Source organism: Paenibacillus sp. Marseille-P2973 (genome assembly GCF_018101095.1).
GTDB lineage: Bacteria > Bacillota > Bacilli > Paenibacillales > Paenibacillaceae > Fontibacillus > Fontibacillus vini.
The window spans coordinates 92548-310390 of the sequence record NZ_JAGQEH010000003.1; the positions used below are offsets into that span (position 1 = coordinate 92548).

Genomic DNA, 217843 nt, shown 5'->3' on the forward strand with positions numbered 1-217843 from the left:
CGGGGAAAGTTTGGGGAAAATGACACGTTGCATTGTCATGGGTCATAGAGTATAATATGGGTATTCGTCAATGATGACGATTATTTTTAGGAGGTTGTTCATTTGAAAGGTACAGTTAAATGGTTTAACGCAGAAAAAGGCTATGGCTTCATCCAAGTTGAAGGCGGCGAAGACGTATTCGTTCATTTCTCCGCGATTCAAGGCGACGGTTTCAAAACTCTAGAAGAAGGCCAAGCTGTTGAGTTCGAAATCACTGACGGCAACCGTGGTCCTCAAGCTGCTAACGTAATCAAATTATAAGACCTCTTCCGGGTTACCGGATCACTTATAAAGTTTGGTTCCAAGCACGATAATGAAGAACACAGCTCTTTTGGGCTGTGTTTTTTTTGCATCTACCGGAAGCGTTGGAATGGCGGGTGAAAAGGTGTTTGAGATGGGTGCAGATTGTTGTGGATGATTGGAAATGGCGCGGTGCCGGGGAACAATTGGAGTGATTTGGGTGATATGAGTGATTTGTGTGATGTGATTGATTAGGGTGATTGGAGAATTTCCAATGAGAATGCTCTTAAGTCAGGTCTCTGTTGGGATCATTGGATAAATTCCAATGAAAAGGCGTTATTTTCGGCAGAGAAAGGCATTTGCGGGATTTTTATTGGAAATTATCCAACCAGAGCGCGGAGTTCGGCTAAATTAAACTTTTTTATTGGAAAAAATCCAAACCGTACATAAAAATTGACTCCGAGCTGCTGCCCGGCGCGCTGGCGGACAAGCTGGAGGTATCCAAACGGACGGTGTTGCGCGATATGCAGGCCCTATCTGAAATGGGGGTACCGCTGTATGCCGTATCCGGACCGGGAGGGGGCTATCGCCTTATGGACGGCTACCGGCTTGCGCCCCTACAGCTTACCGCCGACGAGGCGCTGACCCTGCTGCTTGCCTTGGACGGGATGACCAAATACAGCGACGGGCCGTTTCAGCAGGCAAGATGGACGGTGACGGACAAAATCCGGTCCGCTCTGCCGGAGCAAACTTTAGGTGAAATCGCGCCTTGGCTTGCGCATATCGGTCTGGAAGTGCCGAATCGCCCCACAAGGACTCCGCATTTAAATGCGCTGATGAAATATGCGGCAGAAGGTGCCTGGTTGCATGTGCTGTACCGTTCGCAAAACTACCGGCGCTATCTTGATTTACGTCCCGCCCGGATCTATGCGGCGCACGGCTTTTGGTATTGCGAGGCTTATTCTCACCAGCACGAAGAAACGCGGACCTTCCGGGTAGACCGGATCGAGGAGTTGGCTGCGTTGACCCCTGAGGAAGCCGCGGGTTTGGAAGGTACGGCGGCACGGCAGGAATCCGTTGGCAACGGTAACGCATCCTCTGGACAGGCGGTTCGAATACTCGCCAAGCTTACTTATCGGGGAGCGCTTCAGGCGGAGCAGGATCACGACATCGGGCATTTTGTCAGACAGACGAGTGACGAAGAATGGGAGGTTGGCTTTGATTGCCCGCCTTCGGAATGGAATTGGGCGATTTCTTTTTTCTTTCGTCTCGGTTTGGATGCGGAGGTGCTTGAACCTCGCTTGCTGCGGGACCTATTAAGGCAACAGGCAACGGACCTGATGGAAAGATACGAAGCTTAAGGAGGAAGCAGGTTGGAGAATTGGAAGCAAGGCATTATTTTGGCTGAACGGCTAAAAAGACAGGGGCTTGCGCACCCGCTCGTCAGTCCGGGGGATGAGGATGCCTACAAGACATTGTTCCGTAGGCTGCAGCCGGTCGCTCCGGTTCATTTTACCCGTCCGGGAGACCCTCCTCGGCTCGTTCATCGTACGGTCTATCCTGATTTTGGGGTATCGTCGGCCATCCGGGAACGGGGGGAACTGGTAAAGGCACGTTTTCAGGGCGGACGTATCGCTTACGTGTTGGAGGAGGATTTGAAGCTGTATGCGACGGCGTTCAAGAAAGAAATGACCCGGTCGGGGAATATCCACCAAGAGATTTTGGCGCTGATTCAAGAATCGGGAGGATTGTCCAAAGACCAGTTAAAAGAGGAGCTTCCTTACCGGGCGGGAGATATCGGCAAAGCGCTGGAGGAACTCCAAAAGGCGTTTATCCTTTACGAACAGCAAACCGATACTGATTGGGATACGGGTTGGCTGGATTTTGCCGGGGAATGGTTTGAAATTCCGGGAGATCCGGAGAGCCGCCTTCAAGCGATGGAAGAAGTCGTGCTGCGTTTTACGGAAGCTATGGTGTTTGCAACGGAAGCCCAGATGAAAAGCTGGAGCGGCTGGACGGGGAAGCAGATCCGTGCTCTTGTTGAAGGACTTGTGGAGCAGGGACGATTGATTAGAACCGAAGTGGAAGGCTGGGGCACAGGCGTGATCTGTGAGGGAGATCCTATTTTGACTGACCGGCTTGCCGCAGGTAGTGATCCTTCGTCTGTTCCGAAAAGAATATGGATGCTGGACAAGTCGGATTTTCTCGTTCGTACCGAATTAGATGAGCTTAAGAAGCGATACGAGGGCCGCGAAGTACTGCAGTACTTGTTGGTTGACGGAGTGTTTCAGGGTGCGGTAACCGGTCATTGGGGATTCAAAGACTACGATATCGAAGACATCATTCTGGATTTGCCGGAAGAAGAGGTCGCGGCGCGTCGTGATGAAGCCATTTCGGCAGTAAGGGAAGTTTATGATTCGAAGCATCATGCGATACTGAGATACAATGGGATACCACTTTAATAGTGAAAGAGGGGTTGAAATGGCGGATCACAAACCAACGGAAGTACTTGAACAAGCCCGCAAATTTATATATAGCAGTGCTAGGCTGCTGGATCGGATGCGCTTTGCCTATCATTTCGGGAATGGAAGCAAAGAACAGGTGTTGAATGCGCTGCGTCCTTATCAGAATGCGGATGGCGGCTTCGGGAATGCGCTTGAGCCGGATATGCGCTGTCCCCAAAGCCAACCGGTCACGACAGAGATGGCTTTAATGGTCATCAAGGAAGTCGAAGGCTGGGAAAGTGACATCATGGATGGAGTGCTTTCCTATCTGAAAGGAATTACGCTGGACAATGGAGGATTTCCCAGAGCCACGACAAAGGTCAACGATTATCCCCATGCCCCGTGGTGGACTACGGAGCAAGATGGAATTCCTTCGCTCAACCCTACGGGCAGCATCATCGGAATGCTATTGGGACAGCGAGTACGGACCGATTTTTTGAACGAAGACTGGTTCGCAAAAAACATCTCCTTCCTGTGGAATTGTCTCGAGGATTCTGTCCCCGGCGATTTTCATGATGCGGCTCAGTGGATGTCCTTCTTGGGGAATGTGGAGGGGCTAGAAGCAGATGATCGGGGTTGGAAGAATCGGAGGGTGCTTGATGAATGGCTGGCCGGTCCGAACGGGATTGAGAAGAACCCCCACGCCGAAGGCTATGTGCACAAGGTGCTGGATTATGCACCGTCTCCCGACTCCTATGCTTCCAAGTTGATTCAGTCAGAGGAACTTAACCTGCATCTCGACTGGATGATCGGCAATCAGCTGGAGGACGGCGGATGGGACATCTCGTTTCCGGCCGTCAGTACCGCCGGGCACCAGGAATGGCGGGGCTGGCTGACTGTGGAAAATTTGAAGACGCTGAAGGCATATGGGAGAATTTAAAAATTATAAGAAGAATCTCTTAAGGCTGTGGCTCAAGGGGTTCTTCTTTTGAACAGAGAATGCGGTTAAGGCTGTTGTTCAAATAGGCATTGGAAGTCATGAATCTAATGGCGAAGGAACGTATTATGCGGACGATTTATTTTTTGGTGTATGACTAGGGCTAGCTTTATACTCTAGAAGTTTATAAGAGTCGAATACTGGAGTATATGGGCATGGAGCTAGCCTTCACGCTCTAAATTGTTTTAATAAACAGGAGTGGGGAAATGTATTATTTAAAAAGATTTCTTGCTTTTCAAATTGATGTTATTTTATCGGGATTTCTTTTTGCTCCCTTATTAGTATTACTTACGTTTACAAATCCTGAGTTTTTCTTTATTATGAAAAGTCAAATCTTTATTACCCTTACATATGCAATTATTATTATTTCATATTTTATTATTATGGATCTGATCGCCGGTAGATCGATCGGTAAAATTCTGTTTAAGTTAAAAATAGTTAGTATAAATAAAGAAAAATTACCTAAATATCGAATTCTCTTAAGGGATCTCACTCGTATAGTCGATTTGTTATTTCTTGTACCTAAGTTTTTAATGCTTTTTAATAAAAATAAACAAAGCCTACCGGATAAGATAATGAAGACAATGGTGATAGGTGATTTGGAAGTGAGTAGTAGTAAGTAATGGAAGGGACGTATGAGGACAAAGCGCTTAATAAAGATGAATTTCATCTCTAATAGATAAAATTGAGAAACCTTGATTTGCCTAGTGCAATTCAAGGTTTTTTCTTGGTAATAGTGTATTTTAATTGCCTTTCGCGGTACTTCAGGCTATACATCCCATCTAACGGACATAGGAGCCGTTACTGCCTGCTTTTTTGAGTATTTTGAAATCTAACGGACACCAGAGACCTTAAATGGTGGATATGAGCTAACTTCACCTACAATTCAGATGGTTAGAGGCCGCTATGTCCGTTAAAATCGAAAAACTGCAAAATACGGGGGATTAAGGGCCGTGGTGTCCGTTAGAGACAGGCGAACTAGCGAACAGCGAATTAGCGAACTTGCGGAACTAACTCAATCAGCAGCAACTTACTTCCCCACACTCTCTTCCTCAGCCGAAGCGGCGGTAGCCGCTTGTGCCGCAGATAGCTGGGCCCCTGCCCCAGCAACTGTCTTCACCCGCGGGCCCCGATAGAAATACCGGCTCGCAAAACCGAGGGAGGCAAACAGCGCGAAGGACATGGCGACGATGTAGAAGTTGTGACGTCCGAACTCTTCGAAGATGACGCCGCCGAAGGTGCCGCTCAGCAGGCCGGAGGCGCTCGACCAGACGATGGTGTAAAGGGCCATCCCCGTTGCCCGGTAATGGTCCGGAATCAACCGGGTCAACATCCGGATGGATGTGACATAGAATACGCCGAACGACACGCTGTGCAGCAGCTGAATCGCAACGATCATGCCTGCCGAATCCGCAATGCCGACCAGCAGGAACCGTGTAGCGAACATCAGACTGGCAAAGACGAGCAGCGGAAGCTCCTTGATTTTTTCCCCATAAAGGCTCAATAACAGGAAGATCGGAATTTCCGACATCGAGGAGGCGAGCTGTGACCAGCCGATGATGTTCTCGCTGGCTCCCAGATTATTTAACGTGACCGTCAGAAAAGCATCGTTCATCCGCACGGCGATGGCCAGGGAGAAGACGCACCCGAAAAACCAGAGCAGCTCTTTTTGCTTCAGGATGCCCCAGATCCCCGACATGTCCATTTTGGCGACCGGGCTGTCCTGGTCTTTGATGAATAAGGTGATCGCCAGCGCGATGGCCGCGATCCCGATCGCTACCCACATCGTTTGAGAGGAGCCGATCACGGAGAGGACATAGCCGATGAACAGGGCGAAAAACGCGTAGCCGATAGACCCGAAAATCCGAACGGTAATAAAGTTCTTGTTATGCCGTTTGGCGGCGTTGATGGCGATGGTGTCGGACAACGGAAATACCGGGTAAAAGAAGAAATAAAATATCGTAATGACGAGCACGATGACGGAAAACTTGGTGGATACCGATAACACGGCGCTCATGATGATTTGTCCGATCAGCAAAATGAGCATGATTTTTTTAATCGTCCTGTATTTGTCGCTTGCGACGCTCCACAGCAAGTTCGCCACAAGGGATATCATGGGACCAAGTGCGTACAAAAGCCCGATTTGGCTGCTGGAGAAGCCCAGCTGGGAATAAAAAAGCGGGAAGTACGATGAAACAAGGACACTCGTACCGAATATGGTAAAAGTAAAGGCCCGCAGCCATGGAAGCTCAGGCCGGGCCGATGTAGAAGATCTCATAAATTTCGCAGACTCCGTTCCGATAATTTTGCAATAATCTCTGACATATGCAAAAGATAGTGATAAGTATAGCATAGTCTATTGAAAAAGGGTTTAGATTCTGCGCCGCTTCTGTGTATAATGTGAGGCATAGGCAGTTTAATCGTATTCTAATAAGTTGGAGGCATTGTTCATGAGTCATTCCTGCTTTGTATATGATGAAAGGCTGGATATTCACGTCCCCTCGCTGGATCGTCCTTTTGAAGACTATCAGCTTAGCGAGCGTCTGGCGATGATAGAAAAATGGGAGGATACCCGCGGCCGGATTCCCACTAAAGTGAAAAAGCTGGAACGTGAAATTGAAGGCAAGCTGGCGAATTTGAACGAAGAAGAAGATTTTGACCTGAGCTGCGAACTGAACGGAGAAATCGCGGAACTTGCCAGCCGGATTAATGATTTGCATATTTGGTACCGTACGAGCCAAGACGAACATTCGATTTCCGTCAAACGGCACTTGTGATTTTGTTTATTTGTACAAAAAGTTGGATCATATTATAATATAGAATGATTTTTTAATAATGCGATTTTTAACAACGTAGCGGAGGCAGGCCATTGATTGAACTAGAGCAAAGCCGAAACCAGTTTCCGAAAGAGCCGATCCGGTTGATGAGCCGCGTCTATAAGTTCATTTTGCCGGATGTCCGGAGGGAACTGGACGGTTGGAGACAGGAAGCGGCTTCGATTCCCGATCCCGAGCTTAGAAAACAGGCGCTTGCCAGCATAAAGGCAAAAGAGTTTCATTGCCAGGGCGGTTCGGTATACGCCGCTGCTAATTTGGCCAAGCGTGAGATATTGATCCCTCTTATCGTAGCTTTTCAAACGATCAGCGACTATTTAGACAATTTGTGTGACCGAAGTACTTCCATGGATGCGGATGATTTTCGCCTTCTGCATCAGAGTATGCTGGACGCGGTTAATCCCAGCAGCGAGTTGCAGGATTATTATGCGCTTCGTGAAGAAAGTGATGATGGCGGGTATCTCCATCACCTGGTGCAGACTTGCCGCGATAACATTGAGCAGCTTCCCGGTTACCGCGCGGCCAAGCCGCATATTCTGGATTTGGTCGGGCTGTATACCGACTTGCAGGTGTACAAGCATATAGACCCGAGCCTGCGTGAAGCGGCGCTGCTTCGCTGGTGGGAACAGCATAGTAATCGTACCCCTCAGTTGCGGTGGAATGAATTTGCCGCGGCTACCGGCTCTACGCTGGGTGTGTTCATGTTGTTTCTGGCGGCCAGCAATCCCGAATTGGACGACAGCAGCGCTGAAATTATTCATGACGCCTATTTCCCCCATGTTTGCGGACTACATATCATGCTCGATTATTTAATCGATCAGGAGGAAGATGAAGTAGGCGGAGATTTGAATTTTTGCAGTTACTATGAGAATAAGGAAACGATGCTTAACCGGATTGCCTTCATCGTGGAAGGAGCGCGCCGGGATATCAAGCGGCTTCCCGCTTCATCGTTCCATCGTATGATCATCGAAGGGTTACTGGCGCTGTACTTATCCGATCCAAAGGTAAGCGAGCAGCAGGAGATTCGTGAAGTATCGAGGCGTCTAATGAAAAGAAGCCCGCTCATGAGGTTGTTCTTCTTCGTGAATAGCCGTTGGATCCGCAAACATCTTTAATAACATTTAGGAGGAATCATCATGTCAGCAGTTAAAAAAATCGCAGTTCTTACCAGTGGGGGAGATTCTCAAGGCATGAACGCGGCGGTACGTGCCGTCGTGCGCAGCGGATTGTACTACGGACTGGAAGTATTCGGGATTCAGCGCGGATATCAAGGATTGCTTAATAACGATATTTTCTCTATGGATATTCGAAGCGTAGGCGATATTATCCAACGCGGAGGCACGATCCTTCAATCGGCTCGCTGCCTGGAATTCAAAACGCCGGAAGGCCAGCAAAAAGGCGCGCAAATTTTGCGTGACCGCGGTATCGACGGATTGGTAGTTATGGGCGGCGACGGTTCTTACCAGGGCGCAGAGAAGCTGAGCAAACTCGGAATCAAAACGATGGGACTGCCGGGTACGATCGATAATGATATTTCGTTCACGGACTATACTATTGGATTCGATACGGCTGTAGGCATCGTAGTGGATGCAGTCAATAAATTGCGCGATACGATGTCATCCCATGAACGCGCGTCCGTTGTTGAAGTTATGGGTCGTCATTCGGGGGATATCGCTCTCCATGCGGGCCTTGCTGCCGGAGCGGAAACGATTCTGGTACCGGAAGTGCCGTTCGATTTGAACGAGGTAGCGGATCGGATGAGACAAAACTTCGATAACGGCAAAAGACACAGTATCGTTATCGTAGCCGAAGGTGTAGGCAAGGGCGAAGAAGTCGTACAAGCCATCAAGGAGCGCCAACCTTCCCTGGAGCCGCGCGCAACCGTGCTTGGACATATTCAACGCGGAGGATCGCCGACGCCGTTTGACCGTAACTTGGCGAGCCGCTTGGGAGACTTTGCCGTACGGAGTCTGATCGCGGGCGAATCGAACAAAGCCTGCGGCATGATCGGCGGAGAAATGATTCTGACCGATATCGAGAAGGTCGTAGCCACCAAGAAAGAGTTCGATATGGACTTGTATGAGCTGGCATCGCGTTTGTCCCAATAAGAAAGTACGCGAAGAACTTGAATTAATTTAACTGGATTTACTACAGTTAAATTACTCATGTTTCGAAATCTTGGACCAATTAGATGTAAATACTACAGTTATTTCAACTGAATTGGTCCCTTTAGCCGTAAAAACGTGGAAATAGCTGTAGGTTATACAGTTAATTGCACGCCAAGGCTCACAAACGCTGAATTACATGTAGGTTTTACAGCTTATTCTTTAGATGTACAAGTAAAAGGGCTGTTCCCGTCGTCATAATTAAGATGACGCGGGAACAGCCCTTTTTTATGATGGTTCATGAGATCGGGAGAACTTCTTCTGTATCACGAACAACCGCCGCAGAAGCAGGATAGCGGCCACGCCAAGTCCGGTAATTAGTCCTATCCAGTATCCGTACGGTCCCTGGTTCGTGAAATTCGCAAGGACGTAACCGAGAGGCAGCCCGATGATCCAATAAGCCAGCAACGAGATCCAGAAGCCGGGATTGACGTCTTTGTAACCCCGGAGCACGCCCTGGATCGGGGTGGCGATCGCATCGGAAATTTGAAAAAAGATGGCATAGACAAGGAAATGCGTAATCAGCACAATGACCTCTTCTTCGTTGGAATACAGGCCGGCCACCCCTCTGCGGAACAGCATGAGTATAACGGCGGTAAACAAGGAGAGGGCCACGGCGGTGCTGATGCCCAGAATACCGTACTGTCTGGCATCCTTTTGTCGTCCCGCGCCGACTTCATACCCGACGAGAATCGTTAGAGCCAGGCAGATACTTAACGGAATCATGTACAGTGTGGAAGCAAAATTGTTTGCGGCCTGATGCGCAGCGATTGTCAGTGTGTCGAACCGGCTCATCAGCAAAGTTACGGCAGCGAACACCGCGGTCTCAAAAAAGATGGCGAACCCGATCGGAACGCCGATCTTCATCAATTCCTTCCACTTCGCAAACGAAACCCGGTGGAATTTACGGAAAATGCCGTAGCCGGCAAACGGTTCCGATTTATGTGCGATCCATAACGCTATCAGGAAGATACACCAATAGGTGAAAGCTGTAGCGATGCCCGATCCGATACCACCCAGCCGGGGAAATCCGAGCCGTCCAAAGATCAGGATATACCCGGCGCCTACGTTCAGTGGAAGGGAGGCGAGCGTAATGAGCATGGAAACTCGGGTCTGGCCGAGCGAATCGATAAAGGAGCGGATTACGATATACCCGAATAGAGGGAGGACGCCCGTAGATATCGATACGAGAAAATAAAAAGCGATATGATGGACTTTCGGTTCTAGCTGCATACTTCCCAGCAGCGGAGAGATGGCAAGTCCGCCGATGAGAAGGACTGCGGCACTGACGGCGATTGCCAGCCAAAGCGCTTGCATCACATGATATCCGACTTTGTTCTGTTGTCCGCCGCCGACAAGCTGGGAGACAATGGGCGTAATCCCCATTAAAATTCCGCTAAGCCCGGTTTGCACCGGAATCCAGATGCTGGACCCGATCGCAGCCCCGGCAAGATCGGCGGGACTGGCATGGCCGGACATCATCGTATCAAAAAAGGTCATCAATGACATAGTAACTTGTGTAACCAGGATAGGAATCAGGATTTTGAGAAATTGAATGTACTTTTGCTTCAAATTGTGTGTTTCTTTCATGTCGAGAACTCCATTTCATCGTCTAAGACCCGGGCGGATTGCCCGGGTCTTCTAGAACATTCATCAATTATAGGGTTGAGGAATAATGCCGGATATGTCTTAGATAATCGTTTATGATAGCTTAATAATCTACGCCTTCCGTATAGCGGTTGGACGCATTCCACAGCAGATATTCATCGATCTTCATTTCGCTAAGGGCCCGAATTTGTTCTTCGACCTCATGCTTGCCATATTTCGTATAATGGCCTTTTCCGAGCCAGCTCGCCGTAAAATCCTGAATCCAAGGCCGGATAATGGGCTTCTCTTCTCCCAGCGGGTCGAGTTTCTTCTGCGTATCGATAATAGCTCCCTTGATCGTCTGGTAAGGAGCTTTGTCAGGATCTTTGGCATTGAACCATCCGGTTGTATAGTGGCTCGGATAAATCATTGGACAGATGATATCGACCTGGTTAGAAATCTTCACAAAATCCTGACCGATGCCTTCCGCCGCCGGAACCGAAGCTGCATACCCGAAAATATCGACCGATACCTTGATACCCAGCGGCTTAAGCTGTTCGCGGGCGTATTCTACGAAAGCGGCGACGGCGTCAATCCGGCTGAGCTCGTTCTTTGTATACTTCAGTGAATCGGCTCGTTTCTCGAAGCCTTCCGGAAAACGGACATAGTCGAATTGAATTTCTTTAAAGCCATGCTTGGCTGCTTCTTTGGCGACCTCTATATTATAGTCCCAAACTTCTTTGCTATACGGATTGACGAAACTGTCGCCTTTTCCGTTGCTCCATACGGTACCATCACTGTTTCTGAACGAGAGTTCCGGGTTCTTCTTGGCGAGAATCGTATCTTTAAATACAACTATGCGCGCGATTGGATAAATTTCATGCTTTTCCAGACGAGCCATCAATCCGTCGAGGTCCCGAATGAAAGGCTGCGGCTTGCCTAACTTTTGCAGCTCAGGGTTATCCGTTTTGTAAGTGATATAGCCTGCGTCATCCTTAATGTCGATGACCATGGAATTTAATTCGGTGTTGTCGACGAGGTCAATCAGGGTGTTAAGCCGTGATCCGCCGGCGCTGTAGGCCGTGACGTATATTCCTTTGACTTTTGGAGCTTCGGCCTGCTGAACAGGGATCACCATTTCGGATGGAGATAGAGGATCGTCTCTTCTTCCCTCTGCGAGATTTGTTTTAAAAGTTTGATAGGTTGATTGCATAATGGTGGGCATTTTGCCGGTGTCAGCCTGGTCAACCGGCGTTCCTCCGGAGCCCGTACCCAAGGCCAGAAGTAAAAGTGTCCATAGGATGTTCATAAAAATTCCTCTCCCTTGATTGCATTTCGATTTGATTATATCCGATGGTCCGTTTGCAGAAAGAACATCATTGTTACCATTAAATCGTTCGCGATACTTTTGTTTCTTTAAACCTAATGACCTTATCTTAAACTATTAATTTTGAGAGGAAAGGTGCAATACTCATAGTTTATGTATGAGAACAAGAAGGCCGCTTCTTCCGCTTATGCAGAAGAAACGGCCTTGGTGGTAAAGTGCTTATTTAATGAAGGAAACCCGTGCTTTGATGCTCGCAGATGCTGAACTGGATAATTTCCATCGCATCTTCCGGTTCCAGGATGGTCAGACCATCACGAAGGACAATCATGGAGTTCAGTTCCCTTTGATTGAAAAAAGGCAACATATCCGGAAACCACTTCATGACGATTTGCTCCAGTTTTACCGTTTCCATTTCCACATCCATCACCCTTTCCTACAAGAATCATTCGTTCCGGAATCATTCCTACTTCGGAAAAGCAGTACAGCCTGTGAAATAAAGGTAAAGCTGATGACTATATTCAGTTGTTGAAGGAACCGCTTGATATGATTATACCACAATCCGATGCAAATGGAACGCCGAACGCGTGCCCACAGGCTTATCTTCTCCGGAAAGAGCCCATAACGCCGACCGTTTCGACGATATTTACGAATGCCGCCGGATCGGTCGATTTAATGATTTCTTTGAGCTCGGTGAGCTCATAGCGGGTGGTGACGGTCATAAGCATGTCCTTCTCCTTATGGGAGAAAGCCCCTTGTGTCTTTATCAAGGTTACCCCGCGGGGACGGCAGAGGAGCCGCTCGAGCAACTCGTCCGTTCGGTCGGTAATAATGAACAGGGTCACTTTGAGATGGTTGATGTGGATGAAATCAAGTATTTTACCGGCCAGATAGATGGACACCATCGATGCAAGGGCCAGATTCCAGTTTCCTTCCAAGTATCCCATAGCCAAAATAACGAGTCCGTTCATCCCGACGAGAATATTGCCGATCGGAAAGTCGCGGTAGCGGGTCACAATCGATCCGATGATATCAAAGCCGCCGGAAGAACCGCCTACGCGAAACGAAAATCCGCTGCCCATGCCAACGAGCACTCCGCCGAATACGGCGGATAACAACGTATCCGAAGCGAGCGGCTTCTCCGGAATGAGGGCCATGAAACACGTTACGCCGATTACGGAAAGGATACTGAGTCCGACAAACCGCTTACCGAGCAAAAACCAGCCGGCAATCAGAATCGGGGCATTATAAACCAAGTACATCGTTTTGATGCTGAGCGGAGAGAAGTAGCCGGTGAGCATGGCCAGCCCCGATACACCGCCGCTGAGCAGATGATGCGGAACGAGGAACAAGTTGAATCCGGAAGCGATCAACGCGGCTCCGATCAAGATGGCGATGCAGTTCCTTATTTCCTTAAACACAAAATTTCACCTCGCGTTGAATATGGAAGTATCCCAACCTGCTTGCTGGTATTCTCAAACTGTTTTGTGCTATAATGTTTGAGATATTCTTGAGTAGGGATCCATTTCCAATTTTAAACGGTCGTTTAACCGTCAAGAAGTTTTCTCGCGTTCCAATCCCTTATGTAACTTTTATGGGGAGATTGGATAGTCTATAAACGTTTGAATGCTACTTAAGAATACAGTCAAGCTTGTGGAATGTCCACTATATAGAAGGAGTATGAACAATTTGAACACATTTGCAGATTTCGGCTTAGAGCCTAAAGTGTTACAAGCAATTACGGAGCTCGGTTTCGAAGAAGCGACACCGATCCAATCCAAATCCATTCCGATTGCCCTCACCGGGCGCGACCTGATCGGACAAGCACAAACCGGTACAGGTAAAACGGCGGCATTCGGTCTTCCGCTGATCAACAGAATTCCTAAAGAAGAAGAGCGTATCGTGGCGCTGATTATGACGCCGACACGCGAGCTGGCCATTCAGGTGGCTGAAGAAATCGGTAAACTGGCCCGTTTTAAAGGCACGCGTTCCCTTCCTATTTATGGCGGTCAAGATATCGTCCGTCAGATTCGCGCTTTGAAGAAGAAGCCCCAAATTATTATCGGTACTCCGGGCCGTCTGCTTGACCACATCAACCGGAAAACGATTAAACTCGACGATGTCCAGACCGTAGTGCTTGATGAAGCCGATGAAATGCTGGATATGGGCTTCATGGACGATATTCAGTCCATTTTGAAGCTGGTTCCGGAAGAGCGCCAGACAATGCTATTCTCCGCTACCATGCCTGCAAATATCCAAAAGCTGGCCCAACAGTTCTTGAAAAACCCTGAGCATGTCTCCGTTATTCCTAAACAAGTCAGCGCTCCGCTGATTGATCAAGCTTATATTGAAGTGCATGAACGTCAAAAATTCGACGCTCTGACCCGTTTGCTGGATATGGAATCCCCTGAACTGGCTATCGTTTTCGGACGTACGAAGCGCCGGGTAGACGAATTGTCGGAAGCCCTGCAAAAACGCGGATATTCCGCCGACGGGCTGCATGGTGATTTGTCGCAGAACCAGCGCGACAACGTAATGCGGAAATTCCGCGACGGCAGCATCGATGTGCTCGTGGCAACGGATGTAGCCGCACGCGGTCTCGACGTATCCGGCGTTTCTCATGTCGTCAATTTCGACCTGCCGCAGGATCCTGAGAGCTATGTTCACCGGATAGGCAGAACCGGACGCGCAGGTAAAGAAGGCGCAGCATGGTCTTTCGTAACGCCGCGTGAAATTGACCACCTGCACTTTATCGAGCGAATCACCCGTCATAAAATTGCCCGCAAACCGTTGCCGAGCATCGCGGAAGCGATTGAAGGCAAGCAACGGATTACCGCGGAACGTATTCTTGAGCTGGTAGAAGCCGGCGAATTGAACGAATACAAAGGTATCGCCATTCAGCTCCTTGAGCAATATGATTCGGTGAACCTGCTGTCTGCAGCCTTCAAGCTGATTACCGGCGAGAAGAACGACAAGGCGAACATTGAGCTTACTCCAGAAGAACCGATTCGCGTAAAACGCCGGAATCCGGATATCCGCTCCAGCGGACGGAAACCGTCTGGCTACGGCAATCGCAGCGGCGGCAGCGGTTATCGCGGTAATAACCGCGATGGCGGAAGTCGCGGCGGATACGGCAGCGGCAAAGGCGGTTACAGCAAGGACGGAGGACGCGATTCTTACCGTTCTTCCGATCGCAAGCCTCGCCCTTCGAACCAAAGCGGAGACCGCAGACCGGTTAAACGCGACGACAGCTCGTTCGACAAATAAGACCGGGTTTATGAAATAAATCATTGGCAAAGAAGACGAAGCGGGGCTTCGTCTTCTTTGCTTTTTATTTTCAATTAATACAGAATCGTCCGGCTGACGATGACAAGCAGAATAAACAAGACCAAAATCGTACCCGTGGATGTCCACAAACCTCCATATCCTCCACCAACTTGGGACATGAGATTACCTCCTTTGAAATTGTGGATGATTGAATTTACTTAATATAGTATGGCGAAGAGGGCGGACCAGACTAGACGCTGACCTATATCAGACAAAATAGGCGCTGGATAGTGATGAAGCAATCGTGCTATAGTAATACTTATAGACAAACTTATCATTTGCGGAGGGAGATCTTTACTTGGAATCTAAAGGTTTAATGGGCGGATTTTATAAAATTACGGAATGGATTATGAGAATATCGGGAAGTAACCTGCTGTGGTTGGTATGTTCCCTGCCTTTCTTGTTTTTCACGTTTGTGGCGTTCTTTACGCCAGGTGCGGATGCCGATTTTACACGACTTAATTTGTGGATTATGGCGATTTTGGCACCGTTTACATTTTTTCCTGCCACGTCGGCTCTGTTTTCGGTAGTACGGAAATGGGTGATGGGGGAAGCGGATGTAAGTATCATCAAGACGTATTTCAAAGGATACAAAGAGAATTATAAGCAAAGCATGCTAGGCGGTATTTTCTATACTTTGCTCACCGTTATTATGGTTGTCGATTATGAAATGTACATGAAACAGTTTAACAACCTGCAATTTATCGGGATTGTTATCCTGGTTTTCCTGGTACTGCTGCTTGTTTCTTTGTTCCACTTTTTCTCTATGGTGGCTCACTATTATTTAAAGGTGACCCAACTGATCAAAAACGCGATTTTATTGACGATCCTCAAACCGTTCAGAATGTTGTCGACGGTGATTTGTACGGGGGTTTTGGTCTTTCTGACCATAAGATTCCCATGGCTGATCTTTTTCGGATTAGCGAGTCTTACCGCGCTTGTCGCTTTCTTTAACTTCTATGCTGCATATAATAAGGTTCAGGAGAAAGTGGAGAAAATGCGTGCAGCCGAAGATTCGGGCAATGAAGGCAGCACCGATGCGGATGACGACGAATCGCCGCTTGAACTTCCTTCCGGCGGAGAAAAGGAAAAAGATTAAGTGTAACCGGATTGAAAATTGGATGGAATTTCCTTGCTCGTCAAGTTTACATTCAGCTTACAAAGTTCTATAATAGGTTTACGTCCTGCGATGTACGTTTCGGTTCTATGTTGTTTTGAACCAATGACAAAGTCTCGGGAGACTTACATTGCGTCATAGCTGAAAGGCCCTATCCATGTTGATGAGGGGACTTCTAATATGTCGCTGCGGTCACCCACCTGCTAATGCAGGTTCGAGACAATGTAACCGGACGGCATAGGCGGGTCTCTTTTATTAAAAATGCGGCACTTTGAAGACTTTGGGATTATCCGGTCTTTGAAGTGCTTTTTTGTGCATAAGTGAGTGATCTCTTCCCTTTTGTTTGTTACTGAACAATGATAAACTATAGTTATATAGGTTGTTCAAAAAATCATCTTTCCAAGACGAAGCAGATCATGATGAGGATTCGACGTCGAATCTTGAATTCAGCCGGGCCTTCCGTTGCTCACGTACCTCATGTACGCTCCGCTACTCAGTCCCTATCTTCATCCAACCTTCTTGGTCCTGAAAACCTGACTTTTTGAACACGAATTTATAGAGAAAGTTTATAAAAACCATTATGAAATCGCATTCTTGGTTGTGTCAGTAGGATAAAGGAGGAAGAACAGGTTGTCATTAAAAAGAACATTAACCGGCATATTCCGCAGTCAGGAAGGAACGAGCGACCGCGCCAAAGTGCCCGAATTGAAAACAAGATATTACCAATTATCGAAAGATAAGATTTGGGAGGAAGTATCCTCGACTTTAAAGAAAGTTCCCGGTTATAAAGTGTTGCACGAAGTCCCGTCCGTTGGAGAGATTACGTTGGAAAAACGCAGCGGCTTCGGGCGGACGATGGATATCACGGTTTCGATCGTTTCCACCGGACCAATGCGCAGTGCGGTCGATATTTATTCGGCTACGCGCGGAAGTTTCGGCGACTTGGGGGCCAACTACCGCAACATTATCCACTTGTTCACCATGCTCGATAAGAAGCTGTCATCGTACAAGGTTAAGTCTTAGGAACGGTTGTATGAGAAAAGCGAGCAGGGAGGGGTTCCCTCCTTACTCGCTTTTCGTTTATCGCAATTATTTATATTACTTGTTCGAGGTGATTAAGACAGCAATTCTTTTACGACGGCTACCGGCTTTTCGTAATCCGGATGCTCGGACATTTCCTTCAGCACTTCGACATAACGGATTTTGTTGTCTTGATCGACAACGAAAACAGCACGTTGGTCAAGCGCGAATTCTTTGATGAGCACGCCGTAAGACTTCCCGAAGGAATTGTCTTTATAATCGGACAAAGTGACAACACGGTCTACGCCTGCAGCACCGCACCAACGGGCTTGTGCGAAAGGAAGATCGGCGCTGACGGTCAAGATCACTACGTTATCGCCTAGGTCTGCGGCTTCTTGGTTGAAGCGGCGAGTTTGCGCGTCGCATACGCCTGTATCCAGGGAGGGCACGACACTGATCAGCTTGATTTTGCCCGCGAAATCCTGCAGGGTAACTTCTTCGAGCAGGTTCTTATTCAACCGGAAATCCGGCGCGGTGTCGCCTACTTTGAGTTCCGGACCCACCAAGGTAATGGGGTTGCCTTTGAATGTTGCCACGCTTGCGCGTTCTTGTGTCATTTGATTCTCCTCCTAAACATGAGATAATGGGATATTCAGTCTTCATTATAGACGTTTTAAAAAGTGATTGTCCAACTTTAGGAAATCCTGCACGAAAAGGAATGGTACGATGATATTTATCCGCTATGAAAATTGGAAAAGTTATCTCCGTTATTACCCGGTGACCGTACTGATTTTGGTCGCCAACCTGGTTATGTTCTTGCTCGTTATGTTTAACGGAGGTTCGGATAATCCCTATACCCAGCTAAAATACGGGGCGCTCACCAATGTCGAGCCCTATGCAAGCGAATATTGGAGACTTCTGGGATCGATGTTTTTGCATCATGACTTTGGCCACCTGTTCTCCAACAGCTTCGCCATACTTGTATTCGCTCCGCCTCTGGAGCGGTTGCTAGGCCATTGGCGTTATGCGCTCCTATACATCGGCAGCGGCCTTGTCGGTAATCTCATCAGTCTTGAGGTTTATCAGCGCTCAATGGACATCCACCTCTCCGTAGGGGCTTCAGGAGCCGTGTATGGGGTGTACGGCGCATTTTTGTACATCGCACTGCTTCAGCGTCAGCTTATGGACGAAAGCTCGCGAAAAACGTTGTACAGCTTGCTGATCATCGGTGTCGTTTTCTCCGTTATTGTGCCGCAGGTGAACTGGATGGCTCATTTTGGAGGTCTGATCGGAGGCTTCTTCCTGTACGGAATCATCATTAGAGTATTAAAACGGCGTTGAACCCGGAAGGGGTCCATGGTACATTAGAAATGGAAATGGAATGTAAGCCCTTTTATAAATCTCAGCCCTAGTTCGGATTTTATCAGCAGATGCGAAATGGAGCGATCAGATTCGTGGAATTAAGACAATTGCAATATTTTTTGAAAGTGGCAAGGAAAGAGCACGTCACTCAAGCGGCTGAAGAGCTGCATGTGGCCCAATCGGCGGTAAGCCGGCAAATTCACCAACTAGAGCAAGAGCTTGGTGTCAATCTGTTTATGCAAAAAGGAAGAAACCTGCAGCTGACTGCCGTCGGACAGCTGTTCTGCAGCCGGGTCGAGACCATCCTTAAGGATCTGGACCGTGCCGTAAATGAAGTCCATGAATTTCTGGATCCGGAACAGGGAGAGATCCGGCTCGGATTCCCCAACAGTCTTGGGATTCATATCATTCCAAGCGTGGTAGCGGAATTCCGGAAGCTGTATCCTAATGTCAAATTCCGCTTCAGACAAGGGACCTACCCGACATTGATTCGTGACGTCGTGTCTGGCGAGGTGGACTTGGCGTTCATCTCGCCATTTCCGGAGAATCATGATCAAGTAGTAGGAAACGTGGTGCTGACGGAGGATTTGGTCGCGATTATGCCGCCAAGCCACCCGCTGGCCGGAGAGCAAAGCATCAAATTGAATCAATTGAAGGACGATAAGTTTATTTTATTCAGCAAAGGTTATTCGCTTCGACCTATCGTATGGCAGGCTTGCTTGGAGGCCGGATTTACGCCTAAGATAGCTTTTGAGGGCGAAGAAACAGACACCATCCGGGGCTTGGTTGCCGCCGGGATGGGGGTAAGCCTGCTGCCGGAGATGGCCTTGTTCCAGAGCTTTTCCCTCCAGCCTAGCAGGGTCCGCATCTCGGATCCGAAGGTAACCCGAACGGTCGGACTGATTCACCGGGCGGATGAGAAGCTGCCGCTGGTCGCCCAGTCGTTTAGAGTGTTTCTTCTTGAATATTTTGGACTTCAAATCGATACTCCGCCGAGTCAATGAGACCGGCGGTTTTTTTTCGCGAAGATAGTAAACCGGGCTCAACGCCAAAAAAAAAGCTCCTCCCAGTTTAGCTGGGAGGAGCTTTTTGCACTTTAATCGCGGTTACCGACAAAAATGAGAACGTAACGGAGCAGTTCCAGCAAGGAAATCAGAGCAGCCGCTACGTAAGTCAGAGCCGCGGAATTAAGCACTTTGGCTACGCCGCGCTCTTCTTCGTGAGTGACAAAGCCTTGCTGAAGCATGATCTTGCGTGCACGGTTGCTGGCATTGAATTCGACAGGCAGCGTAACCAGTTGAAACAGGACGGCTGCCGAGAAGAAGATGATGCCCAGACCGACTAAATTGAAAAATCCGAACAAGAAACCGGCCAAGATCAGAAAAGGAGCTACCCCGGACGCAAAATTCACGAAGGGGAACATTCTGTGGCGCAGGACCAGCATCGGATACGCTTCTTTGTGCTGGATGGCGTGCCCGACTTCATGGCAGGCTACTGCAACGGCTGAGATCGAGTTTTCGTAATAAACCGGCTCCGATAAACGGACGACCCGTTTGATCGGATCGTAGTGGTCGGCTAGCGTGCCGCGTACGGGTTCGATCGGAACATCCCATAGACCGTGGGAATCGAGCATGCGTCTTGCTGCATCGTGGCCGGTCAATCCATACATATTCGGTACTTTCGCCCACTTCTTAAAGGTTCCGGAGACCCGGAATTGAGCCCATAACGACAATCCGAAAGCCAACAATATGGGGATGAGCATTAAGTTAGAGTACATGATGAATTCCTCCATAGTCAGATAAGTAAGTCAGGAAAATCGGTTTAACTGAATGGTACGTGATTCAATATAATCCGAAGCGCCTCGATACAGGCGAGGCTTTGCGGCATCAGGTTTGAAAATGCCCGGCGTGCCTGCCCCGGCTTCAGACTGGAAATCAGCGGCTCAAGTTCCTTAACTTCGCGTTCAAGCTGCTGCATATGGATTTCGAGTGAATTTAACTTCTCGGTCACATGCTCCTCGGGTGTGACTTTGTTCCATTGCTCCAGCTTTTCGCGAATTTCCTCGAGTGAGTATTTTTCCTGCTTCATCTGATTAATACGGTCCAAACGCAACAAGGTTTCAGAACTGTATAAACGGTAGTTTTTTTGTGTCCGTTTCTCAGCTGAGATCAGCCCAAGCTTGGTGTAGTAGTCGATGGTACGTTCGCTGACATCTGCGGCTTTCGCCAGTTCCCCAATCCGGTAAAGTTTCATTAACTCCAATAGGATCACCTCTCTCCAACGTTTTATCCTTTTTAGGAGCGATAAAGCATTCCGTCAAAATGCAATATCTTTGTATAAAATATGATAACTGAACAGCAACTATACAGTCAAACGTCACGCTTTATATTTATTAGTAACTTAAATAAATGCTTATAAATACATAACATATCATGTTAGTTTATTTACACTTTGTGTAAGGTAATTTGCACTTTATGGTATTTTACGAAAAAATGCATTGTAATTTCTGATTAATCGGTCTTATAATCACCTTAACATTTTATTTTGTGTTAGAAAATATGACATTAGGGAGTGGGTTTCATGAAAAAGAAATGGTTGTTCGGATTGTTTAGTGCTATCGCAGCGTTTGCATTTCCTGTATCTGCTTTTGCGGCTGAAGGAGAAATAACCGCGCCCGTGCTCGAAATCGGATTGAATTCCTTGTTTGTATTCGTAGCGGCTATGCTGGTGTTTTTTATGCAAGCTGGCTTTGCACTTTTGGAGGCGGGAACCGTTCGGATGAAAAATGCCGGGCATGTTGCCGGCAAGACGGTACTAACGCTGGGCATTTCCGTCATTGTCTGGTGGGCTGTCGGCTTCGGCTTTGCTTTCGGGGACGGAAACAGTTTCCTGGGAACCACGGGATTTTTGTTCGGCGGGGATCAAGCTATCGGGTCGTTTGGCGTATTCTCTGAAATTGGCGTTCCCTTAAATCTGATGTTTCTTTTCCAAATGGCCTTTGCGGCCGTATCCCTAGCGATTGCTTGCGGCGGTATGGCTGAACGTGCGAAGCTCAGTGTCTACATTATTTTCGGCGCACTGTTCCTTACGATTATTTATCCAATTGTTGCTCACTGGGTATGGGGCGGAGGTTGGCTTGGTTCGCTGGGCATGCAGGACTATGCCGGATCGACGGTTGTCCATCTTACCGGTGCTACGGCAGCGCTCGCAGCTACGATTCTGTTGAAACCCCGGCTTGGAAAATACAATAAGGACGGAAAACCGAACAGTATTCCGGGTCATAATCAAGTGCTGACGGTACTTGGGGTAATTATTCTTTGGATTGGGTGGTTTGGCTTTAACCCGGGTAGTGCTCTGACACCGCTTGGCGACGGATTCTTCGGTTACGTCCTGATGACAACAAACCTCGCGGCAGCAGCGGGGGCGGTAGCAGCTCTTCTTATTTCTTGGGCAGTCATGGGAAAATCCGATATTCCGAGTATGCTTAACGGCGTCCTGGCCGCACTTGTTGCGATTACCGGTTCTTGCGCTTTTGTTGAAGCCTGGGCCTCTATCGTGATCGGTGCGGTAGCCGGGGTACTGACCTTCTTTACGGCAAGATGGTTTGAACGCGCAGGGCTGGACGATCCGATCTATGCCTTCTCCGTACACGGCATTGCCGGGGTATGGGGAGCGATTTCCACTGGTTTGTTCGCTACTCCCGAGCTGGCCGACAAAACCGGAGTAGGTACGGCAGGATTGTTTTATGGCGGCGGCTTAGGACAATTGGGAGTACAGCTCCTGGGGGTTATCGGTACATTCGCATTTGTCCTCGCTATTTCGTTCCTTCTGCTTGGCGGCATGAAGTGGCTGATGGGTCTGCGAGTTACTGAGGAAGAAGAAATGATGGGTCTGGATATCAGTGAGCATGGAACTTATGGATATCCGGAGCAAATGAACATTCTAAATCAACCTGTGTCCGCAGTGCCTGGGACGGGTACGAAAACCGTAACCGACGGGCCGAGAATCGTGAAAAGCGATACGGCTTTGTAATGGGGATTCCCCTTTTGTTAAATAAGTGAAGAAAGGGAGTCGGCCCATGAGTTACGAAACGGCGGCAGATCATGTCAGCTTTCAAACGATCCGGTCGGCTTCCACTCCGGAATTGCTCCGGTCGGCGCGCTTGGAGGAGCAGTTAAGTCTTTTTGGCAGATTTTCATCTACTAAGATCGAAGAGTGGAACCGGAATGCGGGAGAACTTCAAGATGCCGTAATGTCACAGGCCGCAATTTTATGTCAGCGGCAGCTCATTGAGGAGGGCTTCGGCTCTCCTCCCGCCGCTTATGCGTTTGTTGCCTACGGCAGTGCAGGCAGAAATGAACAAACATTGTGGAGCGACCAGGACAATGGCTTGATTATTGGAAAAGGAGATGGACCGGAGGTAAAAGCCTATTTTGACCGCTTCGGAGTGCGGTTATCACAGTTGCTCGAACAAGCCGGATACCCGCCTTGCCCGGGCAATGTAATGACATCAAATCCTTTATGGAGAAAATCAACTGAGGATTGGATCAGGCAGCTTGAAAGCTGGAGAGAGCAGCTGGGCTGGGAGCAGGTCCGTTACCTGATGATCGCGGCCGATATGCGCCATATTTCCGGCGACTCGAAGCTCACGGGGGAATTGAGGCGGACGACGCATGAGATTTTCGAACAGGATTCCGGTCCTGAAGGGAATTTGGCGGCAGCCGTGCTGCGCAATACCATTCGCCACAAAGCCGCTCTCAATGTGCTGGGCCAGGTGATTACGGAGCAAACCGGCGATCACGCCGGGGATTTCGATGTAAAATACGGGCTCTACCTGCCGCTGGTGAATGCGGTTCGGTACTTGGCCGTAGAATACGGGATCAGCGCATCATCGACGCAGGAGCGGTTGGCCAGGCTGATTAAGCTGGAGGTTGCGCCTTACCGGTGGCTGGAGTCTTGTCAGAACGCATTTTATACCGCACTCAGGTTCAGATCGATGACTTCTTATCTGGAAGAAGACGGTACGCTCTCGGGAACCGGATATTTGCCCCAGTCGATGCTCAAGCAAAAAGAGATCCGACGCGAACTGCGTGAAGCGCTCGGTACGGTAAAGTTGATGTACCGAACCTTACAACGGCAGCAACGATACGCGGAAAGGAAATGGCTATGAAGGAACCGATGAAGGGGAATGGCGGGTTTTGGGATGTCTTGAAAGGCGGGGGATTGTCCCCGCGGATCGCGTCCATGCTCGGAGCGCCCAGTGCCCAACAGATTGCGTTTGTACGCTCGCTGACCAAGGGGCAGCGCCGTCCGGAGACGCTTCACGTTCCGTTAAGCCAGTTGAGGACAGCGGTATTTGATCTGGAGACGACCGGATTTCATTATCATTATGGGGACGAAATTTTGTCATTCGGAGCCGTTAAGGTCGATGGGGAGCAAAGCACGGGAGAATATTATTATTCGCTGTGCAAGCCGGCTTGTAATGTTCCGCAGCGCATTGTTGAACTGACGGGGATTACGCCCGAGATGGTCCAGGACGCGCCGCCCTTGCTTCAGGCTTTGCGGGAATTCATGGCGTTTGTCGATGATCGGGTGCTGATCGCCCATGGGAGCGCTCATGACAAAGCCTTCTTGGATGTGGCGCTCTGGAAAACTACGAAGGCGCATCTTGGCCACAGGGTATTGGACACGATGATGATCGCGCAAAAGCTGGAACCGGGGCGAAAGGTTTCTTCGCTAGATGAGTGGCTCCAAGCGTATGACATTCCGGTCACGCAGCGCCACCATGCGCTGGAGGATGCCAAAATGACCGCCGGATTGTGGAAGGCCATGATCGGGCGTCTGAAGGATCGAAACGTCATCACCTTGGGCGATCTTTACGGATTTCTCAGTAAGACATAATCAGATTCTCCAGAAAGTACGATCCGTTACTCCTTCTGGCAATCGAATAGGCGTTAAGGAGGAAGCCGTCCGGGATACCGGGCGGCATTTCGTCTTGAATCGCTCCGCCGTTCGCCGGGAATTTGCTTCCGATGAGATACAGCGAGAGCAGACCGCCAAAATGCTGAAGTCCTTCCATATCTGAAATGGAAGGGAGCGGAGGCGATGTCGGATGACTATGAAAAATTCCGATCAAACCGGAAGTGTAGCAGCAGCGAACCCATTCGGCCGGGTCAAATGTGAAAGTGTGTCGTGGATTCTCCGCCATATTCGTAAGAGGCATATAACTGTCGACCGTAATCACTTCCGGGGAGAGACGGCCAAATAACGCTCCGCAGGCCTCGTCGGGATCGCGGTCAAGACCGTCCTTTGCCAGAAGAACCCGGATTGATTCAGGAAGTTCCAATATGCGATTACGGGGCTCAACATCTTTGAAATCATGCATCGGACAATCTCCTTTATTCAATCAATTGTAACTATTCGCGAAATCGGGGTACAATAGTTAGGTAACTGCAAATGACAGCAGTATATATACCACGATAACATAAAGGAAGTTGTAAAATGAACCGGAATAGATGGATTTTGGCCGCACTGCTCGTATTGCTGATTGCGGCAGTATACGATAATTACGGCAATGAACTAAAGACGCTGTTGGGATTTGAGAACAAATCGGCCCCCACTGCCGGGGAAGAGCAATCCGTCAGTGCGCTGGTCGCTAAAAATGCTCCGAAGCCGGGAACGAAGGCCCCGAAGTTTTCGCTGGTCGGGCTGGACGGACAAACCTATGAGGTGGGAGGGAAGCGGGACAAACCGCTCCTGGTCAATTTTTGGGCTTCCTGGTGCGACCCCTGCAAGGAAGAAGCTCCGGACTTGGTTAAGATGGCCGATAAATACAGGGATCAGCTTGATGTGTATGCGGTCAATGTCACGTTCTATGACAAGCTGGAGGATGCCAAGGGGTTTGTTGAAAATTACGGGTACAAGTTCCCGGTCCTGCTGGATGAGAAGGAAGAACTGTACCGGAAATATAACGGCATCGCTTTTCCAACCAATGTGTTGATCGACGCGGACGGAACCATCCGGGATGTCATCGTCGGCACGCTTTCTCCGGAGGAGCTGGAAGCAAAAATAAAAAAGCTGCTGAATGTTTAGCGGAGTAGACGCGGATAAAAAAAACGTCAGGGATAAAGGCGAGGGCCTTCCCTGACGTTTTTGTTATTAATGATTTACTAAACCCCGCGTTGACGATTGGATTTCTGTATAATCCTCGCGCTTCGTCTGTCCGATCAGGGCATAACGAAGGCTGTCGACGAGCGCTTCCCAGCTGGCTTCAATCACATTGCCTGAGACGCCCACCGTGCTCCACGAGTTTTCGAAATTTCTGGATTCAATAAGTACGCGGACCTTGGAAGCCGTAGCATCCTTGTCATCCAGTACGCGAACTTTATAATCCGACAAATGTATTTCCTGCAAGCCGGGGTAATAAGTAATAAGCGCTTTGCGAAGCGCATTATCAAGCGCGTTGACCGGGCCGTTTCCTTCGGCGGCCGTATAGATGCTTGCCCCGTCGATTTTCAGCTTGACGAAGGCTTCGGAAATAACCGGTCTTCCCGCAGACTTCTCCACCAGCATTTTAAAAGATTCAAAGACAAACAATTCCTTGAGGTCGCCGTTCGCTTCCCGGAGCAGAAGTTCCAGCGAAGCGTCCGCACCTTCGAATTGGTATCCCTGATGCTCGAGGTCTTTGATTTTTGAAATGACGGCACGGGTACTCTCGTTCTCTGGATCGAACGGAATGCCCATTTCCTGAGCTTTGGACAAAATATTGCTCTGTCCGGCGAGCTCCGAGACAAGAACCCGCTGGCGGTTTCCGACGATTTCGGGAACGATATGCTCGTACGTACGGGAGTCGCGCAGGATCGCGGATACATGGATGCCGCCTTTGTGAGCAAATGCAGCGGTCCCGACATACGGTTGATTAATCGGCATGTACACATTGGCAATCTCGCTGACATAGCGGGCCGTGTTGGTCAACTGCTTAAGCTGTTCGGGTTCAAGCACTTCATAACCCATTTTAAGCTGGAGATTGGGGATAATAGAGCATAGGTTGGCGTTCCCGCAGCGTTCGCCGTAGCCGTTCATTGTCCCCTGAATTTGCTCCGCACCCGCACGCACGGCGCTAATGGCGTTGGCCACCGCGAGCTCGCAGTCGTTGTGGGTGTGGATGCCAAGACGGGAAGTGGTAACCTGGCCGGCAAGGACGCTGACGATATCATGGACTTCATGCGGCATAGTCCCGCCATTGGTATCGCACATCGTCAGCCAATCGGCCCCGGCCTCTTCCGCTTTGCGCATCACCGCAAGCGCATACTCGGGATTGTTCTTGTAGCCGTCGAAAAAGTGCTCGGCATCAAAGATGACTTCCATGCCCTGACGTTTCAAATACGCAATGGAATCGTAAATCATCGCCAGGTTCTCTTCCAGTGTTGTCTGGAGAGCCGTGTAGACGTGGAAGTCCCAGGATTTGCCGACCAGTGTCGTCGCTTGGACGCCGGCTTCGAGCATACGCTTCAAATTGGCGTCATGTTCAGCCACGCTGTCCTTTCGGCGGGTGCTTCCGAAGGCCGTAATCTTGGCGGACAGGTTAAGTTCCTGAACGCGCTTGAAAAATTCGATATCTTTGCTGTTGCTTCCCGGGATGCCGCCTTCGATATAATGGACACCCAGCTGATCCAGCTTCTTGGCTATCTTCAACTTATCGTCGGCAGACAGGCTGATGCCTTCGCCTTGGGTACCGTCACGCAATGTTGTGTCGAAGATGGATAAAGCCTTTGACATGTTGGATGTCTCCCCCTTTTGGATGTCCTCAAATAGAAGCTCCGATTTGGTATAATTTCTTATTATAACATCTGTCTATAAAATGTAACACGGTTTTTAGTGGATGTTCAATAATCGGAGCGGTGGTATGATGGACGGGTTAAATCGAGCGGGTTATGCGGGATATTGTCCAGGCCTTGTTGACCGGCATTTGGAATAAAGAGTATGCTGGAAGAACAATGTTAAAAGAGGGGACGGTCTTGAAAGTGCCTGGCAATATCGATGAATACTATCCCGCCCGCGGCCGGGTTGTGCTGCATGTCGATATGAACGCATTTTACTGCTCCGTACATGAAGCTGAGGAGCCCGAGAAATACCGGAATCGGCCGACAGCGGTAGCGGGCAGCGTGGAGCTGCGCAAGGGCGTAATCGTAACATGCTCGTATACAGCCCGTAAACGTGGCATATCCACGGGCATGACGGTAAGCCAAGGGTTGAAGAAATGTCCCGACCTGATAGTGATCCAGCCGAATTTCCATTTGTACCGGAGATACTCCAGAGCGTTCATGGATATTGCTTACGGGTATACACCCTTGCTGCAAGCCGTTTCGATCGATGAATGCTATTTGGATATTACCGGGTCTAAGCAGTTCGGTACTCCGTTGGATATCGCGCAAGAAATTCAATCCAGAATTGCCCATGAGCTTGGGCTTCCCTGCTCCATCGGGATCGCTCCCAATAAGCTCCTTGCCAAAATGGCCTCCGATATGAAGAAGCCGAACGGGATTACGGTTTTACGAATCCGAGACGTCCCCGCCCTATTATGGGATAAACCCTGCAATGAGCTGTTCGGTATCGGGAGCAAAACGGCGGAGAAGCTCAAACGGATGAGGATCTTTACGATCGGCCAGCTTGCGGCAGCCGACGAACGTCAGCTTGTCGAGAGATTTGGCGTAACCGGCCACTGGATGAAGCAGGCGGCCCATGGACTCGATGATTCCCCTGTGATGGAAGACCGCGAGAAGAACAAATCGATCGGCCATACGACGACCCTGCCGCAGGATATCCGAAATTTGGACGAGATCCAGCGGGTATTTCTCAATTTGGCGGATCAGGTAACCCGCCGGCTGCGGCGGCAGAAGATGATGGCGCAAACGGTTCAAATTACGATCCGTACGCCGGATATGAAGACGATCACGCGCTCGCAAACTCTGGAAACGGTCATTGACCGGGCAGAGGAGGTATACCGTGAAGCCTGCAAGCTGTACCAGCGGCATTGGAACGGGGAGAAGCCGGTTCGCTTGCTTGGAATTACGCTGCAAAACCTGGTGATGAAAGAGGAATCCGCTCTGCAGCTTGATCTGTTTGATTATGAGGAGCAGCCCCGAAAAGAATCGTTGACGAAAACCATGGATTTGTTGCGGGATAAATTTGGCGAGAATGCGGTTTTGACCGCGGGAATGCTGACGAACGATCCTTCCGCGCTAATCCGGAACCATAAAATTCGCGGGACGTCGCTCCAGACTGACTTCTTGCGGAAGCCGCAGGACGAATCCTGATTTTCGATTGGTATAATACGGAATTTGAATTGAAATTGCTTTCACTTTATATTATATTGAACTTGGTGACAAACTAAGAACCGGACTTGTACCGTTTATTCAGGAGGCAGAAGAGATGGCTAAATATACTTGGGTTGAAAAAGATACTTGCATCGCTTGCGGCGCATGCGGCGCTACGGCACCCGACATCTACGATTACGACGATGAGGGTCTGGCCGAAGTCATTTACAACAGTGACGCTAACCGAGGCGTAACCGAAATTCCAGACGATTTGTTTGATGATCTGCAGGATGCTTGCGATGGATGCCCGACCGACTCCATCAAGATTGCGGACACTCCTTTCAATAAAGAAGGCTAATTCTCGTCGGCAAATCAAGTTTCCCAAGAAGGCCCCCGCGTTTAAAGCGGGGGCCTTCTTTTTATGATGCTGGCTTTTTAGGTCCTAAGTCGTGATTTTCACTCCGCTGGCTTCATAACTTTGCAACGGCCATTTCTTTGCCGATATAGTTAATAGTGATATTAGGAGATTATAATTTTGTCCATGTGGAGGATGACGATGAGCCATTCGGGTTATCTCAAGAAATACGTGGAGAATCACCCTAAGAATAAAATGGCCTGGTATCTGCTGGGAAAGGAATACGAAGCGACCGGCCAAGAAGGCAAAGCGCATTATTGTTACATACAGGCGGGAAGTGTTTACGAGGCCTTTGAATCCAGCAAGCTACCGGCCGACCTTTGGAAGGAATACCAGGAGAACCTGCTGCGAGAATCCAGACGTAAGGAAAAACATATTCAGTTGCTGAGAAAAACCGGGCTGGCCTTCGTGCTGCTCTTATTAATCTGGTTGCCGTCCGCGTATGCTCCGGGACATATCATGTCAGCGGGAGGTGCCGGAGATAAACAAGAGGAAGAAGCCGAACCTTTGAGCCAGGATTCCGTCACGCCTTCGAGTAGTAAACCGGCCGGGCAATCACAATTGGACAAGCCTCCGGCGAAGCTCGCTTATACGGCGGAAACTTATTTCGGCGAAGCCGGGGATAAGCACAAGGCATTGGGAAATGTATTTGAGGACGGGAAGGCTGAGGAGGCCCTTGAGACCGCGGTGCTTGGAATGAAACGGTCCGGAAAGTGGGCGGTATGGTCCGAAGACATGCCTGTCGTTTACGGGTTGACCCAAAGCCCGGCAAGCGGCATGTTGGAAGTTCAATCCTACGACGCTAAAACCTGCGATTGCGAGCCGCCGGATGTATCCAGGCTCCAGAAGGACGCCGCGGCATGGATCACCCGCCAGGAGTCATTGGCGGTTCTTGCTTCGGCCATACAGCAGTTCAAGCAATCGGAAGGCAAATGGCCTGAAAACCTGAAGGGGTTGACGGGAACTTTTCCGAATAACTGGATTGCAGGCAGCGACCCAATCATGCAGGAAGCGTTCGAGCCGATGCTGGGAATGCTTAAGAAGCAGAGTGTGAACGGGGATAAGGATGTAAGTACTGCCGGCGGTGGTCAAGAGGGAGAAGCTGCGGGAAAACCGCTGAACGGGTATTGGAGTTCGGGGGAAGAACCTTTCTTCACGAAACCGCTGGAGGCAATTGTGGACTCGAAGACCCACACTTTGGCGGTTGTAAGCGGAAATATTATCATTAGAAGTTATAAGGTTGGTCTCGGGGGAGACAAGACGCCGCAAGGAAGTTTCCGAATTTCGGATAAAGTCGTGAATCCGAACGGCCGGGATGACGGCGAATTCGGGAGTCGCGGCATGCAGCTTTCGGACACGAATTATGCGATTCATGGGACGAATGAGCCGGATAGCATTGGCAAGGATCAGTCCCTGGGCTGTGTCCGGATGTCGAAGAAGGATGTGGAGGAACTGTTTGATCTGCTTCCAAGGGGTTCGAAAGTAACGATTGGAAAGGGGATTCTTCCGAAGCTGGAATTGGTTCCCGAGGAGCGTTTTGCCCTTAGTGACCGCCAGGATCAGACCAATCCCCATCGTACATACCACTGGCTGGATTAAAGCTGCGCGATCACGATGACGGCGGCAACTACGATAATCAGAGCGGCGATGACCGAGCTTGTCCAGATGAGCGCCTTTTTGTTGACTTCATCCTTCTTCTGTTGCAGTGTTGGAGGTTTGCGTTTCGTTGACATCGGTTAATCCCCTTCCTTAAATTACAGAAGTATATTCTTCATTGTAATGGCTTTCATAACAAATTTCCATATTCATGTTTCCGCATTTTCGGCAGAGATAAACTTTTCTTTTGCGCCGGAAACCGCTAAACTGGATATGGAGTTTTTTTGTGAGGACAGAAATGATCGGAGTGAAATGAAACAGTGTTGTATCGCCATTTGGGTAAACCTATATTTTTTAAATTGGATCCGGAAAAAGCCCATCATCTTGTGATCGGCGGTCTACATACAGCGGCTAAAGTCCCGGGCATGGTTCCGCTGATGCGCGGCATGTACGGAACCTCAAAGGCGCCGGAATTGTCAACGGAATTGTTCGGCGTTCCTTTTCCTTCACCTGTAGGACTTGCGGCAGGGCTTGATAAAAATGCCGATGCGGTGGAAGGCTTCTCCGCAATCGGATTCGGTTTTATGGAAGTGGGGACGGTTACGCCCAAAGCCCAGCCGGGCAACGAGCAGCCACGGTTGTTCCGGCTTCCTCCGGAAGAGGCTTTAATCAACCGCATGGGCTTCAACAACCGCGGGGCGGAAGGGATGGCGGAGCGGCTGGCAGCACTAAAATCCAGACCGATTCCGGTTGCGGTCAATATTGGGAAGAATAAGATCACCCCGAATGAAGACGCGCATCTGGACTATAAGCATTGTATCTCCGTGTTATATCCTTACGCCGACTTTTTTGTAGTGAACATCAGTTCACCGAATACCCCGGACTTGCGTAATCTGCAGCATGGGAACGAGTTGTCGGTTCTTCTGGAAGCGGTAAAGGAAGAAATGGCGGTCCAGGCCAAGCGTCATGGAAAGAGTAAGGCCGTGCTCGTAAAAATCGCTCCCGATGTAAGCGATGACGAGTTGGAATTTATGGTCGCTACGATCCAAAATAGCGGGGTATCCGGCTTGATCGCGACGAACACGACGGTTTCCCGGGAGGGCTTGACCCACGCGAACGCAAAGGAAACCGGAGGCCTCAGCGGGAAGCCGCTGCGCGATAGATCGACCGACATCATTTCACGGGTTTACCGCCAGACCGGGGGCAAGCTGCCGATTATTGGATCGGGCGGCATATTTACCGCGGCCGACGCGTACGAGAAGATTCGTGCCGGCGCCAGTCTGGTGGAAATATATACAGCTTTGATTTATGAAGGACCTGAAATTAACCGCAAACTGCATCGCGGGCTGCGGGAACTGCTGAGACGGGACGGCTTCGCCCATATATCCGAAGCGGTCGGGGCCGACCATCGCTAACAGCAGAGAAGACAGGAGGCACACGCAATGGACAATAGAGATTGGGGAACTTTTTTGCTTCCTTACGAGCAAACGGTTGAGGAACTGAAGGTTAAATTCAAAACGATGCGGTCCGAGTTGAAGAAGCGTGAGGAATACGCTCCGATTGAATTTGTGACCGGCAGGGTCAAGAAGATTTCAAGCATTCTCGATAAGGCTAAAAGATTGGACGTCTCGATGGACGATCTGGAGACGGGGATCGAGGATATCGCGGGTATTCGGATCATGTGCCAGTTCGTGGAGGACATCCGCCGCGTAGCGCAATATATCCGACTGCGCAAGGATCTGACCGTACTGTATGAGAAAGATTACATTACGAACTACAAGGAAAGCGGATATCGCAGCTTCCATATGATCGTGGAATACCCGGTACAGACGGCGCTCGGCCAAAAAAACGTGCTCGCCGAAATCCAAATCCGGACACTGGCGATGAATTTCTGGGCGACGATTGAACATTCCCTGAACTATAAATTTAAAGAGAGTCTTCCTGATGAGATGAGGAAGCGTCTGAAGAAGGCTGCTGAGGCGGCGAATGTACTGGATAATGAAATGTCCAGCATCCGTCAGGAGATTCTGATCGCGCAGAAGAGCTTCGAGGACAATTCGAATATCGTCTCCCAGTTGCTTGCAGCGATCCATCAGTTGTATTTTTACCATCTCGTTTCCGAAGCGATCGATGCGCAGGAGCGGTTTGACCGCTTGTGGCAAAACCATGATATGGAAGGGATGAAGGATCTGCTCGCCGGGGTCAAAGGCTTGATCAAGGCTTCCAAAAAAGTGGAGGAGCCCGGAGATGAGCTATGAGCCGCTGTACGTGGCTTACCTGATCTATTTTAATCGGGACCGGGATTATTTCGAGTGCCATGAGGTGCTGGAAGAACTCTGGCTTAAGCTGGACAGGGAGCCGCTGTATAAAGGGCTGCTTCAGGTAGCGGTCGGTTTGTATCATTTCCGGAACGGTAACGTCACGGGCGGGAGAAAGATGCTGCGCTCCGCAACGGAACGGCTTGCGCCGTATCCCGCAGACGCGCTTGGGATCGATCTTGGCCGCTTAAGAAGCGAGGCGGAGGTCTATGCGGGCAGGCTGGAGAATTATGACCGGGAGCCGTTTGATTATTATGACCTGAGCATCGAGTTGCGGGACCCCATTCTGATCCAGGCGGTAGAGCAAGCGTCTCCGCATATCGCGCCGAATATTCCGCAGCAGCGCGGCCCCCGCCGGGGAGCCAAGCATGAAGCGCGTGAAGCCAATAAACAACGAAATTGATTCATGCGGAATCGGAAAGATGCAGCTACTCCCCAGGAGCGGCTGCATTTTGCATGTTTATGTTACAATACATCTGTTGGCTGGAGGTGGAACTAAGTCTATGAGTGAAGGAAAAAAGACGCAACGCATCGATAAGATCCTCGGTAATTTGGGATACGGTTCCCGCTCCGACATTAAGAAAATGGTGAAGCAGGGAAGAATTTCGCTCAATGGTACCGTGGTCAAGGACAGCGGAATTCAGAGCAACCCGAACACGGATGTGATCGAGGTTGACGGAGAGAAGATTTTTTACCGGGAATTTGTTTATATTATGCTGCACAAACCGCCGGGTGTAATCTCGGCGACCGAGGACTTGCGCGAGAGAACGGTGTTGGACTTGCTGCCCGTGGATTTTCGGGTGTTTTCGCCCTTCCCGGTCGGACGGTTAGATAAGGATACCGAAGGATTGCTGCTTTTGACGAATGACGGGCAGCTCGCACATGATCTGCTCTCTCCGAGAAAGCATGTACCCAAAACGTATTTAGCCGACTGTGTAGGCCGGATCGGGGATCGTGAAGCCGAATTGTTCGCCGCAGGCGTTGAACTGGACGACGGATATGTAACGTTGCCGGCCCGGATGGAAGTGGCGGAGCATGGCACCTATGAGGATGGTCAGGCAAGAACGCGAATCTTCCTCACGATCTCGGAGGGGAAATTCCATCAGGTCAAACGGATGCTTGAGGCTGTTGGCTCGAAGGTGACCTATCTGAAGCGGATATCGATGGGCCCGCTCTTGCTGGATGAAGAGCTGCCGATCGGTGAATTCCGCGAGTTGACCGGGCAGGAATTGGAGTCGCTGCGTTCCTATAAAAATAAACAGAACATGATTTGAGCGGCGTGACAGGGGGTACCCTGCGCTGGGATCATGCACGAAGGAGTTTAGAGATGAAATACAAACTGATTGCTCTGGATGTCGACGGTACTCTTTTGAATGATGACCATGAACTGTCGCCGGGAACGGCGGAAACGATCAAGCGGATTGCGGAGCAGGGGACGGAATTTGTCCTTTGTACCGGGCGCGCTCCGGTCAACTCGATTCCTTTTATGCGGGAAATGGGCTTAAAAGGGTATGTAATAACCCATAACGGAGCTGCAACCGTTGATGTGCAAACCGAGGAGATCGTGCATGAATTCGCCTTGGACCCTAAAGGGCTGGACCGGTATATTGATTATTGCCGCGAGAAAGGCGTGCATTATGACGTCAACACCACATTTTCTTTGTATGTACAGGGGGCGTCGGGTCTCAGCAAGGAAGCGCTCGATATGTACCATCTCTATATGATGGAACCGAAGGATCTTCCGGAATGGGCCGATTTCAAGGAACCGATCGTGAAAATGACGATTACGGCGGAAATGCAGCAACTGGATGCGATACATGCGGACTGGAATCTTTGGCCTCAGGAGTTTAACGTTTTGCGGAGCGGCGACTTTTTTATCGATATCATGCATAAAGAAGCGTCAAAGGGCGCAGCTCTGAAAAAACTGGCCGAAAAGCGCGGCATCCCGGCGGAAGAAGTGATGGCGATCGGCAATTATTACAACGATTTAACGATGTTGACCTTTGCCGGACTCGGCGTGGCTATGGATAATTCCCCGCTCGAGGTTAAAGCGGCGGCAAATGCAGTGACGGCATCCAACAATGAAGAAGGGGTCAAGCTGGCCTTGGAAAAATATTGCCTTGAGGAGTCCGTTAAATAATCAGCGATAGCAGGTAACTAAAAAAAAAAGACCGCCGAGCCATAAGCTCCGGCGGTTTTTCAATCTCAGGTGGTCTGTGCGTTACAGGACCCAGGCACGGGAAACGATAACCAGCAAGATGAAAAGTACCAAAATAGCTCCTGTCGAAGTGAAGCCGCCGCCATAAATTTCACCCATTGTTATTCCTCCCTTGTTTTATGAATGTTGATCCCGTCGTAATGCGGGATATCGTATAGTATGCAAAGCGTGGTAGACGGTATGGACAGAAGTCCTCTTTGTTACGGAATTAGGATATGGCCTTGCCTCCTGTCCCTCTAATTGCCTAATTGGCTCACTGCCATTCAAGAAAATTGGAGGTCTCCGGAACTTCTTGCGAGGTTGAAACGTCATATTAATGTGTGTATGGGTTGGGTTTCCTAATTTTCATAATGGAGGTATTGCTCGATGGTATTCAAATCAAAAATTCACGCCATGGTGTCCATTGCCGCCCTGGCCGTCACGATCGCCGGTTCGCTTCCGTTCTCATCTCCGGCGTCGGCAAAAAGCGGTTCTCTTGCTCAAGTCTCAAGCGGGATAAAGGTCACTATGAACGGCGATGAATTTCAGCCGAATTCTGCTCCCTACATCAAAAAAGGCACGGTTTATTTGCCATTGCGGGATATTGGAGAGCTGCTCGGGAGCGTTGTATTCTGGAACTCCTCTTCCAAAACAGTGACGATGACTTATCCGGAGTTGACGGTTAAACTGAATTACGGCTCAGAGAAAGCGACTGTGAACGGCAAAGCGAAAACCTTGACGGCGCCGCTCGGTTTGGTCAATGGAAGGATTTATGTTCCGCTGCGCTTTTTGTCCGAAGCGACCGGAGCTGATGTTAAATGGAATGCCAAGACACAAACGGTAAGCATTTCCCAATCGAATGAAATCGTGAAGGGGATTGGGGTCAACAGCAACATTTGGTTGAAGCGGGGAACCGGAGAACTTTATATTGCCCACCCATATGAACAAGCCCCGGTTAAGGTCGGAAAAGTGGATGCGGATTTCAAGGAATTGATATCGCTGAATATGTTTATGACAAGCAATGGAAATATGCTGTTGACGATTATGGATAATCACGGAGAGCCTCATATCAATTACGACGTATATGGAGTTCTCGTGCGTAACAACGCCATCGTGAGCCAAAAGAAAGCAAGCTATTTCCAGCGTTATGAAGAAAATGAGATTTACTATCAATATTTGGACGAGGCAAAGAATGAGTATGTTGAGCGTACTTTGCTGACGGACGGCAGGACGCTGAGCGTGTTCGATTCCGAAGGCAAAGAGGTTGAGAAATATGATCTGCCTACCTTGGCCGGCAAAGATGAGAACTATGCGGTTCTGGGAGCGGGCAAGGATTATCTGGTCGTCAGGCCGAACCGAAGTGGATTTGTTACGGTTATTGACCTGAAAAACAACACGAAGGTGGAAATGTACGATAAGGTGTTGACAGGCGATGATCTGGACTACGCCCGGAACAATGATGTCCCTTACCATGGAGATATCCTGGGGTATCTGGGCGAAGATACTTCGACCGGAAACCTTCTGTTCAGTTACGACAGTCCGTTCGACAATAAGCCGATTAAAGTGTTTACTTATAACCTGAAAACCGGGAAAACGGGTACCCATTCCGAATGACATATGTATAGCGGTATTAAATTCAAATAAAAATGACGGTGCAGAGATGATAAATCTTCGCGCCGTCATTTTTTTGTTGAGAATGCGATTCAAAGCCGGTTATCCGGGCCACCGCAGGCCTTTGGGCAGGTGATTTTTGAGCTGGCCACCGCTCGCCTTGCCCCAGCCGAGCGGGAAGCTCTCCCCGCCGCAGGCGATGGCGACCAGGCACCAGCCGCGCAAATCTTCAGGTACGGGGAGCGTCTCCCCGTGGAGATAGGCGGTGACGGAAGGTGAGTCCGCCGCGAGTGTCCAGACGCGGACGGCATCGTCACCGGCAGCGCTTGACGCCATGGCCAGTGCGTGTGCGGGCATAAACCGGCCCTTGTGATACTCGCCGAGCTGGAGACCGGCACGCGGAATCTTCAGGCCGGTGAGACGCTCCGCATTCAAGGCGAGCCCCTCGCTGCGGGGCAGCAGGTACAGCGCTTCGCCGAACAGGATCGGCTCGCCGTCCGCGGCGAAGCCGGGAAGCTCGTCCGCGGCAAAGGCGCGGAACGCGTCCAAGGCAGCAGCGGTATCGCGGCCGCCGGCGGACTTGCCGCCTTGTCCGGCGCGATGGCGGCTGCCTGCACGCTCGGAACGCTTCTTGCTGTCCTTGTCTCGCCCAGGCTCCGCCTGCAGCGAGTTCTCGGCCACCGCCCCGTCGGCGGCTCGTTCCAGCAAGGCAACATAATGGCCTTCGCCTTCCTGGAGATGCGGCCAAATTCGTTTCTCGGCGCTCAGCTTGAGGAAGGGATACTCCGTCAGTAAACGGGAGATCGTGTCTTCATTTTCGCGCCGGTTGAAGGTGCAGGTGGAATAAGCCAGCTTGCCACCCGGCTTCAGCATGGCGACCGCGTCACGCAGGATATCCCATTGACGCGCGGCGCATAGCTCCACTGCGTCCGGAGACCATTCTTCTACGGCATCAGGGTCTTTGCGGAACATACCCTCTCCGGAGCATGGGGCATCCAGCATAATGCGGTCAAACGTGAGCGGAAAGCGGGAGGAAAGCTCTGCCGGGGTTGCGTTGGTAACCACGGTTCCTCGGATCCCCATGCGTTCCACATTCTCGGCGAGAATCCGTGCGCGCTGCGGATGGATTTCATTGCTGATCAGCAGCCCTTCGCCCTTCATTTTAGCGGCGATTTGCGTTGTTTTACCGCCGGGGGCGGCCGCCAGGTCCAATATGGTTTCACCGGGCTGAGGATTTAACAGTTCAACGGCCGACATGGCCGAGGGCTCCTGAATATAATAAAGTCCGGCCGCATGATACGGATGCTTGCCTGGGCGGTTGTTGCCCTCATAAAAGTAGCCCGAATCGCACCACGGCACAGGACGAAGCCCGAACAGCCCCGATATTTCTCCAGCTGCGGCCGAATCGGGGCTCAGTTTCAAGGTGTTGAAGCGTAGCCCGTAGGTCCGCTGAGCTTCGTAACTGCGGAAAAACGACTTACTATCGGCTTCCCCCAGCATAGCTGAGACCTGGGCGCGAAATGCGTCAGGCAGGGTTGGCTTGGTCATCGGCGATATGCTCCTTTTTAAAGGTTGTTCAAAAAGTCATCTTTCCAGGACGAAGCAGATCATGAAGCGGATTCGACGTCGAATCTTGAATTCAGCCGGGCCTTCCGTTGCTCACGTACCTAATGTACGCTCCGCTACTCAGTCCCTATCTTCTTCCAACCTTCTCGGTCCTGGAAACCTGACTTTTTGAATCTTGATCTTTTACAAGAAATGTTACTTTCGCAGTTTAACATAACCTTTTTTATTCTCAAAAGGGGAATGGATGTTCCGTCCTGCCTATGGCATAATGGAGAAGCAAGCGGTTCATCCGCAAACTAGAAAGAGAAGCAAAGGAGAACCCTTATGAAATTGCTGCAAGCTTTGTTTTTTCCTCCGGAACAGCCGGGGGGCGTATCGTCGATGATTCCTTATCTGCAAGAGCGGTTCAAGGCTCCCCATTGGGAGATGGAGCTGTTCTCGCTGCCCAAGCGGATTCGCTCCAAGGGCAGCGGCCCCGTGGAATTTCAAACGTTCGATTGGCATGAATTTGAAGAAAGTCCGATCGTGCAAAAATATGTTCAAACGTACCGTGATTATCTCTGGTGGACGAGGCTGCGGCTTCAACGCTCCTATGATCTGATCCATGCCCATCACCCGATCGCGGGTTTGGCGATGAAAGAGGTTTTTCCGGAAACGCCGGTGATTCAGAGCATCCATTCCAGCTATGAGCGGGAATTGATTCTGAACGGACGGATAGAGGAGAACGGCCTCGAACACCGGTTTCTTACTTCCCTATATAAAGAGATGGAGCACAAAACTGACAGAATGTATACGGTCTCCCGCTCTTTTCGCGATTATTTAAGTCCCTATGTGACTCAGCCTGAAAATATTGGCATCATCCCGAACGGTTTCGATGAGAAACGGTTCAAACCGGTGCCGCATGAGAATGAAGTCGCACAATTGGTTACTGTGTGCCGTCTCGTCCCTGCGAAAGGGCTCGATATCCTGCTACAGGCTTGTTCCGAGCTCAAGTCGAGAGGGCTGAATTATGTCCTGCATATTATCGGCGACGGTCCGATTCGCAAGGAGCTGGAAGAATTGGCCCAACGGCTCGGCATTTATGATGAGACGATTTTTTATGGATATACGCTGCATCCCGAAGAATTTATGCCCTTTTTCGATATATTTGTGCTTCCTTCCCGTGCGGAGGCGTTCGGGTCGGTATTTGCGGAGGCTGCGCTTTGCTCGCTGGCCCTCGTAGGCTCTGAGGTCGGCGGGATTGCGGAGCAAATCGTAGACGGCTCGAACGGGCTGCTGGTACCGCCTGAGGATCCCGTCCGTTTGGCAGACGCACTGGAGAAGGTCATCGTCGATCCCGCCTATCGCTATGAGTTGGCCCGGTCGGGATCGGATTATGCGAAAAACCATTATTCCCTGAATCGGGTAGTTCACGAGCTGAAAAAACTGTATTTGCAATTTGACCGATGAAAGAGTGAATTATATGCCAGCATTTCGATTTATTCATGCGGCCGATCTGCATCTGGACACCCCGTTCTCGGGAATGACCGGGTTGCCGGACCGGCTGCGCAGCCATATTCGGGAGTCCACCTTCGCCGCGCTCGGCGATTTGGTGGACCTTGCCGTGTCCGAAGCGGCGGATTTCCTGGTGGTCAGCGGCGATATATATGATGCGTCGGATTCCTCGCTCCGGGCCCAACTGCGGCTTAAGGAAGCATGGGATAAGTTAGAGCGGCACGGAATTCCGGTGTACATCATCCATGGGAACCACGATCCGCTAAGCAGCAGCCGGATGCGCCTCTCCAGCCCGTCTAATGTGACGGTCTTCGGAGGCAGCCGGCCTGAAAGCGTTACGGCACGACGGCGCAGCGACGGACAACCTGTCGCGGTGGTCAGCGGGATATCCTATCCGACGGCATCGGTAACGGAGAATACATCGCTTCTTTTTCGGCGGGATCCCGATTCCGCTCTCTTTCATATTGCGCTTCTGCATGCCAACGTGGACCGACAGGAAGGCCACGATGCCTATTCCCCTTGCTCGCTGAAGGATTTGCGGGACTCTGGCTATGATTACTGGGCGCTTGGGCATATTCACAAGCGTCAGGTACTTAGTATGTCCCCATGGGTGGTATACCCAGGCAATCTGCAGGGCCGAAGTTTAAAAGAAACCGGGCCGAAGGGCTGTTATATCGTGGATGTCCCGGAGGACGGAGAAGCCGTTCTCCATTTCCGCGAGCTGGACCATGTCCGGTGGACCGAACTGGAAGTGCCGATCGGAGATCTGCCAACGGAAGAGGCCTGGAAGGAGCGGGTGGAAGAACTGCTGGAGGAATCGAGGGATCCGGCGGGCGGCAAAACCGGTATTATCCGGTTTACGTTTACCGGACGAGGACCGCTGCATCATATGCTCCAGTCAGGCCGGGAATGCGCTGATTTGCTGCTGGAGCTGCAGCGCCGGGAGAGCATGCGGATGGAGGACGATCCGTCGCCGGCTCTTCATGGTGTGGTGTGGCCCGTCGGTTTTAAGGTAAAGACGGGCGTGGATTTTGACAGGAGCCAATTGGTCCAGGAGGACAGCTTCCTCGGCGAACTGCTGAGGCTGGCGGACGAGGCCGAGATGAGGCCGGAACTGAGGGATTCACTGGTGGATTCCGCGCTTGCGCCTCTCCAGGAGCACCGTTATTTGCGCGGACTGATGAAATCGCTGGGTTCCGATGAGCGGCTGGATTTGTTACAGCGGGCTCAGGAGCTGGCCTCCTCCCTGCTGACCGAAGAGGGACCTAAGGGAGGGAACGCCTGATGCGATTGGAGAAGCTGCAAGTTAGCGGGTTTGGCCATTTGCATGGCCTTCAAGTGGAGCTCGGTGGACCGGTAACCGTTCTATACGGCCCGAACGAAGCCGGAAAAAGCACGCTGCTAGGCTTTGTCCGGGCCATGCTGTTCGGCATTCCCTCGCGGACATACGGTACGCAGCGTTATGAACCGGTCGGCGGTGGAACGCACGGCGGAATGCTTGCCGTTTCCGGCGACGACGGAACGCGCTGGCTGATCGAGCGCTACGCCCAGCCACCGGAAGGAGCCGGCCTATCGGGCGCACGGGGGGACCGGCTGCGGATTACCCGCACCGGCGCGGACGGGCAGCTCCTTGAGCTGTCTCAGGAGGAGATGCAGCGCGAGCTGCTTGGCGGCATGTCCAAGGAAATGTTCCGCCAGCTGTTCGCGGTCTCCCTTACGGAGCTGCAAGAGGTGTCGGCGCTTCAATCGGAGGAGATGAGCCGCTTCCTGTTCCACGCGGGGATCGGCGGAGGCGCCGCCGTCCTGCGCGGCGAGAAGAAGCTTGTCCAGGAAATGGACAAGCTGTACCGGCCGCGGGGACGGAACCAGGAGATAGCGCAGATCCTGCAAGCCGTGGAACGGCTCGAGCGCCAGGCCGGTGCGGCCAAATCGCTGCTTCCGCGCTATCAGGAGGTGCTCCGGGAGCTTAAGGAGGTCGACGCCGGTTTGGCAACGGTCGAAGCGGCACTGTCCGAACGAGGACGGACGGCCTCTCTCCTGAAGAAGGCGGCCTCCAGCCGGCCGGATTGGATCAGGCTGGAGGCGCTGCGGGGCGAGCTGGACGGGCTGCCGGAGCGCAGTCCTTTTCCGGAGCAGGGGCTGTCCCGCTGGCAGAGTCTGCAGGAGGAGGGAGAACGCCTGCGGCTCGAGTCAGGCGAGTTGAGAAGGAGAATCGCCGCGCTGCAAGGCGAGGAGAATGCTCTCGCTTTGCAGCCGGATGTGCTTGAACGGGAGGCCGGGCTTCGCGCTTTGGCCGGTCGGCTGCCCTCGTATGAGAGCGGGCTGAAGGACCTCGCCGGGCTCCGGGCGGAAGCGGAGCAGATGCAGGGCAAGCTGGATCAGGTTTTGCGGAGCATTCATGCCGACTGGACCGCGGAGCGGCTGCGGGCTTTTGCGGGAACAGTTGGTGAGCGGGAGACGGTGCGGCAGTATATGAGCCGTTTTCATGCTTATGACAAGGAAATGGACATGCTTCACAATGAGCGTTACAAGCTCGAACGCGAAGCGGCTGGTCTGAAGTCCGCGTATATTCAGGCTGCGCAGCGGCTTGAGGAGAGCAGGGAGGCCGGACGCCGTCAGTTTGCGGACCTAGTCCCGGCGGAGCGATTGCAGATCCGTGAGTTGTGGAACGAGATCAGCGTGCTGCTTGACCGGTGGCGGGCAGCAGCGGCTTCCCGGCAGGAGGACCGGCGAGCGGCGGAAGCGGAGGCGGCTGCGCAAGCGCGAGTTCATTCCCTGTACGGCCGGCTACTGGCCGGGACGGCTGTCCTGACGATATTGCTGCCCGCTGCGCTGTGGTTCACGACGAAATCCGGCTGGAGCGCTTTGCTCGGCGGAATTGTCCTCTTGGGCTTTGATGTATATCTGGCATCCGGTTTATTGTCGGGAAGCCGGAATCAAGCGGATGGCAGGAGAATGCGTCGCCGCAGCATTCACGGCGAGGCGCCCCTATCGTCCTCACCGGATGAGCGGAGACTGCGGGAGCTGTTGCCCCGGCTTATCACGCACCCTCTGTCGGCTGCGGGGCGTGTAGATGCCGGCTGGGTCGACGCCGAGCCTCAGGCATTGGAAGAGGAGGAACGCGGGCTCCGCAAGCTGATGGAGAATTGGCAGCTGTGGGATCAGCGGCATGAAGCTTTGGAAACGGCAGCCGAGGATTGCCGGTTTAAGGCGGAAGGAAAAGCGCGGGAACTGGAAGGATTGGAGCGAGAAATGTCTCGAAGGGAATCCCATCTTGCCGGGCTCTCGCAGGAATGGGAAGAATGGCTGCAGGAGCGGCATTTACACGGCGAGCTGTCCCCGGAGGCGGCGCTGGATGTGTTCCGGCTCGCCGAGCAAGGCCGGGATTGGCTCGGACGGCTGGATGCTCTGTCCCTCAAGATGACCGCTTTGCAGGAAGCGGCCGATGCATTCGAAAGGGATTGCCGGGAATGGACCGGAGATCGGAATGGATCCCCTGTCTGGAACGCTTCCTCCGAGCTGCGCAGAGCTCTGGCCGAGCTGGAAATTCAGCTTGACTTGAAGGCAAGGCGCGAGCGGCTTGCAGACAAGCGAATCCCTTTGGAAGAGGAGCTTGGACGAAACATGGATCGGCAGGAAGCGGTTCAGGCCACCGAGCGCCACCTGCTCGAGGAAAGTGGAGCGGCAGATGGAGAAGCATATTTGCGCTACGGGGCCGAAGCGGAGCGAAAGCAGCAGCTTCAGTCCGAGCTGCGACAAGCGGAGCTTGTGCTGTTCAGTTCGATGAGTGAGCCTCAGCGGGTTGAATTGGAGGAGTTGCTGCGCGGTCAGGAGGAAATACTGACACGGTCCGCGGAAGCGGCTAGGATGAAGCTCGAGGAAGCAGAAGCCGAGCGCAGGCAGCTGCAAGAACGGCGAGGCCGGCTGCTGCAAGAGCAAGAGAGCCTGGAGGCAAGGGGCCTTCAGGAGGATCTGCAGCAGCAGCTAGCGGAACAGCAGGCCGCGCTGGACGGGGCGGTTGACCGCTATGCGGTCATGGCGGTATGCAACGAGTTGATTACGCGGGTCCGCAAAATTTACGAGGAAGAGCGCCAGCCTCAGGTTCTTCAGGCCGCGTCAGCCTATTTGGCGGAAATGACCGGCGGGACCTACCGGCGCATCCTTATGAAGATGGGAAGCCAGGAATTGATGGCGGAACACCGGGATCATGGCCCGATCAGCAGCTCGTACTTAAGCCGCGGCACGGCCGAACAATTGTATCTGGCCATGAGGCTGGCTCTCTCTGGAGCTGTGTCCGGCCAAGCCGCGATGCCCGTCCTGCTTGACGATTTGTTCGTGAATTTCGATGCGGCACGCATGGAAGGCACCTTGTCGGTACTGAAGCGAATTTCGGAGCGGCACCAAGTGATCATGATGACATGCCATGCTCATGTGGTTGAAAGCGTTAAAGCCCAGTTTCCGGGAGCGCAGATCATTGAGATGCCTTAATCCGCGTAAAGAGCGCATTGTGCGGCCGGATGCTACGATCTATCGTTTGACCGATACAATCCTAACATGACCGCCCAGAGCAGGCTGAACAAACCAAACGCGGGATAGAGGATAGACAAGAGCGCGCTGAATCCGAACTGGCTTGTCAGATAGCAGATGATCAGAATACTGATGGAGATCAGTTTCGGAGAGATTTTCAGGCGTTGCTTCAATTGGAGGGTTACCCCGTATACATCGGCGACGAACGTACTGAAGATCTCCATAAAAATGAGAACGATATAAATGAGCTGAATGACGGTGCCTAGCTGTTGGGCGATGCTGCCCATCGGAATTTCGAACTGGACGATGCCGGGCATGTAGGCCGAGAGGGCGAAATGTCCCGCCATCAGCATAAACCCGACGCCCGCACCGCCGAGAATGCCGCCCCAAACGATGGTTCTGCGGCTCTCCGTATGGCTGCCGATCGGGACCAGCACGGCTTGGGCCATCGACAAATTAAAGGCGGTATACATCAGCGGTGAGGCCCAGGCGGCGAGCAAAGGAGCATCTGTGGTAATGGTGAAGAACCGCGACGCCCCCGGGGAGCCCGCGGTATTGAAAATGATGGCCAGCGATAAGGTCAGCATCATGGGAACGACAATGGAATTCAGCTTCATAACGCCCCCGATGCCTCGTCCAAGCAACAGATAGGTACAAATGAGTGTAATCCACAAGCCGATCTGATAATGCATTCCGAAATGCTCCATAAATACCGATCCGGCTCCAGCCAGCATCACGCTGTTGACGCCGATCAGAACAACCATGGTAAACAGGCTTAGACTTTGGCCGATCCGGTCGCCGAATAGCTTGCGGTTGAGATCCTCATACGATTCCGCTTTGATTTGTCTCGCCAGCAGCATCATTTTGGTGCCCAGCCAAATGAACAGAACCGTTGACAGGAGGATGGTCAAGGCCGCCCATTTGCCGTATCGGGTAAAAAACTGGAGTATTTCCTGGCCTGTAGCAAAGCCGGCGCCGACGACGGTGCCGATATAAGTGAAAGCGATTTGCATAACTTTTACGGCATTTTTCATGGTTTTCCCCCCGGCCGATGTGCTATATATAGTACAAGGTATGTTGTCCGGGAACGGGACATGACTCAAACTCTAAATGAGATCTAGTTCGGGAGGAAATGGAATGGAGAAATTGAAACAAGCAATCGTGGAGCAGGGCGTGGTCGTATCGGATCAGGTATTGAAGCTGGATGCACTGCTGAATCACCAGGTCGATCCGGCGCTGACGATGGAAATGGGCAAACAATTTGCGGAACGGTTCCGGGATGACGGCGTAACCCGGGTAGTTACGGTAGAATCCTCAGGAATTGCCGTCGCTTTTGCTACGGCCTATGAGCTTGGGGTACCGCTGGTATTTGCCCGCCGCAAAAAAACGCTGCTCGCTGAACCGGACATGCTATGCGAACGGGTTCCTTCGTTTACGAAGGGCATCGTGACGGATATATTGATTTCCCGGGAATTTATTTCGCCGGATGACCGGATTCTGTTCATCGACGACATTATCGCTAATGGAGATGCAGCCAGAGGTCTCGTGAAAATCATTGAACGTTCCGGAGCAACGTTGGTCGGCGCAGGTATCGTGGTCGAAAAATGCTTCCAGCTCGGTGCGAATGCGTTGCGCGAGCAGGGAGTGCGTTTGGAGTCGCTCGCTAAAATCGCTTCGCTGGAGGGCGGAGACATCATTTTCGCGGACTAGAACGAAAACATGAAAATTAATTGGTTCCAATTTTGCAACAGTTCTTTGCAGGCCTCTTTTTTTTCGTTATAATGAGGATTACTAGGGAGAGGAGGCTTACAAAATGGGGAATGAATCTGTAGTGAACGCGGAATTTTTTATTTCAAAATTGTCCGAAGCCAAGGTGACTTTCGAGCGTGCCCTGGATTGCAAACATACGGAATTTGATGACCTTTATCCCTATATGCTTGAGCATCCCCAGTTCTTCTGGTATAAGCGCTACGTGGCCTGGTCACAACTGCTGACGATCGCGGGGCTGTGCGAGGAACTCGGTGTTGCCTGGAAAGAGGAGTTCAGTCCGCAGCAGGTTGTTTACTTGCAGCAACGGGTCATGTCCGCGAAAGTGCTTGATTTCTGGTTTGAGAAGAACGACAGCAAGGAGCATGCTCAGCGTTAAGGGTGTATCACAATTAGCCGCAGGCTGGTCGGTCGGTTCTTGATGAGACTAAGTGATGCCGGATAGAAAGTATGGAATATTCAAGGACTCCGTCAGTTTGCTGCGGAGTCTTTTTTTGTTAAGATAATGAATGTAAGTTTCTTATAAGGCGGTGATTTCAATGATTTCCGATGAAGAGTTGAATGAATATAGACTGTCCGGGGAAAAGGTGCGCGTTGTGAGGGACGCGATCCCCGAGAACGATATCCGGGGCATTGTCGTCGCGTGGGATGAAACTCATGTATTGATTCGAAGACCGAACCGGAATGTAGTCAAGCTGGACCGGAGCTATAGCTACCGTCCTTCCCGGGAACCGAGGGTTTTGCCGGAGGAATAGCATATTTTTGGCATGGCGGGACAACGTAAGGTAGGAAGTTAATCTCCTGCAGAAAGGAAGCTAATACCTTATGTCACTCGTCAACGACAAAATCAAGGCTTATAAAGATCAGATCAGTCATTACGGAGAAGCGGTTCCCGGTGCGACGGAGGCTTACCATGCCTTTACCGGAGAAAGCTTTGGCGACGGAGTGCTGGATGCAAAGACGAAGCAACTCATTGCCCTAGGCATTGCGTTGTCCACCAACAATGAAGTGTGCACGTATTATCACGCCTCTGAAGCCAAATCCAAAGGAGCGTCCGAAGCGGAGCTTCTGGAGACGGTAGCCGTCGCCTCGGCGGCACTGGCCGGAAATGCTTTGTCTCAGGGCGTGATCCGGGTTCAGGAAGCCTTGGGGGAAACTCCGATTAACTAGCGCCGTGGCAAGATACTAATGTGTTTACCCAAGGAAACCGTAATGAAAATATAAAAATTACCCGTTCAAGGTGCCCCTGCAGATGAAAATATTGGTCTGTAGGGGTGTTTTTTTTACGATCAGAACGACGACTTGTTGATCACATTGGAAGAGGAACCCCAGCGCTTCCTAAATAGGCTCGGATCCGGAAAGAAGTTTCCCTCTGGAGAGCCTGCCACGATATTTTCATGTGACCACGATATTCTCTGCAGAGATATTCGGCTTCAACCCCTTGATCGTCCTGGTGTAGTCCGATTAATGTGATTCCGAGTTGTTGGAGCTCCGCCCCAATCTCTTCCTGAATCAAACATGCGCGTTGTTCTGCGATATGGATCATATCTGTATAAAGTTCTGGATTCCTCAAAGTGCTGCATTCTTTTAAAACACGGGCATCACGCTGCAAAATACGTCGGGTGATTAGGAGTAGAATTACGCTTCGAATTAGCACCAATTCTTCTTCCGTCATGCCGGGAACCTTCATTTGAACACCACCTTTGTATACATATTAAATCTCTAAAGGGAACTTGTGTTCCTATTTTAACCCGATTCCCATGAGATTAAAAGTGCTTGAACTAAATTTCTGTTGACTCGAAATAACCGGCGTGGTATATTATATCTTGTCGCTGCGGAAAACACTTTCCTGCAAGTCAGACAACATGCGGTCGTGGCGGAATTGGCAGACGCGCACGGTTCAGGTCCGTGTGGGCTAACCCCCGTGGAGGTTCGAATCCTCTCGACCGCACCATACATAACATGCTAAACTCCAGAGAAATCTGGAGTTTTTTTGTTTTTCTTCCGCAAGAACGGGCAGGTGAGTTGCCTCTTTTTTTGAAGGAAATGTCTCGACGGATCAAGATATTTATGACATTTACGGAGCGCTGGACGACAAGATCAGAGGAGAAGTTTGGAAAAAGCTTTTAATAATCCATATATTGACAACAACGCAAAATCATGATATTTTCTTGTTGGAAAACCGGTTTCCCTTTGTGGTGAAATTATATGAACCTGGAAGGAGCTGAGCGGAAGCGAAAGGTTCGCGAAAGGAATAAAATCGGCAAGCCGGAGTTCGCAGCCGGACAAACAGTAGCATACAACAGTGGCAGGTTGGCAGATGAGAGTAACGGGAAGAGAGACGAACTACCTTTTGTAAGCGCTTTATAAATCAAAGGAGGGATTAAATTGATGATTAATAAGCGTCGCTTAACTCAAATCTTTATGGTCGCCATCATGTTCCTGTCGATTACCGTGAATGCGTTCATTGTTGCACCGAAACAAGCGCACGCCGCAAGTATTGGCACCGTGGATGAGAACGACACCATCTATCAAATCATGGTGGACAGGTTCCACGACGGTGATAAGTCGAACAATGCCACGGGAGCTGCCATCCGGTATGCCGAGAACGGCGAGGAAGATTTCCGCTACATGAAGGGCGGGGATTGGCAGGGAGTTATTGATAAGCTTCCGTATATTCACAACATGGGCTATACGGCAATCTGGATTTCTCCTGTCGCCGAGCCGCAGATGACGAACCGGGACAATAACGGAACCGGCCGCAACACGGCTTATCACGGTTACAACGTGAAGGATCCCAACGCCGCGAATCCATACTTCGGTACGAAGGAAAAGCTGAAGGAACTCGTGGACAGCGCGCACGCGCTCGGGATCAAGGTCATCATCGACGTCGTGCCGAACCATGTCGGTGACTACATGCTCGGGACACAAGCTTACTATGACATTCCGAGCCTGCAGCCGGCGGCTCCATTCAATAATCCTTCCTGGTATCACCACAACGGGGATATCAACTGGTCGCTCGTTGACGGCAACTACACGCAATGGGCCCAGGACTACATCGAGAATCACGACTTGGCCGGACTCGACGATATTGACTTCGACGTGCCTGCGGCCAAATCCGCCATCTTTAGTTCGATTAAAGGCTGGTTCGATTATACGGGAGCCGACGGAGCACGCGTGGATGCGGCGAAGCTGATCAAGCCGACGGACATCGGCGAACTGCAGAACTTGCTCGGCGTGAATACGTTCGGGGAAAATTTCGACGGCAACGCGGAATTCGTCTCGCGCTGGGTAGGCCAGAACAAAGAATGGGGAATGCTTGACTTCCCGCTGTTCTTCTCGGTTCTAAACAGCTTCGCTTACGGTCAGTCTTTCGAATCCAACATCAAGAGCACATTGGCTCAGGACTCATACTATAACGGCAACGCCAATCATATGGTAACGTTTATCGACAACCACGACCGTAACCGGTTCTTGACCGAAGCGGGAGGAAGCGTCGAAAAATTGCAAAACGCGCTGACCTTTATCTTCACGGTGCGCGGCGTACCTGTCGTCTTCCAAGGCACCGAGCAGAACAAGGGTAACGGCAACGGCTCCATTATTACCGGAGGCATCGCCGATACGTGGAACCGTTGGTCGATGGTGAAGCGCGACGCCAACGGCAATGTCATTCAAGACTATTTCAACGAAAATACGAGCACCTATAAATATGTGGCGAAGCTAAATCAGATTCGCAAAAATCACGAGGCTCTGCGCAAAGGCACCCAGCGTGAAATGTGGTCGGCTCAGAATCTGTACGCCTTCTCCCGCCGCATGGATAGTGGTGCCAACACGGGTCAAGAGGTCATTTCCGTCTTCAGTAACGCTTCCAGCGGTACACAGACGGTGACGATCCCGCTTCGCGTCGAAAGCACGCTTGCGGTCGGTACTGTGCTGGTGAATCAGCTCAATACTTCCGACACGGTAACCGTGGCCTCCGGAGGTGTGACGGGCAAGCAGATTACGGTAAGCATCGGGGCCAACTCCTCCAAAATATACGCGAAGGCGCAATCGGACACGACAGCTCCGACAGTTCCGGGTAATGTCACGGCAACCGTTCAGAGCTCCACTAGCGTGAAGCTGACCTGGACGGCATCGAGCGACAATGTCGGGGTTACCGGCTATGAAGTGTACCGGGACGGCGTCAAGGTCGGAACGGCGAACGGCACTTCTTATATCGATAGCGGCCTGTCGGTAAATACGACATACTCCTATACGGTAAAGGCTTATGATGCGGCGGGTAACAAGTCCGCAGCCAGCTCGCCACCGGCAACGGTTAAGACGGGAGCACCGGACACGGAGGCGCCGAGCGTGCCGCAGAACGTGAGCGCTACTGCATCTTCGTCTTCTTCAGCAACAATTACATGGAGCGCGTCGAGTGACAATGTCGCCGTCACAGGCTATGAAGTTTACAGAAATGGGGTCAAGGTTGGAACTACGGCTACAACTTCTTATACGGATACGGGGCTAGCGGCAAGTACGTCTTACTCCTATACGGTGAAGGCTTACGATGCGGCGGGCAACTTGTCGGCGTTCAGTGCAGCAGCGCTTGTTACGACGGCAGCAGGCAATAATGTGACGATCTATTATAAACAAGGCTTTACGACACCGTATATTCATTATCGTCCGGCAGGAGGAACATGGACGACGGCTCCGGGCGTACCGATTCCAGCCTCAGAATATGCGGGATATAACAAAATCACGATCAACATCGGTACGGCTACCCAGTTGGAAGCCTGCTTCAATAATGGCGCCGGAACGTGGGACAGCAACAATTCGCAAAACTATCTTTTCGGCGTTGGCACATGGACATACACCCCGACCGGCCATATCACGGCGGGAGGGCCAATCGTTGATGGGAACGCCCCGAGCGTGCCGCAAAACGTGAGCGCGACGGCATCCGGTACTTCAGCAACCGTAACGTGGACGGCGTCAACGGACGACGTGGCGGTGACCGGATACGAAGTGTACCGCAACGGCACGAAGGTCGGAACTACGGCTACAACAAGCTATAGTGATACTGGCTTGGCTGGAAACACAACTTACAATTACACGGTGAAGGCCTACGATGCGGCGGGTAATGTATCTGCTGAGAGCGCGGCCGCTACCGTCACGACTCAAGCGGGGAATACGGCAACGATCTACTACAAGAACGATTCGTTCTCGTCCAAATACATTCATTACAAACTGGACGGATCTACGACCTGGACGACGGCACCGGGCGTGCAAATGAGTTCTTCACCGTTCGCCGGCTACAGCGTCGCCACGATTGATCTTGGCTCAGCTACGGGATTGACGGCAGCGTTCAATAACGGAGCGGGCTCGTGGGACAATAATGGAGGAAATAATTATCACTTTGGAAGCGGACCGTCGAGCCTGGTGAACGGGAATTTGAGCCCGGGCGAACCGCAAGCGGACAGTGTGACGTTCCGGGTATCAGTGCCGACGAACACACCGGTTGACAGTCCGGTGTATATCTCCGGCAGCTTTAACAGCTGGAATGCGGCCGATTCTGCATATCAGTTGACGAAGGAGAGCGACGGAACTTATAGCATTACATTGAACTGGCCGACGGGGACGGCGGTTCAATACAAATTTACAAGGGGCTCATGGACAAGCGTAGAAGTTGGAGCCAATGGGGCTGACGTCAATAATCGGACGCTGAGCCCGTCCGGAGGCGCGCAGACCATCCCGGTTACCGTCGCTCGTTGGAAGGATTTATAGTAATAAAGGAAAGAAAGAGCCGGACAGGAGTCTCACTCCAGTCCGGCTTTTCTTTTGAGGGTTGATTCCCGTATATTAAGTTTTGGTTGAAGAAGTAAGGAAGGATAAGGAAGGTCAGGTTGGTTCATTACTTCGATCAGCATTCTGCCCGCCGTAGCGCCCAACTGGAATGTATCGATGAAAAGGCTTGTAAGCGGCGGATTTGTATGCGGCGAGAACGGATAATCGTCAAACGTCGCAATACCAATTTCACGGGGGATGGCTATACCCGCTTGTTGAATTGCCTTTAGTGCCCCAAAGGCGGAGTAATTGTTCATGCACACGAGCGAGTCCGGCGGATGATCGTTTCTTAGCAATTCCAGCACGGCTTGATAGCCGTGATTCTCATCGGCTACACCGTGAATGGTGCGGTCTTCCCGATACGGTATTCCGGCTTCCAGCAGGGCTTGCCTGTATCCTTGGTGGCGTTTGGTGAAGATTCTCTCTAACGGTTCCCCTCCGATAAAAGCGATGTCGCGATAGCCTTCATCAAGTAAATGACCGGTAAGCATCCGGCCCCCTTCGGCATTATCATAGTCCGCCCATGGTACAGGCAAGGAATGAAATTCACCGATCGTCACGAAAGGGAAGTCGAGGCTGTTCAATGTCTTGACCATATCTTCGCTCATAATAGCATTGTTAGCAATCAATCCGTCGATGCGGCCGCTACGGACAAGCCGGTTTATTACGTTACGTTCCGGGTCGTCCTGCTGCATATTGGCAATCGTCAATTCGTACTTCATCGGGCCGATGACGCTCTCGATACCGGATATGATATTAAGGAAGAACGGGTTCATATACTCGCTTTCCCGGGCCATATCAATGAGCATCCCTATATTATGACTACTCCGCTTAGCCAAGCGCGTTGCGATGCTGCTGGGTGTGTAGTTCATTTGCTCCATGATCTCCCGTACTCTGGTTTTGGTCTCCTTAGAGATCTTCGGAGAATCGTTAAGTACTTTCGATACGGTGGATTTCGCTACGTTGGCTGCCTTTGCAATATCTTGAATCGTAACTTTCATGAGCATTCCTCCCGGCATTAGGTTAGGGAAACCGGTTTCACAACAAAACATAAAAAATTGAACCCGTTTAACCACAATATACCATATCCTGCATGGAACGACCATGAAGTTTCTCATGAAAGGCATTTCCGTCCATGCTCAAGCACTAACCTGGCAGGGCAAGCAGCCGGGTGTATGCACTGCTCGGCTTACCAGTACAAGTAAATGCTTGATGACCTTAGTTTCCTTCCCATGACTGAAGAATCATAATGGCCGCTCCGGTGGCTACTGCCTCATCGGTAAGCACGCCCTGAGTAAAGACCGGGCTGTATTCCGGAAAGTGGTAAATGTTCTTCTTGGCGACCTCCAGCGAGACATCCAAGACCAGTTGATGCGCGCTGACGAGAGGCCCTCCTAAAATCACGTACTCCGGATGCAGGGCATTAATCAGGTTAGCCAGTCCAATCCCCAAGTAAGCTGCCGTTTCTTTAAATTGTTCCGTGACCAGAAGATCGCCTTGCGAAAGGGCGTCGACCAAGGTGGCAAAGTTGACCTGTTCCGGAGAAAGGCCGGACAGCAGGCTGCTGCGTCCTATTTTTAACTGCGTGCGGACACGCTCCTCAAGGGACGGTACCGACACGAATGCTTCCAATGCCCCGTAGTTGCCTTTGCCGCTAAGTCTTGGCCCGTTAGCCTGAATGATCATTTGGCCGACCGCCCCTTCGGTATCGACAGCACCCCGAAGAATTTGCCCGCCTGACATCATGGCCGAACGAATGGTAACCCCTGCGTGGACGTAGAGGGCGTGCTGGATGTTTTCGGTCCGGAGCGCCCAATGTTCACCGATTAGGGCCGTGTTTGCACCATTGTCGAGTTTGGCCGGAATCCCCAGCGACTCCCCCAGCATTTCGCAAATCGGGACGTTTGTCCAAGATGGAGCCGGGAACAATTCCGGTTCAAGAATGATTCCTTTCTTTTGATCCAGCGGGCCAACCGCGCCGATTCCTATGCCTAGAACGTCGCTAGTCGAAATTCCGTGCTCGGAGAGAAATCCCCGGGCTCCATTCGTGACATGTGAAACTAGCCGCTCGGGCGTCATAGTGCCGTCCATTTTCCAGCGGGTCACGGATATGGTATTGAGGTGCATGTCATATAAGCCGAGCGTGGAGTAAATGCGGGATATTTCCAAACCGAATATATAACGGTATTTCGGATTGGTCTGGAAAAGAATCGGCTTTCTCCCGCCGGTGGAACTGCCCAGTCCGGAGACAACGATCAAACCTTGTGAGGACATTTCATCCAGCAGGCGGGTCATGCTGCTGCTGGTCAAAGAAAAATGAGTCAACAAATCGGCCTTGGAGACGGTCCCGAGATAGGAAATCCGATCGTAAACCTGTTTTTTTATCGAAGAATTGGAATGAGGCATCATATGTATTTTCTCCATTTCCAAGTTAATTAGTCGGGATATCACAAGTATAACGGCATCAATAAGTTATTTCCAGCTAATATCATCAGAATAGTCGACATAATATCAAAATGGAATTTTCTCGGGCTAAAATCTATATTATATAGACCTATTATGAGGTTTTATCGGATTATTTACAATTGTAGGCTAAAACTTTAATCCAAAATGAAATTAATGTGCTATAATGCTAATAGCTTCTTATAGATGAGCATAACGAGACAATAGAGGGTGAAATGGGATGAACCATACGGTTACCCGGCAAATGAAACTAATCTTTAATATTTTTGGTGTCTTTCTGAAAATCGGTCCTTCCACTTTTGGGGGAGGATATGCGATGATCGCCACGATCGAACAGGAGATCGTTTGTAAGAGGCGATGGATGGATGAAAAGGAAATGGGAGACATGGTGTCCGTCTCGGGCTCAGCTCCCGGGGGAGTTGCGGTGAACTGCGCCGCATTTATCGGCTATCGTCTCGGAGGTGTACTGGGGGCGGTGGCTGCTGTAACGGCGATAACGCTGCCTACTTTTTTCATTGTTTTTCTGCTAAGTTTTCTTAGTGTCATTTTTAAAGATAACGCAAAGGTGGAAGCCGCGCTGAAAGGCATTCATGCCGCGGTCATTTCTTTAATTATTTTAGCAGCCTTCAAGATGTGGAAATCATCCGTTCTGGATACCGCCACGCTGATCATTGCGGCCTCTGCGGTAATTCTTCTGTTATTTACGGGAATTCATTCTTTCTATCTAATCCTTGGCGGTCCGATTGCCGGGATAGCTATCGTCTTGTTCAAGCGAAGTAAAGGGATGTTCGTAAAAACGGAAAAGGAGCAGACCGAAGAGAAACGGGAGTTGCATTTCCCGGAATACTACATCTGAAGGGTGATCATCGCATGTTGTGGCAGTTGTTTTTGGTTTTTATCAAGGTTGGGCTCATTTCGTTCGGAGGCGGCTATGCGGTAATGACGCTAATTCAGCGGGAGGTGGCAGGCAAAGGTTGGGTGGAGGCCGGAGAGTTTCAGGAGATCGTATCTTTGGCGGGAATGGCACCCGGCTCCATTGCGACGAATACAGCCACATTGATCGGATACTCGCAAAGCGGTTTTTTGGGGGCCGTGGCGGCCACGGTCGGCATCATTTTGCCATCTTTAATTATCGTAATTATTTTAACGGCTTCCTTCATAAGATTGCAGAACAATGATTTGGTCAAATCGTCGTTTTACGGATTGCGTCCGGTTGTGACGGGGTTAATTATTTACGCCGCGATCCACTTCGGTCTTAGCGGGCGGAGCGAATCTCTGTTGAGCTGGTCTATGGCCGGGACGCTGCTGATCTGTGCCGGGTGCCTCACCTTAGTGACCAAATACAAGGTCCATCCCTTTGGTGTGATTTTGCTGGCCGCTGTGGCAGGTATCGTTATTTTTTAAAAAAAGCGTGAGCGAAGGGGCAATGCCCTTACGCTCACGCTTTTTGCATTCAAATAGGTTTCCCGGCTTCCACTCGACTTCCACTCAGACGAAACAACCGGTGACATCACGCATGATGAATTCTCGGCATAGGCAACGGTTCTTTGCCGAGTTCGGCCCAAATGTATTTAAGCAGCAGCTCGCTTTTCAAGGATTCACATCCCGGTTCGCTCCATAAGTTATGAAGCTCTGCCGGGTCTTCCTGAAGATCGAAAATTTCCCCATAAGTCTGATTGTAGTAAACCGTAATTTTATAACGATCATCGACGTACGTCTTTTGATGAATTGTCGACGGCTCATGCCTGAATTCGCAAATTGCGTGGTCTCTCGCCAGTTTCTTGCTGCCAAGCCATACGTCTTTTTGGTCGACGCCGGTCATGGACGATGGAATCGGCAGATTGCAAAACGATAAGAAGGTCGGCGCCAAATCCACCAAGGACTGGATTGCGTTTGAGACTTTGCCGGCGGGTACCTGGTCAGGATAGCGGACGATGAACGGCAGCTTGATCAAGTCCTCATAATGGAATCCGCCCTTGGCCTGGAGACCGTGCTGACCGAAGAAGTGGCCATGATCGGTCGTGAAGACGACGAGCGTATTGTCGGACAGCCCCAGTTCATCCAGCTTATCGAGGACTTTGCCGATATATTTGTCCATCATGCTGATCATTCCGTAATAAACGGCGACCAGCTTCTTCTTGTCATATTCGGTTAATCTCGCTTTTTCTCCGTATTCGTAATAATGATGGGAACGGTAGCCGTGAATACCGAACCCAGTCTCCATCAGATGGGTGAAATCAGGATTCTCTTCCTGTGTTAAGCCAAAATGCGGAGGATTTTTGTCGTGCTCTCCAGGCACCAGGGCAGGAATGGTCAGGTTATCCGGATCGTACATCGTATCCCAAGGCTCCGGCACCAAATATTCGGGATGAGGATCGAAGAAGCTGGCCCATAAGAAGAAGGGCTCTCCGGATTTCTTATGCTCCTCAAGACGTGCATTGCTCCGCTCGGCGATCCAGGTGTTGTAGTGGTATTTCTCGGGGATCGGCCATTTGTACGTTTGCGCCGGGTCCATCGTTCCGGTTGGCGGAAGGAAATAATCCCTCCAATTGGTGCAGCCCTGTTCCTCCATCCAAAGCGCGTAATGTTGGCCGATATGGGCTTCATTCGTATGGTTGCGGGCAAGCTCCACATGGTCGAAGCCATAGAAAGGCTCATTGAATCCCTTCCAATAATCCAAATCCTGCAAAATCGGATAAGCTTCCTTCGAAGGATATTCCGGCGTGGATTTCAATGGCTGGAAATGAGCTTTGCCGATCAGAGAGGTCTTGTACCCCGCTTCGCTGAAATCCTCTCCGACGGTATGACGGTCCTCCAGAAGTTTCGTCCCCAGCGTCCATGCTCCGTGCTGGCTTGGATACATCCCTGTAACGATGGAGGACCGGCTCGGGGTACAGGTCGGATTCGGGCAATAGGCCCGTCCGAATGTCGTTCCTTGCTGGGCCAGCCGATCCAAGTTCGGCGTGGATATTTCGGGATTGAACGCACCGATCGTATTCCAATGCTGTTGATCGCTTGTGATTAGTAAAATGTTAGGTCTACTGGACAATTTCAATCGCCTCCTATTATGATAATATTGTAATGTAAACGATTTATAAATAGCTTAGTGTTAGATTGAAATTGTCATTTTGTTATATTTAAGGAGGGGGATTATGTCTCAGGCGGTATGGAATATGCAGGAATATGATTACGAATACGCCGAGTTTATCTATTACACGCCCGGAGATTTGGATCGGGAGGGACAGCTATGGCCTGTTCGAGCGGGCCGTAGTCTCGCTAAGCCTAATTACAAGGTGGGTCCGAAAAGAATTGAATGCTACAGCCTTCATTTTGTACTGGAAGGGAAGATTAGCTTCGAATATGAGGATCAGCAGGTGGAATTGCAGAAGGATGATTTGTTCTGCCTTTTCCCGGGACAGACTTACCATTACTATTTGCTTCCTTCGGAACAGCCTTTGCGTATGAACTGGCTGGCTCTGGACGGAGGCCGGGTCATGCCCCTGCTGAAGCTTGCCGGAATTACACCGGAGCGGCCGTTTGCAAACGACAAAATGACGCCGCCGCTTAAGGATGCATTGGACCGCATGCTCGGCGCGATGGCGCGATTCGAGCGGTGGAATCCGGCGGTTTCACTGGAGCTCCAAGGATTGGCCTGCGAATTGTTGGCCGGTCTGATGACGGAATCGCCCGCTATACATGCTTCGGAACCTTCCGGCTGGATTCGCGAATGCATGGATTTTATGGAGCTTCACGCTACCGAGGGGATATCGGTTCAGCAGGTCGCGGCGTTTGCCGGCGTTCATCGTTCCTATTTTTCCTCTGCTTTTACCAATCAGGTCGGTGTCTCCCCGCAAAAATATATTCAGAACATCCGCATGGAGAAGGCCAGGCGACTGCTGGTCGAAACCGATGCGAGCGTGACGGAAATCGCTTTATCGCTCGGTTATCCGAACCTGTATACGTTCACGCGGGCGTTCAAGTCCTTTTACAACAAGCCGCCGCTATACGTTCGCTCGGCCGGCAGCCGCTGAAGAATGAATCGCTTTTTTGATAGCGCTTACTTCATGTGATTTTCCCTGATACTTGATAAGGAGGGGCCAACTTGAAATTCACATCAATATTCAGCAAAATTTCGCCGAAGCTTGGCATTCAGGGGAAAATATTTCTTGCCTTCGGGCTGCTCAGCCTTCTCTCCATCGTGACCATTGCCTCGATTGTCTACATGAACATGCGAGAGACGATCAAGCATAACGCCGTTACTTCTGTCGCGGACAGTATCCGCCAAGCCGATGAATCGCTCAACCTCATGCTGGAGGAGATCGATCGTCTGAACACGGTCGCAGTCACGAACAAGAACACGGTGATCGATACGGTGCTGAGCCCCAGTGAAGAAATCAGCTACGAATGGTTTCAGGAGCAGAAGAGGCTTACCGAGTTTCTATCGGGGCTGTTCTCTTACAAGCCTTATATATCCCGAATAGCGGTGATCGGATTAAACGGCAAAGTATTCTTTACGGGCAGTCCGTGGATCGACCGCAGTTTTCTGGACACGAAGACGATGGAATTCATGTTGAACAACGGAGAACGCCATGCCTATTTCAAGCAAAAAGGCACCTCGGATGCCATTTCCGTCGGGCGGGTCATTCGGTATAACCGGGAGACGATCGGCGTGGTGATGGTGGATTTGAAGTTTGATTTCATCCGCAATACGTACGGGGTGAAACCGACCGCCGACAGCATTCTATATGTCCTGGACGAACAAGGGGAGCTTGTGTACCAGTCCGATTCCGCCCCGTCCTCGGTCTCGCCGCAAATGCAGCAGGTCATTGATGGGAATGCGGGAACGTTCCAAGGAGCGAAGGAACAAAAGATCGATGGCAAATCCTATATCGTCGTAACCCAACGCTCCGAGCATACCGGCTGGGTTACCCGGGCGCTTGTCCCCCTTGACTCACTGCTGAGCGAGTCCGTCCGAATCCGTAACCTGATGATCGAGGTCTCGGTCATTGTCTTCGCCGTGGTTCTGCTCGGGTCGCTGCAAATGTCTTCGCGTACGACCCTGCAAATCAGGCGGTTAAAAACGATGATGATGCGGGTCAAGGACGGAAATCTGTCTTTTCCGAAAACGGAAATCAAAACGAAGGACGAGATCGGCGATCTGTACCGGGTGTTCATTAGCATGATCGATGATTTAAAGCGTTTGATGCAGGACATCCGGATCAGCGAGCAGGCGAAGCACGAGGCGGAGCTGACGGCGCTGCAGGCGCAGATCCGCCCCCATTTTCTCTACAATTCGCTTAATACGATCAAGTACCTGGCCCATTTGAACGGAGTACCGAATATCGAAGAGGTATCCGGCTCCTTAATCGAACTCATGCGAAGCGTGCTTGGCAATTCCAACGAGTTCCTGACCGTCAGGGAGGAGCTGGATTATGTGAACTGTTATGTCTCCATCGTGAAGTATAAGTACATGGAACCGATTCCTGTCCATATCGAGGTTGAGGATGACGCTTTACTGGAATGCCGGGTATTGAAGCTAATGCTTCAGCCGATCGTGGAAAATGCGATCCAGCACGGAATAGGCTTGGCCGCGAAGGGCGGATTCATTCTCATCCGGGTGTACGGGGAAAGAGGGGACTTAATGATTGAAATTGTGGATAACGGGCCGGGAATATCCAAGGAGAAAATCGATTCCATTCTGGGGGATACCAGCAAGAATGAGAGCCCGTCCCGCTTTAGCGGCATGGGTGTGCGCAACGTGCATGAAAGAATCCGGATCATGTACGGGGAGCCCTACGGAATTCAGCTGTTCAGTGAAGAAGGGCTGTACACCAAGGTTGTAATCCGGTTCCCTCAAATAGATCAGGTCCAACAATCTCCAAGGGAGGTGAGCTAGCAGATGCTTCAAGTAATGTTAGTAGATGACGAACCGCTGGTGCATCACCATTTGGGGGCGATGTCGGATTGGAAGAGCCATGGTTTTGAATTAAGCGGTGAAGCGTACAGCGGGTCTATGGCTCTTCAGGCTCGGCCGTAAAGACAATTATGCTCAGCAGCTATGATGACTATGATTATGTGCGCGAATGCCTTAGAAACGGAGCCGTCGATTACTTGCTCAAACACCGCCTGGATGAACAATCCCTGATCACCATTCTGAAAAAAGCGGAACAGGAGCTGCAGGAAGAAGCCAAGCAGCTTGGTTCCAGGGTGGCAGGCGGAGAAGCGGACGAGGGGAAAGGGATGGAATCTGTGCGCGAATCGGTAGCTCAGATGCTTATCGGCGTGCCGGGCGCTGCGCAAACGCTGGAGGAGGACATCCGGCAGAGTCGGCTATTTGCCAATTCGGTGCGGTTTGCGGCAGCCGCGGTCCAAATCGTCCCGTTCCGGCTTCTGACAGAATCGCGCAGCGATATGCAGATCAACCGTCTGGTCCGCCAAGCCGTGGAACTCGTACAGCAGAGTCTTGGAGATCCCGCTGAGCGGATGGCGGTATATGTGGAGAACGGCCGCCTGGGCGTGGTGTTTGCCTTCAAGGAGCGAAGCGAACAAGCCGCCGCCAGTGAAGCTGCAAGGCTCATGAGCAATGTCAGCCATTCGCTGGAGCTGTTCCTGAATTTGAAATGTATTTATGCGGTCGGGCATATTTGCGGCAGCATGTCCAAGCTCGAAGCCAGTTACCGCGGGGCGGAGCGGTCCATCGATGCGTCCTCCTCCTCCTTGAAGGAGGAGGACCGCGGTTCAAGCAGCCCGCGTCTTTCGTTGACCATTGAGGAACAGAAGCAGCTTCTTCTATCTATTGAAAGACTTGATAAGGAAGAGGTACATCGGTTGATCTCCGCCGTCTTTACCTCCATTCGGAAGCTGCCGCTTCATTCGCAAAGCGTTCAGATGGTCGTCAGCGAATTACTCTCGATCGGAGAGAAGACCGTGCCTATGGACGATGCCGCGGCGGTCGGATTACCTTCCCGGGAAGAGTTGGAGAATATCGGAAGCATGGCGGAAATCGAACAATGGCTCCTTACTTACTTTGAGAGCTTACTGGACCGGCTTCGCGAGCGTCAGGCATCCGGTCCATATTCAAGGCATGTCTCCCAAGCGATCATGCTCATTCTGGAACGGTATCAAAGCTACATTACGCTGGAGCTGGCAGCGGGGGCAATCGGGCTGAATACTTCTTATTTGAGCCGGATTTTCAAGGAAGAGACCCGGATGACCTTCTCCGAATATGTGAATCGGGTTCGCATTGACGCAAGCTGCAAGCTGCTGGAGAGCGGGCGGTTTACAGTTAAACAAATCAGCAGTCAGGTAGGCTTCACCACATATAACTACTTTTTCAAAGTGTTCAAGGAATCCACCGGCATGACGCCGCATGCTTATATGAGCCGGCCGGCCCGGGTGAGTAAATCCGTAAAATAAGTATAGTAAATAGTCAAATATGTAGAATTTGCAGTTCGAGCGGCTGAACTATAATGGGAACACATCAAAGGAAACGCTTACAACACGAGGCAAGGAACAAGATGAAGGAGGTCGTATTCGTAATGCAAAGACAATGGAGAAGAACGGCGATGAGCTTGATGATTATTGCCGCTCTGGCGCTCGGGGGCTGCAGCTCGGGCAACAATGGCAACAATGGCAACAAAGCTGCTGAGCCATCCAAGGGGACGGGAAATCAGACGGTAAGTAAAGATGGGTTCCCGATTGTACAGGAGCCGGTGAAGCTGAAAATGTTCACCCGGATCGCTCCGGTCAACGGACCTTTCAAGGAGATGCCGGTATTTCAGGATTACGAAAAAATGAGCAACGTCCAGATGGAATTCATTGAAGCGCCGACAGACGGATTCCCGGAGAAGAAAAACTTGCTCTTCGCATCCAATGAGTTGCCTGACATCATGTACCGCTCGAATATTACTCCATTGGAAGCCGTGCGTTACGGAGCCGGCGGGCAACTGATTCCATTGGAAGATTTGATTAAGGACTATGCACCGAATCTTAACAAACTGATGGAAGAGTATCCTGAAATTCGCGCATCGATCACTACGCCAGAAGGTCACATTTATACGATTCCCGGCATTGTTACGCTAGATTCGGCCCGGACAGACAAGAGATGGATTAATACGGCCTGGCTGGAAAAGTTGAACCTGAAGGTGCCCGAAACTCTTGATGAGTTGTATGATGTGCTGGTTGCTTTCCGCGATCAGGATCCGAACGGAAACGGACAGAAGGATGAAATTCCTATGACCTCTCGTGTGGTTGGACTTCCTATTGTGGCTGCTTTCAGCGGATCGTTCGGTCTTGACCTTCAATTCGGCTATAACGTCAACATTGCAGACGACAAGGTCGAAATCTGGATGGGAAGCGAGCGCAACAAAGAACTGCTTATGTACCTGAACAAGCTGTATGCGGAAAATCTGCTGGATCATGAAGTATTCTCTCAAACCGAAGCCCAATATTTGGCGAAACAAGGTTCCGGCAATACAGGGATATTCTTTGACCAGACGAATAATAACTTCCTGCCGATTTCCGATCAATATACCGGTATCGCACCGTTTGAAGGACCGCATGGCGATCGACTGCAAAGCCAAAACGCTCCGGTTCCGCGCGACCAGGGTGCATTTGCCATCACTTCGGTCAATAAATATCCTGAAGTGTCCATGCGTTGGATCGACTATTTCTTTAGCGACGAAGGCTCGACCCTGCTTAGATTCGGCCGGGAAGGCGAGCACTACGAGCTGGTAGATGGAATTCCAACCTACAAGCCTGAGTTCTCGACGGCTGAGACTCAACCGAAGCTTACGCCATATGCCGGCGGAGGCGCGCCTCACCTGATCAGTGAATACGTCGGTTCGTACATCAATCCTCCGCAAGTTCAGGAAGCGCAAAAGGCGCTGGACCCGTACATGCCGAAAATCCGTTATGCGGCTCCGATGTTTGACGAAGCAACAGCTCAAAAGGTGAATATGCTCCGCAATGATATCGACAAGTATTATGAAGAACAAAGCACGAAATTCATTGCAGGCTCATTGAGCTTCGACAAGTGGGATGAATTCCAGTCCACTTTGAAAAAGATGAACATCGAAGAGCTTCAGCAAATTTATCAAGACGCATATGACAAAATGGCTAAATAAGGCAGATCCTCTATGGGATAGGAGTGGATGTTCATGAAGAACGCAGAAATCCATGAGACTGCCGCGGCGCCCCAGTTCCGACCGGAACGGGGCAGCCGCCTTATCCGGCAAATCGCCAAGAGATACGATTTGTATCTCATGCTGCTTTTGCCGATCGCATGGTATTTGCTGTTTCATTACGGCCCGCTTTACGGGCTGCAGATTGCATTTAAAAATTTCGCCCCGGGCAAGGGAATCCTTGGCAGTAGTTGGGTGGGGCTCGAGCATTTCAAGCGTTTTTTCGATTCTTACTATTTCGGGCGATTGCTCTGGAACACACTGTCCATCAATCTGATTTCTTTACTGGTTGCTTTCCCGATCCCGATTATGCTGGCATTACTCATTAACGAGATTAGCAGCAAAACATACAGCAAATTGCTGCAAAACATTACCTACATCCCGCACTTTATTTCGGTTGTAGTTATCGTAGGAATTTTAACCGTGTTCCTCTCGCCTACCGGCCCGATCAATACACTGATTCAGGCTTTGGGAGGATCGCCGACCCGCTTCATGGAATCGGCAGGCTGGTTCAAGACGATTTTTATCGGCTCGAACATTTGGCAAAACATGGGCTGGCAATCGATCATTTACATCGCGGGGCTTAGCGGTATCAATCCGCAGCTGTACGAAGCGGCCAAGATGGACGGAGCTTCCCGCATGCGGCGCATTTGGCACGTCTCCCTGCCAGGGATCGTTCCTGTCATCGTCATTTTGCTCATTCTGGACATCGGCCAATTCATGAACATCGGCTTCGAGAAAATATTACTCATGCAAAACAACTTGAACCTCGAAGCGAGCGACGTCATTTCCACCTTCGTGTACACCACCGGGATTTTGAAGGGAGAATACAGTTACACCGCTGCAATTGGGCTATTCAACTCCTTGATTAACCTGACGCTGCTGCTGATGGTGAACCGGTTCGCACGGAAAACGTCGGAGACGAGCCTTTGGTAATGGAGGAGGAGACGAATAATGCCTAAAGAAGCAATCGTGAAAGGCCCATCGGATGAACGCTGGTTCGATGTTCTCGTATATTTCATCGCAGCGGTGATTATAATCATCGTGCTCTATCCTTTGGTATTTGTAGTCAGCGCTTCGTTCAGCGACCCGGCGAGGGTGTTGAACGGGGAGGTGTGGCTGCTTCCGAAGGGAATCACACTGGATGCCTACAATAACATTTTGCACAACGACAAGATCTGGATTGGTTACCGAAATTCGATTTTTTACACCGTCGTCGGTACGCTGATCAATATTACTATGACACTGTTGGCGGCTTATCCTTTATCAAGACCGGATTTACCGGGGCGTAAGGGACTCATGCTAATTATTACACTAACTATGTTCTTCAGCGGTGGCTTGATTCCGAGTTACCTGCTCGTCAAAAACCTGGGTATGGTCGATACAATGTGGGCACTCATTATTCCCGGGGCCATCTCCACGTACAATCTGATCGTTATGAGAACGTATTTCCAATCCAGCATCCCTTGGGAGCTGCAGGAGGCGGCCCATATCGACGGCTGCTCCAACTGGCGGCTGCTGATCAGCATTATTCTGCCGCTGTCGAAGCCGATTTTGGCGGTCATGGTTCTGTTCTATGCGGTCGGCCACTGGAACTCCTTCTTTAATGCGCTGATTTATATCCGCACGGAAGATCTGTATCCACTTCAATTGGTGCTGCGGGAAATCTTGATGATCAGCCAGTCTGCGGGCGTGGACGGCGGCAACGTCGGAATGGAGGAGAAGATTCTTCTTTCCGAGAGCATTAAATATGCGGTTATTATCGTATCCAGTCTGCCGGTACTGATTATGTATCCTTTCGTGCAGCGTCATTTTGTTAAGGGCGTCATGATCGGATCGATTAAAGGATAATGGCAAATGGCAATGGAGGGTGAAAATTGAACAATAAAGCGACGATTACAATCGATTGCAGCCGGGTAAGCGAACATACGATCAATCCATACTTATTCGGTCATTTCGTGGAGGATATACGCGATCATATGGAGGCCATGCTGGCCTTTCCGTTGAAAGACATGGATTTTGAGAGCGAGGCGGATAGCAAGACGGAGGTGTCGGGAAGCTGGTATGCCTTTACGAACGGACGGAATACCAAGTACGCGCTGGAGGCATCCGCACCGAAGCATTCGGGACGCGCCCAGCGGGTCCACATTCTGAGCGATGATGAGGCCTATGCAGGGATAGCTCAGAAGACTGCATTCAAAGGGCCGATGAAATATACGGTCAAGCTGGTGGCCAGAGCCTCGATCGAGCTTAACTATGTGATCGTTGAGGCTGTGGACCGGCTCAGCCAGGAGCGGCTGGGGTTGGAGCGCATCGAGCTGAATAGCCACAATTGGCAAGAGTATGAAGCGGTGCTGGCGGTCAGCCGGGACTGCGCTGATGCGGAGTTCCGGGTATACGTGCCGGCTGAACATCCGAGATGGCGAGACAGTGTATCTACCGGCATGCTGTGGATCGATCACGTGTCCCTCCTCCCCGAGGATCATATCGGACTCGTGAAGCGGGAAGTCGTTGAAATGTCGAGAGATTTGAATGCCGGCATGATGAGGTTGGCCGGTAACTATATTAGCGCCTACCACTTCGAGCATGGCATCGGACCTGTGCTTGAGCGCCCTGTCATGTTCAATGAGGCATGGGGAGGATGGACCAGTAAATACTTCGGGACGGATGAGTTCATCCATTTCTGCCGGGAGTTGAACGTAGAACCGCTGATTTGCGTGAATGACGGCTCGGGCACTCCGGAGGAAGCTGCGCAGTGGATTGAATATTGCAACGGCGGCATCGACACGCCGATGGGGGCGAAGCGTGCCGCGAACGGACATCCTGAACCGTACGACGTCAAGTATTGGGAAATCGGCAACGAGGTATGGGGAGCCTGGCAGGTAGGGACCTGTACGGGCGAGCAGTTCGCACGGCGAACCTTATCCTTCATCGAAGCGATGAAAGCGGCGGATCCTTCGATTGTGATTCTTGCCTGCGGACATACCGATCAGGCCTGGAACAAGGCGGTGCTGGACATCGCGGGGGAAAGAATCGACTATCTGACCCTGCATTTGTATCACGGCTACAATCGTTTTGCGATGGACCGGAGTACGCCAGCGGAGGAGCGCTATAAAGCAATCACGGCCTTCCCGGAATGGACGCGGCTCAACATTGAAGAGACACGGGAACAAATCCTCGCCAACCCGAAGCACTGCCATGTGAAGCTGGCGATTACTGAATACAATACGATGTACTATCCGAATAATGTGCGAAAAGGATTGCCGGATGAGCATACGCTGGGCGCGGCGGTCGCTAACGCCGCCAATCTTAACGAAATGCTGCGTTCAAGCGATTTAGTACACATCGGCAGCTTCTCCGATCTGGTGAACGGATGGCTCGGGGGCTGCATCCGGGTAGGCGATTATTATGCCGATCAATACTGCGGGAAAGCTCCCGGCTGGAGCGGGCATCCGCTCAAGGTATACGGAACGCCTACTTACGAAGTTATGAAGCTGTACGCGGGACGTGATATTTCCAGCATGCTTCCGGCAAAGGTAGAGGGCGGCACCTTCGCTGTTCAATCCAACAAACCGGCACCGATTGATTTGGACGCCTTGCCGGATCTGGATGTCGCTGCATGCACAAATAAAGACAGAAGCACGATCACTCTGTTTATCGTCAACCGGAGTCTGCAAGAGGTAAGGGCTGCTTTGGATCTTGGAGAGCTTCAAGCTGCTAAAGACACTGTGCTTTATGAAATCACTGGAGAATCCGAGTGGGATATTAATTCCGTCTTTGCCCCGGATTACATCTCCTGCAAGTCCAACTCCATTCCGTTCGAAGTCTGGAAGGCGGGTTATCCATTGCGTCCGGCATCGGTCTATGCACTGGAGATTAGAACTAAATAACTTTCTGGAGGAGCAAGATGACAACCAAGGGCTATATCAAAGATTATCCAAGACCCCAATTCGTGCGCGACAAATGGATGAACCTGAACGGCGAATGGGACTTCCGCTTCGACGACGATAACGTCGGGGAAATCGAAAAATGGCAGGAACAGCTGGCAGGAAGTCATAAGATTACTGTTCCATTTACGTATGAAACCCAAGCTAGTGGTATCGGCACCCCGGAATTTCATTCGCGGGTATGGTACAGCAAGAACGTGTCGATTCCGAAGGAAGCGGAAGGAAAACGGGTAATCCTGCATTTTCAGGCCGTGGATTATATCGCCAAGGTATGGGTAAACGGTGTGCTTGCCGGCAGCCATCAAGGGGCCTATGCCGCATTTTCGTTCGATATTACGCCTTACCTGATATTTGGCGAGGATAACATTATCACGTTAAAAGCGGAGGACAGCGACGACTGCACCCAGCCACGGGGCAAGCAGCGGTGGACGAAGGACAATTTCGAATGCTTCTATGTACAGACCACCGGCATTTGGCAGACGGTATGGCTGGAATATGTGGATGAGCAGCGGCTTGATAGGGTGAAAATTACACCTGATCTCGATCATGCCAGAGTAGCCTTCGATTACCGGGTACACGGCCTGGAAACGGCAAAGGGAACCTTAAGACTGGAAGCCATCGTGACGATGAAGGACCGCCATGTAAAGACGGTAAGCCTGGTGATCGACCGGCCTCGCCAGAGCGTGGAAGTGGACCTGGTGCATGAAGTGAACGGTCCTTGGAAAAGAATCTTCTGGTCACCGCAGCAGCCGAATCTCTATGATGTAGAATTTGTGCTGTATCACGATGATATCGTAGTGGATCGCGTACTATCCTATTTCGGAATGAGAAAGGTATCCATCGAAAAGGGCAAGGTACTTCTCAACAATGTACCGATCTATCAAAGACTGATGCTGGACCAGGGTTACTGGACAGAGAGCCATTTGACGCCGCCGAGCGAGGAAGCGCTTATAGCCGACATCGACTATATGCTGGAAATGGGATATAACGGCGTACGCAAGCACATGAAGGTTGAAGATGCCCGCTTCCTGTACTGGTGCGACGTTAAGGGCCTCCTGGTATGGTCGGAAATGGCCGCAACGTTCGAATTTCATGATGATGCGGTGGAGAACTTCACCAAAGAATGGTTGGAAATACTTCATCAGCAATATAACCATCCGAGCATTATCACATGGGTGCCGTTCAATGAGTCCTGGGGAATTCCGTACATTCTGCATGATCAAAGACAGCAGAAATTTACGGAGAGCATTTACCATCTCACCAAGTCGTATGACCCTTACCGTCCGGTCATTACGAATGACGGTTGGGAGCACACGGTCTCCGATATTATAACTTTGCACGACTATGTGGAGACCGGGGAGAAATTCCTGAAGCGGTATGCAGGTAACAAGGATGCAATCGTCAACAAGGAGATCACCTGCAATCAATGGAAGTACGCGCTCGCCGACGGCTACGAGTATAAAGGCCAGCCGATCATGATCACCGAATTCGGCGGGATCGCTTTCCAGTCGGATAAAGGCTGGGGCTACGGGCATCAGGTACAGACGGATGAAGAGTTCCTTGAGCGCTTTGACGGCTTAGTACAGGCGATCAAGAGTGTGGATTATATTTGCGGATTCTGCTACACCCAGCTTACCGATGTTCAGCAGGAAATCAACGGCCTTCTGACGGAGGACCGCAAGCCGAAATTCCCGCTCGCCAAGATCAAGGAGATTAACTTGAAATAACTCGCAATTGAAGAAAAGAGCCGAAACTGATAATTTCAGTTTGGGCTCTTTTTTTGTGCAAGACGAATGATGTAAGAAGAGACACAGTCAGAATTTGATTGCTGTTGAAATAGGAAAGCGGATACAATTCCTGAGCTGGATAAAATTAGTCAAACCCTTGTTGCAGCGCGGATTTTTTTGTTTGACAGATCTAAGTAATTCACCCATAATACAATTCATACTAAATTTATCCGCTTTATTGGAATAGGGGGAGTAAGCATGTTGAAGTTAAAAGGGTCTTTTAAAAAATCGGCTTGGATTGGCGCATTATCAGTTCTTATTTTGGTTCTGGTTGCCGGCTGCTCCGGTTCCAACAATAAACCCGCTGAAAATAACGGCGCTCAGAGTCAAAGCACTAATCAGAACTCGGAAGCGGGCAAGCCTGCTGCAGGAGGTACCTTTGTTTACGGGCGGCCTGCTGCGGTAACATCGCTCGACCTACATAACCAGATCACGGCAAACAACGCTTTTGCCATTGATAAAGTATTCGAATCACTGGTCTCTTTCAACAGCGAAGGGGAAATCGTAGATTGGCTGGCCGAGTCTCACAACATCAGCGAGGATGGCTTGAAATATACATTCGTGCTGCGTGAAGGCTTGAAATTTTCAAACGGTAACGAAGTTACGGCGGAGGATGCCGTATTCTCGCTGGAGCGGCATTTGAAGGTAGGGGGACCATTAGCGATTGCGGCAAAAGTGGATTCCGTCAAAGCTACGGATAACCGCACGCTTGAAATTGTTCTCCAGGAGCCGTATACGCCTTTCATTTCCGAGCTGTCCAACTTCTCTAACGGGATTATCCCGAAAGATTTCGGGGGAGTTTCCGAAGAAGAATTTTTCAAAAATCCGGTGGGTACAGGGCCGTTCGTGGTTGAAAAGTGGGACCCGGCAGGCGATCTGACATTTGTTAAGAATTCGAATTATTGGCAGGAAGGGAAGCCGTACATCGACAAGCTTGTTTACAAGCTGATCGAAGATGACAGTCAGGCGATTAACCAGCTCAAGGCGGGAGAAGTGAACGGAATTGAATCCTTGGCGCTGCAAAACGCGAATGAGATCAAGCAAGGTCCCGATACAGCTGTCGTTACTAACGGAAGCTGGGTGACGGAGCAACTGTTCTTCAATACCCTGGATAAGCATTTTTCCGACGTGTATGTTCGCCGCGCTTTAGCGCTGGCTATCGACCGTGAAGGTTTGACCAATGCGCTGACCTTCGGTTATGCAAAGCCTGCAATTTCCTTGCTGCCGACAGCAATCCCGTACAACTCACACGATCAGGTCAAAACGCTTGATTTTAATATCGATGCCGCCAAGGAGGAGCTTGCCAAATCCGCCTTCCCTGACGGTTTCAGCACCAAATTGCTGGTCGCTTCCGGCAACAGCACAAGAGCTCAAGAGGCGCAAATTATTCAGGCAGCGGGCAAGGAGATCGGGATTAATATCGAAATTGAATCGATTGAACTCGCTACGTTCCGCGAAAGATTCTTTGCTTACGATTTCTCGGCCATGCTGAACAGCGGCCAAGCCGATGCTCCGGAAGCGAATTCGATCATCGCTTTCCAAACCGATCCGGAAGGCTTCAGCAAATCGTACTGGACGCATTATACCAATGACGAAGTGACCAAGCTGCTGCGCGAAGGACAGAAGTCGCAGGACGGACCGGAACGGGCCGAAATTTATTCCAAGCTGCTTCAAACCTTGGCGGACGAAGTGCCTTACATTCCGCTTTTCTATCCGGATATTTTGAAAGGCGTGTCTTCTTCCGTGGATGGCATCGTTGTTTTGCCGAACGGCAGTATCCGCTTCGAAGAAGTTCAATTTAAAAAATGATGAAACTAAGCAAAACGTTTAGTGCATCGGCCGGAATCAAATCCAGGGGATCCTCCCTTTGGCTGGTGATAGTTCTGGTAAGAGCGCTGGTCGTCATTCTCTGCGTGACTACAGCTGTGTTTTTCTTGATCCGAATTGTCCCTGGGGACCCCGCGAAAATGATCCTGGGCGAATACAGTACACCTGAGGCGCTCGAGAGCATGCATCATGCTCTCGGGCTCGACCTCTCTATAGGGGAGCAGTTCCTACGATTCGTCAAGATTCTGTTTACGCAAGGGGATACGGGGAATTCCATCATCTCGGGAACCTCCACAAGGGAGCTGATTGCGGACCGGGCGCCAGTTACATTGCTGCTTATCGGATTGGCCAGTGTTTTTGCGATCATCATCGCCCTTATGCTTGCTACACTTGCGGCTACGAACAAAGATAAGCTGCCGGACCATTTGATCCGTATTTTTCCTACAATTACTTTAGGTATGCCCGTTTTTTGGGTTGGTTTGCTTCTAATTTTACTGTTTAGCGTCAGGTTGGGGTGGTTTCCCGTCGGAGGGGTCAAAGAAGGCTGGGTCGGTACCGTGCATAGCCTCGCGCTTCCGGCGATCACCGTAGCTTTTTCGCAAATTCCCACCCTGGTTCGTTCGTTACGAGCTCAAATGCTGGATGTATTGGAATCCGATTTCGTGGTCACGTTGAAGGCGGCCCGTATTCCAAGAGCGATCATTCTGTTCAAGCATGTGATGCGGAATGCGGCGCTTCCTACGCTGATGCTGTTCGGGGTAAATCTGTCGTACCTGATCGGCGGCACCTTAGTCGTTGAACAAGTGTTCGGCATCAAGGGAATCGGCAGCTTGCTGTTCTCCTCCATTGCAAAGCGGGATTTCCCGGTCATCCAAGGAATAGCGCTTTATTGTGCGATCTCTGTCGTGATCATCAGCCTCCTCGTTGAAATCATTTCCTGGTGGCTTGATCCCAGAACGAAAGGAAAATCATGAAACAGATGAGAATAGACCCCAGGTTGAATGGATACGGGAATAGGACAAGTTTTTTCGGCAGAATTTGGAGCACTCCGACCCTGATGGTGGGAACCTTCATGTTTGCGGTGCTTGTCCTCCTGGCCGTATTCATTCCGTTTATAAGTCCTTATCAGCCTTCCGAGCAAAACCTGAGCGCTTTTTTGCAGCCCCCGTCCGCCGAACATTGGCTGGGGACGGACCAATTGGGACGCGATCTGTTTACGAGACTGATTTATGCGGCCCGGACGGATTTGAAAATCATGGTGCTGGCCGAGATCATTCCGTTTTGTACCGGCCTATTTCTGGGTATGGTTGCGGGGTATTACGGGAAATGGCTTGATACCGTCATTACGCTGCTCACGGACACGTTTATCGCGTTTCCTTTTTATTTGATCGTTATCATCGTTGCTTTTGCCAGCGGGGCAGGGGAACGCGGCATTTATATCACTTTTATACTCGTAGGCTGGATCGTGTTTGCCCGGGTAACTCGCGGGCTTACCGCCTCGTTTCGCCAGCAGGAATGGGTAGCGTCCGCTCAAACGCTTGGGCTGCCCGGCATAAGAATTATTTTGCGCCATATTCTGCCGAATGTATTGCCGCAAGCAATCGTGGTCCTCATGACCGATATGGTCGGGCTGCTGGTAGCGATTGTGACGCTAGGGTATCTTGGCATCGGGATTACGCCGCCCACGCCGGATTGGGGAACGATGATTTCCGACGGGCAGTCTTTTATCACCACGGCCTGGTGGCTCTCTGCAGTTCCGGGTTTCGCGGTGGTGTATACGGGAATTGCGTTGTCCCTTGTAGGTGACGGCCTGGCGGATCTTTGGAGGAAAAAATAATGTCTTACAAAGTCATTCTGGAAGTAGAGGATTTGTCGCTGGAGACAAAGCAGCATCATAGATTGGTGAACCGGGTCAGCTTTGCGCTGGGCAAAGGCGAGACTATAGGCTTGGTGGGCGAATCGGGATCCGGGAAGTCGCTGACGCTGCGTGCGATACTCGGACTTCTTCCGCGCGGTGTGGAAAAGGTAGACGGAACCATCAAAAGCGATGAGCGCACCGCTATGGTCTTTCAGGATCCCCGGGGGGCGCTCGACCCGCTTTGTCCGGTCGTGAAGCAGCTTTCGGAAGTTGTTCGTTTCAGGCAGCAGGTAAGCAAAAAAGCGGCTCGCGAAATCGCGCTTGAGCTGCTCGAAAGGCTTGGGCTGCCAGATTCTTTAAAAACGGCCGACCGGTATCCGAGCCAGCTTTCGGGCGGACAATGCCAGCGCGTGGTCATCGCGATTGCGCTGGCGTGCAAGCCGAGCATTCTGCTCTGCGACGAGCCTACAACGGCGCTTGACGTCACCGTTCAGAAACAAATCATAGAGACGATTTCAGCTTTGCAAAAGGAACTGGGCTTTGCCATGGTATTTGTTACGCATAACCTTGCGGTAGCTGCGGCCATGTGTTCCAAACTGTGCGTGATGAAGAACGGGGAGATTGTGGAACAGGGAGATACCCTTGACCTTCTGCAAAACCCGCAGGATCCCTATACGCAAATGTTGATCAACTCGGTGCTTCCCATGCCTGAGCTGGAAGGGAGCGAGCGGATATGGAATTAGCTCTCCAGGTGAAAAATGTTTCAGTCCATTATGGCGGGTTTACAGCCCTGGATGATATCAGTTTGAATTTGCAGCAGCATAAAGTGCTGGGGCTTGTCGGAGAGTCGGGCTCGGGCAAATCCACGCTCGCCCGGGTGATTGCCGGGTTAATCACACCCGATGGCGGCGAGATTACTCTGAATTCGCAGCCCTTGCTCAAGAAGAGAGGTCGCGCTCAGCGCAAACAAATTCAGATGATCTTCCAGAACCCGGATGCTTCACTGAATCCAAAGCATTCGGTCCGGCAAATTCTGTCCGAGGCGTTATTGTTTCACCGAATCGTGGACCGCGCCCAGGTCGAAAAGAGATGCAAAGAGCTTCTGGCCAAGGTTCATATTGAAGAAAGCGGCTTGGACCGGTTTCCCCATGAATTTTCCGGCGGCCAGCGGCAACGGATCGCGATAGCGCGAGCTTTGAGCGTGGAACCGAGCCTGCTGATTGCGGACGAACCGACGAGCGCCCTCGACGTCTCGGTTCAGCGGAGCGTGCTGGAATTGTTCAGCAAGCTTAAGGCTGAATTAAACCTGACCATGCTATTCATTTCCCATGATTTGGGGGTCATCCATGAAATTAGCGATACGGTTGCGGTGATGCGCCAGGGACGGCTGGTTGAGCTGAATCCCAAGGATCGGTTCTTCTCCAACCCTGAATCGGCATATTCTCTCGAACTATTATCCGCAGTACCGAGAATGCCGAAACCAAGCACTTCAGGAGGTTTAACAACATGAGTCAAGAATATGCGGGATATGTACCCTTATCCTTATCCGAATATGAAATACTTAATGTTTTGCTGTCCCGGTTATTGTCTACAAAGCATGCTCCAGTGATTATCCCCGGGGAGGCGATCCTGGGTATAGAAGCAGTGGCTGCCGGGATCTCGGCTCCGGGTCGTACGATTTTGAATGTAGTGACAGGCCCTTACGGGAGCTTGTTCGGAACATGGCTGGAACGCGGCGGGGCAACGGTCGCCGAAGTGAGAGTCCCTTTTGATGAAGTGGTGACGGTAAAAGAAATTCATGAAGCAATCGACCGGTTCCGTCCGGTCGCGATTTCTTTTGTCCATGCGGAAGTGGTTACGGGGGGATCCAATCCGGCCCGGGAGATCTTAAAGCTTGCCCGGGACTATGATCTCGTAACGGTGATGGACTCGGTTTCGGCTGTCGGGGGAGAGAGCCTGCCGGTGGATGAATGGACAGCCGATTTCGTAGCGATCGGTGCGCAAAAGGCGTTGGCCGGTCCGAATGGCGTTAGCGCAGTAAGCGTGTCCCCGCGAGGCTGGGAGTTTCTTGAATCCAACAGGAACGCGCCGCGCAATTCAATCCTGTCTTTACTGGATTTGAAGCCTAGTAAAGATGGTTCGGCACCGCTTCGGGTTCCTCCCAACATCCCTGCCTTGGAGGCGAGGGCTCTAATCGCTGCTTTGGCGCTTGTCGAAGAGGAAGGGCTGGAACAGGTGATCAAGCGTCATGAACTTGCCGCGGCATCAACCCTGGCAGGCCTTAAAGCATTGGGAATCGAGCCTTGGCAAAAGGATAGCAGACATTATTCAACGCTTACTACGACGGTAAGGATTTCCGGGGAAAAGAGCTTGCTGATCGACCGTCCTATCGGCATCGTAGCCCCTGGTGACGGGGAATTATTCGGGCAGCTGCTGCGAATCAACCATTTCGGGGCGAACGCTTGCCGCCGGAGCGTGGAAGAAGCCATCAAGACGCTTGCGCAGTTGTTGAACCGGGACCCGGATCAAGCGCTTGAAGCGATTCTACAAGTTTGGGGGGAGAATCATGAGTAATAAAGGTCTCCAAGCTCAATCATTTAATCGAGTTTATATTGCGGGCATTCAGGGGAAACGCTTCGATATTTCTATTCGGAACGGAGTGTTCCATTCGATTGCCGAATCGGGGCCGGTTCCTGACGAGGGGGCTGTTCCAGCCCAAGACTTGTGGATTAGCCCGGGGATCATTGATCTCCATACCCATTTGGCTTGGACGGATTTCGATCACGCCGATCAATTGAAACGCGGCGGCCAGGAAATTGAAGAAATGCAGGCTCGAGCCTTTGAAGCCACACTTCGCACGGGCGTTACAACGGCGAGGGACGCGGGCGGACTGTTGCCCGGCACGGCCGAGCATCTGGTTCAGACGTATCAGGTACCGTTGCGGGTTCATACCAGCAGCGAGATGCTTGGAGCCGCGGATGCCAAGGGCACTATTCATTTGGAGAAGCGATTGAAGCAGATCTACGATACAGGTGCGGGCTGGGTCAAGATTATGGCAACGGGCGGCCTTGGGGCTCCGACGGAAAAGGTGCTGGATCCGGTGTTTTCGGAGGAAGAGTTCTCATTCATCGTACGCCATGCGCATGAACACGGCAAAAAGGTGCTGGTTCATACCTGGGGCGGAGTGACTGTGGACTGGTCAGTTAAGGCCGGCGTGGAATCGATCGAACATGGTATGTTCCTGACCGAGGAGCAAGCCGGAAGACTTGCCGAATCCGGCGTGGCCTTTGTGCCGACGACGTCGATCTACAGGATTGCCGCCGATCCCAAGGGCGTATTGGCGTTGAATCCGGTTATTTGTGAGCGGGCCGCCCGCGCCGCCGAAGCTCATCCTAAAGCGATTGCCTATGCCAAGAGAGCCGGGGTGCAGATCGGATTCGGAACGGATTATGCAACGCCTGCGCTTCATGGTTACAACCTGCAGGAGCTCGACACCTTGACGGATTATGGATTAACCCGCGCGGAAGCCTGGCAGTCAGCCACCGGGAATGCGGCCGAAATTTTGGGTTGGGGTCACCAATTGGGACGTATTGCTGAAGGGTACATTGCGGATGCCGTAATTTTCGATACAGATCCGTTTTTGGCGGATAATGCAGATAGCCTTCGTAAACATATCGTTACCGTCCTTACCGGAGCAAAGGAGTAGTATATAAGATGAATAAAGAATGAGATGCAGGCAAGGGAATAAAATGATTCCGAAGAAAACTACATGGTCGCATTTGGTTCCGGATTTCAACCGATTCAGATTCTATAAGATCATGAAATCTGGAACCAACAGCGATAGCAGGAACATTTTACGTACTTGCCACACATCCATTTCAATAGTTCATCTTATATCGCAAGATTTACAGATGGAATTGGGGAAAATAGGTTAAGCATGAGAGCCGGACTGTATAAATCAGCCCTGGCTCTTTTTGCATTGAGCATGGGAGTGACTCTGTACAGCTTCAAGCTATTGACTTGGAGTGCACTCTAAGTTGTACATTAGTTGCATTAGAAGGATTTGGAAAGGAGATCCATAGATGACGGATAAGGATTTGACGATTCAACAGGTCGCAGGCCTGACGGGATTGAGTGTGCATACGCTTCGCTATTATGAAAAAATCGGACTGATGGATCCGATCCGACGGGCGAAAAACGGACATCGAGCCTATCATATGGACGATATGGAATGGATCCGGTTGATCGTTCGTTTACGCTCCACCGGAATGCCGATCGCAGAAATGCAGCGCTTTGCGGATATGATGCGGATGGTGGATGCGGGTATTAGCCGGCGGAGAGCGCTCCTTGAGGAGCACGAACAAAAGCTGATGTTACAGGCGAAGGAACTGGAGGATACGCTGGCGGTTTTGCGCGACAAGATCGCTTATTACCGGGCTTGGGAAAGCGGAGAACATTCGGGTTAGAGTCGGTGTTTTCTGGACTATCTGACGGACCGGATTCAAATTTAATGTTAAGGGGATGTTTTCAGTGCTGCAGATGAAATTAGGTGCCACAAGTCTACAAGTCAGTGCGCTGGCTTTAGGATGTTTGAATTTCGGATCCCGGACGGGTCTGAGTGACTCTTATCGTCTGTTGGATCAATATGTGGATGCGGGAGGATCCTTCCTCGACACGGCGAACAATTACGCTTTTTGGAATGATGGATGTATTGGCGGGGAAAGCGAGTTGTTATTGGGCCGATGGATGAAAGAACGCGGCAACCGTGATCAAATGTTTATAGCGACGAAGGCGGGAGCCAAGCCTGCGTATCACGGAGCGGGGTTCGAGAATATGGAAGGTTTGGGCCGGAAGGCGATTGAAGCCGCCATCGATGAAAGCCTGCGGCGGCTTGGCACGGATTATGTGGATTTGTATTACGCTCACATTGACGATACATCCACCCCGCTCGAAGAGACGCTTGAGGCTTTGGACGAACTTGTTCGGAAGGGAAAGGTAAGGGCGATCGGCTGCAGTAACTACTCTCTCTCACGGTTGAAAGAGGCTCAAAGAATCAGCGAAGCGGGGAATTTGACCCCATACTCCTGTGTTCAGCAGCGCTATACCTATCTGCAGCCTCGACGCGATGCCGATTTCGGCATTCAAGTCAGCGCCGACGAGGAACTGCTGACTTATTGCCGGAACCGGGGCGATCTTTCCCTCTTGGCGTATTCCCCATTGCTAAACGGCGCGTATACGAGGAAAGATGTGTCCATCCCGGAATCGTATGGAGGATCGGAAGCGTTATCCAGATTACAGATGTTAAAAGAGGTCGCCGCCGAAACCGGAGGGACGATGAATCAAATCGTTCTGGCCTGGATGTTGCATAGCGATCCGGCAGTAATTCCGGTCATTGCGGCCAGCACTCCGGAGCAGCTCGGAGAGAATTTGGGCTCACTGGATATCAAGTTGAGCAGGGAACAGTTAGAACGATTAAATCAAGCCTAAACAGAGATATTTTTTACGTTGTCATTTTCCCGTTTCCTCATTATAGTTAGTTTATTGCGCTTACATAGATTCGGCACCTTGGATGAGGGCCATGGGGAGAGAGAACATGATTTACGGGTTTTTGTTGTTATTGGTAGCTTGTTTTTTTCAAGGAAGCTTCGGGCTCGGGATGAAGAAATATCAGCCTTTTTCCTGGGAAGCGTTTTGGGTGGTCTTCTCGGTCATCGGTATTTTGCTGATTCCGATCGGTTGGACATGGCTGGAAGTGCCGGAATTTATGACATATGTGCGGGAGACTCCGCCGCAAGTTCTGTGGTTGGCTTCATTTTGCGGTCTGCTGTGGGGGATCAGCTCGATCCTGTTTGGCAAAGCGGTGGACTCGATCGGGGTATCTCTCACCTATGGTGTGAACATGGGGATATCCGCTTCGGCGGGCTCGTTAATTCCTTTACTCATCTTCGGGAATATTCCGGTTGCCCGTTCCTTTATTCTGCTGCTAGCCGGAATGGTGATCATGCTGGTCGGGGTGGTTGTTATCACAAAGGCGGGGCTAGATAAAGAAACAAGCCTAAAGGCGCAATTGCAGCAGGGGCAAAAGATTGGGGCGAAGGCAAGTGAGAAGCTGTTGTCCAAGGGACTGATCATGGCTTCCATTGCCGGGTTGGGTTCGGCAGCGATGAACATCGGGTTTTCTTACGCCAACCAGACACTGGACATTGCGGCCGGGCACGGCGTATCCGAGATGAGCGCCAGCCTGATTCCCTGGGTAATTACGTTGTCCGGCGGTTTCGTAGCCAATTTCGTATATGCGTTTATTATGCTGATCAAAAACCGGACTTACCGCGATTATATTGCACCGGGGTCGGGGAAGGCTTATGCCAAAGCAATCGTTACGTCTTTTGTATGGTTCTTTGCCCTTGGATTTTATGCGAAAGCTACGGTGATGCTTGGACCGATCGGCTCCAGTGTCGGTTGGCTGGCCTTTAATGGTCTGGCTTTGATCGTCAGCAATGCATGGGGGCTCAAAGACGGGGAATGGAAGGGATTTGCCAAGCCCAAAAAATTACTGTTAGCGGGAAACGTGATCCTGATCGCTTCCTGGATCGTGGTGGGCATCGCCAATGGATTGGCATAACACGAGCTTCGGAGATTAGAATGCAGAATGACGATGCGGGGATTTTTCCACAGCATCGTCATTTTTTTATCGCTCGCTATGTCATATCCAATATCATCCTTGCGCCGAAGTACCAGGATTCGAATTTGATTTGGAGGCGGCGTGGCTGTCCCGGTATTGGCCTGGCGTCATGCCTTCCTGTTTGCGGAAGGAACGGATAAAGTTCTGCGAATTGTTGTACCGCAATTTCGCTGCGATATCCTTAATCGGCATATCTGTCTCCTCCAACCACTTTTTGGCCATTTTGAACCGGTACATCGTGAGATATTCGCTGAAATAATACTGGGTCTCCTTCTTAAAGATGCTGCTGATATAGTTGGCATTGTAATGCAAGCGGGATGCGCATTCCTCCAGCGTCAGGTCGGTATCGTAACCATGCTGCACCAGATCGATGATTTTCTCGGAAATGTTATGGTATTGCGCGTTTTGCCTGCTGTTGAATATTTTGATCATCGGGTAAATAACCATGCTCCAGAACCAGTCTTCGATTTCCGCTACGGTATGAAGCTCCAACAGCTCTTCATATAAAGATCCGTTCGCATGGTAAATTTGATTCATACTGATCCCCGATTCCTGCATCATAATCAGTAAATTGTTCAGCAGGCGGGTCAGCGGAATTTGATATTCCTGCGGCGTAAGCTCCTGGGCAAAGATCGTAGCAAAGAGCTGGGATACCAGTTCTTTCGCTTTTTCGGTTTCCGCCAGTTTGATGGCGTCCATCAGATCGTTCTCTTTATGACTCGGATAATTCAAATTTAGATAGTGCTTGCCGGAGTTAATGTTCTCGTATTGGATAATGACGCCCTTACCGAGCTTGATCCGGTATTTGAGCGCTTCAAGACCTTCCCTGTAAGCGATCGATATTTTATGGAAGGATTGGAACGGAAGGCTCAGACCGATGCTGACCTGAAGCTTCAGGCAGCGGTTGATTTCCTGTTGTAGCATCTCCGTCAATGAATACAGGCGCTGGTGAAAAGCCACGGCATCGTCATCTTCGCTTCCGAGCAATACGACAATGACCTGGTCCATAATGACGGGGGCCAGACGGTGATCGGGCTCGACCAGTTCTTCGATCATATTGTGGGCGGCAAACAGCAGCAGGTTCAAATCCTTCTTCTCATAGTCGGTGTCGTCGGAGAAATCGATGGCCAAAGTAATGACCGCCATGGTGTTCCATTTTTCGATCTGATTCCGGTAACCGAATTGCTCCAAGTTTTCGAGCAGCTCACGCTTTCTGTAATTTCCCTGAAAAGCCTGGATGAGCGAAAAAGTGCGGACCTGCCGGATGTGCTGGCGGATTTCTTTTTCCAGCTGAGATTTGGATTGGAACAGATGATGCATCTGTTCTCCGATCATTTGAAATTCACTCACATGTCTTGATTTAACGTCGGTTTTGCGCTGCCCGATCTGGTTCAGCAGCCTTTCAATCGGGGTGTACATCCGCCGGGAGCCGATCCAGGCCAGCAGAATAGAGAGCACCAGCATCAGCAGGCAGACCATCGCGGTATAAATACCGATTTTATTGGATTCTTTCGTCAGACTGTCGATGGAAGTCACGGATAAATACACCCAGCCGTTCAACTGGGAACGCAAATAGGTGACCGAATAATCCTCCTTATTCATCTGTGTCTTGAATTGTCCGGAGGGCCTTGCATCATCGGAGATCATGGAGACTCCAGAAAATCCGCTCTCCTCGATAGGCTTGCCGATCAGCTCAAGATCAGGATGAAGCAGGATGCGGTTCTTCTCGTCAATGACAATGATGTTATCCAGCGGCGGCGCATCCGAATTAATTACGTCCTGCAGACTGCAGGCGGGAATATTGGCCATGGCGAGTCCGTATTTATGGAGCTTGGAGGTCGGCAGCTTCTTTATAAGACTGATACTGTAGCTGCACTTTGCGCCATTCATGCTTTCCTCGCTATAAAACCATGAAGAGGGGTTTAAAACCCATGAGGTGTTGTCGGAAATATTAAGCAAATTGGTCAGCTGCGCATGATCCTTGTATTCATTCAGCCTGTACAGTCCCGAATTTTTGACCATCCAGTTCTGCTGCTGGTTGAGCAAGATGACGTCCTCCAGTTTTGTATCGAAAGACTGCATGTTGCGGATTTCGTTTCTCAATTCATTATATAAAATGAAATCGTTTTCATTTAAAGGGCTGTTAAGGGCTCTTTTTAACACGCTGGAGTTGACGACCTGGTTTAATGTTTGATTGACAGTGGTCAGCTTTCGCTCTACATTTGTATTGATTTGTGAGATCAGTTCCATTTTATTTTGATTTACGTTTTTTTGGATTTCTCTGGATGAGGTCAGATACGAAAAGGAACCGATGAACAGCACGGGGAGCGTGCTGATGACAAAGGTAAATATGGTTAGTTTGCTTAAGAAGCTTAATGGTCTCAATGATCTCAGCACCTTACCTTTTGTAAAAGTAATCATCTTATCTTAGTGTATTCAACTTGTCAGATAATAACAATAATCATCTTCCCGCGCGATAATCATTTCATCGACTCATGGCTTTAGATGGTTAATTCTTCCGATAACTGAATGTATGATGGAGAGAACAAGAATTGTAGGAGGAACGTAAGCATGTCCAGAGCATCCAAGGGAATAAGGGCTCTTCATTATTGCTGTATTCTGATCCTTGTTTCATTCGCCCCACTAAGCGCCTGCAGCAGCCGCGATACACTCCATACCGGTTCCGGCGAACCGCGTCCGTACATCACCATTTTGGCGCCGCTTCATTTTCCTCAGCAGCCTTCCAGGGAAATTATGAGCGAGATCGAAAGCTTGACCGGGGTGCAGCTTGATATCCGTTGGGTTCCCGAGGGCGTTTATACCGATAAAATGAACACCGGATTGACGACCAATTCCTTGGCGAAGGTCACGTTCGTGAAATTTTCAGACTACAATCTGGTGAAGAACGCGATTCGTTCGGATGCTTTTTGGGAAATCGGTCCTTATCTCCAGAATTACGGCAATTTAAAAGGCCTGGACAACTCCATTCTTGACCAGACCGCGGTTGACGGCAAAATCTACGGATTATATACCGAACGGCCCTCTTCCAGGCAGGGCGTAATTATTCGCAAGGATTGGCTGGATCACCTTCAATTAAAAGAACCGGGTACTCTGGAAGAGCTGTACGAGGTGATGAGGCAATTTACTTATCAAGATCCTGACGGAAACGGAAAGCAGGACACGATCGGAGTCGTGGACCGCAATGATCTCGTCTATGGAGTATTCAAGACGCTGAGTTCTTATTTTGGAACCCCGAACAATTGGAAGATTGAGAATAACCGGCTGATTCCCGACTTTATGACGGATGAATACATAGACACGATGGATTTTATGAGAAAATTGTACGTCGAAGGGATCATTAACAAGGATTTTGCGCTAACGAGCAAGGAAATCCAGCGGGACAGGTTTATTCACGGCGAGGCGGGAGTGTATATCGGCAGTATGACCGACGTTCAACGGCTATCGATTGAAGCCCAGGCGTTAAACCCGAAGGCCGAATTTACGCTGGTCAACCGCATTCAAGGTCCTGAAGGCTTCAAGGTATGGTCGATCCCGAACTATAATGGACTGTTCCTTTTCTCCAAGAAGGCGATTCCGACGGAGCAGGAACTGAAGCAGGTACTTGGTTTTTTTGACCGGACGATGGATAAAGATGTCGCCAATCTGATGATGTACGGGGTTGAAGGAAGACATTACGAGCTCGCAAACGGAAAAGTCATCCTTCCGGAAGAGACTTCACAGCTGCGGGTGAATGAAGTGAACCCGTTATACTCCCTTATGATCGCGGATATTGGAAATACAAACATTATGCAAGTGGCCCAAAAAGAGCAGTTGACCGATCTGGCTGATCAATTGAGCAAGGACAATGAGCAATTCGTGGTTGACGACCCTACGGTACAGCTCAGTTCCCCGACATTTGACGAGAAGAATGTAGAGCTGTCTTCTATGATTGCCGATGCCACATATAACTACATCCTGGGTAAAATCGATACCGATGGCTTCAAGGATGTGATTGAGCGTTGGAAGAACAGCGGCGGGGATCAGATTATGGAGGAATATAATGAAGCGCTGGCAAGTGAACATTGATTGATGAGTAACGGAATGGAATCCGTCGTGCAGATGCACGGCGGATTTTTTGCATTCCGAGAGATTATCATGATAATCATTTATCCAGATTGCTGAACTGAAGGGCGTTTATGAGTAAATGATTGTATTCGTAATCCGGCGGAGCAGGTAGTGTGGACCTTGTAATCAATCCAAGTCAAATGGAGGTCAAAATGGTATGAAGAAACGATCTTTCACCATCTTGCTGACTGCGCTGCTCACATTCAGTGTTATGCTCGCCGGCTGCTCGGGCGGTAACAACAGCAATAAAGCGACAGGCGATCCTGCTCCTACTCAAACGGCTAAAGCGGAGGACAAAACTCCAGCTGCGGAAGAACCGGCCGCAATTACGATCATGCTTCCATTGAATACGTCGGAAACACCGCCGGACACGATCAAGAAGGAAATCGAGAAATTGACGAACACGAAATTGACTTATCAATTTTTCCCTGCGGATTCTTATGAAGAAAAGCTGAATACCGCATTTGCCACCGGATCTTTGCCTCAGGTCACCTATTTAAAAAATCAGAGCACCTTCGTGCAGATGAAAGAGGCGATCAAGGACGGCCAATTTTGGGAGATCGGACCCTACTTAAGCGAGTATCCGAACCTGAACAAGCTGAAGCCTGAAATTTTAAACAATACCAAGGTGGAAGGCAAGCTGTACTCGCTATACATCGGCAGACCGCTCGCCCGCCAAGGCATGATTTACCGCAAAGACTGGGCGGACAAATTGGGGTTGAAAGCGCCGGCCAATGTGGATGAATTGTTTGCGATGGCAAAAGCGTTCACCGAACAGGATCCGGACGGGAACGGACAGAAGGACACAACGGGAATTGCCGACCGGAATGAATTGGTATACGGCGCTTTCAAAACTGTATCCTCGTGGTTCGGCACGCCGAACACCTGGGGAACCAAGGATGGGCAGTTGCAGCCGGAGTTCACGTTCCCGCAGTATATCGATACGATGGATTTCTTTAAAGAGCTGCGCAGCGGGGGTTACATGAACCAGGATTTCGCGGCTACGAGCAAGACGGATGCCGTAAATATGTTTACCAGCGGCAAGGCCGGGATGTATATCGGCGGTTCCATGCAGGATATCGATTCGCTGAATAAGGACTTGATCAAAAACTTCCCGGACGCCGTTCTGGATACGCACAGTATGGTTGCCGGACCGGACGGGAAGTTTGCCCAATGGATGATTCCGGGATACAACAATCTCGTCTTGTTCCCGAAATCCGCGGTGAAGGACGAAGCCGAACTAAAGAAAATTCTTGCCTTCTTTGACAAGATGATGACTCCGGAACTGGCCAATATGATGTTCTGGGGCATTGAGGGTACGCACTACACGGTAGTAGAAGGAAAGGCGAAGGTTGGGGACAACAAGGAATTGATCGAGCGCGAAGTGAAGCCTTTCAAAGACAGCGTCATCGGCGAGTCCGAGACAAACGGCATGTACGAGAGTTACAACACGCTGCCCGGCAGAATTCATGCCGAAGAGCTGCTCAAGGAAAATGTGAAGGTAGGCGTTCCTGATCCGACGGCCGCTTTGGACTCGGCGACTTATACGGAAAAAGGCGTGGAGCTTCAACAACTCATTACGGACGCCACTTACAAGTATATGTATGGCCAGATTGACAAAGCAGCTTTCGAGAAAGCGGTTGAGGATTGGAAGAGCCGGGGCGGATCGAAAATTATCGAGGAATACAACGCCGCTGCCGCAAAGTAGCACGGTAACCGAAAAGGCTATTGGAGATGTTCATTCAATAGCCTTTTCCATTCATATTCCTTGGTTAATGGCCAGGTTTTCGCAATTTTGAAGCAGAGAGGAAGAGACTCATGCAGGAAGCCACCGCTCCGTCCAGTACAACTCCGAAATTTCAGACCAAAAAACAGAAGCGAAACAGTGAATTAAAAAAACGGCTGTGGAGGAACAAATGGCTCTATGTCATGCTGCTGCCGGGAGTCCTTTATTTTATTATTTTCAAATATTTGCCCATGTACGGACTCGTCATCTCCTTTCAGGACTACAAGCCTTATCAAGGGATCAGGGGCAGCGAATGGGTAGGCATGGAGCATTTCAAACGGCTGTTTGCCGAGCCGGAGTTCTTCAATATTCTTAAAAACACCCTGATCTTGTTCGGACTCAATCTGTTTATATATTTTCCCGTTCCGATCATCCTCGCTCTGATGTTGAATGAGCTGCGCGGCCATTTTTTCAAGAGACTGTTTCAGACGCTCGTTTATTTGCCGCACTTTATGTCCTGGGTCATCATCGTCTCGATCACCTATGTCATGGTCACGATGGACGGGGGAATTATCAACGAATTACTTGTCTATTTCGGATTTAACAAAATCAATTTCCTGCTCAGTCCGGGCTGGTTCCGGCCGATGTATATCCTTCAGGTTATCTGGAGAGAAGCGGGCTGGGGGACGATTATTTATCTCGCTTCGATTGCGGCGATCGATCCGGGACTTTACGAAGCCGCTCGCATGGACGGTGCCGGTCGGCTGCGGCAAGTCTGGCATATTACACTTCCGGCCATCCGGGGCGTTATTATCACGCTGTTTATTTTGAAAATCGGTCATGTCCTGGATCTTGGATTTGAACACGTATATCTGCTGCTGAACTCGATGAACCGCGAAGTGGCGGAAATTATCGATACTTACGTGTACACCGCAGGTTTGAGGCAGGGACAATACAGCTATAGTACGGCGATCGGATTCTTTAAATCCGTGATCGGTCTGATCATGGTCATGCTGGTCAATCGAATCTCCAAGAAAATGGGAGAAGAAGGCGTTTATTGAGATTGCGGGAGGAATTGCAATGGTAGAAGACAGATCCATAAGCGGCAGAATCTATGCCGCGATCAACTTTACGCTGCTTGCCATTATCGCTTTGATTACGGTGCTTCCTTTTATCCACGTCGTGGCGGGCTCGTTTACGACGAATGCGGAGCTGGCAGCCAATAAATTCGTCCTGATTCCGAAAGTTTGGAGCTTGGATGCTTACAAGTTTATTTTCTCGACAAATACGATTTTTAGAGCCATGGGTGTATCCATCGGCGTTACTCTCATCGGCACGCTGTTCAGCATGCTGGTGACCGCCCTGATGGCCTACGGCCTTTCCCGAAAAGATTTGGATGGACGTAAAGCCGTCAACTTTCTCGTTGTATTCACCATGCTGTTTAACGGCGGGCTGATTCCGACCTTTCTGGTCGTAAAGGAACTGGGACTCATCGATTCGTACGCGGCCCTGATCCTTCCGTCGGCCATCAGCGCGTTTAATATGATCATCCTCAAAAATTTTTTCCAGAACATCCCCGAAGGCCTTGAAGAGTCCGCCAAAATCGACGGCTGCAATGACTTCGGCATCCTGTTTAGGATCGTCTTGCCGCTGTCGATGCCCGCGATCGCCACGATCTCGCTGTTTTACGCGGTCACATACTGGAATACCTATCTGACGGCGATTTTGTACCTGAACGATAGCATTAGATGGCCGATTCAGGTGCTGTTGAGACAAATCGTCGTGCTTGCCAGCGGTCTGGATCATAGCTCGACGCTCGACGGTACGGTGCCTCCGCCCGATCAGACGATCAAAATGGCTGTTATCGTCGTAGCCACCCTTCCGATTCTCATGGTTTACCCGTATTTGCAGAAGCATTTTGCCAAAGGAGCCATGCTGGGATCGATGAAGGGATAACGCGGTATGCAGCCTGCGGTATAAGGAGACTAGATACGTGAGCCTACAATTGGAAGGAGCTTAGAAATGACTATTCCTCGTCCGGGCACACCGGTGGAATGGGCCAAGAAGGCCTGCGATTCTTTAATGGACACATATGCGGCGGGCGGACTGCCCCCCGCGCACCGCTGGCACTATCATCAAGGCGTGTTTCTATGCGGGATGGAACTGTTATGGGAGGTTGTTCAGGAGGACCGTTATCTGGATTATATCCAGGAATACGTTGATGATCTGGTGGATGAACAAGGCAATTTCTATTTCGCCAGAGATGAGCTGGATGCGATTCAGGCAGGTCTTCTCCTGTTCAGGCTGTATGAGCGAAGCGGGAAATCCAAGTACCGGATCGCCGCGGATAAACTGCGGAACCTGCTCCTGACGCTCAACAAAACCTCTGAGGGCGGATATTGGCACAAGGATAAGTACCCGTATCAAATGTGGCTGGATGGGCTGTATATGGCGGGGGTATTTACACTGAAGTATGCCAATGTCTTCGGGGAAGAAGGCCTGCGCGACAATGTGCTGCTTCAGGAACAGCTTATGCGAAAGCATATGAAGGATGAAGCTACGGGTTTACTGTATCATGCCTGGGACGAAAGCCGCCGGATGCCTTGGGCGAATCCGCAGACGGGGTGCTCTCCGGAATTCTGGAGCCGCTCCTTGGGGTGGTACGGCCTCGCCTTATCCCAGTTCCTTGATCTGCTGCCAACGGACCATGCCGGACGGGAAGAGCTGGCGGGGGCGCTGCAAGACTTCGTGGGTTCGCTGGTCCGTTATCAGGATGACGCCAGCGGGCTCTGGTACCAAGTCGTCGATAAAGGAAGCCGCCCGGAAAACTGGCTCGAGACATCCGGTTCCTGCTTGTTCGTCTACACGATCGCCAAGGCGGTGAAGCTGGGAATCGCCGGGGAGGAAGCATGGACCGCCGCCAAGAAAGGGTATCAGGGTCTGGTTTCGGTGATTGAATGGGATGAACGGGGACGACTGGTTCTCCCTGACATTTGCATCGGCACATCGGCAGGCGATTACGAGAATTATGTGACCCGGCCCAAGGTGAAAAATGATTTGCACGGGGTTGGAGCTTTCGTGATGGCCTGCGTGGAAATGGAATCCTTATGCAGATAGGAGGAAGAGACGGTGCAGGTGTATAACATTATTGATTTCGGTGCGCTTAAGGACAGCGGCGTCCCCGCCACGGAGGCCATAGCGGCAGCGATTGAAGCGGCGAGCTGGGCCGGGGGCGGTACAGTTTTTGTGCCGGCGGGATTTTTTTTGACAGGGTCTATCCGGATGAAAAGCCATATTGAGCTTCGGCTCGGCCCCGGAGCCGTCCTGTCATTCAGCACAAGTCCCGAGGATTATGCGGTTGTGGAATCGAGATGGGAAGGCGTAAAGCGCCCGGTCCATGCTTCTTGCATTTTCGGAGAGGACCTGGAGCAGGTATCAGTGACGGGAAGCGGTTGTCTGAACGGAAACGGACAGCTTTGGTGGGAGAAGCACCGCGACCGTCCCGAGGAGCTTCCATATCCGAGGCCGAAGCTGATCAGCTTTGACCGCTGCAAGCGGGTAACGATCCGGGATGTGACGCTCGTCAATTCCCCAAGCTGGACGGTGAACCCGATCGCCTGCCGCGATGTAACGATCGACAATCTTTCGATATACAATCCGCCGGATTCCCCCAATACGGACGGCATCAATCCGGAGTCGTGCAGCAATGTGAGGATCAGTAACTGCCATATCGATGTGGGGGATGATTGTATTGCGATAAAGGCGGGTACCGAGGATACTGCGGAGAGAATTCCGTGCGAAAATATTACGATTACGAACTGTACGATGATTCACGGGCACGGTGCGGTCGTACTCGGCAGCGAAATGAGCGGGGATATCCGCAATGTGACGATCAGCAATTGCGTCTTTAAGCAGACGGACCGGGGCATCCGTTTGAAGTCCCGGCGCGGGCGCGGGGGAACGGTCGAGGATATCCGGATCAGCAACATCGTGATGGAGGATGTCATTTGCCCGTTCATCATGAATCTCTATTATTTCTGCGGACCTCGCGGCAAGGATAAGTATGTTTGGGATAAGAATCCTTATCCGGTCACGGAAGAGACCCCGCAGTTCAGACGTATTCATTTTGCCAATATTACAGCGAGGCGTGTTCATGCGGCCGCCGGGTTCATTTACGGTCTGGCGGAGCGTTACATATCGGAGATCACGTTCGATTGCATCGACATCTCCATGGCCGAGAATGCGGTTCCCGGCCGTCCGGCGATGATGGCGGGTATACAGGACATGAATAACCGCGGCTTCTACCTGGGTAATGTGAGGGATATCCGGTTCCGGCAGGTGACGATCGAAAATCATGAAGGCCCTGCCTTTTACATCGAGAACGGCGAGCAAGTCGAGGTGGAGCAGTGCCGATCCAGGAACACGCGAAGACCCGAAAGACTGGTGGAACAGGTCTCGCTCGGTCCTTTGGAACTGAGCTTTGCCGAGCAACAAGGCGAGTAAAATCATATTTCACAGTTTATCCGGAAAGGACCGTTGCGAAGAATGCTGGTAGGGAAACAATCCTTTTGCGATTATCATTCCGTTCAGGCAGCGGTTGACGCGCTGGAACGGTCCGGTTCCGCGAAACCGGAAACTTTGTTTATTTTAGCGGGCCGTTATGAGGAAGCCGTGACAATATACCGTTCCGATCTTCGCATTGTGGGGATCGGGAATGTCGAGATTACGATGAACCGTTATGCTAAAGAACGGGATGAGCATGGCGAAGAAATCGGAACCTTTGCGACTCCGACTTTATTTTTGGGAGGCAGCCGCCTTGTGCTCGACAATCTGGTGATTGTCAATACGGCAGGGCAAGGGCCGGACATCGGCCAGGCGGTCGCAGTATATGCCCATTGCGATCAAACGGTGTTCAGGAATTGTTCCTTCAAGGGACATCAGGATACACTGTTCACGGGACCATTACCGCCCTCTCCCCGGGAACGCCAGTCCTTCGGCGGAATTCCGCTCCGTGAGCACCATGCTCATTATCGCCAGTATTACATGAATTGTTATATTGAAGGAACCGTCGATTTTATATTTGGCGGAGCCACCGCTTATTTCGAAGGCTGCCAGATTCACAGCCTGAACCATGCAGGCGAGGGCGGAGGGTATATTACAGCAGCTTCCACCCCGAAAGGGCAAGAGCATGGCTATGTGTTTGATGCCTGTTACTTGACTGCGGAACCGGGAGTGTCGGGGGTATATCTGGGACGTCCGTGGCGGGAATTCGCCAAGACCGCATTCCTCCATTGTCGGATGGGTGCGCATATCCATCCTCTGGGATGGGATAACTGGGATGATCCCGCTAATGAAGAAACCGTTCGCTACGAGGAATATGGATCGAACAATGTCTCGAATGTGCGACCGGGACGCGTACCGTGGGCGGAATGCTCGGAGACCGGCCCCCGGGAGGAACGGTTCCGGAAGGATATTGTATTTGCAGGAATGGATTTCTGGAAACCTATCAACCGCATTACAGAGTCATAGTTGTGAAGCCTTTAAACAGAAGGGCTAGCTTCAAAATAGATTTATTTTGCTTGTTGACTCGCTATGAAAAAGGTGATAATATATATTTCGTTGCTGCAAAACATTGCATCGGCGAAATTTGCGGTCGTGGCGGAATTGGCAGACGCGCACGGTTCAGGTCCGTGTGGGCTAACCCCCGTGGAGGTTCGAGTCCTCTCGACCGCATCCCTTCATTAAAAACAGGTTTCTGATCTGCTAATTTCAGCAGAACAGAAACCTTTTTGCTGTTTAAAATACTTAATCCGGTACCGTAAACGTTGCTGTTCTGGTTGCGTTATTCCAATCGACTTTAACCCCAAGTACTTCAGCAAGCTGTCTAACGGGTAAGAAAGTTACCCCGTTTTTTACCGTAGGCACGGCATCTTCCAAATTCACCTTCTTACCGTCAACCCACATTTCCGATTTTCCTACATGCAAAATGATGCTTTTTTGATCATGTTTTAATGTGATCTGCTGGTTCTTTTGATCCCAGTCCACTTCAAACCCGAATCCGTCGGCAAGCGCTCGAAGCGGGATCATCGTCCGCCCGTTATCACTAAACGGCTCGGCTCCGCTTCCGGCATAGACATTAAGATACTTGCCATTCAAGTGAACTAACACACGATTGTTTTTAGCTTCCTTACATGAGGAAATATCAAGGTTCACCTTTTTGCCGTCTTTAATAATTCCAAGCTCGCCGGCTTCTCCGTCACGGTTATCGTAGCACGTAAGAGCAGGCTCGACATCCGACCAAAAGAATTCTTCAGCGGCATGCGCTACATTCCCGCCGAACAGCGCAATCAGCAAACTAAAGGTAGATATTAATTTCCATCTTGTTTTAAACAAATATATCATCCCCGGATTTAATTCTTATTTGTTTTTTGAAGCTTCAAATGATAACGCTCGTTAAGTGCATCCAAGTTTTTTTGCGGGAGTTCCTCGATATATCCTTGCGGAACCGTAATTCCCTTTTCAATATGTTTCGTCACCCGGTCCACGACTTCTTCCGTGGTTAATTTCTTTGGTGCGCGGCTATCTTTTGATTTCCCTGGCACCAGATTTCCGTCTTTGTCAAAAGATTGAATAGTTCCGTCCGGGTTTTGCACGGTAACATTGGCACCTGCAACTACTTGTTTGTGGGTTGGGATTTTAGAAGCTGATCCAGCGGCATAAGCAGCAGCTCCGCCTCCGCCAACCAAGGCGATCGCCACAACGAGCGACAACAGGAACACCGGTTTTTTCATCTTTTTCTCATTCATAAGATGGGTGAGCCTCCTTTTCATATGTTTTTTCGGGTTGCACAGACTGCTTGTGCAAATAACGTTCCTTCTCATAACCCCATATTCCAGCATAGATAGTAAAGTTTCACCGTAGGTTCTTCTGCCCGCCGCATCCATGTGCCGAACGACCTGTTCATCGCAGGAGAGTTCACAATACATGGAAACCTGTTTGTTCATTGCATAGGAGGCCGGATTGAACCAATGTATTGCATTTGTAGCAAAAACAATCAGCTTTACAAACAAATCTCCGCGTTTTAAGTGAACGAGCTCATGGGAGAGGATCATAGCAAGCTTGTTTTCCTCAATAGGGACATCAGGCAATACAACTATCGGATTCCACAGCCCGATAATGAACGGGGTGGGGGCATGCGGGCTTACAATTACTTGTACAGGGCATTGTACATCGTTATTGGCCCGGCTTCCTCGCAAGATGGAATGCTTAAATGCATGGTACCGTTGGATGTTTACAACTGTAAATGCAAGGGCTCCCACCACCCAAATGACCGTCGCGATGAGCGTAAATTCTTTTGAGCTGCTGATACGGATCAGATTGTCAAATAGTTGGGTGATCCATAACCGGACGTGGGCCGCAGTTTGCTCTATGGTTGAGACTTGAGCATATGTCTCCGAAATCACTCCCGATCCCGGAATAGGGTTAGCTTCTCTATGAGCGGGGGCCATAAATGAGAGAAGTCTGCTGATGATCTCAGAACCGCCAAGCAGGAAAAATACGGGAACCAAGCCGGTGTAATAATGCCAGGACTGAGAAAAATATTTCCGCGTAACGGGAGTCAGCATATTCTGTATCATCCAGAGGATCGTACCAACAAATGACGCCAGGAGGAGGAACGTTATAAAGTCTGTCATTGTTCTTCATCCTTGCGGGCAAACCAATCCTTCAGTTCCGCAATGTCTTCCTGATTCAGTTCATCGTCATCTACCAGAGCGGCAATAAAGTTCTTTGCTTTCCCGTTGTACAGACGGCTGAGGAAGGAGCGGGTTTCGTACTTCTTGTACTCGTCAAACGTTAATGCCGGATTGTAATAATTCGTCTTGCCGTTTAAAGATTTGGTTAAAAATCCTTTCTCGATCAGCCGGTTCAAAATGGTCGATAACGTGGATGTCTTCCAGTCTTTGCTTTTGAAAATATCCAGAAGCTGATTCACCGTTACGGCAGTGGACAGGTTCCAAATCACCTCCATGACTTCCAATTCGGTCTCGGACAACCTTCCTAATTTGTTCATTGGGTGCGCACCTCAATTTCTTCTTACTGCGACAACTTGTCGTAGTTCGAATATACGACAAGTTGTCGCAGGTGTCAATGCCTTCATTTCCGGGAAGGCGATTAAGGTTCTACCCGTAACCAAAGGGCCGAAATTTCGGATTATAGGCTCCAAATGTCGGGACCGGCGCTTGTCTTAAATTGAGAATGCTATAATGGTCGCGACATAATCGGTTCAGCCGGGGAGGAGAGAAACTCATGTTTGAAAAAAGTGATCGTTCGCGGGTCAAAGGCTTCTTGCGGGCGGAAGGAAAAAAGGTAGTGAACGAAGACGGCGAGGAAATCGTCCTTACAGGGTGGGGATTAGGGAACTGGCTGTTGTGCGAAGGATATATGTGGCTGTCCCACAACAGCCGGTTCGATCGCCCGCGTCGAATTGAAGCGGTGATCCGCGAGCTGGCGGGAAATGAATATGCAGAACATTTTTGGAAGCGGTTTCGTGATGATTACGTTACCCGAGAGGATATCCGGCTCATGGCTGAGCAGGGATATAATTCGGTACGCATCCCGATCGGATGGCGGGTTTTGATGGAAGACGAGCCCGGCATCCATTGGAAGGAAGATGGCTTCGAATTGATCGACCGCTGTCTGGATTGGTGTGAGGAGTTCGGAATTTACGCCTTCCTGGACTTGCACGGTGCACCCGGCGGTCAGACCGGAGCGAATATCGATGATTCGGTCGATGATTTCCCCCGGCTGCTGACCGATGAGGATAGCTGGAACAAAGGGATCGAGCTATGGAAGGAGCTTGCCCGGAGGTACCGCGACCGCTGGATCGTGGGCGGCTATGATCTGCTGAACGAGCCCGTTCGCCCGGGAATTATGGAAGGAAAGCATGAGCACTATCTCGTACGAAAATTGGTGGCTTTTTATGAGGAGGCCATCGCCGCGATCCGCGAGATCGATTCCAGGCATATGCTGTCGGTGGAGGGACATCACTGGGCCACGAATACGGCAGTATTCTATAAGCCATACGACCCTAACATGGTCATTCATTTCCACCGCTACGCTTGCATGCCAGGCAAAGAGGCCTACGACGAATATCTGGAGCTGTCCGAATCCCTAAATCAGCCGCTGTGGCTGGGAGAAACGGGGGAGAACGATCTGGAATGGTTTGCCGCCATGTATCCGTTGGCCGTGTCGCTCGGGATTGGCTATAACTTATGGCCGTGGAAAAAGATGGAGCGTCCGAACTCCCCTTACACCATAAATAAGCCTGAAGGCTGGGATGAATTCCTTGCTTATACGGAAGGCGGGCCGCGGCCGGGCTATGAACGGACCAAACAGATTCTGGACGGTTACCTCGAAAATATCAAGGTGGAGAACTGCACCGCTCATCCGGCGGTTACGGCTTCGGCCTTCCGGCTGCCCGGCTGCCGCGTACGTGGGACGGATTTCGACGAGCTTCCGGGTAAAGGAATATCCTTCAGCGGGAACCGCCAGGAAGGCAATCTTTATAAGTATCGGGCTGCTACCGGCATGGGAATAATTCCGATTTCCGACGATCCTCAAACGAAAAGGTTCGGCTTTGACAGCGGGTGGAAAAACCTCGCGCTCGAACTAACCGCGGACGAGTTCGCTACTTATAGTTTTTGCTCCATCGAACAAGATAACACGGTCACATTGGAACTGATTTGTAGAGAAGAGGCGCTGGTTACCGTATTGCAGGACGGGGTGGAGACATTTAAGGCTAAGCTGTCCCCGAGCGATGAAATATCCTCGGTGGTTATAAACGAGCTGGTTCCGGCAGCCGATGCAAAAATCACGGTGAAGGTTCAGAGCGGTATAATTGAGCTGCACTCCTTAAGGTTTTACTAAACCTGCAAAGGTAGATGAAGATAAAAATTAGTTGACTCTTTTTATTCCGCGTGATATTTTATATCTTGTCGCTGCGGAAAACATTTCCGCGGATAACGACGCCAAGCGGTCGTGGCGGAATTGGCAGACGCGCACGGTTCAGGTCCGTGTGGGCTAACCCCCGTGGAGGTTCGAGTCCTCTCGACCGCACCATATTTTAATAAACAATGGCTCGCATTCTGCTCTTAAGCAGGCTGCGAGCCTTTTTTGTGTTTTATGATTTTGGAGCATGAATGTCCGCATACACCCTCCAGCTGTTTATAAAGTGGCCGACAGCGAAGAGAAGCGAGGGAATGACGAACAGATAAGATTCCGTCCATAAACCGAGAAGCATGAAATAAAGGATCGGAAACAGGGCCATCGGAATAGGGATAGGACCTAAAGGTTTATACAGCAATGCAAATGAATTGCCGCCCGTGAAATAACGGATCCAGCAAGCGTAATAGATCAGCAGGCAGATTCCCATGAGAACAGGAATGGAATTCATGGGCTGCTCCGCGATAAGATTGCCGAACAGCAGAGGCATCGCAAAACAGGATATTTGGCCGACCCGTTCCAGAACCGTGATAATGAGAGGCGCGGGTGAAAAGGATTTGGGCATATTTTGTGGTCCGCGGAACAAAAATAGAAGATTCGGCAGCATGACCAGTAACGAGATCAGGATTCCGATGAGGTGAAGTCCCATCTTCAGCTGCTCCTTTCCATATACTACATATTCTTTAGTCATCTTATCATCATATCGAGTTTTAAAATGAGGCAAAAAAAGGAAAGTTTCCGACTTGTAATTCCATGGGATTCGGGAGCCAGTCTTTACTACGCGCATAATCGGACAGGAGATAGTCATAATAGGAAAGACGTTTGCTGGATAACTTTATGGAAAGGCGGAGGTGATACGTCGGTGACGGAATCGCTTTTTTATTTTCTGGCCTACTCGGTTAGCGGTTGGATTCTGGAAAATGTATATAGCCTGGCAACGAGGGGCGTATTCTGGAAGGAAGGATTTATGAAAGGGCCCTACAAGCCAATGTACGGTTTTGCTCCTTTACTGCTGCTTTATTTCGCTGGGGAGGATCCAAATCCGCTCCTGATGCTTGTGTTGTGTTTTGTCGTCCCGACGGCGGTTGAATATGCAAGCGGGATTCTGCTTCAAGGTCTGTTCGGACGCCAGTGGTGGGACTACTCCAATAATCGGTGGCAGCTGCAAGGGCATATTTGCCTCCGGTTTTCTCTCTACTGGGGAGTGCTGTCCCTGGGATTGATCACCTTTATACATCCTTTTATGGAAAAAGTGTATGAAGGCCTGAGTCCGGCTTGGGAAACTGCTGGTCCGTTGCTGCTGTTTCTATTTCTGGCCGATTTGGCTTGGACGAGCACGGTTCGGCGCAGGGATTGGAAGCAAAGCCTCGTTTAGAAAGAAGCTGACTATAAAAAAGGGGAGTGTTTATGAAAGACAGTAAAAAAAATTTAGTAAAACGAATCGGCTTGCTATTGTGCTTGCTGCTATTAAACCCTTTATGCGGGATTCCGAACGTTCAAGCGGACCAGTCTGTCTTAATCGCCCCACCTGCTCCATCCGCCGAACTTTCGCAAGACGGTCGTACTCAGGACCCCGTTACGAAGAAAGATTCTGAAAGACGGCTGGCGATCATTATCGATGATCTGGGCAATTCTATGGGCGGTACGGAGGAGATTCTGAATCTGCCGGTAAAAGTAACCGTCGCCGTCATGCCGTTTATGAGGTCGACCGAGCAGGATGCAAGAAGGGCGCATGAGTTGGGGCACGATGTTCTGATCCATATGCCGATGGAACCGAAGCAGGGAAAACCTGAGTGGCTCGGGCCGGGCGCGATTCTGTCGGGCATGACGGATGAAGAGGTCCGGAAGAAGGTGGAGGAAGCCATTGACAATGTTCCGTTTGCGAAAGGAATCAATAATCATATGGGCTCCAAAATAACGGGGGATGACCGGATCATGGCGGTTATTCTTCAGGTCTGTCGGGAGCGGGGCCTGTTTTTTGTCGACAGTAAAACGAATTATTGGTCGGTTACATCGCAAATCAGCGAAAAAATGGGGATGCCGCGGCTGTCCAATGATATATTCCTCGATGACGTCCACAATACGCGCCATATTGCCGGCCAACTGAATAAGATTCAGGAGCTATTGGATCAGAAAGGGAAATGTGTAGCGATCGGACATGTTGGGGTGAAGGGGGCCATAACGGCAGCGACCCTGAAGCAGTATGTTCCTGAATTTCAAGCCCGTGGAGTAAGGTTCATCGGGATTTTGGAATTGGCGAAGGAGCAAAAAGGCCCCGGAACCGAACCGGGGCGGGGAGTTACATCACCGTAAAATATTCCGCGATGCCTGCGTAAATTGCTTCAGCGATTTTCTGTTGACCGCGCGTGCTGATCAGCATGGCGCGGTCTTCGGCATTGCTGATAAATCCGGTTTCTACGATGACGGCCGGCGAATCGACATGCTTTAGCAAATAAAACGGCTTGCCCAGTTCGGGTTGGGTAAATCTTTTCAAATCATAAAGATCTTCTAATGCGTGCTGAAGGGAGCCTGCCAGCAGCGCGCTGCGCGCTTCATCCTGGTGAAGGACCACCGGCCCCCGTTTAGCTTTGTTTCTCCCCCAGTTCACATGCAGGCTCACGACGATCGAGGAGGGCACCTGCTCGCTTAGTTCTTTGCGTTGAGCCAGATCCCTTATATGCCTTGAGCGGCTGTTCAGCCAGCGGTTGTCATCGCTTAGCGCATAGTCTCCGGTCCGGTTCAGGATGGTCCTGTAGCCGTGGCTTCTCAGGATCATATATAACCGGCGGCTGATGGCTAAGTTGATGTCTTTTTCAAGAATATCGCCATAGGAGGTTCCCCCGTCAATGCCTCCGTGACCCGCATCGATCAAGATGACCGGCTCCGGAAAGGCGTGGCGGAATTCATTGTTCCCGTCTTCCGCAAACGCCATGACGGGATTCCCCGCCAAGGTCAAAGCCATGATCACGGAGGCGAAAAGGACCCCAATTGTTTTTATTTGCATTCATATCACCCTTTACGGCTTTATAATCTGCACTTTCATATCCGTCCATAGCTTGAGCCGATCATAGAAAAAACATGCATTCGTGTTCGGTGTTTATGAAGCGTGATTACGGTGCACAATACGAATAGAACTTTAGTGTCAAAAGGAGGCGGCAGCATGGCCAAGGGCGATGAACTGGTAAAATATATTACGGAGCGGGTCGTCGATTATGTCGAGACGCCCAAGGAGGTGCGGCGGGAGCGTTCGAAAGGAAGGGAACCCTGGGCAAACCGGTGGTTCGGGATGATCCCGTTCTCGATATCGCTCTGGATCGGCCAGATTCCGCGGAAGCGGAAAAAGGACAAGAGAGCTTCGCATTTGATGCAGCATACAAAAGGCAGCCGGTAGGTAAAACTACACCGGCTGCCTTTTATTATCTATTAATCCGTGTATGCGACAAATTTGCCGCTTTGTTTCAATGCGTCAAGAGCGATCCATCGCTGGGCGGTGTCAGAGCCTGTGAGCACATAAATGGCGTCTTCGCCGGAAGATTGAGACTCAGCGCTCCATTTTTGATAGCCGATGATAGGTAAAGGAATGGAATAAGTACGTTCCTGGCCGTTGGTGACAAAGACAAGGCGCTTGTAGTTAGCGAGGAGTTCCTCAAACCGGTCTGCTCCGGTCTGGATCGGTTCCCCGGCCATCCATAAGATGTTGTCGTACGGGTCAAAGAGATCGGCGTGACGGGTAGTCGCCGCTACGGCCAGCGACTTCTGGTCGCTTCCGGCTGCCGAAGAAGGCGGCACATAGCTTGCGGCCTGTTTGTTCCAGCTTTGCAGGCTCTCCGGAAGCTGTTCCCCGGTGAGGGCATCAATGAAATGGACGGGGCCGGACTTACCTGCGGCCCGGACCATCCACTCCGCCAGAACCGGCCCCGCGTAAACCGGCGTGATGGTAGGGAGAGACTTTGTCTTCTTGGCTAAGCCGAGCCCGGCGAGTCCGGATTCGAGCGTCGGCTTCGCATAAAGCGAATTCTCTCCCAAACCGTACTCGACCAGCTTATAGTCGCCATCCGGGGTAGCGGAGATAATGAGATACCCCAAGGGAGCGCTGCTCGTGGAGGTGCCGCTGCTTAATGTAACAAGCCAGCTATGCGTCCCGGGGCCAAGCGGCTCGATGATCGGCTTCGCTGCGCTCCAGCCTGTAAATGGAGCGTTTGCCGACAATTGCTTTATAGTATCGGCCGCAAACCGCCGCAGCGGCTCGGGAGCCGGCGCATCCGGGTTGACTGTCGCCGCGGCGGTTGCATAGGAGATCACGGTAGGCTGGCCTGAGACTTGAAATGCCCCGAGCCAGATGATGCCCGCGCAAAGTATTATTTTGGCGAACCGGTGAGTCTTTGTAAGGTGGGTCATGTTTATATCACCTGCACTTATTGAATTTAAGGAAGAGGCTTATGCTTCAGATGTCATGACATAGGGCTGCTTGTCCATCCATTGTAGCCAAGCAGGGCTGAAAAGGATGCTGCAATCTGTCGTGCGCCCAAGCCTTCGTCAACTTCTATTTTTGAACTTTTTTAGCGAGAACGGTCAATGTCTGTACCCAGCGGCGAACGCAGGTGAAAGATGCCGCTGCCCAGGGCGGATACGACAATTCTCGGCTCGTATTGCCAGCGTATTTCTCCTCGCCTGGATTCGTACTGCTCCATGACGGCCTGTTTGCGCTCTTCATCGGGATCTTGAAGAAGATCCGTATAATAGGCATCGATCAGAGCCAACTCTTCGTTTAGGCGCTCCCGGGCTTCATCTGCCCAAGCGGTATCGTAAGCTTGCACCTTCTCGTTAATGGTTTGCTCCACCAACTGTCTTCCCTGATCTAGCGACAGGCGGGTCGGTGAAATGTGCATATTCTCCGGCATTCGGGGAACCAGGATTTTACCGTCTACTCTGGTATGAAACTCTGTGTCTATTTGCCCGGTACGCAAGGATACTCCGATAAAGTGCAGCTCCTCTCGCTTCATATCGCAGCTGAACTCAACCTTGAGGCGCACGCCGAGCCACGGCTCGTACGCCGCCGGGAGCAAGGTCGACCGCTGCCTGGGCCCGGGATCTTCAAACAGGTAGACGCTGCGTCCTCCTTGCCTCGCTGCGGCAAAGATCTGTTTGAGCCGGGGACTGCCGAAATGCATCTCCTCCCGCTGAATCCGGCCCGGCCCGAGAATAGGGAGCGGTCGCACCGCGCCGAAATGACGGCCGAGGATCGTATCCTCTTGCGGCGACGCCTCCGGCTGCGATGATGCCTTCTGATCTTCAAGCTGTTTATGCCGCTCGGCGTCAAAAATGAAGGAGAAGGTCATCGTCTCCGGCTCGACGCCCGTTCGTTCAATAAATCCCCAATAATAAGGACGATTCGTCAGATCCTTGTCGGCGCGGGGAGAGAGCTTCACCGTGACATGGTACGGCGACTTTTCGAGAAACTGGCACTCCGTCGTCTCCAAATATGTCAGCACATACTGGCGAATTTGATCCTGCGTCATCGTCATGCTTCATCCACCTCCAGAAGCTGCTGCAACCGGGAATTTTGTGCCGAATTCTCGCCGCTCTCATCCAGTTCGGTACGGATCGAGTGCAGCGATTGGCCCAAAGAATCGACCCGGCTGGCGATTTCGTCGTTACTGCCGGATTCCAGCAATATTTTGTAGAGGCTTTTTTCCAGGGAGTCGCTCTTTTCAAACCGCTCCAGAATGACATCGAGCTGGCCGATGACCATTTCGAACATATTGATTTTTTCATGCAAAAGATTCAGGATATGCTCTTCGATCGTTCCTTTGGTTGAAAGGTTGTAAATCTGAACGTCATTCTTCTGGCCCAGCCGGTGCACCCGGCCGATCCGCTGCTCAACCCTCATCGGGTTCCACGGCAGATCAAAATTGATCATCTGATGGCAAAATTGCAGGTTGATTCCTTCCCCGCCGGCTTCGGTGGCGATCATGACCTGGGCGCGGCCACGGAACAGATCCATCATCCAGTCTTTTTTGCCCCGGTTCATCCCTCCGCGGTAAGGCACTGCCGTCATATTCCGGTCCCGGAAATATTTCAGCAGGTATTCCTGGGTGGCGCGGTATTCGGTGAAAACGATTACCTTGTCATCCATGCCACGGATGAGCTCCATCGCCTTCTCGGCTTTGCTGTTGGCCTTAATCGTCTTGATGATGCCGACGAGGTCCCATATTTTATCGCGCAGCGGCGAATCCGGCGCAAGTTTCTTCGATAAATTGACGAGGGTCACGAACACCGCGTCCCGGCTGCTGCATACTTCCCGCTGCAAAGTTACGAGCGAGAGCATGCTGTTCAAGTCGCCGCCGACTGCATGATATTGGTCTTTGACAAAGGAAGTGACGCCGTCGTATAATTTCATTTCTTCGGGTGAAAGCTCGACATGAATATTTTTGACGATGCGTTTGGTGAACTCGAGTTCACCGTCGCCGCGCCGGTTGCGGATCATAATTTTAGCTAGCTCGCCTTTGAGCTGGCTTTCGTTTTTTGGAATTCGTTTATCGAATACAAAGTTGGATGCAAAATCGTTTTGCCCGCCCAATTGTCCCGGTTTGAGCAGGGTAATCAGGTTAAACAGCTCGCTCAGGTCGTTCTGGACCGGGGTGGCGGTAAGGAGCAGGCAATATTTTTTACGCAGCTTCAACATGAATTGGTAGTTGGTCGTCTTCTTGTTCTTCAGCTTGTGCGCTTCGTCCACGATGACCATATCGTATTCGTTGCCGAGCAGTATCTCTTTATGCGGATCACGCTTGGCGGTATCCATCGATGCTACGACGACGTCATTTTGCCAGGAGTATTCTTTTTTTTGGGCTACTGCCGGGATGGCGAATTTCTGGTTCAGCTCCCGAACCCATTGCAGTACCAGGGACGCGGGAACGAGGATAAGAACTTTACGGACAAGACCGCGCACGATGTACTCTTTCAGAATTAGTCCGGCTTCAATGGTCTTACCCAGTCCGACTTCATCGGCAAGAATGGCGCGCCCGCGCATTTCGAACAGCACCTTTCGAGCCGTCTCGGTTTGGTGCGGCAGCGGGGTGACCTGCTCTTGAGGCAGGTGCTTCAGGCACAGCATGTCTTCGAAGCTCGTAACGAGCGAAGCCGCTTCGGCCTGCCCGGCGAGGTTGAACAGCTTCCAATCGTCCCACGGGCCGCCCTTGTTCAGTTTGGCTTCCAGGTCATCGTACCAGCTGCGGTCGAATTGGACCGGAACGGCGGGGAGCTTGGCGGAATTACCGGCGGAGCCTGGGGGATGCGGATTCAAGATGTAAAACCTCCCTTGTGCGTGACGGCCTGGCGGCCATCAGCCTTTTCTTGGTGCAATACTAAGTCTCTTGCAGAGATAGGTGTAGTATGGACGAAAAAGAGTAACTTCATAACCTGTACGGAATGCAGAAGTAGGGACGTTTATGTAGAGCGGAGATAGTGATGCTTAGTCATAATCGGGGCGTTTAGGCCACGGAATCCCAAGGAAGCGCTTGGGGTGCGGAGTTGGAAATTTTTTCAGCGGGTTTCATAGAAGGAAGGCGAAAAAAAGAGCAATTCGGAGCAAAATGATGATCGATTGGGCTTGACCCATTTTTATGGCTAAAATTTCATCCTTCGTTGCTGTGACAACGAGATATTGTATAGTATAATGGTATTCGCACACAATATGTTGTGATTTTTACATATTATATACCGTTTCTAATGTGTGCGTTCCGGTTATAGGTTGGTAGGGAAAAGCCCAGAAATCGCGTTATTATGGCCGATTTGGAGGGAGGGCCCGTCAACCGGTGACCGATATTTTTTTGTGATTTGGCTGGAAATGGCGAACACTAGGTGAAGCCGATACATTTATAGCGTGTGTTTCCGAAGCGGGTTTGATTCGAAGACTGTTTCTGAAGCATGCGCTCAACAAAACTTAGGCGTATGCTTCCGAAGCAAGTTTTATTTCGAAGCTTGTTCCTGAAGCATGCGCTCAACAAAACTTAAGCATATGTTTCCGAAGCAAGTTTTGTTTTGAAGCTTGTTCCGAAAGCATATGCTCAACAAAACTTTTAGGAGGGTGTTTTCTTTGAAAACCGAGCAAAAACAGCGCCTGGAAGGGCTAAGCGAGAAAATCTTTTTGGACCGTTATGCATGGAAAGATGCTGATCCAAGTCATGCCAAGGTCGGCGACGTGGTTCTGGTCCTGACGAAAGATGATCCGAAATTCCCGACCAAGGAAGTCGGCGAAATCGTTGCCCGTGAAGGCCGTACCGTTACGGTTAAGACACGCAAGGGCGAGTTGGTCCAGTCCGATGTAGAGAAGCTGACGCTGAATATTGAGAAAACCCCTGAAGAAATGTGGGACCGGCTCGCCGGCGCAATGGCTTCGGTAGAAGCAACACCGGAGCTGCAAGCGGAGTGGGCCGAGAAGTTCCGTTATATATTGGATGACTGGAAGCTGGTACCGGGCGGACGGATTGCAGCCGGGGCCGGGGCAAGCGATGAGCTGACCCTGTTCAACTGCTATGTCATCCCGTCGCCAAAAGACAGCCGCGGCGGCATTATGGAAACTCTGTCCGAGATGACGGAAATTATGGCTCGCGGCGGCGGTGTAGGTATTAACCTGAGCTCGCTGCGTCCACGCCGTGCCGTGGTTAAAGGCGTAAACGGATCGTCCAGCGGTGCCGTAAGCTGGGGCGGTCTGTTCAGCTACACGACCGGTTTGATCGAACAAGGCGGAAGCCGTCGCGGTGCGCTGATGCTGATGATCAACGATTGGCATCCGGACCTGCTTGATTTTATCACCGTCAAACAAACGATGGGCCAAGTCACCAATGCCAACCTGTCTGTTTGCGTCAGCAACGACTTCATGAAGGCCGTTAAGGAAGACCTGGATTGGGAGTTGGTATTCCCGGACACGACGGAAGAGAACTACAACGAAATTTGGGACGGGGATCTCGATAAATGGAAAGCCGCAGGCCGCAGAGTGATCCATTTCAAGACCGTCAAGGCTCGTGATGTATGGCATACGATCATGGAATCGGCTTGGAAATCGGCCGAGCCGGGTGTCGTATTCATGGAGTACTACAACCAAATGTCCAACAGCTGGTATTTTAACCCGATCATCTGTACAAATCCGTGCGGTGAGCAAGGCCTGCCGGCTTGGGGCGTCTGCAATCTGTCTGCGATGAACTTGTCCAAGTTCTATGATGAAGAAAACCATGATGTGGCATGGGACGAATTGGCTACCACGACCCGGTACTCGGTACGGTTCCTGGACAATGTCATTAACAAAACGCCATATCATTTCGAAGAAAACGAGAAAAACCAGAAGAACGAGCGCCGCGTAGGCCTCGGTACGATGGGCTTGGCCGAATTGATGATCAAACTGAACATCCGTTACGGCAGTCCGGAATCGCTGGTCTTCCTTGATAAATTGTATGGATTCATCGCGAAGGAAGCTTACCTGGCTTCAGCGGATATCGCGGAAGAAAAGGGTTCGTTCCCGGCATTTGAAGCGGATAAATATTTGCAAAGCGGATTTATGAAGGTTATGACGGAAGTGTATCCTGAAGTAGGCGAAGCCGTCCGTGAAAAAGGGGTCCGCAACGTTACGATCATCACCCAGGCGCCAACCGGCAGCACGGGGACGATGGTAGGAACCTCGACAGGCATCGAGCCGTACTTTGCATTCAAATATTACCGTCAGAGCCGTCTCGGCTTCGACGAGCAATTCGTTCCGATCGCTCAAGAGTGGATCGATGCGCATCCGGGCGAATCGCTGCCTGACTATTTTATTACAGCGATGGATTTGTCGGCGGAGGATCATATCCGTGTTCAAGCTGCGATCCAGCGTTGGGTCGACAGCTCGATCTCCAAAACAGCGAACTGCCCTTCGGACTTCACGATCGAAGAGACAAAACGTCTGTACGAGCTGGCGTTCGATCTCGGCTGCAAAGGCGTAACGATCTACCGCGACGGCAGCCGCGACGTGCAAGTGCTTCAAACGGAGAAGAAGGAAGACAAAGCCGAGGCAAAAGAGACGGTATCGGCTGATAACGAAGCGGCATCGGCGGCGGAAAAGCAATCGCTTGACGGCTTGAATCAAACGCTTGCGGTCACTCCGGAAGCTGAGAAAACGCCGGTCGTCGACAAGCAGTACAAAAAACGTCCGCAAGTGCTTCACGGCGCAACGTACAAAATCAATACGCCATTCGGCATGGCTTATATTACGATTAACGATCTGAACGGCATTCCGAGCGAGATCTTCCTGAATGTAGGTAAAGCCGGTTCTGACGTGTTCGCCATGGCGGAAGCCTTGGGCCGCGTCTGCTCCTTGTTCCTCCGTTACGGGGATCATGGACAGAAGGTCGAGCTGCTCATCAAGCACCTGAAAGGCATCGGAGGCTCCGGGGCCATCGGCTTCGGTCCGAACCGAGTGGAGTCCATTGCCGACGCGGTAGCGAAAGCACTGGAAACCCACGTACAAAACGGTCCATATGATGACCACGATCCGGCTCCAGTAGCTGCAACCGTGGCGCATCATGAAGAGCATGCCGAAGCCAGCAGTTCGGCAGGCGGCCACGACCATACCCATGGGGCTGTCGCCACTTCCCGCGACCTGTGCCCATCCTGCGGCTCCGCCTCGCTGATCAACATCGAGGGCTGCAAAACCTGCAGCAACTGCGGATACAGTAAGTGTTCGTAAGCTGCGGTTTATAATGAAGAAACAGATAAATTAAATAAACAGAGATAGATAAAACAGATAGATAAACAAAAAGATGAGATAACGAAAAAGGTTAGAAATAAGATACCGGGTTAAAAAGAGAATAGGTTACTTCCAAAAGAATTGGGGGCTACTGCTTTGGCAGTGGTCTCCTTTTTTTATTTTTCCGTAAGGAAGGTATAAGAAGGTGGAAAACAAGGGAATCTGCGAAGCGGGTTTTGTTGAAGTAAAAGGTGAGGGGGAAGCATGGCTCAGAGTTAAAATGCCCTATATTCCGGAATGGATTGTTCAAATCCGCAAAGTACCTGGACGAAAATGGGATGGGACGAAAAAATGTTGGATGATCCCTGCGGATGAAGAGATTGTACTCATACTATGTTCTGTTTTAAAACAGATTCCGGTGAAAATCAGTGATTCCAAGTTGTATAAGAAATTTCCGTTATTCAGTACTTTATGTGGGCCGGAGGATCACCATGCCATACAATTGCTGAATCAGTTATTGCTACGAAAAGGCTACAGCATGAAGACGCGTAAAGCTTATCGTGGTCATGCAGAACGATTTTTACGACAATCTATAGTTTCCGTTAATGAAGTGAGTCGTGAGCATTTGAATAAGTACCTATTGGAATTGATTGAGACAGGACGTTCGAATTCTTATAAAAACATTAGATTCGCCTAAAAGGTAACAAAACACTTCCTTCCGTGTTATCTGAACAAGAAGTATTATCCTTGCTTGAATCGCTCGCCAATCCTAAACACCGACTATTGCTCACCCTGGCCTACTCCTCCGGTCTTCGGGTAAGCGAAAGTGGTCCCATTACGAAGGGAAGACCTCGATTTTTCGCGTAACTTGATTCATATTCGGCAAGCCAAAGGGGGCAAAGACCGTTACACTTTGCTCTCCAATACAGTGATCGACTTATTGCGGACTTACATGAAGACCCATGCGGTGATCGATTACCGCTTTCCTGGCGCACAGTGTGGTTCCCACTTATCCGAACGGGCAGCACAAGCTATCTTCGATCGAGCTAAACATAAGGCAGGAATTTTAAAAAAGGCATCCATCCACACTTTACGGAATTCTTTTGCAACTCATTTATTAGAAGGCGGTACGGACCTTAGGCATATCCAGGAACTCCTAGGCCTTGCTGACGTAAAAACGACCCAGATCTACACCCACGTAAGCAAAAAGGACCTAGCTTATATTCGCAGTCCTCTCGATCGCATTATGGATAATCTACCCAACCGGAAGAAGGAGTAGCAGAGATATGCGTCTAATATACTTATCAAGGATATAAAGTGAAATCGTGGATATAGCGGAATTTGGCTGATGGGTGAATTCGGGGAAAGGATGTTAACTGAAATCACCGAGAAAATATAAAAATAGGAGAAATTGAATTGGATGAAATCCTGATTCTCGATTTGGATAATAATTATCTAAAATTCTTATTTACTGAGGAATCATATAAATATGGAAAAGTTAGAATTGACATAAAAGCTGATAATTATTTCGTAAGTGGTTCAATCTGGCTATATCGAGAAGAGATTTTAGAATTCAAAAGACAAATTGAAAAGATGTATAAAGACTTAAAAGGTACAGCAATTCTAATGGATTCGGAATCGGCACTAGAAGCCGAATTTTCATTTGATGTTAGAGGATATGTAAATATAAAAGGTCAATTTAGAGAGCGATATGAAAGAGAGAATCAATTGAATTTTGCTTTAAAGACTTCTCAAATGCAGATTCAGGAAGCAATAAACAGAATAAATGAATTGTTTAAAAACTAAAGAATTATTTGCAAGTGATTCTGGAAGTTGGTGACATCAGTTAACATTATATTCTCGCTTCGGAGCCTACGGCTCCTCGGTCCGGCAGAGGAATTTCGGGGAGGCGGTAGCAGCTGGACACATCCGACTACGTCGGACGTCGTGAATATGGGGACGTTATAAGAAATTGGCGTAAGAGCGAAATATATAAGGGCTTAATAAGTGGTAGAAAAGCTATGTCTGGAGCATCCTTATATATTGGGGTATAATAAAGAATGATTAAATAATAGGGGGTACAGTTGATGAGTGTCCCGAATGATGAATTGGAAAACATACTAGGTAATTTAAATGAGAAGAATAAGGTTGTCGCAAAGAGCTTTTTATCATGGTTACTTGAAAAACAGCTTGATGAAGACGATGACTCTTTGACACCTGAAGATATTCAGGTCATAGAACAGGGACGGATTGAATTTCAAAATGGTCAGACCAAATCCTTGGAGGATCTAAAACGTGAACTTGAAATATAAAGTCACATTTTCAAGTGAAGCTGAAAAGAACCTGAGGAAAATAGACCGAGTTATCGCAAGAAGAATCTTTTTATCCCTTGAAGAATTATCTAATGACCCATTAAACAATCCGAATACAAAGAAAATGAAAGGTAAAGAAGGGATAATCTATAGATTACGGGTGGGAAATTATCGAATAATCTATGAGGTTCTTAATCATGAATTGATCATTTTTGTAGTTCGTATAGGACCTAGAGGAGACATATATAAATGACATCAGAGCCCTGGCAATAAAGTTGGGGCTCTTTTTTATTTGAAAAGATGATGTGAGGTATTCAAGAAGCCGCCAACATCTTATAACATAACATTTCTGCTTCGTCGCTGACGCTCCTTGGTCGCCAAGATGTAAGTCAGAGAAGTAGAACCTGGCGACACATTCAATCGGCTAAGTCTGACGACCCGGCACTTTGTGCCTTAAGCCGCTTGGACGTCAGAAATGCGGGAACGTTAGACGAAATTCTCTGTAAGAGCATCTAAAAGTTCTAAAGGACGACGTTTAAACTAACGGGCAGAATTGCTCAGTAAAGAATGGAAAAATATGAATTTATTAGATAAAATTATATATTGAGGTGGAGATTATGGGAATTTGCGCGGATGTTTTAATAGTAATCGATTTACAGAATGGTGTTTGTTACTATCAAGAGCACTTGTTCGGTTTAGAAAAACTACTTACTAAAGCGAATGAAAGAATCTCCCTCTACAGAAAGCTGAATAAGCCCATTATTTTTGTTCAACACTGTGATGAGGATTTAGTGCCAGGAGAAGAACCATGGGCTATTCATCCTAACCTTGACGTTCAAACACAAGATTTTTTCGTGAATAAAATACATGCGAACTCTTTCTACAAAACGAACTTACAGGAAATTTTAAATCAATTAATGGTACACAATATAGAATTCTGCGGTGCACAAACAGAATACTGCATGGATGCTACGATTAAGTTCGCTCATGGGCTTGGTTACAACAACTTCATGGTACCGAACGGAACTTCTACATTAAACAATTCTTTTATGTCTGCAGAAGAGACTATTCATTTTTACGAGAATATATGGAATTGTAGATTTTTAGAGTTCATAAATGATTAAATATAAAATATCCCTCGACGATAATAGCCAATATTGTAGTTGCTTACTATATCTACGATCAATTAGCATTTGTTAAGCCTTTATTGCAATCTGTTATCTTATTGGTGATGGTCATCGTTTTAGATTGGATTTAAGTTTGCGATTATCTGTCGCGGATCGGGGCGGAGCCTTTACGCTAACGGGGAACGATAGTTTAATAATGCGGTTCTTAATCTACTCAGTTTCTGTTTGATCACATAAGAACATCAATGGGATAAGTAAGAACAAAGTAGTCACGAGTTAGGGGGAAGAGTTAATCCTTCATCGCGGCTTTTTCTTTGCATATATTTTAAGTGCAGAGACAGGCTCTCTTGGATTATAATTCCAATGTAAGGGAAGAACAAATAAAGTTTCAATGAAAGAACTAATCTTTTGAATTACGAAGAACAAAAACAGGAGTATGAGGAAGTTCAAGTTCAGAGGTTTGGAAGTAACTTGAGAAGAGAACTTCGTTTAACACGGTGTTCACGTATTGGGGGACAAGCCCCCTCGGTCTGGCAGAGGAATTTCGGAGAAGATGTAGCAGCCAGACACATCCGCACCGACTAAGCGCATCGCGCGCAGCCACTTCGTGGCTTTAAGTCGGTGGGACGTCGTGAACACAACAACATTATAAGAAATCAGCATAACACAAATGTATGGAGGATCATCTGTGAAGTTAGTTAGTCAAGTTCAAGAGGAATTAGTAATAGCAGAGTTTTTATTTGCAGAGTTTAACTCTGATAGATTTAAGAACGGAATAATACATGCTCTTGGTGATCATGAGTCAAGTTTAATAACTAAACCTAATTTGAATGACAAAACTGAGAACCAAATAAGAAGAGATATTCTAGGTCAGACAAGAGGATTTGGCTGCAATACAGATTTGTTTGAGAATTTTCCTATAGAAGTTAAATGGTATAAAGCGGTTTTTCAGAAACAAGATCTAAGCGACGTAATGTATATTAACTATAGTTATTGGAATGAAATATCAAGTGGTACTAGACTTCCTATGTATGCATCGAAGAATATCATTAATCAAATTGAAGTTTTTGGAGTAAGTAACCAGGGATTTATTGATATCTCTTTAGCGATCAAAGAAGGAATAACGTTTCCAAGACTAATCTTTGTGTCAATGAATGAAAAGTCGAAAGTAGTTGTACTTGAAGGTCACGCTCGTTTGACAGCTTATTTTATTGATATTGAATATATACCCGATGAATTAGAAGTATTAATTGGGTACTCTGAGAAGTTTAGTGAATGGGATTTATATTAAGAACATTGTGTAGGTTGTGCATGAAAGGTACTGACATCCTATAACATCATATTCACGCTTCAGGCCTTTCGGCCTTCGGTTCGCCCGAGGTGTTCGGCAGAGAAGCGGGTTCAAGCGAATACATCCGCACCGACTTAAGCGGACACTCCTAAGGTCGTTTAAGTCGGTGGGATGTCGTGGATACAGTAACGTTAGACGAAATACCCTAGATTTTCAAAGAATGAGGAATAAGAATGGATATTCAAGTAGTGAGTTCAAATAAAACTATAACAAGATCTTTTGGACGATCAGGTTCAAGAGATATTTCTGGGTACTGGATCCAATATAAACATTTGCTTTTTGAGGGGAAATCTTATTTTGTTCCTTACGATGAAGAGGATAAAGGGGATAAATGCTTTTACTCAGTTGAAACTACACAAGAGACAATAGTCCGGTTCAACAAAATCAATGAAACCCAGGAAGATAAAATTGAATACAACGAGCAAGATGAGACTTACACAATCATAGGTAAAGTCATATTTATAAGTGATGATAAGGAAATTGCAATTGTTAATATTGCTGATTGTGATTTTACATTTGATAAAGATGAAATCGATGTAGGAAGCCTTCGATTAATGGATCGAGTAGAAGTAACGTTTATGGGCTTAACATTATGGGATGAGGGCATTTACTAAGAAGTAGGGTACTTCGTCTAACATCGCACTCACGCTTCGGGCCTACGGCCCTTGGTCCACAGAAGGATTTCAGAGGAGTTGTTCAGCGGACAACTCCCTACGGGAGTTCGTGAATGCGGGGAATGTTAGGCGAAATACCTGAGGATATTAATTAAAAGCAAATACACAGGAGATGAATAAATGATTGAAACCGAGAGGCTTGTTTTTCGAAGGTATACTACTAATGACTTGGCTTTGCTTTTTGGTATGACTAACGATCCGGATGTTATGAGATATATAAGACATGGTAGGCCTTGGACTATGGAGGAGACAATTGAAAGTTTGAATCGTTTTATAGGTTGGAATGAAGACGGAATTGGCTTGCAACTCGCATTCAGCAAGGAAGATGGGAAATTAATTGGACATTCTGGACTCATCCCCCAAACCGTAGAAGGAAACCAGGAAATTGAAGTGGGTTACTGGGTGGTTAAGGAAGCATGGGGTAAGGGATATGGATTTGAACAAGCAAAAGCTTGGAAAGAATATGGATTAAACCAATTGGGGCTATCTAGATTAGTGTCCCTCATACACCATGGGAATATCAGATCGATGAAAGTTGCGGAGAAGAACGGGATGAAACACGAGAAGGATATTGATTTTAATAATAAGAATATAGCCTTATTTTCAATAGATATTTTATAAGTGAGTTTATTGAACGTCGTGAATGCGGACACGTTATGGGAAATTATCGCTAACAATATATTTTGAAGGTGGTTTCTATGAAGACATTAGACTACATTTCCGCTAATGCTGAAGTTGGAGTTGGTTTAGAACTACGTTTAAGAACAGGTCAGTATGTTTTCTTTTTACCAGGGATAAGGCATATGAGGGACGAGGCAATCAATGAAGTATTTTATGCGGGAATCGGAGGGCATCTAGAGCCAGGGGAGGACTTATTAGAATGTGGAAAGCGGGAAGCTCAAGAAGAAATTGGGCTGTCAATTGAATATGAAGGCAGTAAAAGTACGGTATATATTGATTCAAATAAAAATATCCGAACGATCGAAGTTGATGATTCGATAAAACCGTTGGCAATATTCGAGATGATTCATCCCGACGGCAGTCCCAAACCGGGGGGAATATACCATATCGTAGTTTTTAAAGCTCTAATTGATATTGAGCCACATAGATTTCAATTCGAAGAGGTTTCTGGATTGATTTTACTCAATAAAGAACAAATGCTAAATGGGAATCGGAGAGCCACTATACAACAGTTATTAGACGAAGGCGCTAAAGTAATAGGCTCTAACATCAGCATGGAAACAGTCATATATCCGATTGGGACAGCAGAAGCGTTGACACTTATTAGGTGAAATAATTTGAATAAATGATCGAAGAAGGCGATAACATCCCATAACACAGTATTCACGCCGTGTTGCTAACGCTCCTTGATTCACCCGAAGTGGAATGCTGGAAGTCGATCAGGCGAATACCCTGAGAGGTTAAGTCTTCGACCCGGAGCTGACGCGCCTTAAGCCTCTTGGGTTCGTGAATACAAGAACGTTAGGAGAAATTAATGCAGTGTTAATAAAATCGAATGATACATGAATGGAGTTTTGAAATGATAATAAGAACTGAAAATGAGCGGGATCTCAAGGAAGTGTTTGACTTAAACTTTCAAGCATTTGGAAATAGAGAAGATGAATCGAAATTAGTTGAAAGAGTAAGAGAGTCTGAAGGATTTATACCCGAATTATCACTTGTGGCGGAAATGAATAATAAAATTGTTGGTCATTTATTATTAAGTAAAGCAAAAATAGAAGATCAAAATGAAGAACATACTGTAATCGTGTTAGCCCCAATAGCAGTGAAGCCAGATCTACAAAAACAAGGAATTGGAAGTAGTTTGATTAAAGAGGGTATAAAGAGATGTAAGGAATTAGGATACGACCTTATATTATTGATAGGACACCCTAGTTATTATCCACGCTTAGGATTTCAACCTGCAAGAAAATTTGGACTTGAATTGAAACAATTTGAAGTACCTGATGAAGTATTTATGGTTTCCGAAGTTAGGGAAGGGGCACTTCATAAAATCAAAGGAGAGTTGAAATATCCTAAAGCCTTTTTTAGTTGATTCGAAGATGGCATTAGCATCACCTAATATAGTATTCATGCGGCGGGACGGCTGTAGCCATCCCTTGGTCCGCCCGGAGAAATCGGCAGAGAAACAATTCAGGCGAACAACCCGCAATACAGTTATTATTCTTTTTCTGGTGGTGAAAAAGATATGAACCGAATTATATTTTTGATGACCATATTAATACTTCTGTCTTCTTGTAGTTCGCAACCTAACCTAAATGAACCTAAATCCCAACATACTGATTTATCATATCCTGAAGCAGAGAAGAGAGGTTATGTTGTTGCTGGACCATCAGGAGTAGCGAATGTTGACTTGTTAGAAAACTTCTTTCAAGATTACCAGAACAAAAAAACTAACAAAGTAACAATTGCTCGTTACACTGATGAAGGGGATCCGATTTATGTGGATCTTGTTTATGATGGGAAGAAGATATTGTTTACTTACGATAATACCTGGGATGCATTTGGTGGAGGACAGAGAATTAGGAAAACAAGTTGTACTAACTTAGGGAAAAGAACTGGTTCTCGAGGGGACCAGTATGGAACGGAATACTTTTTAACTTCATGCAAAGATGATATTGGATACAGTGATGAAGATAATAAGGAATATTACATACTATTTATAGAAGAAGTCAAGAAATAATGTAGTGTATACATTTCAAAGAAGGCGGTAACATCATCTAACACTGTGTTCACGTATCGGGCCGGCTTCGCCGTCCCTCGGTCGCCAGATGGATTCAGAGGAGCTGATTCTGGCGACACATCCGCACCAGCCAACCGCATCGCGGCCAGTCACTTCGTTCCTTTAGGGTGGTGGGACGTCGTGAACACGGAACCGTTATGCAATACCCCTGAAATACTGATTGAGAAGAGCGAATCAAATTAATGAAGGGAGAGTTTGTAGTGGAATTTGTTTTTCCAGTATTAATTGGACTAGCCTTTCTTTTTACACTTGTAAGAATTGAAATTAATACTAAGAAAAAACTAGATAACGATGAACGAATAATTGAGCGGCTTGATTTGATCATAAATGAGTTTAGAAAAACAAAAAACTCTGAAGATAATTGAGATAAGTTGGAAGTTTTTTGTGAATGTAGGTCTAGATTCTTTTGGTTTTTTTCTTCCTGAACGAATGCCAATAAGACAAAGAAAATAATGCTATGATGTATGGTTTCGAAGAGGTCATCGGCATCGCATAACACCGTATTCACTCTAGAGGTCTATCGCCCTTTGGTTGCCAGTTGTCTAATCGTGGAAGAAGCTCAAACAACAAACGCCCCAGCCTAAGATATATCTAAGGCTGGGGCGTTTCGTGAATACAAGAACGTTATATGCAAACCTAGCAAGAACAAGTTAAAGACAGAACCGGAACAACTCTTTGAGCAGTTTGAAGGTGTTTCACTGAATGAAAAGGGCAAGGCAACTCGTTTGTCTTTTTCGTCTTACTCCATGTATTAACTTTCGTATATGGTGGCTATGTCATGTATTCTACGCTTCATTTCTGTGCGGATATGTAACGGCTCTAAACACTCGCATTTATCCCCAAAACTGAAAAGAATATTGTAGTAGTATTCGTTCTCTATGAAAGGAAAACTAACAATGTAATGCTCAGCACCGTCTGGTGAAAAGTGTTCATAAGTGCAATAATCAAGTACCCTGTCCATGACAGATTTATGAATACGAATTTTGATTTTTGTTTGCATAGTTGCCAAAATTTCAGTGAAATCTAACTGCGGTTTTTGATAATCTCGTGGCGTAAACGATTCCTCTTGTATTTGTAGGTTTGATGTGCGGGATAGCCTGAATAAGCGAAAATCATTTCTTTTATGGCAATACCCTTGCCAATACCAATGACTACTTTTCAATACAAGCTGGTACGGTTCGGCTGTTCGTGCGGTTTGATTTCCGTAGCGGTCTGCATATTCAAACGAAAGTAGCTTGCTTTCCTGTAAAGCTGTTTTGATAATTTCTAAATACGGTTGTATGTTCCTGTTGCCCATCCATGGACTTAAATCTATATATATCTGATTTGCTTTTAATTCAATGTCTTTCGCTCTGTCGGCGGGGATAAAACTCTTGACTTTCGCAAGGGCGTTTACCAGCTCATCACCCCGGATCATGTTGGAAAGACTGGAAAGCCCCATCAAGATAGCGGAAAGGTCGGCAGTCGAAAAAACCTTTCTATCCATCTTGTATTTCTGCATGATTTCAAAGCCACCGCCCACTCCCGGTGCCCCGCGAACAGGAATACCCGCCATGTTGATAGTGTCTATGTCGCGGTAGATTGTGCGGGGTGAAACTTCAAACATATCTGCTAACTCCTGTGCGCCTATACGCTTTTTATCAAGGAGTATCATAATAATGCTAACAAGCCTGTCAACTTTCATCTAATAGCCGCCTTCCAAAGTCTCTTGTTGGCATTATGAATTGTTGCCATACTGTTGTCAACAATTACAAAGTACAATAAAAAAAGAAAACAAATCAACTATCAGGAGGAAACACACTATGCAGAATAAAGCCTTAGTAATAATAGATATTCAAAATGACATAACTAAGAATTACAAGGATGTTATTGGCAATATCAATAAAGCTATTGATTGGGCAGTCAATAATAATATTCATGTTATTTATATAAGGCATGAAAATTTATCAGCCGGCACGAAGACTTTTAAACCCAATACATATGGGTCTGAATTAGCTTCAGACTTGAAAATAGTATCAAAAAATATATTTACTAAATACAAAGGAAACGCATTAAGCTGTGAAGAATTTACAGACTATATTAGTGAAAATGAAATATGTGATTTCTACATAGCAGGAGCAGATGCTGTTGCTTGTGTTAAATCAACCTGTTACAACTTACGCAAAGTAAATTATGGCGTTACTGTGCTATCAGATAGCGTTACCAGTTATGATAAAAGGAAAATTGACGAAATGCTACGTTATTATGAAAGTAAGGGTAGTAAAATTATTTGTTTGAATGACCTATTAATTTAAGCTCTTTTCATATTAATTGCATAGCGCGGCGGGCGGATTATCGCCCGCCGCTTTTCTCATTTATCGGTGGTCAATGTCGTGCGACCTGCGTGGTTGCTGTTCGCACTGTTCCTGTCGTATGATACTGTAAACGCTTTTAGCCTGCATATTGTCTTGTCAGGCTACAATCTATTGTTTGGGGAAAATATCCAGACGCTGCGACAACGTTTTTTTTCTGCTAAGGACCTAGTAGCCGCAAAGAAATAATAAAAAAATTTAAATTACTTTGGAGGTAAGTCGAGATGGAGAGCAAAAAAATTGATACCAAAGAATTCCCGATATTGGAATTTGATGAAACACGTGTTGCAATAATAGAGGCAACTAATTTTATCCAACCAAAAGAAGAATTTGAATACTGTGTAATAACTTTTTTTAGAGATGTAATTGAAAAAATGAAAACGGAGGGAAAGTTGAAAGAAGTTGCGTGTTTACATTGCGAGACGGTAGATTTGCCAATATATGAAGCATATTATCAAGGAAAAAAAGTACATATTACTTTGGGGTATTTAGGAGCTGCAGGTTCAGCAGGATTCTTAGAAGAACTGATAGCCTATGGTTTTCAGAAATTTATAGTTTGTGGTGGTGCAGGTGTATTAAAAAAAGACATTGCTGTTGGGCATGTAATAGTACCAGTTTCTGCAGTGAGAGATGAAGGTGTATCATACCATTACATTAAGCCATCAAGAGAAATTGAATGTAATCTAGACGTATTAAAAATCATAGAGGACGATTTTAATATACATAATATTAGGTATATAAAGGAAAAAACTTGGACGACCGATTCATTTTATAGAGAGACTAAAGAAAAGGTTGAGTTACGGAAAGCAGAAGGGTGTGTAACAGTAGAAATGGAAGCAGCAGCATTTATGGCTGTTTCACAATTTAGAAATGTAAAATTAGGTATTATCTTGTATGGCGGTGATGATTTAAGTGGTGTCGAATGGGACAGTCGAAGTTGGAATAGCAGATCAGAAATAAGAGAAAACCTTGTAGAAATATCATTACGTATATGTTGTTCTTTATAATGAAACCACCCGATAGCAAAGGAATGATTAAATGATCCATGATGAAGAAATTAAAGAACCAATTAGAATTATAGTAGGGGCATCTAGAATAATGAATTAGGTTTTGTGTCACTCATCGTAGATGCAGTAAAGGAATAGTACTAGTAGTTGGAACAATGATGAACCAATAGAAAAACTAAATTCAAATAGTTATATGATTTTAAAACAATTAGGTTATATAAGAAATTGGTGAGAGACTAATCATAGTAGCCTGTGACATCATATAACGCCTTATTCACGCTTTAGAGCTACCGCCCCTTGGTTGTCAGATGTATAATCATGGAAGCAGCTCAGACAACATACGACCCAGCCCAAGATAAGAGCTATCTAAGGCTGGGTCATTTCGTGAATACAAGAACGTTTTGCGAAACTTCCGAAGAGCTGATGTGAATGCATTCTAAAAGGAGCATTTATAAAAATATAATTCAGATTAGTTTGGGAGCTAAACTAAAGAGCAGGAGAACACAATTATCTCGTGAATAGTATGATCATCAACAAAGTTTTAGGGGGCTACTGCATGTTAAAATTATTCAAGTATAACTGGCAAATTCGCAGAGATTGGTTTGATTGGTGTGAAACTGTGAGTGAGGAAGAATTGCTAAAAAAACGCACCGGCGGTATTGGATACATCCTTCCCACGCTGTATCATGTTGTGGCAGTCGAGTATGGCTGGATATGCGGTGGAATACAAGGAAAAGCGATTGATATCCCTCCATTCAAGGAAGTGGCCAGCTTACAGCAGGTACAAGATTTTTCCGCCCGTTGTCACAAGGAACTTGCTCCGTTTGTGTATGATTGGGATGACAGCTTGGAAGACTCCATAATGATTGATATCACGGATGAAGGGGAGAGAGAGCCCCATAAATACGGTGAAGTTATGCGGCATGTGATAGCACACGAGATTCACCACAGCGGCCAATTATCGATATGGTCACGAGAGATTGGAAAGAAACCGGTTAATGCAAATTTGATTGGCAGAGGGTTATTCGATATTTAACGTAAAGTAAGGGAGCCTACAATGATTGAGCCAACTATCGAATCAATTAATGTTCTATTTCAGAAACATAAAATTAATGATCAGATTGTAAGTTATCAAAGACTATCAGGAACAACCTCAGGATTAGTTTTAAGATTAGAATCAAAGAATGAATATAAATATATCTTAAAGTTTGATAATCCAAGCCAAATTGGATTAGTTGAACAATTGCTTCATACCTATGAGCACTCAGTATTATTGCCAAAAGTCCTTTTTTCTGCCGAAGACAGTTCGTATTTTGTTTATACATTTCTTGATGGAACAACTCATTTTAATCGTGGTCCAAAGAGTAGTTGGTTGAAAATATTGATAATGGAATTACTCAATAAATACGTAGAACATAAAGAAACAAGTACATGGGGAAGGATAGAATACCCACGTAAGACATGGAACGAATTTAATGAAATAAGTATTGATGAAGCAAGGATGAATCTGAGGAATGTATTATCAACAGAAGACTATAATTACGTTAAATTAAAAGCTAGCAAACTATTTTTTGATGATTCAAAGCAAGGAAACAAATATTTGCTACACGGTGATACTGGAGTTCATAACTTCGTCTATAATAATGAAACATTAATTGGTGTGATTGATCCATCACCAATGGTGGGACCCATCGTATATGATTTTCTATATGCTTTTTGTTCTTCGCCGGACGATATTAATTCTGACACATTGTTTGCCGCAGCGGATTTACTTGAACATGGAAATATTGAAAGAACGAGATTGATTGAGGAAACTTTGATCCAGCTTTATTGTCGAATAGGGCTTAGTGTGCGTCATCATCCGAATGATTTAAAGGAATATATACAGGCATGGGAATATTGGAAACAATTATGTAAAGGTGTTGGTACGTCGTGAACACGGAAACGTTAGCTGAAATAGGGAGAAAGGAGTAAGATCATGAAAACCATATATGAATCTAAAGTCTATAAAGAGACTAAGCAATCATCAATATATGCTGATATTTATTACCATGGAACTCAAAATCCAGTAATCTATGATTTGAGTTATAGAGGACGAAAAAGGACACTGAACTGATGTCAGTGTCCTTTTAGTTGATTCATTATTATTGTTAATGTGTCGTTGAGTTCTATGTAATGGTTGATGTGGCTTTTTCAGTAAAAACCTGTACTTGATTTCGACCAGCTCTTTTGGCAGCATAAAGTGCTTCATCAGCTTTTCGAAGAAGTTGATAGATTGTTTCCTCCATAGCTCCTGTCGTTTCAGATACTCCAAAACTGGAGGTAACCTGTACAACTTGTTCATTATTAACTAGAGGCTTTTGTTCGATGCAAAATCTTAGATGATTAGCGAAATTCTCCCCTTCTACTAGGGTATAACCAGTTAAAGCGAGTACAAATTCTTCACCGCCATATCTAGCCAATAGCATATATTCTCTCAGCTCAGCCTTACATAATTGAGCCACATGTACTAGTACTTGATCTCCGATTTGATGTCCATAAGTGTCATTCACTTGTTTGAAAAAATCAATATCAAATAGAATAATCGTAAAGGATGATAAATTATTTTTTGCTTTAATGAAACTTTGCTCACTCTGTTGAAAAAAGGCACGACGATTGAATAATTGTGTTAGCTCATCATAATAGGCTTGGTGCTCTAACTTTTGTTGTAATGTATGTAGCGCAGTTATATCCGTAAATATAATTAGAAAGCCAGAGTTACTATTTGATTGCTGAAGTTTCGAAATACGTAGTTGATAAACAAAACTAGCTTGATGAATCGTAGTATTCAATTTATCTGATATCGTATCTAGTTGAACAGGGAATGATTGACCCGTTAGCATATACCAAACTTGATCAAAAGGTTTCCCTATCATGGATTGATCCAATTTACTAAACATATCTTTACATGCTTGATTATCTTCGATTAATTGATAGCTACCATTAAGTACAAAAACACCATCACTCATATTATTAAAAATAGTATCTTTCGCAATTGGCATAATGGATAACATTCGAGAAGAAGTAATAGACCAGAGGTACAAAACAGAAGAGAACCATAAAACCATGGGTACAGGATCGATACCATCGGGTGTCACTCCAATGAATAATAAAAATGCAGTCACTATTGGAAGCAATTGACCACAGATGAGGGCCAATAATTGAGGTTTATATACACTAACCGTTTCCTTCCAGCGTGAACACAACAATAATAACGCAGCTAACATACAGCAACAAATGTAAATATTATGTACAGCAAACCATGTTCCACGTTCAATCTCACTAAATGGAACTCCAAGCACCGAATGTATATCATATACTCTATAGTAAAAATGATGGTATTTATTTGTTACATTGATTATTAAAGTTAGAAGAGGAAATGCAAGTAAAGCGATGGTTCTTTTTCTCTCTAATTTGTAACCTAAATACTGCATGACAAACAATAACCCTAACGGAGGGAAAAATGGCAACCCTAAATACTGTACAATATTCCAAAATCTAAGCTGTTCTAATGATGTGGATGTTAAGCTAAAGGCATAACCCAAGCAATAAATCAAGGAAGTTAATGTATACCACATGAACAATTTCGCGATATTCGTATAATAATGTCTCTTCCAATATGTATAGGCTAGTATAGACAAGTTCAATACAACCGAAGTGCAAACTAATGTTATATATGCCTCTACTTTCGGTTCTAATAGTGCTACCCTCTTTTCATATCATTTGTCTATATCATATTAACATTTTTATAAACAAAGTTAATGTATTCCTTGAATTATGTACAGATTTCACCGGGCGCTCGGATGAACGGCCGTTTTTTTCGCGCTTGCTCTATATCTTGCTTTTTAAATATGCAATAATTATATATATTGAACTACTTGACTCCTTCATCCATTCAATAGTTCATCCTATATAGTTATGATAGCGCATACAAATTTACTAAATACTCGGGTGATCATAGATGATATCAAGCAGGCAACAGCGAATGGTCAAGCAACTGATGGAGAGCGACAAGTACATTCCGCTACAGCAGATGGCCGATGAATACGGGATCTCTCTGCGGACGGTGCGCGCGGATTTGCTGCAGTTGGAAGACTGGCTGCGGGAACGCGGTGTGAGCCTGGTGCGAGACCGCTCCGCAGGCGTTTCTCTGCGGCTTGCGACCGGGCAATCGGAACAGCTGGCTCTCCAGATGGGAGAGCGGCCGGATTACATGGATGCCGAACAGAGGGTCAGCCTGCTTATGAAGCAGCTTCTCCAGGAGACGAGCTTGTCCGTAAAGACGGTCATGGAAGAGTTCGGGATCAGCAAGAATACACTGCTGCAGGATTTGAACGAAATCAGGGAGCGACTGACCGGCTGGGATTTGACCCTGATCAGAGACCGCGGGCAACTGCATATCGAAGGATCGGAGAAGCGTAAGCGCAGGGCCTATTTGCATCTGCTGCGGTCGGAAATTACGGACGACAAGCTGCTCCGGTATATTCTAGATCAACGGGGAGCGAATTACTCTCCTATGACGCCGTGGAAGGACTGGTTCGAAGCCGACGATGCGGCGATGCTGTTCGACACGATTCAGCGGCTTGAGGAGAAAATGGGCGTGCAATTTACGGATGCCGGTTACTCCACGCTGATTCTGCATTTGCTGATGGCGATGGAGCGGCTGAGGGGCACGCATTCGATCGAGATGGACCGCGAATCGCTGTCCGAGCTACAGGACCATGAGGCGTATGAACTCGTCAAGACCGAGGTCGTCCCTCGAATTGAGCGGCATTTCCAAGTGAAGCTGCCCGCCACGGAGATCGGGTATATCACGCAGCATATTCTGGGCGCACAGAAGCAGAGCCTTCCGGCAGAGGACCTCATTATTGCCGATCTCGCCAAGCAGATCATTGTGCGCACCGAGCAAGAGCTCGGTCGGCCGCTGCAAATGATCGACCAGATCGTTCAAGGGCTCGTAATTCATCTGAAGCCGGCGATTTATCGGGCCAAATTCGGACTGCAGTCCAAGAACCCGCTCATGGAACAGCTCGAGGCCCAGTACGGCTCGCTCTTGAATGTGTTGGAGCGGATCGTCAACGAGGTGATGGCGCCTTGGTCCGTCACGTTCGATCGGAACGAAGTAGGCTATATCATGTTCCATATCGGCAGCGGGCTCATTCCGCCGAAGGCTCCGACGCGCAAGCGCGTAGCGATCGTGTGCGGCTCGGGGCTCGGCACCTCCGCGATGCTGAAGCGGCGGGTAGCGGCGATTTTTCCGCAGGTCGATATTGTAGGCACTTATTCGTATAAGGAATCTTCGGAGATTACGTTACAAACAGCGGATGCCATCCTAAGCACGATGGAGATCAGCCATGCCCTGCAGGTGCCGTGGATGAAAGTATCGCCGCTGCTGAACCAGGATGATCAAAAGCAGATCACGAGCTTTCTGGGCGTATCGCCTTCGGGCGAATCGGCGGCGGCTGCGGCGGCGGTGCAGGCGGTGAACGATATTTTTCATGTAGTCGAAAGAAACGCGCATATCCACAATAGGAACCGGCTGCTGGAAGAACTGCTGCATTTGTTCCAAGGCGGCAGCCGATTGGAGGAACCCCGCGAAGAGGATTACGGCTTGACCGCATTGCTGGCCCCGGAATCGATCTCGCTCGGAGCGGAGGGCATGTCTTGGGAGGACGCGGTGCGCGAGGGGAACCGGCTGCTTATTCAGCAAGGCGTCACGGACGCCAGGTATGGAGAGAAGCTGGTTGAGATCATCTCCACAAACAATCATCCGTTCATCATCCGTGCGGGCGTGGCTTTTCCTCACGTATACATGCCGGAGTGCGTGAAGCGCACGGGCTTCAGCATCATGACCTTTCAAGAGGAATTGGCCTTCGGGCCGTCCGGTCAGCCGGTCTGGTTTGTCATCACGCTGGCTGCGGTGGACAAGGAGCGGCATGTTGCCGCGCTCGGCACGCTGCTGGATGCGCTGAACGATGATGCATTCATGGCGGAACTTAAGAGTTCGCGCGACGGTCGGGAGATTTGGCAGAGACTGCGGGAGAAGGAGGGCTTCGAATGAAAAGAATCATCGTAGCTTGCAACAGCGGACTCGGCACCAGCCTGATGATTCGGCTGAACGTGGAGGCACTCCTGAAAGAGTGGGGTCTCAAGGCCTGGGTCGAGCATACGGACATTTCGTCGGTCGACACCTTTGATGCCGATCTGATCATCGGCTCCAATTATATTATGGAATCGCTGCAACTGATCAGCGGGGTCGAGATCATCGGCCTGGACGATATTACGGACCGGCAATATTTGAAAGCGAAGCTGCTGGACAGCGAAACGTTCAGACAGTGGCTGGCCGGTTAGGCTTGTTAGAGTCATTGAGCGGATTACGAATATAACTTACAGACAAAAGCGGGGGTTGCCCATGAACGCAACGCAATTGGTCAGCAAGGGTTTGCTTGGGGAGCCTGCCCTGCTGCTCGGGTTAATCGCGTTTCTCGGATTGCTGCTGCAGAAGCAGCCGTTCCAGCGGTTGATCCACGGCACGATCAAGACGATGCTCGGCTACACGCTGCTCCAGATCGGTGCGAACGCCGCCGGCTCGTCCCTATCCAATTTATCGGCGGTCATCCAGAAGGGATTTCAAATCATCGGGATCATTCCGCATAACGAGACGATTACGGCGCTCGCACAGATTAATTACGGCGAGGAGATCGCGCTCATTATGCTGGCCGGGATGATCGTCCACTTGATGATCGCCCGTTTTACGCGGATCAAATATATTTTTCTAACGGGACACCATATGCTGTTCATGGCTTCGCTCCTCGCGGGAGTGCTCGTGTCGATGTCGATGCCGCTATGGAAGGTGGCCATTGCCGGAGGGATCGTCTTGGCTTTGTGCATGTCCTTTGCGCCCATGATCTCCCAGCCATATATTCGGCGGGTAACGGGAAACAATGACTTTGCGGTGGGACATTTCAACAGTATCGGCTATGTGCTGAGCGGGTTCGTCGCTTCCTGGTTCAAAAAGGGACCGGAGCCGCCGGAGTCGAAGGGGCTGCAGAAGCTGCGCTCTTTTTTTCAGGATCATATGGTTGTCATTACGGTGTTTACCTTCGTGTTGTTCCTCTTCTCCGGGTTGTTCATTTCCCCCGGGGGGATCGAAGAGATGTTCTCGGGACGGCATATTCTCGTCGTGTCCTTGATACAGGCGACCTGGTTCGCAGGGGGCTGCTACGTTATCTTGGCAGGGGTGCGCATGCTGTTGTCCGAAATCGTGCCTGCCTTCAAAGGAATTGCCGACCGGGTCGTACCGGGAGCGATTCCTGCGCTGGATTGCCCGGTGTTGTTCAAATTTTCGCCGTTCGCCGCGATGATCGGATTCCTGCTCAGTTTCACCGGTGGCCTGGCGGCGATGGTCGTGCTGTTACAGGTGCAGTATACCGTCATTATTCCTGGAGTCATCCCGCATTTCTTCGCTGGCGGCGCGGCGGGCGTTATCGCTTATCAAATCGGCGGCCGTAAAGGGCTGATCGTATCCTCCTTGATCCACGGATTCGTCATTACGATTCTGCCGGCATTCCTCATTCCGCTGCTGACGAACCTCGGATATTTGCGCGCGACTTTTGCCGACAGCGATTTCTCAGTCATCGGGGTGCTAGTGCATCAGCTGTTCAACTGGTTTCAATAAAACGCCGGTACCTGTCCCGGAAAACATATGCTACACCTCTAAAACAATAGTAGCACGAGAGCCTGATCTCATCCTCATCAGAGGGGGATCGGGCTTTTTCATGTGTCTGTTTTATTGCCGCGAGAAGTGGCAGAGACTTGGACTCACAGGTTTGTAAGCGCAACCAATATAATTAAGCCATAAACATTGAAGGGGGATATAACAGATGGGAAAGAAAAAATGGATCAGTTCAATCTCCGCTTTAACGATGGCCGCGTTGCTGTTTACGGGCTGCGGATCTTCGGGCGGCAACACGGCTGCACCAGCAGCTAACGGAGGCGGGGATGCCTCTCCGGCGAAGCCGCAAGGCAAGCTGACCGTATACATCGGTTTCCAGGAAGATCACGCGGTCGCCGCGATCAAGAAGTTCACCGAGGACACGGGCATTGAAGCCAGCATGATCCGGATGTCGGCAGGCGAGATCCTCGCCAAGGTCCGGGCGGAGAAGGATAACCCGCAGGCGGACGTCTGGTACGGCGGACCGGCAGACACCTTCGTGCAAGCGACTTCGGAAGGACTGCTTCAGCCGTACAAGTCGCCGGTTGCCGAGAAGATCGATGCGAAGTATAAAGATGCGGACGGCAATTGGACAGGCGTCTATGTCGGCGCGGTCGGCTTTGCTTCCAATAAAGAATTTTTGGCCAAAAAAGGCGTAGAAGCCCCGAAGACATGGGAAGATCTGCTCAACCCGGCGTTTAAAGGCGAAATCGTCATGGCGGACCCGGCTTCCTCCGGAACCGCGTACACCGCAATGTACACTGTGCTGAAAGTAATGGGCAGCGAAGAGAAGGGCTTCGAATACCTCAAGAAGCTGCATCCGCAGGTTCAGCAGTATACGACGAGCGGCGCCGCACCGGGCCGGATGGTCGGGATGGGCGAAGCGGGCGTAGGTATCCTGTTCGCGCACGACATTATCAAGTACCAGGAAGAAGGCTTTAGCAGCCTTGAAATGACGATCCCGGAGGACGGAACCGGCTATGAGACCGGCTCGATCGGCATTATCAAGAACACGAAGAACGAAGAGCTGGCGCAGAAATTTGTAGACTGGGCACTGTCCCCGGCCGCTCAAGAGCTGGGTAAAACCGTAGGCAGCTTCCAAAACCTGACGAACCCGGATGCGGTTGGACCAGAGCAAGCCGTTAATCTGTCCGAAATTAATACGATCGATTACGATGTCGTTGAAGCCGGTAAAGAGCGTCAGCGCCTGATCGACAAATGGAGTGCCGAAGTTAAGAAATAATATCAGTTTGAACTCAGAGAGGAGAGAGCTTGAATGAGCGCCATGTTCAAGAGATTCAAGCGCGAGCCGCTCCTGCCGATTCTCATCGTGTTGGTCATGCTCTGCTTACTCGTTTTTATCGTCTATCCGCTATTCCAAATCGCAAAGTCCAGCTTCGTCGGGTCCACCGGCGAAGTTGGTTTACAAGGATATCAGCGGGTGCTGTCCGGGGGCGGATTATTCCACGCCCTGGTCAACTCCCTCGTGCTGGCCGTCCTGACGGCGACGTTGTCCACCGTGATTGCCTATGTTTTTGCATATACGTTCGCTTATGTAAAGGTACCGTTCAAAAAGCTCTTTAACGGCATTGCCATTCTCCCGGTCATTTCACCGCCGTTTGTCATTGCCTTGTCCGCCATGCTGCTTCTCGGAAAGCAGGGGCTGATTACCAAAAACCTGCTGGGACTTGAAAATGCGAATATTTACGGGCTGCATGGCCTGGTTCTTGTACAGACGCTTTCTTTTTTTCCGATAGCCTTCCTGACACTGTCCGGGCTGCTGCGCTCGATTAGTCCCTCGCTGGAGGAGGCCAGTCAGAACATGGGGGCCAGCCGGCTGAAGACGTTCATTAGCGTCACGCTGCCGCTGTCCGTCCCGGGAATCGCCAACGCGTTCCTGCTCGTGTTCGTTCAGTCGCTTGCGGACTTCGGGAACCCGATGACGATCGGGGGGAACTACTCCACCGTAGCCAGAGAGATCTACTTGCAGGCCGTCGGAAGCTACAACTTGCAGGCCGGGGCCGCCTTGGCGATGGTGCTGTTGACGGTGACGATCATCGTCTATATTCTGCAAAATTTCTGGGTCGGCAAAAAAAGCTACGTTACCGTCACAGGCAAGCCTACCGGACAACGGAGAATGATCGAGTCCGGAGCGATTAAACATGGACTATTCACATTTTGTATGATCATGTCGTTCGTCGTTATTGCCTTCTATGCCCTTGTCCCGATCGGTTCGTTCATCAAGCTGTGGGGCATCAACAACAGCCTGACACTGGATCATTACAAATATGTATTCTCTATAGGACAGAAGGCGATCAAGGATACGCTGATGCTGGCCATTGTCGCCACGCCGATTGCAGGATTGCTGGGTATGATTATCGCCTTCCTGATTGTCCGCAAACGTTTCTTCGGTAAAAGAGCCTTGGAAGTCATCAGTATGCTCTCGATCGCCGTACCGGGTACGGTCATCGGGATCGGGTACATTCTCGCGTTCAACAAAGCGCCGTTAGCGCTGACCGGAACCGGCATCATTATCGTTGCCGCATTCGTGGTACGCTCCATGCCGGTGGGTATCCGCTCCGGAGTTGCTGCCCTGCAGCAGATCGATCCGAGCATCGAGGAAGCCGCGACGAATCTCGGCGCCAGCGGAAGCAAAGTGTTCACGAGCGTCGTGCTGCCGCTCATCAAGTCCGCCTTTTTCAGCGGTCTCGTGAACAGTTTCGTCAAGAGCATGACCGCGATGAGCGCCGTTATTTTCCTCATCTCGGCCAAGTACAATCTGATTACCGCGTCGATTCTGGCGCAGGTCGAGGCCGGCCGGATCGGTGTAGCAAGCGCCTACTGTACGATTCTGATTCTGATCATGATCGTGGCGCTCATTCTGTTAAACTTGCTCGTGAGATGGATGGGCGGCAAAGAGCGGTCCGCATAAGCGGCCGCGCCCATCCTTAAGGAGGTATGTTAAAATGGCTAAATCCGTCACACTGAAAAATATATCGAAAGCCTTCATGAACGATAGAGGCGAGAAGTCTTACGCCGTCTCCGGGGTGAACCTGGAGATCGGAGAAGGGGAGTTCGTCACCCTCCTCGGTCCGTCCGGCTGCGGAAAAACGACGACGCTGCGCATGATTGCCGGTTTTGAAGACATCACCGAAGGTCACATCTACTTCGGAAACGAGGCGGTGGACCAAATTCCGCCGAACCGCCGGGACTGCACGATGGTGTTCCAATCGTATGCGCTGTTTCCGCATCTGAATGTATTTGACAACATTGCTTACGGCCTCAAAATCAAGAAAATGGCCAAATCCGAAATGATCTCGAAAATTGAATCCGTCTTGGATATAATGAATCTACAGGATTATCGGGATCGGATGCCAAACCAGCTGTCGGGCGGTCAGCAGCAGCGTGTGGCGCTGGCCAGAGCGCTTGTCATGGAGCCGGGCGTTCTGCTGTTCGATGAGCCGCTATCCAACCTCGACGCGAAGCTGCGCCTAGTGATGCGGGATGAAATCCGCCGCATTCAGCAGCAGATCGGCATCACCGCCGTGTATGTAACGCATGACCAGAGCGAAGCAATGAGCATGAGCGATAAGGTCATCGTCATGAATAAAGGAACGATCGAGCAGGTCGGCACGCCAATGGAAATTTATCAGCGTCCGAAGAGTAAGTTCGTGGCCGATTTCATCGGAACCGCCAACTTCCTGGAAGGCACTGTCAAGGGAACGGAAGACGGCCGGCTGCTCGTGGAGACAGCTTCGGGTGTGCTGCGGATTCGCCGCGACGGGTTTAAAGCGGGGGACCGCGTGACCGTGGTAATCCGCCCGGAAGCCGTCACTTTAGCTAAAGGCACAAGACATCAGGGCATCGTGCAGAAAAGCGTGTTCATGGGCCAGACTCAGGAATACGAGGTTCTGTTCGAGGGCCAGATGTTCCAGATTACCGAGCATAACCCGATTCAGGAGAAGGTGTACTCGGTCGGCTCTTCCGTATCGCTGCAATTTGCGGAGGACGCCCTTCATGTAATTTAGCTTCTGTACACATCCGAAGAAATGACATCACGCCAAGAAAGAAGGGATTGCATGAGAAAAATAGCGCTATCCGCGTTGCTGCTCTCCCTGCTGATATTTCTTCTTTCTGCCTGCGGCAAGGAGAGCAAAGGCACGCTTACCGTGTATGCCGGATTGTATGAGGATCATGCGATCAAGGCGATGGAGACCTTTCAGAAGCAGACCGGCATCAAAGTAAATTATGTGCGCATGTCGAACGGAGAGATTCTGTCGAGAATTCGGGCGGAGCGGAATTCCCCCAAAGCGAGCATCTGGTTCGGAGGGCCGGCCGATACGTTCATCCAGGCCAAATCGGAAGATTTGCTGGAGCCGTATGTATCCAAAAATGTGGAGGCCATCCCGCCGGAATATCGCGACCCGGAAGGGTATTGGACCGGCATATATGTCGGAGCGATCGCCTTCGTCTCCAACAAAACCTGGCTGCAGGAGGTCGGTCTGCAGGCTCCGCAATCGTGGTATGATCTGCTGAAGCCGGAATACCGGGGCATGATCTCGATGGCGGATCCACGCTCCTCGGGAACTGCCTATACCATGCTAGCGACGCTTGTGCAGCTGTTCGGCGAGGACGAAGCGTTTGACTTCTTGCGTCAGCTGCATCAGCAGAATGTCATTTACACCACCTCCGGCAGTGTCCCTGGACGCACCGTGGGAATGGGAGAGGTCGGGACAGCAGTCATGTTCTCCCATGACGCGCTGAAGTTCTACAAGGAGGGCTTCCAAAACCTCATCATCGGATTCCCGACGGAAGGCACGGGCTACGAGATCGGTGCCGTTGGCATCATCAAGGGCGGCCCGCACCAGGAGGAAGCCCGCCGATTTGTCGACTGGGCGCTGACCAAGCAAGCCCAGGAGCTCGGTAAACAGGTCGGCAACTACCAGCAGCTTACCAATCGCGATGCCGTCGCGCCCGAGGAAGCCATTCCGCTGGAGAAGTTGAACGTCATTCCCTACGACCTCGACTGGGCCGGTCAAAACCGCGAGCGTCTGATTAACAAATGGACGACCGACGTGCTGGGGGCGCGGTAACCGTTGAGCTAAACGTGCTACAAGCTCCATCTTCCAGATAAGAAAATAAGCTCAAGATAAACGTCCCAGCCAAAGATCAGAGCTATCTAAGGTTGGGGCGTTTTTTTAAACTTGATTTGGAATGAATAGAAGGATAATAAGAGATTGATCGTGAGCCTGTCTGCCATGGTGTGGTAGGCTCTTTTTGCGGTTTCCTCAAATTTACGTATGGTGTATATTGGGTATAAATGGGACTGTTTAGAAAGCTTAATGGCTTAACAAGTTGCAAATAGTCCCACAAAACCGGATCGTCTCTCAGATGCGGGGACGCTAGCTGAGATAACTGCAATGCAATAAAAACAAAGGACGGATCATTCTCATGATTAAGGATCATCTCAAATTTTTAGAATTAGCATTTGAAGAAGCAACGTTAGCAGAGAGTGAAGGGACATACCCAATTGGGGCTGTAATTGTTGATAACGAAGGCAAAGTAGTTAGTAGAGGGAGAAATAGAGTATTCACGCAGGAGGACTGCACCGCACATGCAGAGGTGGATGCAATTAGAAAGGCCGGACACATCTTGTTAGATACAACTAATAAAAGATTCAAGAAAAACGACTTGACTCTATATACAACTTGCGAGCCGTGTCCCATGTGTACGTGTACTATTTTGCTATCAGGGATTAAACAAGTCGTTTGGGCAGCGGATGATGATGAATATGGAGCAATAAGACGTATGAAAGAAGGCCCTCATTTCATAAATCAATTTAATACAATCAATTACATAGCATCACCAAGTCTGGATTTAGAGAATAAACAAAGGAAAATGCTAAAAGAATGGAATATTAGACGTGGAATAGTAAATACAGAATGGGAGGCGAAATAAAGAAGAATAAGAATAGTATGAATTCGATTTGTAGCAGGTGAAATCACGGTCTATTTTAATGAATCTTCTCAAGGAGGCCTGGTATGAAGACAATTATCTATATGGTTAGGCATGGAGAATCACCATACAATGAAGGAAATGAAAGAACAAGAGGGCTTACCCCAAAAGGAAAGGCCGATATTGAAAAGGTAACGAAGTTACTTGTAGGTGAAGGAATAGACATGATTATATCAAGTCCTTATACACGGGCAATTCTTAGTGTTGAGGGATTGGCCAAGCATTTAAACAAAGAGGTTCAGATATTTGAAGATCTTAGAGAGCGTCATTTTGCCGCAGATCTTATTGAAAATGCAGAGTTAATGTCTAGTATCCGAGAGAGTTTTAATGACCCTGACTATACCTTAATGGGTGGAGAGTCTAATGCTGAGTGTCAGAATAGAGCAATCGCAATTCTAAAACCGATACTAAATGAGCATAGAGGGAAGAAAATAGCTGTCGGAACCCACGGTCTTGTAATGACTTTGATGATGAATCATTTTGATCCGGCTTATGGCTTGGATTTTTTGAATCAATTAACGAAACCGGATATCTATAAAATGCAATTTGAGGATTTAGCATTAAAAGAAGTAACCAGATTGTGGAATGATGATCTTTCATGAAAAAAATAGAAGCTTACAATAGGGAGAACCATAATGATGAAAATCCTGAGTAAAACAGGCACATCAACAATATATGTCATCCTACTTATCGCAATCATTACTACTATAGTGTGTTGGAATGAACTTGGGGGTATGGTAAGGACGGGAAATTATGATACTACGGAAAATATGGTGGAAACCATCGTGTCCAAATCAGCGACTCCAGGGGTGGCTATCGTAGTATCAGACCAGGGTAAGATTGAATTTAAGAATTATGGATACGCAGATGTTAGTAATAAGAAGAGGGTAACTGAAGAGTCATTATTTGAGTTGGGATCGACTACAAAGGCATTTACGGCTCTGGCCGTTATTTTATTGGAAAATGAGGGATCCCTATCTCTTTCAGATTCTATTACAGATTATATTCCATCGTTTGAGCCAACCATTAAGGGTGAGAAAGTTAATATTACGATTCATCAGTTGTTAGCACATACAAGCGGAATTCCTCCGTGGAGTATTCGGTTAATTCCTGAGGGGACCACGGAAGATATGCTCGAAAAAACGATACATAATGTGTCAGACATTGCTTTAGATACATATCCTGGGACAACATATAATTATGCTACTGTTAATTATGATATTTTAGCGATGATTATTGAAAAGGTCACAGGCAAACGCTATCAGGATTATTTGACTGAAAACATACTGGTTCCTTTAGGGATGACTCATAGTTATTTTTCAACAGGTCAGGAAAAGGAATCTGATACGCTTACCAAAGGATATCGTGTGTTTTTTGGAAGAAGCTTAGAATATGATGCCCCTAGATATTATGGGAATATCGCTGCAGGATACTTGGTAACGAATTCAAAAGATCTAGAACGCTGGATTAATGCGCAAGTGGGGATAGGCGAAATACCAGATAATTTGAGGAAAGCGATACAACAATCTCATCAAGTGGACATCAAAACGGCGGGTTACGAAGGTGAAAATCAATTCTATTCATTCGGATGGAGTATCAATACGAAAAATAGAGTTATAAGTCATAATGGATCTAATCCTAATTACTCTTCACAGGTTCTTATTGATTTAGAAAAGCAGCAGGCCATATTTGTTATGGCTAATTTGAATTCAACTGCACCATCGCTAATTGCTAATAACATTTATGAGAATATGAATGGAAATCCTATGCATAAATTTAATTATGATGACGTGTATCTTTTAATTGATTTGGTATTTTCATTCTTAGTAATAATAGCTGTCGTTATATTATGTGTCCAAGCAATTAAACTCGTTAGAGGAATAAAACTGAATATTAAAGATGAAAAGACAAGGTTCAGAAAAATGACAGGAAGCAGTGTAGCACTAATTCTAAGCATTCTACTTTTGGTATTGGTAATAATCTGGCCTTATCTATTAGACAATAATTATATGATGATAAAGGTGTGGATGTCGTATTCAATATTTATTTGGATGGGGCTAACTTTTATCAATTGTATTTTATCGATAATAATTAATATGAAGAAAATCGGAATTCTTAGGAGGAGTTTATAAAAGCGCCCCTTGGTTGGATATCGTTTTGCTGAAATAAAAAATTAACTTGGCTTGAACCCTGACATAATGTTGTCAGGGTTCAAGTATTACTATGAGAGTATAAAACAAACGATACCCATTTGAGGAGGATATTCAATGACAATTTCCAACCAATCTTTCAACGAGGCAAGTGCAGATATCAAGCCGTTCCGTATTTCGATCCCACAGGCTGATCTTGATGAGCTTCAATTCCGCCTCTCCCGGACGAGATGGCCGGAAGCGTTTAGTGATAAGGGTTGGAAATATGGCGTATCGCTTGAGTATGTAAAGGAGTTGGCGACTTACTGGCAAAATGAGTACAATTGGCGTAAACACGAAGCTCGATTGAACGAATACCCACAATTCATGACAACTATCGATGGCGCTCAAATACATTTCTTGCATGTCCGTTCACCTGAACCAGACGCGTTTCCGCTGTTGCTGACGCATGCTTTTCCCAGCTCAATTGTCGAGTTTCTGGAGCTTATCGGTCCTCTTAGCGATCCGCGGAAGTACGGGGGTGATCCGGCTAATGCCTTCCATCTCGTGATCCCGTCTGTACCTGGGTTCGGCTTCTCCGGTTCCTCTCTCGAACAGGGATGGAACATTGCCCGCATAGCCAGAGCGTTCGATACCTTGATGAAGCGCCTGGGTTATAAGGAGTATGGAGCCCACGGCAGCGACTGCGGCGCGCTTGTATCTCGTGAGCTTGGCCTGCAGGAGCCAGAAGGTCTTCGTGGTATTCATGTGCTGCAGCTATTCTCCTTCCCGACGGGAGATCCGGCGGAGATGGCTGATTTATCGGAGGAGGAGATGAAACGTCTTCAATTCCTGTCGAACTTCCAGGAACGGGCCGGCTTCAATTCGATTCAGTCGACCCGGCCGCAAACACTCTCCTATGGTCTAGCAGACTCGCCGGTCGGGCAGCTTGCTTGGATAGCCGAATTATTTAACGGCTTTGGCGATCATGTGGATGCTATTGATCGTGATGCGTTTTTGACAAACGTTTCGTTGTATTGGTTGACGAATACGGCGGAATCCTCGGCCCGCCTCTATTACGAGAATGCCCATATTGAAGGTCAAGAGCCGCAAAGACCGAATGCGATTCAAACGGGTGTAGCAGTATGCGGGGATGATTTTAAGTCCATAAAGCGTTTTGCCCAGCGCGACAACACGAACATCGTACATTGGTCAGAGTTCGAACGAGGCACGCATTTTGCCGCGATGGATGCTCCAGATCTTCTCGTCCCGGACATTCAAGCGTTCTTCCGACGTTTCCGTTAATATATCAATTTTTGGCAAATACCTCGAGATCCCATCTTGAGGTATTTACTTTTCATCAAGTTCTTCGCCGTAGCGGAAGGTTAAGGTGACAAAAGTGTAGAACATAGTAGGGTCAGGAAACTTACAATTTCTGAATTCCTAGTTTGGAGGATTTTTCATGAAGCTGGATCGCTTGCTTGCGATTACTATGACACTGCTGAATCGGCCCCGCGTTAGTGCAACTGAACTGGCACAGCGTTTTGAGGTATCTTTGCGCACGATCTACCGCGACATGGAAACCATTAATCAGGCTGGAATTCCGATTGTTTCATTCGCTGGATCGGACGGGGGGTATGAGATCATGTCGGGCTACCGGTTGGATAAGCAAGTACTAACCTTGGAGGACTTCTCGTCTATCTGTTCAGCCTTGCGCGGTGTGCGGTCAGCGACGGATCATGCCGATATCGATCGGTTAATTGAAAGGATCGGGGCGTTAATGCCTGAACAAACACGAGTTGAAGGCCAAGCGCACGTGGATCTCGATTTCAAGCCGGCACCCAATGATAAAGAGCATTTCATGTCATTGCATCAGGCAATCAGGGAGCTTCATGTCGTTCAATTTACTTATTTGGACAATAAAGGTTCGGAAACCGAACGAAAAATAGAACCGATGGGCCTTTTCCTCAAAGGCTATGTTTGGTATGTGTACGGCTACTGCTTGACCCGAGCTGATATTCGAGTATTTCGCCTTTCGCGCATAAGCGGGCTGAAAATGTTGACGGAAAGCTTTGTCCGCCGGGATTACACGCTGCAGGAAGTCGAACAGAAATTTATGGACAGAACCGATTTTTTGAAGGTAAAGGCGGTTCTGAGGTTTCAGCCGGAGGTCAAAACGAGGGTGCGTGATGAGTTCGGGTTCGACCCAATAACCATAAATCCCGATCAGACGATATCTTTGACGGCACACTTTTCTTCAATGGATCGGGCCGTTCAAAAGATTTTGAGCTACGGCAGTTTAGTGAAGGTTATAGAACCTCCCCCATTGATACATGAATTAAAATTGCATATTCGGAAAATGCACGAACTATATGATCAGATTTATGATTACTGAAGGGAGAACATATGATAGTAAGAGTGTTACAAGAATCAGATGCTAAATCGTATCAAGAAGTTCGATTGAGCGGACTTAGAAACGATCCCGACGTTTTTGGATCAACCTACGAAAGAGAGAAAGAATTCTCTCTAGAAACAGTAATTAGTCGAATAAGTCCTAATCAAGATAGATTCGTTCTCGGAGCATTTGTTGAAGGTGAATTAGTTGGAATCGTTGCTTTTGTACGTGCAGTTGGGATGAAAATAGCCCATAAAGGAAATATATTCGGCATGTACGTAGCACCTGAAATGAGAGGAACTGGTGTAGGACGAGAGTTATTACTTGAGTTGATAAAAAAAGCTAAAGACATGGAAGATCTGGAACAAATAAATTTAACTGTTATTTCCGGCAATAGTAATGCCAAGAAGTTATATGCATCACTCGGATTTGAGATTTATGGGACAGAAAGAAATGCTCTTAAATATAATGGGCAATATTTTGATGAGGATTTAATGGTCCTTAAATTATGAAGAACTGCAGTAAGAGGGAGGGCTCAATGAAAAGAGTGGTATTAGTCGAAGGAATTCCTGGATCGGGTAAATCGACATTCGCTAGATTTCTTGCAAATCAATTTGAGAGAAATGGCCACACATGCAACTTGTTTTTCGAGACTACCTATAACCATCCGATCATTCATTCTGTATCCTTTGACGATTACAATATGTTTTTTGAGTCGTATTTAGATAGATGGAACAAGTTCCTTTCTAATCAATCTAGTGGCGATGTGGTTGTTATGGAATCTGCTTTATTCCAAAGTCCCATTGTTCACTTGTTACATAAAGATGTCAATCGAAACTTAATTAAATCTGTAATTGTTAATGCGAGCGAGCTTTTAGGAGATATTGATTGCAAATTGATATATTTCTATCAAGAAGATGCTGAAGCCGCAATTCATCAGATGATTGACGTTAGAGGCAAAGAAGACTTTTTACTAAAGAAACATAATGAGTATAAACATGAGATGTATTTCATAAATCGGATGGAGTTGGGCATAAATTCACATATTAGCTTTTTTCTGGATTATGCTGCACTTGCTAATGAAATTGTGAAAGAAGTATCCCTCGAAACAATATCTATTGAAAATTCAAAACAAGATTATTCGTTATACGAGCAGCAATTGATCAATGAATTTGACTTGGAATATTTTCCTGATCCTTATGTCGATATAACTATACTTACTAAGTATAAAGGAATCTACTACAATCAGGATTTAAACTTTAGTATAAATATCGAACTGATCGATGATCAATTATTTATATTTGGTAATAAAAAGCTGAAACCTAAAGATAATAGTCAATTCTATCTTGATGACATGAGCGTAACTGCAAATTTTATTAAAGAAGGCGATAGAGTTAATCGGGTGGTTATAACTGAGAAGGATTTATATGCAAATAGAAATGACAATGGAACTGTTTTTGAAAGAATCTCTTAGTAGTACCCGAACATCTGCTAAACACCCTATACACGGTGGTGATTTTTTATGGGAGTCGCTTGTATTTTGAGTTGTCGTCAATGCTCATACAACAAGAATGTTTTTTTGGGGATTGGATTTAGATATATTAGTTTGCAGGCTATTTTAGAATGGTACGAAGAGGAAGAAGGAAGAAAGCAAATAGCCGAATATATTAATAAGAAGGAACCGATTTATGAGTGCTATGATGGGCTTTATTTATGCCAGAATTGTAATTACATTTTAAACAAGACTTATTTGCATTTAGAAGCCGGGTCTCAATCGTACACGAATAGTTATTCTTGTCCTCGTTGTAGGGACAAAATGCCCTCAAAGCCATTGGAAAATGAAACTGAGATCAATAGGTTGAATTGTCCGGAGTGTAAGTGCAGCAATCTAAAAGTTGAATTTTATATGGATTGGGATTAGGTACATAATCAGATACGCAAATCTAATATGTGAGGGTGATTTGCTTGCAGCAAGGAATCATTGTGTTATTGAATGGAACTTCAAGTTCAGGAAAGACTAGTATTTCTAATGAACTGGTAAATCAGAAAGAGATTCTTTTTCATCACCTATCTATAGATGATTTTTTTAATAATTTTAATGAATTTGTTGATAAAAAATTTCCGGACCTTAAACCTACAAGAGAAGTAGATGATCAAGCTGTCGCGCAAATCATTTTTGATCCCATCGCCTCAATGTTCTACTCGACGATTAAATTGTTTTCCGAAATGGGTTTGAATGTAATCGCAGATACGGTAATCGATAATGATAAGAGTTTTAATCAGTGTCTTGATGCATTTTTTGACCAGCCTACATTATTCATAGGTGTAATGTGCTCAAAAGAAGAACTCATGAGAAGAGAGCAAATAAGAGGCGATCGGCAGATTGGACTAGCAAATTCTCAGTTTGACAAAGTATATTGCTTTAATGAATATGACCTTGAAGTAAACACGGAAGAGTTGAGTCCAATAGAATGCGCCAAAAAGATATTAAGTTTTATTCAGTCCGATAAGGATTACTCGGTTTTTAAGAAATTAAGTAAAAGGGAAATTAGTGTTTCTTAGAAGGCGAATCCGTTAGGGGCTATCGTCCCGTGGTTGTTAGGTGTGTAAATGTATAATAGTGGAAGAAGCTCAGCCGTAATATGACCTAGCCTAAGGTAAGAGCTATTAAGGGCTGGGTCATTAGTGAACACAACCTATAAGAAATCCACATATTAAATAAAGTATGGAAAAACAATATAAGGAGACTCTATGGGTACAGACATTTGGTTTTTTGTAGAGAAAAGATACTATAAAGAATATGAACAGTTGGATGGTACTTGGAGGAAAATTAATAAGAGTAAAGAGGATTTAGTTAGTACTTCTATTTGGCTAAGTGTTGATAAGTGGACCGTTAACCCGGATTACTACCTTTATCCAGGGTACAAAACTTCTAGATTGAAACCCAGCGATCCTACTGAATTTTATAGTGAGGATAGAAACTATGATTTATTTAGTATTTTATCGAATACAAGGAATGATCATAATCTAAAATTTATTTCTTTGCCAAGAGGTCTCCCGGTTGATATTTCTCCTGAATTGAGAGAGATTGCATTCGAGAATAAAGAAGATTTTTATGACCACAGTTGGCTATTTTTGAATGAGTTAGTTACTTTTAATTGGAATGAAATCTATTTTTGTGATCAATTTCAAGAACACAGAAATATTTTGGATACATGTTCAGGTTTCATAAATGAGACAATTCCCAAATTATCTAAATTAGGAGAACCTGAAGATGTGAGAGTTATTTTCTGGTTTGGTTAGTATAGATTTATTATTTTTTTGCGGGTAAAGCTATGAAGCAGATCTAGTAGGTGAGAGTATCTCCTACAAGCCAGCAATTTCTTATAACAACCTCATGCTGTGGGGCTACCGCCCCTTAGTTATCAGATGTATAATCGTGGAAGAAGCTCAGACAACAAACGACCCAGCCTAAGATAAGAGTTATTTAGGACTGGGTCGTTTTCGTGAATACAGGGATAAGGGTGGGGGCATTGAACAATACTAAATTAATTCTTTTCGAAGGAATTCCGGGGTCTGGAAAAACAACTACATCTCAGCAACTATTTAATCACCTTTTAGAAGACGGTGTACCTGCAAAACTTTATATTGAAGGCAGTGAACATCCAATTGATTTGCCCTTTTTTGCTTATCTTACTCAATATGAATACAATGATCTCTTATTTAAATTCCCACAACAAGCAGAATGGATTAAAGTCAATTCTATTATTGAACTTGATTATGTATTAATTCCTTATAAAGAACCTGCGCCGAAACCATGGAACGATGAATTAATTGAGTATTTGAAATCGAAGGAATTTTGTTATTCGGATAAGCCGGTAGTCCCTTTTAAGATTTTTAAAAGAGTATTTTATAAACGCTTCGAACGATATGCTGCCAGTATGGCTAATACGGATACAGTAACCATTTTCGAGAGTGTCCTATTCCAACATCAAATTCATGATATCCATCGATTGTATCCTGAGATAACTGAAAACGAAATCATCGAATACTTAGGGGAATTAGCAGTATTAATTTCTCCTTTAAATCCTGTTTTATTTTATCTTACTCAAGATAGTGTAAAAGAATCGCTGGAACATACAGCTGCTATTCGTTCAAAACCCAAATGGGCAAGCAGTAAAACGATAGAATACTACATAAAACGCAAAGGTATCGAACTAGAAGCAGTTAAGTACTTACCGTTTAATACGTATATTTTGAATAATAGTGATAGGGATTGGAAAAAGATGCTTGATGTAATTAGAACCACACTTTCGTTGGAGAACACGACGTTGTCATGAACTCCATATAGCGGATCAGATTTTTAAAAGAGCAACTGAACTCGGTTTGGAATTATGTCCGCTTGAGCTAGGCCCTCACTTAAGACTGCAATATCTGGATCAGCCTGAAGGTTATTCGGGGGATTCTTTACAAGGACATCAAGCTCCATCCAGATCTATTACTATAGCATCGGAGATACTAACCAAAGACGACGATTTTCCCAAAGGCTTTTATCTTAGACGAATTAGCGATACTTTATGGCTGCGGGGATACTGCGCTGATGATCTGCACGTCTGGAATCCTTATGATCATTTTATTTTTGTCAAACCAATAAAACATTCCTAAATTAGATACTTATCATTTGCAGGATAGTAATGGGGAGGAGGACTCAAGGATGCATGAGATTTTCAAACCAATAACTGCTTCTATCGCATTTACTGGTGATTTAAAGACAGATATTAAGTCGTTTTTAGAGGTGAATAATTGTTTAGATACAGCAACTCACTGTATAGATGTTGGCACCGAATGTAGAAGAATTGCACTGATGTTTAATGCCAATCCGACGAAAGCTGAACTCGGTGGTTGGTTGCATGATATTAGTGCTGTATTTCCAAATAACGTGAGATTGGATGTAGCAAGACAATTGGAAATAGAGGTGTTATCAGAAGAAACAGTATTCCCAATGATTATTCATCAGAAGATTTCGAGAGTAATGGCAAAAGAAATATTTGATATTACTGATCAGGATGTATTGGATGCGGTCGGTTGCCATACTACTTTGAGATCAAACTCTTCCTTGCTTGATAAGGTGCTCTTTGTTGCTGATAAGATATCCTGGGATCAAAAGGGGACACCGCCCTATTTAGAGGATCTTAATAGAAATTTACAAATATCATTAACACATGGGGCATTTGCATACATCAATTTTTTATGGGAAAAGAGAGATACTTTGAAAGTAATTCATCCTTGGTTAAGGGATGCATATGAAGAATTGAAAGACAAAGTACATTTAGTGTAGTGGTTCGAGGGCGTCAATGAATTATAGGAATTAACTTAAATCAAGCACATATTTTCAGGAGATTGAAGATGAAGAAAAGTAAAATGATATTGTTATTGGTATTCTTAATAATTCTATTGTCTTTAGTTATAACATGGCGAACTGGCCTACTGGAACTGTGGAGTAAGGGGATATCCGCTATCGCAAACAACACAGAAAAGTATAGTGATGAGGCAGGTTATGTTCTTGATGGTAGCTATACTATCCAAATTGACCTTGCGGATATTCAAAGCAATATTGGCAAAGAGCTATCTAATGATGGAAGACATAAGATCATAGTGGAAGAGATAAATAAGAGTGGTGTTAGTGCAGAAGGTATAAACATTGGGTTTAGATCATTTGGTGACTACTCAACGGATGGAGCAACATTGATTTCCGGTGTGCATCATATACCAAATAATGATCGGTCGTTTAGTACATTATTGACTGCAAAGTTGATAGCCAAATATAAAAATAATCAATACGATGGAACTGTTTCTGGGGTTGCAGGATTGAACTATAAATCGGGAGATGACTTCTCATTTAATATTAATCCAGTAGAAGCATTAAGGGATAAAGGTAAAGTAGAGCTTACAATTACAAATCTGTATTTGAATATTTGGAAAAAGAAATAGTGCGTTGCCCCCATAACAACATATTCACTCATTCGGGCAAACCAAGGGGATCGGAGATCAAACACATGAGTAAAGCAAGATCACAGAATTGTAATTTAAATATATGGTATTATCTACCTGATGAAGAATGGAATAAAGTTTCGCTTCTATATGAGAGGATGCCTGGGTGGATAGGTTATACAAACGGAAACCCGTATTGGTTTGGTCAGGGAGATGATGAAATTTTTATTGCGGCATCAGTTGAACCAAGTGGATTATCTTTTCAAGGACAGATGAATAATAGCGATTGGAATTCATGGATCAATAAGTTTAAATCAGAAGCTACAAAATTATTAGGTTTTGAGGTTGGAGAGCCTGAGGATGGATTTGTGTAATAGAGGTAACTGAAATTAATTTTGGTGGGAAGTACTATTGTTTTGAAGAAAGAAACCAACCTATACTCGTTATCTGAAATGAGGGGCCCCTTTAGTGATAAGGCTAATAAAAGCTAGCTTAACATTCATTTGTTTAGCAGCATATATTCAATTTATTAGTTTGTTCTCGTTTGATATTGCGAAGAGATTTTATCCTTTTTTTAAAGAAATAGATCCAGATAATGTATTCATGATACTAGTCACTCACCATATATTGCAGGCAATAATAACGTTGTTGGCTATTATCATTATCTCCAAGTTGTTGAATATACGTTTTAAGGATTTTGGATTTAATTTAAATAAACTAAGGTATTCAATTGTATTTGTTTCTGTATTCCTGGGTGTATGGATCCTAATCCAGGCCGTTATTGGCATTTATCTAATAATAGAGCATGGGGTTTCTCCCGGCTTCACATTCCCGCTCAACTTCAGAAATTACATTGGCTATTATTTATTTGAGGTACTTTTATCAGGAACAAGTGAAGAAATCATGTTTAGATCATTAGTAATAACTCTAATGTTGAGTTTGTGGGGAAAGTATTTTTCCAATAGTAAAAGATTCTCGATCGTAGTTATATCTGCCTCTACATTCATATTTATGATAGCGCATATTAATTTCAGTTTATTTCCATTTAAAATAACTCATTTTGACATTCTCCAACAACTAACCTGTTTAGCGTCGGGTTTATGTTTTGGGTATTTGTTTTTAAAAACAAAAAGCATAGTAGGGTGCATGATTGCCCATAATCTGTTAAATGGTATTATTACTTTGATGACATTGCTGTTTGTTTTATCATTTTAATGATGCTCGGACAACAAACGACCCAGCCTAAGATTAGAGCTATCTAGGGCTGGGTTGTTTCGTGATTGTAATAGAGTCATTAACTGATTTGGAGGCAATTTTGTAGATAATTCATAGAGAGAAGAGGTTTTTCAAATGGCTATTTGTGTTGAATTTGAGTTGATTGAAATTGAAAACACTATTGCAAGATATCGTTTCGGTGATTGCCTAGGGGATTTGAACGGAGAATTTGAAACAGATTTATATAGATTTATATCAGGAGAATTTCCGGGAGACACCTCGATGTCTGAAATAGTAGTATTATTAAATGATAAACAGAGCCAATGGAAGGCTATAAAAGCATTCACTAAAATATATAGACACTTTAAAGTACACAAAGAATATTTATCTAAAGGCGGATACTATGCATAGATTGCCTTAAATGACATGTGAAATATGTTGATCGTATAATCCCAGCAATTAATAAAACGAGTAAGGTCGTGATTTGTATGGGACTTGAGGAATTTTATAATTACACAAGTGGAGATGAGCGACACCTATTTAACGAAATAGCTGATCAATTGGAGGAACTGGGATATAAATCTAAAAGGGCGAAAACCAAAGATGTGAATTATGTATTCACCAATTCTAAGACCCCGAAAAACGTTCTTAAGTTCTCAATTGAGAAGGGGAAACCAATATTAAAAATGAAGTTTTTCGCTTCCAGTGATTACTCTGATTTTTTTCATGAATGTATAAGAAAAACTGTTGAAGAATTTAACTTCAGATATACGGGTTGTTACAACTGTGGGAGATGTAAGGATAAATTAGAGGGTTACGAGTACACATATGCGGATGGACGAAAGTATTTTAGATGTGGAACAGAGTTAATTAGTATATATGGGATCTCTTTATCAGAAGTTGATGAAGTTATAAGACTATTCAAAGCGCAGCATGAGTATTACTTATCCAAGAGATAATAAATCAGATACCAAAAGGCGGTAATATAGTGAATTACCCGAATATTGAAACCGAAAGATTATTAATTAGAGAACTAACCTTAGATGATGCTGAAGCGGTTTTCAAACATTTTTCGTATCCAGAAGTTACGAAATTTATGGATATTGAGGTATGTAAAGATCTACGAGAGGCAGAAGAGATTATTGCATTCCATATACAAGATTCAGGATGTAGATATGGCCTGTTTAAAAAAGAAAATAACGAACTTATCGGGACATGCGGCTTTCATTGCTGGTTTACAATGAGTCAAGAGTCAAAAGCTGAAATAGGTTTTGATTTGTCCCCGAATAACTGGGGAAAGGGATTGATGCAGGAAGCATTGTTGAAGATTATCCGAATCGGATTCGATTTAATGAAGCTAGATTATATTGAGGCGACAACAGAAGTTGAAAATTTCCAATCGCAAAGACTTTTGAAGAAAATGGGATTTAAGCAGGAGAGTGGACTAAAGGAAAATTTAATGTATTTTACATTGAGAGAAACTGTTTGAAAGTAGAGGTACCATAATTATACCTGGTGGGTGATCCAATGAAGAGTAATGAGGTTATGAAGCCGGGTGTGACTGGCTTTTTAGAAGAAGAATTGAGCAAACAAGAAATCAAGGATTTTGAAGCTTATTTATACCATGCAATTAGGTGTGAAAATGGAAAGCTAATAAAAACAGAGCTTCTGATAAACAATAGAAATTTCTATACCTACCAAATAGAAATGAGGACTAGAGTATTTCATATTCTCTTACACTCAATTTTTCCCTTTGTGGCATTTGCTTCAGTTGTTGACTACAGCGGTATAGTCTTTATGGATGCACCTGAACAAGTAAAGACAATATTAAGGGAGAGCTATAAAGTGCTGGAGACAAAATTATTAAATCAAGCACTAACAAGAGAAGACACTAGAACACTAGGAAGACATGAACAAGAAATGATCAAATATTGGAAACCAGAAACAATCGGAGAAGTCATATTTAATTATTGGGATTGAGGACAGACATTAACAAGGAGCTGGGGCATTTTGTTTAAAGATTCTGATCATGCCTGGAACCCTACCGCAGAAGAAATTAGAATATGGGCATATAGTGATGCTTTAATTCCCGAACAAGATTGGGAGTTAGCTGTGAATTCTTTTGAAAACATACCTATGATTTGTTCATTTGTTGATGACGAAGAATGCAAACATATATCATTTTTCCTTAGTTGCCTATATGTGTTTACAGGAGATTTTGTAAGGTCAAGGAAAAACGAAGAGTATAATGATTTGATTGAGTTATTAAACAGCATAGAAGTAATAGCAAAATCAGAAGAGCTAAAAGATTGGATAAAACGTTCAAAGGATTTAATTCTAAATCCGGATAAATATGATTATAGGTTTTGGGGGCTTGGGTCCGAGTATGTGTATTAGGTAAAAGATTAAGAAAGATAAGAACACTTTTGTTCCTAGAAGGTGGTTATATGAGTGGAACGTGATCGCTACAAAGAAAAAGTTATGAATACTGTCTCAGAAAGGCAATTAGCCTCAATAATGAATAATACGAAGTGGAGAGAGTTACAAACCGCTGTTCTTAATACCTTGCCATTTCCACCCCCTTTTCAAGCAAAGTATGTATTGGTAGAATCTCCATCTCCAAGTGAGTTTGAAGATGATGTGTGGTATTTGGGAGATTGGATTGAAGGACTGATGCCTTTTTATAATATTGAATGGATCAGGGTTAGACCGAGACGGATTGTAAATACAGGGAGATTGATATCACCTGAGATTATTGATATTACTGAAGAGTTTAAAGGGATACTCAAAGAGTATTCAATCCCATATTATTGTGACAATGAATCGATCTATATTTATGGATATACTTCCGAAACAGACAAAATAATCAAAGATTAGAAGATGCTTAGACAACAAACGACCCAGCCAAAGATAAGAGCTATCTAGGGTTGGGTCGCTTTATACATTTGAAAGAAGGTTATTCATAGATGATTGATGAAACAAGATACCCTATTGGTCAATTTGAGCCGACTCCCATTTTCTTTGAAGAGGACAGGATTAAGCTTATTAATCAAATTTTATTAATTGTTCCTAGGCTTCGAGCACTGATAGTTCGCTTAACACCCGAACAACTCCAAACGCCATATCGGGATGGTGGTTGGTCAATCCAGCAAATTATCCACCATATGGCCGATAATGATATGAACGCTTATTTAAGATTTAAAAGGGCATTAACTGAAATAGAACCCATGGCTTCATCCTATCGAGAAGATTTTTGGGGTGAACTTCATGATTATGTTGAAACCGATATTGAAACCTCTTTAATACTCCTAGAATCTCTCCATAAACGTTTTTACATATTACTCTACAAGTTAGATTCACATCACTTCTCCAGGACACTCAGAACTCAAGCGTTAGGAATAATTAACTTGGACGCTGCACTGCAAAGATTTATTTAGCATAATCATCACCATAAATCTCAGATCGAATCATTAATAGTTAGAAGAGCCTGGTAAACTGAGATACTGGGAATACAAACCGTTAGCTGAAAATACTCTGATAAAAAATAGAACGGATGAATAATGATGGATTGTCTCGGATGCCGAATCGTAAATCAAATTGAACCGGAAGTTAATGTGATTTATGAGAACGATTTTGTAGTTTGTATTTTAGATATTGCACCGTTCAATGATGGCCATATATTGATTTTGCCTAGAAAGCATTACTTGGATGTTGAAGAAATAGACGAATTAACGTTAAGTGCCATAATGAACGCATCGGCAAAGATGTCTATTTTATTAAAAAAGACATTTAATCCGGATGGAATTACATTTTGTCAGAATGGCGGAACTTTCAATGACTTACAACATTATCACATGCATGCAATCCCAAGATTTATTGGTGATGGATTCAGTTGGTCCGAGCCAAAAGAGGAGTTCAAGACAGAAAGATCATTAAAAGAGATAAAACTCTTATTGCTTAAGGAATTAAACAGCAACTCATGAAGTCAATAACTCCAGCCAACACTGTATTTACACATCTCAGCCACGACGGCTGCTCGATCCGTGAGAACCAAAGTTTATAGAAATAGTGAGGTGCTTAATGAAAAACTTAGTTCTTGTAGGTATGTCTGGGGCTGGAAAAAGCACCTTAGGAGTGTTGCTTGCGAAAGCCTTAGGTATGGGTTACGTGGACACCGATATTTTAATCCAAGAACATGAAGGTAGACTGTTGCAAGAAATCATAGATAGCGATGGTATCGAGAAGTTCCTTGAGATTGAAGAAGCGATGGTATCGCGTCTGCAAGTTGTTAACAGCATTATTTCGACAGGGGGAAGTGTGGTTTATTCTGAGCAAGCCATGAACTCACTTAAACAGAATGGACAGATTATATATTTACATGTTCCATTTGAGGAAATTAATAAGAGACTAACAAACATATCAAACAGAGGAATTGTAATAAAGGAAGGAAATAGTCTTCAAGACGTTTATGAGGAAAGAGCTCCTTTATATATTAAGCATAGTGATATTACTATTGATTTAGCTAATAAGGATATAGAACAATGTGTTAGTGAAATTATCGAAGCAAGAAAACTTGAGTTACCCAGGGAGGGGAGAGCCTCCTTATGAAATTCATATTATTATTTGTATTTTTAAAGGGATCTTTGTGAATGACAAATTATTTAAAGAAACAAATGATTTAGGATTACCAGACTCAAAATTAATAATAAAAGATAATGAATATTATGTTGTAGGGGATAATACAGGAAACAGTATTGATAGTAGATTTCTTGGGCCGATCCCTGACACCCAAATTATAGGTAAGGTAGTAAAGATTTTTCACACGAATAGGAGCAATTATGATTGAAGATGAAAGATTAGAACAGATTATAAGGTTAAAAAACTATAGCGAATACATACCGGAATTGTTAGAAGGTATCCAAGATATGAATTGGCCAAACGCAGATAGAATTGTTGATTTTCTAAAACCACGGGCTAGGGAAGTATATCCATTTGTAAAGAATGTGCTTACCACAAACGACGAAATGTGGATCTATTGGGTTCTATCGGAGTTAGTTAGTTCGTGGCCTAATGAAATAGTTATATTCCTAGAGGAGGATTTGATAGTTCTTGCGGAAAATTTAGATATTTTTGTAGAAACAGATTTATTATCTATCGAAATACTTTTAAATAACAATTTAATAAGTCATCAATATACTAGAGAGTTATTAGAAAACAAGGAAGCCTATATAAAGGGTGAAATAGGAAATTTTCAACCTGAATTAATAGACGAATTTATAGAATTAGAGAATATAAGAATAGAGATCCTTCTAACAGATGTGAGTCAAATTGTAGAATATGTTAAAAAGAACAGCAAGAAATTGCATATTAAAGATAAATATGAAGCGCTCCATCGATTTTTAAAATCAGTTCAAGATATATTAATGAAGCTTGATAATTAATACGAAAAAGTGGTGTAACCAAATATGGAGATCTATCTTGTAAGACATGCAATAAAAGAAAAAACCATTGGTGATGTTCCCATAACTAAAGAAGGGGTTAAGCAAGCTCAATTAATTGCTAAATACTTTAAAAGTATTCCTTTATCTTCAATATTCTCAAGTCCGCTAAGGCGAGCTCAGGAAACAGCTGAATACACAGCAAGAATGCATGATTTATCCGTAAGAATTGATAATCGATTACGTGAAAGAGCTAATTGGGGAGACTTGCCTGATCAAACCTTCCAAGAGTTTGTAGAGATGTGGGATAGATGTACTAAAGATCCCGACTTTGTCCCACCTGTGGGGGATTCCGCTAGGCGAGCATGTGAAAGAATGTCCTCTTTACTATATGAACTCGCAGAAGGGCATACTTCAGAATCTCGTATTTTAATTGTAACGCATGGAGGTTTAATTACTGATTACTTGGCAAATACGTTCCAAGAGAATGTTCTTAATCAATATCATCCCCAATTTATTATTGAACAAAGTAAGCTGATTCCGGAATGTTCAATAACGAAATTGAGATATGTTAATAAGAGCTTTTCAATCGAACAATTTGCCTATACCGAACATCTGGAATCCATGGAGGTAGGTCATGGAACTTCTATCCGAGATATCTGACAAAGATTTTGGTTTTGAAAGTTCTTCATCCAATGTCAAGTATTGTGTCAGAAGAGCATCCAGAGCTGTAGTAATTAACCGGAACAATCAGATTGCTATTTTGTTTGTATCGAAGCATAACTATCATAAGCTACCTGGCGGTGGAATCGAAGAGGGCGAAGAAATGGCCAATGCCCTGATTCGTGAAGTTGTCGAGGAGGTTGGAGCAGAGATAGACATAGTCTCCGAAGTAGGGACAATAATTGAATATCGTGATAAGTTCGAATTAATTCAACTATCGTATTGCTATCTAGCTAAGGTCAAGACATTACTGGATCACCAATTATTAACTGATGACGAAAAAGCTAATGGTTTTGTTTTGAAATGGGTATCACTTGAAGAAGCAATAGCTCTAGTTCAAGCCGATAAGCCATTTGATTATATGGGAAACTTCATTCGGAAGAGGGATTATATATTTTTGGCTAAGGCTAAGAAAATACTTAAGGATTTCGAGGGATAACTAGAAGAAGGACGGAAAAATCATCTAACCATGAGTGTCCCCGGGGTGTTGGAGAAGGCTAGAATTGCGGCGTTGATGAACAAGGGGGAAAGTTATCCCCCTTATTCGATGAACTTTTGTGGAAGGAATTATTCTTTAACAGATGTATAGACTTGGCCGTTCTTGGCCTGATTGGCATCCGTCTCTAAAGTGATTTGATTCGCGCTTGAAATGGTGAATACAATTTCGGATAATTCCTTGGCCAACGGCGTAGGAATTCGATCCACCTGGAGCGTAATTTGATTGCCCGATATGGAATAGGTTCCTAGATATTTGCTCGATCCTTTCGGCAAGCGATCCAGAAAGATGAACTCGCCGTTTGTCTTTAAGACCAGCTTTGAAAACTGAGTATGGTCTTCCTTCTCCGATGTCAGATAGACGGCTTCTTCGTTCTTCAGCATAGCTGTCAGAGCATTTCCGGCATCGGCTGCTTCCTCAGCCTCATTTGCATTCCCGGTGGTGATGGCTTCGGAATTGCTGGATTCATGATCTTCATTCGTTTCGGTTGTAGCTTGGGCTGGCTCATTAATGGTTTGTTCAGTGTTAGTGGGTGCGGCCGACTCGGACTTGATTCCCGTTCCGGCAGATTCGGCCGGAGAAGTACAACCTTGCAATAAGGCAGAAGCAAGAAATAAGAGTAAAACAGTTTGCAGCAAAGAAAATCGTTTCATAAGTCCTCCTGGTGTATTAATCTTGACAGCTTGTTTATTATAACAAATGAATGGTAAGAAATTAATAGAACTAAAGGCTTCCAGTCCGGCTCGTACTTAAGGTTCGGGTTTTTTGGCATGAAAGGGGGAAGAGGGGGGATCCGTTGTTATTACGCTCTATTTTTGGGTTAGTTAAACATATGCAGGGCAACTTTTCCATGAAAGCGTACATAACTTTCTAATAACGAGGGATGCCACTTGAGAAAATTAGGGAATTTGCTCTTGGCCTTCGGTCTGGCGATTTTGGTGTATGTCGGAGTGGGACCGGTGTATTACAAACATCAAATAGATCAGCGAATTGAAAGCTATTTGAGTTTGCCGTTCGATGAGCTCAATCAGTCGGCGTCTGCTTTTGAAAAGAGCTCTGCCCAATCAGCGCCGGAACAAGCGGAGCTAGAACAGGAAGGCACCGAAGAGGTCCAACTGGCGGTTGGGACCACGCTGGCCGTGCTGAACATTCCCAAAATCAAGCTGACCGTCCCCGTATTGGAAGGTGCAGGGTTAGAGCAATTGAAAGAAGGAGCCGGACATCTGCCTGAAACGGCAGAGATCGGTACACCTGGCGGCAATTCCGGCATCGCTGCCCATCGGTCTTGGACGTTCGGTCAGTATTTTAATCGGCTGGATGAAATGGAAGTGGATGATGAATTTCAGATTTTGACGAAGAATCGCCTGTACACTTACCGCATCCTCGGCAAAACGGTCGTGGAACCCACTGACATCTCCGTGCTGGAGCCGGTATCCGGCAAAACCATGCTAACGCTGATTACCTGTCATCCGCTTCATTCCAATAAGCAAAGACTGATCGTCGCGGCGGAACAAATTAAGGACGAGTTGTTTGATCCGGATGAATCGGCGAAGCGGGTGGGGTTGGCGAAGTCTAAATGAAAGACGGACTTTGGAATCCCGCTGACGCTTTTCCCGGCCTTCACCGAGTTGTATACTAAGTATAGAGAATAAAAACTTGGCGGATGCCTAAGTGGACCCTACCGGATGAATAGATCCCTGCGAGGGTCTTCCTTTCCTGGCATTCCAGCCGTAAACCTTATTGGATAAGGAGATAGGAGGAGCTTGTTTGCAATATGAAGTGATTCTTTTTGACCTCGACGATACGCTGTATGATTTTGCAAAAACCGAAGATTTCGCTTTACGTCAAGCTTTCCGTCATTTCGGAATGGAGGATACGGAGGAGCTGATGGGTCAGTACCGTGACATTAATCGTCAGCTATGGAAGGAGCTTGAGCAAGGGCTTATTTATCTGGATGTGCTGCGGGTGGAGCGATTCAGAAGACTGCTTGAATTACGTGAGTTTTCACAAGAACTCGACGCCGCAGAGTTTAGCCAAACGTATGTGGGGTATTTATCTGAGGCATCCTTCTTGATGGAAGGGGCTGCGGAAACCTGCAACCGACTGTTGGATGCGGGATACCGTGTTGCGGTGATAACGAATGGAATCAGGGAGGTACAGCTTGGAAGAATAAGCCGGTCTGAGCTGTCCGGCAAGTTTGAGCAGGTGATCATTTCCGAAGATGCCGGTTCGCAAAAGCCTGACCCGGCTATTTTCGATTACGCATTTGAAAAGCTAGGGCATCCGGATAAAAACAAGGTGCTGATTGTCGGGGATTCGCTGACATCGGATATTTACGGCGGGAATCAATACGGAATCGACACGTGCTGGTTCAATCCGAAACAAGCCGACAATGCTTCCGAGGCAAAGCCTGATTACGAAATTCGGAGTCTGACGGAGCTCCTGGAGCTTTTGAAGGTGTAGCCCGCTGCTTAAACATACAAAAATATGGAGACTACTGCTTTGACGGTAGTCTTTTTTTATTTATTTAGGTAAGTCCCGAAATTATTAGACGGTTCCGCTGAAAATGAGGTTGACTCAACATATCAGATGTATAATCATGGAAGAAGCATACCCTAACGATGAATTGGAGTACAGAATGAATACATATAAGTGGATACCTATCATAATTTGTTTTCTTCTGCTTTTGGCAGGGTGCAGTACTACCCACAGTATAGATACCAGTTCAACCAGAACCTTAAAAAAAGACTTAAAGGATCTATCGCCGTCGATCAAAAGAGTACAATTTACATTCACTCGTCCAAACCTTTTTTGTAGAATTGATATGAGAAATGAACCGAGTACAGAAGAACTGGAATCGATTCTTGCGGAATTCAAGGAATTTTCAACAATGGATAACATGAATGAGATCGCTCGCAGTGTCAAATGGGGATTGGAAATATCAGAAATTCATGTTGATATAAATACGGATAAAGATAAAAAATCCATTGAACATGCTTATTACGCAAGGTATTTCAAAACATTCGATGCTAGTGATCACTCGGAAGCAAACATTGAGGGGTACAGAATTTGGTATGAAATATAACATAACTGTATAACTGGGAGGTGTTTAGTAAAATGAAAATTCCATTAATCGTCTTAGATTTAGATGGTACACTCCTCAACTCAAGCAAAGAAATAACCAATCGTAATTCTAAAGCTATTGCAGATTGCGCAGGATTAGGAATTAAATTCATCTTTGCGACAGCGCGTCCTCCAAGGGCAGTCAGATCATTTATGAATGATGAGTTATTCAGATTAGGTTCTTTTATTTATTACAATGGCGCCTATATCGATTGCAAACACACGGGAATCCAAGAACATATATCGATTGAATCTCAAATTACAGCTGAAGTTCTAGATTACTGCCTGCAATGTAACCCGGCTCTTGATTTAAGTCTGGAAGTGAAGGATGAGTGGATGAGTTTAAGGGAATATGACTACACCGCACTCATTAAGGTCGAAGATAATCCTGCTGTAAAGTCACTGGAAGAACTCAAACGACATGATGCATCAAAGATTCTTTTTTCAGGGAGAATGAATTTGGATTTATTTATGGATAAGTTTAATACGAGATTAAATATTTTAACTACAGACAATGGAGAGCTTGTTCAGCTTTCATCCCTAAGAGCTTCGAAAGAAAGTGCGGTATCGGTTTTGTGTAAGGCGATGAACATCCCGCTCGAAAAGGTCATGGTCTTTGGTGATGATTTTAATGATATCGGACTATTTAAATCTTGTGGATGGCCCGTGGCAATGGGGAATGCAATTGAAGAATTGAAACAGATATCTAAAGAGATTACCGAAACTAATGATAATGATGGAGTAGCCATGGTTTTAGAAAAACTTTGCAGATCATAGGAGAATGATTCATGGATGTAGAGATTAGATTATTAGGCCCTAATGAAGCTGTGCCAATAGAGTTATTACTGTTAGCTGATCCTTCGGAAGAAATCATCTTAAATTACATAGATAGAGGGGAGTGTTTCATAGCTACCAACAATAATGAAATTATCGGTGCATTGGTAATTATTAAAACTCGCCCTGAAACCATTGAAATTGTAAATATTGTAGTAAAAGAAGATTTTCAAGGTAAAGGAATCGGAAAGAAATTAATTGATTTCGCCATAATCTATGCAAAAGAGCAACGTGAAAAAACGATGGAAATCGGTACGGGTAACAGCAGTATATTTCAGCTGTTGCTATATCAAAAATGTGGATTTCGAATTGTTGGCGTAGATCCTGATTTTTTTATAAGACATTATAAAGATGAAATTTATGAGAATGGAATACAGTGTAGGGATATGATTAGATTAAGGCTTGAACTTTGATAGTTTTTTTTGGGGCTACCGCCCGCTGACTAAGCCCGTCGGATGTACTAGGAGGTGTAAAAGACACTTGCTGAAGTTTAAAATACTCTTTTTACTGTTATTAGTTCTAATGTCTACAGGATGTTCGTTTTCAAGTGAAGACACATGGAAAGAACGGAGCCATATTAAGCAGGGTGATGTAAAGCAAATTTTGATAGAAAACTCAGAAGGGGTAAGTGCCAGTTTGACCGATCGGGTTGAGATTTCTGCAGTTATTAATGCATTGAAAACGGGCGTGTTTGATCCTGGAGTTTTTGATATAAGAGTGCAGGATTTCACTGCGACTATTGAATTAAACAACAGTGATAAAAAGAAAATCCATCTTTGGCTTTTATCCGGGGCGAATCTCTTCACCGACTCTGAGGATGATGGTCATTTTACATTAAATGAAGATGCACGAGAAAAATTGGTTAAAATCATCAAAGAAAATGAATTATGGAATGAAGATTCGGCGGCTAATTAATAAGCCCGATGCTTTTGATAAACATCTTATATTTTGGAGGATCATATGAACTCTTCAGACATTATTCAAAGCACGATTGAAGAAAGTAATTTCGTTCGAAACAAACTGATTAAATTTAATTCAGAACATGTACCCAACGGTCGTTATGAGGAAATTAATTTGTGTTTGAAGAATAACAAGGGAGAAATTATTGCAGGATTGAATAGTGCAATTTGTTGGAATTGGATGGAGGTTGATATTTTATGGGTTCATGAAGACTATCGAAAGAAAGGTTATGGAAAACAACTTCTTGATGAAGCAGAACAAATATCTCGCGAAAAGAATTGTTCTTTCATTAAATTAAACACGTTTAGTTTCCAAGCACCTGATTTCTATAAAAAGAACGGATATCAAATCATTGCAGTTATAGAAAATGCCCCAAAGGATTATAAACACTATTATTTATTAAAAGAGCTCTAATAATTTCAAGGTACGCCCCTGATTCTCAAGAGGATGAAAGGAGAATATCAGTTGCATGACGATTATGAAATAGATGATTACATTATCCAAGCAGATGTTTCCGTTCCATTAGTAGTGATGATGTGCGGAGTAGCCGGATCAGGAAAAACAACATTTGCTCAAAGATTAGAGAAAAGAGGTTTTGTACGTCTTTCCATTGATGAAGAAATATGGGCTACACACGGACGTTACGGAATTGACTATCCAATTGAAATGTATGAGCAATTAAAAAGTGAAGCCGAGTTAAAGTTGCGCAATGAATTAGTAGATCTTATAAATGAAAAGCGTAACGTGGTAATCGATTTCAGCTTTTGGCAACGAAAGAGACGGAATGAATATAAGAAATTAATTGCAGATGAAGGCGGGGGATGGAAGCTTATATATTTGAAAGTTCATCCTAATGAATTACGTGAACGACTCCGTATTCGGAGTCAGCGGTTCGATGCAAATGCAGCATTTACAATAACAGAAGAAATACTAACTTCATTTCTAGAGGGTTTTGAAGTGCCTTCCGGAGAAGGGGAAATTATCATTGAAGCAAACGATTGAACATCTTTGAGTGGAACTTAAACAAAGACCAGGTGTTATCGACACTTGGTCTTTGTTACATTAAAGAGCCATTTCTCAAGATGCATCCGTTCTCGATGATACTTATCATTCATTAAGAAGGAAATGGGTAATAACAAAGAATGTGTGTTTGAATTACGGAGTGCTGGCTGAGTCGGTTAGCATGTACATCATGTAGGAGGATAATACGAATGGTAGAATTGAAAAAAACAGAAAATTGGGTTGCAGGGCTGCAGTGGCTATTTTTCATATTTGCGAATATTGTGATTATCCCGGTCACCGTAGGACAAGCCTTTCAATTATCAGATAGCTCTATTATGACGACCCTGCAGCTATCCTTCATAGTGACGGGGTGCGCGTGCATATGCCAAGCATTATGGGGACATCGCCGGGCCATTTTGGAAGGGCAATCGGGTTTATGGTGGGGAATGATCCTAACTACCGTAAGCATTGCTGCTTCTCAAGGGATCTCCTTGCCTGAAATAGGGGGCAGTCTCGCCGTTGGGATTCTAATCTCTGCTGCTATCACCGTGTTTGTGGGCCTATTCGGCTGGGGCAACGCGCTTGCAAAACTATTCAAGCCAGGCGTGATGGGCGTGTTCATGCTACTGTTTGGCTTCCAGTTAATTCAGATTTTTCTCAAAGGGATGCTGGGAATCCCTATGGGCAACACGCCAGACCATGTGTCGATTCAAGGGAATATTGCTCTTCTTTCCATCATCATGATGTTACTTATGGTTATTGTTAATGTGACGCTGCCGAACAAGATCAGTAAATATTCTCTGCTCATCGGCATTGTCATTGGGTGGGCTGCATTCGCTATATTTTTGGGCGAGGAAGAGACTGTAAAGGAGAGTGCGTCGCTAACCTTCAATTTCTTTTTGTTAGGAAAGCCTGAATTCAATGTCGGCATTATTATTGTGGCTGTGGTAACAGGCATTTTGAATTTAGCGAACACCTTTGGCGCATTGAAGGGAACCGAAGATTTATACGACAGCGAGACCAGCAAAAAGCAGTTCAGCGCAAGCCTCATCATATCCGGCATATTCACCGGAATAAGCGGATTATTTGGGCTGGTTCCGTACGCTCCGTTTGTATCATCCATCGGGTTTTTAAAACAATCCGGCATTATTCATCGAATGCCTTTTTTGATTGGCGGGGCGCTATTTCTCATGATGGGTGTATTTCCGCCGGTCACTCTATTTTTCTCCAATATTCCGTTAAGCATTGGCAGTACGGTGTTGTTCGTTTCTTATTTGCAGTTGCTGTTGTCTTCACTGGATTTCTTGAAAAAGATCGAATTCAATAAACGCAATGTCTACCGGTCCGCTATACCGATCTTTGTAGCCGTGGTGATCATGACGTTCCCGGACTCCTATTTTGCCGGTGTCCCAACTTATATTCAACCTTTTATTCAAAATGGCCTGCTGGTTGGAATTACGCTAGCCTTGGTCCTGGAAAATCTCATTCCTTGGGACAAAATCGTAGAACCGGGTCAAAGTAACAATTAATGCATAAATGACGAAATGGGGGGGTTAGCTTTGACCTCCTTCGGGTACCCAATGCCATTTCTTTTTTAGCAAATAATGGATCACTAAGGTTATAATGATCTTGAATAGATAGTAAAAGGAATGATATAGACATGGAACAACAATTAGAAGTTGCCATTCAATTAAGAGAATCAGGGAAATTGGAAGAGGCACGATCTTTATTACTTGAATTATTGGATCAACAACCATTAGATCCCTCTGTCTGGTATCAATGCGCTTGGATTCATGACATTCTGGGATTAGAAAGTGAAGCCGTGCCTTATTATAGAAAGTCTCTAGAGCTTGGATTAAGGGGAGAGGAGAGACAAGGTGCATTATTAGGTCTGGGAAGTACATATAGAACTTTGGGGATGTATGAGGAAGCCAAAACCATATTTGAGACGGCCATGAAAGAATTTCCGGACCGAAGAGAATATCAAGTTTTCTATGCTATGGTTCTATATAATAAGCAGGCATTCAGCGAGTCAATGTCCATATTACTAAAGCAACTGGCGGAAACAAGTAACGATGAGGGGATCCGAAGCTATAAGAACGCAATTTTATTTTACTCGGATAAGTTGGATCAGATTTGGGATTAAGGTTATTTTCGCCAATGATTTTACTAATATAAATCAAAAAGGCGGTAGGTCCATTGAAGAAGAATTTGAAAAAAGCTTCAGTCTTGATCGTAATGATCATATGCTTGCTAACTGTTGGATGTACGGCAAACGATGAGATTAAAGTTTCGAAATCTAACGTTGTTACACCAAGCGAGATAAAGCCAATAGCCAGTTCGGAAGTTGAATCCTTGTCAGACATAATAGATGCCTACCTGAGCAAGCTCAATTTCAACGGCTCCGTGTTGCTGGCCAAGAATGGTAAAGTGTTGGTTCGTCAAGGCTACGGTATGGCAAATTGGGATAAGGAATTACCTAACGGCCCAACGACTATCTTCCGAATCGGCTCCGTCACCAAACAATTCACCGCGCTGGCCATCATGCAGCTTCAAGAGCAAGGTAAGCTGAATGTGAACGATCCTGTTCATACATACCTGCCCGATTATCCACACAGCGATCAAATCACTATACATCATTTGCTCACACATACATCCGGAATCCCGAATCTTACCGAATTTCCAAATTATCTGGAGACGATGGGACAGCCAGTTACTGTCGAACAGAACTTATCCATATTTAAAAACGAACCGCTTGAATTTGAACCGGGAAGCGAATTTCGTTACAGCAATTCAGGCTACATACTACTTGGTGCCATTATTGAACAGGTCAGTAAGCAGACTTACGAGGACTACGTTAGCGAGCATATTTTCAAACCGCTTGGAATGAACGATTCCGGATTCCGGGATGGAGAGTCAACGGATCCAAAATATGCGGTGGGTTATATGAATATTCTAAATGAACCATTACAGGCGCTACCCATTGATATGAGTGTTCCTTATTCCGCTGGAGCAATGCTTTCGAGTATAGATGATCTGCATAAATGGGATCAGGCGCTTAATACGGAGCAACTCATTAACAAGTCATTGGCAGACGCCATGTTCACGCCTTTCAAAGATCAATATGCGTACGGATGGGTGGTCATGGATGGAGGTAGAAAAATATATTTTCACAACGGGGGCATTAATGGTTTTACCGCTTATATCAAGCGTTATGTGCTGGATGACATGACCGTAATCGTGTTGAGCAACTATGAGGGGACAGATATTAACAATATCGGGGATAGACTTGGAGTTATGCTGAATGAAAGTCCGTAACGAAAATATTGAAGCCAAAATAGTGAGGTGAAACGGTGCCTATTCGACTTGCCCACAATAATCATTATTCAGAACGAATTGATGATGTAATTAAATATATGGATGATAATTTTTCAAGGAAGATAAGTCTGGAGGAGCTTGCGGAGGTCTCCAACTTTTCCAAGTATCACTTTTCGCGGGTGTTCTCGTCGATTGTTGGAATGACTCCCTATGCTTTTTTGAAAAAAAGAAGATTGATCGCGTCCGTTGAATATCTTTTAAATACAGATAAGACTATACTGGAAATATCTATGTTATGTGGATTTGATTCTGCGTCGAGTTTTAACCAAGCCTTCAAACAGCTTTACGGTAATACTCCTGGAGATGTAAGAAGAGATCCAACAATTATTAGCAATATTCCCTTATATCATGGCAACAAACAGGCAGAAACAGTACAACCTTCTCGTTATTCTGAAAGTGGGATTACAAATAACTTTCTGAGGAGGATCTGGGAAATGAATATTACCGTTAAGGAGCTGCCGGATTACGAGGTTGCGTATGTTAGGCACGTTGGAAGCTATCTTGAAACCCGTAAAGCATGGGAGGTATTGGGTGAATGGGCAGCTAAGAAAGGCTTCTATCCACCCGAGCACTCATATATTGGGATATCTCTTGATGACGCAAGTTTAACGGATGAATATGCATGTCGTTATGATGCATGTTTAACGATCAAGGGTGATCACAACAAGGATTTGGATCCTAATATTAAGTATAAAACTTTAAATGGTGGCCTGTTTGCATTGTATCAGTTCTACGATACGATCGATAAATTCGCTATCGCATATCAAGTTGTATACGGCCAATGGTTGCCCAATAGCGGGTACGACCCTGATGATAAACACTGCCTGGAGTTTTGTATGAATAATCCCTTTGAGGATCCCGATGGAAAAGCTAAGGTTGATCTATATATACCTATAAAGAAAAGAGCAGAAGAGTAACCACAATATAATCCCGGACAACTCACGACCCAGCCTAAGATAAGAGCTATCTAGGGCTGGGTTGTTTCATAAATACTATAATGTTGTCCTGTCTTAGGGTTAATAAAATAAGGTTAAGGGGGATGTTTGGTGCCTAAAAGAAAAGTACTCCATTATGATGCATTTTCATCGATCGCCAACATGGGAAATCCGGCTGGCGTCGTTCTGGAAGCTGATGACTTAGATGAAAAATCAATGCAAGCAATTGCTGAAAAGGTTGGATTTAACGAAACCGTATTTATTACGAGTTCGAAAAAAGCAGATTTTAGACTGAGGTACTTTACGCCAGGTCATGAAATTAATCTTTGTGGTCATGCTACGATTGCGTCAATGTATTGCTTGAAAACCTTAGGATGGTTACAAAATAAAGATTCGATAACGATCGAGACGAATGTTGGTAATTTACCCATTTCCTTTGCAAATAGAAAAGGAGATTTATTTATAACCATGAAGCAGGATCACCCCCGATTTATTCCATTTCGTGGTTCAATCCCGGCCCTAGCCGACAGCATGGGGCTTCCGGAAGAAACGATCGATATATCCAAGCCTATTGTCTATGGAAGCACTGGTACCTGGACGCTGTTAATACCTATAAAAGGGTTGGATCCATTCGCAAGAATGTGTCCCAACAACGAGATGTTTCCTGAAGTATTGCGCGAGAATCCAAGATCATCCATACACCCGTTCTGTATTGAAACCATGGATAAGAATGCTTTTATGCACGCGAGGCACTTTTCATCCCCGTACTCAGGGACGAAAGAAGACGCGATTACAGGTACTGCATCGGGCGTGATGGGGGCCTATTATCTGACGTACTTGAATGAAAATAGTGAGGCTGCAGATTTTTTTGTTGAACAAGGTCAAGAAATTGGCAGGGATGGAAGAGTACATGTCCAAGTTATACGTAATGAAAGTAAAATGGATGTTTATATTTCCGGAACAGGAGTTTTCGTTCAAGAATTTGAAGTTCAGTATCCTTAAGGAGCGGGATAAAATGAAATCTCCAGGTGGCTCGATATTTCCTTATTATTATAAGGGTGGCGAAATTCATTGCTTGAAGTATGGTAGTAAATATAGGGATGAAGGAACGCTTTTTGAATTAATGAGACAGGAAGAAGAGTTTATCTTTAAAACCAATAAGAAACTTAAAATATGGATAGATATGTATAAGACATCGGTAACAAGTGCGGTTCTTAATGAATTAATAAACAATCTAACTAATTTAGATCCCTATAATGAAAAACTAGCGTTCGTTGGCTTTTCTAGAATAAATCAATGGCGATTTAAGCGATACGTGAATAAAGCAGGAATCAAGAAACCAGTTTCGTATTTTTCGGACCCGGAGGATGCTAAGACCTGGTTAGTATATGAAAGATAGAATCTATTTTAATGGGAGGAACGGTTATGCGGGAAAACGAGGAAATCAAGATAGAGGAAAGTCTGGAGGACATTACGGGTGTAACTTGTATTTATGTACCAGTTAATGATGTTTACGAGTCTATTAAATGGTACCAAAAGAATTTGGGGTTTCAACCCGCACACCGAGATCATGTTGAGCCAGGGATGGAGACTGCAGTTTTGAATTTACCTGATCGGAACGGAAATATGCCTTCGCCTGGGTTACGGCAAGTTGTGCCTGCTCTTTTCCTGCACAAATCGGACGAGGAAGGCGGTCGATTACGCTTTGCCTGGACATTGGATAACGGAAGACCCCATGCCATGGCCTGTTTCATAACTCCACGGATCGAAGAGCTATATGAACGTTTTAAGGAAAACGGTGTGAATATCATTGGAGAACGAATGACAAGCGGACCAAACATCACGTTCGCAGATCCGGACGGCAACATATGGGAAGTATGGCAACCATAGAGGAAGGGGCACTTAAGATGATAGACTTGTTTAAATATAACTGGATGGTTAGAGAAGAATGGTTTAGTAAATGTTCAAAATTATCGGAAAACGAACTTGTTCAGGAGCGTCAAGGGGGGCATGGCTCCATACTTAAAACTCTCTTTCATATTATTGATGTGGAATGCAGTTGGATACAAGCAATACACGGCGATGTGGTTTCCGAACCGGATTATGAACATTACAAGTCATTGGAACTGATTCGACAATTATCAAGGGAAAGTCAAGAGATAGTGAATAAACACCTATTGAAATGGTCTCCAACAGAAGAATTTAAGACTGTAACCGTGCCATGGTCAGCTGATACTTATTATTATGGTGAAGTCATAAAGCATGTGATCGTACACGAAATACATCACATGGGTCAATTATCCATATGGGCGAAGGATGTAGGGCTTGATGCGGTCAATGTAAACTATATAGGTAGAAGAATCATGGATGGTCATAAGGGGTGTTCGAAATATGTTTTGTAGTAGATGCGGGGAGGAGCAGAAGGAGCAGGAGAATTTAGTCTGTCCCAATTGCGGTAATAATGTTTTTACCCCCTATAAACTTAAGGGTTTAAATTGGAAGAAGCCCAAAGAAAGTGATAGAAAATTTGAAGATATAACTTTTTACCCGAATATTAAAGTAAACCCCGAACACGAAGCCGAAAAATGGTTCTATGTGTTTAATGGGGAGAGGTACGGCCCTGTTTCAAGGCTTGAGCTGCTTCATCTTTATAACGCTGAAAGAGTATTTTTAAGCACTAAGGTATGGAAATCAGGAATGTCAGATTGGGCCGATATAGGCCAGACAGATTTAATTGATAGAAGTATTGTACCGCCGCCTTTGAAGGGTGAAGATATTAACAATACATTAGTATGGATATTGGCGTTCACACCCATTTTAGGGACTTTGTTAGAGTACATACTATCTGGAGCGATCGGTGTGGCTAGCGGTTCACTATGGTTCATTACGACAATACTCAATACCATACTGTGTGTAATTGATGAAAGAAAGATAAAAAGAGCAGGTCATAACACTAAAGAAATGTTGTTGTGGGCCATATTCATCATTCCCGTTTATCTTTTTAGAAGAGCACATATATTGAAACAGAAAAGTGCTTACGCCATTGTTTGGTGTATTACGTTTGCAATTTTGATCTTCGCCCCCACGTGGATTTCCGGAATTATCGGCATTGCCGACCCAAGTGCTGTTAATATGGTTAAAGAGGGGACCATGAATTCGTATCCTGATAAAACAATAAGTCAGATGGTAGATAACTATTTTCTAAATCCAAAATGGAAAGCCATTGTAGCGGACGATAATAATACATATGTTAATGTGATGGGCAAGATTACATATCTAGGAGACGACACCAAAGTACTGATTCAATACAAACTGATTGATGATAGTTCATTTGAGTTTTATGCCTTGGAATTTAATGGGGTGCCGCAAGATATGACAACTTATACTGCATTAATGAATAGCATGTATGCCGAGTGAAGAAAAGGAATGATGAAGGATGGAAGTTAGACAAATGTCTACAGCCTTTCTATTTAATGAAAACAAAGTAATTATGATGAAGAAGGATTCAAGTAGAATTACAGATACTGTGTTTTGGACAGGACTCGGTGGGCATTTGGAGGCGGATGAGCTGAATTCTCCGAAAAGGGCCTGCATTCGAGAAATTTACGAGGAATCCGGAATACAAGAGGAAGAAATTGAAGAACTAAAATTAAGATACATATTATTACGAATAAAAAAGGAAGAAATAAGGCAGCAATTTGTGTATTTCGGAAAAACCAAAGTATTAGACTACATAAATTCAGAAGAAGGGGAATTACACTGGATTGATAAGGATAAGATTTTAGAGCTGAGACTATCGAAAATTGTAAGCTTCATGATGGAACATTATTTGGAGAACCCGGATAAAAACGAAATTTTAGTAGGAACCATTACAATAAATCATGAAGATCAACCAGACATACAGTGGTCGGAACTTAAAGACCCAAAGATATTTTAGACAATCGGGAGACTAATTCGAATTTTCCAACCGCGCATGAAAAGGCAGTAATATGGTATAACAGATTTTAGAGGCACGGATACCCTGCATATATTATTCACGAATTAGAAAAGGAAAATAAAAATGGATCTGATAGAACAATATAATAGGTTATTAACTATTGCAGAAACTCTATTAAAAGCTTATCAGGACAAAGTGAACGATATAGAGACTTATAAAGAGGGACTACGCGTTATTGATTTGTGTAAAGAATGGACAACAAATCAAGAGATAACCGCTGATGATATCTACGGAACTATTGATTCCGAGGATGGTTACGATATCGTTGAATTTTGTGGTTTGGAAGGGATATCCGAAGGGGAATCATCCATGTGGATTTTATTTACGGATATGGTATGTGCGCTATGCAGTTTGGCATATCGGATGGAACATCACAAATATGTACCTCAGGTCATCGAAGGGATTATCTTTGAAAAAATCGAGGATTTCGTTATTTTTCTTAATGGAAATTTGAAGGTACATGAAAACGTTAAGGAATGCGCGAACTATTTTGCTGAAAATGTCTGTTACTGAATAAGACAGAGTGTTTCGCGGAAAGGAGATGGATCAAGGATGTATAGGATCCTCGTTGTGGAGGATGACGTAAAGATCGCGGACAAACTCCGTTCATCCATGATGAAATACGATTTCAGCGTGACGGTTGTCGAGGATTTTAGTCAGGTCCTTGATACGTTTCTGGAAACGGAGCCTCATTTGGTGTTGCTGGATGTGAATCTTCCGAAGTTTGACGGTTTCTACTGGTGCCGGCAAATCCGGGCCAAGTCGCTTTGCCCAATTATTTTTATCTCCGCACGAGACGGACAGATGGATCAGGTTATGGCTCTGGAGAACGGGGCTGATGATTATATAACGAAGCCTTTTGACATGGAGATTGTGATGGCTAAAATCCGCAGCCAGCTTCGTCGTGCCGTTGGGGCGTACTCATCCGGGCGGGAGCAGGAGCGGAGTATCGAATATGCGGGGCTCGTGTTGTATCCCGAGCGCTTTATGGCGTCATACCGAGGGACTTCGACTGATTTTACGCAAAAAGAAACCGATCTGCTGACGATGCTGATGGAAAAGGGCGGCCGGGTCGTCAGCCGGGAACGATTGCTGGATATGATGTGGGAGGATCAGCACTTTATCGATGACAATACGCTAAACGTCTATATCACGAGAGTACGCAAGAAGCTTAGAGAGCTGGGAGCGGAAGCCGGGATCGAAACGGTCCGTGGCGCCGGCTACCGGATTGCCGCGGAAGAAGAGCCTCCGGTATGAAGCTATTCTGGAAGGAACAGTTGCCGCTGATTCTGTTTTTTACCGCTCAAATGCTGCTTGTCCCTTTCGTTTACGGGTTGACGGGCGAAGGACGTCCGGTACGGATCATCCTGTACGGGATTCTGCTGAGCGTCTCGGTGCTGGCGATCTATCTCGGATACCGGTATTTTACGCACCGTGCGATGTACAAATCGCTTTCCTCGGAGGAGCCGCCTGGCGAATTGTTCAATCCGCCGCTGGGAGACGCTGCGCTGCCGGAGGCTTTTCACGAGCGGATCGCCCAATTCGAGCGGCTGTACCGCGAACAGCTTCACCGGCATCAGAGCCGGACCGAGCAGCATCTGACTTTCATGAACCGTTGGGTTCATCAGATGAAAACGCCGCTCTCGGTCATCCAGTTGACACTCTCCGACGTGGAGGAAGAACACGCCGAGAGTATCCGCGAGGAGCTTGAACGAATCCGGAAAGGATTGGATATGGTTCTCTATTCCGCCCGCCTTGAGCATTTCGAACAGGATTTTGCGGTTGAGGCCATCGGACTGCTCGTGGCGACAAGGGAAGCCGTCGTGGAGAACCGCGCGCTGTTCATCCGTAAAGGAATCACGCCAAAGTTCGAGATCGACCCAGAGGCGCGCGTGTTTACGGATGCCAAATGGTTTCGCTTTATGCTGGGCCAGATTTTAACCAATGCGGTGAACTATTCCGGCGGTCCCGGGAAAGAAGTGGTTCTTACTGCGGAGGACGCCGGAGAGCACATCAGGCTCCATATCCGTGACGAAGGCATCGGGATTGCACCGGAGGATATCGACCGGGTGTTTCATCCCTATTTCACGGGGGAGCGGGGAAGGCAATACCGCGAATCGACCGGCATGGGACTTTACCTCGTGCGGGAAATCGCCGGAATGTTAGGTCATGATGTCGAGCTGGAATCCACGCCCGGCGAAGGGACGACGATCAGCTTATCTCTGCGCAAAGCGCAGAACAACAATGAGGGCACATCCTCCTGAGGGGGTGTGTCTTTTTTGGCTCTGATTTTTTTAGCCTTAACACGCAAAGCGAACAAAAAAGCGAACATAACCTTATCGCAAATGTAAGCTTCGGTTCACCTAAACCGATGGCAGCCCAAAGATGAACTGTCGTAAAGTTAGTGTATAATTTGAACACAGAACAGAAAGGAGCTGCTTCAGCTTTGGATATTCTCGAAGTGAAGGCACTAAACAAAGTCTACTCGGGCAAGGTGGCCACACAAGCCCTGACTGATATTCATTTGACGATCCGCGAAGGGGAATTTGTCGGCATCATGGGGCCGTCGGGCAGCGGGAAGACCACCCTGCTGAACATGGTATCCACCATCGACCGTCCCAGCTCGGGCGAAGTCAGAATTGGGGGACAGAATCCATACAACATGAGAAAAAGGGAACTGGCCCTTTTTCGCCGCCAACAGCTCGGCTTCGTCTTTCAGGATTTTAATCTGCTTGATACGCTTACCGTCGCCGAGAATATCGTACTACCGCTCACGCTGGACAGACGTCCGTTAAAAGAAATGGATGGCCTGCTTAAGCAAACAGCCTCTAAGCTTGGAATCGAAGGCATTTTGAACAAACGCATCTATGAAATTTCGGGAGGCCAGCGGCAGAGGACAGCGATTGCCCGGGCCATTATCGGATCGCCCCTGCTGCTGCTGGCGGACGAGCCGACCGGTGCGCTGGATTCCCAATCCTCGCGGGCGGTCATGGAGTCGATGGCTGAGATCAACGAGAAGGACGGGACGACGCTGATGCTGGTCACCCATGACCCGGTGGCCGCCAGCTATTGCAACCGCATCGTTTTTATCAAAGACGGAAAACTGGCGGCGGAAATTCACCGCGGCGAGAACCGTCAGGCTTTTTTCCAAAAAATCATCGATATGCTGTCGTTCTGGGGAGGGAATACGAGTGAACTTTCCTCAATTCGCGTTTAACAACGTCCGCCGCAATGCGCGAGCTTATGTCGCCTATTTGCTGAGCAGCTCGTTTATGGTCATGATATTTTTCACTTATGCCGTATTCGTGTATCACCCGAAAATCGCCAACTCCGAAATGGGCAACATGACCCGGGTTGGCATGAGTATCGCGACTGCCATCGTCTATGTGTTTGCCTTCTTTTTCGTGATGTATTCCATCAGCGTGTTTCTGAAATCGCGTAACCGCGAATTCGGCATTCTGACAATTCTGGGCGCGGAATCCCGCCAAATCAACCTGTTAATCTTCCTTGAGAATATACTGATCGGAGCCGTGGCCATCGTGACGGGAATCGCGGCTGGCTTGATATTGTCCAAAGTGTTTCTGCTCGTTAGCACCAAAGTGATCGATTTGGACGACTTGCCCTTTTACTGGCCCGCCAAAGCGATCCTGCTGACTGCCGGAGCATTTATTCTGCTGTTTCTGTTTATTTCCTTGTTTACATTAATGTTTATCCGGAAACGCCAAGTGCTGGATCTGCTTACGGGAAGCAGCAAGCCGAAAAAAGAACCGAAAGCGAACGTTTTTACTTTCCTGCTCGGCATCGCCCTGCTAGCGACCGGGTATTGGGCTCTCCATGGGAAGAAACTCGATGAGCTCGGACTATTGATCGCTGCTGTCACCGGGATCGCCGGAACGTACTTTTTCTATTCCCAGCTATCCGTCTGGATTGTGAAAAAGCTGCAGCGCAGCCGCAGTGCCGCCTGGAAAGGTACGAATCTACTGTGGATCTCCGAGATGAGCTATAAGTTGAAGGATAACGCACGAATGCTTTTTCTCGTGACTGTCGTCGTTGCTTTGGCATGCATGAGCACTGGATTTGTTTTGGCTTCCCAGCAGGCGATCAAGGATTCCTATATAAGCAACCCGTTCAATTTTAGATACACGACTTACAGCGATGGGGATATAAAGAAGGCTGAGGAAGACCTTGCCTACATCGAGAAATCTCTAGGCGTGGAAGGCGTGGAATATCGCGTGGCGAAGGTGGATTTGATCCCAGACAACAGCTACGCGGCGGGGAAAGAGAAGACCGTGCTGATCTCGCAAAGTCAGTTTAACCACTTGGCATCGGTCATGACAATCGACCCGGTGGAACAACTCGGGCAAACCGAATCGGTACTGGTACAAACTCCGGAAAGGGAACGTAAATACCCCCCTCAAGGGAATACCATGGATGTTCGAATTGCTGACTCGACGTATGCGTTCCGGTTTGTTTCCCGTACGGAAAAAGTCGCTTCTCTATCCTATACGGGGAAGCTGCTGGTCATCCAGGATGAGGAGTTTGAGCGGCTGAAGCGGGAACATCAGGCCTGGGGAGATTACATTCAAAATACCACCGTCTATATGGCTCCCGATTCCGGGAAGTTTCCCGGCAAGGAGGATCCGGAAACGAAGCTGGGCCTTGAGCTGGCCGAGTGGAACCGAAGCGGAGATCATGGAGGTTTTCTTCAATCCCGGGCGGAAAATTACTATTCCTTTAAACAAACCTTCTCCCTCTTTAGTTTTATCGGTGTATTTATCGCGCTGATATTCTCGGTCTCCTCGGCAAGCTTTCTCTACTTCAAATTGCACACGGAGCTGTCAGGCGATGCGGTGATGTATCGCTCCTTGTCGAAAATCGGGCTAAGCAGCCGGGAAATGAACTTCTCAGCGACCATTCAGATAGCCGTTTTGTTCTTTATTCCGATCGCGGTGGCGACGCTTCAGTCGCTGGTTGTACTCGGGCCGGTCATGGAGATGATGAATTCGATGAGTCCCGTCTATGTCCCTGTGATAACCGCCTCGGCGGCCTTTCTCGCCGTTCAGACCGTGTATTTCCTTGTTGTAAGAGCCCGCTATATCAAAGCGGTCAATAAAACGATGGTTTAAAGCCCGCTTTTCGTGAGAGGAAAATAGAAATGAACCAGTCTGCCGCTATCAACGATAGATTTCCGTTTTTGGACTCTCTTATTGCTGAACGGGACCCGTGCGGGAGCACGGCTGCTTCAGCCGCTTCAAGCCTACGGGCGAATGGCGCTGAGCAATTATATCGGACAAACCGTGCTTCTGCTTGCCATTCAGTCTATTTTCCTGAAAACAGACACGACGACCTATGTTGTATCTACGCTGGTGAGTCTTGGAATCGTAGCGGTACAAATTATTGCGAGCAACCTTTGGATGCGGCGATTTCGATTTGGACCGTTGGAATGGTTGTGGAGATGCGGGACTTATTGGAGTATTGTGCCGATAAAAAAGGAGAAGAATTAACGTAGAGCTAGGAGATCAGAACCTAAGGGAGTGTCATTGATGCAACTTAACATACGGTACTAACGTATTACCATTTATCATACACAGGGAGTGAAAGATGATGAATGACAAAGGGGGCATCAAATGCGGAAGCAGAGACGCTAAGACGAAAGAAGTCGCCATGACCGGGACGGGCCTCTCCAAAATGTTCGATATCCAGCACAATCAATTTATCGTTGTATATTGCGGAAATTGCGGATACTCGGAGTTCTACAATAAACAATCTTCGGCAGGATCGAACATTCTTGATTTATTCTTTGGATAACCCTAATTAATGGTTCGGCGGACTATCGCCCGTTTGCTGACCGATGTATAATCGTGGAAGGAAGCTCACACACAACTATTGCCTCAGCCTAAGATAAGAGTTATCTAGGTTGGGGCATTTCTTTTATCCAGAATATTAGTTAATACAACACAAAAAATTCAGATGGAAAATAGGTGTGGGGAATGTTGAAGTCAATATATCTCGTTAGACATTGCCAAGCAAGTGGCCAAGATCCGCAAGCCCAACTAACCGATGAGGGGGTTCATCAAGCAGGGCAGTTAGCTGAGTTTTTTAAACATAAACCAATCGAATATATAGTATCAAGTCCATTTGTTAGGGCGATAAATACGATTCAACCTTTAAGTGAATTAATTCAAGTGGAAATTCATAGGGATGAGCGGCTGCAAGAACGGATTTTAAGTGCCACCCCCTTAGCAAATTGGATGGAGAAACTCGAAGAAACCTTTTATGATTTCGAGTTGAAGTTTGATGGCGGTGAATCTTCAAACGAGGCGTTAGGAAGGGGACTGGAAGTTATCGCAGAACTGTTGGACAGACCGGAAAAGACTTTTCTAATCGTAACTCATGGAGCATTACTTTCCCTAATTATTAAACAGTACAACAAGGATTTTGGATTCGAGGACTGGAGGCGACTCTCGAATCCAGATGTATATAGATTAGAAATTCAAGATCATATAACTGAAATAAATCGAGTTTGGCCAGATCATATATGAAGAGGGGTGCGTCGAAATGACCGTCGAAATGACTACGTGTAGACTTGTTCATGAAGATGAACTGGAGGATCTACTTCTGTTATATAAATTTTTGCAACCAAGTGACCCTGAATTAGTCAGAGACCAAAAATTGTACGGGCATTGGCATGAAATCTTAGCTGATAAGAATATGAAGATAATTGTTGTAGAACACCATGGAGTTATCGTGGCTTCATGCGTTTTAGTGGTCATAAAAAACCTAACCCGAAATGCTCGACCTTACGGATTAATTGAGAATGTTGTGACGCATGAAGCTTACAGAAGGATGGGGTTTGGACGAATGGTATTAGAGAAAGCCAGGGAGATTGCTAGAGAACACGATTGCTATAAAATCATGCTTATGACAAGTTCCAAGAGTGATGAAGTACATACATTCTATGAGAGTGCGGGCTTGATGAAGGGGAAGAAGATGGGCTTCATTTCATATATGTAGAGAACTATCAAATATCCTATTTGATAAGTGTAAAGGAGGAAGACAGCAATGCTTTATGATTTACAATGTGAAGCCAATATGGCGCCTATTGTTGGAATGCTATGGTCCGCTGTGAGAGAAAACAACCAGAGATTAAAACTTATTACGGAAGGCATGACCCTGGAAGAAGTAGATTATAAAGGTCCTGACGGCAGCTATAACAGCACCGCTCAATTAATCAGACATCTTCTGTATGTGGATCTCAATTGGGTGTATAGGATAAAGGGCGAGTCGCTTCCTAAAACATTAAAAGAGCAATTTGGTCCCATGATCGATGAGAATAATCGGCTTCCGATGATTGAAGGCAAGTCTGTAGTTACTCTTATGACAAACTATGAAGAAGTAATTAAATTGTTGGAAGATGTCTGTATACAATTACCAGATACTGATCTTGAGAAAATCGTCTATTTCGGACATGAAAATGAAAAGCAAGCAACCATCCGGTGGGGAATTTGGCATATGGCCGACCATAGCAGGTATCATCAAGCCCAAATCAATCAGCTTAGAAAATGGTACAGAAACGTTATCTGATAATTGTCGAATAACAATAAAGAAAAAAGGAGCTACATCATGACTTGGAAGCAAGCTCTCACCACTTTTTGCGATCTTTATTCGGAATCCGGCCTAACAACTAAGTGGATTATTGTAGGTTCGGTCGGTTCAGTACTTCAGCACGCCGTCATGACTCCAAATGATTTAGATATTTATGTGCGGAATAGCGAAGATATTGCTCAGATCGCTGAACTTTTGAGTCCATTCCATATAAAGAATAAAACTGAACTTTCATATTTTGATCCGGAATGGCTCTCCTCGGATGAAGAACCATTCTTTACTCAATCCTTCCCTTCCGGGTTTACATGGACAAAAGGGAAATGGAAGATTCAAGATTTTCATGTGGAAGTGGTGCAAATTTCGAATTCCGCGGGAATACCCGATTCTGAGACGGGGGAAGGGATATGGGAAGGCGGACAGCATATTTGGAATTTAACAAAGTATGTTGAGTTAGAGAACCGCCTGATTCCGGTCGTTCCCTTAGAAATCCAGCTTGAATCCAATATTAGAAGAGGAAGACAAGATCGGGTGGATGCCATTTTGCAAGCATTAATAACTCATGGTTACGACAAATCGTTGTTAAGTAAAGCCCTATCAAATACAAACAAAGAGCAATATAAAGATCTGATTACGTAAATCGATCATTAAGGAAGTGAGATTGCATGAACTTAAAGATTCGGAAATTAGCAGAACATGATCCATGGATCATTTCAAATGCTTTTAAGGAACAGGGCTGGGAAAAACCGGCTGCTCAATTCGAAAGGTATGTTTCCGAACAGAGTAATGGAGATAGAACGACACTAATAGCCGAAATCGATGGTGTATTCGCTGGCTATGTGAATGTTATTTGGGAATCCTATTATCCAGCATTCAAGGAAAGAAATATTCCTGAAGTAAATGACTTTAATGTTCTATTGAAGTTTCAGCGGTTAGGAATAGGATCAAAGTTAATGGATAAAGCAGAAGAAGTCATAAGGGAAAGATCATCCCTTGCCGGTATCGGGGTGGGCGTCTTTGGTGACTATGGTAATGCCCAAGTGCTATATGTAAAGCGAGGATATGTCCCGGATGGGAAAGGGATACACGATGGTCAACATTATATTAAATATGGGGATAGCGTCGTCATAAATGATGACATTGTCCTCTATCTCATAAAGACATTGGATTAGTACTCTCTAGAAGGGAGCTGAACTTATGACTATTAATAAGAACCCATCCAGTAATAAATCAAAAAAGCTATCAGGAGAACAACAAGTCGCTAATTTTCTGGCAAACCTTGAACATCCTCTAAAGGCGGAAATCGAAGAAGTTCGAACCATCATATTAAGTGCGAATGACGAAATAACAGAACATATTAAATGGAATGCACCAAGTTTTTGTATTAACAATCAGGATCGGGTGACTTTTAATCTCCATGGTAAGGATGGTTTCCGTCTTATTTTCCATTGTGGATCTAAAGTTACAGGTAACGAAGCGAAAGAACCGTTTTTCGAAGACACCACCAAACTATTGGAATGGGTAACGGGGGACAGGGCAATTGTAAAGTTCACCAGCATGAACGATGTAGTAACCAACAAAGAGAACCTGAAGGAAATCGTTAAGAAATGGATTGGAGCGAATTAGATGCTCGGATTTGAGGATATTGTTCAATCGGAGGAAGAAATTCGGGAGTTAATCGGTTACCCGAGTGAACTTGTAAATAATAAAGTTATCGATTCTCTGGACGCACATTGTAAGGAGTTTATTTCCTTGTCTCCATTATTGTTTATATCTTCGTCAGATAACCTGGGATTTTGTGATGTTTCCCCACGTGGAGATGAGCCGGGATTTGTATATGTTTTGGACGAAAAGAGGATTGTCATTCCCGAAAGGCCCGGTAATCGAAGGATCGACTCTATGAGAAATATTTTGAACAATCCAAGAGTTGGTTTGATATTTGTTATACCTGGACTTGAAGAGACATTACGGGTAAACGGCAGAGCACAGATTATTAAAGATAAGCAATTATTAAACCGTATGCAAGCCAAGGGGAAGACGCCTTTACTTGGGATAGGCATCATTATTGAAGAATGTTACGTCCATTGTGCAAAAGCCTTTAAAAGATCGAAACTATGGAGCCCGGATTCCTGGACAGATAAACAGGAGTTGCCGAATATACCCCAAATGATATCCAAGCATGCCAATAAACTAGGATTATCAGAAAGCGAGGTATCTGATGCTATGCATGAGAGCTATACAAAAAGGCTTTATTAGTAGCATGCTATTAATTCTGATGATTGTCTTGCTCGCGGGTTGTAACTCCGATGAAGGGTCTTTGAACCAGTCACGATATGATGGAGAAGGATATATTTTGGAAGTAACCGGAGATCGTATTTTAGTGATTGACCAACCCTATGTAAACAAAACTTGGAAAGATATTATGGATGTTTATACCGGTGAAGCAATATGGTTAAGCACGAATACAAGAAATTTGAAACCCGGTCAAAAGATCCATTACAAGATTAGGGGCGGAATCGATGATTCCTACCCATCTCAAGCAGAAGCTAAAGAGATTGTTATTTCAAAATAAAATCCATAGATTTCTCTATTTCCAGCCCAAGCTTAAAATATAAAGTATACGCACCTGAAGGCCATTGTAAGTTTTCCAATCTCATTGGATAGGCTGCCAAATCTGAAAATACACGGATATCTTCTTTTTGGAGAACTGTTGTTTCGCCTTTTCTGGTTACAGAAAGCTGTGCACGAAGTAAATTCTTTTTCTTATCCCCATCAGGAAATATAGCCATAGCAGTAAGTGTGGCGTCATTCTTGAATTCCGTACCATGATCTACCATCTTCGGGAATTCGTCGTGTTGTTCTGTCCCTAGTTGAAGATCGTAAGTTGTATTTTGGCTAAATGTCTTAAATGCTCCAAATAAGCAGACCAGAATAAGGACAGGAATAATAATTGCTGATAACAACAAAGCTTTTTTTCTATTGATCAGAATCACACCTTTAAATTTATTGTTTTATGTCTTAAGCATAGGGGCTATGAAAGGAAGGACTCTTAAGATGCGAATTGTAAAAGCTGATCGACAAGACCTGAAAGATATTCTGGAACTGCAGTATATGGCATATAGAAGCGAAGCGGAAATTTATAACAATTATAACATACAGCCGCTTAGACAAACCTTAAAGCAATTGGAAGAAGAGTTCGATCAACAAGTTATACTTAAAGCGGAAATGGATGGATTGATCGTTGGTTCGGTGAGAGCATTTGTGGATCACGGAACCTGCAAAATCGGCAAATTGATTGTTCACCCTCACTATCAGAACAATGGGGTAGGAACGAGTTTAATGAGAGAAGTGGAGACTTACTTTAATGGATGCTTGAAATTTCAATTGTTCACCGGTGATAAGAGTCTGAGGAATTTACACTTGTTTACTAAATTAGGATATAAGGAGTTTAAATCTGAAGAAATCAACCCAAAGCTGAAGATTATTTACTTAGAAAAGGAGGCGTCTAGGGACAATATTTTGAAGGGCGGCAAGCATCTATGATTAGATCCGTTATATTTGATCTGGACGGAACTTTATTGGACCGTAACATTTCCTTATACCGCTTCTTGGTCGATCAGTATGATAGGATCATTAAGAACACTAAGAATATAGACAAGGAGAGCTATATCCATCGTTTTATTGAACTGGATCATCGAGGATATGTTTGGAAGGATAGGGTCTACCAGGAACTAATCAAGGAATTTGACCTGCCGTTGGATTGGAATGAATTATTAACGGATTATAAAATTGGATTTTGTAAGCATGCCACACCATTTCCTAATACGACTGAATTATTGGAAAATCTCATAGGCAAAGGGTACAAACTTGGAATGATTACAAATGGTTTTGGTGACTTTCAATCCAGCAATATTCAAGCTTTAGGGATCCAAGAATATTTTGAAGTGATATTGATCTCGGAAATAGAGGGCATTCGAAAACCGGATCCGGCGATCTTTAATAGAGCAAGTGATTTGCTGGGCGTAAGACCTGAAGAGTGTGTTTATGTTGGTGATCATCCTATCAACGATGTTACGGCCAGCAAAAGTGCGGGAATGAAGGGGATCTGGAAGGAAGACACCTTTTATAACGATGACTTTAAATACGATGGAATTGTAAGAGACTTGCTGGATATAGAAAAATTGATCGAACAATGGAGCTGAAAGTGGGAAAAGGGGTTGATGACCTATCGTTAGGCATCTCATAAAAATGAATATGGTTAGCATACTCTATGCTTTCTTTATATTCGTGCCGATCGAGCTTATGGTAAATGTATATAGAATTAGCCGGCTGACTGGCTGGGATCTTAAAACAATCAATACATTAAATACGATCCTCCTGTGTGCAGATATTATATTTGGCACAGTGATCTTATATATGCTGACCACAAAATGGTTAGGCAGAAGGAAACTAAATTACCTGACGATCATCCTTTGGGCACCCTACTTTATTTTGTTTACATATATCTTTGCTAGATTATTTCCTATTACTTATGGCGGAGACGATCCAAATCCGGTAACAGGTTTACTAGCCATTGGAATGCTGTTGTTATATCCGATTTACATTTTTTTTATGAACCTGATTCATGCATTGAAATGATTTCATATCCATAATCGACATAAAGATGCAGGAGGAATATTGATGATACAACTTAAGGAAATCGACCGCAACAATTTTTTTGATGTCATTAAGCTAAGTGTGGCAGAGGAACAAAAGGATTTTGTAGCGACAAATTTATTTTCGCTCGCCCAGGCTAAAGCTTTTCCGGAATGTATTTGTTTAGCCATTTATGATGATGACGTTCTGGTTGGATTTACGATGTACTGTATAGATGAGGACGACCATGAATATTGGATTTACCGGTTAATGATAGACGCCAAGCACCAGTCCAAGGGCTATGGAAGGGCAGCCATGGAGCTGCTTATAGATCGGATTAAAGAAGATGAACAACATCGGGTTATCCACATTAGCTTTGAACCAAATAATGTGCAGGCTAAACATTTATACGAAAAATTAGGCTTTGAAGCGGATGGCCGCGTGATTGATGGGGAAGTCGTTTACAAGCTGGAATATTGATCGATCATTATAAGATTTCTTCAGGGAGGGAATGAATCATGGAAGAGGCGGAAATCCAATCTCTCATTAAACGCTACATCCAGGCGTATAATTCTTTTGATGTTAATGGGATGGTTGATCTCTTGCACGAGGATATTGAGTTTCGAAACATTTCCCATGGTGAAGTGGATACAGAAACTAAAGGAATGGATCAATTTCGTAATTTAGCCGAGCAATCGGTGACGATCTTTTCGCAAAGGGAACAAACGATAACACAGATGATAGTTAATGGGGATAAGGCAGAGGTGGAAATTAATTATGAAGGCAAATTGGCGGCGGATCTGCCTAACGGATTGAAGGCTGGGGACACCATAGAACTTAAGGGGAAAACCATCTTTCTTGTAAGAGATCAAAAGATAGCTGTGATCGAAGACTATAGTTAAACAAGGAGCTGGGCTTGATGGAGAAAATGCTAAAGCAATTTAACTTCATCGTTGAAATAGATAAATTAAAAACCATTGAAAGAAGAACGAAAATCATACATGGATCCAGATTAGAAAACGATGCAGAACATTCATGGCATCTTGCAATGATGGCGATGATTTTGCAACATCACGCAAATAAAACCAACGATTTGCTCAAGGTGATTAAAATGCTTTTGATACACGACTTAGTGGAGATTGATGCAGGCGATACATTTGCATACGATACGGATGGGCAAGTTGATAAATTTGATCGTGAGACTGAAGCTGCCAAAAGATTGTTTGGAATGTTACCCGCCGAACAAGAGGAAGAATTTACTCAATTGTGGCTTGAGTTTGAAAATAAAGAAACGGAAGAAGCGAAATTCGCTTCATCGCTGGATAGACTACAGCCGCTCATACATAATTCGTTGAATGAAGGCGATACATGGCAGAAATACGGAATTACCAGCGAACAAGTTATCAACCGAAATAAGGAGATTAATTATGGATCGGAGAAGCTGTGGGAGTATGCTCAAACCATTATTAAGAGTTCTGTAGAGCAAGGGATTCTGACTAAGTAATGAACATTCCGGCACGGTACTTGGAAGGAAGATCTATAACATTAATAGGACGGTTATGATGTCAAAGAAAAAAGCAGCTATATGGATAAGCCTAGTCATTATTATGCTTTTAATAGGTTGGCTCAATATCAAAACCCCATCGAATCCAGTATGGTTAGAGAGCGGGACTGAAGATAACACCTCATTTTTATCGGATGAATATTTTATAGGGCTCAATGATTTATTCGAGAAAGTTAGAAATGATCACAAGAAGTGGTACATTGTGGATGGATCTAATGAAATAGCAGCCCGAGCCGTCATTGTGAAAATGATGCAAGATCTGGAGAGCAATCCAGGCGCTTTAATAAATCATGAGAACTCCACTCGTTATTTTGAGACATTTGATAGAAACATTAGAAAGGCAGGAAGCATTACAGAGGAAGTACATTTTTTTAGAAACAAATTGAACTCGTATAGTGGCGCACCTGTAAGTCTGGATGACATGATCACTTTAGCGGCGGAAGGGAAATGGAAGTTATTCAGTGCAAAATACCATAGATATAACCATGAGGGAGTAAAAGGAGCACTTAATCTTAAGTTTATTTCCAAAGACGGCAGATTTGAAGCTGTTTATAATTCGGAAACAGGAGAAATGGTTACGGATCCATTTAACATGGGGACCTATAACTATGCCCCGGGATCAATAAATCCGCTGAAATATTACAAGCACTATACGTTTGATAAACAACCTTGGAAAAAGTGGGGGAATGAAAGCGGAGTCTCTTTTGAGGATATCATGAGCCTGGAGTCGGGACATGGTTCATCCGAAGAGAAGAATAATTCAAAGGAAATTAAAAGGTGGATAAAGCAAAGAAAAGAAGAATTGAAACTGGAATAAGTAAGCGCCCAAAGCGGTCGAGCTTTATCGTAGCCAGCCCCACCGCTCGGAGCGTCTTGTCGCGATAGCTAAATTAGTCGGTATGTGCAACGGCGCGGATTTCAATCAGTTGATGAGGAAACGCCAACCCGGATACGCCAACGAGGGTACCGGCCGGCCGATGGTCGCCTACATATTCTTTGAACAGTTCTACGCACTTCTCAAAATGCTCTTGCGGATTTGTCAGAAAGATCTCCATCTCCGCGATGTTCGATCTTGTGACTCCAAAACCCGCCAGCACACGATCAATATTCTCCAGCGTCTGCCGGGTCTGTGTTTCGATATCGCCCTCCCCTACGAAAGTGCCTTGCATGTCATGCGAAAATTGTCCTGAAATGTAGATGGTCCCATTGACGCTGTATCCTTGTGAAAGGCCGAACTCTTCCTCCCATGCAACGCCGTGACCGTAGGTAGCAATTGTTTTAGTCATTTATAACTCCCCTTTCAATCAAAGTAAGGCTAGTATAAACTGAGCATAATATAAAGAGTAGTACGCACTTTTTGGATAGGTACTACCCGAAAGGATAGTGTTAATGTGGGAATGGGTGAATTTATAGGTAAAGTCAAAACGATTCAAGATACACCTTTTGGCTATACAGTTTCAGTGATTGGCGGTAAATGGAAAATGGTCATTCTTTATCTTTTGGCAGAAAACCACCCGGTTCGATTTAATGATTTGAAAAGACAAATAGGTGCCATTACGTATAAAACATTAAGTGCGCAACTAAAAGAATTGGAAGCGGATGGTTTGGTTAAACGGAAAGAGTATCCTCAAATACCTCCTAAAGTGGAGTACAGTCTCACGGTCAAAGGAGAGAGTTTACTGCCTGTATTGGAGAATTTATGCGAGTGGGGAGCAACAAACCGGGATCGTTAAATCCGGCTATAGGTTCGTCAACACTAACCGCTCCTGCCTAGGATTTAGAACTATTGTGTTTGGGCGTTAAACAAGGAGAGACTATGAAAAAGCTGACGGTTTTTTTGAGCATACTCATTCTGATAGCCATAGCGGTTTTTGTTAGAATTAACTTATCTCCTAAGGACATCCATATTAGCGCTCAAGGTTTTAAATATAGATTAGGAAACGACAACACAGAGCCCGAAAAAGTTGTAAATGTAAATGTTGAGGGGAAATTGCACAAAAGCATTACCGGAAAAAGAACATTTAAAGGGATCATTAACATAGAGGGCGAGGATATACCTGTTCCCGCAGATCAGAGACAACTTAAGATGCCCATTTCAGAAGATGGTTGGGGCGTGATCAGCTATCCTTATTTTGAATACAAAAAAGCGAGTGATGGGACACCAGGAGCAGTAAACAATACACATATATATCAGTATGGCTCTCTATTCATAAATAGTGATTTCAGTAAGGTAACGATTTTGGTCTCGGATCAAAAAGAATCAGATGGTACGGGAGCGTCATCTTGGAGCGCCGAAGATGGTCAAATGATCACTGTACCGGCCAGCAGCAGGTCCGAAGCGATTCGCCTCTCAAATGAGCTGATGAGGGATTTTTTGAAGGGATTTGAATTGAAATGAGGAATTTCGCGATAAGAGCTTTCCTTGTCGGAACGGTTTTGGGTATCGTTACAGCCTTAACTGCCGGACTCTTGAGTCATTGGGAAATGGCCATTAAAATTACCGGGGGAATCGGAGTCGTGTCCTGGCTGTTAGCGGGATTATTATCTGGGGCGTTTATTAGCGGTGACCGGACAAGGGCCAACGAGAGCATCGAAACGGCAGAGGATAAAAGGTTTAGAAGTAAGTTTTCTTCCGTATTGTTTCTGTTTGGCCTGCCGTTTCTAACTGTCGCGTTACTCATTTATTTGGCTAACTTAAGAGGTTATCTGACCGCCGCATCATTCGTGCTTCTGGCATGACGGATTTGGCCCCTATCTTTCCAATACAGTTGTAAAGCGGACATGGCGCAGAAAATCGAGATGACAAAGAAAAGAAGAGACCAGGCTAAAGCCGGCATGATCGTGATGTGCGCCAGATTGGATGCATCCCCGGCTTGACTCGGATCCGTGAGGGATCGCAGCAACAGCGTGAACGGCCCCATTACCGATTCCTCCAGACACAGGAATGCCAGCAATAAATAATAGAAATTTAGAATCCGTCCTCCAAGAAGCAAAAACACAAAATTTACCACGATGAAAATGATCAGCCACCACAGCCCGTATCCCGACCGCACGAACAGGAGAATCATTGCCAGTGCAATGACACTAATGATCATAATCCCTGCCCGTTGTTGATGCTTGTAACGGACATAAAACAAGGCGATCGCAAACAAGGATGCTGAAATGTATCCGGCGAGTGACACGGCAACCTGGCTCCAGCCCGACGTGGCCAGCACGGAGTAAGTTACACCGCTGTGATCGGGATTCAACTCAATGCGCAGCACGCGGCCTGACATCAACAAGGTCATCACGGCATGACCGAGCTCATGGATCATCGTGTCCAGTATACGGAACCAGTCGGAAAATGGAATCAGCCTCGTAAGGATAGCGGCCCCCGCAAGAAACAGGAATGCCTTAAGCCATTTATTCATATTTAATCCCCTTTAAATCCATCTTCGATTACAACTCTTCTACAGCATAATATGAAATCTGGCTGGATGCCAGTCGTGAAAAAGGAATACAATTTGCCTTCAAAAAAGCGAACAAATTTTCGGTTCAATGATATAATGGAGTTGTGATGGAGGTCTGGAGTCATGAACGATAAAACGGACAAACACGACATTCATATAGAGCAGAGCGGACAACAGAATAGACGCGAGCAGCAGTTGAGGTTTGCCGAATTGGAACTCGGGGCGCCGGAACCGCAGGAGCGGGAGACCGTCAGCCGGGTCGTTACGCCGGATGGCTGGGAGCGGAGCCTGGATTGGCAGCAGGATTTTCGGTATGTTTCGCGCGAAGGGCAATTTGTTCAGAAAGCGCGGGAACTTGAATCACAAACTGAGGATCATGCAGAGTTCGTCCCTTTTCAAACTTACTGGCCGACCTATGATCAAATGCAGCCGGGACAGCTTAAATGGTATTTGTACTGGAGGGGAGAGGTCCGTTCGGAACGTTATCATGATACTGACCTATCTTATCTGTTTGTGTACTTGTATGAGCTGATTCACGGAATCGGCTGGAGCGAGCCCGTGCAGGGGGTCCAGTTGATGGACAGGGTATGGCACGCCTACCGGAAAAGGTATCCGAAGCTGGATCAATATGTACGGGAATGGAAGTATGATTTTGCGCTGGTATTCGGGTTGGATCTGCCGCCTTTCGAGCCGCTTGCAAAGCTTCCTAGAAGTCTGTCGCCCGAGCTTAGGGAGCTGGAATGGAAACGGAGATTTTCCGCCGAGCCGGTGGAATTGACTTGGGATTTGGTTTTGCAGCTGTGCGACTATGAAATTGAAAAAAGCCGTTATTACAATGAACAGGGTCGAAAGGACCTGAGGGAATATATCCCGAAAGTGATAGTGCTGGTAGATGGGTACCTGGCAAAGACTACGGGAAACAAGCTGATTAATCATTTTATGCCCCGTGAAAAGAAGGTTACCCGCTACTTGTTCCGCAGCGCCGTCTACGACTACGAGCAATACGGGCGCACAGCGACGGTTTCTATATTGGCGATTAGTGAGCATCTCCCGCTCCGCGCTTATTTGACACAACTGGTCAGGTTTACGGAAAACAAGCTGCGGGAGCTGTCCGGCTTTAAAGGGAAGCTGCGCGGGATCACCCTTGAAGCTGAGGTGGAGGAGCTTGTTTCCCGCTTTCTGCATAAGGAGTTTGAGCTCCGCAAAGCGGAAGAAGCCAAAGCCCGCGCTCCTAAAGTGAAGATCAACACCGCCAAGCTCCGCAAACTGCAGCATGAATCGGATGAAGTACGGGACATGCTGTTGACCGAACAGTTACCGGTGATTCCGGAGAATCAAGGTTCGTCGGTGGAGCATCCGGTTTCATCGGGTTTGCCGGCCATGGAGATATCCCTTGGCCACCTCGTTACGCAGGCCAAGCAGGAGCTAGGTTCATTGCGCAGCCGGAACCGGAATCGGAAAGATACCGACGGCCCCCAGCAGGCAGAGATGGATTTCGAACGCGGCTGGCAGACTTTTGAGGAAGAGTCGCCTGCAAACGTAGCGTTGGAAACAATGAAGAGTGAAGCACCGAAAGGTGATCAGCGTCCAGAATTGTCAGACGATGATAATTGTGCTGATGGGATGGAATTACCGGAGGAGTGGCGAGAGCTGTGGGGCCGATTGTCCGAGTCCCACAAGAAGATGCTGTCCGCATTGGTCAATGGCGATGGGGATGCGGTGCGATATGACATCGCCGAGCAAGCCGGTTCGATGCCTGAGCTGCTTCTTGATGAGATCAACGGACTGTCCATGGAGTGGATCGGCGATTTGCTGATCGACGGAGATGAGATTACGGAGGAGTACCGGCAGGAGCTCTCGGGTATGCTTGGGAGCCGCTGTTGATGTAAATATAGTGTTTAGATTTCAAGAGGTGATAACGAGATGAAACAGATGCAAATCCCTAAACGGCTGACTACGGCACTGGTGAATTCCTTGACGGCGGGAGTGGTGCCGCGGGTCGGACTGGAGCATATCGCGGTCGGAAGAAAAGCCGAGGTGGCGTCGATTCTCCAAGATATGGACAATATCGCAGAGGGCGGAGCGGCGTTTCGGCTGATTACCGGGCGGTACGGGAGCGGGAAAAGCTTTTTGCTGCAAATGATCCGTAATTATGCGATGGACCGGGAATTTGTGGTGGCGGATGCCGATTTGTCCCCCGAGCGAAGACTTGTTGGCACGAAAGGACAGGGGCTGGGCACATACCGGGAGCTGATGATGCATTTATCTACCCGGACAAGACCGGACGGCGGAGCCTTGGAGAGCATGCTGCAAAAATGGATTGCCGGACTCCAGCAGGAGCAAATGCAGGCCACCGGTCTGCGTCCGGGTGATCCGCAATTGTATGAAGCGGTGGAACTCCAAATCTATGCGGTCAGCAATGAATTACAGAGTCTGGTGCACGGGTTTGATTTTGCCAAGGTGCTGGCCGCATACTGGTCGGGCTACAAGCTGGGGGACGATGACCGGAAAGCGGCGGCGCTGCGCTGGCTGCGCGGGGAATTTCCGACCAAGACGGAGGCGCGCAAAGAGCTGGGGGTCGGCGTTATTATCGATGATGACAATTGGTACGACTACATGAAGCTGTGGTCCGAATTTGCAGTGCGCATCGGCTATAAGGGATTGCTGCTGTTTATCGACGAGGGCGTGAATTTGTACAAAATTACGAACAGCGTGTCCCGACAAAGCAATTACGAAAAGCTGCTGACGATGTTCAATGACACGATGCAGGGAAAAGCTCAATACCTGGGCATTTACCTGGGCGGAACACCACAGTTTGTGGAGGATGAACGCAGAGGCCTGTTCAGCTATGAGGCGCTTCGGTCGCGATTAATGGATGGCCGTTACAGCAGCGGTTCGCGGCGGACGTATACTTCGCCGATTCTGAGACTGGACATGCTGTCGCATGAGGAGATTCTGATCCTGCTGCAAAAGCTGCGCAATATTCATGCGATGCACTCCGGTTATGAGCCTCGCTTGAGCGATGGGCAGCTGATTGCTTTCATGCAGGCGGCGGTGGGCCGACTTGGAGCCGAGGAACTGCTGACAACCCGGGAAGTAGTCCGGGATTTCATGGATGTGCTGCATATGCTGCACCAACATAAAGAACTGACTTTTGAGGAACTGATGGGCGAGCGTGAGCAAGAATATTTGGCATCCGGCTCTTCCGGTAATTCCGGCAGCAAAGACGAACTCGATGACTTTTTGGCGGAGTTTGACCTATGAGCGGATCCGATCGGCATTACGATAACCGAGGCCGAGGCCAAGGGGCGGATCGGGGGCAACAGGGGAATCCTTTTGCCCGGCTGGCCCCGTTCATTCAGGAATACATTTACCGCAAGAAATGGGACACCCTCCGCGAAGCCCAGGTTGAAGCGTGCAGAGTGTTGTTCGATACGCAGCATCATCTGCTGATCGCATCTGGGACGGCATCGGGAAAGACGGAGGCGGCTTTCTTTCCGGCGCTTACCGAGCTGTATCATCGACCATCGGAATCGGTGGGCATCCTTTATATCGGACCGCTGAAGGCGCTGATCAATGATCAATTCGAGCGGATTAGCGAACTGCTAAGGGAAGGGGAAGTGCCTGTCTGGCATTGGCATGGAGACGTATCCCAAGCGGAGAAAACGAAGCTCATGCAACGGCCTTGCGGTGTGCTGCAAATTACTCCCGAGTCGCTGGAGGGGCTGCTCATGAACCGGCCGAATGCGATTCCTGCGCTGTTTCATGATCTGCGGTATATTATGATCGATGAGGTGCATGCTTTCATGGGTGCGGACCGGGGCATTCAGGTACTGAGCCAGTTGACCCGGCTGGAGCGGATGGCCTCTTGTACACCGCAGCGGATAGGGCTGTCGGCCACGCTTAGCGATTATGATACCGCCGCCCGCTGGCTTGGGGCCGGAACCCCGCAACCGGTGGAGGTGGTATCGCCGCAGGGCGGACGGAAGCTGAAGCTGTCGGTTGAGCATTTCTCGTTCCCGGATGCCCGGGATGAACGGGAGGCTGAGCATCTGGAACTCGCGAAGCAGAATTATTACAATTTCATCTATGACCATACCCACCGAAAAAAAGCGCTCGTCTTCACCAACAGCCGCTCGGACGCCGAGCTCACCACGCTCGAGATGCGCCGAATTGCCGCGAAGCGGGAGGAGCGCGATGTGTTCCATGTGCATCACGGAAGCATTTCCGCGATGCTGCGGGAGGAGACCGAGGCCGCGCTGAAGTCCGGCTCGGGTCCTGCAGTGGCCGCCGCTACAGTGACGCTGGAGCTCGGCATCGACCTCGGCGAGCTGGAGCGGGTCATCCAGCTCGGAGCGCCGTACAGCTGCTCCAGCTTTGTGCAGCGGCTCGGCCGTTCCGGACGCCGGGGCGATGCGGCGTCGGAGATGATGTTCCTCTGTGCGGAGGAAGAGGACGAGGAGGCGCAGTTGCCCGCGCGGATGCCGTGGACGCTGCTGCGGGCGATCGCCGTGATCGAGCTGTACGTCCGCGAGCGCTGGGTGGAGCCGCTAGATCTGCGGCGGAAGCCGGTCGGGGTGCTCTATCATCAGACGATGAGCACTCTGAAGAGCATCGGCGAAGCCGAGCCCGCCGAGTTGGCGCGGGCGGTCCTGACGCTGCCGGCTTTTCGCGGCATTGAGCCGGACGAATATAAGAAGCTGCTGCAATATTTGCTGCAGACCGACCATATCCAGCAGACGGAGGAAGGTTCGCTGATCATCGGGCTTGGCGGGGAAAAGGTGGTGAACAACTACCGATTCTATGCCGTGTTCAAGGATGATGAGGAACATGTGGTGTATAACGGTTCGGAGGAGATCGGAAGCATTACCACCGTACCGCCGCCGGGCTACTGCTTCTCGCTTGCCGGCAAGCTCTGGAAGGTCGAGGAAGTGGACGGCAAGCATAAGGCGGTCTACGTGAAATCTTCCAAGGGCAAGGTAGACACCCTTTGGCTAGGAGCCGGCGGCGACGTTCATACCAGGGTAATGCAAAAAATGCGCCAGGTGTTAGAGGAACAAACGCTGTATCCCTATCTGGCGCCCGGAGCGGTAAACCGTCTGGAGCGGGCGCGCAGGCTGGCCCGGGAAAGCGGGTTATTGCGCAGTCCGGTGATTCCGGCGGGCGGAAATTCGCTGTTCATTTTACCGTGGGCGGGAAGCAAGCAGTTCCGTACGCTGGAGCGTTTGCTGAAGCATAATCTTACGGAACCGATGGGACTGCGACAAGTCGTCCCGATGGAACCGTATTATATGGTCGTTGCCGGAACAGCTGACGCAGAAAGTCTGCTGGCCAGCATCCGGGACGAGCTGTCCGGGGCACATGACCCTGAAGCTTTGCTCGATGCAGCGGAGGCTCCATATCTCGGCAAGTATGACGAGTATGTGCCGCCCGAGCTGGTTCGGCGCGCTTTTGCCGTGGATGGTCTGGATGTGAAAGGACTGGCCGAAGTACTTCGAAAACAATCGGGCGAAAGACCGGTAATCGCAGAGAGAAACGGGCTGGTAACCCGACAACAGAAAGGTGATCAGGATGGCTTCAAAAATTAAAATGATGTCCCCGCAGCTCCCTGCGGATTTATATGAGGTTGATTTGGAAACATTGCTTGAGGACGCGGATCATGAGCTGGTAAACAGTATGATGAACGGTGCCCAGTATGAACATGAAGTTATGGAGAAATGCATTTTGTCCAAGGTGCTGCTTCGCGGCTGTTCCTTCTCGCATACCACCTTTGATCGGATGGATATGACCGATACGGTGCTGGAAAATTGCGATTTCTCCAATGCCGTACTGCAAAGGGGCATTATTCACCGCGTTCATTTCAAGGATTGTAAACTGACCGGGGTGAATCTGTCCAAGGCTAACCTGGGGTTCGTGACCTTCGAGAATTGCTTGATGAATCTGAGTGATCTGGTGGAGGGTTCTTTGAAGCAAGTGAGGTTTAGTGGTTGTTCCCTGCAAAATGCTAATTTTTACGGATGTAAGTTTAAGGATGTCGAGCTGCAGGAATGCGATCTAAATGAGGCGGATTTTACGGACACTTCGCTTAAAGGTATGGATATCAGCACCTGTACTTTTGATCGGGTCGATATTCCCGTCTCCGCGTTGCCGGGATGCACCGTGTCTCCCGAGCAGGCGACCGGCTTTGCCAAGCTTCTTGGATTGAAGGTAAAGGAATAACAGGAATGAAAAGGTCAGAATATTTAAAACACCGGGATTTCCCGGTGTTTTTTTGTTTTCCCTTTTGCGTATGATTACACCCAATTAACGATGGAATACATTATTGTTTATCCGAGATCCGGGTCATAAAATGAATTTGAATTTTTTAACAAAGGACAAATTCATTTCTTATGGGGGGATTGGTTTGAAAAGGTGGACGGTTTACGTTCTTACGGGTTTATTGCTTATTTTGGGAGTCGGGTTGTTTATGAATCGACAGATTGACAAGAGAATAAACACGCCTGATACAAGTTTGGAGCAACCCATGATCGGCAGCACTACAAACGTAAATAAGGATGTTTCAATGAAGGCGGTCCTAAGCCACGAGCAACGAGAAGTCAGATATCTGTCGCCTGTGTTCCATGTAAACACGAAGAGCAATATCGTCTATGCGAGCAAGAAGAATGAAGCACAGAACGAAGAAACGCTGAGTCTGGATTTGTACGAGCCGATAGGCGATAACAATAAGCAAAGGCCGGTTTTTATTTTTATTCATGGAGGCGGATACAAGGAGGGGAGCAAGGAGGATGCGGTGGATATATCCAACAAATTGGCGGAACGCGGGTATGTTGTATTATCCATGAATTACAGATTAAAGACCGATCCGTTCTTGAATTTTGAGCTAACCCTTTCCGACGCCTACGAGGATATTGCCGATGTGATCGGGTGGATTTATGACCATGCGGAAATGTACGGACTGGATTCCAAAAAAATAGTGATCGGCGGGGACTCAGCCGGAGGCTACCTGGCGATGAATTTTACCAATGAGTATTTGCGTAGCGACCCTTCCCTCGTTAAATCGGTATTTGCCGTTGTGGATATTTACGGCGGTTTGCTCGGGAATACCGTTCATGAGAATATGCCCCCCATCCTGATTATACATGGAACGATCGATGCGATGATCCCTTACCGGCAAAGCCTGGATTTAAAAGACGCATTGGAACAACAAGGGATTTATCATGATCTGTTCACGATAGAGGGAGCCGGTCATGATTACAAGAACGCAAAATACATCGATGATGTCGTTGAGACGATTACGCATTTTTTGTGGAACGTGATGAATGGGCCCAAGAGCGGTGAACTTCCGGCGAACGCGGGGCTAACCGCCGCTTCTGGTGATCCCGTGAGCATAAAGCTGCCGGAAAGCTTTATCCGTAATTCAAGCGTAGGAATTCTTCGGATTATTGTACCGGAGGGTTGGGAGCTTGCGGAGAATGATGTGGGTGAAAATGTTACACTCCTAGTTCCTGCCGGTTTAACACCCGGGAATTACACCGTATTCGCAAGTATGGAACCGGATGATCAGAAGACCGCTTCGGTTCCGGGATACGTCTCCCATGTTAAAGTTTTGAGCCCGCTGCAAGAGAGCTTCGAAACGTATTTTGATGACACCGACCAAAAAGCAAAAACGCTGATATCCATAACGAACCAATCAAAGCATATTTTCAATGGTTCTCTTCAAGTTACTTACGAAACGAAGCAAGGGAATCAGACCTTCACTAACGAGTTAAAACAACTGGAGCCGGGGGAAAGTACCGCAATCACGATTCCGGAATTGATTAACGGGAAGTCAATGGGGCGGGGATATGATGCTTCGGGAAAACTGCTGCATAGCGACGAGGACGTTTTCCATGCGTTGCAAATTGACAAGCCACAAAGCAATATCCAAATTGATGGGGACCTTAAGGAATGGAGTAGTCAGGCCAGTTTCGAAGTAGAAGACGTTAAAATGAAGGATTGGCGTGGGAGAGACGATGCCGGCGCGACAGGTTTTTTAAGCTGGGATTCCGCCAATCTATATATTGCCCTGGAAGTTACCGACGATGAGCATTTCCAAACGTCAAGCGGGAGCGAGATTTGGAGCGGGGACGGAGTACAGTTCGCGATTGGCCTAGCGGATGAGAATGGCGGCAACCCGTCCGAATACCACGAATTGGGTATGGCTATGGACGACAAGGGACGATTGATCAAGTGGCGCTGGATAACACCGCAAGGTTTTAATATCGATGATTTTTTTGAGACGGAGCTTGCTATCACCAGAAAGGAACAAACAACGGTTTATGAAGCCGCTATTCCATGGAACGAGCTGACGCTGGACACAACGTTGGTAAAACCGGGGCTGAAGCTCAAATTTTCATTGCTGGTAAACGACAATGATGGAGAAGGACGTAAAGGATGGCTGGAATTCAATAGCGGTATCGGCACGGCTAAAGATATCAACGCCTTCGGCGATATTTACCTGACGGATTGACAACAGACTTGCTAGCAGGCATGAACAAACTCCCCATTTAGTAACAGGTTGTATGATTTAACTTGTCTACTAATTGGGGAGTATTTTTGTTGTTGGAGTGAATAATCCGTGCTTCCAGATTTATGGAATTGAGTTATAATCAAGGTTAAATGATGAGATCCAAAAATATCCACGAAAATCTGCTATCCTATCATAAATATTGAATTCTAATCGATTCAAGTCTGGAGGGGAGTTATGAATACTAATACTAAATCTAGTTTAATTTTAGGAGTTTCGATCATTATAGGATTCATTCTTTTGGGGCTTATGCAAGGATTGTTTCGTGAGGAAGGAACCGTAATTACCGAAAAAGTTAGTAGTCATGAAGGAAGATATGAATTTATAAGGGCAAATGATAGTAATGTGATCATCTTTGACAAAGAAACGGGAGAGTATTGGAGAAAGTTTATCCCTGTTTCTGAGGGACCGACGGATTGGACGAAAGAAGAATCACCCGTGACATCATCCAAATAATCTAAACGAATCAAAGAAGGGAGCATGCAATGCTGACAAGAATGAAGCAAGAGCTTTTACAAAGTGAAAACCTTAGCTGGTTGTGCATCGAACCCATGTTACTTGCAGTTCGAGGGAAGAGTCCTGGTGCGAAAGTGGAAATGTTCAATCAATTAAACGAAGGACAGCAAGCTTTGTATTTATTTTATGCCTTCCATAATCATGCCAATACGATGGCTGAATTTTATTGGTTTACGACCTATTTTATAGGTGACCTAAAGGCTTGGACAGGTTTAAAGACAGGAATACTTTTCTTTCGGGGAAATGAATTAATAAAGGTATTGGAACAAATGGAAAACGTGATACATCACAAGAACAAATTAGCGGATGGCAGCTGGAGAGAGGCATCACCGGCAGATCTTGAACGGGATACGGAATTAAATGACTGCATACAGCCGATTTTCAAAGAGTACCAAATAATCGCCCGAAAATTTATTGAGAGTACGAATAAGTACATTAAAGACAATAAGCACGAGTTTTTAGAAATCGAAATTATATAACGAATCAGTCAATATAGGCGTTTAACGTAATACATATGTCGTTAGGGGGAAACAAGATTGTCTTATACAATTAGACCTTTATCTCAAAATGATATCCCTTTTATGTGGGAAATGCTGTATGAATCCTTATTTGTTCCGGAAGGCCAACAACCTTTTAATAAAGAGATCTTAAAGGATCCCCTCATTTCCAAGTATGTTGAAGGCTGGGGGCGGGAAGGAGATTTTGGATTTATCGCGACTAATAAGGACGGTAAGCCGATGGGGTCCATCACAGCCCGTAGCTTCAATGAACGTAATAAAGGATTTGGATATATAGATGCGGATGTACCGGAGTTAGGAATGGCACTGCTGGAGGATTACAGAGGTAAAGGAATAGGTAAAGCATTACTGGAACATTTATTTAATGAAGCGAAGCAGAGGGGAATAAAGAGACTATCCTTAAGTGTCGATCCCGGCAATGTGGCCGCTGTGAAACTGTACCAACGATTTGGATTTGAAGATGTAGGAATGGTTGGAACATCCATAACTATGGTGGCGCGCGTAAAATAATGGTGGTTGCAAACGAAACTAGAAAAGGGCTGGTCATAGGATGATGTTAATCGGAATGGTTATCGGAGCCATTATTTTATTTCTAACCTTTTATATTGTAGGTCCATATGGAGCGGGCATCTTCCTTATTGTCTTATTCGGACTGGTATTCAGCACGTATCAGAAAAATAAAGAGATCTATGAAGACGTGAAGATGATAAGAGAAAAACTGGGACTCTTGCGCGAAGAGGAGCAATTTCAACAAGAAATCGAAATGAATCAAAAAGAATACGATAACAACAAAGACGAACCCAAATTTATTTCTAAATTAGATGAAGAGATCGAGGAAGAATTAGAAAAGTATATGAAAGACAATAAAGAGTAGGAATGGTGAGGCGAGGACAATATGAATATCACTACAGTTTCTAAGAACGGTGTGGAAATAGCCTCAGTTCATAGCGATGAAATATTAATTAGCGATGTTCAATCTGCTTTGGATCTTATAGCGACGGTAAGCTATGAAGTTGGATGCCATCGAATTATTTTACAGAAGTCTGTCGTTAGTGAGGAGTTCTTTGATTTGAAAACGCGACTTGCCGGAGATATCATTCAGAAGTTCATTAACTATCAGGCTAAAATTGTCATTGTTGGTGACTTCTCCGTGTATTCAAGCAAGAGTCTTAGGGATTTCATATACGAGAGCAATAAAGGAAAAGATTTATTCTTCTTACCCAATGAAGAGCAGGCTATCGACAAATTGAGCTTAGTTTAGTTGAAGTTATCATCTTATCGCTCAAGGCGGGGAAGAGAGTGGATACCCATGACCAAAAAAATAGTATTAGCCGGCGGCACCGGGTTTGTCGGAAAATATCTCGAAGAAAAGTTTCAGAATGCCGGGTACGAAGTGATCCTCATTTCAAGGAAAGAAAGTCATGTTTCTTGGAATAATCAAGCGGGAATTTTAGAGGCAATCGATAATTCGGAAATGTTAATCAATCTTGCGGGAAAATCCGTGAACTGCCGTTATAATGCGAAGAACAAGGAAGAGATTTTTAATTCCAGAACAGAGACAACCCGAATACTCGGAGACGCCGTCCTGGAGTGTAAGAATCCGCCTTCCCTTTGGATTAATTCAAGTACGGCAACTATTTATAGACATGCTGAAGATAGACCCATGACCGAAGAAGGCGGGGACATCGGATCCGGTTTTTCGGTTGACGTGGCCAAAGAATGGGAGAAGTCTTTCTTTGCTTTTACGTTGCCAAAGACAAGGAAGGTCGCTCTAAGGATGGCTATTGTATTAGGGAAGGACGGGGGTGTCATTCCTACCTACAAGAACTTAGTCAGATTTGGACTCGGAGGAATTCAAGGTTCAGGGAATCAAAAATTCAGTTGGATTCATATAGAAGATCTATATCAGATTATCCTCTATCTTAGAGAGAAGGAAGAGCTGAACGGGGTCTTTAATTGTTCTTCACCTAATCCGGTAACCAATCGTGAGTTAATGAATCATTTGCGAAAAGCATTGAATACAAAAATCGGATTGCCATCACCAAAATGGATGCTTGAAATGGGAGCTATCTTAATTAATACAGAAACTGAATTAATTTTAAAGAGCCGTTGGGTCATTCCGGAACGCTTAGAAAAAGCAGGTTATAAATTTAAATATAGCAGCCTTGATGAGGCGCTCCGGCAAATATTTACGAAATAAAGAAACTATGGGGGCGGCGAGTATGAAGTTTGTAATTATTTTTGGGCCGCAGGCCGTGGGGAAAATGACGGTTGGACAAAGCTTGGCGGCAATGACCGGCTTTAAGCTTTTTCATAACCATATGTCCATTGATTTTGTATCGCAGTTTTTTGATTACGGCACGCCTGCCGGCAAACGATTAGTAGGCATGATTCGCCATGGAATTTTTGAAGAGGTATCCAAAAGCGATTTGGATGGCCTTATATTTACTTATGTTTGGGCATTTGATCTTCAAGAGGATTGGAATTATGTCGAACAAATCTCGGAGATCTTTGAAGCTAAAGGCGGGACCGTCTATTTGGTAGAGCTCGAAGCCGACTATGAAGAACGTTTACGGAGGAACAAAACAGAAAACCGACTGCAAAACAAACCAACCAAGAGAGACACCGAAAAATCGGAAAGAGATCTGATTCACTCATATGAAAAACACCGATTGAACTCTGTTGCGGGTGAAATCAAGAGTGAAAATTACTTGAAAATAAATAATACAAGCTTGGAACCCGAGATGACTGCTAAAATGATAAAAGAATATTTTAACTTTTGAATGAGCTTATGGAAATTGAATGATGATTAATTACCTGATAACCATCTTTATTTTAACGATGATTATACATACAGGTGAAACACTATCCTATTCGTTAAGATTTGCGGGTGTAAAAATAAATAAAATTGCTGTTGCGCTATCCTTGACGGGAATTATTGTACTTGTATCGAGAACAGCTAACTTGATTCAAGCGCCGTTGACTGCAAAGTTTATAGATTTTGCAAAAAAGGACCCTGCTTTTAATGTTTTGGGGTATATGAGAATAATATTGATTTCCTCATCGATAGGAACGCTTATCGCAATGATTTTATTTCCGACATTTGTTGTCTTATGGGGCAGAGTGATTGCAAAGCTGGAGATTGCGGGCTCATTGCCAAGACTTATTTCGAGTGTGACTATTGGGCAATTAAGAAATACTCGGTATTATTTAAGAAAACCCACATTTCGACTACATCAATTCAGATATTTAGGGATCTCTAAGAGATTTATTATTCTAAATATCCTGGTCACTGCAATTTATACAGTCGGAGTATTGTCCTCACTTTATGCAGCCCATCTGGTGCCTGAATTAAGTACAACTGCCTCTCAGTCTTCGGGTCTGATTAACGGAATTGCGACCATTTTGCTGACTATATTTATCGATCCTCAAGTTGGTTTAATAACGGACCGGGCCATTCATAATGAGGCATACAGAGATCGGTTAGGCAAAATCTATATTCTATTAATGGGATCGCGTTTGTTGGGTACAGTGCTTGCACAATTAATCATCTTACCGGCTGCTTATTTCATTGCTTTTGTAATAAAGCTCCTGTGACTGACAGATGAGAGATTTTTATGCGTGCATGATGGGGAGGAGGCGTAAGGCGATGATCATAGTGATTTGTATTCTTCTCGCATTTTTTCACCTTATATTGAGAATCTGTATTGTGGATAAGGAGCAAAAAGAACTTCCCGAAGAGGGGAAAGAGCTCAGTATCTGGAGTAAACTAATCTTTGCTCTCATAGGAATCGTTGCTTTTATCATTATTCTTATCGCAGACGGTTCGGACGGTATGGCCATGAAATGGTTCTGGATGATACTTGTCGTTGTGGCGTTAGGTCTTCAGGCATTTATCGATTGGAAGTATATAAGAGCATCGAGGCAGCATATCGTCTCGGTCATTGTGCTGGTTCTTGGCGTTATCATGTTTTATTTTTGGATTTAACAATGCGACCTTATTAAGGAGGGATAATCATGGTTATCGAAGAGGTTTACGGAAATCTTCCCATATTGGAAACGGAAAGACTGATATTGCGCAAGCTTAGACCGGAAGATGAGGATGCTGTGTTTGAATATTGTTCCGATGCGGAAATTTCGAAATACACGGTATGGAGCTCTCATCAATCTATAGAAGATACAAGAGGTTTTTTGAATTTTGTATTTGATAAATATCAACAAAATACGGTCGCACCATGGGGAGTGGAGGATAAGGCGTCGGGCCGGATCATTGGGACAACCGTGTTATATTACATGGGATACCCATAATTCAAAGGCGGAAATCGGTTATGCTTTAGCGCGGACACATTGGGGAAAAGGGTATATGTCGGAGGCGGTAAAAAGCGTAATCGACTTCGGATTTGATGTGATGAAACTGGTCCGGATCGAGGCAAGATGCCACCCAAACAATACCGGATCGAGCAGAGTTATGGAGAAGTCCGGTATGACATTCGAAGGAATATTGCGGAAGCATATTTTGGTTAAGGGAGTCCACGAAGACGTTAAGATGTATTCTATTCTCTCCGAGGAGTGATTACATGGCTTTTAAAGCCGTATTTCTAGACTTCTACGGTACACTGGTTCATGAAGACGAGGAGATTATCCCGCTCATTTGCGATGAAATCAGAGCAAGCAGTTCTGTTTCCTGCGAAAACGGACATATTGGCGGGTATTGGTGGCAGCGGTTTTCGAGTATTTTCAGGCAGAGCTATGGGGATTCATTCCTTCCTCAGCGGGAAATCGGGATTCGATCCTTAACTGATACAATCAACAACTTTCAGGCGAATGGGGTGGCCGAACAGCTCATCCAGAAGCAGTTTGACCATTGGATCAAGCCGGAGATTTACGAAGATACAATACCGTTTTTGCAATTCCTTCAGGAGACCCCGGTGTATATTCTTTCTAATATTGATACCGAGGACATTAAGGAGGCCATCGCCTACCTTGAGCTTCGGGTGACCGGGGTCATTACAAGTGAAGACGTGAGAGCATATAAGCCCAGACCGGAGTTGTTTGAGGAAGGCTTGCGAAGAAGCGGGTTAAGCGCGCAGGATGTTATACATATCGGAGACTCACTATCAAGCGATGTGGAAGGGGCTCAGAAGCTTGGCATTGCGACAGTATGGCTTAACCGGTTAAACAAGCGGATACCGGAGAATATCATTCCGGATTTTATTTGCAAAGATTTGAATGAAGTAAGAAACCGGGTGTTTCAGGAATTTAGCCCTCCTTACTAAAGTTAAGAGGTGTCTTATGTCGTATCATATCAGAGTCAGGCCGACCGCTTTAATTATCGAAAATGACCAGGTTTTGCTTATTGAATACTGCGATAAACACGGAGTACATTATAACCTCCCCGGCGGCGGGGCGGAGCCCGGCGAGACTCTTGTCGACGGCGTGCTGAGAGAGTTATATGAAGAGACGATGGCGGAAGCCGAAGTCGGTCCTTTGGCATTCGTGTACGAGTTTGCGCCCCATAAACAATCCGGTGACTATCAATCGGAGATTCACACTTTAAATATAGTGTTTGAGTGTTTTCTTAAGGAGGGTTCCACTCCCAAGCTTCCCGATACACCGGACCCCGATCAGACGGCGGTAAAATGGATTCCTATAGCCGACTTGAACTCCATCATTCTATACCCCAACATTAAAGATCACATCAAACGCTATATCCAGGAACGAAAAAATATAGAGATCATCGAGGACTATAAGTTAGAAAGTTATACAAAGAGGTAAAGATCGGAGGAATTGTCTTGCTAAGAAATGACGATATTTATGAATATATATCGACGCCTTATGATCTGCTCGTTTCGAAGGAGGATTATGAGGGGAACATTCCCGCTGCCTTGTTCCAAATCGCCGATTTTAAACAAAAAGATGTTGCCGATCTTGGAGCGGGAACAGGCAGATTAACCCAAATGGTGGCTGCGGAGGCCAGGAGCATCGTGGCGGTTGATTTCGCGGCGGATATGCTTAAGGTTGCCGCTAATAAATTGACAGAAACGGGATTGAAGAATTGGAAGACATGTGTTTCAGACTTGAGGCATATTCCCTCCCTTGAGGATGAGAGTGTAGACATCGTGTTGGCAGGCTGGAGTGTCTGCTACCTTAGCAGCTCTGACCACCAAGAATGGGAACTTCATTTAGAACAAGTCATCACGGAGATGGGACGGATTTTAAGACCTCAGGGAACAATCATCATTCTGGAAACCTTGGGGACAGGCAACACGGAGCCGGTTCCGCCGGGTTTTTTGAGAAAATACTTTGAGGCACTGGAACAGAAGTATGGATTTAACGCGAAAGTCATAAGAACCGATTATGCATTTGATTCAGTCGAGCAAGCGGAGCAGTTATGCCGTGATTTTTTCGGGGATGAGTTGGGTGATGTAATCAGGGAAGAGAAGACGAATATCGTTCCCGAGTGTACAGGAATTTGGTGGCGGACGGGTTTAAAGGCTGACGCTGGCAACGGTTCCGAAGAAACCTAATATTAACTTTCAATAATACAGCTTATAGAAACGCAAAAATCGGACCGCCTAGAGCGCAAGTGGAGGACATCATGGAATCAAACAAAAAGAACAAGCAAGCATGGGATACGGGGGCTTTCGAGGCATGGATCAAGAGATTCGGAACTCCGGGTGAAGCCGCTCAAAAACTGCAGACCAACCCGCAAAAGAAAATCGGCGAAATCTATCCCTATTTTGGAGAGGTAGCCGGCAAGAAAATGATCAATTTACTAGGTTCCAATGGAATGAAGGCCGTTGCCCTATCGATGCTTGGCGCAAACGTCACGGTTGTGGATTTTTCGGCCGACAACGAAAAATATGCGAAGGAATTGGCGGAAGCGGCTGGCACTCAAATCCGCTATATCCAATCCGATGTATTGCAGTTGCCGCAGAATGAACTTACGTCAGAATATGATGTCGTGTTCATGGAAAAGGGAGTTCTCCACTATTTCCTGGACCTTCAGCCGCTGTTCGAGGTGGTTGCCAAGCTCTTAAAACCGGGAGGTCGTTTTGTATTACAGGATTTCCACCCGGTAACGACGAAGTTGATCTCATCCAGAGGAACTACCGCCAACATTAGAAAACATAAAGTAACCGGTAATTACTTTGACGATTCGGTCGTCGAACGTGAGGTAGCCTATTCGAAATATAGTGATGAGGATTCCGCCAAGAAGGTTTACCAGAGATATTGGACTTTGGGGGAAGTCATTACTTCGATTGCCACTACGGGGCTATTTATAAAGGAATTAAGGGAGCTGCCCAACCTGTCTTCGGAAGTGTTCGATGCCGGCATCCCCAAGAGTTTTATTGTTGTTGCAGAAAAGCTTTAAGGATTTGAAGGAGCCAGGTATGGATAACAAGCATTTTAGAATTGAATGTAAGGACATCGTATTAATCGAGTTCAGAGCCGAGGATTTTGAAGAAATGCAGCGTCTGACCTGGCAGCCGGAAATCTATGAATTTTTACCTGATTGGAATGTTGCCCCGGAACAACGGCAGGAATGGCTGATTAACTATGAAATTCCTGAGAACCAACGTTTTTTGGAATCGGTGGCTAACGGGGGACGGATCGGTGATTTGCGCCTTCGCCTGGGTATTATTTTAAAAGAGACAGGGGAATTCATCGGTTGGTGCTGTACCGGCCCTAAAGACGAATTGCCTGAGCCGAACAGAGAGATTATGTATGCGATATCGAAGGACTACCGCGGCAAGGGTTACACGACGCAAGCGGCCCAAGGACTCATCCGGTATTTATTCGAGAATACGGAAGTCGAGGTACTGAATGCTTTGGCGCTCACCGAAAATCTTCCTTCCAACAAGGTGATCTTGAAATGCGGATTTAAGCAGATCGACGATATTATAATCGACGAGGAGCAGTACCATTTATACAAACTTCACAAAAGCGACTGGGTAAGCAGAATGCAGAAGAAAGAAGTCAGCTTTACATAAAATCGCTAGGAGGTATGCCTGCTTTGGAGAGAAGGATCGTAAAAAGCGGAATTTATAGTTTTATACTCGGCCTGTTAATCGGAATCGTTTTTTTGAAAGATACTGAAGTGATCCGTTACGACGGGTCTACGGTCAAAGAAATCGTTCAGCTTCCATTAAGAGTGTACCTGTTTAAGCTGCTTCGGTTTTCGTCCGTTTTATCGCTGGTTTCTATGGCGGTTGCCTGGATATCGAGTTACTTTGTGATTACCGGAGAAAAGACGAAGTTTAGCGTTCTTGTGAAAAGTTACTTTAAAGCTTTGATTCTTGGCTTGCTGATTGTCCTTATAGCTGTCTTTATTCAATCTTTGCTGTATCGCAATTGATTGAACGATACGACTCTCATTAGGAGTGATCATGTTAATGAAAGAAATTGAAGCATTGTTTCAAGAATTGTTCCCTGAACGCATGAACAGTAAAACATTGCGATTAAAAAGGGCTTTACAGGAGCATTTGCTTAAATCGATCAAAGAGCTGTCCAAGCAAGGAATCTCCCGGGACAAGGCACTGGAAAAGACTTTGGAGAAGCTCGGAGGCATAGATAAAGTTAAGAAACAAATCAAGAAATCTAACCGAAAATGGCCTCTACTTACGTCCCCTTACGCAGTGATTACGATTTCCTTGCTGCTGGGTTATCCGCTGGCGCTCTGGATCATCTTCGGAATATTTGATATCTCTAACTTTTCTTTAATCCTCTTGCTTCCCATGCTAATCGGCGTAGGCATGTTTATGTCTAAAGTGTACGTTGCGGTGTTCGAGATCCAATCAAACCGGTTTGGCACGTCTCTTGAGCTTAATAACGCGTCTGTATTGGCTGGCGCCGGTTTAAAGTATAAGGAACCGGGGATAAAGGATGATCAAAGATGATAAAGCATGATGGTTCACTGGGCAACGTTTGTCTTATTATTAATTAAAAGAATTCGTGAGAAACCGCCTGTGGCGGGAAGGCCGCAGCCTTTCCTCTGGCCGAGGCGGTTTTTTTCGTTGGTTTCTTTTAACAAAAAAATCTCTTGAATTCATGCCGGATACAGGATATGGTCTTGATAAATAAACCTAGGCTGGAAAAAATCTTTAATTTTAATCTTATTAACCGAAGGGGGATTACATGGAAATCCGACTATCTGTCATATCGAATAGTGATCAAGAAAGATTCTTCAATCTCTTTAATTTATATTTATATGAATTATCCCAGTTTACCGGAGAAGATGTTCGTGAGGACGGAAGCTTCGATCAAGGCAATAACCATCTATACTTGGAGAAGCAAGCGCTTCATCCTTATTTGATTCGGGCCGATGACCGGATCGCCGGATTCGTGCTGGTATGTTCGCCACCCTACACCCCTGAGGGAGCGGAGTTTTCGATTCAGGAATTATTCCTGCTAAAAAAGTTCAGGGGTCTGAACCTGGCGGCGGAGGCGGTAAGCGAAGTATTCAAGATGCATCCGGGAACTTATCATGTGGAACAGCTAGCTAATAATCAACCGGCCGTTCGTTTTTGGAAAAAGCTGTACGCCGACCGGAATATCCAATTTACCGAAGAACGGGACTTGATTGAAATCGACGGGCTTCCGGGGGAACATGAGATATTGTCTCAAACCTTCTCCGTAGCCGGAGTAAGAGTTCAATAATAACTTCTGTGGAAAGGAAGATGTGTATGGGCTGGTTTGAACCTATCAAAATCGTGGATAAATACAATCAAATCATTGAGATCAGAACGGCGGTGGGTGCGGATGCCGAGGTGATCCTAGCTTATAATCGGGCGATCCTTTCATCCGAATCTTCTTACTTGCTCACCGTACCGGAAGAATATGATATGACGGTTGAGATGGAAAGGGAATGGATAGAAGAAACTTTGAACAAAGAACACAGCCTGATTTTGATCGCCGAGGAGCATGGAAAGGTCGTCGGTTTTCTTGATTTCCACAGCGGGAATAAACTGAGGATCTCCCATACCGGATATTTCGGTATGAGTGTTCGCAGCGATTACCAGGGAGGCGGCATCGGAAAAGCCCTGCTGCAGGCGCTCATTGATTGGGCGGAAAAACATCGTCAAATCGAAAAAATTACCCTCGAGGTATTCGCCAATAACAGCAAGGCGATAGAACTATATCGCAAAATGGGGTTTGTGCAGGAGAGCCTGATGCGTAAACAAATCAAACTGCAGGATGGAAAATATGTAGATGTCATTGGCATGGGGCTGCTGCTCAATCCATCCTGAAATGGGATGATCAAGTTTGATGTCAGCGGAAAAATCATCTGATAGGAGGGACAGTATTGAAGATTGCCTTTGTTGTATTTAACGGGCTGACTTTTTTGGACTTGATCGGCTTTTATGATGTTATTTACCGGCTCAATATGTTTGAACAAACAAAGGGTGTGACCTGGGATTTTTGCGGACCTGCGGATGAAGTGACGGATGAATTGGGTTTGACGATCAAAGTAAACAAGGTAAATCCTGATCTGTCCCAGTACGATATGATTTTTGTACCCGGTGGTATGGGAACGAGAACGTTGCGGTTTAACGAAGACTTTGTATCCTGGCTCCGACAAGGAGAAAATTGCCCCTACATCGTATCGGTTTGCACGGGTTCACTGCTGCTCGGAGCGGCGGGATTCCTGGAAGGGAAAAAGGCGACGACGCATCCGAATGCCTATGATTTGCTCGAGCCCTATTGCGGCGAAGTCATCCGGACAAGAATCGTCAAAGATGGAAAGCTCATTACGGCAGGAGGGGTGGCTACCTCGATTGACCTGGCATTGTACATCGTCAAATGGCTTGCTGGCGAAGAAGCGTTACGGCAGGTAAAAGCGTCAATTGACTACCCTTACGACATGGAGGGCGTCATTGAATTCTAAAGAAAAGATTCATTCGGAAGCAGGGTGAAATCGGGATGGAAACGGTCGTTTATTTTGTCAGACATGCGGATTCCGCCTTTGTAGAAGGGCAGGAAAGAGAAAGAGGACTGTCGGAACAAGGTGCCCGGGATGCAAAGATAATCAAGGAGTTGCTGCAAGATGAGCCGTTGGACGTCTTTGTGTCCAGCCCTTATGTGAGATCCGTTGAAACCATTCAGGAGTTGGCGGATTGGAAAGGGAAGCCGATTAAGCAGTTTGAAGATTTAAGAGAACGAAATATCGGGCGGTTTGCTCCTTTGAGTTTTGCCGATGCAAAGCGGAAAGTGTACGAAGAACCTCAGTTTGCTTTTCCCGAGGGAGAATCCAGCTTGGAAGCAGCGGACAGGGCGGTCCAAGCGTTATTGTCCCTGTTGGTGCAATATGAGGGGCTGACCCTGGTGCTGGGAACGCATGGAGATATCATGACTCTCATGTTACAGACCTTTGACCCAAGGTATGGCTTCGAATTTTGGAGGTCGACAACAATGCCGGATATATACCGGGTTCATTTTGACGGCACCGCCTTAAAGCAAGTATCCAGAATAATGGGAGGCGTTTGAAGCATGAGCCAAATCGTTAGGGACTATTACGATAGCCATGCGGAGCAGGAGTGGTACCGGTTGAACGATCCGTACAGTCAGGTGGAATGGCTGTCAACCCTGCGGCTGATGGATAGATACTTACCGGATTCGGGACATATCTGCGATATTGGCTGCGGGCCGGGGCGGTATGCGATCGAGCTGCTGCAACAGGGGTACCAGGTCACCTTATTTGACCTATCCGCAAAGGAGCTTGCCTTAGCGGAGGAACGGATCGGGGAACTCGGACTGCAAGCTGAGGCTTACATATGTGAGGATGCAAGAAATCTGCAGGTTTTGGATGCGGGAATTTACGATGGCGTTCTCCTCTTGGGGCCGTTATATCATGTACAAGATCGACAGGAGCGCATAAACATCATCCGTAACGCCTTCAGAGTGTTGAAACCAGGCGGGATAGCCATGTTTTCCTATCTCAATTCCTGGGGTGCTCTGAAGGCGGGGGTGACGGAATTTAGCGACTCTTACAGAGACCCGGAACATATTTATATGTATTTGCAGGAGCAGGCTCTGGATGAGAATCAGGGGTTTACCGAATGTTACTTTTCGATTCCGGCGCGCGCGTTGGAGGAAATTGAACTAGGCGGTTTTGATGTCGTCTCGTATGCCGGGGCGGAGAGCTTCCTGGCGGGGATGAGAGCCGAAGTAACCCGGCATTACAATGAGGATCGGCAAGTCTACGATCATCTGGTGCAAGCGGCCAGCGAAACGAGCGAAGCCCCCCAATACCGTGATGCCACGGAGCATTTACTGATTATCGCGCAAAAAAAACCGGGATCAGAACAGGAGACGGCATGATGGAGAATACAAACGAAGCTATGAATGAACAAGTACTGGGCAAATATGGCGCTGGTTTTGAGCTGACGGGAAGTCTGTTACAAGATGTCGGCACGTTTTTCAAGCTGCATCAGGATACCGATACTTGGGAACATACCCTAAAAGTGACGAGTCATGCGGTCCGTATTGCCCGGCTTTATGGCGCCGATCCGCAAAAGGCGGAGCAGGCTGCGCTGCTGCATGATGTCAGCAACGTCATCCCTGTGAGTCGAATGCTTGAAACGGCAGAGGAGATCGGCATTAAGATCGAGGATGAAGAACGGACCTACCCTCGGATTCTGCATCAGAAATTGTCGCGGGCAATGGCGGAGCAATTGTTTCATATCTCGGACGAAGAGATTTTGCGGGCCATCGAATGCCACACGACTTTGAAGCCGCATGCCGCTTTGTTTGATAAGGTGGTTTTCATCGCCGATAAAGTGTCCTGGGACTTGCCCGGTGACCATCCTTATTTAAACGAAGTTCGCAGACAGGTTGATGAACACCAGCTCGACAAGGCGGTATTTGCTTATCTGGATCATGTATGGAGCCAACGGGATAAAATGAAGCTCGTCCATTCCTGGCTGATTCAAGCCAGAGAAGAGCTTCTGGAATTAGCGGAAGAAGAAGCCGATCCCGTGAAGCGGTATTTGTTGCGCGTCTATGATCATATGTCGTGGGCCAATCGCGAGATTATTAATCGTCTGCAAGAAGAGCAAAACGTGCCTGAACGGCCGCTTTCGCTCTTTGCTCATATTTTATCGGCCGAAGCGGTCTGGCTGTCCCGTCTGAATGGCTCCGTGCAGACAACGCGGGAGATTTGGCCGTCGGAAGGCTTGAATCTGCAGTATTGCATCGATTTGGCCTTGGTAAACGCGGAGGGCTATCGGCAGTATTTTGCAAACTTGGGGGCGGGCCAGTTAAAAGGTGAGGTTTCCTATCGGAGCAGCAAAGGGGAACCGTTTACGTCAGCTATTCTGGATATTTTAACGCACGTCTCACTCCATGGAAGCTATCATCGGGGACAAATCGCAACCCATTTGAGAATGGAAAATATAACGCCGCCAATGACCGATTACATTCTTTATGCGAGGAATGAAGGATAATCTTCATAGTCACGGAAGGGGAGCGGGTCATGCAACTGAAATGGTTGGAATGGGCCAAGCAGATCCAGGCGATTAGCCAGGCCGGGCTTGCCTATTCAAAAGATATTTATGATCTGGAGCGATTTGAGATGCTGCGGGATTTAAGCGTAGAGATCATGAATCAGTATACAGAGGTAGAGAGTGATAAGATTAAGACGCTCTTTGCCAGCGAGACCGGATATGCGACGCCTAAAGTGGATGTCCGAGGGGTTATTTTTGAGCAGGACAAGATTTTGCTGGTCCGCGAAAAGCTGGATGGAGACTGGGCGCTCCCGGGCGGTTGGGCCGATATCGGACTGTCTCCGAAAGAAGTGGTTGTCAAAGAAGTTAAAGAGGAGGCCGGGCTTGAGGTGCAACCGGTCAGGCTGCTGGGCGTATTGGACAAGAAGTTCCATGATCATCCTCCGGCGGCATCCCATGTATACAAGATGTTCATCCTATGCGAGGTGACGGGCGGAGAGGCGCAAGCCGGGCTGGAGACGCTTCAGGTCGGATATTTCAGCGAGGATGAATTGCCCCCGCTTTCGGCGGAAAGAGTCACGTTGAAGCAGATTCAGTGGCTGTTTCAAACAAGAAATTCGGCTCATGAAGTATGGCTGGATTAGCAGGTAAGCTGCGAATTGTCATAAAGAAAGGTAACAAACACCATGACCTGTAAATTAGTATTGATCGAAGGGCTGCCCGGTGCGGGCAAGTCAACCCATGCGAGATGGGCAAGTGAAATTCTAGCTGAATTTGGGCTGGAGACAAAGCTGTTTCTGGAAGGGAATCTGGAGCATCCGGCGGATTATGACGGCGTCGCCTGCTTCCCCGAAGAGGAGTACCGCCATCTGCTCTCGGAATACAGCAGCTTTGCGCCTATTTTTGAGCAGAATTCGGTCCGGAGAGGACGTCACTTTTTTCTGCCTTACCGTAAGCTGAGAGAAGTCGATGGCGTGGATTTTCCCGAGGAACTTTCCAATTTGATGTTCCGGAATGATATATATGAATTGCCGTTTGAACAAAATGCTGAATGGATCGTGCAGAAATGGTCACAATTTGCGGAAATTGCCGAACGGCAGCAAGCGACCTATATTTTTGAATGCTGTTTTATCCAAAATCCCCTTACCGTAGGGCTGGTCAAGCATAATGTTCCGAAAGAGGCAATTCTCCGGTATGTGAAGCGTCTGGAACAAGCGGTTCAAAAGCTGGATCCTGTAGTCATCTACGTTGATCAAGAGGATGTAGATCGTACTTTCCGGAAGGCGGTGGAGGAACGGCCACGAACATGGTCCGAAGGCTTTATCGAATATTATACCGGGCAGGGCTATGGAAAAAGCTGCGGTTTGACCGGCGTGGATGGCACCATCGAGGTGCTTCGTTGCAAAAGAGAACTGGCGCTCGAAATCGTTGATACTTTGGAAAGCACCACAACGATTTTGAACAATACGGCGTACGATTCGGTAAAGGGAAAGAGGGAACTGGCAGAATTCCTAAGCTCGTCAGTCGTACCGCATCATTTCCGCAAAATTGATTCACTGATGAAGCGACACTTCTTTATGGACATACTGCAACCGTTCGATCCGATTCTGGTGGGCACCTTTCCTATAGATATCCAGGTACAGGGAAGTGATTTGGATATTGCTTGTGAAGTCCATGATTTTGAATGGTTCGAGGACCTTGTGCAGCGAAGCTTCGGTCACATGGACGGGTTCACCATGGTTAGGCGCGAAGTCGGCGGGATTGAAAGATGCAAAGTGAATTTTCGGTGTGAAGGATGGCCGGTGGAATTGTTCGCCCAACCTGTGCCTACCCGGTCGCAAAACGGATACCGCCATATGATGGTGGAGGCTCGGTTGTTGAAGCTGTTCGGGGAAAGTTTTAAGCGGAGTGTTATCGAATTAAAGCAAAACGGAGTCAAAACCGAGCCCGCGTTTGCCCGTTTGCTTAACTTGGATGGCGATCCGTATTCGCAACTGCTGGATTTGGAGACATGGTCCGATGATGCTTTGCTGAACTTGCTGAAGAAATCAAGCGATTGATTTCTCCGTCTGGGTTGGCCGTTATTTTACTTCCGCTCCGGACGGTGTTAGAGTGAAAGAAGGCCGACTTATTACGTCGGAATTTAGTAAAGTGAGGGATTTTTCTTGGGTAATATAGCTAACAATTTAACGGATCTGATCGGAAATACTCCGATGCTGGAGCTCAACAATTTTGGGGAGAAAACGGAAGCAGGAGCCAGACTGGTGGCCAAGCTGGAGTATTTCAATCCGGCGGGCAGCGTCAAGGACCGGATCGGTTTTGCCATGATCAAGGATGCCGAGTCCAAAGGCCTGCTGCATCCGGATTCCATCATCATTGAACCGACCAGCGGCAACACCGGAGTAGGTCTTGCGTTTGCAGCGGCTGCGCTGGGATATCGCCTGATTATTACGCTGCCGGAGAGCTTTACGATTGAACGCAGAAAGCTCCTCTTGGCGTTAGGCGCTGAATTGGTGCTGACACCTGCCGCGGAAGGAATGGGCGGAGCCATTCGCAAAGCGGAAGAATTGGCTGCGGAGACGCCGAATTCGTTCATCCCCCAGCAATTTGAGAACCCGGCCAATCCGGATGTACATAAGGAGACGACCGCGGAAGAAATTTGGAGAGACATGGACGGCAAGGTTGACATTTTCGTGGCCGGCGTCGGAACCGGCGGTACGATTTCCGGGGTCGGCGCGGTTTTGAAGGAACGCAATCCTTCGGTACAAATCGTGGCGGTGGAGCCTCATGAATCGCCTGTTTTGTCGGGAGGAAAACGCGGCGTTCACAAAATCCAAGGCATCGGTGCGGGCTTCGTCCCGAGAAACTTTGACGGCAGTCTTGTGGATGAAATCATGCCGGTGAAGGATGAAGACGCCTTTAGTACATCGCGCCTGCTTGCGAGAACCGAAGGATTGTTGGTCGGGATTTCATCCGGTGCCGCGGCATTTGCAGCACTTCAACTGTCTAAACGGCCGGAGAATGCGGGCAAGAACATCGTTGTGCTGCTGCCGGATACGGCTGAGCGCTACTTGTCTACACCTTTATTCCCGGAAGAATAAAACATGATATGAGTTTTAAAGGCGGCACCTTTTACAGGGTGCCGCCTTTAAATTTATCCCTCGATCAATTTCTTGAGTTTAATTTCCGTTGCCGTTTGAGGTGCCGGCGTATAGATGCTCAGACGTAAATCCGCTTCTCCTTGGACTTGAAGAGAGGATAGATTGAACAGCATTTTCCCGGCTTTGGCATGACGAAACTCAATCATAACCTCGGGAGCGGCACTGACCTCGCTTTGATTCCAGAGCTCCTGGAAATCGGGAAAGGTTGCTGCCATAAGTTCGATGAAATTCGAATACCACGGATCGGCGACATACTGGCCGTAATAGGCCCGGAAGATCGACAGAAATCCTTTGACGAAGTGAGCCCAATTGACGGCGAGACTGCGCAGCTCTTTTTTGCTGAACAACAGGGAAATCAGGTTTCTCTCCGGCTCAGGAATCTGTTCGAAATTTAAGAAAACGTGGGAGGCCGCGGGATTCCAGCCGACGATATGGCAGTGTCGGTCCGAAATCAGGGTCGGACAATATTTCAGCTCTTCTAGGATTTTATGCAGCGAAGGGCTGATTACGGCTTCTTTCTCGCCGCCCAGCTCAGGATGAAATCCGTTGTCGAGCGCCAGATCAAACAAGTATTTCCGCTCATCGCCATTCAGGCGCAACGCTCCTGCAATGGCATCGAGCACCGAAGCGGACACTTTGATATCGCGGCCTTGCTCCAACCAGGTGTACCAAGTTGTGCTGACGCCGGCTAACTGGGCGACCTCTTCACGGCGCAATCCGGGCGTCCGGCGGCGCGAACCCGACGGCAACCCTACGCTGTTCGGGTGGAGCTTGGAGCGTTGGCTTTTTAAGAATTCGGAAAGTGCCTTCAAACGGGGATCGGCTTGCATTGTTCTGCCTCCAGTCCTGCTTGGCTTGAGTTGATTTGGTTGATTTAAGGTTAGGCTGTTATTGTATTATACATTATACTAGGATAACTACAAACTTGTAATAGGATAAGGAAGGGATACAATAGGAACAAAGACGGCTGAACTGGTGACAAGGCCGGATGGAACACAAGGAGATTACAAGGAGGTCTTGTTATGGATAGAGTTGTAGTTACGGGAATGGGTATCGTTTCGCCGCTTGGCAATGAAGTGGAGACGTTTTGGAGCAACCTGAAGGAAGGGAAATCCGGAATATCCTATATTGATTTGTTTGATGCATCGGCTTTCGGGACACGGATTGCGGGGCAGGTTCGGGATTTTGATCCGGAAGCGCTGTTCGGCCGTAAAGAGGCTCGAAAAATGGACCGCTTCGTACAATTTGGTCTATATGCCGCAGAACAGGCGGTAAAGCAAGCCAACCTTGACGTGAACCTGATCGATCGTGAGCGGTTCGGGGTTTATGTCGGGACCGGAATCGGAGGTATTCAGACGTTGACAGATAACATGGAGGCCTATCAAAACCGCGGGCCCGGCCGTGTAAGTCCGAGTCTGGTCCCGATGATGATTTCCAATATGGCGGCCGCGCAAATCAGCATTCGATTCGGAGCGATGGGGCCAACGCTGTCGCCGGTGACTGCTTGCTCGATCGGCAATACCGCGATAGGCGAAGCGTTCCGCTTGATTCGTAGCGGCGATGCGGATGTAATCCTTGCCGGCGGGACGGAGGCGGCGATCCACCCGCTGTCGCTGGCCAGCTTCGGTAACGCCACGGCGTTGTCCAAGCGCGGCGAGCATCCGGAGAAGGCCAGCCGTCCGTTCGATGCGGATCGCGACGGATTTGTCATGGCCGAGGGCGCCGGTATTCTTGTCTTGGAGTCATTGGACCATGCACTTCGCAGAGGGGCTCCCATCTACGCCGAAGTGATCGGATACGGCGCGAGCTCGGACGCCTATCATGTCGTGGCATCGCATCCCGAAGGGGAAGGAGCTTTCCTGGCTATGAAGCGGGCTCTCCAATCGGCAGGGATTACTCCGGCAGAGGTTGACGTGGTGAGCGCGCATGCGACCAGCACCCAGGTAGGGGATCTGGCGGAAACAAAGGCGCTCAAGAAGTTGTTCGGCGAACAGGCCAAAGACATTCCTATAACGGCGAACAAATCGATGACCGGCCACATGTTCGGCGCCGCGGGAGGGGCGGAGGCGATTGCGTTGATTCGGAGCCTGAATGACGGCGTCATTCCGCCTACGATCAATCTGGATCATCCCGATCCGGCTTGCGATCTGGACTACGTTCCGAATCAAGCTCGGGAAGCGGACTTGTCGATCGGCCTGTCCAATTCGTTCGGGTTCGGCGGCCATAACGCAGCAATTCTGCTTGCACGATATCAAGCTTAAGCCCATGGAAACAGGAAGCTAACAATAAAAATAAGACAGCGACGTGGATGGACTCCACGTCAGCTGTCTTTTTCACGTTTACTTATGATCCAACATCTATCGGCGTTAAATGGAAACATTGATCCATGTTGTTTTTCCGGAAAACACTTGGCGTGCATCCGGCCCAGGCCGCAAATTGGCGGCTGAAGCTCTGTACATTTTCATAGCCGATCCGGTAAGCAATTTGCTCGATCGATTCATTGCTGGTAACCAGCATATGCATCGCTTCCTGCTGTTTGAGCACCATGAGATATTCACGGGGTGGCATTCCGAACGCCTGGGTGAAGATTCGGTGACAGTGCCTGCGGCTCATTCCAAAGCGGCGGGAAATATCCTCGAGCCAATCTCCGGTTGAGCTTGATTCATCTTCATCTCTCCGCAGCACCCTTCCTTGGATTTCCCGGGCGATTCTCGTCGGAAGCTCGCTCTGGAAGTCGGTTTCTTGCTTGTCCCGGGCAGCGGCGAAATATTCCTGCATATGCCCCAGTATTGTATAGAGCTCCCGTAGAAGCGGTATCCGCGGACTATTTTCCTGATACAGGGTATTCATGATTCGTCGCATGGAAGGAACGAGGTTATCGTTTAACGGGTGACCCTGCGGATAGTAACTATGGTTGAGTGCGCCGATCAAATGGAGAAATGCCGTATCTTCAAGATCAAGATGGATATGCATCGTAAAAAAAGAGGCGTTGTCCGCCTGCCGCACTTGAAAATCATGCACCTGCATCGGAGATACAATGATAAGATCACCCGCTTGCTGCTCATATTCCTTTGATCCGAGGATCGCCGTTTGGCTTCCGTCCAGCACCAGCAGCATTTCAAGCATCATGTGATGCACATGCCGCCCGCAGATCCAACCTTTTTCCACGTGACGGGTATGAGGCGAGAACAGGCATATTTCTGATCGGAAATGCGGGAACACTTTTTCGGGATAAATCGTGCTCATGTTGACTATCAGCTCCTTTATGTCCGATTTGGTTAAATGTTATGTAATAACGGGGCCGAATATGTTATAGAGAAAGCCGGGCAGGAGCCTTATACTAAACTCTGTCGTTCGACGGGATACACATACATATTACTATCATAAGGGATAAAGCGGGTGAAACCTATGGCAAAAACAGAATCAAATTTGGATTATTCCAAAGCATTTGAAACGGAGCAAGGAACCAGGATCAAACCGTTCAGCCTCCTCACCAGATTGTACAGGGACCATGTGAGCAAAGTGGCCTTATCGGCGCTTTATTATACAATCAAGCATTCGCCGACCTGGGTATTGTCGATCATTACCGCCAATATCATTAACATCGTAAGCTATCCGGATCGTCATTCGATGAGCGAGTTCTGGATCAACCTGGCGGTCATCGTCGTGCTGATCGTGCAGAACATTCCCATGCATACGCTGCACATCAGTTACATCAGCAAAGCAGTCCGGCATGTAGAGGCGGGCCTCCGCAGCACACTCGTTCGCAAAATGCAGCAACTGTCGCTCAGTTATCACGGAGACATGAATGCAGGGCGGCTTCAATCCAAAATACTGCGGGATGTCGAGGCTATCGATTTTCTTTCCCGGCAGATGCTGATGTCCATCATCCCGGCGGCCATCAATTTAATTATTGTGATCGGGCTGACCCTGTACAATAGCTGGATCGTCGCGCTGTTCTTCTTGTTTATGGCGCCGACCTCGATTTTTCTGGTTCGTTTCTTCCGATCCAAAATGGCTCAGCGTAACCGGGATGTCCGCCAGAATATCGAGGAGATGTCCGGTAAAGTATCGGAGACCGTTGAAATGATTCCGGTTACCCGGGCTCACGGGCTGGAGGATGTGGAAATCCGCAAAGTTGATATGGCGCTGCAAAATATCCGGGAACGCGGCCATCAACTCGACGTTGTCGAAGCCTATTTCGGTTCTTCCAGTTGGGTCGTTTTCCAGCTGTTCCAGGTCGGGTGTCTGTTCTTTACCGCCTTCCTGGCTCATCTGGGCTATATGGAAATCGGGGATATCGTGATGTATCAGGGATTTTTTAATATGATTACGGGCTCTGTGAGTTCGATACTGAACGTGTACCCTAACTTGGTCAAGGGATTTGAGTCTCTGCATTCGGTAACGGAAGTGCTGCTGTCTCAAGAGACGGAAGAGTACAAAGGACGGCAGAAGCCCGACCAAATCGCCGGGGCGTATCGCTTCAAGGGCGTTAGCTTCCAGTATAAAGGCTCTGACCGCCATGTGCTCGATGACTTCTCGCTGGATGTGAAGCCGGGCGAAACCGTGGCCTTTGTCGGGGAATCGGGCTCTGGCAAGTCGACGATATTGAATCTGATTATAGGTTTTTATAAACCGCAGTCAGGTACAATTATGATCGACGGCATTCCGATGAGCGACCTCAGCATGACGAGATACCGGCAGTCCTTGGCGATCGTGCTCCAGAACAATATCTTGTTCTCAGGCACCATCCGGGAGAATATTACGTACGGGCTGCCACATATATCCGAGGAAAAGATCCGGGAAGCGATCTGGATGGCCAACCTGCAGGATGTAATCGACGGCCTGCCGGACGGTCTGGAGACCTCGGTCGGTGAGCATGGCGGACGGCTGTCCGGCGGCCAGCGCCAGCGGATCGCCATCGCCCGCGCATTGATCCGCGATCCGCAGATCATCATTCTGGACGAAGCCACGTCCGCGCTCGATAATTTGTCGGAGCGCCATGTCCAGCAGGCGATGGAGCAGCTCATGCGGGGCAGAACGACGTTCATCGTCGCTCACCGTTTGTCGACCGTCAAGAACGCCGACCGGATCGTCGTCATGAAGAAAGGAAAAGTGGTGGAATCCGGCACGTATGATGAGCTATTAGCCTTGAAAGGCGAATTCTATAAACTGAAAAACTTATAAGCATTTCGATGTTCTGATATTGGATTGAAGTTTTAATATTTCCGGCAACTTTCCAGACCTTGGAAGCGTCTTTGATTTTGAATAGAGCCAATATAGATCTAAACAGGGGGCGATTCAAATGAAAAGATGGGGAATTCGTGCAATTGTTTTAACTATGGTGTTAGCTTTATTGCTCGGCGGGTGCGGCAGCGCCGACAGGTCCAACAGCAATGATGCTGGGGCTTATGAAAGCTCGACGACCAGCACTTCGAATCAGGCTGCGTCCGACTCCAAGGAGAGTCTGACGTCCGAAAGTCCGGCCGCCGATACGGGAGGAAATGTCCCGTCCGGAGAGACGGCGGCCGAATCGGAGCGCGCATCATCCGGTTTTCAGGGGACGGATTCGGCAGCCGGCCTGAATAAAAAACTGATTTACCGGGCTAATGTAGTGATGGAAGTCAAGGACTACGGGAAGACGCAGTCGGAAATCCGCAATCTGATTACGCTGGCCGGCGGATACATTGTGGAATTTTCGGAAAATCAATCCCAGCATGAGCGGGGCGGCAATTTTGTAATCAAGGTTCCGTCATCGGGATTTTCTTCTTTTCTGGACCGGTTGGAGCAGTTGAAACCGGAATCCTTGCAGCAGGGCATCCAGGGACAGGACGTTTCCGAAGAATATGTGGATTTGGAATCACGGCTTAAAGTAAAACAGGCCATGGAGGCAAGGTACCTCAAATTCGTGGAAGAGGCCACAAAAACGGCCCAACTGGTCGAATTCGTCAACGAACTGGAACGGATTCAGACGGAAATCGAGCAGATTAAAGGGAGAATGCGTTATATTGATAACAATGTTTCCTTCTCTACTATTGAAATCCGTTTGTATCAACCAATGGAGAAATCGATTATTAAACAGGACGAAGATAAAGAGCCTCTCTTCAAACGGGCTCAAAATGCTTTAAACGGAAGCATCGACGCCATCTCGGTTGTTCTTCAATGGCTTGTAGTCGTATTGTCCGGTGCTCTGCCATTATTGTTGATGGCCGCGCTGATTCTGGCCATCGTCTGGCCGATACGGAGAAGAAACCGGAGTCGCCGCAACCGCGCAAACTGGACCTCGGGACAATCGATAGATAGAACCCCTTCTCTGCCTGGAGATACTGAAAGCAGAGAATCAACGGTTTCGTCACCGGAAACCACCGAAGAAGAGGATGGGCAGGAACCGAAGTGATGAAACGGAACGAAAGGGCATCCTTTCGTTCCGTTTTTTTCATTTGTATTAATTTGTGCTTTATTGAAAAATGATAGAATATAGAATGTCGGAATTTATCGAAGGAAAGATTGTTTGAAATAATATGATATATTTCTCATATTCGTTAGTTGACAAGCTTTTTTTTTTGAAATATATTGAAACCATCATAGGAATGATTAATCTACATAATTCGGATTAACTAGAGCTTGGGACCTTTTAACTAGAAATTGAATATTTGGCACACTAATCGAAAGATTAGGTCGCAAAGCCTTGGAGTCTAACAATCTTTGGGATTAATGACCGTCCGGCTGCATAACAATGAATTAATCATTGTCTGTGTAGCCGGTTTTTTTATTTTCCTATGTTCTCAGCGGTTCCAATCCGTGAGAAATAGATGCTCCACAGTAAGGAGGGTAGAAACTAGTGTCTGAAAGGGAGGAATTCCATGAAAAATTGAGGAGGAACCTATGAAACGCGGGTTAAAGATTGTAGTATCTTGGTTATGTTTGTTTTCACTTTTAATTAGTCCTTTGACAGCTTCTGGAGCAGGGACGACTTCGGGCGATCCGGTCTGGCCTAATCCCGGTGCAATTCAATTAAGCAAAACGGCAGAACCTACAGGCAAGTCGGGCGAGTGGAAAATTACGCTCAAAGCCGAGGGGAAAAATATCAAATCGAGCTCTGATGTAGTGCTTGTAATTGATAAGTCCGGGAGTATGGATGACCGAGATTGGTGGTGGGAAACTGACTACAAATTGGCTGACGCAAGAACGGCTGCGAAGAAATTCGTGGACAATTTGCTGTTAAACGGGTCATCGACTAGAATTGCCGTTGTTTCCTTTAATAAGTCAGCCACAAATGTCTCTGACTTTAAAGGCCCTAGTCAAAAGGATGCCCTTAAGACTTCCATTGACAATATCAGTGCGAGTGGCGGTACCAATATTCAAGCAGGTTTGAAAAATGCCCGCGATCTTTTGGCGAACAGCTCCGCTCAGAATAAAGTAATCGTCGTATTAAGTGACGGAGAGCCAACCTACAGTTTCAAGGGAACACAGGCCAAAAGTTCCAGTTGGCAAAATAACAGCTATAGTTTTGCCATTACGAAATTTGATTATGGAACTACGCTTGGAACTGGTGGAGATTATGATCTTTCCAAATCTTCACGGTATGAAATTAACAATTTCTCCGTAAAAGATAACGGTATCGGAACAATTTCGGAGGCGAAGCTCGCTAAAGATGCAGGCCTCAAGATTTTTTCGGTCGGGCTCGACGTTTCCAAAAACAGCAATGCGATCAAAGTTCTGAAGGATGTTCAGAATGAAGGTTATTTTTCTGCCAACAGCGATGAGCTGAACACCATTTTCCGCGAAATGGCCGGGAAAATCTCTTATGCGGCACAAGGCGCAAAAGTAATTGATCCGATGGGAGATATGTTCAACCTCAAACTGCAGGGAGCTCAAATTAGTCCAGCAGATTACACAGTATCGCAAGGGACTGTAACTTGGGACGCCGCTACTGAAAAATTCAATTGGAATGTCGGCAATATTGCCGAGGGCGAACCAGCAACATTCACTTACACAGTGGTCATGGACCAATCCAAAAACCCGGTTTCTAATACCCTCTATCCTACGAACGGTAAGACTACCATGGAATATACGGACGTAAATAACCAAAAAGTTTCGAAGGATTTTGAGGTGCCGAAAGTAAGCATCGGTAATGGTTCCATCCTCATGAAGGGCTATAAAGTCAATGCGAACGGCAAGCCGATCAATGCCGAAGGCGTTGAAGTCGAGGCACCGGAATTCGCAGAAGCACTATATAGCGAGTATTACAAGGATCAAAACGGTAAGGAAGCTTTCCCTATGGGATCAACTCATTCTGTACCTGCCAAAACGGTTGCAGGATACCAGTTGAAAGTAGGAGAAAGTCCTAGGAATGTAACTCTGACAGTTACTAATCCTTCACCAGTCATTTGGTTCGGTTATACGGCAGCAGTAGAACAAACCGTAACCGTAAAATATCTGGAAAAGGATTCAGGCAAACAACTGAAGGACCCTACTTTCCAAAAGGGCTTCTCTGGTTCGAAAGTTGAACTGAAGGCTTTGCTCGTGGACGGCTATAGTGTAGTGGCGCCTGATAAACTGGAATATACGTTTACTTCTGAACCAAATCAAGTGCACACGTTCTTCTACACCGCCAACGAACAAAACGTAACGGTGAAGTACTTGAAGAAAGGTACGACGGATGAAGTTGCTCCAAGCACGACAGTGAAAGGCCTGACTGGCGAAACGATCGAACTGACAGCGGCGAACGCTCCGGGCTACACCCCAGAGAAAGCTACTGACAGTTACACGATTAAAGCCGAAGGCAACAACGAGTACATCTTCTACTACACCGCCAGCGAACAAAACGTAACGGTGAAGTACCTGAAGAAAGGTACGACGGATGAAGTGGCTCCGAGCACGATAGTGAAAGGCCTGACGGGTCAAACGATCGAACTGACAGCGGCGAACGCTCCGGGCTACACCCCAGAGAAAGCTACTGACAACTACACGATTAAAGCCGAGGGCACTAACGAGTATATCTTCTACTACACCGCCAGCGAACAAAGCGTAACGGTGAAGTACCTGAAGAAAGGTACGACGGATGAAGTTGCTCCAAGCACGACAGTGAAAGGCCTGACGGGTCAAACGATCGAACTGACAGCGGCGAACGCTTTGGGCTACACCCCGGAGAAAGCTACTGACAACTACACGATTAAAGCTGAAGGCACTAACGAGTATATCTTCTACTACACCGCTAAAGAACAAAACGTAACGGTGAAGTACCTGAAAAAAGGTACGACGGATGAAGTGGCTCCGAGCACGACAGTGAAAGGCCTGACCGGCGAAACGATCGAGCTGACAGCGGCGAACGCTCCGGGTTACACCCCTGAGAAAGCTACTGCCAGTTACACGATTAAAGCCGAAGGCAACAACGAGTACATCTTCTACTACACCGCCAGCGAACAAAACGTAGAAGTGAAGTACCTGGAGCAAGGCACGAATAAAGTTCTTGCCGAACCGACAACGGCTAATGGCGTAACCGGTCAAACGATCGAGCTGAAGGCGAAGGACATCGCAGGTTATACGGCGGTGGAACCGACTCACAGCTACAAGTTGGACGTTGAAAATGCAGCGCATGTGTTCTACTACACCGCAAACACGCAAAGTGTGAGCGTGAAGTATGTAGATCGCGAAACAGGTAAGGAAATTGCCGAAGCGACAAGCGTGAATGGGGTCACCGGTGATACGGTAACTCTCGAGGCGAAGGACGTAGCGGGTTACACCCCGGAAAAAGCGACCGACAGCTACACGTTGAAAGCGGAAGGCAACGAATATACCTTCTACTACACGGCTAACGCGCAAAGCGTAGAAGTGCAGTATCTCGAGCAAGGCACGAATAAAGTTCTTGCCGAACCGACAACGGCCAATGGCGTAACCGGTCAAACGATCGAGCTGAAGGCGAAGGACATCGCAGGTTATACGGCGGTGGAACCGACTCACAGCTACAAGTTGGACGTTGAAAATGCAGCGCATGTGTTCTACTACACCGCAA

Annotated in this window: 232 protein-coding genes, 3 tRNA genes, 1 other RNA gene, 1 pseudogene and 1 riboswitch; of the genes and pseudogenes, 201 read left to right on the plus strand and 36 right to left on the minus strand. The window is 47.1% G+C overall.

What is annotated here, in order from left to right:
* Window positions 1-102 precede the first annotated feature (102 nt).
* The 5 genes from KB559_RS07235 to KB559_RS07255 all read left to right on the plus strand — a co-directional run bounded on the left by KB559_RS07235 (window position 103) and on the right by KB559_RS07255 (window position 4343).
* Window positions 103-300: a cold shock domain-containing protein gene (locus KB559_RS07235; protein ID WP_018750471.1), complete on the plus strand. Its 198-nt coding sequence runs from the start codon at window positions 103-105 to the stop codon at window positions 298-300.
* Between the two features lie 458 nt (window positions 301-758).
* A complete protein-coding gene (locus KB559_RS07240; protein ID WP_282103136.1) occupies window positions 759-1640 on the plus strand; it encodes a helix-turn-helix transcriptional regulator in 882 nt (293 codons plus the stop codon).
* A gap of 12 nt (window positions 1641-1652) precedes the next feature.
* Entirely contained in the window at window positions 1653-2741 is a 1089-nt protein-coding gene (locus KB559_RS07245) for a DNA glycosylase AlkZ-like family protein (RefSeq protein WP_211021070.1), read from the plus strand.
* A gap of 19 nt (window positions 2742-2760) precedes the next feature.
* Complete coding sequence (locus KB559_RS07250; protein ID WP_211021071.1) at window positions 2761-3663, plus strand: hypothetical protein; 903 nt, start codon at window positions 2761-2763, stop codon at window positions 3661-3663.
* A gap of 263 nt (window positions 3664-3926) precedes the next feature.
* A complete protein-coding gene (locus KB559_RS07255) occupies window positions 3927-4343 on the plus strand; it encodes an RDD family protein (protein WP_211021072.1) in 417 nt (138 codons plus the stop codon).
* 407 nt (window positions 4344-4750) lie between these two features.
* Here the strand turns inward: KB559_RS07255 and KB559_RS07260 are convergent, their stop codons facing one another.
* Complete coding sequence (locus KB559_RS07260; protein WP_211021073.1) at window positions 4751-5998, minus strand: MFS transporter; 1248 nt, start codon at window positions 5996-5998, stop codon at window positions 4751-4753.
* Window positions 5999-6170: 172 nt separating this feature from the next.
* On the opposite strand from KB559_RS07260, the gene KB559_RS07265 reads away from it, so the two are divergent.
* The 3 genes from KB559_RS07265 (at window position 6171) to pfkA (ending at window position 8662) form a co-directional block, all read left to right on the plus strand.
* The gene (locus KB559_RS07265; protein WP_211021074.1) at window positions 6171-6497 is read left to right on the plus strand and encodes a hypothetical protein; all 327 of its coding nucleotides are present in this window, start codon (window positions 6171-6173) and stop codon (window positions 6495-6497) included.
* A gap of 146 nt (window positions 6498-6643) precedes the next feature.
* A complete protein-coding gene (locus KB559_RS07270) occupies window positions 6644-7669 on the plus strand; it encodes a tetraprenyl-beta-curcumene synthase family protein (RefSeq protein WP_481856446.1) in 1026 nt (341 codons plus the stop codon).
* A gap of 21 nt (window positions 7670-7690) precedes the next feature.
* Complete coding sequence (pfkA, locus tag KB559_RS07275) at window positions 7691-8662, plus strand: 6-phosphofructokinase (protein WP_211021076.1); 972 nt, start codon at window positions 7691-7693, stop codon at window positions 8660-8662.
* A gap of 285 nt (window positions 8663-8947) precedes the next feature.
* On the opposite strand, the gene KB559_RS07280 is transcribed toward pfkA, so the two are convergent.
* The 4 genes from KB559_RS07280 to KB559_RS07295 form a co-directional block, all read right to left on the minus strand.
* A complete protein-coding gene (locus KB559_RS07280) occupies window positions 8948-10309 on the minus strand; it encodes an MATE family efflux transporter (protein ID WP_211021077.1) in 1362 nt (453 codons plus the stop codon).
* Between the two features lie 121 nt (window positions 10310-10430).
* A complete protein-coding gene (locus tag KB559_RS07285; protein WP_211021078.1) occupies window positions 10431-11615 on the minus strand; it encodes a putative glycoside hydrolase in 1185 nt (394 codons plus the stop codon).
* 241 nt (window positions 11616-11856) lie between these two features.
* Window positions 11857-12057, minus strand: coding sequence for a hypothetical protein (locus KB559_RS07290; protein WP_211021079.1), 201 nt, complete (start codon window positions 12055-12057; stop codon window positions 11857-11859).
* 172 nt (window positions 12058-12229) lie between these two features.
* Window positions 12230-13051 (minus strand): YitT family protein, encoded by an 822-nt coding sequence (locus tag KB559_RS07295; protein ID WP_211021080.1) that lies wholly within the window; start codon window positions 13049-13051, stop codon window positions 12230-12232.
* Window positions 13052-13319: 268 nt separating this feature from the next.
* Here KB559_RS07295 and cshA point away from each other — a divergent pair, with 268 nt between their 5' ends.
* Window positions 13320-14897, plus strand: coding sequence for a degradosome RNA helicase CshA (cshA, locus tag KB559_RS07300; RefSeq protein WP_211021081.1), 1578 nt, complete (start codon window positions 13320-13322; stop codon window positions 14895-14897).
* A 74-nt stretch (window positions 14898-14971) separates the two neighbouring features.
* Here the strand turns inward: cshA and KB559_RS07305 are convergent, their stop codons facing one another.
* Window positions 14972-15076: a sporulation protein YjcZ gene (locus tag KB559_RS07305; RefSeq protein ID WP_211021082.1), complete on the minus strand. Its 105-nt coding sequence runs from the start codon at window positions 15074-15076 to the stop codon at window positions 14972-14974.
* A gap of 179 nt (window positions 15077-15255) precedes the next feature.
* Between KB559_RS07305 and KB559_RS07310 the strand changes: the two genes are divergently transcribed.
* The 3 genes from KB559_RS07310 (at window position 15256) to KB559_RS07320 (ending at window position 17097) form a co-directional block, all read left to right on the plus strand.
* The gene (locus tag KB559_RS07310) at window positions 15256-16056 is read left to right on the plus strand and encodes a YesL family protein (RefSeq protein ID WP_211021083.1); all 801 of its coding nucleotides are present in this window, start codon (window positions 15256-15258) and stop codon (window positions 16054-16056) included.
* A 79-nt stretch (window positions 16057-16135) separates the two neighbouring features.
* Window positions 16136-16326: non-coding RNA, 6S RNA (gene ssrS, locus KB559_RS07315), on the plus strand.
* 378 nt (window positions 16327-16704) lie between these two features.
* The gene (locus tag KB559_RS07320) at window positions 16705-17097 is read left to right on the plus strand and encodes a DUF1499 domain-containing protein (RefSeq protein ID WP_211021084.1); all 393 of its coding nucleotides are present in this window, start codon (window positions 16705-16707) and stop codon (window positions 17095-17097) included.
* A gap of 92 nt (window positions 17098-17189) precedes the next feature.
* On the opposite strand, the gene tpx is transcribed toward KB559_RS07320, so the two are convergent.
* Window positions 17190-17711 (minus strand): thiol peroxidase, encoded by a 522-nt coding sequence (gene tpx / locus KB559_RS07325; RefSeq protein ID WP_211021085.1) that lies wholly within the window; start codon window positions 17709-17711, stop codon window positions 17190-17192.
* Window positions 17712-17820: 109 nt separating this feature from the next.
* On the opposite strand from tpx, the gene KB559_RS07330 reads away from it, so the two are divergent.
* A complete protein-coding gene (locus KB559_RS07330; protein ID WP_211021086.1) occupies window positions 17821-18435 on the plus strand; it encodes a rhomboid family intramembrane serine protease in 615 nt (204 codons plus the stop codon).
* Window positions 18436-18548: 113 nt separating this feature from the next.
* Window positions 18549-19460 (plus strand): glutamate biosynthesis transcriptional regulator GltC, encoded by a 912-nt coding sequence (gene gltC, locus KB559_RS07335; protein WP_211021087.1) that lies wholly within the window; start codon window positions 18549-18551, stop codon window positions 19458-19460.
* 92 nt (window positions 19461-19552) lie between these two features.
* Here the strand turns inward: gltC and KB559_RS07340 are convergent, their stop codons facing one another.
* Together KB559_RS07340 and KB559_RS07345 are read right to left on the minus strand one after the other, a co-directional pair.
* Entirely contained in the window at window positions 19553-20233 is a 681-nt protein-coding gene (locus tag KB559_RS07340; RefSeq protein WP_211021088.1) for a zinc metallopeptidase, read from the minus strand.
* Between the two features lie 44 nt (window positions 20234-20277).
* Window positions 20278-20709 carry a MerR family transcriptional regulator gene (locus tag KB559_RS07345; RefSeq protein WP_211021089.1) on the minus strand — a complete coding sequence of 144 codons (432 nt, stop codon included), beginning with the start codon at window positions 20707-20709 and terminating at the stop codon, window positions 20278-20280.
* A 327-nt stretch (window positions 20710-21036) separates the two neighbouring features.
* Between KB559_RS07345 and KB559_RS07350 the strand changes: the two genes are divergently transcribed.
* From KB559_RS07350 to KB559_RS07360, 3 genes are read left to right on the plus strand one after another with little or no spacing between them, the layout of a single operon-like run.
* Window positions 21037-22488, plus strand: a complete 1452-nt coding sequence (locus KB559_RS07350) for an ammonium transporter (protein ID WP_211021090.1) — start codon at window positions 21037-21039, stop codon at window positions 22486-22488.
* Between the two features lie 46 nt (window positions 22489-22534).
* Complete coding sequence (locus tag KB559_RS07355; protein ID WP_211021091.1) at window positions 22535-23626, plus strand: DUF294 nucleotidyltransferase-like domain-containing protein; 1092 nt, start codon at window positions 22535-22537, stop codon at window positions 23624-23626.
* Window positions 23623-24357 (plus strand): exonuclease domain-containing protein, encoded by a 735-nt coding sequence (locus tag KB559_RS07360; protein WP_211021495.1) that lies wholly within the window; start codon window positions 23623-23625, stop codon window positions 24355-24357. The genes KB559_RS07355 and KB559_RS07360 overlap by 4 nt, the downstream gene beginning before the upstream one ends.
* Here KB559_RS07360 and KB559_RS07365 read toward each other — a convergent pair.
* Complete coding sequence (locus tag KB559_RS07365) at window positions 24344-24841, minus strand: M67 family metallopeptidase (protein ID WP_211021092.1); 498 nt, start codon at window positions 24839-24841, stop codon at window positions 24344-24346. The genes KB559_RS07360 and KB559_RS07365 overlap by 14 nt on opposite strands.
* Window positions 24842-24957: 116 nt before the next feature.
* On the opposite strand from KB559_RS07365, the gene KB559_RS07370 reads away from it, so the two are divergent.
* Complete coding sequence (locus KB559_RS07370) at window positions 24958-25548, plus strand: TlpA family protein disulfide reductase (RefSeq protein WP_211021093.1); 591 nt, start codon at window positions 24958-24960, stop codon at window positions 25546-25548.
* Between the two features lie 66 nt (window positions 25549-25614).
* On the opposite strand, the gene cimA is transcribed toward KB559_RS07370, so the two are convergent.
* A complete protein-coding gene (gene cimA, locus KB559_RS07375) occupies window positions 25615-27234 on the minus strand; it encodes a citramalate synthase (protein WP_211021094.1) in 1620 nt (539 codons plus the stop codon).
* A gap of 218 nt (window positions 27235-27452) precedes the next feature.
* Between cimA and KB559_RS07380 the strand changes: the two genes are divergently transcribed.
* From KB559_RS07380 to KB559_RS07390, 3 genes are all read left to right on the plus strand, one after another.
* Window positions 27453-28772 carry a DNA polymerase IV gene (locus KB559_RS07380; protein ID WP_211021496.1) on the plus strand — a complete coding sequence of 440 codons (1320 nt, stop codon included), beginning with the start codon at window positions 27453-27455 and terminating at the stop codon, window positions 28770-28772.
* A gap of 115 nt (window positions 28773-28887) precedes the next feature.
* Entirely contained in the window at window positions 28888-29130 is a 243-nt protein-coding gene (locus tag KB559_RS07385; protein ID WP_211021095.1) for a ferredoxin, read from the plus strand.
* A gap of 183 nt (window positions 29131-29313) precedes the next feature.
* The gene (locus tag KB559_RS07390; protein WP_247681684.1) at window positions 29314-30786 is read left to right on the plus strand and encodes a L,D-transpeptidase family protein; all 1473 of its coding nucleotides are present in this window, start codon (window positions 29314-29316) and stop codon (window positions 30784-30786) included.
* Here the strand turns inward: KB559_RS07390 and KB559_RS07395 are convergent.
* Window positions 30783-30920, minus strand: coding sequence for a hypothetical protein (locus tag KB559_RS07395; RefSeq protein WP_211021096.1), 138 nt, complete (start codon window positions 30918-30920; stop codon window positions 30783-30785). The two genes, KB559_RS07390 and KB559_RS07395, sit on opposite strands and share 4 nt — an antisense overlap.
* A 183-nt stretch (window positions 30921-31103) precedes the next feature.
* On the opposite strand from KB559_RS07395, the gene KB559_RS07400 reads away from it, so the two are divergent.
* The 5 genes from KB559_RS07400 (at window position 31104) to KB559_RS07420 (ending at window position 35241) form a co-directional block, all read left to right on the plus strand.
* On the plus strand, window positions 31104-32198 hold the full coding sequence (locus KB559_RS07400; RefSeq protein ID WP_211021097.1) for a quinone-dependent dihydroorotate dehydrogenase: 1095 nt from the start codon (window positions 31104-31106) through the stop codon (window positions 32196-32198).
* A gap of 27 nt (window positions 32199-32225) precedes the next feature.
* Window positions 32226-33041 (plus strand): GTP diphosphokinase, encoded by an 816-nt coding sequence (yjbM, locus tag KB559_RS07405; protein WP_211021098.1) that lies wholly within the window; start codon window positions 32226-32228, stop codon window positions 33039-33041.
* On the plus strand, window positions 33031-33504 hold the full coding sequence (locus tag KB559_RS07410) for a DUF309 domain-containing protein (protein ID WP_211021099.1): 474 nt from the start codon (window positions 33031-33033) through the stop codon (window positions 33502-33504). Before yjbM ends, KB559_RS07410 begins: the two co-directional genes overlap by 11 nt.
* Window positions 33505-33604: 100 nt before the next feature.
* Window positions 33605-34375: a pseudouridine synthase gene (locus KB559_RS07415; protein WP_211021100.1), complete on the plus strand. Its 771-nt coding sequence runs from the start codon at window positions 33605-33607 to the stop codon at window positions 34373-34375.
* A gap of 53 nt (window positions 34376-34428) precedes the next feature.
* Window positions 34429-35241, plus strand: coding sequence for a Cof-type HAD-IIB family hydrolase (locus KB559_RS07420; RefSeq protein WP_211021101.1), 813 nt, complete (start codon window positions 34429-34431; stop codon window positions 35239-35241).
* A gap of 81 nt (window positions 35242-35322) precedes the next feature.
* On the opposite strand, the gene KB559_RS07425 is transcribed toward KB559_RS07420, so the two are convergent.
* Window positions 35323-35418, minus strand: coding sequence for a YjcZ family sporulation protein (locus KB559_RS07425; protein WP_211021102.1), 96 nt, complete (start codon window positions 35416-35418; stop codon window positions 35323-35325).
* A 267-nt stretch (window positions 35419-35685) separates the two neighbouring features.
* Between KB559_RS07425 and KB559_RS07430 the strand changes: the two genes are divergently transcribed.
* Window positions 35686-36912, plus strand: coding sequence for a copper amine oxidase N-terminal domain-containing protein (locus tag KB559_RS07430; RefSeq protein ID WP_211021103.1), 1227 nt, complete (start codon window positions 35686-35688; stop codon window positions 36910-36912).
* A gap of 99 nt (window positions 36913-37011) precedes the next feature.
* On the opposite strand, the gene KB559_RS07435 is transcribed toward KB559_RS07430, so the two are convergent.
* Window positions 37012-38457 (minus strand): RsmB/NOP family class I SAM-dependent RNA methyltransferase, encoded by a 1446-nt coding sequence (locus KB559_RS07435; RefSeq protein ID WP_211021104.1) that lies wholly within the window; start codon window positions 38455-38457, stop codon window positions 37012-37014.
* A gap of 342 nt (window positions 38458-38799) precedes the next feature.
* On the opposite strand from KB559_RS07435, the gene KB559_RS07440 reads away from it, so the two are divergent.
* Genes KB559_RS07440 through KB559_RS07450 form a run of 3 tightly spaced genes read left to right on the plus strand, consistent with a single transcriptional unit; the run spans window position 38800 to window position 44457 of the window.
* Window positions 38800-39924 (plus strand): glycosyltransferase family 4 protein, encoded by a 1125-nt coding sequence (locus tag KB559_RS07440; RefSeq protein ID WP_211021105.1) that lies wholly within the window; start codon window positions 38800-38802, stop codon window positions 39922-39924.
* 13 nt (window positions 39925-39937) lie between these two features.
* The gene (locus KB559_RS07445; protein ID WP_211021106.1) at window positions 39938-41254 is read left to right on the plus strand and encodes a metallophosphoesterase family protein; all 1317 of its coding nucleotides are present in this window, start codon (window positions 39938-39940) and stop codon (window positions 41252-41254) included.
* Window positions 41254-44457: an AAA family ATPase gene (locus tag KB559_RS07450; protein ID WP_211021107.1), complete on the plus strand. Its 3204-nt coding sequence runs from the start codon at window positions 41254-41256 to the stop codon at window positions 44455-44457. The genes KB559_RS07445 and KB559_RS07450 overlap by 1 nt, the downstream gene beginning before the upstream one ends.
* Window positions 44458-44489: 32 nt before the next feature.
* Here the strand turns inward: KB559_RS07450 and KB559_RS07455 are convergent, their stop codons facing one another.
* A complete protein-coding gene (locus tag KB559_RS07455; RefSeq protein WP_211021108.1) occupies window positions 44490-45530 on the minus strand; it encodes a YkvI family membrane protein in 1041 nt (346 codons plus the stop codon).
* Between the two features lie 103 nt (window positions 45531-45633).
* Between KB559_RS07455 and KB559_RS07460 the strand changes: the two genes are divergently transcribed.
* From KB559_RS07460 to KB559_RS07475, 4 genes are all read left to right on the plus strand, one after another.
* The gene (locus KB559_RS07460; RefSeq protein ID WP_211021109.1) at window positions 45634-46206 is read left to right on the plus strand and encodes a xanthine phosphoribosyltransferase; all 573 of its coding nucleotides are present in this window, start codon (window positions 45634-45636) and stop codon (window positions 46204-46206) included.
* Window positions 46207-46309: 103 nt separating this feature from the next.
* Window positions 46310-46642: a hypothetical protein gene (locus tag KB559_RS07465; RefSeq protein WP_211021110.1), complete on the plus strand. Its 333-nt coding sequence runs from the start codon at window positions 46310-46312 to the stop codon at window positions 46640-46642.
* Between the two features lie 160 nt (window positions 46643-46802).
* On the plus strand, window positions 46803-47018 hold the full coding sequence (locus tag KB559_RS07470; RefSeq protein WP_211021111.1) for a hypothetical protein: 216 nt from the start codon (window positions 46803-46805) through the stop codon (window positions 47016-47018).
* Window positions 47019-47088: 70 nt separating this feature from the next.
* Window positions 47089-47433, plus strand: coding sequence for a carboxymuconolactone decarboxylase family protein (locus KB559_RS07475; protein WP_211021112.1), 345 nt, complete (start codon window positions 47089-47091; stop codon window positions 47431-47433).
* A 139-nt stretch (window positions 47434-47572) separates the two neighbouring features.
* Here KB559_RS07475 and KB559_RS07480 read toward each other — a convergent pair whose 3' ends face one another.
* The gene (locus tag KB559_RS07480) at window positions 47573-47953 is read right to left on the minus strand and encodes a YhjD family protein (RefSeq protein ID WP_211021113.1); all 381 of its coding nucleotides are present in this window, start codon (window positions 47951-47953) and stop codon (window positions 47573-47575) included.
* 177 nt (window positions 47954-48130) lie between these two features.
* Between KB559_RS07480 and KB559_RS07485 the strand changes: the two genes are divergently transcribed.
* Window positions 48131-48217, plus strand: a tRNA-Leu gene (locus KB559_RS07485).
* 437 nt (window positions 48218-48654) lie between these two features.
* A complete protein-coding gene (locus KB559_RS07490; protein ID WP_247681646.1) occupies window positions 48655-52026 on the plus strand; it encodes an alpha-amylase family glycosyl hydrolase in 3372 nt (1123 codons plus the stop codon).
* Between the two features lie 32 nt (window positions 52027-52058).
* Here KB559_RS07490 and KB559_RS07495 read toward each other — a convergent pair whose 3' ends face one another.
* Together KB559_RS07495 and KB559_RS07500 are read right to left on the minus strand one after the other, a co-directional pair.
* Window positions 52059-53087: a LacI family DNA-binding transcriptional regulator gene (locus KB559_RS07495; protein ID WP_211021114.1), complete on the minus strand. Its 1029-nt coding sequence runs from the start codon at window positions 53085-53087 to the stop codon at window positions 52059-52061.
* Between the two features lie 217 nt (window positions 53088-53304).
* The gene (locus tag KB559_RS07500) at window positions 53305-54495 is read right to left on the minus strand and encodes an ROK family protein (protein WP_211021499.1); all 1191 of its coding nucleotides are present in this window, start codon (window positions 54493-54495) and stop codon (window positions 53305-53307) included.
* Between the two features lie 298 nt (window positions 54496-54793).
* Between KB559_RS07500 and KB559_RS07505 the strand changes: the two genes are divergently transcribed.
* Entirely contained in the window at window positions 54794-55405 is a 612-nt protein-coding gene (locus tag KB559_RS07505; RefSeq protein ID WP_247681647.1) for a chromate transporter, read from the plus strand.
* A gap of 14 nt (window positions 55406-55419) precedes the next feature.
* Window positions 55420-55953, plus strand: a complete 534-nt coding sequence (locus KB559_RS07510) for a chromate transporter (protein WP_211021116.1) — start codon at window positions 55420-55422, stop codon at window positions 55951-55953.
* A gap of 106 nt (window positions 55954-56059) precedes the next feature.
* Here KB559_RS07510 and KB559_RS07515 read toward each other — a convergent pair whose 3' ends face one another.
* A complete protein-coding gene (locus tag KB559_RS07515) occupies window positions 56060-57598 on the minus strand; it encodes a sulfatase family protein (protein ID WP_211021117.1) in 1539 nt (512 codons plus the stop codon).
* A gap of 103 nt (window positions 57599-57701) precedes the next feature.
* Between KB559_RS07515 and KB559_RS07520 the strand changes: the two genes are divergently transcribed.
* The 19 genes from KB559_RS07520 (at window position 57702) to KB559_RS07605 (ending at window position 79772) form a co-directional block, all read left to right on the plus strand.
* A complete protein-coding gene (locus KB559_RS07520) occupies window positions 57702-58580 on the plus strand; it encodes a helix-turn-helix transcriptional regulator (protein ID WP_348772898.1) in 879 nt (292 codons plus the stop codon).
* A gap of 71 nt (window positions 58581-58651) precedes the next feature.
* Window positions 58652-60445 carry a sensor histidine kinase gene (locus KB559_RS07525; RefSeq protein WP_211021118.1) on the plus strand — a complete coding sequence of 598 codons (1794 nt, stop codon included), beginning with the start codon at window positions 58652-58654 and terminating at the stop codon, window positions 60443-60445.
* Between the two features lie 3 nt (window positions 60446-60448).
* Window positions 60449-60586 carry a response regulator gene (locus KB559_RS25100; RefSeq protein ID WP_247681648.1) on the plus strand — a complete coding sequence of 46 codons (138 nt, stop codon included), beginning with the start codon at window positions 60449-60451 and terminating at the stop codon, window positions 60584-60586.
* A gap of 8 nt (window positions 60587-60594) precedes the next feature.
* Entirely contained in the window at window positions 60595-61965 is a 1371-nt protein-coding gene (locus KB559_RS07530) for a helix-turn-helix domain-containing protein (RefSeq protein ID WP_247681649.1), read from the plus strand.
* Window positions 61966-62087: 122 nt separating this feature from the next.
* Complete coding sequence (locus KB559_RS07535) at window positions 62088-63674, plus strand: extracellular solute-binding protein (protein ID WP_211021119.1); 1587 nt, start codon at window positions 62088-62090, stop codon at window positions 63672-63674.
* 33 nt (window positions 63675-63707) lie between these two features.
* Window positions 63708-64667, plus strand: coding sequence for an ABC transporter permease (locus tag KB559_RS07540; RefSeq protein WP_211021120.1), 960 nt, complete (start codon window positions 63708-63710; stop codon window positions 64665-64667).
* An 18-nt stretch (window positions 64668-64685) separates the two neighbouring features.
* Window positions 64686-65582: a carbohydrate ABC transporter permease gene (locus KB559_RS07545; RefSeq protein ID WP_211021121.1), complete on the plus strand. Its 897-nt coding sequence runs from the start codon at window positions 64686-64688 to the stop codon at window positions 65580-65582.
* Window positions 65583-65608: 26 nt separating this feature from the next.
* Window positions 65609-67621, plus strand: a complete 2013-nt coding sequence (locus KB559_RS07550; RefSeq protein ID WP_211021122.1) for an alpha-L-arabinofuranosidase C-terminal domain-containing protein — start codon at window positions 65609-65611, stop codon at window positions 67619-67621.
* Between the two features lie 17 nt (window positions 67622-67638).
* Window positions 67639-69405, plus strand: coding sequence for a glycoside hydrolase family 2 protein (locus KB559_RS07555; protein WP_211021123.1), 1767 nt, complete (start codon window positions 67639-67641; stop codon window positions 69403-69405).
* A 258-nt stretch (window positions 69406-69663) separates the two neighbouring features.
* Complete coding sequence (locus KB559_RS07560) at window positions 69664-71274, plus strand: ABC transporter substrate-binding protein (RefSeq protein WP_211021124.1); 1611 nt, start codon at window positions 69664-69666, stop codon at window positions 71272-71274.
* A complete protein-coding gene (locus KB559_RS07565) occupies window positions 71271-72266 on the plus strand; it encodes an ABC transporter permease (protein WP_247681650.1) in 996 nt (331 codons plus the stop codon). Before KB559_RS07560 ends, KB559_RS07565 begins: the two co-directional genes overlap by 4 nt.
* Window positions 72263-73129, plus strand: a complete 867-nt coding sequence (locus KB559_RS07570) for an ABC transporter permease (protein ID WP_247681651.1) — start codon at window positions 72263-72265, stop codon at window positions 73127-73129. The genes KB559_RS07565 and KB559_RS07570 overlap by 4 nt, the downstream gene beginning before the upstream one ends.
* The gene (locus KB559_RS07575) at window positions 73129-73893 is read left to right on the plus strand and encodes an ABC transporter ATP-binding protein (protein WP_211021125.1); all 765 of its coding nucleotides are present in this window, start codon (window positions 73129-73131) and stop codon (window positions 73891-73893) included. The genes KB559_RS07570 and KB559_RS07575 overlap by 1 nt, the downstream gene beginning before the upstream one ends.
* On the plus strand, window positions 73884-74660 hold the full coding sequence (locus KB559_RS07580) for an ABC transporter ATP-binding protein (protein ID WP_211021126.1): 777 nt from the start codon (window positions 73884-73886) through the stop codon (window positions 74658-74660). Before KB559_RS07575 ends, KB559_RS07580 begins: the two co-directional genes overlap by 10 nt.
* Window positions 74657-75724: an aminotransferase class V-fold PLP-dependent enzyme gene (locus KB559_RS07585; RefSeq protein ID WP_211021127.1), complete on the plus strand. Its 1068-nt coding sequence runs from the start codon at window positions 74657-74659 to the stop codon at window positions 75722-75724. Before KB559_RS07580 ends, KB559_RS07585 begins: the two co-directional genes overlap by 4 nt.
* Complete coding sequence (locus KB559_RS07590; protein ID WP_211021128.1) at window positions 75717-76856, plus strand: amidohydrolase family protein; 1140 nt, start codon at window positions 75717-75719, stop codon at window positions 76854-76856. Before KB559_RS07585 ends, KB559_RS07590 begins: the two co-directional genes overlap by 8 nt.
* A 376-nt stretch (window positions 76857-77232) precedes the next feature.
* Window positions 77233-77616 (plus strand): MerR family transcriptional regulator, encoded by a 384-nt coding sequence (locus KB559_RS07595; protein WP_211021129.1) that lies wholly within the window; start codon window positions 77233-77235, stop codon window positions 77614-77616.
* A gap of 73 nt (window positions 77617-77689) precedes the next feature.
* Window positions 77690-78637: an aldo/keto reductase gene (locus tag KB559_RS07600; protein ID WP_211021130.1), complete on the plus strand. Its 948-nt coding sequence runs from the start codon at window positions 77690-77692 to the stop codon at window positions 78635-78637.
* 106 nt (window positions 78638-78743) lie between these two features.
* The gene (locus KB559_RS07605) at window positions 78744-79772 is read left to right on the plus strand and encodes an L-rhamnose/proton symporter RhaT (RefSeq protein ID WP_211021131.1); all 1029 of its coding nucleotides are present in this window, start codon (window positions 78744-78746) and stop codon (window positions 79770-79772) included.
* Window positions 79773-79865: 93 nt separating this feature from the next.
* Here KB559_RS07605 and KB559_RS07610 read toward each other — a convergent pair whose 3' ends face one another.
* A complete protein-coding gene (locus KB559_RS07610; RefSeq protein WP_348772899.1) occupies window positions 79866-82229 on the minus strand; it encodes a helix-turn-helix domain-containing protein in 2364 nt (787 codons plus the stop codon).
* Between the two features lie 174 nt (window positions 82230-82403).
* Between KB559_RS07610 and KB559_RS07615 the strand changes: the two genes are divergently transcribed.
* The 8 genes from KB559_RS07615 to KB559_RS07650 all read left to right on the plus strand — a co-directional run bounded on the left by KB559_RS07615 (window position 82404) and on the right by KB559_RS07650 (window position 91416).
* Complete coding sequence (locus KB559_RS07615) at window positions 82404-83918, plus strand: extracellular solute-binding protein (RefSeq protein ID WP_211021132.1); 1515 nt, start codon at window positions 82404-82406, stop codon at window positions 83916-83918.
* Between the two features lie 196 nt (window positions 83919-84114).
* Window positions 84115-85665: an extracellular solute-binding protein gene (locus KB559_RS07620; protein WP_211021133.1), complete on the plus strand. Its 1551-nt coding sequence runs from the start codon at window positions 84115-84117 to the stop codon at window positions 85663-85665.
* Window positions 85666-85775: 110 nt separating this feature from the next.
* Window positions 85776-86744 carry an ABC transporter permease gene (locus tag KB559_RS07625; protein WP_211021134.1) on the plus strand — a complete coding sequence of 323 codons (969 nt, stop codon included), beginning with the start codon at window positions 85776-85778 and terminating at the stop codon, window positions 86742-86744.
* Between the two features lie 19 nt (window positions 86745-86763).
* Entirely contained in the window at window positions 86764-87639 is an 876-nt protein-coding gene (locus tag KB559_RS07630; protein WP_211021135.1) for a carbohydrate ABC transporter permease, read from the plus strand.
* Between the two features lie 66 nt (window positions 87640-87705).
* Window positions 87706-88800, plus strand: coding sequence for a glycoside hydrolase family 88/105 protein (locus KB559_RS07635; RefSeq protein ID WP_247681652.1), 1095 nt, complete (start codon window positions 87706-87708; stop codon window positions 88798-88800).
* A gap of 12 nt (window positions 88801-88812) precedes the next feature.
* Window positions 88813-90186, plus strand: a complete 1374-nt coding sequence (locus KB559_RS07640; protein WP_211021136.1) for a glycoside hydrolase family 28 protein — start codon at window positions 88813-88815, stop codon at window positions 90184-90186.
* Window positions 90187-90228: 42 nt separating this feature from the next.
* On the plus strand, window positions 90229-91212 hold the full coding sequence (locus KB559_RS07645; RefSeq protein WP_211021504.1) for a pectinesterase family protein: 984 nt from the start codon (window positions 90229-90231) through the stop codon (window positions 91210-91212).
* A 120-nt stretch (window positions 91213-91332) separates the two neighbouring features.
* Window positions 91333-91416, plus strand: a tRNA-Leu gene (locus tag KB559_RS07650).
* Window positions 91417-91488: 72 nt separating this feature from the next.
* On the opposite strand, the gene KB559_RS07655 is transcribed toward KB559_RS07650, so the two are convergent.
* The 3 genes from KB559_RS07655 to KB559_RS07665 are packed head-to-tail and all read right to left on the minus strand — an operon-like array spanning window position 91489 to window position 93754.
* Complete coding sequence (locus KB559_RS07655; RefSeq protein WP_211021137.1) at window positions 91489-92076, minus strand: stalk domain-containing protein; 588 nt, start codon at window positions 92074-92076, stop codon at window positions 91489-91491.
* 17 nt (window positions 92077-92093) lie between these two features.
* Window positions 92094-93377, minus strand: coding sequence for a M56 family metallopeptidase (locus tag KB559_RS07660; RefSeq protein ID WP_211021138.1), 1284 nt, complete (start codon window positions 93375-93377; stop codon window positions 92094-92096).
* A complete protein-coding gene (locus KB559_RS07665) occupies window positions 93374-93754 on the minus strand; it encodes a BlaI/MecI/CopY family transcriptional regulator (RefSeq protein ID WP_211021139.1) in 381 nt (126 codons plus the stop codon). The genes KB559_RS07660 and KB559_RS07665 overlap by 4 nt, the downstream gene beginning before the upstream one ends.
* 236 nt (window positions 93755-93990) lie before the next feature.
* Here KB559_RS07665 and KB559_RS07670 point away from each other — a divergent pair, with 236 nt between their 5' ends.
* Both KB559_RS07670 and KB559_RS07675 read left to right on the plus strand, forming a co-directional pair.
* Entirely contained in the window at window positions 93991-95610 is a 1620-nt protein-coding gene (locus tag KB559_RS07670) for a glycoside hydrolase family 5 protein (protein WP_211021140.1), read from the plus strand.
* A 105-nt stretch (window positions 95611-95715) separates the two neighbouring features.
* Window positions 95716-95802 (plus strand) — tRNA-Leu (locus tag KB559_RS07675).
* A gap of 61 nt (window positions 95803-95863) precedes the next feature.
* Here the strand turns inward: KB559_RS07675 and KB559_RS07680 are convergent.
* Window positions 95864-96334 carry a hypothetical protein gene (locus KB559_RS07680; protein WP_211021141.1) on the minus strand — a complete coding sequence of 157 codons (471 nt, stop codon included), beginning with the start codon at window positions 96332-96334 and terminating at the stop codon, window positions 95864-95866.
* 213 nt (window positions 96335-96547) lie between these two features.
* Here KB559_RS07680 and KB559_RS07685 point away from each other — a divergent pair, with 213 nt between their 5' ends.
* Together KB559_RS07685 and KB559_RS07690 are read left to right on the plus strand one after the other, a co-directional pair.
* Window positions 96548-97060 (plus strand): putative ABC transporter permease, encoded by a 513-nt coding sequence (locus tag KB559_RS07685; RefSeq protein ID WP_348772900.1) that lies wholly within the window; start codon window positions 96548-96550, stop codon window positions 97058-97060.
* A 32-nt stretch (window positions 97061-97092) separates the two neighbouring features.
* Complete coding sequence (locus tag KB559_RS07690) at window positions 97093-97998, plus strand: divergent polysaccharide deacetylase family protein (RefSeq protein WP_211021143.1); 906 nt, start codon at window positions 97093-97095, stop codon at window positions 97996-97998.
* Here KB559_RS07690 and KB559_RS07695 read toward each other — a convergent pair.
* On the minus strand, window positions 97985-98647 hold the full coding sequence (locus KB559_RS07695) for an N-acetylmuramoyl-L-alanine amidase family protein (protein WP_435530146.1): 663 nt from the start codon (window positions 98645-98647) through the stop codon (window positions 97985-97987). The two genes, KB559_RS07690 and KB559_RS07695, sit on opposite strands and share 14 nt — an antisense overlap.
* A 198-nt stretch (window positions 98648-98845) precedes the next feature.
* Here KB559_RS07695 and KB559_RS07700 point away from each other — a divergent pair, with 198 nt between their 5' ends.
* A complete protein-coding gene (locus KB559_RS07700; RefSeq protein WP_211021145.1) occupies window positions 98846-99076 on the plus strand; it encodes a YqzE family protein in 231 nt (76 codons plus the stop codon).
* A gap of 32 nt (window positions 99077-99108) precedes the next feature.
* On the opposite strand, the gene KB559_RS07705 is transcribed toward KB559_RS07700, so the two are convergent.
* The 3 genes from KB559_RS07705 to KB559_RS07715 all read right to left on the minus strand — a co-directional run bounded on the left by KB559_RS07705 (window position 99109) and on the right by KB559_RS07715 (window position 102988).
* Entirely contained in the window at window positions 99109-100083 is a 975-nt protein-coding gene (locus KB559_RS07705) for a hypothetical protein (RefSeq protein ID WP_211021146.1), read from the minus strand.
* Between the two features lie 161 nt (window positions 100084-100244).
* A complete protein-coding gene (locus tag KB559_RS07710) occupies window positions 100245-101210 on the minus strand; it encodes a YqhG family protein (RefSeq protein WP_211021147.1) in 966 nt (321 codons plus the stop codon).
* Complete coding sequence (locus KB559_RS07715; RefSeq protein ID WP_211021148.1) at window positions 101207-102988, minus strand: DEAD/DEAH box helicase; 1782 nt, start codon at window positions 102986-102988, stop codon at window positions 101207-101209. Before KB559_RS07715 ends, KB559_RS07710 begins: the two co-directional genes overlap by 4 nt.
* Before the next feature lie 792 nt (window positions 102989-103780).
* Between KB559_RS07715 and KB559_RS07720 the strand changes: the two genes are divergently transcribed.
* The 14 genes from KB559_RS07720 (at window position 103781) to KB559_RS07785 (ending at window position 114995) form a co-directional block, all read left to right on the plus strand.
* A complete protein-coding gene (locus KB559_RS07720) occupies window positions 103781-106402 on the plus strand; it encodes an adenosylcobalamin-dependent ribonucleoside-diphosphate reductase (protein ID WP_211021149.1) in 2622 nt (873 codons plus the stop codon).
* Window positions 106403-106607: 205 nt separating this feature from the next.
* Window positions 106608-107099 carry a hypothetical protein gene (locus KB559_RS07725; RefSeq protein ID WP_211021150.1) on the plus strand — a complete coding sequence of 164 codons (492 nt, stop codon included), beginning with the start codon at window positions 106608-106610 and terminating at the stop codon, window positions 107097-107099.
* A gap of 129 nt (window positions 107100-107228) precedes the next feature.
* Window positions 107229-107681 carry a tyrosine-type recombinase/integrase gene (locus tag KB559_RS07730; protein WP_211021151.1) on the plus strand — a complete coding sequence of 151 codons (453 nt, stop codon included), beginning with the start codon at window positions 107229-107231 and terminating at the stop codon, window positions 107679-107681.
* A gap of 137 nt (window positions 107682-107818) precedes the next feature.
* Window positions 107819-108208: a WapI family immunity protein gene (locus KB559_RS07735; protein ID WP_211021152.1), complete on the plus strand. Its 390-nt coding sequence runs from the start codon at window positions 107819-107821 to the stop codon at window positions 108206-108208.
* A 281-nt stretch (window positions 108209-108489) separates the two neighbouring features.
* Window positions 108490-108714 (plus strand): hypothetical protein, encoded by a 225-nt coding sequence (locus KB559_RS07740; protein ID WP_211021153.1) that lies wholly within the window; start codon window positions 108490-108492, stop codon window positions 108712-108714.
* The gene (locus KB559_RS07745; protein ID WP_211021154.1) at window positions 108698-108967 is read left to right on the plus strand and encodes a type II toxin-antitoxin system RelE family toxin; all 270 of its coding nucleotides are present in this window, start codon (window positions 108698-108700) and stop codon (window positions 108965-108967) included. The genes KB559_RS07740 and KB559_RS07745 overlap by 17 nt, the downstream gene beginning before the upstream one ends.
* Before the next feature lie 364 nt (window positions 108968-109331).
* Window positions 109332-109838, plus strand: coding sequence for a cysteine hydrolase family protein (locus KB559_RS07750; protein ID WP_211021505.1), 507 nt, complete (start codon window positions 109332-109334; stop codon window positions 109836-109838).
* A gap of 691 nt (window positions 109839-110529) precedes the next feature.
* Entirely contained in the window at window positions 110530-111132 is a 603-nt protein-coding gene (locus tag KB559_RS07755; RefSeq protein WP_211021155.1) for a hypothetical protein, read from the plus strand.
* 233 nt (window positions 111133-111365) lie between these two features.
* On the plus strand, window positions 111366-111806 hold the full coding sequence (locus tag KB559_RS07760) for a hypothetical protein (protein ID WP_211021156.1): 441 nt from the start codon (window positions 111366-111368) through the stop codon (window positions 111804-111806).
* Window positions 111807-111986: 180 nt separating this feature from the next.
* Window positions 111987-112487: a GNAT family N-acetyltransferase gene (locus KB559_RS07765; RefSeq protein WP_211021157.1), complete on the plus strand. Its 501-nt coding sequence runs from the start codon at window positions 111987-111989 to the stop codon at window positions 112485-112487.
* A 77-nt stretch (window positions 112488-112564) separates the two neighbouring features.
* Window positions 112565-113158, plus strand: coding sequence for an NUDIX domain-containing protein (locus KB559_RS07770; protein ID WP_211021158.1), 594 nt, complete (start codon window positions 112565-112567; stop codon window positions 113156-113158).
* 224 nt (window positions 113159-113382) lie between these two features.
* The gene (locus KB559_RS07775; RefSeq protein WP_247681654.1) at window positions 113383-113922 is read left to right on the plus strand and encodes a GNAT family N-acetyltransferase; all 540 of its coding nucleotides are present in this window, start codon (window positions 113383-113385) and stop codon (window positions 113920-113922) included.
* Between the two features lie 153 nt (window positions 113923-114075).
* Window positions 114076-114570, plus strand: a complete 495-nt coding sequence (locus tag KB559_RS07780) for a DUF4362 domain-containing protein (RefSeq protein ID WP_211021159.1) — start codon at window positions 114076-114078, stop codon at window positions 114568-114570.
* A 260-nt stretch (window positions 114571-114830) separates the two neighbouring features.
* A complete protein-coding gene (locus tag KB559_RS07785; protein ID WP_211021160.1) occupies window positions 114831-114995 on the plus strand; it encodes a hypothetical protein in 165 nt (54 codons plus the stop codon).
* 386 nt (window positions 114996-115381) lie between these two features.
* On the opposite strand, the gene KB559_RS07790 is transcribed toward KB559_RS07785, so the two are convergent.
* Entirely contained in the window at window positions 115382-116314 is a 933-nt protein-coding gene (locus KB559_RS07790) for a helix-turn-helix transcriptional regulator (RefSeq protein WP_211021161.1), read from the minus strand.
* 118 nt (window positions 116315-116432) lie between these two features.
* Between KB559_RS07790 and KB559_RS07795 the strand changes: the two genes are divergently transcribed.
* The 4 genes from KB559_RS07795 (at window position 116433) to KB559_RS07810 (ending at window position 119924) form a co-directional block, all read left to right on the plus strand.
* The gene (locus KB559_RS07795) at window positions 116433-116924 is read left to right on the plus strand and encodes a cysteine hydrolase family protein (protein WP_211021162.1); all 492 of its coding nucleotides are present in this window, start codon (window positions 116433-116435) and stop codon (window positions 116922-116924) included.
* 281 nt (window positions 116925-117205) lie between these two features.
* Window positions 117206-117988 (plus strand): nucleoside phosphorylase, encoded by a 783-nt coding sequence (locus tag KB559_RS07800; protein ID WP_211021163.1) that lies wholly within the window; start codon window positions 117206-117208, stop codon window positions 117986-117988.
* 556 nt (window positions 117989-118544) lie between these two features.
* Window positions 118545-119024: a DinB family protein gene (locus KB559_RS07805; RefSeq protein WP_211021507.1), complete on the plus strand. Its 480-nt coding sequence runs from the start codon at window positions 118545-118547 to the stop codon at window positions 119022-119024.
* 21 nt (window positions 119025-119045) lie between these two features.
* Window positions 119046-119924, plus strand: coding sequence for a phosphotransferase (locus KB559_RS07810; RefSeq protein WP_211021164.1), 879 nt, complete (start codon window positions 119046-119048; stop codon window positions 119922-119924).
* Between the two features lie 232 nt (window positions 119925-120156).
* Here KB559_RS07810 and KB559_RS07815 read toward each other — a convergent pair whose 3' ends face one another.
* On the minus strand, window positions 120157-121701 hold the full coding sequence (locus tag KB559_RS07815; protein WP_211021508.1) for a histidine kinase N-terminal 7TM domain-containing diguanylate cyclase: 1545 nt from the start codon (window positions 121699-121701) through the stop codon (window positions 120157-120159).
* A gap of 311 nt (window positions 121702-122012) precedes the next feature.
* Here KB559_RS07815 and KB559_RS07820 point away from each other — a divergent pair, with 311 nt between their 5' ends.
* From KB559_RS07820 to KB559_RS07985, 35 genes and pseudogenes are all read left to right on the plus strand, one after another.
* On the plus strand, window positions 122013-124088 hold the full coding sequence (locus tag KB559_RS07820; protein ID WP_211021165.1) for a BglG family transcription antiterminator: 2076 nt from the start codon (window positions 122013-122015) through the stop codon (window positions 124086-124088).
* A complete protein-coding gene (locus KB559_RS07825) occupies window positions 124085-124378 on the plus strand; it encodes a PTS sugar transporter subunit IIB (RefSeq protein WP_211021166.1) in 294 nt (97 codons plus the stop codon). Before KB559_RS07820 ends, KB559_RS07825 begins: the two co-directional genes overlap by 4 nt.
* 61 nt (window positions 124379-124439) lie before the next feature.
* Entirely contained in the window at window positions 124440-125705 is a 1266-nt protein-coding gene (locus tag KB559_RS07830; protein WP_211021167.1) for a PTS ascorbate transporter subunit IIC, read from the plus strand.
* A gap of 205 nt (window positions 125706-125910) precedes the next feature.
* Entirely contained in the window at window positions 125911-126984 is a 1074-nt protein-coding gene (locus KB559_RS07835; RefSeq protein ID WP_211021168.1) for an ABC transporter substrate-binding protein, read from the plus strand.
* Window positions 126985-127017: 33 nt separating this feature from the next.
* Window positions 127018-128673 carry an ABC transporter permease gene (locus KB559_RS07840; protein WP_211021169.1) on the plus strand — a complete coding sequence of 552 codons (1656 nt, stop codon included), beginning with the start codon at window positions 127018-127020 and terminating at the stop codon, window positions 128671-128673.
* Between the two features lie 34 nt (window positions 128674-128707).
* Complete coding sequence (locus KB559_RS07845; protein WP_211021170.1) at window positions 128708-129769, plus strand: ABC transporter ATP-binding protein; 1062 nt, start codon at window positions 128708-128710, stop codon at window positions 129767-129769.
* Between the two features lie 51 nt (window positions 129770-129820).
* Complete coding sequence (locus KB559_RS07850) at window positions 129821-130834, plus strand: ABC transporter substrate-binding protein (protein ID WP_211021171.1); 1014 nt, start codon at window positions 129821-129823, stop codon at window positions 130832-130834.
* Between the two features lie 358 nt (window positions 130835-131192).
* Window positions 131193-131699 carry a nucleoside deaminase gene (locus KB559_RS07855; protein WP_211021172.1) on the plus strand — a complete coding sequence of 169 codons (507 nt, stop codon included), beginning with the start codon at window positions 131193-131195 and terminating at the stop codon, window positions 131697-131699.
* 83 nt (window positions 131700-131782) lie between these two features.
* Entirely contained in the window at window positions 131783-132358 is a 576-nt protein-coding gene (locus KB559_RS07860) for a histidine phosphatase family protein (protein WP_211021173.1), read from the plus strand.
* Between the two features lie 36 nt (window positions 132359-132394).
* Window positions 132395-133888, plus strand: a complete 1494-nt coding sequence (locus tag KB559_RS07865) for a serine hydrolase domain-containing protein (protein ID WP_211021174.1) — start codon at window positions 132395-132397, stop codon at window positions 133886-133888.
* Window positions 133889-134023: 135 nt separating this feature from the next.
* Window positions 134024-135190, plus strand: a complete 1167-nt coding sequence (locus tag KB559_RS07870; protein ID WP_211021175.1) for an epoxide hydrolase family protein — start codon at window positions 134024-134026, stop codon at window positions 135188-135190.
* A gap of 157 nt (window positions 135191-135347) precedes the next feature.
* On the plus strand, window positions 135348-136280 hold the full coding sequence (locus KB559_RS07875) for a helix-turn-helix transcriptional regulator (protein WP_211021176.1): 933 nt from the start codon (window positions 135348-135350) through the stop codon (window positions 136278-136280).
* A gap of 11 nt (window positions 136281-136291) precedes the next feature.
* Window positions 136292-136792: a GNAT family N-acetyltransferase gene (locus tag KB559_RS07880; RefSeq protein WP_211021177.1), complete on the plus strand. Its 501-nt coding sequence runs from the start codon at window positions 136292-136294 to the stop codon at window positions 136790-136792.
* Window positions 136793-136818: 26 nt separating this feature from the next.
* Entirely contained in the window at window positions 136819-137754 is a 936-nt protein-coding gene (locus KB559_RS07885) for a P-loop NTPase family protein (RefSeq protein ID WP_211021178.1), read from the plus strand.
* A gap of 491 nt (window positions 137755-138245) precedes the next feature.
* Window positions 138246-138842 (plus strand): chloramphenicol phosphotransferase CPT family protein, encoded by a 597-nt coding sequence (locus tag KB559_RS07890; RefSeq protein WP_211021179.1) that lies wholly within the window; start codon window positions 138246-138248, stop codon window positions 138840-138842.
* A gap of 189 nt (window positions 138843-139031) precedes the next feature.
* Window positions 139032-139583 (plus strand): hypothetical protein, encoded by a 552-nt coding sequence (locus KB559_RS07895; protein ID WP_211021180.1) that lies wholly within the window; start codon window positions 139032-139034, stop codon window positions 139581-139583.
* A 203-nt stretch (window positions 139584-139786) separates the two neighbouring features.
* Window positions 139787-140620, plus strand: a complete 834-nt coding sequence (locus KB559_RS07900; protein WP_211021181.1) for a P-loop NTPase family protein — start codon at window positions 139787-139789, stop codon at window positions 140618-140620.
* Window positions 140621-140636: 16 nt separating this feature from the next.
* A pseudogene (locus tag KB559_RS25105) lies at window positions 140637-140945 on the plus strand (helicase); the annotation flags it as partial.
* Window positions 140946-140994: 49 nt separating this feature from the next.
* On the plus strand, window positions 140995-141618 hold the full coding sequence (locus KB559_RS07905) for an HD domain-containing protein (RefSeq protein ID WP_211021182.1): 624 nt from the start codon (window positions 140995-140997) through the stop codon (window positions 141616-141618).
* 68 nt (window positions 141619-141686) lie between these two features.
* A complete protein-coding gene (locus KB559_RS07910) occupies window positions 141687-142271 on the plus strand; it encodes a hypothetical protein (RefSeq protein ID WP_211021183.1) in 585 nt (194 codons plus the stop codon).
* A gap of 65 nt (window positions 142272-142336) precedes the next feature.
* Window positions 142337-142645: a hypothetical protein gene (locus KB559_RS07915; protein ID WP_211021184.1), complete on the plus strand. Its 309-nt coding sequence runs from the start codon at window positions 142337-142339 to the stop codon at window positions 142643-142645.
* A 229-nt stretch (window positions 142646-142874) separates the two neighbouring features.
* On the plus strand, window positions 142875-143486 hold the full coding sequence (locus tag KB559_RS25565; protein WP_481856447.1) for a CPBP family glutamic-type intramembrane protease: 612 nt from the start codon (window positions 142875-142877) through the stop codon (window positions 143484-143486).
* A 135-nt stretch (window positions 143487-143621) separates the two neighbouring features.
* Window positions 143622-143897 (plus strand): hypothetical protein, encoded by a 276-nt coding sequence (locus tag KB559_RS07925; protein ID WP_211021186.1) that lies wholly within the window; start codon window positions 143622-143624, stop codon window positions 143895-143897.
* A 77-nt stretch (window positions 143898-143974) separates the two neighbouring features.
* Window positions 143975-144445: a hypothetical protein gene (locus KB559_RS07930; RefSeq protein WP_211021187.1), complete on the plus strand. Its 471-nt coding sequence runs from the start codon at window positions 143975-143977 to the stop codon at window positions 144443-144445.
* A gap of 29 nt (window positions 144446-144474) precedes the next feature.
* Window positions 144475-144975, plus strand: coding sequence for a GNAT family N-acetyltransferase (locus KB559_RS07935; protein ID WP_348772901.1), 501 nt, complete (start codon window positions 144475-144477; stop codon window positions 144973-144975).
* A gap of 38 nt (window positions 144976-145013) precedes the next feature.
* The gene (locus KB559_RS07940; protein WP_211021188.1) at window positions 145014-145466 is read left to right on the plus strand and encodes a hypothetical protein; all 453 of its coding nucleotides are present in this window, start codon (window positions 145014-145016) and stop codon (window positions 145464-145466) included.
* A 30-nt stretch (window positions 145467-145496) separates the two neighbouring features.
* Window positions 145497-145883, plus strand: coding sequence for a hypothetical protein (locus KB559_RS07945; protein WP_211021189.1), 387 nt, complete (start codon window positions 145497-145499; stop codon window positions 145881-145883).
* A gap of 54 nt (window positions 145884-145937) precedes the next feature.
* Window positions 145938-146363, plus strand: a complete 426-nt coding sequence (locus KB559_RS07950; RefSeq protein WP_211021190.1) for a DUF6678 family protein — start codon at window positions 145938-145940, stop codon at window positions 146361-146363.
* 89 nt (window positions 146364-146452) lie between these two features.
* The gene (locus KB559_RS07955; RefSeq protein WP_211021191.1) at window positions 146453-146923 is read left to right on the plus strand and encodes a DinB family protein; all 471 of its coding nucleotides are present in this window, start codon (window positions 146453-146455) and stop codon (window positions 146921-146923) included.
* Between the two features lie 177 nt (window positions 146924-147100).
* Entirely contained in the window at window positions 147101-147469 is a 369-nt protein-coding gene (locus KB559_RS07960; protein WP_481856437.1) for an HIT family protein, read from the plus strand.
* Window positions 147470-147566: 97 nt separating this feature from the next.
* On the plus strand, window positions 147567-148094 hold the full coding sequence (locus KB559_RS07965; protein ID WP_211021193.1) for a shikimate kinase: 528 nt from the start codon (window positions 147567-147569) through the stop codon (window positions 148092-148094).
* A gap of 37 nt (window positions 148095-148131) precedes the next feature.
* Window positions 148132-148332: a S26 family signal peptidase gene (locus KB559_RS07970; RefSeq protein WP_211021194.1), complete on the plus strand. Its 201-nt coding sequence runs from the start codon at window positions 148132-148134 to the stop codon at window positions 148330-148332.
* Window positions 148325-148927 carry a DUF5071 domain-containing protein gene (locus KB559_RS07975; RefSeq protein WP_211021195.1) on the plus strand — a complete coding sequence of 201 codons (603 nt, stop codon included), beginning with the start codon at window positions 148325-148327 and terminating at the stop codon, window positions 148925-148927. The genes KB559_RS07970 and KB559_RS07975 overlap by 8 nt, the downstream gene beginning before the upstream one ends.
* Before the next feature lie 24 nt (window positions 148928-148951).
* The gene (locus KB559_RS07980; RefSeq protein ID WP_211021196.1) at window positions 148952-149587 is read left to right on the plus strand and encodes a histidine phosphatase family protein; all 636 of its coding nucleotides are present in this window, start codon (window positions 148952-148954) and stop codon (window positions 149585-149587) included.
* A complete protein-coding gene (locus KB559_RS07985) occupies window positions 149562-150086 on the plus strand; it encodes an NUDIX domain-containing protein (protein ID WP_211021197.1) in 525 nt (174 codons plus the stop codon). Before KB559_RS07980 ends, KB559_RS07985 begins: the two co-directional genes overlap by 26 nt.
* A gap of 128 nt (window positions 150087-150214) precedes the next feature.
* Here the strand turns inward: KB559_RS07985 and KB559_RS07990 are convergent, their stop codons facing one another.
* Window positions 150215-150796, minus strand: coding sequence for a hypothetical protein (locus tag KB559_RS07990; RefSeq protein WP_211021198.1), 582 nt, complete (start codon window positions 150794-150796; stop codon window positions 150215-150217).
* A gap of 237 nt (window positions 150797-151033) precedes the next feature.
* Between KB559_RS07990 and KB559_RS07995 the strand changes: the two genes are divergently transcribed.
* From KB559_RS07995 to KB559_RS08155, 33 genes are all read left to right on the plus strand, one after another.
* On the plus strand, window positions 151034-151723 hold the full coding sequence (locus KB559_RS07995) for a class D sortase (protein ID WP_211021199.1): 690 nt from the start codon (window positions 151034-151036) through the stop codon (window positions 151721-151723).
* Between the two features lie 187 nt (window positions 151724-151910).
* Complete coding sequence (locus tag KB559_RS08000) at window positions 151911-152606, plus strand: YjjG family noncanonical pyrimidine nucleotidase (protein WP_211021200.1); 696 nt, start codon at window positions 151911-151913, stop codon at window positions 152604-152606.
* Between the two features lie 136 nt (window positions 152607-152742).
* Window positions 152743-153228 (plus strand): hypothetical protein, encoded by a 486-nt coding sequence (locus tag KB559_RS08005; protein WP_211021201.1) that lies wholly within the window; start codon window positions 152743-152745, stop codon window positions 153226-153228.
* 32 nt (window positions 153229-153260) lie between these two features.
* Window positions 153261-154043 carry a Cof-type HAD-IIB family hydrolase gene (locus KB559_RS08010; protein WP_211021202.1) on the plus strand — a complete coding sequence of 261 codons (783 nt, stop codon included), beginning with the start codon at window positions 153261-153263 and terminating at the stop codon, window positions 154041-154043.
* 11 nt (window positions 154044-154054) lie between these two features.
* Complete coding sequence (locus KB559_RS08015) at window positions 154055-154513, plus strand: GNAT family N-acetyltransferase (protein ID WP_211021203.1); 459 nt, start codon at window positions 154055-154057, stop codon at window positions 154511-154513.
* 67 nt (window positions 154514-154580) lie between these two features.
* Window positions 154581-155015: a YhfM domain-containing protein gene (locus tag KB559_RS08020; protein WP_211021204.1), complete on the plus strand. Its 435-nt coding sequence runs from the start codon at window positions 154581-154583 to the stop codon at window positions 155013-155015.
* A 45-nt stretch (window positions 155016-155060) separates the two neighbouring features.
* Window positions 155061-155474, plus strand: coding sequence for a GNAT family N-acetyltransferase (locus tag KB559_RS08025; RefSeq protein WP_211021205.1), 414 nt, complete (start codon window positions 155061-155063; stop codon window positions 155472-155474).
* Window positions 155475-155591: 117 nt separating this feature from the next.
* Window positions 155592-156062: a P-loop nucleotide/nucleoside kinase family protein gene (locus KB559_RS08030; RefSeq protein WP_445323825.1), complete on the plus strand. Its 471-nt coding sequence runs from the start codon at window positions 155592-155594 to the stop codon at window positions 156060-156062.
* 209 nt (window positions 156063-156271) lie between these two features.
* A complete protein-coding gene (locus KB559_RS08035) occupies window positions 156272-157591 on the plus strand; it encodes a uracil/xanthine transporter (RefSeq protein WP_211021207.1) in 1320 nt (439 codons plus the stop codon).
* Between the two features lie 131 nt (window positions 157592-157722).
* On the plus strand, window positions 157723-158208 hold the full coding sequence (locus tag KB559_RS08040) for a tetratricopeptide repeat protein (protein ID WP_211021208.1): 486 nt from the start codon (window positions 157723-157725) through the stop codon (window positions 158206-158208).
* Between the two features lie 53 nt (window positions 158209-158261).
* Entirely contained in the window at window positions 158262-159380 is a 1119-nt protein-coding gene (locus KB559_RS08045) for a serine hydrolase domain-containing protein (RefSeq protein WP_211021209.1), read from the plus strand.
* A gap of 35 nt (window positions 159381-159415) precedes the next feature.
* Entirely contained in the window at window positions 159416-160357 is a 942-nt protein-coding gene (locus KB559_RS08050; protein WP_348772902.1) for an AraC family transcriptional regulator, read from the plus strand.
* Window positions 160358-160486: 129 nt separating this feature from the next.
* A complete protein-coding gene (locus KB559_RS08055; protein WP_211021210.1) occupies window positions 160487-161377 on the plus strand; it encodes a PhzF family phenazine biosynthesis isomerase in 891 nt (296 codons plus the stop codon).
* A 13-nt stretch (window positions 161378-161390) separates the two neighbouring features.
* Window positions 161391-161774, plus strand: a complete 384-nt coding sequence (locus KB559_RS08060; protein ID WP_211021211.1) for a hypothetical protein — start codon at window positions 161391-161393, stop codon at window positions 161772-161774.
* 26 nt (window positions 161775-161800) lie between these two features.
* On the plus strand, window positions 161801-162265 hold the full coding sequence (locus KB559_RS08065; RefSeq protein WP_211021212.1) for a VOC family protein: 465 nt from the start codon (window positions 161801-161803) through the stop codon (window positions 162263-162265).
* Window positions 162244-162777 carry a DinB family protein gene (locus KB559_RS08070; protein WP_247681658.1) on the plus strand — a complete coding sequence of 178 codons (534 nt, stop codon included), beginning with the start codon at window positions 162244-162246 and terminating at the stop codon, window positions 162775-162777. The genes KB559_RS08065 and KB559_RS08070 overlap by 22 nt, the downstream gene beginning before the upstream one ends.
* Window positions 162767-163792 (plus strand): DUF4339 domain-containing protein, encoded by a 1026-nt coding sequence (locus KB559_RS08075; RefSeq protein ID WP_211021213.1) that lies wholly within the window; start codon window positions 162767-162769, stop codon window positions 163790-163792. The genes KB559_RS08070 and KB559_RS08075 overlap by 11 nt, the downstream gene beginning before the upstream one ends.
* A 19-nt stretch (window positions 163793-163811) precedes the next feature.
* Window positions 163812-164312: an NUDIX domain-containing protein gene (locus KB559_RS08080; RefSeq protein ID WP_247681659.1), complete on the plus strand. Its 501-nt coding sequence runs from the start codon at window positions 163812-163814 to the stop codon at window positions 164310-164312.
* Window positions 164313-164435: 123 nt separating this feature from the next.
* On the plus strand, window positions 164436-164885 hold the full coding sequence (locus KB559_RS08085; RefSeq protein ID WP_211021214.1) for an Imm6 family immunity protein: 450 nt from the start codon (window positions 164436-164438) through the stop codon (window positions 164883-164885).
* A gap of 39 nt (window positions 164886-164924) precedes the next feature.
* Complete coding sequence (locus KB559_RS08090; RefSeq protein ID WP_211021215.1) at window positions 164925-165629, plus strand: response regulator transcription factor; 705 nt, start codon at window positions 164925-164927, stop codon at window positions 165627-165629.
* Window positions 165626-166636, plus strand: coding sequence for a sensor histidine kinase (locus tag KB559_RS08095; protein ID WP_211021216.1), 1011 nt, complete (start codon window positions 165626-165628; stop codon window positions 166634-166636). Before KB559_RS08090 ends, KB559_RS08095 begins: the two co-directional genes overlap by 4 nt.
* 182 nt (window positions 166637-166818) lie before the next feature.
* The gene (locus KB559_RS08100; RefSeq protein WP_211021217.1) at window positions 166819-167589 is read left to right on the plus strand and encodes an ABC transporter ATP-binding protein; all 771 of its coding nucleotides are present in this window, start codon (window positions 166819-166821) and stop codon (window positions 167587-167589) included.
* A complete protein-coding gene (locus KB559_RS08105) occupies window positions 167564-169498 on the plus strand; it encodes an ABC transporter permease (protein ID WP_211021218.1) in 1935 nt (644 codons plus the stop codon). Before KB559_RS08100 ends, KB559_RS08105 begins: the two co-directional genes overlap by 26 nt.
* Window positions 169499-169579: 81 nt before the next feature.
* Window positions 169580-169876 carry a DUF418 domain-containing protein gene (locus KB559_RS08110; protein ID WP_211021219.1) on the plus strand — a complete coding sequence of 99 codons (297 nt, stop codon included), beginning with the start codon at window positions 169580-169582 and terminating at the stop codon, window positions 169874-169876.
* Between the two features lie 100 nt (window positions 169877-169976).
* Window positions 169977-170180 carry a zinc ribbon domain-containing protein gene (locus tag KB559_RS08115; RefSeq protein WP_211021220.1) on the plus strand — a complete coding sequence of 68 codons (204 nt, stop codon included), beginning with the start codon at window positions 169977-169979 and terminating at the stop codon, window positions 170178-170180.
* A 182-nt stretch (window positions 170181-170362) separates the two neighbouring features.
* Window positions 170363-170914, plus strand: coding sequence for a histidine phosphatase family protein (locus tag KB559_RS08120; protein ID WP_247681691.1), 552 nt, complete (start codon window positions 170363-170365; stop codon window positions 170912-170914).
* A 16-nt stretch (window positions 170915-170930) separates the two neighbouring features.
* Window positions 170931-171386 (plus strand): GNAT family N-acetyltransferase, encoded by a 456-nt coding sequence (locus KB559_RS08125; RefSeq protein WP_247681660.1) that lies wholly within the window; start codon window positions 170931-170933, stop codon window positions 171384-171386.
* A 48-nt stretch (window positions 171387-171434) separates the two neighbouring features.
* Window positions 171435-171956: a DinB family protein gene (locus KB559_RS08130; protein ID WP_211021221.1), complete on the plus strand. Its 522-nt coding sequence runs from the start codon at window positions 171435-171437 to the stop codon at window positions 171954-171956.
* Between the two features lie 39 nt (window positions 171957-171995).
* Window positions 171996-172613: a hypothetical protein gene (locus tag KB559_RS08135; RefSeq protein ID WP_211021222.1), complete on the plus strand. Its 618-nt coding sequence runs from the start codon at window positions 171996-171998 to the stop codon at window positions 172611-172613.
* Window positions 172614-172639: 26 nt separating this feature from the next.
* Window positions 172640-173146 (plus strand): GNAT family N-acetyltransferase, encoded by a 507-nt coding sequence (locus KB559_RS08140; protein WP_211021223.1) that lies wholly within the window; start codon window positions 172640-172642, stop codon window positions 173144-173146.
* Window positions 173147-173171: 25 nt separating this feature from the next.
* Window positions 173172-173600, plus strand: coding sequence for a DUF1801 domain-containing protein (locus KB559_RS08145; protein WP_211021224.1), 429 nt, complete (start codon window positions 173172-173174; stop codon window positions 173598-173600).
* A complete protein-coding gene (locus KB559_RS08150) occupies window positions 173601-174230 on the plus strand; it encodes a pyridoxamine 5'-phosphate oxidase family protein (protein ID WP_211021225.1) in 630 nt (209 codons plus the stop codon).
* Window positions 174202-174546: a YobA family protein gene (locus KB559_RS08155; protein ID WP_211021226.1), complete on the plus strand. Its 345-nt coding sequence runs from the start codon at window positions 174202-174204 to the stop codon at window positions 174544-174546. Before KB559_RS08150 ends, KB559_RS08155 begins: the two co-directional genes overlap by 29 nt.
* On the opposite strand, the gene KB559_RS08160 is transcribed toward KB559_RS08155, so the two are convergent.
* Window positions 174533-174967, minus strand: coding sequence for a hypothetical protein (locus KB559_RS08160; RefSeq protein WP_211021227.1), 435 nt, complete (start codon window positions 174965-174967; stop codon window positions 174533-174535). The genes KB559_RS08155 and KB559_RS08160 overlap by 14 nt on opposite strands.
* 61 nt (window positions 174968-175028) lie before the next feature.
* Between KB559_RS08160 and KB559_RS08165 the strand changes: the two genes are divergently transcribed.
* The 6 genes from KB559_RS08165 (at window position 175029) to KB559_RS08190 (ending at window position 178990) form a co-directional block, all read left to right on the plus strand.
* On the plus strand, window positions 175029-175517 hold the full coding sequence (locus KB559_RS08165) for a GNAT family N-acetyltransferase (protein WP_211021228.1): 489 nt from the start codon (window positions 175029-175031) through the stop codon (window positions 175515-175517).
* Window positions 175514-176176 (plus strand): HAD family hydrolase, encoded by a 663-nt coding sequence (locus KB559_RS08170; protein ID WP_211021229.1) that lies wholly within the window; start codon window positions 175514-175516, stop codon window positions 176174-176176. The genes KB559_RS08165 and KB559_RS08170 overlap by 4 nt, the downstream gene beginning before the upstream one ends.
* A gap of 472 nt (window positions 176177-176648) precedes the next feature.
* Complete coding sequence (locus KB559_RS08175; protein WP_341047494.1) at window positions 176649-177089, plus strand: GNAT family N-acetyltransferase; 441 nt, start codon at window positions 176649-176651, stop codon at window positions 177087-177089.
* A 38-nt stretch (window positions 177090-177127) separates the two neighbouring features.
* The gene (locus KB559_RS08180; protein ID WP_211021231.1) at window positions 177128-177511 is read left to right on the plus strand and encodes a nuclear transport factor 2 family protein; all 384 of its coding nucleotides are present in this window, start codon (window positions 177128-177130) and stop codon (window positions 177509-177511) included.
* A 17-nt stretch (window positions 177512-177528) separates the two neighbouring features.
* Window positions 177529-178113: an HD domain-containing protein gene (locus KB559_RS08185; RefSeq protein WP_211021232.1), complete on the plus strand. Its 585-nt coding sequence runs from the start codon at window positions 177529-177531 to the stop codon at window positions 178111-178113.
* A gap of 58 nt (window positions 178114-178171) precedes the next feature.
* Window positions 178172-178990 carry a hypothetical protein gene (locus KB559_RS08190; RefSeq protein WP_247681661.1) on the plus strand — a complete coding sequence of 273 codons (819 nt, stop codon included), beginning with the start codon at window positions 178172-178174 and terminating at the stop codon, window positions 178988-178990.
* Window positions 178991-179063: 73 nt separating this feature from the next.
* On the opposite strand, the gene KB559_RS08195 is transcribed toward KB559_RS08190, so the two are convergent.
* Window positions 179064-179459, minus strand: a complete 396-nt coding sequence (locus tag KB559_RS08195; protein ID WP_211021233.1) for a RidA family protein — start codon at window positions 179457-179459, stop codon at window positions 179064-179066.
* Between the two features lie 111 nt (window positions 179460-179570).
* On the opposite strand from KB559_RS08195, the gene KB559_RS08200 reads away from it, so the two are divergent.
* The 3 genes from KB559_RS08200 to KB559_RS08210 all read left to right on the plus strand — a co-directional run bounded on the left by KB559_RS08200 (window position 179571) and on the right by KB559_RS08210 (window position 180912).
* Window positions 179571-179906: a winged helix-turn-helix transcriptional regulator gene (locus KB559_RS08200; RefSeq protein WP_247681692.1), complete on the plus strand. Its 336-nt coding sequence runs from the start codon at window positions 179571-179573 to the stop codon at window positions 179904-179906.
* Between the two features lie 83 nt (window positions 179907-179989).
* A complete protein-coding gene (locus KB559_RS08205) occupies window positions 179990-180571 on the plus strand; it encodes a hypothetical protein (protein ID WP_211021235.1) in 582 nt (193 codons plus the stop codon).
* A 71-nt stretch (window positions 180572-180642) separates the two neighbouring features.
* Window positions 180643-180912 carry a DUF5316 domain-containing protein gene (locus tag KB559_RS08210; RefSeq protein WP_211021236.1) on the plus strand — a complete coding sequence of 90 codons (270 nt, stop codon included), beginning with the start codon at window positions 180643-180645 and terminating at the stop codon, window positions 180910-180912.
* On the opposite strand, the gene KB559_RS08215 is transcribed toward KB559_RS08210, so the two are convergent.
* Window positions 180876-181583, minus strand: a complete 708-nt coding sequence (locus tag KB559_RS08215) for a M50 family metallopeptidase (RefSeq protein ID WP_211021237.1) — start codon at window positions 181581-181583, stop codon at window positions 180876-180878. The genes KB559_RS08210 and KB559_RS08215 overlap by 37 nt on opposite strands.
* 162 nt (window positions 181584-181745) lie before the next feature.
* On the opposite strand from KB559_RS08215, the gene KB559_RS08220 reads away from it, so the two are divergent.
* The 32 genes from KB559_RS08220 (at window position 181746) to cysK (ending at window position 207768) form a co-directional block, all read left to right on the plus strand.
* Window positions 181746-183506 (plus strand): TerB N-terminal domain-containing protein, encoded by a 1761-nt coding sequence (locus KB559_RS08220; protein ID WP_211021238.1) that lies wholly within the window; start codon window positions 181746-181748, stop codon window positions 183504-183506.
* Window positions 183507-183545: 39 nt separating this feature from the next.
* Window positions 183546-184886: an ATP-binding protein gene (locus tag KB559_RS08225; protein ID WP_211021239.1), complete on the plus strand. Its 1341-nt coding sequence runs from the start codon at window positions 183546-183548 to the stop codon at window positions 184884-184886.
* Window positions 184883-187210 (plus strand): DEAD/DEAH box helicase, encoded by a 2328-nt coding sequence (locus KB559_RS08230; RefSeq protein WP_247681662.1) that lies wholly within the window; start codon window positions 184883-184885, stop codon window positions 187208-187210. Before KB559_RS08225 ends, KB559_RS08230 begins: the two co-directional genes overlap by 4 nt.
* Window positions 187194-187841 carry a pentapeptide repeat-containing protein gene (locus tag KB559_RS08235; protein ID WP_211021240.1) on the plus strand — a complete coding sequence of 216 codons (648 nt, stop codon included), beginning with the start codon at window positions 187194-187196 and terminating at the stop codon, window positions 187839-187841. The genes KB559_RS08230 and KB559_RS08235 overlap by 17 nt, the downstream gene beginning before the upstream one ends.
* 247 nt (window positions 187842-188088) lie before the next feature.
* Window positions 188089-190131 (plus strand): carboxylesterase family protein, encoded by a 2043-nt coding sequence (locus KB559_RS08240; RefSeq protein ID WP_211021241.1) that lies wholly within the window; start codon window positions 188089-188091, stop codon window positions 190129-190131.
* Window positions 190132-190365: 234 nt separating this feature from the next.
* Window positions 190366-190644: a hypothetical protein gene (locus KB559_RS08245; protein WP_211021242.1), complete on the plus strand. Its 279-nt coding sequence runs from the start codon at window positions 190366-190368 to the stop codon at window positions 190642-190644.
* Window positions 190645-190685: 41 nt separating this feature from the next.
* Window positions 190686-191183 carry a hypothetical protein gene (locus tag KB559_RS08250; protein ID WP_211021243.1) on the plus strand — a complete coding sequence of 166 codons (498 nt, stop codon included), beginning with the start codon at window positions 190686-190688 and terminating at the stop codon, window positions 191181-191183.
* Between the two features lie 57 nt (window positions 191184-191240).
* Window positions 191241-191732, plus strand: a complete 492-nt coding sequence (locus KB559_RS08255) for a GNAT family N-acetyltransferase (RefSeq protein WP_247681663.1) — start codon at window positions 191241-191243, stop codon at window positions 191730-191732.
* A 55-nt stretch (window positions 191733-191787) separates the two neighbouring features.
* A complete protein-coding gene (locus tag KB559_RS08260; RefSeq protein WP_211021244.1) occupies window positions 191788-192096 on the plus strand; it encodes a hypothetical protein in 309 nt (102 codons plus the stop codon).
* A gap of 21 nt (window positions 192097-192117) precedes the next feature.
* Window positions 192118-192483 carry a DUF4180 domain-containing protein gene (locus KB559_RS08265; RefSeq protein WP_211021245.1) on the plus strand — a complete coding sequence of 122 codons (366 nt, stop codon included), beginning with the start codon at window positions 192118-192120 and terminating at the stop codon, window positions 192481-192483.
* 48 nt (window positions 192484-192531) lie between these two features.
* Window positions 192532-193422: a TIGR01777 family oxidoreductase gene (locus tag KB559_RS08270; protein ID WP_211021246.1), complete on the plus strand. Its 891-nt coding sequence runs from the start codon at window positions 192532-192534 to the stop codon at window positions 193420-193422.
* Between the two features lie 22 nt (window positions 193423-193444).
* Window positions 193445-194005, plus strand: a complete 561-nt coding sequence (locus KB559_RS08275) for a DEAD/DEAH box helicase family protein (protein ID WP_211021247.1) — start codon at window positions 193445-193447, stop codon at window positions 194003-194005.
* A gap of 22 nt (window positions 194006-194027) precedes the next feature.
* Window positions 194028-194819: a lipid II flippase Amj family protein gene (locus tag KB559_RS08280; protein ID WP_211021248.1), complete on the plus strand. Its 792-nt coding sequence runs from the start codon at window positions 194028-194030 to the stop codon at window positions 194817-194819.
* Between the two features lie 52 nt (window positions 194820-194871).
* A complete protein-coding gene (locus tag KB559_RS08285; RefSeq protein WP_211021249.1) occupies window positions 194872-195210 on the plus strand; it encodes a DUF4181 domain-containing protein in 339 nt (112 codons plus the stop codon).
* A gap of 29 nt (window positions 195211-195239) precedes the next feature.
* Complete coding sequence (locus KB559_RS25360; protein WP_282103132.1) at window positions 195240-195530, plus strand: GNAT family N-acetyltransferase; 291 nt, start codon at window positions 195240-195242, stop codon at window positions 195528-195530.
* Window positions 195493-195795 (plus strand): GNAT family N-acetyltransferase, encoded by a 303-nt coding sequence (locus KB559_RS25365; protein ID WP_282103133.1) that lies wholly within the window; start codon window positions 195493-195495, stop codon window positions 195793-195795. Before KB559_RS25360 ends, KB559_RS25365 begins: the two co-directional genes overlap by 38 nt.
* A 4-nt stretch (window positions 195796-195799) precedes the next feature.
* A complete protein-coding gene (locus tag KB559_RS08295; protein WP_211021250.1) occupies window positions 195800-196498 on the plus strand; it encodes an HAD family hydrolase in 699 nt (232 codons plus the stop codon).
* 16 nt (window positions 196499-196514) lie between these two features.
* Window positions 196515-196997: an NUDIX domain-containing protein gene (locus tag KB559_RS08300; protein ID WP_211021251.1), complete on the plus strand. Its 483-nt coding sequence runs from the start codon at window positions 196515-196517 to the stop codon at window positions 196995-196997.
* A 17-nt stretch (window positions 196998-197014) separates the two neighbouring features.
* Window positions 197015-197749 carry a class I SAM-dependent methyltransferase gene (locus tag KB559_RS08305; protein ID WP_211021252.1) on the plus strand — a complete coding sequence of 245 codons (735 nt, stop codon included), beginning with the start codon at window positions 197015-197017 and terminating at the stop codon, window positions 197747-197749.
* Between the two features lie 71 nt (window positions 197750-197820).
* The gene (locus KB559_RS08310) at window positions 197821-198597 is read left to right on the plus strand and encodes a class I SAM-dependent methyltransferase (RefSeq protein ID WP_211021253.1); all 777 of its coding nucleotides are present in this window, start codon (window positions 197821-197823) and stop codon (window positions 198595-198597) included.
* 19 nt (window positions 198598-198616) lie between these two features.
* Window positions 198617-199216 (plus strand): GNAT family N-acetyltransferase, encoded by a 600-nt coding sequence (locus KB559_RS08315; RefSeq protein WP_211021254.1) that lies wholly within the window; start codon window positions 198617-198619, stop codon window positions 199214-199216.
* Between the two features lie 23 nt (window positions 199217-199239).
* Window positions 199240-199581 (plus strand): hypothetical protein, encoded by a 342-nt coding sequence (locus KB559_RS08320; protein WP_211021255.1) that lies wholly within the window; start codon window positions 199240-199242, stop codon window positions 199579-199581.
* Between the two features lie 37 nt (window positions 199582-199618).
* Window positions 199619-200122 carry a hypothetical protein gene (locus KB559_RS08325; RefSeq protein WP_211021256.1) on the plus strand — a complete coding sequence of 168 codons (504 nt, stop codon included), beginning with the start codon at window positions 199619-199621 and terminating at the stop codon, window positions 200120-200122.
* A 238-nt stretch (window positions 200123-200360) separates the two neighbouring features.
* Window positions 200361-200882: a GNAT family N-acetyltransferase gene (locus tag KB559_RS08330; RefSeq protein WP_211021257.1), complete on the plus strand. Its 522-nt coding sequence runs from the start codon at window positions 200361-200363 to the stop codon at window positions 200880-200882.
* 26 nt (window positions 200883-200908) lie between these two features.
* Entirely contained in the window at window positions 200909-201472 is a 564-nt protein-coding gene (locus tag KB559_RS08335; RefSeq protein ID WP_211021258.1) for a GNAT family N-acetyltransferase, read from the plus strand.
* Between the two features lie 56 nt (window positions 201473-201528).
* A complete protein-coding gene (locus KB559_RS08340) occupies window positions 201529-202110 on the plus strand; it encodes a DJ-1/PfpI family protein (protein ID WP_211021259.1) in 582 nt (193 codons plus the stop codon).
* 35 nt (window positions 202111-202145) lie between these two features.
* The gene (locus KB559_RS08345; protein ID WP_211021260.1) at window positions 202146-202709 is read left to right on the plus strand and encodes a histidine phosphatase family protein; all 564 of its coding nucleotides are present in this window, start codon (window positions 202146-202148) and stop codon (window positions 202707-202709) included.
* A 3-nt stretch (window positions 202710-202712) separates the two neighbouring features.
* Window positions 202713-203543 (plus strand): class I SAM-dependent methyltransferase, encoded by an 831-nt coding sequence (locus tag KB559_RS08350; RefSeq protein WP_211021261.1) that lies wholly within the window; start codon window positions 202713-202715, stop codon window positions 203541-203543.
* Window positions 203543-204667, plus strand: coding sequence for a bis(5'-nucleosyl)-tetraphosphatase (symmetrical) YqeK (gene yqeK / locus KB559_RS08355; protein WP_211021262.1), 1125 nt, complete (start codon window positions 203543-203545; stop codon window positions 204665-204667). Before KB559_RS08350 ends, yqeK begins: the two co-directional genes overlap by 1 nt.
* A 29-nt stretch (window positions 204668-204696) precedes the next feature.
* Window positions 204697-205311: an NUDIX hydrolase gene (locus tag KB559_RS08360; RefSeq protein ID WP_211021263.1), complete on the plus strand. Its 615-nt coding sequence runs from the start codon at window positions 204697-204699 to the stop codon at window positions 205309-205311.
* A 42-nt stretch (window positions 205312-205353) separates the two neighbouring features.
* Window positions 205354-206727: a DUF4269 domain-containing protein gene (locus KB559_RS08365; protein ID WP_211021264.1), complete on the plus strand. Its 1374-nt coding sequence runs from the start codon at window positions 205354-205356 to the stop codon at window positions 206725-206727.
* A gap of 105 nt (window positions 206728-206832) precedes the next feature.
* Entirely contained in the window at window positions 206833-207768 is a 936-nt protein-coding gene (gene cysK / locus KB559_RS08370) for a cysteine synthase A (RefSeq protein WP_211021265.1), read from the plus strand.
* Window positions 207769-207821: 53 nt separating this feature from the next.
* Here cysK and KB559_RS08375 read toward each other — a convergent pair whose 3' ends face one another.
* Window positions 207822-208658: a helix-turn-helix transcriptional regulator gene (locus KB559_RS08375; RefSeq protein WP_211021266.1), complete on the minus strand. Its 837-nt coding sequence runs from the start codon at window positions 208656-208658 to the stop codon at window positions 207822-207824.
* Between the two features lie 192 nt (window positions 208659-208850).
* Between KB559_RS08375 and fabF the strand changes: the two genes are divergently transcribed.
* Window positions 208851-210089 (plus strand): beta-ketoacyl-ACP synthase II, encoded by a 1239-nt coding sequence (gene fabF, locus KB559_RS08380; RefSeq protein ID WP_211021267.1) that lies wholly within the window; start codon window positions 208851-208853, stop codon window positions 210087-210089.
* Window positions 210090-210171: 82 nt separating this feature from the next.
* Here the strand turns inward: fabF and KB559_RS08385 are convergent, their stop codons facing one another.
* Window positions 210172-211074: an AraC family transcriptional regulator gene (locus KB559_RS08385; RefSeq protein WP_211021268.1), complete on the minus strand. Its 903-nt coding sequence runs from the start codon at window positions 211072-211074 to the stop codon at window positions 210172-210174.
* Window positions 211075-211236: 162 nt separating this feature from the next.
* Here KB559_RS08385 and KB559_RS08390 point away from each other — a divergent pair, with 162 nt between their 5' ends.
* The 3 genes from KB559_RS08390 to KB559_RS08400 all read left to right on the plus strand — a co-directional run.
* Window positions 211237-213015 carry an ABC transporter ATP-binding protein gene (locus tag KB559_RS08390; RefSeq protein WP_211021269.1) on the plus strand — a complete coding sequence of 593 codons (1779 nt, stop codon included), beginning with the start codon at window positions 211237-211239 and terminating at the stop codon, window positions 213013-213015.
* A gap of 118 nt (window positions 213016-213133) precedes the next feature.
* Entirely contained in the window at window positions 213134-214225 is a 1092-nt protein-coding gene (locus KB559_RS08395; RefSeq protein ID WP_211021270.1) for a DUF4349 domain-containing protein, read from the plus strand.
* Window positions 214226-214473: 248 nt separating this feature from the next.
* Window positions 214474-214562: riboswitch (cyclic di-GMP riboswitch) on the plus strand.
* A 151-nt stretch (window positions 214563-214713) separates the two neighbouring features.
* On the plus strand, window positions 214714-217843 hold a 3130-nt coding region (locus KB559_RS08400; RefSeq protein WP_211021271.1), incomplete at its 3' end, for a MucBP domain-containing protein.

Bases quoted from the DNA above. Each gene is read 5' to 3' on its own strand.
- KB559_RS07985 (WP_211021197.1), top strand. From the start codon at position 149,562: ATGGAACTTCTATCCGAGATATCTGACAAAGATTTTGGTTTTGAAAGT.
- KB559_RS08390 (WP_211021269.1), top strand. From the start codon at position 211,237: ATGGCAAAAACAGAATCAAATTTGGATTATTCCAAAGCATTTGAAACG.
- KB559_RS08345 (WP_211021260.1), top strand. From the start codon at position 202,146: ATGGAAACGGTCGTTTATTTTGTCAGACATGCGGATTCCGCCTTTGTA.
- KB559_RS08360 (WP_211021263.1), top strand. From the start codon at position 204,697: ATGCAACTGAAATGGTTGGAATGGGCCAAGCAGATCCAGGCGATTAGC.
- KB559_RS07805 (WP_211021507.1), top strand. From the start codon at position 118,545: ATGTTAAAATTATTCAAGTATAACTGGCAAATTCGCAGAGATTGGTTT.
- KB559_RS07885 (WP_211021178.1), top strand. From the start codon at position 136,819: ATGAAAAGAGTGGTATTAGTCGAAGGAATTCCTGGATCGGGTAAATCG.
- KB559_RS07440 (WP_211021105.1), top strand. From the start codon at position 38,800: ATGAAATTGCTGCAAGCTTTGTTTTTTCCTCCGGAACAGCCGGGGGGC.
- KB559_RS07575 (WP_211021125.1), top strand. From the start codon at position 73,129: ATGTCTTACAAAGTCATTCTGGAAGTAGAGGATTTGTCGCTGGAGACA.
- KB559_RS07940 (WP_211021188.1), top strand. From the start codon at position 145,014: ATGAAGAGTAATGAGGTTATGAAGCCGGGTGTGACTGGCTTTTTAGAA.
- KB559_RS07620 (WP_211021133.1), top strand. From the start codon at position 84,115: ATGAAGAAACGATCTTTCACCATCTTGCTGACTGCGCTGCTCACATTC.
- KB559_RS07870 (WP_211021175.1), top strand. From the start codon at position 134,024: ATGACAATTTCCAACCAATCTTTCAACGAGGCAAGTGCAGATATCAAG.
- yqeK (WP_211021262.1), top strand. From the start codon at position 203,543: ATGGAGAATACAAACGAAGCTATGAATGAACAAGTACTGGGCAAATAT.
- KB559_RS08265 (WP_211021245.1), top strand. From the start codon at position 192,118: ATGAATATCACTACAGTTTCTAAGAACGGTGTGGAAATAGCCTCAGTT.
- KB559_RS07390 (WP_247681684.1), top strand. From the start codon at position 29,314: ATGTGGAGGATGACGATGAGCCATTCGGGTTATCTCAAGAAATACGTG.
- KB559_RS08085 (WP_211021214.1), top strand. From the start codon at position 164,436: ATGGATCTGATAGAACAATATAATAGGTTATTAACTATTGCAGAAACT.
- KB559_RS07645 (WP_211021504.1), top strand. From the start codon at position 90,229: ATGCTGGTAGGGAAACAATCCTTTTGCGATTATCATTCCGTTCAGGCA.
- KB559_RS08065 (WP_211021212.1), top strand. From the start codon at position 161,801: ATGCGGGAAAACGAGGAAATCAAGATAGAGGAAAGTCTGGAGGACATT.
- KB559_RS07420 (WP_211021101.1), top strand. From the start codon at position 34,429: ATGAAATACAAACTGATTGCTCTGGATGTCGACGGTACTCTTTTGAAT.
- KB559_RS07470 (WP_211021111.1), top strand. From the start codon at position 46,803: ATGATTTCCGATGAAGAGTTGAATGAATATAGACTGTCCGGGGAAAAG.
- KB559_RS07600 (WP_211021130.1), top strand. From the start codon at position 77,690: ATGAAATTAGGTGCCACAAGTCTACAAGTCAGTGCGCTGGCTTTAGGA.
- KB559_RS08130 (WP_211021221.1), top strand. From the start codon at position 171,435: ATGCTTTATGATTTACAATGTGAAGCCAATATGGCGCCTATTGTTGGA.
- KB559_RS08220 (WP_211021238.1), top strand. From the start codon at position 181,746: ATGAACGATAAAACGGACAAACACGACATTCATATAGAGCAGAGCGGA.
- KB559_RS08300 (WP_211021251.1), top strand. From the start codon at position 196,515: ATGTCGTATCATATCAGAGTCAGGCCGACCGCTTTAATTATCGAAAAT.
- KB559_RS08005 (WP_211021201.1), top strand. From the start codon at position 152,743: ATGGAAGAAGCATACCCTAACGATGAATTGGAGTACAGAATGAATACA.
- KB559_RS08150 (WP_211021225.1), top strand. From the start codon at position 173,601: ATGCTCGGATTTGAGGATATTGTTCAATCGGAGGAAGAAATTCGGGAG.
- KB559_RS08090 (WP_211021215.1), top strand. From the start codon at position 164,925: ATGTATAGGATCCTCGTTGTGGAGGATGACGTAAAGATCGCGGACAAA.
- KB559_RS07265 (WP_211021074.1), top strand. From the start codon at position 6,171: ATGAGTCATTCCTGCTTTGTATATGATGAAAGGCTGGATATTCACGTC.
- KB559_RS08270 (WP_211021246.1), top strand. From the start codon at position 192,532: ATGACCAAAAAAATAGTATTAGCCGGCGGCACCGGGTTTGTCGGAAAA.
- KB559_RS07540 (WP_211021120.1), top strand. From the start codon at position 63,708: ATGAAGAACGCAGAAATCCATGAGACTGCCGCGGCGCCCCAGTTCCGA.
- KB559_RS07460 (WP_211021109.1), top strand. From the start codon at position 45,634: ATGGAGAAATTGAAACAAGCAATCGTGGAGCAGGGCGTGGTCGTATCG.
- KB559_RS08035 (WP_211021207.1), top strand. From the start codon at position 156,272: ATGGTAGAATTGAAAAAAACAGAAAATTGGGTTGCAGGGCTGCAGTGG.
- KB559_RS08250 (WP_211021243.1), top strand. From the start codon at position 190,686: ATGAAGCAAGAGCTTTTACAAAGTGAAAACCTTAGCTGGTTGTGCATC.
- KB559_RS07905 (WP_211021182.1), top strand. From the start codon at position 140,995: ATGCATGAGATTTTCAAACCAATAACTGCTTCTATCGCATTTACTGGT.
- KB559_RS07290 (WP_211021079.1), bottom strand. From the start codon at position 12,057: ATGGATGTGGAAATGGAAACGGTAAAACTGGAGCAAATCGTCATGAAG.
- KB559_RS08015 (WP_211021203.1), top strand. From the start codon at position 154,055: ATGGATGTAGAGATTAGATTATTAGGCCCTAATGAAGCTGTGCCAATA.
- KB559_RS07305 (WP_211021082.1), bottom strand. From the start codon at position 15,076: ATGTCCCAAGTTGGTGGAGGATATGGAGGTTTGTGGACATCCACGGGT.
- KB559_RS07840 (WP_211021169.1), top strand. From the start codon at position 127,018: ATGAGCGCCATGTTCAAGAGATTCAAGCGCGAGCCGCTCCTGCCGATT.
- KB559_RS07760 (WP_211021156.1), top strand. From the start codon at position 111,366: ATGGATATTCAAGTAGTGAGTTCAAATAAAACTATAACAAGATCTTTT.
- KB559_RS25565 (WP_481856447.1), top strand. From the start codon at position 142,875: ATGATACTAGTCACTCACCATATATTGCAGGCAATAATAACGTTGTTG.
- KB559_RS07425 (WP_211021102.1), bottom strand. From the start codon at position 35,418: ATGGGTGAAATTTATGGCGGCGGCTTCACTTCGACAGGAGCTATTTTG.
- KB559_RS07475 (WP_211021112.1), top strand. From the start codon at position 47,089: ATGTCACTCGTCAACGACAAAATCAAGGCTTATAAAGATCAGATCAGT.
- KB559_RS07555 (WP_211021123.1), top strand. From the start codon at position 67,639: ATGACAACCAAGGGCTATATCAAAGATTATCCAAGACCCCAATTCGTG.
- KB559_RS07955 (WP_211021191.1), top strand. From the start codon at position 146,453: ATGATTGATGAAACAAGATACCCTATTGGTCAATTTGAGCCGACTCCC.
- KB559_RS07780 (WP_211021159.1), top strand. From the start codon at position 114,076: ATGAACCGAATTATATTTTTGATGACCATATTAATACTTCTGTCTTCT.
- KB559_RS08070 (WP_247681658.1), top strand. From the start codon at position 162,244: ATGGGAAGTATGGCAACCATAGAGGAAGGGGCACTTAAGATGATAGAC.
- KB559_RS08215 (WP_211021237.1), bottom strand. From the start codon at position 181,583: ATGAATAAATGGCTTAAGGCATTCCTGTTTCTTGCGGGGGCCGCTATC.
- KB559_RS07430 (WP_211021103.1), top strand. From the start codon at position 35,686: ATGGTATTCAAATCAAAAATTCACGCCATGGTGTCCATTGCCGCCCTG.
- KB559_RS08125 (WP_247681660.1), top strand. From the start codon at position 170,931: ATGACCGTCGAAATGACTACGTGTAGACTTGTTCATGAAGATGAACTG.
- KB559_RS08315 (WP_211021254.1), top strand. From the start codon at position 198,617: ATGGATAACAAGCATTTTAGAATTGAATGTAAGGACATCGTATTAATC.
- KB559_RS07365 (WP_211021092.1), bottom strand. From the start codon at position 24,841: ATGCATGATTTCAAAGATGTTGAGCCCCGTAATCGCATATTGGAACTT.
- KB559_RS07700 (WP_211021145.1), top strand. From the start codon at position 98,846: ATGGCCAAGGGCGATGAACTGGTAAAATATATTACGGAGCGGGTCGTC.
- KB559_RS07270 (WP_481856446.1), top strand. From the start codon at position 6,644: ATGAGCCGCGTCTATAAGTTCATTTTGCCGGATGTCCGGAGGGAACTG.
- KB559_RS07860 (WP_211021173.1), top strand. From the start codon at position 131,783: ATGAAGACAATTATCTATATGGTTAGGCATGGAGAATCACCATACAAT.
- KB559_RS07915 (WP_211021184.1), top strand. From the start codon at position 142,337: ATGAGTAAAGCAAGATCACAGAATTGTAATTTAAATATATGGTATTAT.
- KB559_RS07590 (WP_211021128.1), top strand. From the start codon at position 75,717: ATGAGTAATAAAGGTCTCCAAGCTCAATCATTTAATCGAGTTTATATT.
- KB559_RS25360 (WP_282103132.1), top strand. From the start codon at position 195,240: ATGGTTATCGAAGAGGTTTACGGAAATCTTCCCATATTGGAAACGGAA.
- KB559_RS07750 (WP_211021505.1), top strand. From the start codon at position 109,332: ATGGGAATTTGCGCGGATGTTTTAATAGTAATCGATTTACAGAATGGT.
- yjbM (WP_211021098.1), top strand. From the start codon at position 32,226: ATGGACAATAGAGATTGGGGAACTTTTTTGCTTCCTTACGAGCAAACG.
- KB559_RS07520 (WP_348772898.1), top strand. From the start codon at position 57,702: ATGTCTCAGGCGGTATGGAATATGCAGGAATATGATTACGAATACGCC.
- KB559_RS07585 (WP_211021127.1), top strand. From the start codon at position 74,657: ATGAGTCAAGAATATGCGGGATATGTACCCTTATCCTTATCCGAATAT.
- KB559_RS08145 (WP_211021224.1), top strand. From the start codon at position 173,172: ATGACTATTAATAAGAACCCATCCAGTAATAAATCAAAAAAGCTATCA.
- KB559_RS07660 (WP_211021138.1), bottom strand. From the start codon at position 93,377: ATGACAGACTTTATAACGTTCCTCCTCCTGGCGTCATTTGTTGGTACG.
- KB559_RS08335 (WP_211021258.1), top strand. From the start codon at position 200,909: ATGGGCTGGTTTGAACCTATCAAAATCGTGGATAAATACAATCAAATC.
- KB559_RS07810 (WP_211021164.1), top strand. From the start codon at position 119,046: ATGATTGAGCCAACTATCGAATCAATTAATGTTCTATTTCAGAAACAT.
- KB559_RS08350 (WP_211021261.1), top strand. From the start codon at position 202,713: ATGAGCCAAATCGTTAGGGACTATTACGATAGCCATGCGGAGCAGGAG.
- KB559_RS07775 (WP_247681654.1), top strand. From the start codon at position 113,383: ATGATACATGAATGGAGTTTTGAAATGATAATAAGAACTGAAAATGAG.
- KB559_RS08330 (WP_211021257.1), top strand. From the start codon at position 200,361: ATGGAAATCCGACTATCTGTCATATCGAATAGTGATCAAGAAAGATTC.
- KB559_RS07665 (WP_211021139.1), bottom strand. From the start codon at position 93,754: ATGAACAAATTAGGAAGGTTGTCCGAGACCGAATTGGAAGTCATGGAG.
- KB559_RS07285 (WP_211021078.1), bottom strand. From the start codon at position 11,615: ATGAACATCCTATGGACACTTTTACTTCTGGCCTTGGGTACGGGCTCC.
- KB559_RS08025 (WP_211021205.1), top strand. From the start codon at position 155,061: ATGAACTCTTCAGACATTATTCAAAGCACGATTGAAGAAAGTAATTTC.
- KB559_RS07835 (WP_211021168.1), top strand. From the start codon at position 125,911: ATGGGAAAGAAAAAATGGATCAGTTCAATCTCCGCTTTAACGATGGCC.
- KB559_RS08280 (WP_211021248.1), top strand. From the start codon at position 194,028: ATGATTAATTACCTGATAACCATCTTTATTTTAACGATGATTATACAT.
- KB559_RS08205 (WP_211021235.1), top strand. From the start codon at position 179,990: ATGAAAAAGCTGACGGTTTTTTTGAGCATACTCATTCTGATAGCCATA.
- KB559_RS07580 (WP_211021126.1), top strand. From the start codon at position 73,884: ATGGAATTAGCTCTCCAGGTGAAAAATGTTTCAGTCCATTATGGCGGG.
- KB559_RS07360 (WP_211021495.1), top strand. From the start codon at position 23,623: ATGAAGGAACCGATGAAGGGGAATGGCGGGTTTTGGGATGTCTTGAAA.
- KB559_RS07280 (WP_211021077.1), bottom strand. From the start codon at position 10,309: ATGAAAGAAACACACAATTTGAAGCAAAAGTACATTCAATTTCTCAAA.
- KB559_RS07795 (WP_211021162.1), top strand. From the start codon at position 116,433: ATGCAGAATAAAGCCTTAGTAATAATAGATATTCAAAATGACATAACT.
- KB559_RS08185 (WP_211021232.1), top strand. From the start codon at position 177,529: ATGGAGAAAATGCTAAAGCAATTTAACTTCATCGTTGAAATAGATAAA.
- KB559_RS07630 (WP_211021135.1), top strand. From the start codon at position 86,764: ATGGTAGAAGACAGATCCATAAGCGGCAGAATCTATGCCGCGATCAAC.
- KB559_RS08135 (WP_211021222.1), top strand. From the start codon at position 171,996: ATGACTTGGAAGCAAGCTCTCACCACTTTTTGCGATCTTTATTCGGAA.
- KB559_RS07765 (WP_211021157.1), top strand. From the start codon at position 111,987: ATGATTGAAACCGAGAGGCTTGTTTTTCGAAGGTATACTACTAATGAC.
- KB559_RS07595 (WP_211021129.1), top strand. From the start codon at position 77,233: ATGACGGATAAGGATTTGACGATTCAACAGGTCGCAGGCCTGACGGGA.
- KB559_RS08075 (WP_211021213.1), top strand. From the start codon at position 162,767: ATGTTTTGTAGTAGATGCGGGGAGGAGCAGAAGGAGCAGGAGAATTTA.
- KB559_RS07690 (WP_211021143.1), top strand. From the start codon at position 97,093: ATGAAAGACAGTAAAAAAAATTTAGTAAAACGAATCGGCTTGCTATTG.
- KB559_RS08375 (WP_211021266.1), bottom strand. From the start codon at position 208,658: ATGCAAGCCGATCCCCGTTTGAAGGCACTTTCCGAATTCTTAAAAAGC.
- KB559_RS07880 (WP_211021177.1), top strand. From the start codon at position 136,292: ATGATAGTAAGAGTGTTACAAGAATCAGATGCTAAATCGTATCAAGAA.
- KB559_RS07415 (WP_211021100.1), top strand. From the start codon at position 33,605: ATGAGTGAAGGAAAAAAGACGCAACGCATCGATAAGATCCTCGGTAAT.
- KB559_RS08325 (WP_211021256.1), top strand. From the start codon at position 199,619: ATGAAAGAAATTGAAGCATTGTTTCAAGAATTGTTCCCTGAACGCATG.
- KB559_RS08080 (WP_247681659.1), top strand. From the start codon at position 163,812: ATGGAAGTTAGACAAATGTCTACAGCCTTTCTATTTAATGAAAACAAA.
- KB559_RS07925 (WP_211021186.1), top strand. From the start codon at position 143,622: ATGGCTATTTGTGTTGAATTTGAGTTGATTGAAATTGAAAACACTATT.
- KB559_RS07635 (WP_247681652.1), top strand. From the start codon at position 87,706: ATGACTATTCCTCGTCCGGGCACACCGGTGGAATGGGCCAAGAAGGCC.
- KB559_RS07825 (WP_211021166.1), top strand. From the start codon at position 124,085: ATGAAAAGAATCATCGTAGCTTGCAACAGCGGACTCGGCACCAGCCTG.
- KB559_RS07710 (WP_211021147.1), bottom strand. From the start codon at position 101,210: ATGACGATGACGCAGGATCAAATTCGCCAGTATGTGCTGACATATTTG.
- KB559_RS07445 (WP_211021106.1), top strand. From the start codon at position 39,938: ATGCCAGCATTTCGATTTATTCATGCGGCCGATCTGCATCTGGACACC.
- KB559_RS08190 (WP_247681661.1), top strand. From the start codon at position 178,172: ATGTCAAAGAAAAAAGCAGCTATATGGATAAGCCTAGTCATTATTATG.
- KB559_RS08395 (WP_211021270.1), top strand. From the start codon at position 213,134: ATGAAAAGATGGGGAATTCGTGCAATTGTTTTAACTATGGTGTTAGCT.
- KB559_RS08115 (WP_211021220.1), top strand. From the start codon at position 169,977: ATGAATGACAAAGGGGGCATCAAATGCGGAAGCAGAGACGCTAAGACG.
- KB559_RS07395 (WP_211021096.1), bottom strand. From the start codon at position 30,920: ATGTCAACGAAACGCAAACCTCCAACACTGCAACAGAAGAAGGATGAA.
- KB559_RS07930 (WP_211021187.1), top strand. From the start codon at position 143,975: ATGGGACTTGAGGAATTTTATAATTACACAAGTGGAGATGAGCGACAC.
- KB559_RS07910 (WP_211021183.1), top strand. From the start codon at position 141,687: ATGAAGAAAAGTAAAATGATATTGTTATTGGTATTCTTAATAATTCTA.
- KB559_RS07855 (WP_211021172.1), top strand. From the start codon at position 131,193: ATGATTAAGGATCATCTCAAATTTTTAGAATTAGCATTTGAAGAAGCA.
- KB559_RS08170 (WP_211021229.1), top strand. From the start codon at position 175,514: ATGATTAGATCCGTTATATTTGATCTGGACGGAACTTTATTGGACCGT.
- KB559_RS08120 (WP_247681691.1), top strand. From the start codon at position 170,363: ATGTTGAAGTCAATATATCTCGTTAGACATTGCCAAGCAAGTGGCCAA.
- KB559_RS08180 (WP_211021231.1), top strand. From the start codon at position 177,128: ATGGAAGAGGCGGAAATCCAATCTCTCATTAAACGCTACATCCAGGCG.
- KB559_RS07965 (WP_211021193.1), top strand. From the start codon at position 147,567: ATGAAAAACTTAGTTCTTGTAGGTATGTCTGGGGCTGGAAAAAGCACC.
- KB559_RS07510 (WP_211021116.1), top strand. From the start codon at position 55,420: ATGTTGTGGCAGTTGTTTTTGGTTTTTATCAAGGTTGGGCTCATTTCG.
- KB559_RS07370 (WP_211021093.1), top strand. From the start codon at position 24,958: ATGAACCGGAATAGATGGATTTTGGCCGCACTGCTCGTATTGCTGATT.
- KB559_RS08030 (WP_445323825.1), top strand. From the start codon at position 155,592: ATGATGTGCGGAGTAGCCGGATCAGGAAAAACAACATTTGCTCAAAGA.
- KB559_RS08285 (WP_211021249.1), top strand. From the start codon at position 194,872: ATGATCATAGTGATTTGTATTCTTCTCGCATTTTTTCACCTTATATTG.
- KB559_RS07560 (WP_211021124.1), top strand. From the start codon at position 69,664: ATGTTGAAGTTAAAAGGGTCTTTTAAAAAATCGGCTTGGATTGGCGCA.
- KB559_RS07830 (WP_211021167.1), top strand. From the start codon at position 124,440: ATGAACGCAACGCAATTGGTCAGCAAGGGTTTGCTTGGGGAGCCTGCC.
- KB559_RS07990 (WP_211021198.1), bottom strand. From the start codon at position 150,796: ATGAAACGATTTTCTTTGCTGCAAACTGTTTTACTCTTATTTCTTGCT.
- KB559_RS07535 (WP_211021119.1), top strand. From the start codon at position 62,088: ATGCAAAGACAATGGAGAAGAACGGCGATGAGCTTGATGATTATTGCC.
- KB559_RS08295 (WP_211021250.1), top strand. From the start codon at position 195,800: ATGGCTTTTAAAGCCGTATTTCTAGACTTCTACGGTACACTGGTTCAT.
- KB559_RS07410 (WP_211021099.1), top strand. From the start codon at position 33,031: ATGAGCTATGAGCCGCTGTACGTGGCTTACCTGATCTATTTTAATCGG.
- KB559_RS07975 (WP_211021195.1), top strand. From the start codon at position 148,325: ATGATTGAAGATGAAAGATTAGAACAGATTATAAGGTTAAAAAACTAT.
- tpx (WP_211021085.1), bottom strand. From the start codon at position 17,711: ATGACACAAGAACGCGCAAGCGTGGCAACATTCAAAGGCAACCCCATT.
- KB559_RS08200 (WP_247681692.1), top strand. From the start codon at position 179,571: ATGGGTGAATTTATAGGTAAAGTCAAAACGATTCAAGATACACCTTTT.
- KB559_RS07355 (WP_211021091.1), top strand. From the start codon at position 22,535: ATGAGTTACGAAACGGCGGCAGATCATGTCAGCTTTCAAACGATCCGG.
- KB559_RS07455 (WP_211021108.1), bottom strand. From the start codon at position 45,530: ATGAAAAATGCCGTAAAAGTTATGCAAATCGCTTTCACTTATATCGGC.
- KB559_RS07530 (WP_247681649.1), top strand. From the start codon at position 60,595: ATGCTCAGCAGCTATGATGACTATGATTATGTGCGCGAATGCCTTAGA.
- KB559_RS07250 (WP_211021071.1), top strand. From the start codon at position 2,761: ATGGCGGATCACAAACCAACGGAAGTACTTGAACAAGCCCGCAAATTT.
- KB559_RS07545 (WP_211021121.1), top strand. From the start codon at position 64,686: ATGCCTAAAGAAGCAATCGTGAAAGGCCCATCGGATGAACGCTGGTTC.
- KB559_RS07465 (WP_211021110.1), top strand. From the start codon at position 46,310: ATGGGGAATGAATCTGTAGTGAACGCGGAATTTTTTATTTCAAAATTG.
- KB559_RS07255 (WP_211021072.1), top strand. From the start codon at position 3,927: ATGTATTATTTAAAAAGATTTCTTGCTTTTCAAATTGATGTTATTTTA.
- KB559_RS08095 (WP_211021216.1), top strand. From the start codon at position 165,626: ATGAAGCTATTCTGGAAGGAACAGTTGCCGCTGATTCTGTTTTTTACC.
- KB559_RS08385 (WP_211021268.1), bottom strand. From the start codon at position 211,074: ATGAGCACGATTTATCCCGAAAAAGTGTTCCCGCATTTCCGATCAGAA.
- KB559_RS08155 (WP_211021226.1), top strand. From the start codon at position 174,202: ATGAGAGCTATACAAAAAGGCTTTATTAGTAGCATGCTATTAATTCTG.
- KB559_RS07895 (WP_211021180.1), top strand. From the start codon at position 139,032: ATGGGTACAGACATTTGGTTTTTTGTAGAGAAAAGATACTATAAAGAA.
- KB559_RS08040 (WP_211021208.1), top strand. From the start codon at position 157,723: ATGGAACAACAATTAGAAGTTGCCATTCAATTAAGAGAATCAGGGAAA.
- KB559_RS07480 (WP_211021113.1), bottom strand. From the start codon at position 47,953: ATGAAGGTTCCCGGCATGACGGAAGAAGAATTGGTGCTAATTCGAAGC.
- KB559_RS07695 (WP_435530146.1), bottom strand. From the start codon at position 98,647: ATGGCTTTGACCTTGGCGGGGAATCCCGTCATGGCGTTTGCGGAAGAC.
- KB559_RS07770 (WP_211021158.1), top strand. From the start codon at position 112,565: ATGAAGACATTAGACTACATTTCCGCTAATGCTGAAGTTGGAGTTGGT.
- KB559_RS07385 (WP_211021095.1), top strand. From the start codon at position 28,888: ATGGCTAAATATACTTGGGTTGAAAAAGATACTTGCATCGCTTGCGGC.
- KB559_RS08140 (WP_211021223.1), top strand. From the start codon at position 172,640: ATGAACTTAAAGATTCGGAAATTAGCAGAACATGATCCATGGATCATT.
- KB559_RS08165 (WP_211021228.1), top strand. From the start codon at position 175,029: ATGCGAATTGTAAAAGCTGATCGACAAGACCTGAAAGATATTCTGGAA.
- KB559_RS07435 (WP_211021104.1), bottom strand. From the start codon at position 38,457: ATGACCAAGCCAACCCTGCCTGACGCATTTCGCGCCCAGGTCTCAGCT.
- KB559_RS07865 (WP_211021174.1), top strand. From the start codon at position 132,395: ATGAAAATCCTGAGTAAAACAGGCACATCAACAATATATGTCATCCTA.
- KB559_RS08235 (WP_211021240.1), top strand. From the start codon at position 187,194: ATGGCTTCAAAAATTAAAATGATGTCCCCGCAGCTCCCTGCGGATTTA.
- KB559_RS07850 (WP_211021171.1), top strand. From the start codon at position 129,821: ATGAGAAAAATAGCGCTATCCGCGTTGCTGCTCTCCCTGCTGATATTT.
- cimA (WP_211021094.1), bottom strand. From the start codon at position 27,234: ATGTCAAAGGCTTTATCCATCTTCGACACAACATTGCGTGACGGTACC.
- KB559_RS08365 (WP_211021264.1), top strand. From the start codon at position 205,354: ATGACCTGTAAATTAGTATTGATCGAAGGGCTGCCCGGTGCGGGCAAG.
- KB559_RS07350 (WP_211021090.1), top strand. From the start codon at position 21,037: ATGAAAAAGAAATGGTTGTTCGGATTGTTTAGTGCTATCGCAGCGTTT.
- KB559_RS07380 (WP_211021496.1), top strand. From the start codon at position 27,453: ATGTTAAAAGAGGGGACGGTCTTGAAAGTGCCTGGCAATATCGATGAA.
- KB559_RS08010 (WP_211021202.1), top strand. From the start codon at position 153,261: ATGAAAATTCCATTAATCGTCTTAGATTTAGATGGTACACTCCTCAAC.
- KB559_RS07605 (WP_211021131.1), top strand. From the start codon at position 78,744: ATGATTTACGGGTTTTTGTTGTTATTGGTAGCTTGTTTTTTTCAAGGA.
- KB559_RS07495 (WP_211021114.1), bottom strand. From the start codon at position 53,087: ATGAAAGTTACGATTCAAGATATTGCAAAGGCAGCCAACGTAGCGAAA.
- KB559_RS07565 (WP_247681650.1), top strand. From the start codon at position 71,271: ATGATGAAACTAAGCAAAACGTTTAGTGCATCGGCCGGAATCAAATCC.
- KB559_RS07330 (WP_211021086.1), top strand. From the start codon at position 17,821: ATGATATTTATCCGCTATGAAAATTGGAAAAGTTATCTCCGTTATTAC.
- KB559_RS07740 (WP_211021153.1), top strand. From the start codon at position 108,490: ATGAGTGTCCCGAATGATGAATTGGAAAACATACTAGGTAATTTAAAT.
- KB559_RS07625 (WP_211021134.1), top strand. From the start codon at position 85,776: ATGCAGGAAGCCACCGCTCCGTCCAGTACAACTCCGAAATTTCAGACC.
- KB559_RS07450 (WP_211021107.1), top strand. From the start codon at position 41,254: ATGCGATTGGAGAAGCTGCAAGTTAGCGGGTTTGGCCATTTGCATGGC.
- KB559_RS07670 (WP_211021140.1), top strand. From the start codon at position 93,991: ATGTTTGAAAAAAGTGATCGTTCGCGGGTCAAAGGCTTCTTGCGGGCG.
- fabF (WP_211021267.1), top strand. From the start codon at position 208,851: ATGGATAGAGTTGTAGTTACGGGAATGGGTATCGTTTCGCCGCTTGGC.
- KB559_RS07680 (WP_211021141.1), bottom strand. From the start codon at position 96,334: ATGGGACTTCACCTCATCGGAATCCTGATCTCGTTACTGGTCATGCTG.
- KB559_RS08275 (WP_211021247.1), top strand. From the start codon at position 193,445: ATGAAGTTTGTAATTATTTTTGGGCCGCAGGCCGTGGGGAAAATGACG.
- KB559_RS07615 (WP_211021132.1), top strand. From the start codon at position 82,404: ATGTCCAGAGCATCCAAGGGAATAAGGGCTCTTCATTATTGCTGTATT.
- KB559_RS07505 (WP_247681647.1), top strand. From the start codon at position 54,794: ATGAAACTAATCTTTAATATTTTTGGTGTCTTTCTGAAAATCGGTCCT.
- KB559_RS08240 (WP_211021241.1), top strand. From the start codon at position 188,089: ATGAATCGACAGATTGACAAGAGAATAAACACGCCTGATACAAGTTTG.
- KB559_RS07820 (WP_211021165.1), top strand. From the start codon at position 122,013: ATGGTCAAGCAACTGATGGAGAGCGACAAGTACATTCCGCTACAGCAG.
- KB559_RS08260 (WP_211021244.1), top strand. From the start codon at position 191,788: ATGGTTATCGGAGCCATTATTTTATTTCTAACCTTTTATATTGTAGGT.
- pfkA (WP_211021076.1), top strand. From the start codon at position 7,691: ATGTCAGCAGTTAAAAAAATCGCAGTTCTTACCAGTGGGGGAGATTCT.
- KB559_RS07260 (WP_211021073.1), bottom strand. From the start codon at position 5,998: ATGAGATCTTCTACATCGGCCCGGCCTGAGCTTCCATGGCTGCGGGCC.
- KB559_RS07980 (WP_211021196.1), top strand. From the start codon at position 148,952: ATGGAGATCTATCTTGTAAGACATGCAATAAAAGAAAAAACCATTGGT.
- KB559_RS08195 (WP_211021233.1), bottom strand. From the start codon at position 179,459: ATGACTAAAACAATTGCTACCTACGGTCACGGCGTTGCATGGGAGGAA.
- KB559_RS07705 (WP_211021146.1), bottom strand. From the start codon at position 100,083: ATGACCCACCTTACAAAGACTCACCGGTTCGCCAAAATAATACTTTGC.
- KB559_RS07345 (WP_211021089.1), bottom strand. From the start codon at position 20,709: ATGAAACTTTACCGGATTGGGGAACTGGCGAAAGCCGCAGATGTCAGC.
- KB559_RS07490 (WP_247681646.1), top strand. From the start codon at position 48,655: ATGATTAATAAGCGTCGCTTAACTCAAATCTTTATGGTCGCCATCATG.
- KB559_RS07500 (WP_211021499.1), bottom strand. From the start codon at position 54,495: ATGATGCCTCATTCCAATTCTTCGATAAAAAAACAGGTTTACGATCGG.
- KB559_RS07800 (WP_211021163.1), top strand. From the start codon at position 117,206: ATGGAGAGCAAAAAAATTGATACCAAAGAATTCCCGATATTGGAATTT.
- KB559_RS08245 (WP_211021242.1), top strand. From the start codon at position 190,366: ATGAATACTAATACTAAATCTAGTTTAATTTTAGGAGTTTCGATCATT.
- KB559_RS07340 (WP_211021088.1), bottom strand. From the start codon at position 20,233: ATGTACTCTAACTTAATGCTCATCCCCATATTGTTGGCTTTCGGATTG.
- KB559_RS08060 (WP_211021211.1), top strand. From the start codon at position 161,391: ATGAAATCTCCAGGTGGCTCGATATTTCCTTATTATTATAAGGGTGGC.
- KB559_RS08230 (WP_247681662.1), top strand. From the start codon at position 184,883: ATGAGCGGATCCGATCGGCATTACGATAACCGAGGCCGAGGCCAAGGG.
- KB559_RS08225 (WP_211021239.1), top strand. From the start codon at position 183,546: ATGAAACAGATGCAAATCCCTAAACGGCTGACTACGGCACTGGTGAAT.
- KB559_RS07570 (WP_247681651.1), top strand. From the start codon at position 72,263: ATGAAACAGATGAGAATAGACCCCAGGTTGAATGGATACGGGAATAGG.
- KB559_RS25100 (WP_247681648.1), top strand. From the start codon at position 60,449: ATGCTTCAAGTAATGTTAGTAGATGACGAACCGCTGGTGCATCACCAT.
- KB559_RS07790 (WP_211021161.1), bottom strand. From the start codon at position 116,314: ATGAAAGTTGACAGGCTTGTTAGCATTATTATGATACTCCTTGATAAA.
- KB559_RS07845 (WP_211021170.1), top strand. From the start codon at position 128,708: ATGGCTAAATCCGTCACACTGAAAAATATATCGAAAGCCTTCATGAAC.
- KB559_RS08310 (WP_211021253.1), top strand. From the start codon at position 197,821: ATGGAATCAAACAAAAAGAACAAGCAAGCATGGGATACGGGGGCTTTC.
- KB559_RS07875 (WP_211021176.1), top strand. From the start codon at position 135,348: ATGAAGCTGGATCGCTTGCTTGCGATTACTATGACACTGCTGAATCGG.